This is a genomic window from Streptomyces sp. NPDC093591, from assembly GCF_044764885.1.
Classification (GTDB): domain Bacteria; phylum Actinomycetota; class Actinomycetes; order Streptomycetales; family Streptomycetaceae; genus Streptomyces.
In genome coordinates, this window is record NZ_JBIWIY010000005.1 from 113425 (window position 1) to 340956 (window position 227532).

The 227532-nt window shown below is 70.5% G+C and carries 212 protein-coding genes, 3 tRNA genes, 5 pseudogenes and 1 riboswitch (2 of these 221 cut by a window edge); of the genes and pseudogenes, 121 read left to right on the forward strand and 99 right to left on the reverse strand.

Features of this window, described 5'->3' with window-relative positions; genetic code table 11:
* Positions 1–130, forward strand: partial view of an endonuclease/exonuclease/phosphatase family protein gene (locus ACIREI_RS12700; protein ID WP_403331182.1) — the 3' portion only. Its footprint begins 698 nt before the window's first position; 130 of the gene's 828 nt are visible here — the last part of the coding sequence; its start codon lies off the left edge, out of view; its stop codon occupies positions 128–130.
* 19 nt (positions 131–149) lie between these two features.
* Here the strand turns inward: ACIREI_RS12700 and ACIREI_RS12705 are convergent, their stop codons facing one another.
* Positions 150–1685 carry a CehA/McbA family metallohydrolase gene (locus ACIREI_RS12705; protein ID WP_403331185.1) on the reverse strand — a complete coding sequence of 512 codons (1536 nt, stop codon included), beginning with the start codon at positions 1683–1685 and terminating at the stop codon, positions 150–152.
* Positions 1686–1905: 220 nt separating this feature from the next.
* Between ACIREI_RS12705 and ACIREI_RS12710 the strand changes: the two genes are divergently transcribed.
* The 6 genes from ACIREI_RS12710 (at position 1906) to ACIREI_RS12735 (ending at position 10917) form a co-directional block, all read left to right on the forward strand.
* On the forward strand, positions 1906–2754 hold the full coding sequence (locus tag ACIREI_RS12710; RefSeq protein WP_403331188.1) for an LLM class F420-dependent oxidoreductase: 849 nt from the start codon (positions 1906–1908) through the stop codon (positions 2752–2754).
* Between the two features lie 449 nt (positions 2755–3203).
* On the forward strand, positions 3204–3539 hold the full coding sequence (locus ACIREI_RS12715) for a hypothetical protein (protein WP_403331191.1): 336 nt from the start codon (positions 3204–3206) through the stop codon (positions 3537–3539).
* Positions 3540–3647: 108 nt separating this feature from the next.
* Positions 3648–6251: a bifunctional FO biosynthesis protein CofGH gene (locus ACIREI_RS12720; protein WP_403331194.1), complete on the forward strand. Its 2604-nt coding sequence runs from the start codon at positions 3648–3650 to the stop codon at positions 6249–6251.
* 80 nt (positions 6252–6331) lie between these two features.
* The gene (locus ACIREI_RS12725; protein ID WP_403331197.1) at positions 6332–9019 is read left to right on the forward strand and encodes a tetratricopeptide repeat protein; all 2688 of its coding nucleotides are present in this window, start codon (positions 6332–6334) and stop codon (positions 9017–9019) included.
* 82 nt (positions 9020–9101) lie between these two features.
* Entirely contained in the window at positions 9102–9662 is a 561-nt protein-coding gene (locus ACIREI_RS12730; RefSeq protein WP_403331200.1) for a hypothetical protein, read from the forward strand.
* Between the two features lie 82 nt (positions 9663–9744).
* The gene (locus tag ACIREI_RS12735) at positions 9745–10917 is read left to right on the forward strand and encodes a DUF418 domain-containing protein (protein WP_403331203.1); all 1173 of its coding nucleotides are present in this window, start codon (positions 9745–9747) and stop codon (positions 10915–10917) included.
* A 7-nt stretch (positions 10918–10924) separates the two neighbouring features.
* Here ACIREI_RS12735 and ACIREI_RS12740 read toward each other — a convergent pair whose 3' ends face one another.
* Positions 10925–11437, reverse strand: coding sequence for a DUF2165 domain-containing protein (locus ACIREI_RS12740; protein WP_403331972.1), 513 nt, complete (start codon positions 11435–11437; stop codon positions 10925–10927).
* 95 nt (positions 11438–11532) lie between these two features.
* Between ACIREI_RS12740 and ACIREI_RS12745 the strand changes: the two genes are divergently transcribed.
* Complete coding sequence (locus ACIREI_RS12745) at positions 11533–14058, forward strand: tetratricopeptide repeat protein (protein WP_403331206.1); 2526 nt, start codon at positions 11533–11535, stop codon at positions 14056–14058.
* Between the two features lie 4 nt (positions 14059–14062).
* Here the strand turns inward: ACIREI_RS12745 and ACIREI_RS12750 are convergent, their stop codons facing one another.
* From ACIREI_RS12750 to ACIREI_RS12760, 3 genes are read right to left on the reverse strand one after another with little or no spacing between them, the layout of a single operon-like run.
* On the reverse strand, positions 14063–14698 hold the full coding sequence (locus tag ACIREI_RS12750) for a class I SAM-dependent methyltransferase (RefSeq protein ID WP_403331209.1): 636 nt from the start codon (positions 14696–14698) through the stop codon (positions 14063–14065).
* Positions 14695–14892 (reverse strand): DUF397 domain-containing protein, encoded by a 198-nt coding sequence (locus ACIREI_RS12755; RefSeq protein WP_403331212.1) that lies wholly within the window; start codon positions 14890–14892, stop codon positions 14695–14697. The genes ACIREI_RS12750 and ACIREI_RS12755 overlap by 4 nt, the downstream gene beginning before the upstream one ends.
* Positions 14889–15701 carry a helix-turn-helix domain-containing protein gene (locus ACIREI_RS12760; RefSeq protein ID WP_403331214.1) on the reverse strand — a complete coding sequence of 271 codons (813 nt, stop codon included), beginning with the start codon at positions 15699–15701 and terminating at the stop codon, positions 14889–14891. The genes ACIREI_RS12755 and ACIREI_RS12760 overlap by 4 nt, the downstream gene beginning before the upstream one ends.
* Before the next feature lie 115 nt (positions 15702–15816).
* On the opposite strand from ACIREI_RS12760, the gene ACIREI_RS12765 reads away from it, so the two are divergent.
* On the forward strand, positions 15817–16251 hold the full coding sequence (locus tag ACIREI_RS12765) for an ATP-binding protein (protein ID WP_403331217.1): 435 nt from the start codon (positions 15817–15819) through the stop codon (positions 16249–16251).
* A gap of 160 nt (positions 16252–16411) precedes the next feature.
* Here the strand turns inward: ACIREI_RS12765 and ACIREI_RS12770 are convergent, their stop codons facing one another.
* Complete coding sequence (locus ACIREI_RS12770; protein ID WP_403331220.1) at positions 16412–16918, reverse strand: DUF6624 domain-containing protein; 507 nt, start codon at positions 16916–16918, stop codon at positions 16412–16414.
* Between the two features lie 451 nt (positions 16919–17369).
* Here ACIREI_RS12770 and ACIREI_RS12775 point away from each other — a divergent pair, with 451 nt between their 5' ends.
* Entirely contained in the window at positions 17370–18485 is a 1116-nt protein-coding gene (locus tag ACIREI_RS12775) for an ADP-ribosylglycohydrolase family protein (protein WP_403331222.1), read from the forward strand.
* A 27-nt stretch (positions 18486–18512) separates the two neighbouring features.
* Here ACIREI_RS12775 and ACIREI_RS12780 read toward each other — a convergent pair whose 3' ends face one another.
* Together ACIREI_RS12780 and ACIREI_RS12785 are read right to left on the reverse strand one after the other, a co-directional pair.
* Complete coding sequence (locus ACIREI_RS12780) at positions 18513–20081, reverse strand: sodium:solute symporter family protein (RefSeq protein WP_403331225.1); 1569 nt, start codon at positions 20079–20081, stop codon at positions 18513–18515.
* A 126-nt stretch (positions 20082–20207) separates the two neighbouring features.
* Entirely contained in the window at positions 20208–20993 is a 786-nt protein-coding gene (locus ACIREI_RS12785; protein WP_403331228.1) for an SDR family oxidoreductase, read from the reverse strand.
* Positions 20994–21069: 76 nt separating this feature from the next.
* Here ACIREI_RS12785 and ACIREI_RS12790 point away from each other — a divergent pair, with 76 nt between their 5' ends.
* On the forward strand, positions 21070–21909 hold the full coding sequence (locus ACIREI_RS12790) for a hypothetical protein (protein WP_403331231.1): 840 nt from the start codon (positions 21070–21072) through the stop codon (positions 21907–21909).
* 47 nt (positions 21910–21956) lie between these two features.
* On the opposite strand, the gene ACIREI_RS12795 is transcribed toward ACIREI_RS12790, so the two are convergent.
* Together ACIREI_RS12795 and ACIREI_RS12800 are read right to left on the reverse strand one after the other, a co-directional pair.
* Complete coding sequence (locus tag ACIREI_RS12795; RefSeq protein WP_403331234.1) at positions 21957–23813, reverse strand: MFS transporter; 1857 nt, start codon at positions 23811–23813, stop codon at positions 21957–21959.
* A 207-nt stretch (positions 23814–24020) separates the two neighbouring features.
* The gene (locus ACIREI_RS12800) at positions 24021–26687 is read right to left on the reverse strand and encodes a D-alanyl-D-alanine carboxypeptidase (RefSeq protein ID WP_403331975.1); all 2667 of its coding nucleotides are present in this window, start codon (positions 26685–26687) and stop codon (positions 24021–24023) included.
* Positions 26688–26936: 249 nt separating this feature from the next.
* On the opposite strand from ACIREI_RS12800, the gene ACIREI_RS12805 reads away from it, so the two are divergent.
* The 3 genes from ACIREI_RS12805 (at position 26937) to ACIREI_RS12815 (ending at position 29463) form a co-directional block, all read left to right on the forward strand.
* Positions 26937–27692 carry a GPP34 family phosphoprotein gene (locus ACIREI_RS12805; protein WP_403331237.1) on the forward strand — a complete coding sequence of 252 codons (756 nt, stop codon included), beginning with the start codon at positions 26937–26939 and terminating at the stop codon, positions 27690–27692.
* A gap of 434 nt (positions 27693–28126) precedes the next feature.
* On the forward strand, positions 28127–28984 hold the full coding sequence (locus ACIREI_RS12810; RefSeq protein WP_403331240.1) for a helix-turn-helix domain-containing protein: 858 nt from the start codon (positions 28127–28129) through the stop codon (positions 28982–28984).
* 287 nt (positions 28985–29271) lie between these two features.
* Positions 29272–29463 (forward strand): DUF397 domain-containing protein, encoded by a 192-nt coding sequence (locus ACIREI_RS12815; protein WP_403331242.1) that lies wholly within the window; start codon positions 29272–29274, stop codon positions 29461–29463.
* 124 nt (positions 29464–29587) lie between these two features.
* On the opposite strand, the gene ACIREI_RS12820 is transcribed toward ACIREI_RS12815, so the two are convergent.
* The 3 genes from ACIREI_RS12820 to ACIREI_RS12830 form a co-directional block, all read right to left on the reverse strand.
* Entirely contained in the window at positions 29588–30457 is an 870-nt protein-coding gene (locus tag ACIREI_RS12820) for a MerR family transcriptional regulator (protein WP_403331245.1), read from the reverse strand.
* Positions 30458–30537: 80 nt separating this feature from the next.
* Positions 30538–31041, reverse strand: coding sequence for a glutathione peroxidase (locus ACIREI_RS12825; protein WP_403331248.1), 504 nt, complete (start codon positions 31039–31041; stop codon positions 30538–30540).
* Positions 31031–32062, reverse strand: coding sequence for an ArsR/SmtB family transcription factor (locus ACIREI_RS12830; protein ID WP_403331251.1), 1032 nt, complete (start codon positions 32060–32062; stop codon positions 31031–31033). Before ACIREI_RS12830 ends, ACIREI_RS12825 begins: the two co-directional genes overlap by 11 nt.
* Positions 32063–32139: 77 nt before the next feature.
* On the opposite strand from ACIREI_RS12830, the gene ACIREI_RS12835 reads away from it, so the two are divergent.
* A complete protein-coding gene (locus ACIREI_RS12835; RefSeq protein WP_403331253.1) occupies positions 32140–33345 on the forward strand; it encodes an MFS transporter in 1206 nt (401 codons plus the stop codon).
* A 141-nt stretch (positions 33346–33486) separates the two neighbouring features.
* Positions 33487–34284 carry an SAM-dependent methyltransferase gene (locus ACIREI_RS12840; RefSeq protein WP_403331256.1) on the forward strand — a complete coding sequence of 266 codons (798 nt, stop codon included), beginning with the start codon at positions 33487–33489 and terminating at the stop codon, positions 34282–34284.
* A 61-nt stretch (positions 34285–34345) separates the two neighbouring features.
* Here the strand turns inward: ACIREI_RS12840 and ACIREI_RS12845 are convergent, their stop codons facing one another.
* The gene (locus tag ACIREI_RS12845) at positions 34346–34777 is read right to left on the reverse strand and encodes an SRPBCC family protein (RefSeq protein ID WP_403331259.1); all 432 of its coding nucleotides are present in this window, start codon (positions 34775–34777) and stop codon (positions 34346–34348) included.
* Between the two features lie 149 nt (positions 34778–34926).
* Between ACIREI_RS12845 and ACIREI_RS12850 the strand changes: the two genes are divergently transcribed.
* The 3 genes from ACIREI_RS12850 (at position 34927) to ACIREI_RS12860 (ending at position 36453) form a co-directional block, all read left to right on the forward strand.
* Positions 34927–35157: a hypothetical protein gene (locus tag ACIREI_RS12850; protein WP_403331262.1), complete on the forward strand. Its 231-nt coding sequence runs from the start codon at positions 34927–34929 to the stop codon at positions 35155–35157.
* 160 nt (positions 35158–35317) lie between these two features.
* A complete protein-coding gene (locus ACIREI_RS12855; RefSeq protein ID WP_403331265.1) occupies positions 35318–36211 on the forward strand; it encodes a hypothetical protein in 894 nt (297 codons plus the stop codon).
* Between the two features lie 101 nt (positions 36212–36312).
* Positions 36313–36453 (forward strand): hypothetical protein, encoded by a 141-nt coding sequence (locus ACIREI_RS12860; RefSeq protein ID WP_403331268.1) that lies wholly within the window; start codon positions 36313–36315, stop codon positions 36451–36453.
* Between the two features lie 40 nt (positions 36454–36493).
* Here the strand turns inward: ACIREI_RS12860 and ACIREI_RS12865 are convergent, their stop codons facing one another.
* A complete protein-coding gene (locus ACIREI_RS12865) occupies positions 36494–36964 on the reverse strand; it encodes a DUF3592 domain-containing protein (protein ID WP_403331271.1) in 471 nt (156 codons plus the stop codon).
* A gap of 412 nt (positions 36965–37376) precedes the next feature.
* Here ACIREI_RS12865 and ACIREI_RS12870 point away from each other — a divergent pair, with 412 nt between their 5' ends.
* A complete protein-coding gene (locus ACIREI_RS12870) occupies positions 37377–38393 on the forward strand; it encodes a DNA-directed RNA polymerase subunit alpha (protein ID WP_272123371.1) in 1017 nt (338 codons plus the stop codon).
* A 141-nt stretch (positions 38394–38534) separates the two neighbouring features.
* Here ACIREI_RS12870 and ACIREI_RS12875 read toward each other — a convergent pair whose 3' ends face one another.
* A complete protein-coding gene (locus tag ACIREI_RS12875) occupies positions 38535–38900 on the reverse strand; it encodes a hypothetical protein (RefSeq protein WP_403331275.1) in 366 nt (121 codons plus the stop codon).
* Positions 38901–39531: 631 nt separating this feature from the next.
* Between ACIREI_RS12875 and ACIREI_RS12880 the strand changes: the two genes are divergently transcribed.
* On the forward strand, positions 39532–39753 hold the full coding sequence (locus ACIREI_RS12880; protein ID WP_403331278.1) for a hypothetical protein: 222 nt from the start codon (positions 39532–39534) through the stop codon (positions 39751–39753).
* A gap of 139 nt (positions 39754–39892) precedes the next feature.
* Positions 39893–40981, forward strand: a complete 1089-nt coding sequence (gene chvE / locus ACIREI_RS12885) for a multiple monosaccharide ABC transporter substrate-binding protein (protein ID WP_403331281.1) — start codon at positions 39893–39895, stop codon at positions 40979–40981.
* 11 nt (positions 40982–40992) lie between these two features.
* Here chvE and ACIREI_RS12890 read toward each other — a convergent pair whose 3' ends face one another.
* Positions 40993–41562 (reverse strand): hypothetical protein, encoded by a 570-nt coding sequence (locus tag ACIREI_RS12890; RefSeq protein ID WP_403332016.1) that lies wholly within the window; start codon positions 41560–41562, stop codon positions 40993–40995.
* On the opposite strand from ACIREI_RS12890, the pseudogene ACIREI_RS12895 reads away from it, so the two are divergent.
* Together ACIREI_RS12895 and ACIREI_RS12900 are read left to right on the forward strand one after the other, a co-directional pair.
* A pseudogene (locus tag ACIREI_RS12895) lies at positions 41536–41628 on the forward strand (hypothetical protein); the annotation flags it as partial. The gene ACIREI_RS12890 and the pseudogene ACIREI_RS12895 overlap by 27 nt on opposite strands.
* Positions 41629–41719: 91 nt before the next feature.
* Positions 41720–41953, forward strand: a complete 234-nt coding sequence (locus ACIREI_RS12900) for a cytochrome P450 (RefSeq protein WP_403331978.1) — start codon at positions 41720–41722, stop codon at positions 41951–41953.
* Here the strand turns inward: ACIREI_RS12900 and ACIREI_RS12905 are convergent.
* From ACIREI_RS12905 to ACIREI_RS12920, 4 genes are all read right to left on the reverse strand, one after another.
* Positions 41890–42159, reverse strand: coding sequence for a hypothetical protein (locus tag ACIREI_RS12905; RefSeq protein ID WP_403332019.1), 270 nt, complete (start codon positions 42157–42159; stop codon positions 41890–41892). The genes ACIREI_RS12900 and ACIREI_RS12905 overlap by 64 nt on opposite strands.
* On the reverse strand, positions 42156–42422 hold the full coding sequence (locus ACIREI_RS12910) for a hypothetical protein (RefSeq protein WP_403332022.1): 267 nt from the start codon (positions 42420–42422) through the stop codon (positions 42156–42158). The genes ACIREI_RS12905 and ACIREI_RS12910 overlap by 4 nt, the downstream gene beginning before the upstream one ends.
* A 5-nt stretch (positions 42423–42427) precedes the next feature.
* A complete protein-coding gene (locus tag ACIREI_RS12915) occupies positions 42428–43426 on the reverse strand; it encodes an RNA polymerase subunit sigma-70 (protein WP_403331284.1) in 999 nt (332 codons plus the stop codon).
* 293 nt (positions 43427–43719) lie between these two features.
* Positions 43720–44292 (reverse strand): ArsR/SmtB family transcription factor, encoded by a 573-nt coding sequence (locus ACIREI_RS12920; protein WP_403331287.1) that lies wholly within the window; start codon positions 44290–44292, stop codon positions 43720–43722.
* Positions 44293–44384: 92 nt separating this feature from the next.
* Here ACIREI_RS12920 and ACIREI_RS12925 point away from each other — a divergent pair, with 92 nt between their 5' ends.
* Positions 44385–45104 carry a hypothetical protein gene (locus ACIREI_RS12925; RefSeq protein WP_403331290.1) on the forward strand — a complete coding sequence of 240 codons (720 nt, stop codon included), beginning with the start codon at positions 44385–44387 and terminating at the stop codon, positions 45102–45104.
* A gap of 103 nt (positions 45105–45207) precedes the next feature.
* Here the strand turns inward: ACIREI_RS12925 and ACIREI_RS12930 are convergent.
* A pseudogene (locus ACIREI_RS12930) lies at positions 45208–45529 on the reverse strand (transposase); the annotation flags it as partial.
* A gap of 374 nt (positions 45530–45903) precedes the next feature.
* Positions 45904–46308, reverse strand: a complete 405-nt coding sequence (locus tag ACIREI_RS12935; protein WP_403331293.1) for a type II toxin-antitoxin system PemK/MazF family toxin — start codon at positions 46306–46308, stop codon at positions 45904–45906.
* Positions 46309–46473: 165 nt separating this feature from the next.
* On the opposite strand from ACIREI_RS12935, the pseudogene ACIREI_RS12940 reads away from it, so the two are divergent.
* Positions 46474–47198: pseudogene (locus tag ACIREI_RS12940) on the forward strand (IS701 family transposase); the annotation flags it as partial.
* Between the two features lie 439 nt (positions 47199–47637).
* On the opposite strand, the gene ACIREI_RS12945 reads toward ACIREI_RS12940, so the two are convergent.
* On the reverse strand, positions 47638–48291 hold the full coding sequence (locus ACIREI_RS12945) for a TetR/AcrR family transcriptional regulator (RefSeq protein ID WP_403331296.1): 654 nt from the start codon (positions 48289–48291) through the stop codon (positions 47638–47640).
* A gap of 106 nt (positions 48292–48397) precedes the next feature.
* Between ACIREI_RS12945 and ACIREI_RS12950 the strand changes: the two genes are divergently transcribed.
* From ACIREI_RS12950 to ACIREI_RS12965, 4 genes are all read left to right on the forward strand, one after another.
* Positions 48398–48607: a hypothetical protein gene (locus tag ACIREI_RS12950; protein ID WP_403331299.1), complete on the forward strand. Its 210-nt coding sequence runs from the start codon at positions 48398–48400 to the stop codon at positions 48605–48607.
* A gap of 92 nt (positions 48608–48699) precedes the next feature.
* A complete protein-coding gene (locus ACIREI_RS12955) occupies positions 48700–49095 on the forward strand; it encodes a VOC family protein (protein WP_403331301.1) in 396 nt (131 codons plus the stop codon).
* Positions 49096–49260: 165 nt separating this feature from the next.
* Complete coding sequence (locus tag ACIREI_RS12960; protein WP_403331304.1) at positions 49261–50178, forward strand: virginiamycin B lyase; 918 nt, start codon at positions 49261–49263, stop codon at positions 50176–50178.
* A gap of 68 nt (positions 50179–50246) precedes the next feature.
* Positions 50247–50594, forward strand: coding sequence for a YciI family protein (locus ACIREI_RS12965; RefSeq protein WP_403331307.1), 348 nt, complete (start codon positions 50247–50249; stop codon positions 50592–50594).
* Positions 50595–50811: 217 nt separating this feature from the next.
* On the opposite strand, the gene ACIREI_RS12970 is transcribed toward ACIREI_RS12965, so the two are convergent.
* The 3 genes from ACIREI_RS12970 to ACIREI_RS12980 form a co-directional block, all read right to left on the reverse strand.
* Positions 50812–51111, reverse strand: a complete 300-nt coding sequence (locus ACIREI_RS12970) for a hypothetical protein (RefSeq protein ID WP_403331310.1) — start codon at positions 51109–51111, stop codon at positions 50812–50814.
* 377 nt (positions 51112–51488) lie between these two features.
* Positions 51489–52757 (reverse strand): MFS transporter, encoded by a 1269-nt coding sequence (locus tag ACIREI_RS12975; protein ID WP_403331313.1) that lies wholly within the window; start codon positions 52755–52757, stop codon positions 51489–51491.
* Between the two features lie 56 nt (positions 52758–52813).
* A complete protein-coding gene (locus ACIREI_RS12980) occupies positions 52814–53935 on the reverse strand; it encodes a DUF5937 family protein (RefSeq protein ID WP_403331316.1) in 1122 nt (373 codons plus the stop codon).
* Positions 53936–54021: 86 nt separating this feature from the next.
* Between ACIREI_RS12980 and ACIREI_RS12985 the strand changes: the two genes are divergently transcribed.
* Positions 54022–54348: a hypothetical protein gene (locus ACIREI_RS12985; protein ID WP_403331319.1), complete on the forward strand. Its 327-nt coding sequence runs from the start codon at positions 54022–54024 to the stop codon at positions 54346–54348.
* Between the two features lie 184 nt (positions 54349–54532).
* On the opposite strand, the gene ACIREI_RS12990 is transcribed toward ACIREI_RS12985, so the two are convergent.
* On the reverse strand, positions 54533–55033 hold the full coding sequence (locus tag ACIREI_RS12990) for a PaaI family thioesterase (RefSeq protein WP_403331322.1): 501 nt from the start codon (positions 55031–55033) through the stop codon (positions 54533–54535).
* 93 nt (positions 55034–55126) lie between these two features.
* Here ACIREI_RS12990 and ACIREI_RS12995 point away from each other — a divergent pair, with 93 nt between their 5' ends.
* Together ACIREI_RS12995 and ACIREI_RS13000 are read left to right on the forward strand one after the other, a co-directional pair.
* Entirely contained in the window at positions 55127–55606 is a 480-nt protein-coding gene (locus ACIREI_RS12995; protein ID WP_403331325.1) for a winged helix-turn-helix transcriptional regulator, read from the forward strand.
* A 22-nt stretch (positions 55607–55628) separates the two neighbouring features.
* Positions 55629–56000 (forward strand): annotated as a pseudogene (locus ACIREI_RS13000) (TetR/AcrR family transcriptional regulator); the annotation flags it as partial.
* Between the two features lie 872 nt (positions 56001–56872).
* Here ACIREI_RS13000 and ACIREI_RS13005 read toward each other — a convergent pair.
* The gene (locus ACIREI_RS13005; protein WP_403331328.1) at positions 56873–57775 is read right to left on the reverse strand and encodes a LysR family transcriptional regulator; all 903 of its coding nucleotides are present in this window, start codon (positions 57773–57775) and stop codon (positions 56873–56875) included.
* A gap of 188 nt (positions 57776–57963) precedes the next feature.
* Here ACIREI_RS13005 and ACIREI_RS13010 point away from each other — a divergent pair, with 188 nt between their 5' ends.
* Entirely contained in the window at positions 57964–58260 is a 297-nt protein-coding gene (locus ACIREI_RS13010) for a DUF1330 domain-containing protein (protein WP_399163027.1), read from the forward strand.
* 340 nt (positions 58261–58600) lie between these two features.
* On the opposite strand, the gene ACIREI_RS13015 is transcribed toward ACIREI_RS13010, so the two are convergent.
* The gene (locus tag ACIREI_RS13015; RefSeq protein WP_403331331.1) at positions 58601–59758 is read right to left on the reverse strand and encodes a nuclear transport factor 2 family protein; all 1158 of its coding nucleotides are present in this window, start codon (positions 59756–59758) and stop codon (positions 58601–58603) included.
* 96 nt (positions 59759–59854) lie between these two features.
* Here ACIREI_RS13015 and ACIREI_RS13020 point away from each other — a divergent pair, with 96 nt between their 5' ends.
* A complete protein-coding gene (locus tag ACIREI_RS13020; protein WP_403331334.1) occupies positions 59855–60832 on the forward strand; it encodes a LysR family transcriptional regulator in 978 nt (325 codons plus the stop codon).
* 236 nt (positions 60833–61068) lie between these two features.
* On the opposite strand, the gene ACIREI_RS13025 is transcribed toward ACIREI_RS13020, so the two are convergent.
* Positions 61069–61269 carry a hypothetical protein gene (locus ACIREI_RS13025; protein WP_403331337.1) on the reverse strand — a complete coding sequence of 67 codons (201 nt, stop codon included), beginning with the start codon at positions 61267–61269 and terminating at the stop codon, positions 61069–61071.
* A gap of 481 nt (positions 61270–61750) precedes the next feature.
* Between ACIREI_RS13025 and ACIREI_RS13030 the strand changes: the two genes are divergently transcribed.
* Positions 61751–62167, forward strand: coding sequence for a tyrosine-type recombinase/integrase (locus ACIREI_RS13030; RefSeq protein WP_403331981.1), 417 nt, complete (start codon positions 61751–61753; stop codon positions 62165–62167).
* A 78-nt stretch (positions 62168–62245) separates the two neighbouring features.
* Here the strand turns inward: ACIREI_RS13030 and ACIREI_RS13035 are convergent, their stop codons facing one another.
* The 3 genes from ACIREI_RS13035 to ACIREI_RS13045 form a co-directional block, all read right to left on the reverse strand.
* The gene (locus tag ACIREI_RS13035) at positions 62246–62581 is read right to left on the reverse strand and encodes a deoxyxylulose-5-phosphate synthase (protein WP_403331340.1); all 336 of its coding nucleotides are present in this window, start codon (positions 62579–62581) and stop codon (positions 62246–62248) included.
* Positions 62582–62684: 103 nt separating this feature from the next.
* Complete coding sequence (locus ACIREI_RS13040; protein ID WP_403331342.1) at positions 62685–63017, reverse strand: hypothetical protein; 333 nt, start codon at positions 63015–63017, stop codon at positions 62685–62687.
* Positions 63018–63130: 113 nt separating this feature from the next.
* Positions 63131–63203 (reverse strand) — tRNA-Arg (locus tag ACIREI_RS13045).
* A gap of 420 nt (positions 63204–63623) precedes the next feature.
* Between ACIREI_RS13045 and ACIREI_RS13050 the strand changes: the two genes are divergently transcribed.
* The gene (locus ACIREI_RS13050) at positions 63624–63914 is read left to right on the forward strand and encodes a hypothetical protein (RefSeq protein ID WP_403331345.1); all 291 of its coding nucleotides are present in this window, start codon (positions 63624–63626) and stop codon (positions 63912–63914) included.
* 111 nt (positions 63915–64025) lie between these two features.
* Here the strand turns inward: ACIREI_RS13050 and ACIREI_RS13055 are convergent, their stop codons facing one another.
* Positions 64026–64376 (reverse strand): SgcJ/EcaC family oxidoreductase, encoded by a 351-nt coding sequence (locus ACIREI_RS13055; protein WP_391038420.1) that lies wholly within the window; start codon positions 64374–64376, stop codon positions 64026–64028.
* 245 nt (positions 64377–64621) lie between these two features.
* Positions 64622–65434 carry an MBL fold metallo-hydrolase gene (locus tag ACIREI_RS13060; RefSeq protein ID WP_403331348.1) on the reverse strand — a complete coding sequence of 271 codons (813 nt, stop codon included), beginning with the start codon at positions 65432–65434 and terminating at the stop codon, positions 64622–64624.
* A gap of 90 nt (positions 65435–65524) precedes the next feature.
* On the opposite strand from ACIREI_RS13060, the gene ACIREI_RS13065 reads away from it, so the two are divergent.
* The gene (locus ACIREI_RS13065; protein WP_403331351.1) at positions 65525–65899 is read left to right on the forward strand and encodes a winged helix-turn-helix transcriptional regulator; all 375 of its coding nucleotides are present in this window, start codon (positions 65525–65527) and stop codon (positions 65897–65899) included.
* Between the two features lie 47 nt (positions 65900–65946).
* On the opposite strand, the gene ACIREI_RS13070 is transcribed toward ACIREI_RS13065, so the two are convergent.
* Positions 65947–66279 (reverse strand): hypothetical protein, encoded by a 333-nt coding sequence (locus ACIREI_RS13070; RefSeq protein ID WP_403331354.1) that lies wholly within the window; start codon positions 66277–66279, stop codon positions 65947–65949.
* Between the two features lie 324 nt (positions 66280–66603).
* Here ACIREI_RS13070 and ACIREI_RS13075 point away from each other — a divergent pair, with 324 nt between their 5' ends.
* Entirely contained in the window at positions 66604–67227 is a 624-nt protein-coding gene (locus ACIREI_RS13075) for an NADPH-dependent FMN reductase (RefSeq protein ID WP_403331357.1), read from the forward strand.
* Positions 67228–67244: 17 nt separating this feature from the next.
* Here the strand turns inward: ACIREI_RS13075 and ACIREI_RS13080 are convergent, their stop codons facing one another.
* Both ACIREI_RS13080 and ACIREI_RS13085 read right to left on the reverse strand, forming a co-directional pair.
* On the reverse strand, positions 67245–68927 hold the full coding sequence (locus tag ACIREI_RS13080) for an IclR family transcriptional regulator C-terminal domain-containing protein (protein ID WP_403331360.1): 1683 nt from the start codon (positions 68925–68927) through the stop codon (positions 67245–67247).
* 268 nt (positions 68928–69195) lie between these two features.
* A complete protein-coding gene (locus ACIREI_RS13085) occupies positions 69196–70476 on the reverse strand; it encodes a M6 family metalloprotease domain-containing protein (RefSeq protein WP_403331363.1) in 1281 nt (426 codons plus the stop codon).
* 273 nt (positions 70477–70749) lie between these two features.
* On the opposite strand from ACIREI_RS13085, the gene ACIREI_RS13090 reads away from it, so the two are divergent.
* A complete protein-coding gene (locus ACIREI_RS13090; protein WP_403331366.1) occupies positions 70750–71394 on the forward strand; it encodes a TetR/AcrR family transcriptional regulator in 645 nt (214 codons plus the stop codon).
* A 149-nt stretch (positions 71395–71543) separates the two neighbouring features.
* Positions 71544–73085 carry an MFS transporter gene (locus tag ACIREI_RS13095; protein WP_403331369.1) on the forward strand — a complete coding sequence of 514 codons (1542 nt, stop codon included), beginning with the start codon at positions 71544–71546 and terminating at the stop codon, positions 73083–73085.
* Between the two features lie 116 nt (positions 73086–73201).
* Here ACIREI_RS13095 and ACIREI_RS13100 read toward each other — a convergent pair whose 3' ends face one another.
* Positions 73202–73738 (reverse strand): MarR family winged helix-turn-helix transcriptional regulator, encoded by a 537-nt coding sequence (locus ACIREI_RS13100; RefSeq protein ID WP_403331372.1) that lies wholly within the window; start codon positions 73736–73738, stop codon positions 73202–73204.
* Positions 73739–73859: 121 nt separating this feature from the next.
* Between ACIREI_RS13100 and ACIREI_RS13105 the strand changes: the two genes are divergently transcribed.
* A complete protein-coding gene (locus ACIREI_RS13105) occupies positions 73860–74645 on the forward strand; it encodes a dioxygenase (protein ID WP_403331375.1) in 786 nt (261 codons plus the stop codon).
* 14 nt (positions 74646–74659) lie between these two features.
* Here ACIREI_RS13105 and ACIREI_RS13110 read toward each other — a convergent pair whose 3' ends face one another.
* Positions 74660–75190 carry a GNAT family N-acetyltransferase gene (locus tag ACIREI_RS13110; protein ID WP_403331378.1) on the reverse strand — a complete coding sequence of 177 codons (531 nt, stop codon included), beginning with the start codon at positions 75188–75190 and terminating at the stop codon, positions 74660–74662.
* Positions 75191–75390: 200 nt separating this feature from the next.
* Here ACIREI_RS13110 and ACIREI_RS13115 point away from each other — a divergent pair, with 200 nt between their 5' ends.
* On the forward strand, positions 75391–76389 hold the full coding sequence (locus ACIREI_RS13115; RefSeq protein WP_403331381.1) for an RNA polymerase sigma factor RpoD/SigA: 999 nt from the start codon (positions 75391–75393) through the stop codon (positions 76387–76389).
* A 457-nt stretch (positions 76390–76846) separates the two neighbouring features.
* Positions 76847–77437 (forward strand): TetR/AcrR family transcriptional regulator, encoded by a 591-nt coding sequence (locus ACIREI_RS13120; RefSeq protein WP_403331983.1) that lies wholly within the window; start codon positions 76847–76849, stop codon positions 77435–77437.
* A gap of 310 nt (positions 77438–77747) precedes the next feature.
* On the opposite strand, the gene ACIREI_RS13125 is transcribed toward ACIREI_RS13120, so the two are convergent.
* Positions 77748–78719, reverse strand: a complete 972-nt coding sequence (locus ACIREI_RS13125) for a helix-turn-helix transcriptional regulator (protein WP_403331384.1) — start codon at positions 78717–78719, stop codon at positions 77748–77750.
* Between the two features lie 62 nt (positions 78720–78781).
* Here ACIREI_RS13125 and ACIREI_RS13130 point away from each other — a divergent pair, with 62 nt between their 5' ends.
* The 5 genes from ACIREI_RS13130 (at position 78782) to ACIREI_RS13150 (ending at position 84967) form a co-directional block, all read left to right on the forward strand.
* A complete protein-coding gene (locus tag ACIREI_RS13130) occupies positions 78782–80353 on the forward strand; it encodes an MFS transporter (RefSeq protein WP_403331387.1) in 1572 nt (523 codons plus the stop codon).
* Positions 80354–80539: 186 nt separating this feature from the next.
* The gene (locus ACIREI_RS13135; protein WP_093904668.1) at positions 80540–81301 is read left to right on the forward strand and encodes a DeoR/GlpR family DNA-binding transcription regulator; all 762 of its coding nucleotides are present in this window, start codon (positions 80540–80542) and stop codon (positions 81299–81301) included.
* Positions 81298–82245, forward strand: coding sequence for a 1-phosphofructokinase (gene pfkB, locus ACIREI_RS13140; RefSeq protein ID WP_403331390.1), 948 nt, complete (start codon positions 81298–81300; stop codon positions 82243–82245). Before ACIREI_RS13135 ends, pfkB begins: the two co-directional genes overlap by 4 nt.
* A gap of 241 nt (positions 82246–82486) precedes the next feature.
* A complete protein-coding gene (locus ACIREI_RS13145; protein ID WP_403331392.1) occupies positions 82487–84592 on the forward strand; it encodes a fructose-specific PTS transporter subunit EIIC in 2106 nt (701 codons plus the stop codon).
* Between the two features lie 120 nt (positions 84593–84712).
* On the forward strand, positions 84713–84967 hold the full coding sequence (locus tag ACIREI_RS13150) for a hypothetical protein (protein WP_403331395.1): 255 nt from the start codon (positions 84713–84715) through the stop codon (positions 84965–84967).
* Between the two features lie 24 nt (positions 84968–84991).
* Here ACIREI_RS13150 and ACIREI_RS13155 read toward each other — a convergent pair whose 3' ends face one another.
* The 4 genes from ACIREI_RS13155 to ACIREI_RS13170 all read right to left on the reverse strand — a co-directional run bounded on the left by ACIREI_RS13155 (position 84992) and on the right by ACIREI_RS13170 (position 89666).
* Positions 84992–85738, reverse strand: coding sequence for a DUF6227 family protein (locus ACIREI_RS13155; RefSeq protein ID WP_403331398.1), 747 nt, complete (start codon positions 85736–85738; stop codon positions 84992–84994).
* A gap of 187 nt (positions 85739–85925) precedes the next feature.
* Positions 85926–87143: an Ig-like domain-containing protein gene (locus ACIREI_RS13160; RefSeq protein ID WP_403331401.1), complete on the reverse strand. Its 1218-nt coding sequence runs from the start codon at positions 87141–87143 to the stop codon at positions 85926–85928.
* 168 nt (positions 87144–87311) lie between these two features.
* Positions 87312–88340: a P1 family peptidase gene (locus ACIREI_RS13165; RefSeq protein ID WP_403331404.1), complete on the reverse strand. Its 1029-nt coding sequence runs from the start codon at positions 88338–88340 to the stop codon at positions 87312–87314.
* A gap of 87 nt (positions 88341–88427) precedes the next feature.
* Positions 88428–89666, reverse strand: coding sequence for a low temperature requirement protein A (locus ACIREI_RS13170; RefSeq protein ID WP_403331407.1), 1239 nt, complete (start codon positions 89664–89666; stop codon positions 88428–88430).
* A 126-nt stretch (positions 89667–89792) separates the two neighbouring features.
* On the opposite strand from ACIREI_RS13170, the gene ACIREI_RS13175 reads away from it, so the two are divergent.
* Positions 89793–89975: a hypothetical protein gene (locus ACIREI_RS13175; protein WP_403331410.1), complete on the forward strand. Its 183-nt coding sequence runs from the start codon at positions 89793–89795 to the stop codon at positions 89973–89975.
* A 4-nt stretch (positions 89976–89979) separates the two neighbouring features.
* Here ACIREI_RS13175 and mscL read toward each other — a convergent pair whose 3' ends face one another.
* The 6 genes from mscL to ACIREI_RS13205 form a co-directional block, all read right to left on the reverse strand.
* The gene (gene mscL, locus ACIREI_RS13180) at positions 89980–90456 is read right to left on the reverse strand and encodes a large conductance mechanosensitive channel protein MscL (protein ID WP_403331412.1); all 477 of its coding nucleotides are present in this window, start codon (positions 90454–90456) and stop codon (positions 89980–89982) included.
* Between the two features lie 87 nt (positions 90457–90543).
* The gene (locus tag ACIREI_RS13185) at positions 90544–91104 is read right to left on the reverse strand and encodes a hypothetical protein (RefSeq protein ID WP_403331415.1); all 561 of its coding nucleotides are present in this window, start codon (positions 91102–91104) and stop codon (positions 90544–90546) included.
* Positions 91105–91335: 231 nt separating this feature from the next.
* Positions 91336–92178 carry an S-methyl-5'-thioadenosine phosphorylase gene (locus ACIREI_RS13190; protein ID WP_403331417.1) on the reverse strand — a complete coding sequence of 281 codons (843 nt, stop codon included), beginning with the start codon at positions 92176–92178 and terminating at the stop codon, positions 91336–91338.
* An 81-nt stretch (positions 92179–92259) separates the two neighbouring features.
* Positions 92260–92586 (reverse strand): FmdB family zinc ribbon protein, encoded by a 327-nt coding sequence (locus ACIREI_RS13195; RefSeq protein WP_403331420.1) that lies wholly within the window; start codon positions 92584–92586, stop codon positions 92260–92262.
* A 67-nt stretch (positions 92587–92653) separates the two neighbouring features.
* Positions 92654–93946 (reverse strand): MFS transporter, encoded by a 1293-nt coding sequence (locus tag ACIREI_RS13200; RefSeq protein ID WP_403331423.1) that lies wholly within the window; start codon positions 93944–93946, stop codon positions 92654–92656.
* 238 nt (positions 93947–94184) lie between these two features.
* Positions 94185–95705, reverse strand: coding sequence for a potassium/proton antiporter (locus ACIREI_RS13205; RefSeq protein ID WP_403331986.1), 1521 nt, complete (start codon positions 95703–95705; stop codon positions 94185–94187).
* A 255-nt stretch (positions 95706–95960) separates the two neighbouring features.
* Here ACIREI_RS13205 and ACIREI_RS13210 point away from each other — a divergent pair, with 255 nt between their 5' ends.
* The gene (locus tag ACIREI_RS13210; protein ID WP_403331426.1) at positions 95961–98732 is read left to right on the forward strand and encodes a penicillin acylase family protein; all 2772 of its coding nucleotides are present in this window, start codon (positions 95961–95963) and stop codon (positions 98730–98732) included.
* A gap of 66 nt (positions 98733–98798) precedes the next feature.
* On the opposite strand, the gene ACIREI_RS13215 is transcribed toward ACIREI_RS13210, so the two are convergent.
* Entirely contained in the window at positions 98799–99452 is a 654-nt protein-coding gene (locus ACIREI_RS13215; RefSeq protein WP_403331429.1) for a 5-formyltetrahydrofolate cyclo-ligase, read from the reverse strand.
* Between the two features lie 61 nt (positions 99453–99513).
* Between ACIREI_RS13215 and galU the strand changes: the two genes are divergently transcribed.
* From galU to ACIREI_RS13255, 8 genes are all read left to right on the forward strand, one after another.
* On the forward strand, positions 99514–100416 hold the full coding sequence (gene galU, locus ACIREI_RS13220) for a UTP--glucose-1-phosphate uridylyltransferase GalU (protein WP_403331432.1): 903 nt from the start codon (positions 99514–99516) through the stop codon (positions 100414–100416).
* 4 nt (positions 100417–100420) lie between these two features.
* Positions 100421–101743 carry a gephyrin-like molybdotransferase Glp gene (gene glp / locus ACIREI_RS13225; protein ID WP_403331435.1) on the forward strand — a complete coding sequence of 441 codons (1323 nt, stop codon included), beginning with the start codon at positions 100421–100423 and terminating at the stop codon, positions 101741–101743.
* A gap of 86 nt (positions 101744–101829) precedes the next feature.
* Positions 101830–102324, forward strand: coding sequence for a cyclic pyranopterin monophosphate synthase MoaC (gene moaC / locus ACIREI_RS13230; protein WP_403331438.1), 495 nt, complete (start codon positions 101830–101832; stop codon positions 102322–102324).
* Complete coding sequence (locus ACIREI_RS13235; RefSeq protein ID WP_403331441.1) at positions 102321–102821, forward strand: molybdenum cofactor biosynthesis protein B; 501 nt, start codon at positions 102321–102323, stop codon at positions 102819–102821. Before moaC ends, ACIREI_RS13235 begins: the two co-directional genes overlap by 4 nt.
* Before the next feature lie 20 nt (positions 102822–102841).
* A complete protein-coding gene (locus ACIREI_RS13240) occupies positions 102842–103477 on the forward strand; it encodes a GNAT family N-acetyltransferase (protein ID WP_403331443.1) in 636 nt (211 codons plus the stop codon).
* Positions 103478–103673: 196 nt separating this feature from the next.
* Positions 103674–104960 (forward strand): gephyrin-like molybdotransferase receptor GlpR, encoded by a 1287-nt coding sequence (gene glpR, locus ACIREI_RS13245; protein ID WP_403331446.1) that lies wholly within the window; start codon positions 103674–103676, stop codon positions 104958–104960.
* Positions 104961–105029: 69 nt separating this feature from the next.
* Positions 105030–105103 (forward strand) — tRNA-Ala (locus tag ACIREI_RS13250).
* A 91-nt stretch (positions 105104–105194) separates the two neighbouring features.
* Positions 105195–106427 (forward strand): MFS transporter, encoded by a 1233-nt coding sequence (locus ACIREI_RS13255; protein ID WP_403331449.1) that lies wholly within the window; start codon positions 105195–105197, stop codon positions 106425–106427.
* A 4-nt stretch (positions 106428–106431) separates the two neighbouring features.
* On the opposite strand, the gene ACIREI_RS13260 is transcribed toward ACIREI_RS13255, so the two are convergent.
* Positions 106432–106908: a GNAT family N-acetyltransferase gene (locus ACIREI_RS13260; RefSeq protein WP_403331452.1), complete on the reverse strand. Its 477-nt coding sequence runs from the start codon at positions 106906–106908 to the stop codon at positions 106432–106434.
* Between the two features lie 87 nt (positions 106909–106995).
* On the opposite strand from ACIREI_RS13260, the gene ACIREI_RS13265 reads away from it, so the two are divergent.
* Positions 106996–107799 (forward strand): exodeoxyribonuclease III, encoded by an 804-nt coding sequence (locus ACIREI_RS13265; RefSeq protein WP_403331455.1) that lies wholly within the window; start codon positions 106996–106998, stop codon positions 107797–107799.
* Here ACIREI_RS13265 and ACIREI_RS13270 read toward each other — a convergent pair.
* A complete protein-coding gene (locus ACIREI_RS13270) occupies positions 107796–108479 on the reverse strand; it encodes a MerR family transcriptional regulator (RefSeq protein ID WP_403331458.1) in 684 nt (227 codons plus the stop codon). The two genes, ACIREI_RS13265 and ACIREI_RS13270, sit on opposite strands and share 4 nt — an antisense overlap.
* Before the next feature lie 174 nt (positions 108480–108653).
* On the opposite strand from ACIREI_RS13270, the gene ACIREI_RS13275 reads away from it, so the two are divergent.
* From ACIREI_RS13275 to ACIREI_RS13300, 6 genes are all read left to right on the forward strand, one after another.
* The gene (locus tag ACIREI_RS13275) at positions 108654–110153 is read left to right on the forward strand and encodes a flavin-containing monooxygenase (protein WP_403331461.1); all 1500 of its coding nucleotides are present in this window, start codon (positions 108654–108656) and stop codon (positions 110151–110153) included.
* Positions 110150–111091, forward strand: a complete 942-nt coding sequence (locus ACIREI_RS13280; protein WP_403331464.1) for an alpha/beta fold hydrolase — start codon at positions 110150–110152, stop codon at positions 111089–111091. The genes ACIREI_RS13275 and ACIREI_RS13280 overlap by 4 nt, the downstream gene beginning before the upstream one ends.
* The gene (locus ACIREI_RS13285) at positions 111088–111981 is read left to right on the forward strand and encodes an SDR family oxidoreductase (protein ID WP_403331467.1); all 894 of its coding nucleotides are present in this window, start codon (positions 111088–111090) and stop codon (positions 111979–111981) included. Before ACIREI_RS13280 ends, ACIREI_RS13285 begins: the two co-directional genes overlap by 4 nt.
* 88 nt (positions 111982–112069) lie before the next feature.
* Complete coding sequence (locus ACIREI_RS13290) at positions 112070–112255, forward strand: hypothetical protein (protein WP_403331470.1); 186 nt, start codon at positions 112070–112072, stop codon at positions 112253–112255.
* 288 nt (positions 112256–112543) lie between these two features.
* Positions 112544–112774: a hypothetical protein gene (locus tag ACIREI_RS13295; protein ID WP_403331472.1), complete on the forward strand. Its 231-nt coding sequence runs from the start codon at positions 112544–112546 to the stop codon at positions 112772–112774.
* A 67-nt stretch (positions 112775–112841) separates the two neighbouring features.
* Positions 112842–113168, forward strand: a complete 327-nt coding sequence (locus tag ACIREI_RS13300) for a DUF6980 family protein (protein ID WP_403331475.1) — start codon at positions 112842–112844, stop codon at positions 113166–113168.
* Here ACIREI_RS13300 and ACIREI_RS13305 read toward each other — a convergent pair.
* Entirely contained in the window at positions 113093–116431 is a 3339-nt protein-coding gene (locus ACIREI_RS13305; protein WP_403331477.1) for a S41 family peptidase, read from the reverse strand. The genes ACIREI_RS13300 and ACIREI_RS13305 overlap by 76 nt on opposite strands.
* Before the next feature lie 165 nt (positions 116432–116596).
* Here ACIREI_RS13305 and ACIREI_RS13310 point away from each other — a divergent pair, with 165 nt between their 5' ends.
* From ACIREI_RS13310 to ACIREI_RS13330, 5 genes are all read left to right on the forward strand, one after another.
* On the forward strand, positions 116597–117196 hold the full coding sequence (locus ACIREI_RS13310; protein ID WP_403331480.1) for a TetR/AcrR family transcriptional regulator: 600 nt from the start codon (positions 116597–116599) through the stop codon (positions 117194–117196).
* A gap of 139 nt (positions 117197–117335) precedes the next feature.
* The gene (locus ACIREI_RS13315) at positions 117336–119594 is read left to right on the forward strand and encodes an MMPL family transporter (RefSeq protein WP_403331482.1); all 2259 of its coding nucleotides are present in this window, start codon (positions 117336–117338) and stop codon (positions 119592–119594) included.
* A 76-nt stretch (positions 119595–119670) separates the two neighbouring features.
* The gene (locus tag ACIREI_RS13320; RefSeq protein WP_403331485.1) at positions 119671–119829 is read left to right on the forward strand and encodes a DUF397 domain-containing protein; all 159 of its coding nucleotides are present in this window, start codon (positions 119671–119673) and stop codon (positions 119827–119829) included.
* Between the two features lie 10 nt (positions 119830–119839).
* Positions 119840–120319, forward strand: coding sequence for a YbaK/EbsC family protein (locus ACIREI_RS13325; RefSeq protein WP_403331488.1), 480 nt, complete (start codon positions 119840–119842; stop codon positions 120317–120319).
* The gene (locus ACIREI_RS13330) at positions 120316–121161 is read left to right on the forward strand and encodes an EamA family transporter (protein WP_403331491.1); all 846 of its coding nucleotides are present in this window, start codon (positions 120316–120318) and stop codon (positions 121159–121161) included. The genes ACIREI_RS13325 and ACIREI_RS13330 overlap by 4 nt, the downstream gene beginning before the upstream one ends.
* Positions 121162–121242: 81 nt before the next feature.
* On the opposite strand, the gene ACIREI_RS13335 is transcribed toward ACIREI_RS13330, so the two are convergent.
* From ACIREI_RS13335 to ACIREI_RS13345, 3 genes are all read right to left on the reverse strand, one after another.
* Entirely contained in the window at positions 121243–121524 is a 282-nt protein-coding gene (locus ACIREI_RS13335; protein ID WP_403331494.1) for a hypothetical protein, read from the reverse strand.
* 173 nt (positions 121525–121697) lie between these two features.
* The gene (locus ACIREI_RS13340; protein WP_403331496.1) at positions 121698–122411 is read right to left on the reverse strand and encodes a class I SAM-dependent methyltransferase; all 714 of its coding nucleotides are present in this window, start codon (positions 122409–122411) and stop codon (positions 121698–121700) included.
* Between the two features lie 25 nt (positions 122412–122436).
* Positions 122437–123930: a metallophosphoesterase gene (locus ACIREI_RS13345; RefSeq protein ID WP_403331499.1), complete on the reverse strand. Its 1494-nt coding sequence runs from the start codon at positions 123928–123930 to the stop codon at positions 122437–122439.
* Between the two features lie 220 nt (positions 123931–124150).
* Here ACIREI_RS13345 and ACIREI_RS13350 point away from each other — a divergent pair, with 220 nt between their 5' ends.
* Positions 124151–124609: a hypothetical protein gene (locus ACIREI_RS13350; RefSeq protein WP_403331502.1), complete on the forward strand. Its 459-nt coding sequence runs from the start codon at positions 124151–124153 to the stop codon at positions 124607–124609.
* Between the two features lie 163 nt (positions 124610–124772).
* On the opposite strand, the gene ACIREI_RS13355 is transcribed toward ACIREI_RS13350, so the two are convergent.
* The gene (locus ACIREI_RS13355; RefSeq protein ID WP_403331505.1) at positions 124773–125228 is read right to left on the reverse strand and encodes an HIT family protein; all 456 of its coding nucleotides are present in this window, start codon (positions 125226–125228) and stop codon (positions 124773–124775) included.
* A 31-nt stretch (positions 125229–125259) separates the two neighbouring features.
* Between ACIREI_RS13355 and ACIREI_RS13360 the strand changes: the two genes are divergently transcribed.
* Positions 125260–126729, forward strand: a complete 1470-nt coding sequence (locus ACIREI_RS13360) for a toll/interleukin-1 receptor domain-containing protein (RefSeq protein ID WP_403331508.1) — start codon at positions 125260–125262, stop codon at positions 126727–126729.
* 72 nt (positions 126730–126801) lie between these two features.
* Positions 126802–127077 carry a DUF1876 domain-containing protein gene (locus tag ACIREI_RS13365; protein WP_403331511.1) on the forward strand — a complete coding sequence of 92 codons (276 nt, stop codon included), beginning with the start codon at positions 126802–126804 and terminating at the stop codon, positions 127075–127077.
* A gap of 28 nt (positions 127078–127105) precedes the next feature.
* On the opposite strand, the gene ACIREI_RS13370 is transcribed toward ACIREI_RS13365, so the two are convergent.
* The 6 genes from ACIREI_RS13370 to ACIREI_RS13395 all read right to left on the reverse strand — a co-directional run bounded on the left by ACIREI_RS13370 (position 127106) and on the right by ACIREI_RS13395 (position 131899).
* Positions 127106–128263, reverse strand: a complete 1158-nt coding sequence (locus tag ACIREI_RS13370) for a serine hydrolase domain-containing protein (RefSeq protein ID WP_403331514.1) — start codon at positions 128261–128263, stop codon at positions 127106–127108.
* A 35-nt stretch (positions 128264–128298) separates the two neighbouring features.
* On the reverse strand, positions 128299–128748 hold the full coding sequence (locus ACIREI_RS13375; protein ID WP_403331517.1) for an organic hydroperoxide resistance protein: 450 nt from the start codon (positions 128746–128748) through the stop codon (positions 128299–128301).
* Between the two features lie 106 nt (positions 128749–128854).
* Entirely contained in the window at positions 128855–129325 is a 471-nt protein-coding gene (locus tag ACIREI_RS13380; protein ID WP_403331520.1) for a MarR family winged helix-turn-helix transcriptional regulator, read from the reverse strand.
* Positions 129322–130089 (reverse strand): energy-coupling factor ABC transporter ATP-binding protein, encoded by a 768-nt coding sequence (locus ACIREI_RS13385; RefSeq protein ID WP_403331523.1) that lies wholly within the window; start codon positions 130087–130089, stop codon positions 129322–129324. Before ACIREI_RS13385 ends, ACIREI_RS13380 begins: the two co-directional genes overlap by 4 nt.
* The gene (gene cbiQ, locus ACIREI_RS13390; protein ID WP_403331526.1) at positions 130077–130838 is read right to left on the reverse strand and encodes a cobalt ECF transporter T component CbiQ; all 762 of its coding nucleotides are present in this window, start codon (positions 130836–130838) and stop codon (positions 130077–130079) included. The genes ACIREI_RS13385 and cbiQ overlap by 13 nt, the downstream gene beginning before the upstream one ends.
* 2 nt (positions 130839–130840) lie before the next feature.
* Positions 130841–131899: an energy-coupling factor ABC transporter permease gene (locus ACIREI_RS13395; RefSeq protein ID WP_403331529.1), complete on the reverse strand. Its 1059-nt coding sequence runs from the start codon at positions 131897–131899 to the stop codon at positions 130841–130843.
* Positions 131900–132081: 182 nt separating this feature from the next.
* On the opposite strand from ACIREI_RS13395, the gene ACIREI_RS13400 reads away from it, so the two are divergent.
* Complete coding sequence (locus tag ACIREI_RS13400; RefSeq protein ID WP_403331532.1) at positions 132082–132438, forward strand: SsgA family sporulation/cell division regulator; 357 nt, start codon at positions 132082–132084, stop codon at positions 132436–132438.
* Between the two features lie 3 nt (positions 132439–132441).
* On the opposite strand, the gene ACIREI_RS13405 is transcribed toward ACIREI_RS13400, so the two are convergent.
* From ACIREI_RS13405 to ACIREI_RS13420, 4 genes are all read right to left on the reverse strand, one after another.
* On the reverse strand, positions 132442–134124 hold the full coding sequence (locus ACIREI_RS13405) for a penicillin-binding transpeptidase domain-containing protein (RefSeq protein WP_403331535.1): 1683 nt from the start codon (positions 134122–134124) through the stop codon (positions 132442–132444).
* A 105-nt stretch (positions 134125–134229) separates the two neighbouring features.
* Complete coding sequence (locus ACIREI_RS13410; protein WP_403331538.1) at positions 134230–135873, reverse strand: penicillin-binding transpeptidase domain-containing protein; 1644 nt, start codon at positions 135871–135873, stop codon at positions 134230–134232.
* A gap of 208 nt (positions 135874–136081) precedes the next feature.
* Positions 136082–136315, reverse strand: a complete 234-nt coding sequence (locus ACIREI_RS13415; RefSeq protein ID WP_403331541.1) for a hypothetical protein — start codon at positions 136313–136315, stop codon at positions 136082–136084.
* A 38-nt stretch (positions 136316–136353) separates the two neighbouring features.
* A complete protein-coding gene (locus ACIREI_RS13420) occupies positions 136354–138096 on the reverse strand; it encodes a dolichyl-phosphate-mannose--protein mannosyltransferase (RefSeq protein ID WP_403331544.1) in 1743 nt (580 codons plus the stop codon).
* A gap of 62 nt (positions 138097–138158) precedes the next feature.
* Here ACIREI_RS13420 and rsmI point away from each other — a divergent pair, with 62 nt between their 5' ends.
* The 9 genes from rsmI (at position 138159) to ACIREI_RS13465 (ending at position 148500) form a co-directional block, all read left to right on the forward strand.
* Positions 138159–139007 (forward strand): 16S rRNA (cytidine(1402)-2'-O)-methyltransferase, encoded by an 849-nt coding sequence (rsmI, locus tag ACIREI_RS13425; protein WP_403331547.1) that lies wholly within the window; start codon positions 138159–138161, stop codon positions 139005–139007.
* A gap of 190 nt (positions 139008–139197) precedes the next feature.
* A complete protein-coding gene (locus ACIREI_RS13430) occupies positions 139198–139599 on the forward strand; it encodes a hypothetical protein (protein WP_403331550.1) in 402 nt (133 codons plus the stop codon).
* 63 nt (positions 139600–139662) lie between these two features.
* Complete coding sequence (locus tag ACIREI_RS13435) at positions 139663–140544, forward strand: TatD family hydrolase (RefSeq protein ID WP_403331551.1); 882 nt, start codon at positions 139663–139665, stop codon at positions 140542–140544.
* A 147-nt stretch (positions 140545–140691) separates the two neighbouring features.
* Positions 140692–142212 (forward strand): ubiquitin-like domain-containing protein, encoded by a 1521-nt coding sequence (locus ACIREI_RS13440; protein WP_403331554.1) that lies wholly within the window; start codon positions 140692–140694, stop codon positions 142210–142212.
* Positions 142213–142290: 78 nt separating this feature from the next.
* Complete coding sequence (gene rsmA / locus ACIREI_RS13445) at positions 142291–143178, forward strand: 16S rRNA (adenine(1518)-N(6)/adenine(1519)-N(6))-dimethyltransferase RsmA (RefSeq protein WP_403331557.1); 888 nt, start codon at positions 142291–142293, stop codon at positions 143176–143178.
* The gene (locus ACIREI_RS13450) at positions 143179–144084 is read left to right on the forward strand and encodes a 4-(cytidine 5'-diphospho)-2-C-methyl-D-erythritol kinase (RefSeq protein WP_403331560.1); all 906 of its coding nucleotides are present in this window, start codon (positions 143179–143181) and stop codon (positions 144082–144084) included.
* Positions 144085–144288: 204 nt separating this feature from the next.
* Entirely contained in the window at positions 144289–145068 is a 780-nt protein-coding gene (locus ACIREI_RS13455) for an MHYT domain-containing protein (protein WP_403331563.1), read from the forward strand.
* Between the two features lie 106 nt (positions 145069–145174).
* Entirely contained in the window at positions 145175–147184 is a 2010-nt protein-coding gene (locus tag ACIREI_RS13460; RefSeq protein WP_403331566.1) for a nitrate- and nitrite sensing domain-containing protein, read from the forward strand.
* 194 nt (positions 147185–147378) lie between these two features.
* On the forward strand, positions 147379–148500 hold the full coding sequence (locus tag ACIREI_RS13465; RefSeq protein ID WP_403331569.1) for a peptidoglycan recognition family protein: 1122 nt from the start codon (positions 147379–147381) through the stop codon (positions 148498–148500).
* 111 nt (positions 148501–148611) lie between these two features.
* Here ACIREI_RS13465 and ACIREI_RS13470 read toward each other — a convergent pair.
* Positions 148612–149390: pseudogene (locus tag ACIREI_RS13470) on the reverse strand (S8 family serine peptidase); the annotation flags it as partial.
* A 223-nt stretch (positions 149391–149613) separates the two neighbouring features.
* On the opposite strand from ACIREI_RS13470, the gene ACIREI_RS13475 reads away from it, so the two are divergent.
* The 4 genes from ACIREI_RS13475 (at position 149614) to ACIREI_RS13490 (ending at position 156499) form a co-directional block, all read left to right on the forward strand.
* Positions 149614–151422 carry an ABC-F family ATP-binding cassette domain-containing protein gene (locus ACIREI_RS13475; RefSeq protein WP_403331572.1) on the forward strand — a complete coding sequence of 603 codons (1809 nt, stop codon included), beginning with the start codon at positions 149614–149616 and terminating at the stop codon, positions 151420–151422.
* A 353-nt stretch (positions 151423–151775) separates the two neighbouring features.
* Positions 151776–153581, forward strand: a complete 1806-nt coding sequence (locus ACIREI_RS13480) for a PQQ-binding-like beta-propeller repeat protein (RefSeq protein WP_403331575.1) — start codon at positions 151776–151778, stop codon at positions 153579–153581.
* A 74-nt stretch (positions 153582–153655) separates the two neighbouring features.
* Positions 153656–155485, forward strand: a complete 1830-nt coding sequence (locus tag ACIREI_RS13485) for a PQQ-binding-like beta-propeller repeat protein (protein WP_403331578.1) — start codon at positions 153656–153658, stop codon at positions 155483–155485.
* Positions 155486–155812: 327 nt separating this feature from the next.
* Positions 155813–156499: a LuxR C-terminal-related transcriptional regulator gene (locus ACIREI_RS13490; protein WP_403331581.1), complete on the forward strand. Its 687-nt coding sequence runs from the start codon at positions 155813–155815 to the stop codon at positions 156497–156499.
* A gap of 592 nt (positions 156500–157091) precedes the next feature.
* Here ACIREI_RS13490 and ACIREI_RS13495 read toward each other — a convergent pair.
* Positions 157092–157436 (reverse strand): hypothetical protein, encoded by a 345-nt coding sequence (locus ACIREI_RS13495; RefSeq protein ID WP_403331584.1) that lies wholly within the window; start codon positions 157434–157436, stop codon positions 157092–157094.
* 20 nt (positions 157437–157456) lie between these two features.
* Positions 157457–159148, reverse strand: coding sequence for a sodium:solute symporter family protein (locus tag ACIREI_RS13500; protein WP_403331587.1), 1692 nt, complete (start codon positions 159146–159148; stop codon positions 157457–157459).
* Between the two features lie 177 nt (positions 159149–159325).
* Between ACIREI_RS13500 and galT the strand changes: the two genes are divergently transcribed.
* From galT to galK, 3 genes are all read left to right on the forward strand, one after another.
* Positions 159326–160387: a galactose-1-phosphate uridylyltransferase gene (galT, locus tag ACIREI_RS13505; RefSeq protein ID WP_403331590.1), complete on the forward strand. Its 1062-nt coding sequence runs from the start codon at positions 159326–159328 to the stop codon at positions 160385–160387.
* Positions 160384–161346: a UDP-glucose 4-epimerase GalE gene (galE, locus tag ACIREI_RS13510; protein WP_403331593.1), complete on the forward strand. Its 963-nt coding sequence runs from the start codon at positions 160384–160386 to the stop codon at positions 161344–161346. The genes galT and galE overlap by 4 nt, the downstream gene beginning before the upstream one ends.
* 128 nt (positions 161347–161474) lie before the next feature.
* The gene (gene galK / locus ACIREI_RS13515; RefSeq protein WP_403331596.1) at positions 161475–162638 is read left to right on the forward strand and encodes a galactokinase; all 1164 of its coding nucleotides are present in this window, start codon (positions 161475–161477) and stop codon (positions 162636–162638) included.
* A gap of 72 nt (positions 162639–162710) precedes the next feature.
* Here the strand turns inward: galK and ACIREI_RS13520 are convergent, their stop codons facing one another.
* Positions 162711–163625 (reverse strand): sulfotransferase family protein, encoded by a 915-nt coding sequence (locus ACIREI_RS13520; protein WP_403331599.1) that lies wholly within the window; start codon positions 163623–163625, stop codon positions 162711–162713.
* A gap of 66 nt (positions 163626–163691) precedes the next feature.
* A complete protein-coding gene (locus ACIREI_RS13525) occupies positions 163692–164147 on the reverse strand; it encodes a GNAT family N-acetyltransferase (RefSeq protein WP_403331602.1) in 456 nt (151 codons plus the stop codon).
* Positions 164148–164419: 272 nt separating this feature from the next.
* Here ACIREI_RS13525 and ACIREI_RS13530 point away from each other — a divergent pair, with 272 nt between their 5' ends.
* Complete coding sequence (locus ACIREI_RS13530) at positions 164420–165187, forward strand: response regulator transcription factor (protein ID WP_302000062.1); 768 nt, start codon at positions 164420–164422, stop codon at positions 165185–165187.
* A gap of 255 nt (positions 165188–165442) precedes the next feature.
* On the opposite strand, the gene tamR is transcribed toward ACIREI_RS13530, so the two are convergent.
* Positions 165443–165940, reverse strand: coding sequence for a MarR family transcriptional regulator TamR (gene tamR, locus ACIREI_RS13535; protein ID WP_403331605.1), 498 nt, complete (start codon positions 165938–165940; stop codon positions 165443–165445).
* Between the two features lie 100 nt (positions 165941–166040).
* On the opposite strand from tamR, the gene ACIREI_RS13540 reads away from it, so the two are divergent.
* The gene (locus tag ACIREI_RS13540) at positions 166041–166850 is read left to right on the forward strand and encodes a trans-aconitate 2-methyltransferase (protein WP_403331608.1); all 810 of its coding nucleotides are present in this window, start codon (positions 166041–166043) and stop codon (positions 166848–166850) included.
* 104 nt (positions 166851–166954) lie between these two features.
* Positions 166955–167128 (forward strand): CsbD family protein, encoded by a 174-nt coding sequence (locus ACIREI_RS13545; RefSeq protein WP_403331611.1) that lies wholly within the window; start codon positions 166955–166957, stop codon positions 167126–167128.
* A 20-nt stretch (positions 167129–167148) separates the two neighbouring features.
* Here ACIREI_RS13545 and ACIREI_RS13550 read toward each other — a convergent pair whose 3' ends face one another.
* Entirely contained in the window at positions 167149–167826 is a 678-nt protein-coding gene (locus ACIREI_RS13550) for a TetR/AcrR family transcriptional regulator (protein ID WP_403331614.1), read from the reverse strand.
* Positions 167823–168833: an acyl-CoA desaturase gene (locus ACIREI_RS13555; protein WP_403331617.1), complete on the reverse strand. Its 1011-nt coding sequence runs from the start codon at positions 168831–168833 to the stop codon at positions 167823–167825. The genes ACIREI_RS13550 and ACIREI_RS13555 overlap by 4 nt, the downstream gene beginning before the upstream one ends.
* Positions 168834–169144: 311 nt before the next feature.
* Between ACIREI_RS13555 and ppc the strand changes: the two genes are divergently transcribed.
* Positions 169145–171886, forward strand: a complete 2742-nt coding sequence (gene ppc / locus ACIREI_RS13560; RefSeq protein ID WP_403331619.1) for a phosphoenolpyruvate carboxylase — start codon at positions 169145–169147, stop codon at positions 171884–171886.
* 73 nt (positions 171887–171959) lie between these two features.
* Here ppc and ACIREI_RS13565 read toward each other — a convergent pair whose 3' ends face one another.
* The 8 genes from ACIREI_RS13565 to ACIREI_RS13600 all read right to left on the reverse strand — a co-directional run bounded on the left by ACIREI_RS13565 (position 171960) and on the right by ACIREI_RS13600 (position 178379).
* Complete coding sequence (locus tag ACIREI_RS13565) at positions 171960–172622, reverse strand: LPXTG cell wall anchor domain-containing protein (protein WP_403331622.1); 663 nt, start codon at positions 172620–172622, stop codon at positions 171960–171962.
* Positions 172623–172759: 137 nt separating this feature from the next.
* A complete protein-coding gene (locus ACIREI_RS13570) occupies positions 172760–173248 on the reverse strand; it encodes a hypothetical protein (protein WP_403331625.1) in 489 nt (162 codons plus the stop codon).
* A 65-nt stretch (positions 173249–173313) separates the two neighbouring features.
* Entirely contained in the window at positions 173314–173916 is a 603-nt protein-coding gene (gene pth / locus ACIREI_RS13575; RefSeq protein WP_403331628.1) for an aminoacyl-tRNA hydrolase, read from the reverse strand.
* 97 nt (positions 173917–174013) lie between these two features.
* The gene (locus ACIREI_RS13580) at positions 174014–174607 is read right to left on the reverse strand and encodes a 50S ribosomal protein L25/general stress protein Ctc (RefSeq protein ID WP_403331631.1); all 594 of its coding nucleotides are present in this window, start codon (positions 174605–174607) and stop codon (positions 174014–174016) included.
* Between the two features lie 194 nt (positions 174608–174801).
* A complete protein-coding gene (locus ACIREI_RS13585; RefSeq protein WP_403331634.1) occupies positions 174802–175782 on the reverse strand; it encodes a ribose-phosphate diphosphokinase in 981 nt (326 codons plus the stop codon).
* A 74-nt stretch (positions 175783–175856) separates the two neighbouring features.
* Positions 175857–177305 (reverse strand): bifunctional UDP-N-acetylglucosamine diphosphorylase/glucosamine-1-phosphate N-acetyltransferase GlmU, encoded by a 1449-nt coding sequence (gene glmU, locus ACIREI_RS13590; protein WP_403331637.1) that lies wholly within the window; start codon positions 177303–177305, stop codon positions 175857–175859.
* 123 nt (positions 177306–177428) lie between these two features.
* A tRNA-Gln gene (locus tag ACIREI_RS13595) sits at positions 177429–177504 on the reverse strand.
* Between the two features lie 14 nt (positions 177505–177518).
* On the reverse strand, positions 177519–178379 hold the full coding sequence (locus ACIREI_RS13600; protein WP_403331640.1) for a hypothetical protein: 861 nt from the start codon (positions 178377–178379) through the stop codon (positions 177519–177521).
* 168 nt (positions 178380–178547) lie between these two features.
* Between ACIREI_RS13600 and ACIREI_RS13605 the strand changes: the two genes are divergently transcribed.
* The gene (locus ACIREI_RS13605) at positions 178548–179882 is read left to right on the forward strand and encodes a sensor histidine kinase (protein WP_403331643.1); all 1335 of its coding nucleotides are present in this window, start codon (positions 178548–178550) and stop codon (positions 179880–179882) included.
* Between the two features lie 22 nt (positions 179883–179904).
* Here the strand turns inward: ACIREI_RS13605 and ACIREI_RS13610 are convergent, their stop codons facing one another.
* Positions 179905–180399 carry an SUKH-3 domain-containing protein gene (locus ACIREI_RS13610; RefSeq protein WP_403331646.1) on the reverse strand — a complete coding sequence of 165 codons (495 nt, stop codon included), beginning with the start codon at positions 180397–180399 and terminating at the stop codon, positions 179905–179907.
* 64 nt (positions 180400–180463) lie between these two features.
* Entirely contained in the window at positions 180464–180988 is a 525-nt protein-coding gene (locus tag ACIREI_RS13615; RefSeq protein WP_403331649.1) for a YwqJ-related putative deaminase, read from the reverse strand.
* 310 nt (positions 180989–181298) lie between these two features.
* On the opposite strand from ACIREI_RS13615, the gene ACIREI_RS13620 reads away from it, so the two are divergent.
* The 3 genes from ACIREI_RS13620 to ACIREI_RS13630 all read left to right on the forward strand — a co-directional run bounded on the left by ACIREI_RS13620 (position 181299) and on the right by ACIREI_RS13630 (position 186650).
* A complete protein-coding gene (locus ACIREI_RS13620; RefSeq protein ID WP_403331652.1) occupies positions 181299–182294 on the forward strand; it encodes an SMI1/KNR4 family protein in 996 nt (331 codons plus the stop codon).
* A gap of 8 nt (positions 182295–182302) precedes the next feature.
* Complete coding sequence (locus tag ACIREI_RS13625) at positions 182303–185152, forward strand: SUKH-4 family immunity protein (protein ID WP_403331655.1); 2850 nt, start codon at positions 182303–182305, stop codon at positions 185150–185152.
* 610 nt (positions 185153–185762) lie between these two features.
* Entirely contained in the window at positions 185763–186650 is an 888-nt protein-coding gene (locus ACIREI_RS13630; RefSeq protein WP_403331658.1) for a DivIVA domain-containing protein, read from the forward strand.
* A gap of 135 nt (positions 186651–186785) precedes the next feature.
* Here ACIREI_RS13630 and ACIREI_RS13635 read toward each other — a convergent pair whose 3' ends face one another.
* From ACIREI_RS13635 to ACIREI_RS13645, 3 genes are all read right to left on the reverse strand, one after another.
* Complete coding sequence (locus ACIREI_RS13635; RefSeq protein ID WP_403331661.1) at positions 186786–188396, reverse strand: cation acetate symporter; 1611 nt, start codon at positions 188394–188396, stop codon at positions 186786–186788.
* A complete protein-coding gene (locus ACIREI_RS13640; protein WP_403331663.1) occupies positions 188393–188884 on the reverse strand; it encodes a DUF485 domain-containing protein in 492 nt (163 codons plus the stop codon). The genes ACIREI_RS13635 and ACIREI_RS13640 overlap by 4 nt, the downstream gene beginning before the upstream one ends.
* Before the next feature lie 227 nt (positions 188885–189111).
* Entirely contained in the window at positions 189112–190242 is a 1131-nt protein-coding gene (locus ACIREI_RS13645) for a hypothetical protein (RefSeq protein WP_403331666.1), read from the reverse strand.
* A 195-nt stretch (positions 190243–190437) separates the two neighbouring features.
* On the opposite strand from ACIREI_RS13645, the gene ACIREI_RS13650 reads away from it, so the two are divergent.
* Positions 190438–190986, forward strand: a complete 549-nt coding sequence (locus ACIREI_RS13650) for a DUF1062 domain-containing protein (protein ID WP_403331669.1) — start codon at positions 190438–190440, stop codon at positions 190984–190986.
* 83 nt (positions 190987–191069) lie between these two features.
* On the opposite strand, the gene ACIREI_RS13655 is transcribed toward ACIREI_RS13650, so the two are convergent.
* Positions 191070–191564: a GNAT family N-acetyltransferase gene (locus tag ACIREI_RS13655; RefSeq protein WP_403331671.1), complete on the reverse strand. Its 495-nt coding sequence runs from the start codon at positions 191562–191564 to the stop codon at positions 191070–191072.
* 102 nt (positions 191565–191666) lie between these two features.
* Between ACIREI_RS13655 and ACIREI_RS13660 the strand changes: the two genes are divergently transcribed.
* On the forward strand, positions 191667–192830 hold the full coding sequence (locus ACIREI_RS13660; protein ID WP_403331674.1) for an alpha/beta hydrolase family protein: 1164 nt from the start codon (positions 191667–191669) through the stop codon (positions 192828–192830).
* Here the strand turns inward: ACIREI_RS13660 and ACIREI_RS13665 are convergent.
* The gene (locus ACIREI_RS13665; RefSeq protein WP_403331677.1) at positions 192811–194367 is read right to left on the reverse strand and encodes an MFS transporter; all 1557 of its coding nucleotides are present in this window, start codon (positions 194365–194367) and stop codon (positions 192811–192813) included. The two genes, ACIREI_RS13660 and ACIREI_RS13665, sit on opposite strands and share 20 nt — an antisense overlap.
* A gap of 430 nt (positions 194368–194797) precedes the next feature.
* Between ACIREI_RS13665 and ACIREI_RS13670 the strand changes: the two genes are divergently transcribed.
* Together ACIREI_RS13670 and ACIREI_RS13675 are read left to right on the forward strand one after the other, a co-directional pair.
* On the forward strand, positions 194798–195586 hold the full coding sequence (locus ACIREI_RS13670; protein WP_403331680.1) for an ABC transporter ATP-binding protein: 789 nt from the start codon (positions 194798–194800) through the stop codon (positions 195584–195586).
* Complete coding sequence (locus tag ACIREI_RS13675; RefSeq protein ID WP_403331683.1) at positions 195583–198162, forward strand: ABC transporter permease; 2580 nt, start codon at positions 195583–195585, stop codon at positions 198160–198162. The genes ACIREI_RS13670 and ACIREI_RS13675 overlap by 4 nt, the downstream gene beginning before the upstream one ends.
* A gap of 117 nt (positions 198163–198279) precedes the next feature.
* On the opposite strand, the gene ACIREI_RS13680 is transcribed toward ACIREI_RS13675, so the two are convergent.
* The gene (locus tag ACIREI_RS13680; RefSeq protein ID WP_403331686.1) at positions 198280–199752 is read right to left on the reverse strand and encodes a DUF2079 domain-containing protein; all 1473 of its coding nucleotides are present in this window, start codon (positions 199750–199752) and stop codon (positions 198280–198282) included.
* A gap of 444 nt (positions 199753–200196) precedes the next feature.
* Here ACIREI_RS13680 and mfd point away from each other — a divergent pair, with 444 nt between their 5' ends.
* Positions 200197–203727 carry a transcription-repair coupling factor gene (mfd, locus tag ACIREI_RS13685; RefSeq protein WP_403331689.1) on the forward strand — a complete coding sequence of 1177 codons (3531 nt, stop codon included), beginning with the start codon at positions 200197–200199 and terminating at the stop codon, positions 203725–203727.
* Between the two features lie 145 nt (positions 203728–203872).
* Here mfd and ACIREI_RS13690 read toward each other — a convergent pair whose 3' ends face one another.
* The gene (locus ACIREI_RS13690) at positions 203873–204346 is read right to left on the reverse strand and encodes an SgcJ/EcaC family oxidoreductase (protein ID WP_403331692.1); all 474 of its coding nucleotides are present in this window, start codon (positions 204344–204346) and stop codon (positions 203873–203875) included.
* A 34-nt stretch (positions 204347–204380) separates the two neighbouring features.
* Positions 204381–205013: a TetR/AcrR family transcriptional regulator gene (locus ACIREI_RS13695; protein WP_403331695.1), complete on the reverse strand. Its 633-nt coding sequence runs from the start codon at positions 205011–205013 to the stop codon at positions 204381–204383.
* A gap of 118 nt (positions 205014–205131) precedes the next feature.
* Here ACIREI_RS13695 and ACIREI_RS13700 point away from each other — a divergent pair, with 118 nt between their 5' ends.
* Complete coding sequence (locus ACIREI_RS13700; RefSeq protein ID WP_403331698.1) at positions 205132–206013, forward strand: hypothetical protein; 882 nt, start codon at positions 205132–205134, stop codon at positions 206011–206013.
* 298 nt (positions 206014–206311) lie between these two features.
* On the opposite strand, the gene ACIREI_RS13705 is transcribed toward ACIREI_RS13700, so the two are convergent.
* Positions 206312–206494 (reverse strand): Rv0909 family putative TA system antitoxin, encoded by a 183-nt coding sequence (locus tag ACIREI_RS13705; protein ID WP_403331701.1) that lies wholly within the window; start codon positions 206492–206494, stop codon positions 206312–206314.
* Between the two features lie 192 nt (positions 206495–206686).
* Here ACIREI_RS13705 and ACIREI_RS13710 point away from each other — a divergent pair, with 192 nt between their 5' ends.
* From ACIREI_RS13710 to ACIREI_RS13775, 14 genes are all read left to right on the forward strand, one after another.
* Positions 206687–207454, forward strand: a complete 768-nt coding sequence (locus ACIREI_RS13710) for an HNH endonuclease family protein (protein ID WP_403331989.1) — start codon at positions 206687–206689, stop codon at positions 207452–207454.
* A 79-nt stretch (positions 207455–207533) separates the two neighbouring features.
* Complete coding sequence (locus ACIREI_RS13715) at positions 207534–208277, forward strand: N-acetyltransferase (protein ID WP_403331704.1); 744 nt, start codon at positions 207534–207536, stop codon at positions 208275–208277.
* 240 nt (positions 208278–208517) lie between these two features.
* On the forward strand, positions 208518–209177 hold the full coding sequence (locus ACIREI_RS13720; RefSeq protein WP_403331707.1) for a hypothetical protein: 660 nt from the start codon (positions 208518–208520) through the stop codon (positions 209175–209177).
* 38 nt (positions 209178–209215) lie between these two features.
* A complete protein-coding gene (locus ACIREI_RS13725) occupies positions 209216–210709 on the forward strand; it encodes a protein kinase (protein WP_403331992.1) in 1494 nt (497 codons plus the stop codon).
* 239 nt (positions 210710–210948) lie between these two features.
* On the forward strand, positions 210949–211593 hold the full coding sequence (locus ACIREI_RS13730) for a SurA N-terminal domain-containing protein (RefSeq protein WP_403331710.1): 645 nt from the start codon (positions 210949–210951) through the stop codon (positions 211591–211593).
* A 132-nt stretch (positions 211594–211725) separates the two neighbouring features.
* A complete protein-coding gene (locus ACIREI_RS13735) occupies positions 211726–212703 on the forward strand; it encodes a nucleoside triphosphate pyrophosphohydrolase (protein ID WP_403331713.1) in 978 nt (325 codons plus the stop codon).
* A gap of 42 nt (positions 212704–212745) precedes the next feature.
* Positions 212746–214968, forward strand: a complete 2223-nt coding sequence (locus ACIREI_RS13740) for a hypothetical protein (RefSeq protein WP_403331716.1) — start codon at positions 212746–212748, stop codon at positions 214966–214968.
* Positions 214965–216248, forward strand: coding sequence for a cytochrome P450 (locus tag ACIREI_RS13745; protein ID WP_403331719.1), 1284 nt, complete (start codon positions 214965–214967; stop codon positions 216246–216248). Before ACIREI_RS13740 ends, ACIREI_RS13745 begins: the two co-directional genes overlap by 4 nt.
* Before the next feature lie 167 nt (positions 216249–216415).
* Complete coding sequence (locus ACIREI_RS13750) at positions 216416–217456, forward strand: transglycosylase family protein (protein ID WP_403331722.1); 1041 nt, start codon at positions 216416–216418, stop codon at positions 217454–217456.
* Positions 217457–217661: 205 nt separating this feature from the next.
* A riboswitch (cyclic di-AMP (ydaO/yuaA leader) is annotated at positions 217662–217860 on the forward strand.
* A 4-nt stretch (positions 217861–217864) separates the two neighbouring features.
* A complete protein-coding gene (locus ACIREI_RS13755) occupies positions 217865–218560 on the forward strand; it encodes a transglycosylase family protein (protein ID WP_403331724.1) in 696 nt (231 codons plus the stop codon).
* A gap of 296 nt (positions 218561–218856) precedes the next feature.
* Positions 218857–220143: a phosphopyruvate hydratase gene (gene eno / locus ACIREI_RS13760; protein ID WP_403331727.1), complete on the forward strand. Its 1287-nt coding sequence runs from the start codon at positions 218857–218859 to the stop codon at positions 220141–220143.
* A 93-nt stretch (positions 220144–220236) separates the two neighbouring features.
* Positions 220237–220713, forward strand: coding sequence for a septum formation initiator family protein (locus tag ACIREI_RS13765; protein WP_403331730.1), 477 nt, complete (start codon positions 220237–220239; stop codon positions 220711–220713).
* A 29-nt stretch (positions 220714–220742) separates the two neighbouring features.
* Positions 220743–221261, forward strand: a complete 519-nt coding sequence (locus ACIREI_RS13770) for a DUF501 domain-containing protein (protein ID WP_403331732.1) — start codon at positions 220743–220745, stop codon at positions 221259–221261.
* 112 nt (positions 221262–221373) lie between these two features.
* Positions 221374–222345 (forward strand): exopolyphosphatase, encoded by a 972-nt coding sequence (locus ACIREI_RS13775; protein ID WP_403331735.1) that lies wholly within the window; start codon positions 221374–221376, stop codon positions 222343–222345.
* An 80-nt stretch (positions 222346–222425) separates the two neighbouring features.
* Here the strand turns inward: ACIREI_RS13775 and ACIREI_RS13780 are convergent, their stop codons facing one another.
* Positions 222426–222671 carry a hypothetical protein gene (locus ACIREI_RS13780; protein WP_403331738.1) on the reverse strand — a complete coding sequence of 82 codons (246 nt, stop codon included), beginning with the start codon at positions 222669–222671 and terminating at the stop codon, positions 222426–222428.
* Positions 222672–223242: 571 nt separating this feature from the next.
* Here ACIREI_RS13780 and ACIREI_RS13785 point away from each other — a divergent pair.
* Positions 223243–224631: an NAD(P)/FAD-dependent oxidoreductase gene (locus ACIREI_RS13785; protein WP_302000121.1), complete on the forward strand. Its 1389-nt coding sequence runs from the start codon at positions 223243–223245 to the stop codon at positions 224629–224631.
* Positions 224632–224816: 185 nt separating this feature from the next.
* The gene (locus tag ACIREI_RS13790; RefSeq protein ID WP_403331741.1) at positions 224817–226115 is read left to right on the forward strand and encodes a class I SAM-dependent methyltransferase; all 1299 of its coding nucleotides are present in this window, start codon (positions 224817–224819) and stop codon (positions 226113–226115) included.
* A gap of 52 nt (positions 226116–226167) precedes the next feature.
* Here the strand turns inward: ACIREI_RS13790 and ACIREI_RS13795 are convergent, their stop codons facing one another.
* Positions 226168–227532, reverse strand: partial view of an ABC transporter permease gene (locus ACIREI_RS13795; protein WP_403331744.1) — the 3' portion only. Its footprint extends 1170 nt past the window's final position; the window shows 1365 of its 2535 coding nt (coding positions 1171–2535); its start codon lies beyond the right edge, outside the window; the stop codon is at positions 226168–226170.

Consider the following 227532-nt stretch of genomic DNA (forward strand, 5'->3'; position numbering starts at 1 on the left):
GCCGCCCGGGACGGAGGGACTGGGCCATGTACGGGGTGTACGGCGCGCGGGCGACGGTCCGGTCGACGGGGTCTGGCCGTCGGACCACGCGGCGGTGGTCGCGGACCTGGCGGACGGGCCGGTGCCCTGACCGGCCAGGCAGTCGCCGCCTACGACCGCCCCAGGAAAATCGGATTCGTGAACGCCGCCAACGCCCCAGGCAACGGCCCCACAGCCGCCTCATGCCGCAACTCCGCCCGCACATACGCTGCGTAGGACGGCGTCGTACGCCACTCCACGACCCCCGCCCCCGACACCGGCAGCGGCGGGCTCGTGAACAGCACGCCCTGGTCGGTCACGAAGCGGACCGTGCAGCGGGGGGCGCCCGTGGCCTCCAGGCGTACCGTCACCGGTGAGTTCCGGTCGACCTTCAGGCGTTCGCCGATGCCGGCGTGTTCGCCCTTCGGGCCGGAGACGCCGAAGGCCAGGGAGACGTTCTTCGACTCGGCGACGTACGACCGTCCGGCCCTGATCCCCTCCTGGATGGCTTCCCGTGTCAGGTCGTCCGCCAGGACCACCGTCTGGGGGCTGCCGACCGGGTCGGGGTCGCGGTGGGCGTCGCTGCTGCCCATCGCCGGGATCCAGGAGCCGGAACCCGAGCGCACGGACGCCACCAGCATGCTGTCCCAGTCCGCCAGCGTCACCTCGTCGTCGGGCGTGTAGGGGCCGTTCCAGACCTCCACCGCGTCCGCCTCGCCGAAGCCGAACTTCCAGTTGCAGCCGACGCAGGTGGCGTGCGGGTGGGCGGGGACGACGAGGCCGCCGGCGCCCCGGATCTGGCGGGCGAAACGGCCGAAGCGGTTGTCCCGGGCGCGGTAGCGCCAGTCGATGAAGGTGCCGGGGTCGGTGCCGAGCGCCACCACGTGGCCGTTGCGGGTCGTGACCTCCTCGCCCAGCATGATCAGGAGGTCGTCGCCGGCCTCGGACGCCCAGTGCGCGTGCGCCGAGTGCGTGTTGTGCTCCGAGCTGTTGATGAAGTCCAGGCCGGCGGCACGGGCGAGCGCCGCGATCTCGGCGGGCGTACGGCGGCCGTCCGAGTACCAGGAGTGCAGGTGGCAGTCGCCCCGGTACCAGGCACGGCCCCGGCCCTTCGCCCGGTCCGGCGGGTACGTCGGCTCGACCACCTCGCCGGGCTCGCCGTGGGTGAGGGTGATCGTGAGCTCGTACGGCAGGCCCTGCGGCGCCACCGTGTAGGGGCCCAGCGCGATGTGCCACGTGCCCTCACGCACCGGGCCCGGGAGGTACCCGGGCGTCGCTTCGTCGGCCCGGATGAAGAACTCCGTGCGCGCCCCGCCCGACCACCCCCTAAAGCCGCGGCCGCCGAGCTCCGTGCCGCGCCAGTCGAAGATGCCGATGTCGAGGGCGTTGCCCGGGGTCCCGGCCGGGACGGACGGTTTCTCGTAGGTGTAGGAGACCTTGATCTCCCGTACGCCGGAGGGGATTTCGAGCGGTACGTACACGAAGTCGGGGGACCCGGGCGGCAAGGTGCCCCGTACCGTGCGGGTCTCCGTGTCCTGGCTGCCGTCGGCGGCGCTCGCGAAGGTCACGCTTCCCAACGTAAGCGCGGCGGCGGCGCCCGTCACGAACAGCGCGCGTCTTCCCAGGCCGGAGTGGCCGGCGTCGTCCGCGTGGTGGTCCTCGCACATGCTGCTGCTCCCCAGGTCGTCGTGAGTGACAGGGCGTGGGTGGTGCAGTGGTGGTGCGTGCAACTCTCGTATTCAGCCGTGAACTGCCGTGCAAGGGAAGGGAATCGGCAGTCAATCGGCAGCCGAGCGGGAGTTGTCGGAGCTCCGGGCGGCGCGTGGAGTGTCCTGGGCCGACCGGTCGGTATGGACATCGGGCCGTGTGCGCGGTACAGATGCGGTCATGCGCATCTCCGTGACGATCTTCCTCACCGACGAGACCATCACCCCGACCCGGCTCGCCCGTGAGCTGGAGCAGCGCGGGTTCGCCGGGCTGTATCTGCCCGAGCACACTCATATCCCGGTCGAGCGGGTCACCCCGTACCCGGCCGGTGGCGATTTGCCGCCCGAGTACGGCCGTACCCTCGACCCCTTCGTCGCCCTCGGCCAGGCCGCCGCCGTCACCGAACGGCTCGGCCTCGGCACCGGCATCACGCTGGTCGCCCAGCACGACCCGATCGACCTCGCCAAGCAGATCGCGACCGTGGACCACCTCTCCGGCGGACGGTTCACCCTCGGCCTCGGCTTCGGCTGGAACGTGGAGGAAGCCGCCGATCATGGCGTCGAATGGGCCACGCGCCGCGAACTCGTCCGGGACCGGATGGCTTTGATGCGGGCGCTGTGGGCGGACGAACCCACCGCGTACGAGGGGGAGTTCGGTGCGGTGCGGGCCAGTTTCGCCTATCCCAAACCCGTACAGAAGCCGCGCACGCCGAAGGTCGTCGGCCCTCGCACGCTCATCGGCGGGGCCGCCGGGCCGAAGCTGTTCGCGCACGTCAGCGAGTACGCCGACGGGTGGCTGCCGATCGGCGGGCGCGGATTGTCCGAAACCTTGCCTGTGCTGCGGGCCGCCTGGTCCGACGCCGGGCGCGACCCGAACGCCCTGCAGGTCGTGCCGTACGCCGTGTATCCCAGCCCCGGCAAGCTCGCGCACTACGCGGAGTTGGGGATCGAGGAGGTCGTGGTGCAGTTGCCTCCGGCGGGGGAGGGGGAGGTTCTGCGGGTGCTGGACGAGTACGCGCAGTACGCGTGAGTTGGCCTCCGCGCCGGGGTGGTGGGTCAGCCATGCGGCCGGCGGCCCCGCCTTACGCCTTACGGGTCGGCGGCCGCAGCCCGGACATGTGCCTGCCAGAAGGTGAGTACGCGTACTCACGTGCGGCGGGCGGCTCGACCGGAGACTTGGCGCATGCGACGAACCTCTGCCCTGACCGGCGCGGTTGCCGGCTCCCCGCGCCGCCCGTGGCCAACGCTCGCGACAGCAGCCATGGCCGCTCTGGCGCTCGCCGCCTGCGGCACCGAGAGGACAAGCGCCAACGGACCGCAGAGCAAGCCTGCTGACCGTGCTGAGGTCCGGGTCGGCGCCGCCTTCACGGCGATGCTGGACAAGGTCGCGCGGTCGTGTCCCCGAGCGCCCCGCCGGAGGCGCCGCCGACCGGTCCGGCGCGGACCTTGCCGCCCGGTGCGGTGCAGACGCCGCCGGACGTGGAGCCCATCGCCCCCACGGCGGGTCCGGAGGTGGAGTTGAACGCTCGCGACTGGTGTGCGGGCGTCCTCCATGAACAGCGCGTTGCCCAGGCACTCTGGGATCTGGTGGATCCAACGCCGACCAAGGTCCGGACGATTCTGAACGACCTCGGCTACGTCGACGAGCACATACACGACCTCGAGCAGTCCGGTGCGACCACGCGGTTCTTCCTCGACCTGCGTGACGAGGGGGGACGGCTCTGCTTGAAGGGCTCGGCGGCCGGCGAGCACACCGTCATCGACACATGTGTGGCCCCCGCGGCCGGGCCGTTCACGCCTGGAGAGCTCCGGTGAGACGGGACAACTGAGGTGCCCCTCTGCGACCGCTCCCCGAGATCAGTGCCGGAACCGAATTCCGGCGGCGCTTATTTGTACTGATCAGCCCGATCGTATGCTCGAAGGATGACGACTTCCGCGACCTCTGGAACCGGCTCGACCCCTGGCCCGACCGAGAACTCCATGCGTCGCGCCCTCAAACGCGCCCGGGACGGCGTCGCCCTCGACGTCTCCGAGGCGGCCGTACTGCTCCAGGCCCGCGGCGAGGCCCTCGACGACCTCGTCGCGTCGGCCGGCCGGGTGCGCGACGCGGGCCTCGCCACGGCCGGCCGGCCCGGTGTCATCACGTACTCGAAGAGCGTCTTCATCCCCCTGACCCGGCTGTGCCGGGATAAATGCCACTACTGCACCTTCGTCACCGTCCCCGGCAAGCTGCGCCGCGCCGGGCACGGGATGTTCATGTCGCCGGACGAGGTCCTCGACATCGCCCGCAAGGGCGCGGCCCTCGGCTGCAAGGAAGCCCTCATCACCCTCGGCGACAAGCCGGAGGACCGCTGGCCGGAGGCCCGCGAGTGGCTCGACGCGCACGGGTACGACGACACGATCGCGTACGTCCGTGCCATCTCCATCCGCATCCTGGAGGAGACGGGGCTGCTGCCCCACCTCAACCCGGGCGTCATGACCTGGACCGACTTCCAGCGGCTCAAGCCCGTCGCCCCGTCCATGGGCATGATGCTGGAGACGACCGCCACCCGTCTGTGGTCCGAGCCGGGCGGCCCCCACTACGGGTCACCGGACAAGGAACCGGCCGTGCGGCTGCGCGTCCTTGAGGACGCGGGGCGTTCCTCCGTCCCCTTCACGTCGGGGATCCTGATCGGGATCGGCGAGACGTACGAGGAGCGGGCCGAGTCCCTCTTCGCGCTCCGCAAGATCTCCCGGGCCTACCACGGTGTCCAGGAACTGATCATCCAGAACTTCCGCGCCAAGCCGGACACCGCGATGCGCGGCATGCCGGACGCCGAACTCGACGAGCTGGTGGCCACGGTGGCGGTCGCCCGGCACATCATGGGGCCGAGCGCCTGCCTCCAGGCCCCGCCCAACCTGGTCGACAGCGAGTACGAGCGCCTCATCCACGCCGGCATCGACGACTGGGGCGGGGTCTCCCCGCTCACCATCGACCACGTGAACCCCGAGCGGCCCTGGCCGCAGATCGAGGAGCTGGCCGAGCGCTCGGCGGCGGTCGGCTTCGAACTGCGTGAACGGCTGTGCGTGTACCCGGAGTTCGTGCGGCGAGGCGAACCCTGGCTGGACCCGCGGCTGCTCCCGCACGTCCGGGCGCTCGCCGACCCGGAGACGGGCCTGGCGCGTGCGGACGCGGTGGTCGAGGGGCACCCGTGGCAGGAGCCCGAGGAGGCTTTCGTCGCGTCCGGCCGTACGGATCTGCACTCCACCATCGACACCGAGGGCCGTACGTCCGACCGCCGCGACGACTTCGACGAGGTGTACGGCGACTGGGGCGCCCTGCGCGAGGCCGCCGCGCCCGGCATGGCGCCGCAGCGCATCGACACCGATGTACGCCAGGCGCTGCGGGTCGCGGCCGACGACCCGACCCGGCTGACCGACGAGGAGGCGCTGGCGCTGCTGCACGCGGACGGCCCGGCGCTGGACGCGCTGTGCGGGGTGGCGGACGACGTCCGCAAGTCGGTGGTCGGCGACGACGTCACGTACATCGTCACGCGGAACATCAACTTCACCAACGTCTGCTACACGGGCTGCCGCTTCTGCGCCTTCGCCCAGCGCCGCACGGACGCCGACGCCTACACGCTCTCCCTGGACCAGGTCGCCGACCGCGCCCAACAGGCCTGGGACGTGGGCGCGGTGGAGGTCTGCATGCAGGGCGGCATCCACCCGGACCTGCCGGGAACGGCGTACTTCGACATCGCGCGGGCCGTGAAGTCCCGCGTCCCTGGCATGCACGTCCACGCCTTCTCTCCGATGGAGGTCGTCAACGGCGCCACCCGCACCGGCATGTCGATCAGGGAATGGCTGACGGCGGCGAAGGAGGCCGGCCTGGACTCCATCCCCGGTACCGCCGCCGAGATCCTCGACGACGAGGTCCGCTGGGTCCTGACCAAGGGCAAGCTGCCGACGGCGACCTGGATCGAGGTGATCACGACCGCGCACGAGCTCGGCATCAGGTCCTCGTCGACGATGATGTACGGCCATGTCGACCAGCCCCGCCACTGGCTCGGGCACCTGCGCACGCTGGCCGGGATTCAGCAACGCACGGGCGGCTTCACGGAGTTCGTCACCCTCCCCTTCATCCACACCAACGCGCCGGTGTACCTGGCGGGCATCGCGCGGCCCGGCCCGACGATCCGCGACAACAGGGCGGTGACGGCGATGGCCCGTCTCCTCCTGCACCCGCACATCCCCAACATCCAGACCAGCTGGGTGAAGCTCGGCACCGAGGGCGCGGCGGAGATGCTCCGCTCCGGCGCCAACGACCTGGGCGGGACGCTGATGGAGGAGACGATCTCGCGGATGGCGGGTTCGTCGTACGGCTCGTACAAGTCGGTCAAGGACCTGATCGCGGTCGCGGAGGCGGCCGGCCGCCCGGCGAAGCCGCGCACGACGCTGTACGGCGAGGTGCCGGAGGAACGGCAGCGGGCCGCGACGGCGTCGGACGGGCACCTGCCGGAGCTGCTGCCGGTGCTGGACCGAGGCTGACTCGATTCCGCGCTCACGTGTGTCACGGGCGGGGCGATCCATGCGATCATCCCGCCACGTTGACTCCAGGGGGACGCAGGGTGTCGATCGATGTGCAGGCCCGCAGACGGCGGCTGATGATGGCCACCGCGGTGGTCGCCGCCGTAACCGGCATGTCCGGTGACCTGATCTTCACCGAGTTGGAAGGCGCACAGGCGCTGGGCGCCTTCGGAGGCGCGGTCGCGCTGATGGGCGGAGTGACGGTGCTGATGTACCGTCACGCGACGCAGGAACAGGTCGCCTCGCCCTCCCCGGCGTCGACCGTGCCTCACCAACTGCCGAGTGAACACCGGCTGGTGGGGCGGCAGCTGCTCAGCGCGAGCCTGATCGAGCGGCTCCGGGACGTGCCGGCCCCCGCGAGTGGCATCCTGCCGGGTGAACCGGCTGCCGGGCAGGCCGCCGTCGTCGCCGTGTACGGCGCGGGCGGCACGGGCAAGACAGCACTGGCGCTCCACGTGGCGCATCGAGTGAAGGAGCACTACCCGGACGGGCAGTTACACGTCGACCTTTGGGGCGACGGCGACAGACCGCGCGACAGCGGAGAGGTCCTGGGAGAGTTCCTCCACGACCTGGGAGTCGCGCCCGAGGACGTTCCCGACCGGACGGATGGCCGTGCCAGGCGCTTCCGCAGCCTGACGAACAACCTGCGCTTGCTGATCGTCCTCGACAACGCCCACAGCACCGAACAGATCCAGCCGCTTCTGCCCGTGGGGGCCGGTTGTTCGGTACTCGTGACGAGCCGACGGCCCTTGTCCATCGAGGACGGTTCCCGGCGCATCCGGAAGAAGATCCAACTCCCCGATGAGAACGAGGCGTTGGAACTGCTGAGTGCGTACGCGGGCCAGGAGCGTGTCGCCGCGGAACCGGCGACGGCCCTGGAAATCGTGGAGTTCTGCGAGCGGCTTCCGCTGTCGCTGCGCATCGTTGGCGAGAAACTGGCGACGCGCGAGGACCTGACCCTGCGGCAGATGCACGAGCGGCTCGGGCACGAAGGTGACCGGCTGCACGAGATGGTCTTCGGGAATCTGAGCCTCCAGGCCTGCCTGTCGCTCTCCTACCGTGACCTGCCGGAGCCCGCCCGGAACGCGATGGGGCTGATGGCCTCCCTGCACAAGGGCAGGCTCACGGACTGGCACGTTCGGCAGTGCCTGCCGGCCGGGGCGGCGGCCGGATCGGTTGCCGACGAACTCGTCGCCGTAGGGCTGATGGAGGCGCACGACAGCGACGGCGGGGAATCCGGCTACCGCTTCCACGACCTGGTGCGTGTCTTCGCGCAGGAGCGCTACGAGGACCTTCCCCCGCAGGAACGCGCCGCCGCTGAGGAACGCCTGGTACGCGCCTACCGCGAGGCGGTCGTGTATTTGGCCGCGGACCGAGCGCCCGAACTCGGCGCGGAGGCGTCACGGGAACGCGCCGGGGGCCTGGATCGCAGCACGGCCGCTGACTGGGTGGCGGGCGAGAGCGAGCGGATCAAGTGGGCGATCACCCGTGCCCGGCGCCTGGGACTGGAATCCGAGGGAGCCGAACTCGCGGAGGGCCTCACGTACTTCCTGGACGACGTGAAGGTGTCCACCGAGTCCGCGCGGTGGCTGTTCGATGCGGGCGCCGAGCCCCGGGCCCGTGTAGTCGGCAGCCTGCGGCGCGGCCGTGCCGCGGCAGCCTTGGGCAGTGGCATGCCGGACACCGCGTTGGAGGTGTTCCTGCCAGGCGGATCCGCCGATCCGGCCGCGCCGCTGACAGCACGGGACCGCGCCGTCGTGGCACGCGCCTACGCGGCGAAGAGCGACTTCAGGTCGGCCCTGGACCACATGACCACAGCGGTGCGGGAACTGCGCGCGGACGGCGACCGCTGGCATGTGCTGTCCTCGCTGGAGAAGCTGGGCGAATTCCAGCGGTGGCGCGGCCGGCCGAGGGAGGCGGAGCACAGCCAGCAGGAAGCGCTGCGGCTGGCGGCGGAGTTCGGGGACCTGCGGGCCCAGGCGCGACTGCGCCGCACCCTTGCCGAGACGCTCGGCTATCTGCGCCGCCCGCAGGAAGCCGCCCCGCTGCTGGAGCAGGCCGTCCACGACTTCCGTGTCCTGGGCGACCGGGTGTGGGAGGGCGCGAGCCTCTACGCCCTGGGCAAGATCAACCGGTTGCTCGCCCGGCGTGAGGCGGCCCTGGAGGCGTACGACAAGGCCGAGGACATCTTCGGCCCCATGGGTGAGCGGCTGTGGGTCGGCCGGATCGACAACGCGCGCATCCGCGTGTACGCGGGCATGGGGCGGTTCGACGAGGCCTGGGCGGCGGCCCGGGCCTCCCTGGACGCGTTCCGGCAGCTCGGGCACGAGACGTGGCACGCCCACACCCAGCGCGACGTCGGCTGGCTGCACCTGCGACAGGGGCGCTCCGCCGAGGCGGTGGCGCCGCTGACCGAGGCGGTCGAGGTCACGCGGCGGGTCGGGGACGCGTACGCGCAGGCCATGGCCCTGCATCTGCGAGGTGTCGCCCACCGCGAACTGGGCCGGCCGGAGGAGGCACGCGCCGACCTGGAGGGAGCGCTGGCCATCTACCGGAGCGGTGCCTACGAGTGGAACGAGGCGATCGTCCTGCACGACCTGATCCGCGCGCTACGCGCGGAGGGCGCCGCCGCCGAGGCCGACAGCGTGGAGGCTTCGGCCGCCGCCAACCCGGCCTTCGCCAGGATGCCGGGCCGGGACGGCGCGCGGGCCGTCCCGGACGAGGAGTGAGGCGGGGCCGCGAAGCCGACGGACAGCGCGGCCACAGTACGATGATCCGACCCTCGGCATCGGGGGCTGGAGTCCTGAGGAGATGCGTGCCGTGCCTGCTCCCAAGGTCTGGGTGACCGGTCTGACGGTGGGGGCGATAGCCGCCGTCACCGTACTCGCCGTACAGGCCGACAAGGGGCCGCACCCGACGGCCACGGCGGCCCGCCCGAGCGCGTCGGCCTCGGCGGGCGTCGGCCCCGCCCCGTCGAAGTCCACCGGACCCGTCGCCGTGCCGGAGGGTTCGGGCACGGGGCGCCGGATCGTGTACTCCCTCGGCCAGAAGCGGGTCTGGCTGGTCGACGCCAGCGACGCGAACCGCCGCACCTTCACCGTCTGGCCGGGCACGGTGAGCCCGGACCCCGGCACCTACGCGGTGTCGTCGCGCAACATGGCCACCACGGGTTCGGACGGCGTGCAGATCGAGAACATCATCTACTTCGCCGCGAAGTCGGGTGTCTCCATCGCCTTCTCCAACGCCGTGGACGGCTCCTCGCCCCCGCCCGCCGAGGGCAAGCAGACCGGCGGGGTCCGGACGCGCGCGGCCGACGGGGCGGCACTGTGGACGTTCGGGGAGACGGGCACGACGGTGGTCGTGGTCAAGTAGGGCCGCGCTGCATCTTTCGATGTACCGCGGGATCGACTTCGCTCATGACGATTCGGGCCGTGGCCGTCATGACGATGAGTACATGACGCAGCACACGGACGAGCGAGCCCCGCGGACCACCGAGGAGAGCCCGCCCACCGGACGACGACTCCCCCTCCTCGACGTACTGCGGGGGGCGGCCATCCTGGGCACGCTCATGACGAACGTATGGATCTTCACCGGGCCGGGCGCGGAGTGGGGAGCGCTGGAGTCCGGATCGTCCACGGACGCCGTGGAGTGCGTCTTCAGCGTGCTGGCGAACGGCAAGTTCCTGTCGCTGCTGACGATCCTGTTCGGCGTCGGTCTCGCCATCCAGTACGCCTCGGCGGCGCGCCGCGGACAGCCGTGGCCGGGCCGCTACCGGTGGCGGGCGCTGTTCCTGTTCGCCGAGGGCACGGTGCACTTCGTGCTGGTCTTCGCCTGGGACGTACTGATGGGATACGCGGTCACCGCGCTGCTCGTCGCCTGGCTGCTGACCCGCTCGGAGCGGGCGCAGCGACGGGTGATGTGGTGGGCGGCGGGTGCGCACCTGACGGTGATCGGCCTGCTGACGGCGGTCCTGGTCCTGAGCGGCGGCGACGGTGACACCGGCGGCACCGTCTCCCGTGAGGTCGTCGACCTGTACGCGCACGGCGACTACCTCGACCAGATCGCCTTCCGCCTGGAGAACGCGATCGCGCTCCGCATGGAGCCGGTCCTGACCTTCTTCCTCCTGGTCTTCCTCTTCCTGCTGGGCGTACGGCTGTTCCGGGCGGGCGCGTTCGGCGCGGACGAGCCGGGCCGCCGACTGCGCGCCCGCCTGCTGGCGTGGGGCCTCGGCCTCGGACTGCCGCTCAACGTGGCGGCGGTCCTGGCGGGCCCGGACCTGTTCCTGCTGGCCCGGTACGGCACCGCCCCGCTTCTCGCCCTCGGCTACATCGGGCTGATCGGCGCGCTGGTGGACCGGGTACGGCGCCCGGGCCCGCTGATGACGGGCCTCACCTCCGTGGGCCGGACCGCCCTGTCCGGCTACGTCCTGCAGAACGTGCTGTGCGTGCTCGTGTCCTACGGCATCGGACTCGGCCTCGCCGAACGGCTCGGTGACACGGGCCCCTGGTGGGTGGTGGGACTGTGGGCCGCGGTCTGCGCGGTGCTGATGGTGGGCTCCACGCTGTGGCTGCGGCGCTTCTCGGCAGGGCCCCTGGAGGCGGTCCAGAAATGGGCCCTGCGCCACTGATACGGCCTCAGGCGGCGTCGGTCTGCCGCGTCGTCCCGAACGGCAGGTGGTTGACGATCAGCACGACCCCGCTGAACAGGAACACCCGGGTCGCGGCGTCGAGCCCGTTCCAGTCGCCCGACTGCCACATGGCGAACCACTCACCGCCGATCGCGATGAACCCGCCGCCGAACAGCAGCATCAGCATCAGCAGGCCGTAGGTGGAGAAGCGGCGGGCGCGCGGGTCGTCGCGGCGGAACCAGAGCCAGGTGCCGTATATGAGGACGAGGGCGGCGACGGTCTCCCAGACGATGATCGCGACGTACGCCGCGTCCTGAAGTCCCTTGCTGGTGATGGCTCTCCACATCAGGTCGTCGTCCTTGAACGTCGTATCCATCGCCAGGACGTGCTGCACGAACTGCTGGTTCGTCCCGAAGTCGGTGATGTTCCCGAAGGCGACGAGGGTGATGTAGAGGGCGACGGTCGCGGTGAGGAGGGTGGCGGCGAGGTGGAGGGCGCCGCGTGGGGGTGTGGTTGGCATGGTGGTCATCTTTCCTGTGGAGGCACTGTGTTCGGTACGCATTGAGCCAGAATTGACGAGGACGAGCTCTGGGCGGACGGACGAGAGGACGTACGGTGGCGCAGTCGCGGCCGTCGATGCAGCAGCTGATCGGCCGGCGCAGCCGGGCCGGATTCGTGGGCCGGAGCGCTGAACGGGCGGCGTTCCGCGCCAACTTCGACAGCCCACCGGAGGACGAGCGGCACAGGTTCCTCTTCCACGTGCACGGCAACGCGGGCGTCGGCAAGACCTTCCTGCTGCGCGAGCTGGAGCAAGTCGCCCGGGAGCGCGGGGCGTTGACGGCGTACGTCGACGACAGCGCCGGAAGCCTGCCGGAGGCGATGGAGGCCATCAGTCGGCAGTTCGCCGCGCAGGGGCGGCGGTTCAAGGAGCTGGACCGGCTGCTGAGCGCGTACCGGGAGCGGCGCCACCAGGCGGAGCTGGCGGCGGTCGCCGCGCTGCCCACGGAGCCGCCGGGGCCGTCGGCGGGCAGCATGGTGGTGGCCCGCGCCGGACTGGTGGGGCTGGGGATGGTGCCGGGCATCGGGGCCTTCGCGGGTGCGCTGGACCCGGCCCAACTCGCCGAAGGAACCGAACGGTTGAGGTCCGGGATCGGCGCACGCTTCCGCAGCCACGAGGACGCGCTGCTCGTCCTCGCCCCCGAGAGCGTGCTCACTCCGGTATTGCTCGACGAGGTCTCCCAGGCCGCGTCCGCCGTACCGTGGATCGTCCTGTTCTTCGACACGTACGAGCGGACCGGCCGCTTCCTCGACGGCTGGCTGCACACCGTGATGACCTCGGAACGGTACGGCGCACTGCCGGCCACGACCGTCGTGGTGACGGCCGGGCAGCTCCCCTTCGACGCCACCCGCTGGGGCGGCTTCGGCGACTTCATGACCGACCTGCCGCTGCTGCCGTTCACGGAGCCGGAGGCGCGGGATCTGCTCGCGGGCAAGGGGGTGGTGGCCGAACCGGTCGTGTCGGAGGTGCTGCGGCTGACCGGCGGACTTCCGGTTCTCGTGTCGACGCTCGCGCAGAGCCGCCCCGCCGACCCTGCCGACGTGGGCGACCCGAGCGCCACGGCCGTGGAGCGGTTCCTGAAGTGGGAGGCGGATCCGGTACGGCGGTCGGTCGCGCTGGCGTGCGCGCTGCCCCTCAGGCTGGACGCGGACGTGTTCCGAGCACTCGTGGACCGTCCGGAAGATGAACTGGACGCGCTGTACACGTGGCTGCGGAACCTTCCGTTCGTCGACGAGCGGGGCGGCCGGATGAGCTACCACGACGTCGTACGGGCTCCCATGCTGCGGTTGCAGCGTCAGGAGTCGCCCAGGACCTGGGCGTCCCGGCAGCAGGCGCTCGCCTCGGTGTTCCGGGAGTGGCGGACCGAGGCGGAAGCCGGACGTGGTGCCGAGGAGCTGTGGGCGGACGAGGGGTGGCGGGAGCTCCGGCTGGCGGAGCTGTACCACCTGTTGTGCGCGGGGGAGCGGACGGCGCTGTCGAGCATGCTGGGGGATGTCGTCGACGCCTGCGAGCAGGGCGAGTCCGTCGCCGGACGGTGGGCGGGGGTCCTGATGGAGGCCGGGCTTGACGCCGAAACGTGGGCGGTGGCCGAGTGGGGACAGCAGCTGAAGCGGGCGCTCCGTAGTGGCGGGACGGCGGCGGCCCTCGAACTGGTGCTGCGGGGGGCCGGGTTCGAGTGGGCACCGGTGGCCGCCGGACCGGTGCCGGACTCGGCGGGGTACGGCGCGGTGGTCGCCACGTATCCCGGCGAGGCAGTCGTCGGGCAGGGCGCACCGGGCGGGGCGCAGTCGCGTGAGCCGTCATCGGGGTCCCCCGGCTCCGAGAGCCCGCGCGAGACCCCGCCGGCCCGAGTGCCGGCGGTCGAAGACGGCTGGCACGTCGTCCTCGCCCCCGCGCTCGCCGCCCGCGCCTTCCGCGCCCGGGCGATCGCCCACGACCTCGCCGGTGACCTGCACGCGGCCGTCGTGCGCCTGAACCGGGCTCTCGAACTGGCTCCCGACGACCCCGGCAGCCTCGCACTGCGCGGCGAGTACCACCGCGTACTGAAACGTCACGACGAGGCGATCCGCGATCTGGACCGGGCGCTCGAACTGAACCCCGCCGACGCCTTCGCGGCTGCCTCCCGAGGTGCCACCCGCCTCGGCCGCCACGAGTTCGACGAGGCGCTCGCGGACCTCGACCGGGCCGTGGAACTCAAGCCGGACTACCCCTGGGCGCTGGTCCGCCGGGCCCGCGTGCACCGTGCCCTCGGGGACCGCGACCGCCAACTGGCCGACCTCGACCGGGCGGTGGCCGTGGACCCCGACTGGGCCTGGGTCCGCTGCGAGCGCGGCGACGCCCTGCGCGTCGCCGGCCGCGACGAGGAGGCCCTCGCCGACTACGACCACGCGCTCGCCCTGGAACCCGGCTACGGCTCCGCCCGTGCGAGCCGGGGCGCCTCGCTGGCCAACCTGGGCCGCGACGAGGAGGCCCTCGCCGAGCTGGACCGGGTGCTGGAACTCAAGCCGTCGTACGCCTGGGCCGCGGACCAGCGGGCCGCCGTGCTGCGCCGGCTGGGGACCGGGCGCGAGGGCGGACGCTGACCGCCTACTCCCGCACGCAGCGCAGGAACAGGTGGGGCTCGGGCTCCGCGCCGGGATGATCGGGCGTGAACAGCACGTTCTCCGCGGACAGCACCGTCAGCCCCGCCGCGCCGACCATGCCGCTGAAATCCTCGCCCGCGAAGCTGGTCGCCCGCACGGTCTGCCCCATGAAGACCACCTCGACGTCCTCCACGTCCGCCGGGACGGTCGCCAGCGTCATGCTGCCGCCCGGCCGCAGCGCCCGTGCCAGTCGCCGCACCAGGGCGTCCTGCGCGGCGCGGGACATCTGCAGCAGGGAGAAGTACACGCAGATCGCGTCGAACGTGCCTTCCTCCAACGGGACTTCGCCGATGTCGGCATGCCGGAAGGTGGCCTCCGGAACCTGCCGGTTGGCGAGGTCCACCATGACGGGGGACGCGTCGATGCCCAGCACGTCGTGGCCCGCCGCAGCGAGAGTCTCGGCCGTCGGCCGCCCCGTCCCGCTGCCGACGTCCAGCACCCGGCTGCCCGGCCCGAGCCGCTCGACCAGCCACGCCAACGACGCCAGGTGCGTTTCGGAGTGCGCGAACGCCTTCTCGTAGGCGAGGCCCAGCGCGTCGAAGACGGCGGCGGCCTGCTGTGCCTGAGCTGCGCCGGTCACGGCATCGGGGTCATCTTGTTGACGAACTCCGCCCAGGAGCTGCTTTCGAACGCGAGTTGTGCGCCGTCCCTGTTCTTGGAGTCGCGGACGTGGACGGTGGTGTCGGTGGGGGCGCGGGATATGGCGACCTCGACGCACTCGGGGCCTTCGTTGCTGCTGTAGCTGCTCTTGAACCACTTCAGCGTGGGCGTCATGTCTCTTCTCCCAGTACCTTCTCGATGAACGCCAGCGAATCCCGGGGCGCGAGAGCCTGCGCCCGGATCATTCCATAGTTCATTTCCAGGGTCTGGACCTCTCGTGGATCACTGATCAGCCGACTGAGGAACTGGACCTCCAAGTGCCCCAGGGTCTTACCATCCTGGAGCTTCAGCAGCTGAAGCGAGCCGCCCATGCCTGCGTGGTCCTCACGATCCGTCGGCATCACCTGGATCACGGCCTGCCTCAACCTGCCGATCTCCAACAGGTGTTCGAGCTGCTTCCGCAGTACCATTTTGCCCCCGATCGGCCGTCGAAGTGTCACCTCTTCCTGGACAAAAGTGATCTGAGGTCGGGGGGTCCGCTTGAAGACGGACTTTCGCGCCATGCGTGCAGCGACGAGTCTGTCGATCTCGTCCTCCGCATAAGCGGGGCGCCGCATCGCGTACAACTCCCGTGTGTACTCCGGGGTCTGCAGTAGGCCGTGGATGTGGTGGCTGGCGTACGCGCCCAGGTCGACCGCCTCGCCCTCCAGTTTCGCCAGATCCCGCACCTTCTTCGGATACCGGGCCCTCTCCACGTCCTCCTTCATCGCGGAGAGCATCCCGCCCGCCCCGAGCACCTCATCGGCCTTCTCCAAGAAGTCCGGCTTCGGAATCCGTCGCCCACGCTCCACCGACGAGACCATCTCCTCGCCGTACCCGATGGCGGCCCCCAGCTCCCCCTGCTTCTTCCCGGCGGCCTCGCGCCACATCTTGATCTGCCGCCCGACCGCCCTGAGCACGGCCGCGGCTTCCTCGTCCTCCACCCTCACGCCCCTCACTACGTACGAGCAGTACGACCCGGACCCGTCCCCGGACAGTCACGTTCCGTACCCGGGTCATTGCTGTTCAGCGTAGGGAGAGCTCGCCACGCTAAGTGACATGAGTCCGAAATTCCTCCCCCAAGTCACCTCGCTCACACACCACTTCACGGTTCAGCTGTCCGCCACTCGAAGGGGTGCTCGACTCGCCCGCCTCCTCGCCGAGCGCCAACTCGACGACTGGGGGCGGCCTTTCGAGGGCGCCACGCACGTCGTGGCCGAGCTGGCGTCGAACGCCGTACTCCACGGTCGCGTTCCCGGCCGGGACTTCCGGCTGAGGCTGAAGCTCCACTCCGACGGCACCCTCCGCATCGAGGTCACCGACGCCCGCGGAGACCGGATCCCGCAGGTCCGCGACACGGGGGGCGGTGACGCGGAGTCGGGACGGGGTCTGCTGATCGTGGCGGCGTACGCGGACCGTTGGGGCGTCGACGAGGCTCCGGCCAACTGCAAGACGGTGTGGGCCGAACTGGCGCCGGATCGCGGGGAGTCGTGACCCGGCCGTCGATCACCAGCAGGGGTGAACATCGCCAACTCGGCTGGCGTGGAGGGGATTCGATGGTGCAGCGTCAGCCCGGACGACAACCGCACACAGGATTCGGCCCCCGCCGGGACAGCCCGCTCAGTGATCCGCCGCAAGCGACTGGGAACGGGCGTCAGGCCATGGAGAACTTGGTGACGTAGTCGTCGAAGGGCTCGATGCCGACCTCCGCACGGAGTTCGTCCATGCGCTCGGGCTCTTCGCAGGGCCACGGAACCGGTGCCCCGTCCTTTATACCGGCGATCTGAGTGCCGTAGACCTGCTTACGGCCCTCATTGACCAGCGTGCGGTCGCGCAGGAAGGCCAGCTCACGCGGGTCGGCCGAGCCTGCCGACACCGCCTGCTGCATCAGCCGGAGTGCGCGACGCTGAATGTCGAGCTGCCGGTCGGCGTGCTGGGCGATCAGCCATGCAGCGCGTGCGGCCTCCTCGCCGACCAGTTCCGCCGTCGGCCAGCCGTACTCGTCCATGATCTCGCTGAGCCGGTCACCGTGCCGGGCGGTCAGCCGCCGCCACGCGAGCTGCTCGGCGGGGTCATCGCTGTTCGCGCGGACTGCGGACTGGTGATCGGCCGCAGCCATGTTCGTGAGTTCCACCACCAGCGCGGCAACGTCGTGCGCCACTCTCAACTCCCCGGTCGGATCCGTGCTTTGTATCCGCCCTCAAGCCTAGAGATGCAAATCGGCAGTAAAGATCATTCCGATGAACGGTGACAGACGCCTCCCCGCACCGAGATAATGGATCTACCCCCGAAGCCAGAGCCGGATCGCTGCGACGGTCACGGTGCCAAGGGGCGGCGCCCGCTGTCTCCGGCGAGGTGAATCTTGCAGGTGAGGCCGCCCCAGGAGCGTCCGAGTCGACGGACGGGGCTTCATCAGCTTTCTGCCCGTGCCGCGACACGAGTGCGTCTACGTCTGCAATGTCACCTGGTACGGGTGATAACTGCCCACTCGGGATCACTCGCGACCATTTGGGCCACACCTCGCATACCATTCCGCCCCCTGAACCGACCGTCCCCGGTCGATTACAGTGACGAATCGTCGTACGGACGGACGCTGTCACGGGGAGGTCTTGGTGGGTGCGACAGTCGGCCCCGTCTGGGGCCGTACCGAACAGCAGGACTTCCGCAGCCGGGTGCGGGGGACGCTCCTCGGGGCGGCCGTCGGGGATGCCCTCGGGGCGCCGGTGGACGGGCTCGGGCTGGACGAGATCCGGGAGCAGTACGGCGCGGAGGGCCTCGTCGACCTCGGGTTCGGGTACGGCCGGCGCGGTGCCGTGACTCATCTCACGCAGCTCACGCTGTTCAGCGTGGACGGGTTGATAAGAGCGCAGGTCCGGCGGGACACCGGTGCGTGGCATCCGCCCACCGATCTGCACCGGGCGTATCTGCGCTGGGCCGCCACGCAGCGGGACTGGGGTCCCGACGAGCGCCGTAAGGACGACGGGTGGCTGGCGCGGGAGGAGTGGCTGTACGCCCGCCGGGATCCCACCCGCGCGCTCCTGCTCGGCCTCGGTGACGAGACCATGGGCACGCTGGAGTCGCCCAAGAACGCGGCCGAGCTCGGGCCCGAGGCCGTCGCCCGTTCCGCGCCCTTCGGGCTGCTCGTCGGCTGGGAGCCGCAGCTCGTCGTCCAGCTCGCCGTGGAGTGCGCGACGCAGACCCACGGCCACCCCGTGGCCTACCTCGCGGCGGGCGCGTACGCCGTGATCGTGCACGGTCTCGCCTGCGGGGAGAGCCTCGACGGGGCCGTACAGCGGGCGCTGGCGCTGCTCGCCCTGCGGCCGGGACACGAGCCCGTGTCGGACGCGTTGCAGCACGCGCTGGGTGCCGTACGGCAGGGGATGCCCACCCCGGCGCGGGTGGAGGAACTCGCGGCCGACGGCTCGGCCGACGGGCTGCTCGCGGCCGCCGTGTACTGCGCCCTGGTGGGCGAGGACGTCCGCCACGGCCTCTGCCTCGCCGTCAACCACGACGGCCCCTCCGCCGCCGCGGCCGCCCTCACCGGCGGCCTGCTGGGCGCCCTGCACGGCGAGACGGCCCTGCCCCCGGCCTGGCTGGCCGAACTGGAGGGCCGCCCCACGATCCTCGAACTCGCAGACGACTTCGCCATGGAAATGACCCAGGGCCCGGCCCTGCACGGCCCGGCGGGCTCGGCGCCGGGGTGGCTGGCGCGGTATCCGCGGGGCTGAGCCGACCGCCCCGCCCCGCCCCGAGCCTCAGTCCTTCGCGCGGACCACGTCCTCCATCGGGCCCGCCGGCGTCGGCACCGCGGCCGCCGCCGCCCCGTCCCCGTCCGTGTTGATCTTCTCGATGATCGCGAGCCGCTCCGGGGTGTCCTCCGGCTTGATGAAGCCGACGAGGATGTACAGGACCAGGGACACCGCCAGCGGGATCGAGACCTGGTACTGGAGCGGGACGCCGCCCTCGATCTCCCAGCTGATCGGGTAGTTGACCAGCCAGAAGGCGAGCAGGCCCATCGACCAGCTGGTGAGCGCGGCGGTCGGGCCCGAGCGGCGGAACGGGCGCAGCAGGCCCAGCATCATCGGGATGGCCATCGGGCCCATGAGGCCGGCGACCCACTTGATGACGACGGTGATGATGTCGCCGAACGTAGGGGAGTTGACCTGCGTCGCCGCCGCCATGGACAGGCCCAGGAAGACGACCGTCGTGATCCGGGCGACCCGCAGGCCCTGACCCTCGCTCCAGGCCCGCGCCCTGCGCCACACCACCGGCGCGCAGTCCCGGGTGAAGACGGCCGCGATCGCGTTGGCGTCGGAGGAGCACATGGCCATGGTGTGCGAGAAGAAGCCGACGATGACCAGGCCCAACAGACCGTGCGGGAGCAGCTGTTCGGTCATCAGGCCGTACGAGTCGGAGCCGTCCGGCTTCTGCGAGGTGACCAGCAGCGGCGACATCCACATGGGGAAGAAGAGGACGACCGGCCAGACCAGCCAGAGCAGAGCCGACAGACGCGCCGAGCGCTCGGCCTCGTGCGCGCTCGCCGTGGCCATGTAGCGCTGGGCCTGGTTGAGCATGCCGCCGTTGTACTCGAAGAGCTTGATGAAGAGGAAGGCGAGGAGGAAGACCGTGCCGTAGGGGCCGACCAGCGGCTCACCGTGGCCCTGCAGTTCCGGCCGGTCCCAGGCCTCGAAGAAGCCGATGCCCTTGTCGTTCAGCTCCATGACCACGGCGACGAACATCGCGATGCCGGCCAGCAACTGGATGACGAACTGGCCGAGTTCGGTCAACGCGTCCGCCCACAGACCGCCGATCGTGCAGTAGACGGCCGTGATGGTGCCGGTGATGAGGATGCCCTGGTTCAGCGACACCCCGGTGAACACCGACAGCAGCGTCGCGATCGCCGCCCACTTCGCGCCCACGTCCACGATCTTCAGCAGCATCCCGGACCAGGCCAGCGCCTGCTGGGTCTTCAGGTCGTAACGGTTCTTCAGGTACTCCAGCGGAGAGGCCACATGGAGACGCGAGCGCAGCCGGTTGATGCGCGGGGCGAACAGCTTCGAGCCGATGGCGATGCCGAGCGCGATGGGGAAGGACCAGGTGACGAAGGAGGTGACGCCGTAGGTGTAGGCGATGCCCGCGTACCCGGTGAACATCACCGCGCTGTATCCGGACATGTGATGGGAGATGCCGGACAGCCACCACGGCATCTTGCCGCCCGCGGTGAAGAAGTCGCTGACGTTGTCCACCCGCTTGTGCGACCAGACGCCGATCGCCACCATCACGCCGAAGTAGCCGATGAGCACGGCCCAGTCGAGACCGTTCATGTGCGCCCTCCCAGGGATCAGCCCGGCGCTCATCCTGGGCGCTGTCGCGTGGACACGACAAGTGAGCGTAAGGTCAAGGGGAGGTAAAAGTGTTCGTCATGAGGGTCCGAGTTCATCCATGTGAACTCATCGCATCAGCTCCCCCGCGTTGACCAGCAACGACTGCCCCGTGAGGGAGCGTGCCCTGTCCGACGCCAGGAACACCACCGCGTCCGCGACATCCCCGTCCGTGGCGAGATCGGGCAGCGCCATCCGGCCGGTCAGCCGGTTCAGCACGTCGGCCTCGGGCACGCCCTCCGTCCGCGCCGTGAACCGGACGTACGCCTGCACCGGCGGCCCCCACATCCAGCCCGGCAGCACGGTGTTCACCCGGATCCGGTGCGGCCCCAACTCCCGGGCCAGCGAGTACATCGCGCTCGTCAGGGCCCCCTTCGACGCCGCGTACGCCGCCTGCCGCACCTGCGAGGGGGCGGCGACCGAGGACTGCGTCCCGATGAAGACGACCGAGCCCCCGCGCTCCTTGAGGCCCGGCAGACAGGCCCGTGTCATCCGCAGCGACCCCAGCAGGTTCACGTCGATCACCGACTGCCACGTGGTGAAGTCCGCGTCCTCCAGGCCGCCGAAGTAGCCGTCCAGGGCGGCCACATGGACGACCGCGTCGATCCCGCCGAACCGCTCCCGCGCGAGCGCCGCCAGCGCCTCGCACTGCCGCTCGTCGGTGATGTCGGTCGCCCGGTACGCCGTGTGCGCCCCGTCGGGATCGATCTCCGCGGCGCTCTTGGCGAGGTTGGCCTCCGTGCGCGCCCCGAGGACCGCGTTCCCGCCGTCGCGCACCACCGTGGCGGCGACCTGGTGGCCGAGCCCGGCGCCCACTCCCGACACGACGACGGTCTTGCCCGCGAGCAGTGACATGGCGCTGCCTCCCGACTCTGGACGCACTATCTGACGGCCCGTCAGAGTATGGGTGACCGCAGGAAAGGGGAACCGCATGAGCGAGGACACCCGCAGCGAGACGTACGCCGAACTGGCCGCCGTCGGCCCGTACGGAGTCCACCCGGGCCACGCCCTGATCACCATGGTCGAACCGCACCCGGGCCACGAGTACGCCTACAACCGCTGGTACGAGGACGACCACTACTACGCCGGAGCGATGGCCATGCCCTGGATGTACGCGGGCCGCCGCTGGGTGGCGACCAGGGACCTGCAACTCCTGCGCTACCCGGAGAAGTCGGCGATCGCCCAGCCGGTCACCGCCGGCTGCTACCTCTCGACGTACTGGATCACCGCGGGCCGCTACGACGACCACATGCGCTGGACGGTCGCCATCAACAAACGCCTCAACCGCGACGCCCGCGTCCACCAGGAGCGCACCCACGTCTTCACGGCCTTCCAGGACCACGAGGCCACGGTGTACCGCGACGGCGCGGCGGGCCCCCGCGACTTCCACGCCCTGGACCATCCGTACGCGGGCCTGGTGGTGCAGGTCATCGACACGGACTCACCGCGGCGGCGCACCGAACTGCTGGAGTGGCTGCGCGCACGCCACCTCCCCAAGCGCCTGGCGGGCTCCCCGGCCGCGATGGTGACGGTCTTCCGGCCCACGCCCCTGCCGCTGGACCGCATGTCGTACGTCAAGCAGGTCGAGGGGGTCGACACGCGCCTGACGCTGCTGTGGTTCGTGGAGGCGGATCCCAGGGAGTGCTGGGAGGACTGCTTCGCCGGCCTGGACACGGCGGTCGGCGAGTCGGGGCTGGGGACGGTGGAGCTGGTGGCGCCGTTCATCCCGACCATCCCGGGGACGGACACGTACGTGGATCGGCTGCGCTGACGGTCACGAAGCGGGGGCCTGGGGGCGGCGGCCCCCAGGAACGCCGGTCAGCGCAGCTCCTCCGGACAAGGCGTGCCCCGCGGCACCCCGTACGGCGCCGCCAGCCGGTACTCGCCCGCCCGCGGAGCGACCAGCATGGTCCACCGGTCGCCGAGCGCGTCCTCCTCCGTCTCCATCAGACAGCCGTTGACGTTGTCGTACGACTTCGGCTCGTCGTCGGGGCGGTTCTTGGACGCCTCCGTCTCCTGCGGCGCATCGAGCTTCTTGCCGTCGGCGTCGACGATGCTCAGCCAGGGCGAGTAGGGGATGCGGATGAGGACGCGGCCGGGCTTGCTCACCCGCATCGTCATCTCGCCCTGCTCGGCCCGCTCGACGACGGCGTTCGGCTCGGCGAGCGGCGCCGGGTCGGTCATCTTGAACAGCTGCCAGTTCGCGTCGCCCCACACCTGCTTCAGATACGGCATCCCGCGCCGCAGCAGCTGCCGCTCGCGCTCGGCGCCCGTGGGGTCCGGCTCGTCCTTGGGCAGCACGACGAAGTGCACGGCCCAGCGCTGGAGCCACTCGTGATAGTTCGCGGAGTTCAGGGTGCCGTCGTAGAAGAGCGGGTTGCGCTCCATGTCGGCCTGGCGGTTCCAGCCACGGGCCAGGTTGAAGTACGGCGCGAGGGCGGCGGCCTCGCGGTGCGAGCGGGCGGGCACGACCTCCACCCGGCCCTTCTCGGCGCCGACCTCCTGGAGCTCGTTGACCAGCGGGGCCAGCTCGCGTGCCCAGGACGCCTCCGGGGCGGCGTGGATGATGTCGTCGACCGTCTTGTAGCCGATCCAGCCGACGAAGGTGAGCAGCGCCAGCACGCCCGCGCACCACTTGCGCGAGCGCGGAACCGTGAAGGGCAGCGCGGCCACGAGGGCTGTCCCGCCGAAGAGCATCGCCAGACGGGTGATGTTGGAACCGATCTGCGAGCTGATCACCCAGACCAGCACCACCGAGAGGCCGTAGACGGCCGACACCAGCCGGACCGTCTTCCAGTCCTCGGGCACCAGCACGAAGGTGGCGACGGCGATCAGCAGCGGCAGCAGCACCGAGCCGATCACCATCGGCTGCGTGCCGGAGAAGGGGAACAGCCACGCCGACACGGCCACGACCGCCGTCGGCGCGAGACCCAGCGCCCACGCCCCTGGCCGCCGCTTCTGCAGGAACAGCGCCACCGCCACGAAGCCCACGAACAACCCCGCCACCGGCGACGACATGGTGGCCAGCGCGGCCAGCGGGGCGGCGCACAACGCCTTTGCCCAGCGCTTGTAACGCCAGCGGTACGGCCAGCAGAACACGACGGCGACCGCGCCCAGCGCGAACATCGTGCCGAGCCCGAAGGTCACCCGCCCCGAGATCGCGTTGCAGACCAGCCCGAAGACCCCGGCCAGCGACGCCCACAGGGGGTTCCGCACCGACCGGCTGCGCAGCAGGACCAGAGTCAGCAGGCCCGCCGAGACCGTCCCCGCGATCATCATCGTCGTACGGACACCGAGGACCGACATCAGATACGGCGACACCACGCTGTACGACACCGGGTGCATACCGCCGTACCAGGCCAGGTTGTACGCCGAGTCCGGATGCCGGCCGACGAACTCGGCCCAGGCGTCCTGGGCCGCGAGATCGCCGCCGCTGCTTGCGAACGTGAAGAACCAGATGACGTGGAGGAGTCCGGCCAGCGTCGTGATCGACAGCACCGGATGGCGCAGAAGGCGCTCACGCAGGGTGAGGAAGACGGCGTTCAGGCGCGACGGAGGTCTGTCCTCCGGAAGGTCCTGACGGTCTCCCTGGCGTGGCGCGGGCACGCGTATTCGCGGACCGGCTCCCCGTCCCGGATCGGCGTCGTCTGCGCGTGTCGGCTCCGCAGTGGCCACCTTTGAGGCACTCCCCGTACTGTCCCGTCTTCTGTTGCGGCCGCTTCCCGTTTTTCGTGTGTTGTCGGCCCTGTCGCTGAAGATTCTCCGGCGGTGCCCAGTCAGCGGCGACCTGCCCGTTTCGTGACGCTAGCACGCAGCCCGCCGACGAGCGCCGTCGAGCGCCGTCGGCGGGCTGCGTGCGATGCCACCGGCCCGTCCCGGGGGTCAGCCGAGACGGGTCAACTTGTCCGCGAAGCCCGGTTCGGTGAGGTCCTTCTGCAGGGCGACCGGGATCTTGACCGCACCGCTCGTGCCGTCACCCACGGTGAGCGTGCCCACCTTGGTACCGGCCTTCGCGGTGTGCGGTACGGCGTCGGGGGCGAAGGTCAGCTCCACCTTCAGCCCGGACCAGCCGACCGCCGTGACGTCCTTGGTGGCGACGACCGGCGTGCGGCCGCCGAGGCCGTCGTCGACGTAACCGACGACGTCGCCCTTCTTCAGCAGCGTCGCCGACTTCAGGGCGTCCTGCGCGGCGCGGATCAGCTGGTCGCCCGAGTCGAGAGCGGCGGCGAGGATGCCGTCGCCCGAGTCCGGCTGGCGGATCACGGCGCCGATGATGGTGCGGGTCTCGCCGCCGACATCCTTCTTCGCGGCGAACACGAGGTTGCCGAGGGCGGAGGTGGTGGTGCCGGTCTTGATGCCGACGACGTTGTTGTGGCCGACCAGCTGGTTCCAGTTGGGGTGGTTCTTCCCCTTGTAGTCGTCGTACGACATCATCGCGGCGACCTCGCGGAAGGCGGGCTGCTTCATCGCCGCCTTGGCCAGCTTCACCTGGTCCACGGCCGTGCTCACGGTGGTGTTGTTCAGGCCGGAGGGGTCGGTGTACGTCGTGTTCGTCATGCCGAGGTCCTTGGCGGTGGCGTTCATCTTCGCCACGAACGCCTTCTCGGAGCCGGCGTCCCAGCGGGCGAGGCGGCGGGCGATGTTGTTCGCAGATGCGATCAACACGCTCTCCAGGGCCTCGCGCTGGGAGATCTTGTCGCCCGCGGTCACGTCGACGGTCGACTCCTGGCCCGCGTCCGACTGGTCCTCGGCGAGCTGATCGATCTCGATGTCCGGGCCCTCGGCGCCGCTCTTGAGGGGGTGCTCACGCAGGATGAGGTACGCGGTCATCACCTTGGCGACGCTGGCGATCGGCACGGGCTTCTGGTCGCCGGAGGAGCCGAACGTGCCGAGGCCGTCCACGTCGAGGGCGGCCTGGCCCTCGGCGGGCCACGGGATGTCGACCTTGCTGCCCTCGAAGGTGTGGCTGTCCTCGGCGGTGAGGTCGAGGGTGGGGGCCGGGAGCGGGCGTACGGACTGGACGACCCCGAGGATGACCACGAGCAGCAGGACCAGCGGGGTCCAGATCTTGACGCGCCGGATGATCGTGCGGACGGGGGTCTCCGGGGGCGGAGGCGTGTTCGTCAGCTCGGCGAGCAGGTCGAGCGGGGGCTTGGGGGGCAGCGGCTGCTGGGTGGTGCGCTCGGGGCCGACCTGGGGGATCGCGGCGGTGGCGTCGGGGGCCGGGGCCTTCGGCGTTTCCTGGGGGAGGTCCGGCTTGAGCGCGACGAACTTGCTGGTGCGCTCGGCGGGGGTCTCGGGCTGCTTGGGGGCCGGGGCCTTGAGGGTGGTGGTGGGCTGGTCGACGGAAGGCTTGGGCCGTACGGCCTTGAAAACGGCGGTCGGCTGGTCGACGGCCGGCCCGGCCTCGGTCTTCCCACCCGCACCACCCGTGCGGCTCTCGTCGCCGGGTGCGGGTGGCCCCTGCGGGGCGTCCTCGCCGTCGGCGACACCCTTGCCCGTCGCGTCCGCGTCCGCGGCCGTGGGGGTGTCGTCGGCGTCGGAGGCCTTGGCGGGCTCGCCCGAGCCGTCCTCGGCGTCTTCGTCGCCCTCGGCCTTCCCGGCATCCTGAGCCGCGTCCACGGCGTCGCCCGCGGTCCCGTCCTGCGCAGCACCCTCGGCGCCGTCGGCCTCATCGCGCGCGTCGGCGGCGTCGTCGTCCGAGGAAGCCACCCAGGCCGCCACAGCCGCCCTCAGCCGATCGTCACCCGGCACGGAAGCCTCATCCCGGTCACCGCCACCGTCACCGTCGCCCGGAACCTCGGACGAGGCCCCGCTTGCGGCACCCTTGCCCTCGGCGTGGGCGCCTTGGGCGTCGTCGGCTTCAGCGTCGCGGTTGTCGGCGTCGTCGCCTTCGGCGCTCGCGGTGTCCGTGTCTGCGGCACTCTTGCCCTCGGCCTGCGTGCCTTCGGCGTCGTCGGCTTCAGCGTCGCGGTTGTCGGCGTCGCCGCCTTCGGCGCTCGCGGTGTCCGAGTCTGCGGCACTCTTGCCCTCGGCCTGCGTGCCTTCAACGTCGTCGGCCTCAGAGCCACGGTTCTCGGCGTCGCCGCCGCCCTCGACGCTCCCGGCCTCCGAAGCCTCGGCACGCCGCGCGCCCTCGGCATCGTCGGCCCCGGCGTCAGCGCTCCCGGCCCCGCCGCCCCCGGCCCCGGCCCCGGCGTCAGGGCTGACAGCCCCGCTGTCCGTGGACCCGGCGTCAGCGCTCCCGGCCCCGCTGTCCGCGGTGCCCGGCTCCGCGTCGCTGTCCTCGGCCCCCCCGGCCTTCTCCAGCTCCGCCCTCACAGCCTCCAGCTCCCGCCGCGACAGGACCCTGGTGGCCGTATCCACGCCGCCGCGCGGCGTGCCGCTCTCGCGGGTCACCGCCAGTCGAGGGTCGCGCTTCTCACCGGTGTCGGCTGCGCGCGTGCCGTCGGCTTCGGGGCGGGACCCGGGAACCGTACCCGCGCTCCCCGACGTCGGTTCTGCCGACGACTCGCGCTGCTTCGACCTGTCGGGGGACTCGCCCGCCACCGATGCCTCCTCCATGTGCCGCCGCACGCCTGCGTGCGTCTGCCGAACCGTGAGTCGTCGCCCGGACTCCTTGCCGTACGACCCCCCGTGCCGCTGTCCGAACATGTACCAGTGTCCTGTGCGCGGCCCTAACTTCTGCGGTAGACGAGAACGACATACCTACTGGTTCCCTCACGAACCGGTCACGCACCCTCGACAGATGAATGTGAGAGGGGTCACCCTGTCTTTCATCCACGCGGGGAGGCATGGATGGGCAGGAGCCGCAGAACGATTCCGGAGGAGCTTCTGCTGCTGGCGTTGGACCCGGCCACGGGTACCACCGCACAGCCGCAGTCGCTCGACCTCGGTCTGGCCGGAGCGCAGCTAGTGGAGCTGGCGCTGGCCGGACGGATAGCCCCAGACGGGGATCGTATCGCCGTGGTTGTACCACGGCCGACTGGAGATCCGACATTGGACTGCGCGTTGGAGTTGCTGCGAAGGCGTGGCGCTCCCGTGCGGGCGGTGAACTGGATTGGCGGGCCCCGGCTGGGGCTGCGCCAGACCTATCTCTCGCATCTGGAGCGGTGCGGCATGGTGCATGCCGTGGCCGGTCAGATGTGCGGGGTGTTGCCGACGACTCGTTACCAGGCGACGGACAACGCCATCAGCCGGGAGATCAGGGCCCGGCTGGATTCAGCGATCCGTACCGGCGTACCGCCGGACCCACGGACCGCGGCGCTCGCCGCCCTGGCACACGCGGTCGGCCTCGGCAAGCACCTGTATCCGGGGAACGAGGGGCGGTCCTCTCGTTCTCGGTTGCGGGATCTGATCAGGCACGACCCCATGGGCGGTCTCGTCGCGCACGCCGTGATGGACGTCCAGAACGGCGTGGCGGCCCAGCCGCGCCGCAGCCCGGCCCCGGCCGGCCGTCAGGCCGCCCCCGGAGGCAGGGTCGCAGCGGAACCCGCCCGTGGCGTTCCGGTGCAACCGCGCCGCGGATCCATGGCGCGCGTCGTGGCCCACTGAGCCGCAGTCCCACGATCCGCACCTACCGGTCCACCGCACGCACCACGCACGACGCACCGCGCACCACTTGATTTGATCCATCGCTTCACGCGCTCTACACCTTCATACGCTCCACAGCTTCATACGCACGCCACGTGCAGCGCCGCACCGCAGTCCCAAGACCCGGTACGGGAGCCGCTGGTCCGCGCGGGGCGACGGGACCGTACGTCCGTACATCCGTACTTCCGGATGGGCGTCACCGGTCCCGCCGCCCCGCGCGGCCGTATGTGCGGCCCCGTGCGCGCCCGTATTTGCCGGGGGTCTCCCCGAACTGGCGTGTATCCAGCGCATATCCACCGTTTCCCAGCGGTAGTAAGCACCTTGGTGGCAGTCTGCTCAGCAGCAGATACGCAAAGTGGCAATCAGCCAGTCACGCAGCCGGAGGTGCACGTCCCGTGGCGTCCAATGTCAATCCCACCGTCAGGCGACGCCGGCTGGGCCAGGAGTTGCGCCGGCTCCGTGAGCTCAAGGGCATGACGGCCGAAGAGGTGGCCGAGCGGCTGCTGGTGTCGCAGTCGAAGATCAGCCGGCTGGAGAACGGGCGGCGCAGCATCAGCCAGCGCGACGTCCGCGATCTGTGCGGCGTCTACGAGGTGGAGGACCACCGCATCGTCGACTCGCTGATGCAGATGGCGAAGGACTCGCGCCAGCAAGGGTGGTGGCATTCCTTCGGCGACATCCCGTACAGCGTCTACATCGGCCTGGAGACCGATGCGGCGAGTCTGCGGGTGTACGACCCGCAGGTCGTCCCGGGCCTGTTGCAGACGAAGCAGTACGCGGAGGCCCTGATCGCCGGGGCGTTGCCGGAGACACCTCCCGCCGAGGTCGAGAAACGGGTCCAGGTGCGCATGCGCCGACAGGAACGAATCTCCACCGAGGAGAACCCGCTGCGCCTGTGGACCGTCCTCGACGAGGCCGCCCTGCGCCGGGTCGTGGGCAACCGCTCCCTCATGCGCGACCAGCTGGAGCAGCTCGTCGAGCAGTCCCAACTGCCGCACGTCACCGTGCAGGTGATCCCCTTCGACATGGGCGCGCACCCGGGCCTCAACGGGCAGTACGCGATCCTGGAGTTCCCGGACGCGGCCGACTCCAGCGTCGTCTACATCGAGGGCGTCACCAGCGATCTGTATCTGGAGAAGGCGAACGACGTCCAGAAGTACAGCGTGATGTACGAGCACCTGCGGGCTCAGGCCCTGAACGTGGACCAGTCGCGGCAGTTCATCGCGGACATCGCGAAGGAGTACGCACGCTGATCGGCGTGCTGATCAGCGTGCTGATCATCTGGGCTGATCACCCTTACGGGGGGCCATCCCGACCGGGGGAGCGCGGTACCGTACACCCTCTCCAGGCCGGGATGGAAGTCTCCACTGGAATATGCCATCCAGTCGAGTGAATAGTCGCTTCGTAGGCCGATGTTGGCTAGTAGCGTCGATCACGCCACCGAGCAACAAGGTTGGCGTGAATCGCCTTGCGGAGTCCGGTCCGTTCCGGACGTGCGGCGCGATGACAGCAACTCAACATCTGGCAATTCGGAGCAAACATGGCAATTCGTCAGGGTGCCACGGACACGTGGACCAAGTCCTCGTACTCCACCGGGAACGGCGCGTGCGTCGAGGTCAAGTCGCCGGTCGTAGCGGCCATGGCGGTGCGGGACTCCAAAGTTCCCGAGGGCCCGGTCCTGGCGTTCCCCGCGAACGCGTGGAACACCTTCGTGGCGTCGGTCAAGGCGTGAGGGGCGAGGCTGTCTGATACTCACCTTCGACCGACCGCACGATCAACAACTGCACAAGCACCACAGGAAGAGCCCTCTCGACCAGCCCGCCGTCCTTGCCGAGAGGGCTCGGCCGTGCCCCGGATCACCTCACCGGGAACGCCACATCGCACACCGGGTCCTCGGCCCCCGCCGCGTCCCAGTCCGCGAAGTACACCTCCCGGCACGGGCCCGCCTGCCACAGCCCCTGCTTCGGAATCCACTCCTCCACCGCCTCGAAGGCGGCCAGGATCTGCGGATGGGCCACCTGCGCCTTGGTGATGCGGGTGTAGGCGAGCCGCTGGGCCGGTTCGACCCGTACCTTCATCTCCCGCCCGCGGCCCTGCCGCTCGACCCACGCCCGCGCCGCCGCCTCGTCGGCCACCGGCACGCACGACTCGGCCGGACCGTCGCTCTCCATCGACACGTCGGAGTGGTACACGACGAACGGCGCCGCGGTGATGCCGCCGCACTCCCGCGAGCCTTCCTCCAGGCGCCCCAGCGAGGCGCCGATCCACGCGGGCAACTCGCCCGCCAGCACATGCCGTGTCTCGGTGATCAGTACCTGCTCGGGCACGTCCACCGTCTCGACCACGAACTTCCCGTACATCTCGGAGCTCCTCCCCGACAGTCGTCCACGGAGGTATGCGGCGAGCGTCCGCTGCCCGGCCACCCGCGCCTCGACATCCGCCCAGTACGCGTCGAGCCGGTCCGCCGCGGCGGCCCCGTCCGGTGCCTCGACGACCTCCGCGACCCGCGCGAGCGGCATGTCGAGCTGGCGCAGGAGCGCCACCAGACGGGCGCGTTCGATCTGGCCGGTGCGGTAGTAGCGGTAGCCGCTCACCTCGTCGACGTGCGCGGGCGGCAGCAGCCCGAGGCGGTCGTACAGGCGCAGTGCCTTGGCCGACAGCCTGGCCCGCGCGGCGAACGCGCCGATGGTGAGCAGTTCGTCGTCCACGGCCTCATCCTCCGTCACCGGGCGGCTCTCGCGCCCGGTGCGAAGGACGTTCCGCCCTGCCCCAGGGGGAAGGTCAACAGGGGGAAGGTCAACACCGGCTAGGCGAGCGCGCCCTCCACCGCCGCCACGACCTCCGCCGCCTCCGGCTCGGTCTGCGGCGAGAAGCGGGCGACGACCTGGCCGTCCCGGCCGATCAGGAACTTCTCGAAGTTCCAGCGGATGTCCCCGCTGTGCCCCTCGGCGTCCGCGAAGCCGACCAGGCGGTCGTAGAGCGGGTGCCGGCCCTCGCCGTTCACCTCGACCTTCTCGGTCATCGGGAAGGTCACGCCGTACGTCGCCGAGCAGAACTCGGCGATCTCCTCGGCGCTGCCGGGCTCCTGGCCGAGGAACTGGTTGCAGGGGACGCCGAGCACGGTGAAGCCGCGCTCCGCGTACTGCTCCTGGAGCTTCTCCAGGCCCGTGTACTGCGGGGTCAGGCCGCACTTGGAGGCCACGTTCACGACGAGCACGGCCTGGCCGGCGTACTGGGAGAGGTCGGCGGGGCCGCCGGTGAGGGCGTTGATCTCGACGTCGAGGGGGGATTCGTTGGTGTCAGCAGTCATGAGCGGATGCTAGCTCCGGCAGGTGCGGGTCCGGGGGGGCAGGCCCGTCCGGCCCGCCGGACCCTCCTGCTTTCACGAGCACCTCCCCGGCCGCCGTACGCGAATACAGCACCGACCGCCCCGCCCGCCGCCGCTCCACCAGCCCCGCGTCCAGCAGCACCCGCAGATGCCGTCCGACCGAGCCCAGCCCCTGCCCGGTCACCGCGACCAACTGGGTCGTGCTCAGGGGCGAGTCGAGCAGGACGAGCACCGTGGCGCGCGCGGGCCCGAGCAGCGCGCCGAGGCTCGCGGGGACCGTCCGGGCGCCGGGGTCGGCGAGTGCACCCGCGCACGGGTAGACGACGGCGTACCGCTCGGGCTCCTCCCAGGAGACCCAGCCGCCCTTCGGCGTGACCGGCACGAAGACGAGTTCGGCGCCGGAGATCTCCCGGGGCGGGTACTCGTGCAGGTTCACCTGGAGCCGGTTGTCGCCGAGCCAGCGCGTCCGGCCGGGCCGCAGGGAGTCCAGTACGGCCGCCCAGCCGCCCCGGCTCACCTGCGCGGTCCGCGCGACCACGTCGGCCTCCAGGACGCGCCGCCGCCGGTCCCAGTCCGGCCGTACGGCCTCGGCCCAGACGTACTCGAGGAGCGCGGCGGCGCGTTCGGGCAGGTCGTCCCGGTCCAGTACGGCGGGGAGGGGCCCGGCGAGGGAGACGGTGAGGTGGGCGCGGGCCTGGCCGGGGTCGGCCGCGCGCACCCGTGCCACGCCCTGCTCGAAGGGCTCGCGGTCCCTCGGCGTCGGGGTGAGGAAGTCGGCGATCCAGTCCTTGCCGAGCCCGGCGCGGACGAGGTGCGCGGTGACCGGGTCGGTGGCCAGGCGGGCCCGGTAGGCGGGACGGTGCGCGGCCAGCCAGGCGCGCTCGCCGGGGTGGGCGGCGGTCCCCGAGTGCAGCAGCTTCAGCGCGGCGAAGGTCTCGGCGAGCGGGGAGAGGAGGAAACGGCTGCCGGCGAGGGTGTCGGCGTTGATCTGCCACCAGCCCATGAGCTCCCCCCCCCGTGACCTTTCGCGCCGTGGCGAAACACTAACGGCCCGTTCGCCGGCCGCCCCAGACTCCGCCCATGCGCAGCTACCGAGACCTCTTCCGCACCCCGGAGTTCACCCCGTTCTTCCTCTCCTACGCCGCCTTCAACGCGGCCCTGACGATCGGCGGACTGTCGCTCGCCACGCTGGTCTACCGGGCCACCGACTCGCCGCTGCTGGCGGCGCTGAGCATGTTCGGTCCGCAGCTGGCGCAGGTACTGGGCGCGACCTTCCTGCTCTCCGGCGCCGACCGGCTGCCCCCACGGGCGACGCTGGCCGGGACGGGGCTCGCCTTCGCGGCCCTCACGGCGGTGCTGACTCTGCCCGGACTGCCGGTCTGGGCGGTCTTCGCCGTCGTACTCCTGCAGGGCCTGATCGCGTCGCTGGGCGGGGGAGTGACCGGGGGGCTGCTGAACGAGATCCTCCCCAAGGACGGTTTCGTGCTGGGGCGTTCGGTGTTCAACATGGCCTCCGGGCTGATGCAGGTCCTCGGTTTCGCGATGGGCGGCGCGCTCCTGGCACTGCTGTCCCCGCGCACCTGCCTGCTCCTCGCGGCGACGCTGTACGCCCTGGAGGCGCTGGGCTACCGGCTGGGCCTGTCCGCCCGCCCGCCCCGCGCCTCGGGCCGCCTCTCGGTCGCGGCGACCTGGCGCAACAACGCCTTCCTGTGGTCCTCACGGCCACGCCGCCTCACGTATCTCGGCCTGTGGATCCCCAACGGCCTGGTCGTCGGCTGCGATTCCCTCTACGTCTCCTACGCCCCGCAGGCCGCCGGCGCGCTGTTCGCGTCCGGGGCGTTGGGCATGTTCGTCGGTGACGTGGTCGTCGGCCGTTTCGTACCGCCCGCCCTGCGCCCCCGACTGGCCACCCCGCTGCTCCTGCTGCTGGCTACGCCGTACCTGGTCTTCGCGTTACGGCCGGGCGTGGCCCTGGCGGCCGTGGCCGTGTGCCTTTCCAACGTCGGGTTCGCCGCGAGCCTGGTCCAGCTGGAACGTCTGATGTCCCTCACACCCGACGACATGGCGGGCCACGCCCTCGGGCTGCGGTCCTCCGGCATGCTCACCATGCAGGGTGTGGCCGCGGCCATCGCGGGAACGGTGGCCCAACTGACCTCGCCCGCCACGGCGATGACGGTGATGGCCGTGGCGTCCCTCGCGGTGACCCTGTCACTGAAGGTGGCGAGCCTGCGGAACGCGGAGGAGGGCGGGCTGGTGGTCCTGGCGGGAGGTGAGGGGGACCAGTGACGGTCGCAGGCCGGTGGCCAAAACCTCACGGCGCGTGAGGTGTATCGCGTCAACTCCACCTCGGCAGCGGGGAGTTGGGCCTAGGTTGGTTGCTGTTTTGATCACGGCGCCACCCATCCGCCCCGACCGCAGGAGCCCACCGTGCCCGACCCCCACCCCCGCATCGACACGTCGACACCGCACTCCGCCCGCTTCTGGAACTACTTCGTCGGCGGCACGGACAACTACGAGGTCGACCGGCGGATCGGGGACGAGATCAAGGAGATCTTCCCGGGCCTGGTCCACGTGGCCGTGTCGAGCCGCCGGTTCCTGGGCCGCGCCGTACGCCACCTGGCCGGCGAGGCGGGCATACGGCAGTTCCTGGACGTCGGCACCGGCCTGCCGACCGCCGACAACACCCACCAGGTGGCCCAGCGCGTGGCCCCGGACGCCCGGATCGTGTACGTCGACAACGACCCCGTCGTGCTGGCACACGCGAGCGCCCTGCTCACCAGCACCCCCGAGGGCAGGACGGCGTTCCTCGACGCCGACCTGTACGACCCCGAGGCCCTCCTGGAGGCCGCCGCGGGCACCCTCGACCTCTCCCGCCCGGTCGCCCTGATGATCCTCAACACCCTCGGCCACGTCCCCGACCACGACCAGGCCCGCGACCTGGTGCGCCGCCTCATGGCCGGCCTCCCCGCGGGCAGCCACCTGGTGATCAGCGACAGCACGGCGACGAGCGAGGGCATGATCGCCGCGTCGGAGGCGTACAACGCGAGCGGCGCGGTGCCGTACCACGTCCGCAGCATCGGCGAGATCGCCGGGTTCTTCGACGGCCTCGACCTGGTGGACCCGGGCATCGTCCAGGTACCCGAGTGGCGCCCCGACGTCCACGGCCCGGCGGACATCGCGACGGCCGCGGTCGACGCGTACTGCGGGGTGGGCCGCAAGCCGTGAGGCCCGGCGCGGTCAGCGGCGGCGCGGGGGCGCCGTACCGCTCACCGCCCCCGCTCCACACTCACCGTCCCCGCTCCACGTACTCCTTGAACTGTTCGAGATCGCCACGGACGAGCCGCTCGATGGCGTTGGCCTGGGCGAAGCCCTTCGGCCCGCCGAAGGTCTCCCTGACGGTGCCGGGGTCGTACTCGAGCCGTGCCTGCACACGGGTGCGGTTCCGGTCGATCGGCAGCAGCGAGAAGGAACCCGACAGGTCGGGAGCGCCCGTGGTACGCCACTCCAGCACACGCTCCCCCGCCCGATCGGACACCTCGGCATCGAACTCCCGGGTCCCGCCCCCGGCCTCCACGTCCAGGTGCGCCCGGCCTCCGGCCTCCGTACGGGCGTCACGCACTCCCGCGAGGAAGCGCGGATAGTCGTCCACCCGGTGAAGGCTCTCCCAAGCCGTGTCGATCGGAACTCCCACATCGACGTGTTCTTCGAGGGTGCTCATGGCCCACCTCCACGTCCGGCTCACAAAGCATTGCCTGCTGCTTCCAGTGTGCGCCCGGGGCGCTTGCGGGCGGTCCGGCCCGTCGGCCCCCGTCCCACCATCGCCGCAGCTCGGCGCACCCTGACGCCAGGCGCGTCGTTAGGGTCGTCATGAAGATCATCGCTACCGCCGCGCTTGCCGCCGCGACTCTCGTCCTGACCGCCGCCGTCCCAGCCTCGGCGGACGGGGACCACGGAAACCGCCAGGTCACCCAGAAGAGCTCGCCCGGCACCGCCGCCACGCCCGAGAACAACATCCCCATGAGGATCAACGTCGACGAGAGTGCGGAGACCGACCTCCAGCAGGGAATCCTTCCGCGCATCGTGGGCCAGCTGCTCTAGCGGTACCGAGGGACGGGGAGCCGGGCGCCGGGTAAGGCGGAGATCGCCACGTCCCCGCCGCCGGCGGCCGCTCACCGTCCCGCCAAGGCGACATCTACGCCAAAGGTGTCAAAGATGTAAAAATCTATACGTACCTCTGTGGGCGCGGAGAGGGACGCCGATGGATCTGGACACTGTCGCCGACGAGCTGTACGGCCTGCGGCCGGAGGAATTCGTCCCCGCCCGCGCCGCGCACGCGGCCGCGGCCCGCACGGCCGGCGACCGCGCCCTCGCCGACCGGATCACCAAGCTGCGGCGCCCGAGCCTGTCGGCCTGGGCCAGCAACCTCCTCGTCCGCGAACACCGCAGCGAGGTCGAACCGCTGCTCCGCCTCGGAGAAGGGCTCCGACAGGCACATCGCGACCTGGACGGCGCCCAACTGCGCGAGCTCAGCCGCCGGCAACGCACCCTGATCAGCGCCCTGTCCCGGCAAGCCGGACAACTGGCCGCGCAGGCGGGCCACCCGATCAGCGACGCCGCCCAACACGAGGTCGAGGACACCCTGCGCGCCGCCCTCGCCCAGCCCGAGGCCGCCCGGGAGTGGGCGAGCGGCAGACTCACCAAGCCCTTCAGCGCCACCGCCGACTTCCCCGCCGTGACCGAGACCGCCGTCACCGAGAGCGCCGCCCGCCGCCGCGCCCCCGAGGCACCCCCACCGACCGAACCCGAGCCCTCTGCGCCGCCTCGCCGTGACCGCAAGGCCGACGCCGACCGGCGCAGACGCCTCGCCCAGGCCCGCAAGGACGCCGACGAGACGGTGCGGGCACTTCAAGCGCGGGAGGACGAGGCGGCGAGCGCGAGCCGTACGGCCGACGCCGCCAGGGAACACCTGGATGAGGTGCAGCGGCGCATCAGCGAACTGGCCGCCGGACTGCAACGCGCCAAGGACGAGCAACGGCAGGCACGCGCTGCCGAGCAGGCGGCACGCGACCAGGTGCGTACGGCCGATCGTCAGGTCCGGGAGGCCCGGCGCCGGGCGGCGGCCGCTGCCGCGGACGTCGAGCGCCTCAGCTGACCACCGAGCGACTGAATCCGCAGGCCGGGCAGCGTGTCTGGCGGGCGGGGCGGCCGGCTTGGAGCAGGGTGGTCGGTACCTGCCGCCGTCCAGGAGGAATTGTGAAGCGTCGTCTCGTCGCCGCCTTGGCCGTCGCCGTCGCCGGCCTGATGCTGTCCGCCGTACCGGCCGCGGTCCAGGGCGCCCCTGGGGAAATGGGCCGGGACGACTGGAACATCTTTCTCACCAACGTCCTCGTGTAGGCACGGGCGGCACACGGCCCAGGCACGGCCCAGGCACGACCTAGGAACGCCACCGCCTCGCCATGGCGACAGCGGTTCCGACGCCCGCGATCGCCAGCCCGATCCCACCGAAGATCAGCGGCAGCAGCCACAGCGAGGCGAACCCGTTGATCCGCGCGTCCTCGGGGGAATCGGCGCGGTAGAGCACCTCGACCCGCTCACCCTCGTCGTACGACGGTGGATTGGAACCCGTCGAGCTCCGGAACGTCCGCGACGTGCCGTCCGCCGACGTGAACTCGACGACCGGGTACGCCACGGGCTCATCGCTCTGCCTCTTCTTGCGGGACGTGCCGCTGTCGTCCTTCCGCCACTCCAGCGCGACCACCGTCCCCCGGGCACGCTCCGCATCCATCAGGAACGACACCGAGATCCCCGCCAGGACCAACCCGACGACCAGGAACACCGCCCCGAACGCGATCGCCCCGAACGCGAACCACCGGCGGGCACCCCACCCACGCACCTGACCCTGCACGACGTCCCTCTCACTCGCCCGAAGTGGGAGGGACGTTATCCCAGGCACCCGAAGGCCCCTCGGCCTGAGGGCCCGACTTCCGGCGGGCCATACCCAGTTCAGCTCCCCCAGGCGCGGGTGGGCACCGCCCCCCGGTCCGGTGCTGATCACCGACGACCAGGCCTCCGCGAACTGTGCTGGAACTGTGCTGCGACTGGGCTCGCCCCTCGGTCGCCCACGCCGCGACACGACGGTCGACCCGTTTCCACAGCAGCTCCGGGGCGACCGGCAATCACCATGGTGCCGACCGCAGGCTGGAGGCGCTGCCTGGGCGGTGCGGGCGGTTCGTCCTCGCGGGAGACCGAACCGCCCGTACCCTTCTTGGTATCTACGGCGTCACATAGCGGGCGCCAAACACTGGAGGCAATACCCCGTGCTGATTGCTCAGCGTCCCTCGTTGACCGAAGAGGTCGTCGACGAGTTCCGCTCCCGGTTCGTGATCGAGCCGCTGGAGCCGGGCTTCGGTTACACCCTCGGCAACTCCCTGCGTCGTACGCTCCTGTCCTCGATCCCGGGTGCGGCGGTCACGTCCATCCGTGTCGACGGCGTTCTGCACGAGTTCACCACCGTGCCGGGCGTCAAGGAGGACGTCACCGACCTGATCCTCAACATCAAGCAGCTGGTCGTGTCGTCCGAGCACGACGAGCCTGTGGTGATGTACCTGCGCAAGCAGGGTCCGGGTCTGGTCACCGCCGCCGACATCGCGCCGCCGGCCGGTGTCGAGGTGCACAACCCCGATCTGGTCCTTGCCACGCTCAATGGCAAGGGCAAGCTGGAGATGGAGCTGACGGTCGAGCGTGGCCGTGGCTATGTCTCCGCCGTGCAGAACAAGCAGGTGGGTCAGGAGATCGGGCGTATCCCGGTCGACTCGATCTACTCGCCGGTGCTGAAGGTCACGTACAAGGTCGAGGCCACGCGTGTCGAGCAGCGCACCGACTTCGACAAGCTGATCGTCGATGTCGAGACCAAGCAGGCGATGCGTCCGCGTGACGCCATGGCGTCGGCCGGTAAGACGCTGGTCGAGCTGTTCGGTCTCGCCCGTGAGCTGAACATCGACGCCGAGGGCATCGACATGGGCCCGTCCCCGACGGACGCCGCCCTGGCCGCCGACCTGGCGCTGCCGATCGAGGAGCTGGAGCTCACCGTTCGGTCGTACAACTGCCTCAAGCGCGAGGGCGTCCACTCCGTGGGTGAACTGCTGGCGCGCTCGGAGGCCGACCTGCTCGACATCCGCAACTTCGGTGCGAAGTCGATCGACGAGGTCAAGGCGAAGCTGGCCGGCCTGGGTCTGGGCCTGAAGGACAGCCCGCCCGGATTCGACCCGACCGCCGCCGCCTTCGACGCGGACGACAACGCGGACGCCGGTTTCGTGGAGACCGAGCAGTACTGACGCCGCGCCGGGCTGCGGGGGAGCCGGGACGGCAGAGCGGCTGGTCATGAGCACCGGCCGACTGCACCCGGCTTCCCGAGGGCTTACGAAACAGCCCCCTCGGAGATCACTCCGAGGGGGCGACGTCTCTTCCCGTGTGCGTTACTTGCCGAGCACGAGGGTGTTGTTGCAGCCCTGCCTCGAGCCGAGGTTGGTGGTCTGCGTGCCGGGCGAGCCCTCGCCGTTGGCCCGGTTGCCTTCCCGGCCGTTCTGGTACCCGAACTGGCCCTGTACGTCGACGTTCTCTTCGATCGTCGTGCAGGACGTGCTCTGGCTGATGAAGACCGTCCGGCTCTCTTTACTGTCGGCCTTGTGCTTCTTGCCGTGCTTCTTCCCGTGCTTGTGCTCCTGCTTGTGTTCCTGCTTGTGTCCGTGCCCCTGCCCGTCGGCGTAGGCGGTGCCGGTGCCGAGGAAGCCGATGGCGCCGATGAGGACGGCCACGACAGCGGTCTTGCGAGGCTTGCGCATGTCTTCTCCGAGCGTTGAAGCGGACGCGTACGCGATCCGCCACGTCATAAGATGACGAGAGGTTAATGCGCAAATGTCTGATATATGCCCGTCGGCACGCCGGATCGTCTGATCAACGAGCGAGGGCGGCGGGCCCGCGGTCGGCCCAAGTCCCCTGTGTGGTCAAGGGATTACGAAGTCGAACGCGGACATGGATGCTCCGCGCAGAACCACCCGTGTGGCCGCGCCACGAGTGCGGGACGGCCCAGGGGCTTCGCCACCACCCTGGGGCGTCGACGAAACTCCCGTACGGTGTCGACGAGTTCGTCACGACGGCGCATCCCGACGACGTCACGCTCGTCGGGCCCCGCCATGAGGCTGCCGCCGATCACGCTCTGACCTGTGACCGTCCACCCCTGACCGCCTGACGGCCGCCCGCCTGCCATGGTCGCAACGTGGAAGATCAGGCGGCCATGAACGCCCCCCGCGTCTCGCTCACGCGGTCCAGGAGCCGCACCTTCTGTAACTGTTCCAGTTCGCACTGTTGACACCCCGCCCGCTTCCCCTTAGCGTCGCGCCAATATTTCGAACATGTGGCTATATTTCGAACGTTGAAAGGCGAGTGCCCTGTGCGTAGCCGGAATCAGCACGCATGTGGTCGGAACACGGCACCGGCTCGAACAACCTGCCGGGCCGACCTGCCCCCGACGACCTCGGCGGCCATCTGCGGATCCACGAGGGCGCCGAGCTGATCCGCCACGGCCTGATCCGCCACGGCGCACGCCTTGTCGGAAGTCCGGTCTGTCCAGGGCGCCCGGGGGCCCACCTGTACGGCACCCGTCCGCGGGGCCTGCCCCTCGACACCGCCCGGTAGCCGGTGCGGCGCGTCCCACGCGCTCTCGACCCGCCTGCCGTCTGCCGCCCACCCGGCCCGCTCCACCGCTCCCCCCGCCACGTCCGTTTGCGCTACGCCGTCATCCCCTCTCCGACGAGAAGCACAAGGAACGATCACCATGCTCAAGCGAAGAACCGTCCTCGCCGCAGGAGCCGCCCCCCTCGCTCTCACCCTGTCCGCCTGCAGTCAGGGCAGTGAGAGCAGCTCAGGGGACAGCTCCGAGGGCGGTAGCGTCGGTATTGCCATGCCGACCCGGTCCTCCGAGCGTTGGCTCACCGATGGCAAGGGCGTCGCCGAGGGCCTCAGGGCCAGGGGGTACAAGACCAAGCTGGTCTACGGCGACGACGACCCGGAAGTCCAGGTCTCACAGATCGAGAAACTGATCCGGCAGGGCGTCGACGCACTGATCATCGCGGCCATCGACAACAAGTCGCTGAACGACGTGCTTCAACAGGCCGCCGACGCGGACATTCCGGTGATCTCCTACGACCGGCTCATCCTCGGCACCAAGAACGTCGACTACTACGTCTCCTTCGACAACGAGATGGTCGGCCTGATCCAGGCCCACTACATCATCGACAAGCTCGGCCTGGAGGACGACAAAGGCCCGTTCAACATCGAGTTGTTCGCCGGCTCCCCGGACGACAACAACACCAAATACTTCTTCGACGGCTCGATGTCGCTCCTGCAGCCGTTCCTGGACAGCAAGCAGTTGGTCGTCCCGTCCGGCGAGACCCAGCTCAAGCAGATCACCACCCCGCGTTGGGACGGGCCCACCGCGCAAAAACGCATGAGCGGACTCCTCACCAAGTGGTACCGCAGTGAGCGAGTCGACGCGGTCCTGTCGCCGTACGACGGCATCTCGAGGGGCGTCCTGTCCGCGCTGAAGTCGGGCGGCTACGGCTCCGACCTCAAGCCCCTCCCGGTCATCACCGGTCAGGACGCCGAACTGGCGTCGGTGAAGTCAATCATCGCGGGTCAGCAGTCGCAGACCGTCTACAAGGACGTCCGTAAGCTCGCCGAGGCAGCCGCAACCATGGTCGACGACATTCTCAATGACAGGTCGCCGTGGATAGACGACTCCACGGGCTACAAAAACGGTGTCAAGGCCGTGCCCGCCGTCCTGCTGCAGCCCGTGAGCGTCGACAAGACCAACTACGACACCCTTGTCACGGACGGCTACTTCACCGCCGGCGAGCTCAAGTAGCGGCAGGGCCTCTACGTGACAACGCCCTTCGCCATGAGTCGCTTGCCATCCTCTCCCGTATGCGGCGCAACGCCGAAAGCCTTCTGGAACTCATCTGGAACGGGCTGACTTTCTCGCCACGGAGAACCGGTCGAGGTGCCGGCCTTGTTGCCGGATGCGACGGGGCGAGCGTTCGTGGACAGTGCCCCTTCGGGTGTCAGTTGGCTGCCGCGCCGGTACGCGGTCCGATAGGCGTCATCGTCCAGGTGCTCCCGTATCGCCTTCGTGGTCCGGTCGACGTCGCCCCGTTCGGCGGGAGGAAGCGGCATGCCTACGGAGTTCCTGGCAGCGTGCGCGGCTCCGAGCAGCATCGCGGCGTACGCGTTGCGCCCCACGAGGCCGTACGCGTTGCGCCCCGCGAGGGCGTGGGCGCCCGCCAGGCCCTCAAGCGCCAGCGCCTCGGCTCGCGCGTCTCCCGTGTTGCGGGCCGCCATCCAGCCGTCCAGGTGCAGGCTCAGGGCCTGGCCGAGGTCGCCGCTCGCGGGACGGACGGCGACCTGTCGTACGCCACCGCCGTGGTCAAGGAATCCCTGCGGCTGCACCCACCGGTCTGGCTGATGACCCGGGACGTCACCCTCCCCACCAAGGTCGCCGGATACCGCGTCGGCCCCGGCGACCAGCTGGTGTTCAGCCCGTACCTTCTCCAGCGCGACGCACGTTGGTGGGGACGACCCCGACCGCTTCCGGCCCGAGCGCTGGCTGGACGAGTCACAGGCGCGCCGCGCCCGCCACGCCTGCATCCCGTTCAGCGGCGGCGCCCGGATCTGCGCCGGCTACCGGCTGGGCCTTCTCCAACTCACCCTCGTAGCCACACCATTGGCCACCGAGTACACCGTCGAGACCGTGGGCGATGTCGACTTGACCCCCATCTACGAGAGCGTGCTCGCCCCGACCGGCCTGCGGATGCGGTGGGATCCGACACCGGCTCGGTGACCGGCCTGGGCTTCTTCGGGGCGCCTCTCGTCGTGCTGAGTGCGCTGACCGTCGACGGCCGGCGGATGCGTGAGACGGGCCGAGGAGACGATTCCGGTTGCGCTCCTCGCCTGGGGGTGGCCCGGTGCCGGTTGGCCCGCGCGCTGCTGGACCAGCATCGCGTCCGCCTGGCGGGGCACCGGCTGGGCGGGGCTTCCCGGACTCATGCGTGCTGGATACGTTCCGGAGCCGCAGGCTGACTCGGATGTCGTGGGGCGCGCACCCTCGCCGTGCGACGGCCGGGGTTCCGCAGGGCGCGGACGCCAGTGCCGCGGAGCCGGGACCCGGCGTTGCGGCCGAGGACCGGCCCGGGCTCGCCGTCGCGCAGCTCCAGCTGCACCCGCCCGCGGGTGACGACGCCGAACGCGTCGCACCACTGCGCCGCAACCACCGGGACACGCGCGCCACCGCGCAGCGTGAGCGTCCGCACCGGGACTACTCCGTGCCGACCACCGGCAGGCGCTCCGGCAGCCCGAGCCGCGGGAACCGGTCGCCGTGGAACGTGACGATCTCGGTGATCGCCCCGTCGGTGACGCGCAGGACGTCGATCGTCAGGGGCAGGTACGCGCCCTCCCGCTGCTGCCAGAGGTAGAAGGCGACGGCGGGCTGCCGGTTCACGGAGGTGGGGACGCCGCGCAGGCCCTTCATGCCCTCGAAGCCGCTCTCGACCCAGTCGTTCACCACCGCGTCGCGGCCGACGTACAGGCCCGGCGTAGGCGGCATCGAGCAGCGGATGTCGTCCCGCAGCATCGAGGCGAGCACCGGGATGTCGGTGGCCACGCTGGCGTCGGTATAGCGGCGCACCAGCTCGCGCGTCCCCGCGTCCAGCTCGCCGCCGGTCCAGTCCTGCCGCTCGGCGGGCAGGTGCTCCCGCATGCCGGCGCGGGCTCGCTGCAGCGCACTGTTCACGGAGTTGACGGAGTCCCCGAGGATCTCCGCGACGTCCTTCGCCGGCCGACCGAGCACGTCCCGCAGGATCAGCACGGCCCGCGGGCGCGGCGCGAGGTGCTGGACTGCGACCACGTACGCCAGCTCGATCGTCTCCCGCGCGACGGCGACGCTCTCCGGCTCGTCCGCGTCACCCGCGGGCAGTTCGTCGAGCAGCCGGTCCGGGTAGGGCTGCAGCCACAGCACCTCGCCGCCGGTCGCAGGCTCCGGGCGGCGCTTGGCGAGCAGGTCCAGGCAGGCGTTGGTGGCGATCCCGTACAGCCAGGCCCGGAACGCCGACCGCCCCTCGAAGGTCTCCCGCCGCCGCCAGGCACGGAGGAACGTCTCCTGCACGGTGTCCTCGGCGTCCTCGAACGACCCGAGCATCCGGTAGCAGTGCACGTGCAGCTCCCGCCGGTGCCGCTCCGCCAGCCCCGAGAACGCCGCCTCGTCGACCTCGCCCAGACCGCTCACGCCCAGTTCCTCCAGCTGTGTGTCCGCGCTCATGACGTCGTCCTTCCGCCTGGTCGTGTCCCGTCGTAGGTGTGACGGGTGCGGGCGCCAAAACTCATCACCAACCAGGGGCGGTCGGCATGGCTGAGCGTTTCTCATCCTTGGCAGGTCGGGTTTTCGAGGTGGTGGAGAACGGGGATGGCCCGCACCATTGCGGTCGTCCGGGAGGGGCTGCAGCGCAGGCCGGCCGGGATGTTCCAAGTCTTGAGGGCGGGCGACGGCGCATTCGCCGCGGCAGCGGATCCGGCCGACCCGACCTGGTCCCTTCCCCCAGCTCGCCCGTCCGGTCAGTCAGCGGGCAGGCCGAACCAGCGGAGGAGTACGGGTCGTGCGTCGTCGGGGGCGTCCTCAGGCCCGCGGGCATAGCGAGCGAGAAGGTTCAGATAGTCGTCATGGAATGCGTCCAGCTCACCCTTCGTGAGGTGGATGAGGCTGCGTGAACCCCGCATCCAGCCTTCGGACTCCTCCTGTCCGGCGGTGAACTGCCGGGCGAGCTCGACGTCCTCCTCCATCCTCATCCGGTCCAGCTCGGCCGATACGGCACGCTCGGCCTCCGTCAGCTCACTCTGCGGTGGTCTGCGGATGTCGAGCCCGCGCACCCCGCGCCACCAGCGCTCCCTCCCGGTGGAGCGCTCGGGGATGTCCTCGATGAGGCCACTGCGTTCCAGCATGCGCAGGTGGTAGCTGAGCGTTCCGGTGTTCTCGCCCAGGGCGGCGGCCAGCGTGGTCGAGGTGGCCGGGCCCACCGCGCCGAGGTGGCGCAGGATACGCAGGCGCAGGGGGTGCGAGAGGGCCTTGAGCACCTCGGGGCTGTCGACCGTGCGCCGCCCTGCGGCTTCCGCTCTCCGCTCTTTCGTCATGGCGACAGCCTACCCAGATGGCAGCTGTTTCTCTGCAGACCTTTCTCTGCAGAGAAATCTCTGCAATGCTGGGGCGTATGACGCCGAACCGAGTGACCTTGAATCGCGCAGTCCGCCGCTTCGCAAGTGCTGCTGCGGGGGCCCTGCTTGCCGGAGTCGCCCTGGGCGCCGCACCCGCGCACGGAGCCGAACAGGCCGCGGATCTGCCCGAGTTCGACTTCTCCGCCTGTCCGACCGTTGATGAGCTTCCCGCGGGCGCGGACCCCGGCACCTGGCGCTGCGAGGTCATGCACGCCACGGGGCATCTGCGCATGGGTGCCATCGACGAGCCCCTCACCGAACCTATGAAGATCACCTTTGCGGAAGGCCGTGTAGACGGTGAGTTCCGCCAGGTCTTCGGGGGGATGGCCGCTGCGCCAATCAGGGTGGGAGGCACCCCGTTGACCCTGTCTCCGCAGTACGGCGGCTACTCGGACTTCCTGTCCGACGCCACCCGGCGCGGCGAGTTCGACATCAAGTTCGCCATAGGGTCGGTGCGCGGGCTGCCGGTCCTGCCGTCGTCGGGCTGCTCGGTGGGCAGCGATGAGGATGCGGTCCACCTGGTGCTCAAGGACACAGATCCCACCCGGGTGATATCCAGGGACCCCCTGGTCGCCGCCTTCGGCGCCCAGGACGCGGAGTTCGCCGCCCCGGGCACCAGCGGCTGCGGCCGCGTGAGCCGCGCACTCGACCGAGCCCTGGGCCTGCCGTCCGCTGCGGGGGCGAACGCCTTCGACATGGATGTCATGGTGGCCATCCGGCCCTACATGTAGACCCGTTCGGTTGAGCAATTGCCACTACCTGTAAGCCAGTTGAGATGACCCAGGCCGCGTGAACCTCGGAGCGTTCCACGAGGGGGCCGCGCTCGAAGCGAGCTCAGGTTCGGGCGAGGGGAGGTGCGTTCACGGCCCGCCGGCGGACTGGGGCGGACTCGGCGAACTTGAAGACCATCGCGAGGGGCACCCGGGAGCCGACGCCCTTCGTGACCTTCGTCCGTGGCCGCACCGTCGCGAAGGTCGACTCGCTGGGGTTGGTGGCCCGCAGGTGGATCCAGTGCTCGGCGCGGAAATCGTAGAACGTCGGCAGCTCGGCCTCGTCATCGACGGACGAACTTCTGACGCCGTTGGGGAACTTCGCCTCGTACTGCTTGGCGAAACGCCTTGACCGCGACGGCCGTGTGCTCGCGGTCCTCGGCGTTCAACCAGGGCAGGCGGCGCCGAGTTCGAGATCAAACCTCTGAACTGGCCCTTAGCGCTGTGCCCCCGGCAGGATTCGAACCTGCGACACCCGCTTTAGCAGTTTCCTCGGAGCGAGGCTGTGACCTGCGCGGACATCAACCACAGGGCGTCGTTCCCAGAAATCATTTCTCCGTAGTTCTCATGCGCTCTCAGGGTTTCCCGACTCCATGTCGGGGCCTGCTTCCGCACCCCGAGACGGGTGCCCGGGTCGGTCTGGTACTCCAGCCGTAGATCGTGATCTCGATGGTGAGGGGCGTCGAGGCGGCAGGTGTCCAGCGTGGATCATCTCGCCCGAGATCGCCCATGCCGTCGCGGGCGTCGGCTCCTTCTCCGTCTACCCGGGTTCACCGCGACGGAGGGCGTCCCTTATCTCGCTGAGCTTCGCGGTCGTTGCCGGGGTCCGCTCGTGTGCTTGTTCAGCGAGTCGGAGGGCATCGTCGATCTCGCTGAGCTTCCTGGAGGACAGGACGGCCGCCCGCTCTATCAGGTCGTCCCGGGACACGGTGGTCAGCCACGTGCACGGGGTGAAGCCTGGACGCGGGAACGCGAGCCGCAGCACGCCTTCGAGCGGCAGCCCTTCACCGGCGCCGACCGTCACTTCGATGCCCAGACCGCTGATGTCGACGCCCGCCGGAGCGACGACCTGCATCACCTGGAACCCGGACGCGTCGTCTCCTGACAGCAGTACGACCAACCTCCGCTCGTCGAACTGGACCCACCAGACTTCGCCACGTTGCACAAGCCCTCCGATACACAGGACGGCAGGCAGACGCTGCGCGACCCGACGCGGTGTGGAGACGGGTGCGGCCACCGTTGATCATCGGTGTGTGAAGACAAACGATCATGCGGTGGCCGCAGGTCACAGCGTAACCCTGCCTGCTGGCAGGAGGCGTTCGAGGGCCTGATGAGCCGGATAGCGGGACGCTTCACACGGGTCGAAGCCCGACCCCGGGCCCGGAAGTTGGTACTCGGCCTGTTGTCGGACCTGCCGCGCAAGAACTGCTGGACCATCGCCGAGTGGGCCGGGACAGGATCCCGGACGGCATGCAGCACCTGCTCGGGAGGGCGAAGTGGGATGCCGACCAGGTCCGCGACGAGGTGGGTGACTACGTGGTGGAGCATCTGCACGACGACGAGGCGGTGCTGGTGGTCGACGAGACCGGCGACGTGAAGAAGGGCACCGACACCGTTGGAGTCCAGCGGCAGTACACCGGCACCGCGGGCAGGATCGAGAACGCCCAGGTCGGCGTCTACCTGGTCTACGCCGGCTGCCGCGGGCACGCCGCAGTGGACCGGGAACGCTATGTTCCGCGTTCCTGGACCTCCGATCCCGACCGCTACCGGGCCGCCGGCCTCGGTGACAATACGGAGTTCGCGACCAAGCCGGATCTGGCCGCTCGCATGGTCACCCGATTCCTCGACGCCGGCCATCGGGCCGCCTGGGTCGCGGGAGACGAGGTCTACGGCGGCAACCCGAGGCTGCGCACCGCGCTGGAGGAACGCGGCACCGGCTACGTCCTCGTGGTGGCCTGCTCGCACGAAGTCACCACAGGCGCCGGGAGGTTTCGCGCCGACAGGTCGGCCAGGAAGGTGCCCAAGAGGGCCTGGCAGAAGCTGTCCGCAGGGGCTGTACCGGTTGCGCAGCTCGGCCGACGCTGACGAGGTGCGCCACCCGCTCGCCCTACGGGGCGGACGGCCGCGCCTGCTCAACGGCAGAACCGGCGAGGGCAGTACCCCGGCGTTCGGTCCGGGCTATCTGCACCGGCTGGTCCCCGACATCACCGAACGTGACGTGTACGTGTGGCCTGCCCGCCCGTCATGGCCGGGGCGGGGCCGTGCTCGGCGGCCTGCGAAACCTGCAGGTCCCCTCGCGACAGGTGCACGCCGAGAAGTTTGGCCTGGCCTGGACTGGAGCTGCTCACACAAACGGCCCCGGACGAGGAGTCCGAGGACGGTCAGCCTTCCAGGGCGCCGGGCGCCGGCACGGTGGCCCGGCATGTGAAGCTGCGCGCGCAGTGGGAACGTCCCGCCGAACGCAGCCACCGGGCCCGCCCGATCGACTCCTTGTTCAGGCGATGGCGTAGTCGGCGAGAGCTGGTTCCAGCATGTCGAAGGCGTCGGCCGCCTCCGTGGCGATGGTTTCGGCGATCTCGTCGTTGGAGTGTCCGGCCAGGGTGAGGTCCTGGATGCGCTGGAACAGGATGCGGTGGACGGCGCCGAGCAGTCCGGCGGCTGTCTGGACGGTGATGTCGTTCGGCGGTGCGCCGACGGCTGCGGCGAGAGCGTGGGCCAGGGCATGTTCGCGCTGGTCATGCAGGCCACGCAGACAGGTCGAGAGGGCGGGACTGTCGGCGATCATGCGGGCGAAGGCGGGGCCTGAGAACCCGGAGACCGGATCCGCGGCCGCGGCGGCGTCGGCGAAGGCGTGGCGCAGTGCAGCCAGGGCGGACTCGCCGGGCCGTCGAGCGGTCACCGTGTGTGCCAGGGATGCGATGAACGCGTCCTGGTGGTCCAGGGCCAGATCCTCCTTGCGTGGGAAGTAGTTGGTCACCGTCTTCTTGGCGACCCGCGCGGCGGCGGCGATCTCGGCGATGGTGGTCCGCTCGAAGCCCTGGGTGAGGAACAGGCGGGTGGCGTGGTCGGAGATGAGCTGCCGGGTCTCCTGCTTCTTGGTTTCCCGCAGGCCGGTGGGGGGCGCGGGCGATGTGGTGTCGGTAGCCATGAGGCAATCTTACTCCCGTAGCATTTTTATGTTGACACCCTCACGTGTCTCGGGATAATTTTACTCTCGTCGTAAATTTGCACCGGTGGATCGAAGAGGAGAGTCCATGCCCGAACTCAGCTGTGCGTCCCTCGCCCTGACCGCCGACCTCGGTGAGGTCCTCGCCGGGCGTACCGGCAGCAGCCCCGTGCCGACCCCCGCGCCGGTCCCCGCGCCGCGTCGCCCTGACAGGCAGCAACTCGCCCGGACGGCCGCGGCCCGCACTCGGCGTCTCACCCCGCCCGTTCGCAGCCTGCCGCGACGCGGCGGCTACTGACCCGCACCCCCACCGACGATCACGCCCGACCGCCTCGCCCACCAGCGGCCACAGGCGTCAGGCTCCGCGAAAAACCCATGAGGAGAACCGTCTTGCAGATCACCGCGTCCACCGTCTCGCTCACCGTCGACGACGTCGCCGCATCCCAGCGGTTCTTCACCAGCCACCTCGGCTATGTCGAGCAGGCCGCCGCCGATGGGTTCGCCTCCCTGACGCGGGACGACGCCGCAGTGGACATCGTCCTGCTCGCACGTGGCATCGAAGTGCTGCCGGCGGACCAGCGGGACCAGCACGCCTCCGGCCTGATCCTCGCCTTCACCAGCACCGGTATCGAGGACGAGGAGAAGCGGCTGCGCGCCGAGGGTGTCGACATCACCATGCCGCTGCGTGAAGAGCCTTGGGGCGAGCGGCTGTTCCAGATCAAGGACCCGAACGGTGTTGTCATCCAGTTCGTCGAGTGGGCCACTCCTTCCGACCCCGCCTCCTGATGGCGGGTGCGGAGCATCCGACGACGGGAGTGTCCACGTTCCCGTCCACCATGTTCCGCCCTGCACGATCGTCGTCCTCGTCACCGAACGCGTTCGCACCCTCATGTCCGGAACCCCGGACGACATGGCCCGCATCGCCACCGAGCACGGATTGGGGAAATCTCTGTGACCCAGGTATTCATCGAAGAGCACGCGGTGGCCGACAGTGCGGCCGGACCCTACGCCCTCACGACGGGATCGGACGGCGCGCTGTGGTTCACCCTCGTCCACAGTGGCCGGATCGGCCGGCTCGTCCCCGGCGAGGAGCCGACGAGCCACCGGCTCGACCCCACCTGCGGGCCGACCGTCATCACACCCGGCCCCGACGGTGCGCTGTGGTTCACCGAGTACCGGGCGGACCGGATCGGGCGGATCACCACCGACGGCGTCATCGACGAGTTCGGCGTGCCCACCGCCGGCTGCGGGCCGTTCGGTATCGCGGCGGGACCCGACGGTGCGCTGTGGTTCACCGAGACCGCCGCCGACCGTATCGGCCGCATCACCGCCGACGGCCGCGTCACCGAGTTCCCGCTCCCCGTCACGGGCGCGTTCCCCTCGGCGATCACCGCCGGTGACGATGACGGGATGTGGTTCACCCTCAACCAGGCGAACGCCCTCGGCCGGATCGGCATGGACGGTGCGGTCACCATCCATCCCCTGCCGACGGAGGCGGCAGCGCCGGTGGGGATCGCCGCAGGCCGCGACGGCGCGCTGTGGTTCGTCGAGATCGCCGCCGGTCAGATCGGACGGATCACTCCCGACGGGCAGATCACCGAGTTCCCACTCCCCGACCGCACCGCGCGACCGCACGCCGTCACCGTCGACAGCGACGGCACCGCATGGTTCACCGAATGGGGAGGCAACCGCGTCGGCGCGATCACCTCCGACGGCTCCCTCAGCGTCCACGACCTGCCCACCCCCCACTCCGAACCGCACGGCATCGCAACCGGTCCCGACGGCGCCGTGTGGACCGCACTGGAGATCGGTGCGCTCGCCCGCATCGCTCCCATCGCTCCCATCGCCCCAGCGGACAGCGCCACCTGACCAGGCTGCTGTCCCCCCTCACACGACATCAGCAGAGGCCGCCCGCAAGGCGGCCGGACAGGAACCCCGTGAAATACGCACTCGTGATCTTCGAAACGGACGAGTCACGCCGCCGGATCCAGGCCGACCGCGCTGCTTACCGCAAGGAATACGAAGCCTGGATCGGCAGCATCGCCGCGGCCGGGAAACTGGTCGGCGGCGAGGCTCTGGAGACCGAGAACATCACTCCCGCGACGGTGCGCAGAACGGCCGACGGAACATCAGCGGTGACCGACGGGCCCGCGCACGCCGGTGAGGAGACCCTCGGCGGCTGGTTCATCATCGACGTGGCCGACCGCGAGGAAGCCGTCGAACTGGCCACGAGCCTCCCCACCCCGGAGACCGTCGAGATCCGCCCGATCCTCGAATCCGCCTGAACCGGGCAGGGGACCGGCCCGGTGACCTCAAGGCGAGAGGCCAGGTCGAGCTTCACCTCGTTGTACGGGCGCACGTGGCCCCAGCGATCTGCTGCGAGTTCCAGGACGGGGACGGCTGTTATCCCTCTCATGGCTAGGGTCGGCCATGGTGGGGCCGCACTTCGACGAGGTCGGGCGACGGCAGTCGTCACTCACTCTTATTGATGGCCGAGAGTGCTCACGCCGAGGCTGTCAGCCACGCCAAGAGCCGCCGCAGGATCAATGCTTCGGCCGGACTCGACGGTGCAACCAGGGCCTCGCGCAGGGCTTGGCCGGCCTGCCGTTCGGCCCCCATCTCGTCGTCGACGACGCGGGTCTTCGGTTGCCAACCGAGACGGCGGCCCGCCTCGCGTGCAGCACGACGGACGTCCTTCAGTTCGCCCATCTCCGCAAGATCGCCGCTGCTCAGGATCAGCTGCCCGTGGTAGCCCTGCAGCGAGGCTTCAGGGAAGCCCGCATCAGGCCCTGCGGGCCCCATCCCGCTGGATTCAACGTACTGTCTGCCCCGTCCAGCACGCCGATGCCGCTCACACCCCCCGTCGGCCGGCATCCGCCGCCAAAACTGTTGGGCACTCCGCCGGGCCTGCTTGCTGAAGCCCTCGCGCGGAACTTTGTGATCGTGGATCGCGGTTCGCCTCATGCCCGGCCGGCCAGCGTCGTGATCCCAGGTGGCGGACCTCACCCGCGCCGTAGAACGGCCGTATGAGGCTTCGGCCGCCTGTGGAGCCGATGCCGGCGCAAGTCCGCGACAGCGTGCCCGCGCCGGGGGCGCTGCCTGATGGCCCCAACGTGCTCGTTGTCAGGCTGCGGCGACCGTGTCCTCAGCTGACCTGCGCATCGCGATGATCCGCGCAGTCACTCCGGTTTGGCCGTGATCACCGCTGTCTCTCCCGTCGCCGCGACGCTTGCCGTGCCGTCGGCTGTGACGAAGGGCTCCTGACCGGGCTGACGTGCGCCGAGGCATGCGAGGGTGAGCGTGGCGGTCACGGCCAGGACGACAACGGCGGCTCCCGAGAGCAGGAAGGCGTTCTCGACTCCGGCGAGGGTGATGGTGGTCGAGGCCACGAAGGGGGAGATCGCCAGGGCTCCTGCCACCCCGGCCTCCCACAGGCCGAGCGCCTTCGCCAGATGATGGCTCGGTATGCGCTGCTGCACCAGTGCGATCAAGGGAATGTCCGTGAGGGCCGAGGCCAGCCCCGTGGCGGTCAGAAGAACGGCCGCCACAGCATGGGAGGTGACCGTTCCCAGTGGAGCCCGGAAGATCCCGAGCAGGGCCCACGCCAGCACCGCGGCCAGTGCGAGTCTGCGGATGCGCAGGCCGGCCAGGAGCAGCGCGCCCACCACCTCGGCGACCCCGGCGACGCCGAGCAGCAGGCCGTACTGGCCGCCCTGCCCCACGACCGTGACCAGCCCGACGGTCAGGAAACCGTTGGTCAGGGCGAGGGCGAGCACGAAGGTCACGATGACGACGAGTACATCGGGAGCGGCCCGCACTGCCCTCAGCCCGGCGCTGAGATCGGACCACAGCCCGGTCTGCCCGCTGGTCGCGGCGGGGCGGGTCACGCGGATGGCTGCCACGGCGACCGCCGAGCCCAGGAAGGTCAGCCCGTTCACCACCAGCACCGACTGCAGCGAGCCGAAGGCCAGCAGCGGCGCCAGCATGAGCGGGCCGACGAAGAAGGCGGCCCGGAAGGCGACTTGCAGCAGTCCGTTGGCCTGCTGGAGGCGGTCGCCCGGCACGATCTGCGGAACGATGGCGTTGCGGGCCGGGGCGAACGGGGCGCCGATCAGCGCCAGCAGCGCCGTGGTCGCCACGAGCAGGGGCAGGTTCAGCAGGTCGAGGGCGAGCAGGACCGAAGCCACGGCCACCACGGCGACCCGGGCCAGGTCGGTGGCGATCATCAGCTTCCGGCGGTCGCGGCGGTCGGCGTACGAGGCGACGACGAAGGTGGCCACGAACGCGGGCGCGAACGCGGAGACGCTGACCAGGGCGACGGCCGTGGGGTCCTTCGTCAGTGACCAGGCCAGCCAGGCGGTCGCGGCGGTGTACAGGCCGTCGCCGAAGCGTGAGATGCCCTGACCGGCGAAGAGAAGCAGGAAGTTGCGGTCCTTCAGCAGTGACATGCGGCCACTGTCGGGTTCCGTCCGGGGCCTGATCCAGTTATTAGGCAGATGGCTAATCAGTCGGGCTCGTTCGCCTCGCCGTCGCCGTGCAAGAAGCTTTCGAGACTGGGGGTCAGGCCCGCCACCTGTCCGGGCGCAAGCCGGTACAGGACGTAATAGCCCTCGCGGCGGCGCTCCAGCAGGCCCGCGTCCGCCAGCACCCGCAGGTGCTTGGACAGGGCGGCCTCGCTGACTCCGACGAGCGGGGCCAACTCCTGCGTGCTGCGCGGGCGTTCGGCGAGCAGTCGCAGGGCGCGCAGCCGGGTGTCGTCGGCGAGCGCGCGGAGTGTGCCGACGAGCCTGGTCGGCGGAATCCGCGGGCGGGCCTCCCGGACGATCGAGGAGACGGGGAAGACGAGCCCGAGCGGCCACGGACCGTCGCAGTTGACGCGTACGTGCGGCCACACGTAGGCGCTGGGGGCGAGGACGAGTGTGTCGTCCGGGCCGATGGCGACCTCGTGGTCGTGCGGCCGCTCCAGCCAGAAGCGTTCGGCCTGCGGATCGCTGCGCACCTCCGGCCACAGGCCGCGGAGCATCCCGTACAGGCCGCGCTGCTCGATCTGGTGTCCGGCCTCACTGACGCCGGCGGCGAGTTCGGGTTCGATCCGGGCCCATTCCTCCTCGAACGCCTCCCGCCAGTAGCGCTCCAGCATGCTCAGGAACCGTTCGAGCAGCGCGCGCGGATCGTCGAGGAGCATCGCGGCCATTGCTTCGTCGCTTTCCCGTGCGACTCGCTCCCGCACCAGGCCGCGTACCTCCGGTTCGTCCAGCACGCGCGGATCCCTGCCCTTGCCGCCGCCCGGCCAGGGCGTGAGCAGGGGGACGGCGAACTCCAGGCGGACCAGTTCCGGATCCGCCCCGCGCAAGCCGGCCAGTTCGTCTTCGAAGTCCGTCAGCCCGCCGGTCGGCTGCGGAAAGAGGAACTCGGGGAAGTACGAGCGCACCGCGTAGGAGAACGCCTCGATCTCCCGCTTCAGCGCCGGGGACAGCTTGCGCATCGCACGCACCCAGCCGTGCTGGACGGGGTGGTGCTTGGGCTCCACCAGCACATGGAGACTCAGTACGGCTTCCATCGTCGGCGAGTAGGCGAACCCCACCCGCTCCGCACCGCCGGCCGGGACCCGGAACACGATCGTCATGACCCGTCATCCTTGCCTCACGGCGTCCGCGACGGGAGCCGCGCCGCGCCGCAAGCGGCAGGGCCGACCAGAAGGACATCCAGGAGATGCTCGGCCACTCGCCGATCACCATCACGGCCGACACGTACACGAGCCTGTTCCCCGAGGCCGACCTCGCCATCGCCGAGGCCGCAGCGCGGCTCGTACCGCACGCCCGCGCCACCTCCGAGAACACCCCTCCCACAGAGGAGCCAGAGCCCGCCGACGCGGAAAAGCCCGACACGGAAAAGCCCGACACGGAAAAGCCCGACACGGAATCCGTGCCGAACGGTGCTGATCCGTCGGGAGACATTCGGGAGATCAACTCCCCATCCGCTCACGCAAACGGCCCCGGACGAGTAGTCCGAGGCCGATTAGAAGCCCTCCGCGGGTAGAAACCCCAGGTCAGAGCGTCAACACGGCGTCCTGCACCGTCCGCTCACGCATCGCTCACGCGTGTGGGGCGTTCTCACCTGCGGCGGAGTGGGCGTCTCCGCGTCGGCCGCGGGGAGGGTGCCGGACGAGAGAGGCCTGGCAGGTTCTGGGGACAAGGTCTGATTCACCGGTCGCCGCAGAAGCTCACCCCTGAGGGGGAGGAACCGGGAAGAGCAGGCAGCTACTGGTGGCGTGGGCGAGTAGACGGTCTTTCGCGTCGACCAACTGCGCTTGGGCGAGGGCGGTTTGGCGGCCCTTGTTGACAACCGTGCCGACGGCGCGCACGGTGCCCGTCTCCACGGTGATCCGCCGTAGGAACTTCACCGTCAGGTCGAGTGAGGTGTACGCCATGCCTTGCGGGAGGGTGGTCTGGACGGCGCACCCCGCGGCAGAGTCGAGAAGGGTGGCGAAGATGCCGCCGTGCACGCTGCCGATCGGGTTGTAGTGCTCCTCGCCGGGCGTCAGGGAGAAGACCGCCCTGCCGGGCTCCACCTCGTCCAGGCGGAAGTCGATGGCGTAGTTGATGGGCGGCCCCGGCAGCCGCCCCGCCTGCAACTCGCGAAGGAAGTCGATGCCGGCCATGCGCCCGGCGGCTTCCGCCAGCATCGCGGGATCTTCCCATTGGTACGTACGTGTTCGTCCCACGACCGAGCGCCTTCCCCTCTGGCTTTTGCAAGTGAAGCTAGCTTCCGGCTCTCCTGACTGTCAATGACGAAGTCAGGCCCTTACGATGGCTGAATGGAGTGGCTTGAGGCGAGCACGGAGAACTGCCCCGTCCAGCGCACGCTCGACGTGGTCGGAGAGAAATGGACGTTGCTGATCCTGCGGGACGCCGTCAACGGAGTCCGCCGCTTCGACGACTTCCACCGCCACATCGGCCTGTCGGAGGCCGTCCTCAGCGACCGCCTGAGGAAGCTGATCGCGGCCGGCATCCTGAAGACCGTCCCCTACCGGGAGCCGGGCAGCCGCTCCCGCAACGAGTACCGCCTGACCCGCAAGGGCTGGGATCTGTGGCCCGTCCTGATGGCGCTGAGCCAGTGGGGCGAGGCGTACGCCCTCGACTCCGCGAGTCCTGTGCTGGACGTTCGCCACACCGACTGCGACGCTCCGGTCCGAGTCGTCGTCGAGTGCTCCGAGGGGCACTCCTCTCTCACCCCCAAGCACGTCACCGCCCGGCTGGGACCCGGTGCCCGGCCTCGGGCTGAGTCATCGGTATGAGACCGCGGGCGGGGCTCGACGCGGGGTGTCGAAGCGCTCCCTGTACCAGCTGTTCGAGAGCAAGGACGAACTGCTGGCGGCGAGCCTGGAGGAGCGCACCTCCGCCTACGTGGCGCACCTCCGCCCTACGTGGCGACCCTCCTGCCCGCGACAGACGACGACCGGTGACCCCGCCGGCGGATCCTGCGTGTCGTCGAGCAGGTGGAGTTGCAGGCGGGTTCACCCGAGTTCCGAGGCCGAACAGAGCGGGGCGAGCGATTCCGACTGTTGTCACGGCAGCCCAGTCCGGTCTTCGACGGCGCGAGTGCCCGTGCGGGGATCGGTGCCGACAAAGCTGACCGGGCTCGTCGCACCCATGGTGGTCACCTTGCTCGAACCCGCAGGCATGCGCTGACGCCTCCCTTATCGAGCCGGCCTGGTGGTCGATGCGCTCTTCGGCCGATTCCCTGACCTTGCGATCGCCGAGACTGCAGAGCAACTCCCCGTCCGCTCACGCAGACGGCCCCGGACGATGAGTCCGAGGCCGAACAGGACCCCTCCCTGAGGGAGAAACCCCAGGTCAGAGCGGTATCGCGTTGTATCCCCGGCAGGATTCGAACCTGCGACACCCGCTTGAGGAGTGGGATCGAATCCTTGCCGAGGGGTGACTGGCTCTGCCGTGTGGTGCTGTTCTGCCTGATCAGCGCCACACCGCACAGGGGGGGACGAACCAGTGCGTGATGGCTCGTCCCACACCGTCCGCTCACGCATGGCTCACGCATGTGGGACGTTCTCACCTGCGGCGGAGCGAATGTCTCTGGGCGGCTATCGGACGTGAGCCCCCGTGTGGGATCTCAGAACGCGCGTCACATGCCGACGCTGTGGCCTGCCGCTTCCTGCTCATTCTCACGCCGATGGCCATGCTTGTGTCTCAGGAGCGTGGCGATTTCGGCCTCAGGGAGCAATGGAACAGTGGTTGGCATTAAGCATTGACCGACGTCATGGACGCCGTTGACGGCGGGCGTTCCCGCCGGTTACCCGTGCTTGTCCGGTCCGGCGTCGGCGAAGGCGCGGTATCCGCCGAGATCTAGGGCTGGGCGAGGATATCGCCGCGGTGTACGACTCGGACCGGACCCGGGCCATCATCGGATGCTGATTCGCCGGCGTAGCGAGGTCGTGTCGGACATTCAGCAAGACCGCCGTCGTCGTCATCACCGCGAAGTCCGCCGGGCGCAGGGTCTTCGGCTCGCCACCGTCAGGCGTCCGTCTCGCTTGACCGCTTGCGCGTCAGTCCGGCAGCCAGTGCAGCTCGTGCGCCAGGGTTTTGGCGACGGCACGGATGCGGCGGTGTAGTGGTGACTGCTCGCGTGGGAGGACCAGATGGATCGTCAGGCTGGGCGCGCCACGCAGTGGTCGCCAGGTGAGACCGGCCGGTTGTGCCGTGGCCGCGGCTTCTCCGGCAGGGGCGAGGGTGACTCCGTCGCGCAGGTCGCGCTGAGACATGTCGAAAGAGACTGCGGGCGTGTGGAATCGGGGGTGTGGTCGGGTGTCTCGGAACAGTGCGGACAGCTGATCGTGGATCACGGGGTTGGCCGCACGGTCCGGGAGTCGCAGCGGATACGCGGCCGCGTCGGCGATCTCGATCTCCGGGTGTTCGGCCAGCGGGTGGTGCTGCGCCAGCTGGACCCCGGCGCGCATACGCCGCAGCAGGAACCGGCGCACGCCACGGCCCGGCTGTTCACCGCGGGTGATCCCGGCATCGATGCTGCCGTCGGCGACCGCGGGGGAGATCTCCGGTGTCGCCATCGGGACCGCGCCGACCTCGAGTCCGCTGTTGCCGCGAATCAGCCTGTCTACCAGGGCCGGTGTCGTCTCGGCCCCGGTGCTGAGGCTGTATCCGATGCGCAGCGTGCCCAGTTCACCGGCCGCCGCGCTCCGGGCGGTGTCCCATGCTCGGTCCAGTGCCGCCAGCGCGGGCGGCGCGGACTCCGCCAAAGCCGCACCGGCCGTGGTCAATACGACGCTACGCGTGTTGCGGACCAGCAGGGCCGTGCCGAGTTCCGTCTCCAATCGGCGCATCCGGGCGCTGAGTGCGGGCTGTGCGATACCGATCCGTGCGGCCGCGCGGGTGAAGTTCAACTCCTGTGCCAGCACCAGGAAATACCGCAGGCTCACCGTATCCGGCGCCACGTGGCCTCCCCGCTGATTGATAACGATCCGTTCTGAGTCTATCCCGTACCGGTCTTTCCCTCGGCCGCACATCAAGCCCTAACCTGCGCATATGGCGATTCAACTGACCGCAGTACCCGTCGCCAGGATCGATCGATCTGAGTGTCAATTCGGAGTCGGACATGTCCGGCCGAACACAGGAGAATTCCATGGCTAAGGGCTACTGGGTCAGTGTCTACCCCGCAATTTCCGACCCTGAGAGGCTGACTGCCTACAACGAGCTGGCCGGTCCGGCTGTCCAGGCTGGGGGCGGGCGCGTCCTGTCCCTCCTTGGCGGTCGAGTCGTCGCCCACGAGGCCGGAATCACGCAACGCGTCGTTCTGATCGAGTTCGACAGCTTTGAACAGGCCGTCGCGGCATACGAGAGCGAGGCATACCAGAAGGCGCTGGTGGCCCTCCCCGACGGCGTCGAGCGCGACTTCCGCATCATCGACGGCATCGACTGACCGGCGGGCCCAGCCATCGCTGAGCATCCGTCACCTGCGGTGGTTGGTTCCGGACGGTTCTTCAATGTCCGGAACCACCAGGTCAGAACAGGTGGGCCGTGAAGGTCAATCCGCCGCAGGACGGCTCGTGCCGCACCATCCGCTCACGCATCGCTCACGCACAAAGGAATGCTGACCAGAACGTTCACCCCTCCTGGTGCTGGTGCGTCTTCCAAGGAGGGTGAGCGGGTCTCAGGCGCGAGCACCTTCTGTTCTGGCCTTCTCCGCCACCGCCAATCAGCTCGGTGAAACCCTGGAAGAACTCCTCGACGAATCGGGCACCGGATCGCTTCCCGCCCTCTCAAGCGTTTCGGTGATAAGCCTTGTTGGCAATGCGCCAGCGGCCGTCGTCGTGGACCAGCAGGAAGATGTCGGTGAAGGTGTCCGCGCCGTGCCAGAGCGTCATCGTTGCGGTCGCGACCGTGCCGTGGACGTCTATGGCGTCGATGCGGCGGGAGCGGGTCGGTTCGTCCGGGGCTGGCTGGCCGTGGAAGAGAGCGCAGTACTCGTCCAGGCACCACGAGACGAATGCGCCGTTCCGTATTCCCTCGATATGGGCGGTGGGCAGGAACGCGTCGCGGAAGTGGGAGGCGTCGCCGGTGGCGTGTCCGCGGATGTAGGCACGAAGCGGTTCGAGCACGGCGTCCTCCACGGCGGGGACCGTGGCGGCAACGGCGATGTCTGCCTCAGGGGCTGAAGGGGTGTCGGCCAGGTCGGCTGCGCTGCGCAGGGGCGTGTTTGACGCGGCGGCCAGCAGCGCCATGTCCTTGGCCAGCGCACCGATCGTGAACTCGGCCCTGACAGCGGTCGGCTCGTCGGCGAGGAAGGTCCGCTTGCGGGCGACGAGTCCGCCGAGCTGGCCGAGTTCGAGGACGTCCAGCACCTGGGCACGGGGCAGGCCCAGGGCGTCGGCCTGCCGCAGTGAGTCGCGCAGCGCGAGGACGGCGCCGGCGAGGCTGTTGTTGGCGATCAGCTTGAGCGCGGCGGCCGTGGCGGCGTCGTCGATGCGCCGCACGGTGCCCAGCGTTTCCAGAGCCGGCCGGGCTCGGTCGAGCGCGACTTGGTCGGCGGCGGCGAGGATCTGCAGGGTGCCGGCGGCGGCAGCGGGCGCGGAGCCGAGCAGAGGCGCGTGGACGTAGGACTTGCCGAGTTGCCGGGCCAGCGTCGACGCTTCGGCGGGGGCGATGGTGCTGGTGTTCAGCACGATCGTGTCCGTTCGTAGCGAGTCACGGACGTGGTCGACGACCTGCTGGCAGGCCGGGCCGTCGAACAACGCCAGAAGAACGATGTCGGCCTTCGCCACGGCGTCGTTCGGGTCGTCGGTCGCCTCGACAGCGCCTGTCGTGTGCCCAGAGCGTGTCCAACCGACGACATCCCAATGATGTTCGGCGAGTCGTGTCGCGATTGCTGCGCCCATGCGACCCAAGCCGAGGACTGCGATCGTGTGCGGTGCGGTCATGCATCCCAGCGTGGAGGCGTCGCGATGCCTGCGACAAGCGCAGGTCTAGCAGGGCAGCCATGCGGGATACGCAGATCGGCTAGGCATACTTGCGCCATGGAGTTGACCGTGTGGCGGACGTTCGTGACGGTGTGTCGGCTCGGGTCGCTGTCGGCGGCGGCCACTGAGCTCGGTTACACGCAGTCGGCCGTATCTCGGCAGATCGCCGGGCTGGAGCGCCAGCTCGGGGTGCCGCTGGTGCAGCGGCATGTGCGCGGCGTGCGTCCGACGGCTGCCGGCGAGGTGTTCCGTCACCATGCCCTGGTCACGCTCAACGACGCCGATCGCGCAGTGCGTGCTGTACAGGACGTTCGTGACGGGGCGTTCAGCCGGACTCTGGCTGTCGGCGCGACGCCGTCTCTGGCTGCCGGGATCGTGCCCGCGGCGATCCGCCGCCTGCTGGACGAGGCCGCCCCCCTCCGGTGGAGCCTGGTGCCCGGGCTGAGCTCACAACTGCACGACCGCGTGATCGCCGGCGATCTCGACATCGCCGTCGTCACCGATGCACCACCGGGGCTGCCCAATGACCCACGTGTCCAACGACGGTTCCTGGGGATGGACAACATGGTTGTCGTGCTGCCCATCGACCATCCGCGGGCCGGACACGGCCCGGTGCACATCCAGACGCTGACCGACCAGACCTGGGTCGAGGACAACGACGGCTCGGCAGCGCTGCTGCGCCAGCACGCCGCCCGCGCCGGAGTCACCGCCCGCATCGACCTCACCGCGGCCGATCTGCCCGGCAAGATGGCCATGGTCGCAACCGGCCACGCCATCGCGCTCATACCCGGTGTGCTGACGTGTGCGCTGCGGGCCGACGTCACCACAGTGGCACTCATCGATCCCCCGACCCGGGGCGTCTACGCGATCACCCCGCGTCGCGACCCAAACCCATCCGCAGCGTCCCTGCTCGACCAGCTCGCGACAGCCTTCGGCCCACGGTGTCCCACCCACGCCGCGCACCAGCCGACCGAGACGAACGTCGACCCCGCTGCGCTGGCACTTCACGACGACATCACGGAAACACCCGGCTGAAAACCACCCCCTGCAGCAGGAGCGAATCGGGCATTGCTCAGCGCGTCCGATCCACGGCGTACTCGTCCTCGGCCCCATGGCCACCATCGACGATGTCGTCGCATCGGATGCCATGCCATCTGGCCCTGTCGGCAGGAGTCTGTGATGGGGACACCCCCCAGCCAGTCATCCTCATGGCTTGGTCCAGCCGGGCTCGGGTTCGTCGACCAGCGAGGCAGGCCACGTCCGGTGGTACGTCACTCGGACGACGTACGCGGACTGGCCTCCCACGACGGACCCACCCCCGACGGTCGTGGCCGCAGGGCGGCGGCCGTCAGTGTGACGAACAGTGCGAGGACCACTGGGATGGTCAGGGCCCATGCCAGGCCGGTCAGCTCCGCTACGGCGCCGATGAGCAGCGGCCCGGTCAGGAAACCGAGGTAACCGATGCTGGCCACGCGGGCGATCGCGCGGCCGGCGTGCCTCGTTCAGCCAGGCGTCCACCTCGTGCCACGACCCTGCTCCTGCCGCTCCCGTCGCAGTCCAGTGATGACCGGAGGGGGTGCTAGTTGGCGCGGATCTGGATTGAAGACCGCATAGGGCACGCGGCGTACGTACGCACCGTGGCGGAAGCCAAGCGGGCAGGTCGTACGCCACCGGGGCGCTACCGCGTGCGCTGGTACGACCCCGACGGCAAGCCGAAGATGAAGACCTTCGCCCGCAAGGTCGACGCCGACGCGGAGCGGACGAGGATGGAGTCTCGTCTCAACGACGGCTCCTACCGCGATCCCGCAGCCGCCCGCGTGAAGTTCGCAGAGGTGGCGGAGTCCTGGCCACATCGTCGAGGCGTACGCCGAGGACGACGGCAAGCCCTACCTCGACACCCCCAAGAACCACGAGCGCTGGTCGGTACCGATTCCACGATTCCTGGCCGAGGAGCTGAAGCCTCACGTTCAGGGGCGGGGAGATGGGGAGTTGCTCTTCACCGCTCCGCAGGGCGGGCCGCTACGGGCCCGCAGCTTCCGTCAGCGGTTCTTCGCACCGGCGGTCGTGAAGGCCGGGCTGGGGCACCTCAAGGTCACCCCGCACAAGCTGCGGCACACGGCGGCTTCGCTCGCCATCGCCAGCGGCGCGGACGTCAACGTCGTACAGACGATGCTGGGCCACAAGTCGGCGACGCTGACCCTGGACACGTACGGGCACCTCTTCCCGGACCGCCTGGACGAGGTCTCGAAGAAGATGCACAAGCGCCGCTCCAAGCAACTCGCCAAGGCGAAGGCCAAGCTGGAGAAGGCGGAGAAGAAGGCCCGCAAGGCGGCAGAGGCAGTCGCCGTCCTGGAAGACGATGCCGCGTGATGTGTGCCTTACGTGTGCTGTGTATGACAGCAGGGGTCGCTTCGGCGGCGCGGCGGAGCGCCCCCTGCTTTCGGGCTGCTAGGGCAGGTCGCGGCGGACCAACGCCTGAGCGAATGGTTCGCCGGTGGCGCGGGCGTAGGCCATCCGCTCGCGCACCTCGCTGAGGGTACGTGGGCGGTAGCCGGGGCCGCCGCAGCAGCTCTTGTGGAAACGCACGCCGGCGTTCAGCAACACGGAGAGGGTGCGCCAGGCGGCGGTGTCCCGCCTCTTGGGTGCCGCGAAGGCGGAGCCGACGTGGATCAGTGGTTCGGCGCAGCGTGGACAGACCCGGTCGTGATCGTGGTAGCCGGGGTAGGGCTGCTTGTACGAGGCCCGGCAGGGCAGGCAAACGTACGAGGTCATTCCATGGGCCATGCGGGAAGGGTAAAGCCGCCACAGGGCGGGCTCGATAGATTTCCGGCGTGCTGCGCAGGCTCTGGGGCAAAGGTGGGGCGGCGACGGCCGACCGTACTTGCTTCTACTCGCCGCCGCGGAGTCCTGCGTCGATGGCGTCAGCAGCATCCCCGGCCGCCAACTCGCTGAACTCCTTCGGGACCGCGCCGTCGTCATACACGAAGAGCCTTGCGCCGACGACGTGGGTCTTCGGGTGCCAGCCGAGACAACGGCCCGCCTCGCGTGCAGCACGACGGACGCCCTTCAGTTCGCCCATCTCCTCAAGATCGCCGCGGCTCGGGATCAGCTGCCCGTGGTAGCCCTGGTAGCGAGGCTTCAAGGAAGCCCGCATCAGGCCCTCCAAGCGGTCGACCAGCCTCTCGTGCCGGCGCCGGGCCAGCTCATCCTTCGAGGGCATCTCACACAGCTCCCCACCTCTGCCCGCAGCCGCATGTGTGCCATATGTGTGCTGCGAGTACGAAGGCCCTCCCGTCCGACGGACGAAAGGGCCTCTGACCAGGTGATTCTTTGTGCCCCCGGCAGGATTCGAACCTGCGACACCCGCTTTAGGAGAGCGGTGCTCTATCCCCTGAGCTACGAAGGCAGGGGCTTGTAGAAAACCTTGTTGAAAACCCAGGGTGTGGATCTTCGACGAGGAGCGCAAGCCCGCTGGTCAGACGTGGTGCAACACTCTCCGCTGGGTCATCTGAGCAGACAACGTCACGTACCAACGACTGACCAGGGGTAGCTTAGCGGATGCGCGCCAGTGAGGGTCCTCTGTCTGGGGGCAGGAGGTCGGGGCGGCGAGCTGGAGCGCCTCTGACCTGCGGTTCCTGGGGCTTGCATCGCGTGGTTGGTGGACGTTGTGGGAGCCGGGACCGAGGGCCGTCGGACCGTTCTGCTCCCTGTGTCAGCTTGTGGGGCTACTTGCCGCTGTCTCGGGGTGCCTGGCATGACAGGCCGCTCCCGCGGAGGCAGGGGTCTCTTGCGCAGCACGCAAGCGGGACACGCTCACAACCTCGGGGTGGGCCCACGGACGCGACGTCCTTGTCATGCTGCTGACCGCACTGGCCACGGCGTTTCCCGACGGCGGCACACCATCGAACGACTCACCCCCGGCGGCACCGACGAAGCACTGCTGTACTGGCGGTTCATCGGCACCGCCTTCCTCGGCGCCCCGGCAGCCGGTGCCCGCGTGGACTTCGCCGGCACCGACCTGTTCGCCGCCGGCAGCGGAGCCTTCACCGCACAGCGCCACGTCGAAGACCTGCTCACCCTCACCGGCCAACCGCGCCCGGACCACACCGGATCATGACCGTGTCACCGACGCCGGACAGCAAGCGGCGGCCGCATCGAGAAAGTCGATGCGGCCGCCGCTGCCGTGACGAGGTTCCGTCGCCCGACGGTGATGCCGGGACGACGAGAGTCAGACGCCGTAGGGGTTGTCGATGATGTAGACCCAGTCCCCCTCGCTCGTCCTCCTCATCACCTCGACCGCCTTTCCTTCCACGGTGCCGCTCTCGCTCGTGATCCGCCAGGACGGCTGGACCATCGCCAGGTCGCCGTTCTGATGGACCGACGTGGCCACCACCTCCATGGTGCTGGGCGAGGCGAGGTAGGGCTTCAGCGCTTCCTTGATGCCTTCCCTGCCGTAGACCGGCTCCTGTCCCGGTCCCGGTACGAACATGGCGTCTTCGTCGAACAGGGAACCCAGTCCGTCGAGGTCCCGGTCCTTGAGGTACTGGGCGAAGCGCTCGTGCACGACTTCCGGTTTCATGTTCTTTCCTCTTCTTTTCTTTCGTTGCGGACGGGCGGGTCGGCTACAGGCCGATCTACGTGAGCCATTGACCGGTGGTGCGCAGCGTCAGCCCCACAAGCGGCTGGGCGCTGTCGTGCGCGTCGATGGTGTTGTCCGGCACGGTGGCGAGGTCCTCGTGCAGTGCGGTGACCGCAGCCGCTCCCGCGTCTCCTGCGGCGTAGAAGGAGCGGGCCGGTGTGCCGGCGGCGGCCCTGGGTGAGGTGTCAGCGGGTGTGCGGGTCGGGCAGGGTGATGGGCTCGCCCGGGGTGGGCCAGTGCAGCGGGACGCCGGCGGCGTCGAAGGTCTGCTGGACGTGGCTGCGGTCTTCGGTGTAGTGCGCCCAGCCCTCGGCGTGTACGGCCACCACCAGGGGGCCGCCGAGCAGGCGGCGGGCCTCGACGGCCTGGGTCGCGGTCAGCGACAGTCGTATGTCGCCGAGCTCCTCGAAGCCGGCCGCGCCCAGGTGCAGCAGCGCCACGTCGACGCGGTACCGGTCGGCCAGGGCACTCATCGCGTCCAGGTCGACGGTGTCACCGGAGACGTACACGCTCGGTGCCGAGCCGTCGTCGGTGTGCAGGAGGAAGCCGGTGACCGGACCGGTGATGTCCTCGGTGCCGACGGGACCGTGGCGGGCGGGGACCGCGGTGATGTTCAGCGGCGTGCGGCCCGGCTTCGACAAGGTCCGGGTCTGCCAGGGCTCCAGGCCGACGGCTGCGCCCCCGAGATCCTTGGCGCCGGCGACGGTGGTGAACATCTCCGAGGCGCCGGAGGCCACCGTACGCCCGGCGGTGTCGAGGTTGTCCTGGTGCTCGGTGTGGCTGACCAGGACGGCGTCGAGGGCGGGCAGTTGTGTGGGCTTCAGCGCCGGGTCGGCGGTCTTGCGCACCATGACCGGGCCGTTCTGGTACTCGGTGCCGGCGGCGTCGAAGGTCGGGTCGGTCAGCAGCGTCCAGCCGGCCAGGTGGATCAGCGTGGTGGGGCCGCCGAGCACCGTCACGGTGTTCGCGTCACGGGTCACGGCATCGTGGGTTGCCACAGGTACTCCTTGACGATCAGGGGTTGGCTCACTCACTCTGATCGAGTTACTTTCTCCTGGGAAGTACATACCTTCAGGTGAGGTGAGCACGTGCAGGAAATCGCGCGGGGCAACGTCCGTAATCCCGCCTGCCCCGGCAGGCAGCTGTTCGACCTGGTCACCGCCCGGTGGGCCGCCCTGGTCCTGGTCGACCTCATGGACGGCCCGCAACGCTGGTCCGAGCTGCGCCGGCGGGCCGGCGGCGTCAGCGACAAGATGCTCGCGCAGACCCTGCGCGACCTCGAAACCGGTGGACTGATCACCCGCACCGTGCTCACCAGCCGCCCACCGACGGTGCAATACGACCTGACCGACCTCGCCCGCGGCGCCACCGCCGCACTGCAACACCTGCAGAACTGGGCCGAAGAACACACCAGCGACTACGACCACTACCGGCGCACCCACACCCTTGATCCGAAGCCCTGAAAAGGGCAGGCTCGGTGCACACGTCACCGTGCTTCCCGTCCTGTGAGTCAGCGCAGGTCTGCCAGGATCCGCTTGATGTCCGCGGTCAACGTCGTGGGTGTCGAGACCCTGCAGGCTCGAACCGACAGAGCGCCCGCAGTGTCGGGCGGATCAGCCTCCACCAGGTATCCCACCTCCACCAGGTATCCCACCTCCACCAGGTATCCCACCTCCGTCAGGATGCCGAACAGAGCCGCGTGAAGATGACGTCGGGCGGATTCCTGCCCGCGATCCGCCGGGCCCATGGGCCACCCCCCCCGCAACTGCTCGTCGGCCGCGGCGCGGCGCAGACTGCGGGAGACGAACCACTCCACGCCGACTGAGTCACCACGATCGGTCACCAGGACACCGTGGGCGCGGTAGCGGTCGTCGCTGTCCGCTTCGGGCAGTCCGGCGGCCGCCAGAAGCGTTCGGATCTCCAGTCTCAACGGGCCGCGACTCGGAGGCGTCCCTCGGGATTCGCCCCGGTTGCCGGTGATCGGGGGACGCGCCCCGTCGATCTTCTTCTGGCCTTCTTCGGCCCTCTTCGGCCTTCTCCGGTCCCGCTTGACCTCAAGTCAACTTGAGATTTTACGTTGCTTGCGCGGTCCCCGCCGAGGGGCGCACCGCGCACCGTGAACCTCCCGCCCGTGAACCTCCCGACACCCCGGAATCGAGGCACACCCATGTCCCAGGACCCGCGCACCTCCGTATCCCACGCGTCCCACTCGCCACTCAAGATCGGCGTCCTCATCGGCAGCGTCCGCCCTGGGCGTTTCGCCGACAAGGTCTCCCAGTGGTTCGTCTCCGAGATCGGGCAGCGTGACGACATGGAGACGCATGTCATCGACCTGTCCGAACCCGCTCTCGCCGATGAACTCAAGCTCACCCTGGAGCGGTCCGCCGCCCCGGACGGCGGCGCCCCGACGCTGGCCGAGCGCATCGGTGGGCTCGACGGGTTCGTCGTCGTCACGCCGGAGTACAACCACGGCTACCCCGCGGCGCTGAAGCTGGCCATCGACTACGTCTACCGGGAGTGGCGGGCCAAGCCGGTCGGCTTCGTCTCCTACGGCGGTATGGCCGGCGGGCAGCGCGCGGTGGAGCAGCTGCGGCAGGTCTTCGCCGAGCTGCACGCCGTCACCCTGCGCGACACGGTCAGCTTCCACATGGCCTGGGAGCGCTTCGACGACGAGGGGCGGCCGTACGACCAGGACGGCACCTCCAAGGCCGCCGCCGTGCTGCTGGACCAGCTCGCCTGGTGGGGGCTGACCCTGCGCGAGGGCCGGGCCGTCAGGCCGTACGACGGCTGAACCGCCAGGCCGAAGGGTCAGGACACCGCCACCCGAGCGAACCGCCCCGCCACGCGCAGGTCCTCCTCCACTCGAGCCGCCGTCTCCACCAGCTCCGGCAGCACCTCCCGCAGGCACTCATCGACCGAGCGCCGCGCCGCATGCATCGCCACGTTCACCGCGGCGACCACCCGGCCCGTCCGGTCGCGCACCGGTACCGCCACCGATCGCAGGCCCTCCTCCAACTCCTCGTCGACCAGGGCGTATCCGCGCTCGCGGACATCGGCCAGCACCGTCGCGAGAGCCGTGGGGTCCGTGATCGTGCGAGGGGTGAGCGGGTGCAGCCCGGTCAGGAGGGCGGCCAACTGCCCTTCCCGCGGCCGGGCATCCGCCAGCAGCACCCTGCCCAGGGACGTCGCATACGCCGGCAGCCGCGTGCCGAGGGTGATGTTGACGCTCATCACGCGGCTGGTGGCGGCCCGGGCCATGTACTGGATCTCCTCGCCCGACGGTGTCAGTACCGCCAGTGACGCCGACTCGTGGACCTGCTCGGCGAGTTCGGCCAGATGCGGGGTCGCGATCTGGGACAGGGACGTGCGGGACAGGGGCGGGTAGCCCAGCGACAGTACGCGCGGAGTCAGTGTGAAGCCGCGGTTCCCCGACTGGCGTACCAGGCCCAGATGCTCGTACGTGATCAGCGCCCTGCGTGCCGTGGCCCGTGCCAGGCCCGTCGCGCGGGCCACGTCCGTGAGGGTCAGCTCGGCCCGGCCCTCGCCGAAGGCGGTCAGCACGGTCAGCCCGCGCGCCAGCGACTCGACGAACTCCCGGCCCAGTTCCTGCTTGGAGGCGCCCGTCCAGATCGCCAGGCCCGCCGGCGCCGTCCCGGGCCTCGGCTGCGGTGCCTCGCGCAGCTCGCGCTCCATCTTCGCGACCGCCGCCCGCAGGCGGGGGAGGAGCGTGTCGCGCAGGTCCGCTGCGGTGTGGCGGCTCGTGTGACTGACCACGTTCGCCACGCAGGCGATACGGCCGCCCGCGCGCGGATCCCGTACCGGTACGGACACGGCCACGAGACCGGGCTCGATCAACTGGTCGTCCAGCGCCCAGCCGTCCTTGCGCGCCCGCTCCGCCCGACGCTCGAAGTCCGCGTCGGGCGAGGTGTGTTCGCGGGGCGGCACGGCGGGAAAGCCCCGGTCCTGCGGGTCCGCCGCCCGGCGCTCGCGCCAGGCGTGCCACTCCGCGTCCGTCCACTCCGTCGCGAACAGCGGTCCCGGCGCGGTGCGTTCGGCCGGGAGCAGGTCGCCGATGCGGAAGCTGAGGGACATCGCGCGGCGGCGGGTGGCCTGGTGGATGAAGCGGATGCCGTCGCGGTCGCCGACCGCCAGCGACACCGACTCGTCCAACTCGTCGGCCAGCGCGTCCGCGTGGGAGGAGAGGAGGTCGGGCAGGCCCAGGGCGGCCAGGTAGGCGTTGCCCAGTTCCATCACGCGGGGCGCCAGGACGACGTCGCGGCCGTCGAGACGGACGTACCCCATGCGCGCGAGCGTGGACGCGATCCGGTCCACCGTGGAGCGGGCCAGTCCGGTGGCCCGCTCCAGCCCGCTCGCGCTCAGGGTCCCGTCGGCCCCCGTCAGCTGCCGCAGCACCGAGACGCCACGGATCAACGGCGTCACCGCCTCCGCCGGTACGGCGGGGGCGGCGTCCATGGTCGTCTTCGCGGGCATCGGCTCTCCGGTACGGCGGTCGCGGCAGGCTCTCACCGTAATGCGACCCACGCGCGCGTACGACGACGTGAACCCACGCGCGCGTACGACATCCCGGACATGCCAATCCCCGGACACGCCAATCCCCGGACATGCCAATCCCCGGACATGCCAATCCCCGGACATGCCAATCCCCGGACATGCCAACCCCGTAACCACCCCACCACCAATCCCACCCCGCCACCGCCCCCACTCCACCCCCGCCCCCACTCCACCCCCGCCCTCACCCCTACCCCCGCGACACCCGCACCCGATACTCACCCCCCACATCCGCCCCCACCACCGCGATCCGCACCCCCCGCTTCGTATCCCGGAATTCCTCCCCCAGCACGAACGTCGCGTCCGACAGTTCGGCGTGGACGTTCGGGCTGCGGGTGCAGCCGCCGCTGTCCTCGTGGGAGTCGTGGACCTTCACCGGGCCCATCCCGGTGTCCACGTCCGCGTCGACCTTGTAGATCAGGACGCCGGGGCGGCACACGGTCTCGTCGTTGCCCTCGCGGGTGCGCAGTTCGACGGCGTAGCCGCTGCGGCCGTTCAGCGGTACGAACACCAGCTTCGGGCCGCCCTTGAGGGCCAGCGGGGTCAGGGCGTACTCGGACGTCCCGGCGTCGGCCGCGCACCGCACCTGTGCCGCGTCCAGCCAGCCCAGCTTCCACTTGTGCCAGCCGAGCAGGTCGTTGTTGGCCCCCCAGTCCTCGCTCATGATGTCCCAGTGGCCGACCGCGCCGCCGCCCTCGGCGGTGTACAGGTCGGGCAGGCCGAAGACGTGGCCGTTCTCGTGGGGGAGGACCCGGTAGCCGGTGCGGTGGTAGGTGCCGGAGCCGTCGTCCTGGCGGGAGTAGACGAAGGAGGCGTTGGCCACCGAGACGCCGTCGGCGACCGGGGCCTCCATGTTGCCGGCGAAGGACACCGACAGGACCGTGTCCAGGGCCGAGGGGCCGGCGTTCGGTGTCACCAGCACGTTCAGGAAGTCGTACGACCGGAAGTCCACCTTGGGGTCGGCCGCGGCCACGATGTCCTGGACCAGCTGCCGGTACCCGGGGTCGAAGGGCGCGCCGCGCTCTATGCCGTACGCCCGGAAGGACTTGGGCATGCGCAGCCAGTCACGGATCGGGGTGCGGGGGTGGTAGTCGAGGCGGCCGTAGGAGCTGGTGCGGAACCACTCCTGGGTCTTCGGGAAGAACTCCGCGAAACGGTCGAGCGCGCGGCCGGGACCGGTCGCGTCGGGGAAGTCGACCATCAGGGTGAGGGCGCGGACGGTGCCGGTGGAGCGGGCGTAGCCGCGTGCTGTCGGTATGCCCTCCGACATCTGGACCGTCGGGCGGCCGCTGATCATGCAGGGGCCGAGGGGGGAGGAGCGGGCCGGCGCGATCGGGCCCGCTCCGGTGGCCGTCGGGGTGCCCGCCGTGAGGTGCCCGGTGCCTGCCGAGGTGCTGACCGCCAGGGTCAGGGCGGTCACGGCGGCGAGGGCGGCCACACGGCGGGGGCGTATCCGACGGCTCGGCTGCATGCACGGGCCCTTCCGTCCGTGGCAGCCCGCCCGACCGCGTGCTGCACCCTCTCGATCACCCTGTGTCGAGGGGTGCGCGGGCGCGCGCTGGAAGAGACCGAACGTGGGTTCTTGCAGCGGGATGCTTGTGATTCAGGTCACATGAAACTTTTCGGGTGGCGGGAAATAACCGGGGAGGTCTTCCCCGTTTAGCCATGTGTCCGAGCGAAACGGGGAGACCTTCCCCGGATCGCCTTCCCTGGATAGCCATCCACTGGAACTCAGGAGTACGCCGTGCAGACCGCGACCCCCGTAGCGCGCAAGGCGACCCGGCCGCGCGCCGACGCTCTGCGCAACCGGGAGCGGATCGTCACCGCCGCCCGGGAGATGTTCGTCGAGTTCGGCCCCGATGTGCCGCTCGACGAGATCGCCCGCCGGGCCGGCGTCGGCAACGCCACGGTGTACCGCAACTTCCCCGACCGCGACGCGCTGGTCCGCGAGGTCGTCTGCTCCGTCATGGAGCGCACGGCCGCGGCGGCCGAACACGCGCTGGCGGAGACCGGGGATGCCTTCGGGGCCCTGGAGCGCTTTGTGCACACCGCCGCCGACGAGCGGATCAGCGCACTGTGCCCGATGGTCCAGAGCACCTTCGACAAGAACCACCCGGATCTGGAAGCCGCGCGCGAGCGGGTCGAGCAGCTCGTCGGGGAGATCATGGGCCGCGCCAAGGCGGCCGGCCAGCTCCGCTCCGACGTGGACGTCGGTGACGTCATGCTCGGCGTGGCCCAGCTCAGCCGGCCGCCGGCCGGGACCGGGTGCGACCTCGCCGACCGTTTCGTCCACCGCTATCTGCAGCTGTTCCTGGACGGGCTGCGGGCCCCGGCCCGTTCCGTCCTGCCGGGCACGGCGATGACCATGGAGGACCTGCGGCAGGCCTGACCGATAGGTCCCGACCGACCTGTCCGACCGATTAGTTCAGCGCACCACAGCAGTCATCGGCTCAACGACTCTCGTCGGCCGTCGCGGCCGACGAGCCGTCCCCTTACCTTTCACTTTTTCCGTCACGAAGTCCCGAAGTGGGTACCCCCATGTCTGAAACGGCCGCAAAGGCCCCCGGCAGCACCCTCGGTGCTGTGGATCCCAACCGCTGGAAAGCGCTCGTCTTCATCGCGCTGGCCCAGCTGATGGTCGTCCTCGACGCGACCATCGTGAACATCGCCCTGCCCTCCGCCCAGCAGGACCTGGGCATCTCGGACGGCAACCGGCAGTGGGTCGTCACGGCCTACGCGCTCGCCTTCGGCGGTCTGCTGTTGTTCGGCGGCCGGATAGCCGACCTGTGGGGCCGCAAGAACGCCTTCGTCGTCGGTCTGATCGGCTTCGCCGGTGCCTCCGCGCTCGGCGGTGCGGCCACCAACGAGGCGATGATGTTCGGCGCCCGCGCCCTGCAGGGTGTCTTCGGCGCGCTGCTCGCGCCCGCCGCGCTCTCACTGCTCGCCGTGATGTTCACGGACGCCAAGGAGCGCGCCAAGGCGTTCGGCATCTACGGTGCGATCGCCGGTGGCGGCGGCGCCGTCGGCTTCATCCTCGGCGGTGTGCTCACCGAGTACATGGACTGGCGCTGGACGTTCTTCGTCAACATCCCGTTCGCCATCGCGGCCGCGGCCGGCGCGTACTTCGTCATCCGTGAGCCGGAGGGCGGCCGCAACCGCAACCCGCTCGACATCCCCGGCGTCCTGCTGTCCACCCTGGGCCTGGTCGCGCTGGTCTACGGCTTCACCCGCGCCGAGTCCGACGGCTGGGGCGACTCCGTGACCGTGGGCATGTTCGTCGCCTCCGTGGTCCTGCTGCTCGCCTTCGTCGTCACCGAGGCCAAGGTCAAGGCCCCGCTGCTGCCGCTGCGCGTGGTGACCGACCGCAACCGCGGCGGGATCTACCTCTCGCTCGGTATCGCGATCATCGCGATGTTCGGCACGTTCCTGTTCCTGACCTACTACCTGCAGATCGTGAAGGGCTACTCGCCGATCAAGACCGGCTTCGCCTTCATGCCGATGATCGTCGGCATGATGGTCGGCTCGACGCAGATCGGCACCCGTCTGATGACCCGCCTGCCGGCCCGCATGCTGATGGGCCCCGGCTTCCTGGTCGCCGCGGTCGGCATGCTGCTGATGACGCAGCTGGAGATCGGCTCGTCGTACGCCTCGATCATCCTGCCGGCGATGCTGCTGCTCGGTCTCGGCATGGGTACGGCGTTCATGCCGGCCATGTCCCTGGCCACCCTGGGCGTCGAGCCCCGGGACTCGGGTGTCGCCTCCGCGATGGTCAACACCTCACAGCAGGTGGGCGGCGCGATCGGCACGGCCCTGCTGAACACGATCGCCGCCTCGGCGACCACGTCCTACGTCGCCGACCACATCGGCTCCGCGAGTTCCCGCTCGCAAGCGCAGCTGGTCCAGCTGCAGGGCATGGTGCACGGCTACACCAACGCGATCTGGTTCGCCGTCGGCATGCTGGTGCTCGCCGCGGTGATCGTCGTGACCTTCGTCAACGCCGGCCGCCCGGACGGTACGACGGTGGCGTCCTCCGAGGAGGGCGCCGAGGACGAGGTACGGGTGCCGGTCGTCGCGCACTGAGGCCGACGACGACCGTACGGCCGTACTCCTTCGGGACCAGGCGTACGTACGGGGATGGGGACGCTCCGTACGTACGACCTCCAGGACCTGCCCCGGCTCGCTGCTGAATGAGCGGTTCAGCGCAGCCAGGGCAGGTCCGCACCCGCTTTGCTGGGCTGCAGGCCCTCGGCGACGATCCGCATGATCTCGCCGAGGGCCTTCTGCTGTTCGGCGGTGAGCCGGTCGAACACCGCCTGGCGCACGGCCTCCACATGGCCCGGCGCGGTCTCCCGCAGCACCTCCATGCCCGCGTCGGTCAGGACCGCGAACTGACCCCGCTTGTCGTCGGGGCAGTCCTCGCGCCGGACCCAGCCGTTCTTCTCCAGTCGGGCGATGGCGTGCGAGAGACGGGAACGGGTGATCTTCGCGAACATCGCCAGCTCGGTCATCCGCAGCCGGCGGCGCGGGGACTCGGCGAGCTTGACCAGCAGGCCGTAGTAGACGTGCGGCATCCCCGCGTCCCGCTGGAGCTGGCGGTCCAGGTGGTCCTCGAGCAGGGTGGCCGCGTCGATGTAGGAGCGCCAGACGCGCTGCTCGTCGTCGGTGAGCCAGCGCGGTTCCTCCGCGGATGCGGATGCGGGCGAGGGTGGTGCGGAGGTCGATGCCGTATTCATGTACTCCACTGTACGAGAGCTCTCCTTGAAATTTTAACTACTGCGACGTACCGTCTTGTGAGCAGAGAAGCTTTAGATTTGAAGCAAATAACGCTTCAGGTCTCCGGAGGGAGTCGCCGCCATGTCCGCCGCCACGCAGGAGCGCATGCCCGCTCTCTATCTCAGCCACGGCGCCCCGCCGCTCGCGGACGACCCGGTCTGGCCCGGCGAGCTCGCCGCCTGGTCCGCCGGGCTGCCGCGCCCCAAGGCGATCCTCATGGTCTCCGCCCACTGGGAGGAGGCCCCGCTCGCCATCGGTGCCACCGAGACCGTTCCTCTCGTCTACGACTTCTGGGGATTTCCCGAGCACTACTACAAGGTGACGTACGCGGCCCCCGGCGCGCCCGAACTCGCCGAGTCCGTACGGAAACTGCTGCGCGCCCCAGGCGTCCCCGTCCAGGACATCCCCGACCGGGGCCTCGACCACGGCGCCTACGTCCCGCTCGTCGAGATGTACCCCGAGGCGGACATCCCCGTCCTGCAGGTCTCCATGCCGACCCTCGACCCGGTGAAGCTCATGGAGATCGGCCGCAAACTGGCGCCGCTGCGCGACGAGGGTGTGCTGATCGTGGGCTCCGGGTTCTTCACCCACAACCTCGCCGCCCTGCGGCAGGGCGGCATCCCCGCCTGGTCCGTGGAGTTCGACGACTGGGGCCGCCGGGCACTGGAGGGCGGCGACTGGGACGCCCTGCTGGACTTCCTCCACAAGTCTCCGGCCGGCCGCTACGCCCACCCGCGCACCGAGCACTTCGCCCCGCTGTTCGTGACGATGGGCGCGGCGGACGCGGCCGGTGAGCGGGCGGCGCAGAAGTCCGTGATCGACGGGTTCTGGATGGGGCTGGCGAAGCGGTCGGTGCAGTTCGGCTGACGGGCCGGCCGGCGCTACAGCTCCTTCTCGTACCAGGCGACGTCCCAGTACCGGCCGAACTTGCGGCCCACCTCGCGGTAGGTGCCGACGTGCCGGAAGCCGAACCGCTCGTGCAGGCGCACGGACGCCTCGTTGGGCTGGGCGATCCCGGCGTAGGCCCGGTGCAGGTCCTCGTCCGCCAGTGCCTCGAACAGGGCCTTGTAGAGGAGGGTGCCGACACCGCGGCGGCCGGCGTCCGGTGCGAGGTAGATCGTGACCTCGACGGAGGTCTCGTAGGCGGGCTTCGGCCGGAAGGCGCTGGATGTGGCGTACCCCAGGATCTCCTGAGAGTTCCCTGAGGACTCCGCCGCCGCGGCAACCATCAGCCGGTGCGGTCCGTCTTCAGGGTGGGAGAGCAGCCAAGGGCGGCGCTCTTCCGGCGTGAAGACCGCAGTATCGAATGTGATGGGCGTCTCACGTACATAGTGGTTGTAGATACCGGTGAGGGCTTCGAGGTCACTCTCGACTCCCGGCCTGACCTGCACCTCTGTACGTTCCGACGGCATCGGGCCTCCTCGTGTGGCCGGACAGGGTACTGCAAGATCAGAAAAATAGGGGGGCGGGTTGGGAATTCTGTCCTGATTCCAGTCGTTGTTTCCATCGAACGGCGGGCACTCGAGAAGAGTCCCAAGCGTTCAAGAACCACCCGCCAGCCCTCCCTCACTGCCTTAAAGGCGTGGGGGACCCCCACCGCAAGGGAGCACGCATGGCAACCCGTGCCGTCGCCCGTCGTCAGTCCGCCACCGGCGGGACCGCCGACGCGGCAAACAGTGTTCGCGCCCATGGCGGCGAGATCGCGGACCGCGACCTGGTCGGCATGTACCTCGACGAGATCGCGCGCACGCCGCTGCTCGACGCTGCAAAAGAGGTCGAGCTGTCGCAGATCATCGAGGCGGGTGTGTTCGCAAGGCAGGTCCTCGACGGGTACGAGGAGGCCAGGGCGGACGCCACCCGCGAGGAGCTTCAGGCCCTGGTCGCCGAGGGCGAGCGGGCCAAGGACATCTTCATCCGCTCCAACCTCCGCCTGGTCGTCGCGGTGGCCCGCCGCTACCCGCGCAGCGGCCTGCCCCTGCTCGACCTGATCCAGGAGGGCAACGCCGGTCTGGTGCGCGCGGTGGAGAAGTTCGACTACCGCAAGGGCTTCAAGTTCTCGACGTACGCGACCTGGTGGATCCGCCAGGCCATCACGCGCTCGATAGCCGACCAGTCCCGCACCATCCGCCTCCCCGTCCACCTGGTGGAGGAGCTGGGCCGCATCCGCCGCGTCCAGCGCGAGTTCAACCGCGAGCACGGCCGCGACCCGGAGCCCGCCGAGATCGCCGCCGAACTCGGCTCGAACCCGGACCGTGTGATCGACGTCCTGGACTGGGCCCGAGACCCGGTCTCCCTCAACATGTCGGTGGACGACGAGGGCGAAACCCAGTTCGGCGACCTCCTCGAGGACACGTCCGCGGTCTCCCCGGAGCAGTCCGTCCTCACCCTCCTCCGCAGCGAGGAACTGGACGACCTGATCGGTCGCCTCGACCAGCGCACGGCCTCCATCATCAAGATGCGCTACGGCATAGAGGACGGCCGCGAGCGCACTCTGACCGAGGTGGGCAAGGAGCACGGCCTGACGCGCGAGCGCATCCGCCAGATCGAGAAGCACGCCCTGCTGGAACTCAAGAAGCTGGCCCGCAGTACCGGCTTCGACGCGGCGGCATAGCCCCTCCGGCCGACGGGGCGGGGGCGTACGACCCGTGCCGCCGCGTACGCCGGGTGGCCAAAGACCGCGCAAACATGGCGATGTAACGCCGCTTCAATGCACGGGCCACCGGGAACAAGACAACCGGGTAAGGGAGTTCGGGCCCTGAGGCAACCGCCCACAGGCCCGAACCAAGCCCCCGGGCCCCCGGCCGAGCACTACGACCACCCACAGACCAAGTCCCGACGCACTCCCCCCGGCGCCGGGACCTTCCCCGAGCCGGGCTTCGGCGCCTATCCCCCCTGGGTGCCGGGGCCCGGCTCTTTTTCGAGCACGGGTGGGTCACCCCGTACCTGAACCACGGGGTGACCCACCCGAATGGCAGATTGTGCCACACAGGCATAGCCTGCCGAACGTGAGCAGCCCCACCCCCGCACACACCCCGTCCCTCATGGAGCGACGCAAGGCAGCGACGCGCATGGAGATCGCCCGCGCCGCGGCCGCCCTCTTCGTGAAGCAGGGACTGCGGGCCACCCGAGCCGAGGACATCGCCCAGGCCGCCGGCGTAGCGCCGCGCACCTTCTACCGCTACTTCGCCACCAAGGAGGAGGCGGTGGCCCCCCTCTACGCGGCCGGCGCCGACCGCTGGGCAGAGGCAGTCCGCACGGCCCCACCCGAACTGCCCGTCCTCCAAGCCCTGGAACACGCGGCCCACCACACCCTCACCCCGGGCGCCGGAGTCTCCGCCCCCTCCTGGGAATGGATCCGCACCCTGGTCCGCCTGGCCGACACGAGCCCCGCCCTGCGCAAGGTATGGGCAGAGGTATGCCACGAGGCGGAGACAACCCTGGCGGACGTACTGACAAGCAGAGGCCACGACAACGTTGCCGCCCCCGACCTCCGCTTCACCGCCGCCGTAGCCGCCGCCTCCGTACGCGTGGCCGTAGAAACCTGGGCAGCAGGAAACGCCCCCGCACAGGGCCCCGAGGGCCCGGCCGCCCTGGCGACGCGCAACTTGGCGGCACTGCGGGACTTCCCATGGCAGGACATGGCCGTACCCCGGACGTGAAGTAGGCGAAGTGGCCCCACGGGCCCGCAGTCGCGTACGGCGGGAAGGGGACGTGCCGGGGGGTGTCCGCCCGCAGAGTCCGGTGTCAAGACACGGCACCTCTCGCGCAAGGCCCACCACCGGACCGAGGACGGACACCCCGCACGACGCCCCCCCCCCCCCCCCCCCCCCCCCCCCCCCCCCCCCCCCCCCCCCCCCCCCCCCCCCCCCCCCCCCCCCCCCCCCCCCCCCGGCCCCGACCCACCCCCCACCCGAAGGCGCTACACGCACCCCCACCGAACAGCAACGGGCCGCCGCAGGCACCCCCGGCCTAACCGCCGGAGGCACTGGCTCGAGTCAACCGCCCCCCCAACTCCCGCACACACCGCACCAGTTCCTCCGGCGACTCCACCACGAACTCGCAGTCCACCATCGCCAACCGCACCGCCATCCACTCCACGGAGTCCCCACCCGTACCCCGCAGCCGACACCGCCGCCCGTCGACAGCCTCGGGCACCCCCAACCACCCCGGCAACCGAGCCGCGACAAACTCCGCAGGCGCCTCGAACGTCACCGAGAAGTCGTACGTCTCCTGCCGCCGCCACATCGACTGCCGCAGATACTCCGCCGCACTCCCCGTCGGCAACTCCCGCGGAGCGAACCGCGCCCCCGTGGCGAACGGCTCACTCACCCGGTCCACCCGAAACGTCCGCCAGTCCGACCGATCGAGGTCGTACGCGACGAGGTACCAACGCCGCCCCGTGGACACCAGCCGATACGGCTCGGCCGAGCGACGCGACTCCGTCCCGTCCCCCGCCCGATACGCGAACCGCAACCGCTCCCGCCCCGCCACGCACGACGCCATCACGGTCAGCGTCTCGGGCGCGATACTCGCCCCGTCCCCACTGGTCAGCGGCGTGGTCGCGGCCTGAAGCGTCGTCACCCGGTGCCGCAGCCGCGCCGGCAGCACCTGCTCCAGTTTCGCCAGCGCCCGCACGGACGCCTCCTCCACCCCCTCGACCGCATGCCCGGCCCCGGCCCGCAGCCCGACCGCGATCGCCACGGCCTCCTCGTCGTCCAGGACGAGCGGCGGCATCGCCTTGCCGGCCACAAGCCGGTAACCACCCTCGGCCCCCTTGGTCGCCTGCACGGGATACCCCAGCTCCCGCAACCGGTCGATGTCCCGCCGCACCGTGCGCCGGGACACCCCGAGCCGATCGGCGAGTTCACCGCCGGGCCACTCGCGGGGCGTCTGAAGAAGGGACAGGAGCGTCAGGAGCCGTGCCGGAGTATCCGTCGTCATGATTCCGAGGATGCCGCACAACTAGGACGCGATCTGACCTAATGAAGGCATAGCTTCCACCCATGACCTCAAGGACCTCAGCCGAGACCGAACCGCCCCTCCTGCCCAACCCGGGCGCACAGCCCGCGCAGCCCGCGCCGGCCCCGGCCGACCGCCGCCGATGGTTCGCCCTGGCCATCGTGATGACCGCGGCCTTCATGGACTTGGTCGACGTCACGATCGTCAACGTCGCGATCCCGTCGATCAAGCAGGAGGCGGGCGCGACGTTCAGCCAGATCCAGTGGATCACCGCCGGCTACGCCCTCGCCTTCGCCGCGGGCCTGATCACCGGCGGCCGCCTGGGCGACATCCACGGCCGCAAGCGGCTGTTCCTGATCGGCATCGGCGGCTTCACCATCGCCTCCGCCCTGTGCGGCTTCGCCGCGAACCCGGAGATGCTGGTCGCCTCCCGCATCCTGCAGGGCGCGATGGCGGCGCTGATGGTCCCGCAGGTCCTGTCGATCGTGCACGCCACCTTCCCGGCGCACGAACGCGGCAAGGTCTTCGGCCTGTTCGGGGCGGTGGTCGGCCTCGGCGCGGTCACCGGCCCCCTCCTCGGCGCACTCCTGACGGAGTGGAACCTCTTCGGTCTCGAATGGCGCCCGATCTTCCTGATCAACCTCCCGGTCGGCATCGCGGGCCTGATCCTGGGCAGCCGCTTCATCACCGAGTCCAAGGCGCCGAAGGCGCTGAAGCTCGACCTCGTCGGGGTCTCGCTCGTCATCCTCGGCCTGCTGATGCTGCTCTACCCGCTGACCCGCGGCCGCGAGCTGGGCTGGCCGACGTGGGGGTACGTGTCGATGGCCGGCGCACTGGTCGTCCTCGCGGCGCTGGTGGCGTACGAGAAGTGGAAGACCGCACGTGACGGCTCCCCGCTCATCGAACTGTCGCTGTTCAAGGTGAAGAGCTTCGCGGCCGGCATCGCCGTACAGACCGTCTTCGGTGTGGCGCTCGGCATCTTCTTCCTGGTCTGGACGATGTACATGCAGTTCGGCCTGGGCTGGAGCCCGCTGAAGGCCGGTCTGACCGGGATCCCGTTCTCGATCGCCGTCTCGACGGCGGCCGGCCTGTCCGTCCAGAAGCTGGTCCCGCGCTTCGGCCGCAAGGTGCTCCAGGCGGGCGCGCTGGTGATGGGGATCGGCGTGCTGCTCTACATCTGGGAGTCCGGCCGCTACGGCATGTCCATCGCCCCCTGGCAGATGGCCCTGCCCCTGGTCGTCATGGGCGTCGGCATGGGCCTGATCGTGGCCCCGCTGACGGACGCGATCCTGTCGGAGGTGCCGCGCGAGCACGCGGGTTCGGCCTCGGGCCTGATCAGCACCGTCCAGCAGATGGGCAACGCGCTCGGCCTGGGCCTGGTCTCGGTGGTCTTCTTCGGGGTCGTCGACGACCGGCTGACCGAGGCCACGGGGCCTACGGCGGCCGGCCTGGCCTTCGCGGACGGTTTCCAGCACGCGCTGGGGTGGGTGGCCGCGGTGATGGGCGTCATCTTCCTGCTGATGTTCGCGCTGCCGGGGCGCCCGGCGCAGCACGTCGAGGGAGCGGCCGAGGAGCCGTCGCCGACGTCGGAGAAGGCGCCCGCGCTGGTGGGCTGAGCGGCGTGCCCGAGAGCGGGGGAGGGGCCCGGCACTTCGGTGCAGGGCCCTTCGCCATTCCACCCTCTGCCCCGCCCGGAAGCCCGTTCATGCCCGATTGCGCCCGAACCTGTTTACTTTCCGGAAATCCCGGCGTAGCCTCCCAGCGAAACCACAAGTTCGGGCACAGTTCGGAGGCGAACGGACATGTACGCACCGGAGCGGCAGCAGGAGATCCTCCGGCTGGCTCGTGACGGCGGCCGAGTGGACGTCCTGTCGCTGGCCGAGGAGTTCCAGGTGACGGCGGAGACGATCCGCCGGGACCTGAAGGCGCTCGACCGTGCCGGGCTCGTGCGCCGGGTGCACGGTGGTGCGATCCCGGCCGGGCGCCTGGACTTCGAGCCGGACCTCGCCGAGCGCGAGTCGACGGCGGCCGACGAGAAGGACCGCGTCGCGAAGGCGGCCCTCGCCGAGCTGCCCACCGAGGGCACGATGATCCTCGACGCCGGTACGACGGTGGCCCGCCTCGCCGCCGCGCTGCCGCTGGAGACGTCCCTCACCGTCGTCACGCACAGCCTGCCCATCGCGGCCCGCCTCGCGGACCACCCGGGCATCCAGCTCCACCTGGTCGGAGGGCGGGTACGGCACCGTACGCGCGCCGCCGTGGACGCCTGGGCGCTGCGCGCGTACGGCGAGATCCGCGCCGACGTCCTGTTCGTGGCGGCCAACGGCTTCTCCGCCGAGCACGGTCTGACCACCCCCGACCTCGCCGAGGCCGCGGTCAAGCGTGCCGCAGTCGCCGCCGCCCGCCGCGTCGTCCTCCTCGCCGACTCCTCCAAGCACGGCCAGGAGCACTTCGCCCGCTTCGGTGACCTGAGCGACGTGGACCTGCTGATCACCGACAGCGGGCTGAGCCCCGAAGACGCCACCGCGATCGAGCGCGGCGGCACGGAAGTAGTGCGCGCATGATCCTCACCGTCACCCCGAACCCGTCGCTGGACCGCACCTACGAGGTCCCCTCCCTCGACCGCGGCGAGGTCATACGCGCCACCGGCGAGCGCATGGACCCGGGCGGCAAGGGCGTGAACGTCTCGCGCGCCGTCACGGCGGCCGGGCAGCGCACGGTCGCGGTACTGCCCCTGGGCGGTGCGCCCGGCGCGCTCGTCGCCGACCTGCTCGACGCGCAGGGCATCGAGGTGGCCCCGGTCCCGGTCGCCGGGGCCACCCGTTCGAACATCGCGCTCGCGGAGTCGGACGGCGTACTGACGAAGATCAACGCGCCCGGCCCCGAGCTTTCCGCGGCCGAGCAGGAGCTGCTCCTGGAGACGGTCCGCGAGCAGTCGGGCGACGCCGACTGGATCGCCTGCTGCGGCAGCCTGCCCCGGGGGCTCGCGCCGTCCTGGTACGCCGATGTGGTCGCCCGGGCGCACGCGGGCGGCGCGCGGATCGCGCTGGACACCTCCGGGCGCGCCCTCCTCGAAGCCCTGCGCGCTCGGCCCGACGTGGTGAAGCCGAACGCCGAGGAGCTCGCGGAGGCCGTCGGGCGCCCCCTGACCACCGTGGGCGACGCGCTGAAGGCGGCCGAGGAGTTGCGTGAGATGGGCGCGCGCGCCGTACTCGCGAGCCTGGGTGCCGACGGACAGCTGCTGGTGGACGACGCGGGCGCCTGGTTCGCCAGTGCGCGCGTCGACGTCGTACGCAGCAATGTCGGCGCCGGTGACTCTTCTCTCGCCGGTTTCCTGATCGCCGGCGGCAGCGGCCCGCAGGCCCTCGCCTCGGCGGTCGCCCATGGCGCGGCGGCCGTACAGCTCCCCGGCAGCGTGATGCCGTCCCCGGGTGACCTGGACATGGCCGCGGTGTCGGTCACGGCCGAGGTGCCGGTGGATCGCGTACTGAAGGAGCCGGTGTCATGACGAATGTCGTGGTTGTCACAGTTCTTGCCGATCCGGTCCGTGAGCGGCGAAGCTCGGCGTTACTCACGCCCGCCGACGGACGGCAGGGCCACCTGAGCCGCTCTGCCGCCCGGGGGAGGCGGGCTTTCCCCGACCTCGCCTCCCCCACCCCCCACTCCACGCCTGTCACCCCCCACCGCACCCCCGTCCCCTTCCCCGCCCACCAGACTCCCCGGGCGATACGCGAGCGAAGGAGCCCGCGATGAGCGACATGATCACCGCGGACCTGGTCGATCTCGACCTGTCCGCCGACACCAAGGAAGCGGCGGCGCGCGCCCTCGCCGAGCGCATGGTGGCCCTGGGCCGGGTGACCGACCTGGAGGGCTTCCTCGCCGACGTGGCCGCGCGCGAAGCACAGATGCCGACCGGCCTCGACGGCGGCATCGGCATCCCGCACTGCCGCAGCGAGCACGTCACCGAGCCCACGCTCGCCTTCGGGCGCAGCGCCGCCGGAATCGACTTCGGTGCGGCGGACGGTCCCGCCGACCTGATCTTCCTGATCGCCGCCCCCGCCGGCGCGGACGACGCCCACCTGACGATCCTGTCGTCGCTGGCCCGCCAGCTGATGAACGCCGAGTTCACCGACGCGCTGCGGTCGGCGGGCGACGCGGCGTCGGCTGCGGCGCTGATCCGGGGCGAGGAGCCCCCGGCGGCCGATGCCGCCGACGCCGGTTCCGCCGGTTCCGAAGACTCCGTGGCGTCGTCGGTGGCGGCCTCCGCCGACGCCGCCACGGGCACCACCTCCGAGGCCCCCGCCGAAGCGGCCGCGAGCACGATCACCAAGGCTCCCGCCGAGACGTCCGGCGAGCGCCCGTTCCGTATCGTCGCCGTCACCTCCTGCCCGACCGGCATCGCCCACACGTACATGGCGGCCGAGTCGCTGGAGAACGCGGGCCGCGAGGCGGGCGTCGAACTCGTCGTCGAGACGCAGGGCTCGGCCGGCTTCACCCGGCTCGACCCGGCCGTCATCGCGGCGGCGGACGGCGTGATCTTCGCCCACGACGTGTCCGTACGGGAGAAGGACCGGTTCGCCGGCAAGCCGACCGTCGACGTGGGCGTGAAGGCGGGCATCAACCGTCCCGCCGAGCTCATCGCCGAGGTGCGCGAGAAGGCGGCCCGCGGTGAGGTCACGGCGGCGGCCAGGCCCGGCTCCGGCACCCCCGTCGAGCGCGCCGGTGAGCCCGGCGAGGGCTACGGCACCAAGCTGCGCAAGTGGCTGATGTCCGGCGTGAGTTACATGGTCCCGTTCGTCGCCGCCGGCGGTCTGCTGATCGCCCTCGGCTTCGCGATCGGCGGCTACCAGATCAACGAGGCCAAGTCGGTCACCGAGCACTTCGACTGGGGCCAGGTCGACAGCTGGGGCGCGCTGCTCTTCCAGATCGGCGCCGCGGCCTTCGGCTTCCTCGTCCCGGTCCTCGCCGGATACATCGCGTACGGCATGGCCGACCGGCCAGGTCTCGTGCCCGGCTTCGTCGGCGGCGCGATCTCCGTCGCGATCGGCGCCGGGTTCCTCGGCGGCCTGGTCGCCGGTCTGATCGCCGGTGGTGTGGTCCTCGGCATCCAGCGGATCGACATCCCGCCGGTGTTGCGCGGCATCATGCCGGTGGTGGTGATCCCGCTGGTCTCCTCCGCGGTCGTCGGGTTCCTGATGTTCGTGGTGATCGGCAAGCCGATCTCCGAGGCGCAGAAGGGCCTGACCGACTGGCTGAACAGCCTCTCCGGCACCAACGCCATCCTGCTCGGCATCCTGCTCGGCCTGATGATGTGTTTCGACCTCGGCGGCCCGGTCAACAAGGTGGCCTACACCTTCGCGACGGCCGGCATCTCGGTCGCCGCCCCCAGCGACTCCGCGATGAAGATCATGGCCGCCGTGATGGCCGCGGGCATGGTCCCGCCGCTGGGCATGGCCCTGGCCACCACGGTCCGCAAGAAGCTGTTCACCACGACCGAGCGCGAGAACGGCAAGGCGGCCTGGGTGCTGGGAGCCTCCTTCATCTCCGAGGGCGCGATCCCGTTCGCGGCCGCCGACCCGCTGCGCGTGATCCCCGCCTCCATGGCGGGCGGCGCGGTCACCGGCGCGCTGACCATGGCGTTCGGCTCGACCCTGCGCGCCCCGCACGGCGGCATCTGGGTCACCTTCCTGATCGGCAAGCCGTTCCTCTACCTGCTGGCCATCGCGGCCGGTACGGCGGTCACGGCCGGCCTGGTCATCCTCCTGAAGGGCATGCGCAAGACGGCGCCGGAGGGCTCGGCCGCCGAGTCCCCGGCGGCCGCGACCGCGAAGGCGAAGCAGCCGGTGGCGGCGTAAGCCCTCCGCCGGGCGGGCCTCCCGCTTGTCCCTTTGGGGCGCTGTGAGTTGTTCACGGCACCTGCGAGATACGTCACGGTCCGGGCCCAAAGGCCCGGACCGTGGTGTCTACTGGGGCGTATGCCTGAGCATGTCTCGTTTCTCCAGCTGCTGGGGCCGGTCGTCCTCGCCCTGGCGGCCGTGCTCTGGGTGATCGGCCTGACCCGCGTCCTGCGCCGTGCCCGCACCGAGTCGTCGCCGTGGCGCACGCGCCCGGCTCTCTCCGCGCTCCCACAGCAGCGGCAGCCCGCCCCCGAGTTGGAGGCCGTGGAACTCACCCCGGCGGAACGGGACGCCTTCGCGGGACTCGTACGACGGCTCAGCGACGGCCGTTGAACGGAGGGAACAGCGGAGCCGGAGTTACGACACCTGCGCCGCCCGCCGCTCCATCGCATCCCGTGCCGCGTCCTCGCTGACGTACACCTCGCACATGTGCCGCCCGTCCGGCGTCGCCGTGTGCTCGACCTCCCAGAGGGAGACCTCCTTGCCGTCCTGCAGCAGGAAGGCGTGCTCGTAGAGCGAGAAGCACGACCCGGCGCGGCCGGTGCGGCTCGGGCGTCCGAACGCCTGCGTGATCTGGTGCGCGAACGCCGTGGTCAGCAGCGCGGCCGTCGCCGCGTCCGGCCGGTCGTGATTCTCCGCCCGGCGCAGTAACCGGCGCGCGTGATCGGCCGAGTCGTCCGGCGCATACGCGTGCCGAGGCGCGGGTATCGGCGACAGCTGCACCGTCACCGGCAGTTCGAAGTCCGGCGCGTCCGGCGGCAGTGGCAGCCGCGCGGTCGCGGCGCGCAGCTCCTCCTCGTCGATGTACACCTCGTGCTGCGGCTCCCGGCCCCGCGCGGTGTTGTGGACGAGCTCCCACAGCGTGAGCGCCGAGCCGTCGGCGAGCAGCCAGGTGTGCCGGTACGTCTCGCGGTGCAGCCCCGCGCTGTGGTGCGCGGAGTGCAGCGAGCCGTCATGAGCCAGCGCACAGTCCAGCCGTCGTATCGTCTCGTCGGGCAGCTCGAAGGAGTTCAGGGCGCGGCCGAGGAGTCGCGCGAGGTGCTCCTCCGGAGACTCCGGCGACTCGGGTGGTTCGTACGCTGCCGTCTCGTACGGAACGCTCAAGGTTTCTCCCGGCGTTGCTGCATGTCACCTTGTGGGTGCATACCGTAGCCCCTCGGGCGGACATCATGTCCGGGAACCGAGAAAACGTACGTCCGGTAAAACGCGCGGACCGCGCGAGAAGTTCCCGCGCGGCCCGACGAACTGTCAAGAATCCCTGCTCGGACGGAACTTCAGTGGGTTTCGTGGGTCACGCGGCGCTGCCCGCGACCCACTCGTCCCACGACATGTTCCAGCCGTTGAGCCCGTTGTCCGGCGTCACGTTCTTGTCGGGGGAGTTCTTGACGATCACCACGTCGCCGAGGAGCGAGTTGTCGTAGAACCACTTGGCGGGCGTGTCCCCCTGTCCGCCCCGCACGTCCTGCAGGCCCACGCAGCCGTGGCTGGTGCCCTGACGGCCGAAGGGCGGGTTGCCCTTGTTGTACCAGTAGTTGCCGTGCAGGAAGGTCCCCGACTGCGTCAGCCGCATCGCGTTCGGCACGTCCTTGATGTCGTACGCGTCGGCGAGGTTGACCGTGCGACTGTCCATGCGCAGCTTCTTGTACTTCTCGGAGATCACCATCTGCCCGTTGTAGGTGGAGAACTCCGAGCTGCCCGCCGAGATCGGGACGGACTTGACGGTCTTGCCGTCCCGCACGACCGTCATGGTCTGCGTGTCGACGTCGACGGTGGACACCTGCGAGCGGCCGATGGTGAAGGTGACCGTCTTCTTCTGGACCCCGCGCACGCCGTTCGCGCCCTCGACGCCGTCCAGGTCGATCTTCATCGTGACCTTGGAGCCGGCCTTCCAGTACTCCTCGGGCCGGAAGTCGAGCCGCTGCGTCCCGAACCAGTGCCCGACCACCTTCTGCCCGCTGCTGGAGGTGACCTTGATGTGCGACTGCACGGCCTTCTTGTCGCTGATCGCCTTGTCGAAGTTGAACGACACCGGCATGCCGACCCCGACCGTGGTGCCGTCGTCGGGGGTGTACGTCCCGATGAAGCTGTTGGCCGAAGTGACCGTCGTGAAGTGGGAGTCGGCGGCGGCCGTACGCCCGTCGGCGTCCTTCGCTGTGGCTGATATCCGGTACTTCGTCCCGCGCTCCAGCTGCTCCTTCGGCTGCCAGCTTCCCCCGTCGGCGGAGAGCGAACCCGGCACGGCCTGTCCGGTCCCCGCCACCGTCATCTTCACATCGGTCAGCTTGCCGTCGCTGACCTTCACGCCGGTCGTGTTGATCGACGCGCCGGTCGAGCCGTCCTTCGCCGAGATCACGATCTTCGCGGCGGACGTCTCGGAGGAGTCGCTGCCCCCCTTGTCGTCGTGATCGGCGTTGGCGCTCCCGCCACAGGCGGTGAGGGTCAGGGCGCCGATCATCAGGGCGGCACAGGCCCCCAGTGCGCGCCGCGCTGCTATGTCCGGCGTTGTCACGAGCTGCTCCAGTTCTTACGATCTGCGGGATCCGTTCCGTTCCACGGTGGAAGAGGCCACCGTCACCGGGCCGGGTTCCCGTCGTTCGCGGTGAATGCCATCACGTGACACAACCGCGACAATCGCCCGCGCGGAGCAGGCGCCACCCCGCAGTGTCGCTCCCCGTCGTCACTCCTCCCCGTACAACTCCCCGTACGACGGCCACACTCCACCCGGTCCGTCCACCGACTCGGCCGCGCGCACGGCACGCACGATCGCCCGCGTCACCGCGTCCGCGCCCGCCGCCAGAAGCTCGTTCAGCGCGAGCGGGTTCCCGGCGTCGAGCGGGCGGTCCCCGGTGGCCAGCGCGAACACGGTGTCCCCGTCATTGAGCAGATGCACCGGCCGCACGGCGCGCGCGATGCCGTCGTGCGCCGTGCCGGCCAGCTTCTGCGCCTGCGCCTTCGACAGGTCCGCGTCGGTGGCGACCACCGCGAGCGTGGTGTTCAGCGGAGGCGGCGCGTTCTTCGCCGCGATCTCCGCGAGGCGCAGGCGCGCGGCCTCATGAACCCGCTCCTGCGGATAGTCCACCCGCCCCTGGAACAACTCCCCGTACAACACCCCCGTCTCCGGGTCCACCGCCGACCCCGCCGCGTTGGCCACCACGAGCGCGGCCACCGTGATCCCCGAGTCGAGAACGACGCTCGCCGTGCCGACCCCGCCCTTCACCGCCCCGACCGTCGCCCCCGTACCCGCGCCCACGCACCCCTGCCGCACGGGCGCCCCCGTCTCGCTCGCGGCGGCCGCCTCGACCGCCGCCCGCCCGGTGGCCGCGTCCGGCCTCGCCCGGAAGTCGCCGCCCCGGCCCAGGTCGAAGACGCAGGCCGCGGGCACCACCGGCACGACATGCGCCGGATCCACCCCCACGCGCACCCCGCGCCCCTGCTCCTCCAGCCACGCCATCACCCCGGACGCCGCGTCGAGCCCGTACGCGCTGCCGCCGGTCAGCACGACCGCCTCGACCTTCTGCACGAGGTTGCGCGGATCGAGGGCGTCGGTCTCCTTGGTGCCGGGACCGCCGCCGCGTACGTCCACAGCGGCGACGGCCCCGCCCTCGGGTGCGAGGACGACCGTGGTGCCGGTGAGCCAACCGTCGCCGATGCGCGTCGCGTGCCCCACACGCAGCCCGGCGACATCTGTCAGAGCGTCAACTGTCATGCGCCCAGTCTCGTCCAGCCACCGACGCGGATCCGCGATGTCCGGCGATGTGGGGCCGGTCGGGTGCCCGGGCCAATGTGGGGCCGGTCAGGTGACCGGCGCCCGCGCCTCCGTCCCGCGCTCCCGGCTCGTCCGGCGTGCCGCCAGCGTCTCCCCGGTCGCCACCCCACCCGCCGAGACGAGGCCGGCCGCGAGCACCGCCCAGTCGCCCAGGAACGTGCAGCAGATCACCAGCAGGGCCGTGGTCGGCAGCACCAGCTGCTGGGCGATGCCCACCTTGAAGTAACGCGAGTGCAGCGCCCAGACGGTGAGCAGGTAGAGCGCCGTCGGCAGGGTCACCGCCGCCGACGCGGCCAGCGTCGAGATGTGCGCCTTGCCGACGACCTCCTCGACCGCCACCTCCAGGCCCGCGCCGATCGCGGCCGCCGAGGCGAAGACCAGATAGTGGCCGTAACCCCACAGGAACGCCTGCCTGTTGGAGCGCAGATGGCCATGGATCGGCACCACGAAGTAGATCCACCAGGCCGCGAAGATGATCAACAGCCCGCCCGCGGCGATCGGCAGCAGATCACCCAGCGCGTCGTTCTCGTCGATGCCGGTCTTCACGCCGACCGTGGCCGCGGCGATGGTCTCGCCGAGCACGATGATCGTGAACAGCCCGTACCGCTCGGCGATGTGATGCGGATGCCAGGAGGTGGGGTGGTCCTTCTCCGCGTACGGCGGTACGCACATCTCGAGGATCGCCATCACCAGGAACACCCAGCCCCTGGCGTCCTCGGGCGCGACCACCAGGCCGACCCAGCCGATCTGGCACAGCAGCACCCCGCCGGCGTACCGCAGAGCCATCGTCCGTTCCGGTCCCGCACTTGTCCTGGCGGCGCGCAGCCACTGCGTCACCAGGGCAAGCCGCATGATCACATAGCCCACCAGCACCGCTTGGTACTCGTGGTCCTCGAACGCCTGCGAGACCCCGGCCGCCAGCACCAGCACACCGGCGATCTGGATCAGGGTGACGACCCGGTAGAGCACGTCGTCGTTGTCGTACGCCGAGGCGAACCAGGTGAAGTTCATCCAGGCCCACCAGATGGCGAAGAACACCATCGCGTAGTTGAGGATCCCCTCGCCCGGGTGCCCCTCGGCGACGGCGTGCACCAGCTGCATGCCCGCCTGGGCGATGGCCACGACGAAGCACAGGTCGAAGAAGAGCTCCAGCGGGGTGGCGGCCCGGTGCGCCTCACCCCGGCCACGGGCCGTGAGCCTGCGCAGTGGGCGGCGGGTTCCCGGCGGGCGCGGGGAGTCCGGCGCGGGAGTCGAACTGGACGTCATGGGATCAAGCACAGCAGATGGCGCGGGGAATTTCTTGCGAAGGGATAACAAGCGCGCACGTGCCGGGAACACCGCCTGGAGGGTTGCCGCCGTGGAGGGCCGCCGTACGGGCCGTACCCTGGACGCATGAGTACCGCCCCCGCCCCCGAGCCGCGCGAGCCGAAGCCCGCGCTGATCTTCGACGACCCGCTGGACCAGCAGTCCTCGGACGACACGGACCGGGGGTGGGGCGAGCGGCCCGGCGGCGAGGGCGACAGCGCGGCCGACCTGAAGCGCTTCCTCGACGAGAAGCCGCCCCACCACCTCTGAGCCGTTACCGCTCGTTGCGCCCCGCACCGCGCTGGGCCACCAGCTCGTCGCGGATCTCCTTGAGCACCTCCAGCTCGGTCACCTCGATGACCTCCTGGGCGCCCTCCTTCGCCCTGCGCCGGGCCTCCACGCGGGCCAGGTACTTCGCCATCGGCAGGACCATCAGGAAGTAGACGACGGCCGCGGTGATGACGAAGGTGAGCGTGGCGCCCAGGACGGAGCCCCACATGATCACGACGCCGTCCGTCACCGTGCCGTCCGCGGCCACCCTGCACGGGTCCTTCAGGCACGACCGGTAGCTGTCGAGGTTCTTCGTGCCGATCGCGCCGACCAGCGGGTTGATGACCCCCTTCACCACCGAGTTGACGATGTTGGTGAACGCGGCGCCGATGACCACCGCCACGGCCAGATCGACGACGTTCCCGCGCATCAGGAAGGCCTTGAAGCCCTCCCAGACGCTCGCTTCCTTCTTCTCGCTCACTTCGGAGCCACCCCTCGGACGCACACGTTGTGGAACAGACCGCTCCGCAACCTACGTCAGGGCTACGCCATCCTGTCCAATCGCAGCTCAGCACAGCGTCACCGCCAGCCGTGCGGTAGCGCTCGCCCCCGCGAGGCGGGCCGCGGTGGCACGCGGCACCGAGAGCACGACCAGCGCCCCGCTCTCGGTCGCGGCGTCCAGCGGCTCCGGCACCTTCGTCACCCGCGCCCCGCGCGCGACCACCTGGGCGTCGCCGCCCGTCGCGGTGTCCTCGGCGGCGATCACGTCGACCCGGTCGCCGGGGCGCAGCAGCCGCACGGTGGCTCCATCGGCGATACGCACCGGTGCGGCCACCGCCTCGACAGCACGGTGTTTCCGTACGGGCTCCACCACCGGATGCCCACGCGTCCGCCCGGCATCTCCGGGGCCCGCCGCCACGATCGCGGCCGCGGTGACGGCGAGCCCGGCTGCCGCGGCGCGCCTCCGGTGCCGTAGGAGCCGACGCAGCTGATACCGCCCGCCGCGCACGCGGACCGGGGCGAAGTGCGGCACCTCGCATGTGGCCGGGGCGTCCGTGCCCAGCGGGCGCGGAACGACCGGGGAGGAAGCGGAGGAAGAGGGAGCGGAGGAAGAGGGAGCGAAGGACATGGGGGTCACCACCTGCGACGACGGATCGGCTGTCGAAGCCACGATGAGCCATCGCGCCGCCGTCCGCTGAGACCGGTGGACTACCCACGGGTTGTGGACAACTCCCTCACCCGAACGGGACGTTCCGCCCTCCCCGCCCTCCCCACGCCCCCTACGCCCCCATGCTTCCTACGCCCCCACGCCCCCTAGGCCCTCATGCCATCGAGCCCCCGCACCACCCGCCCCCCCCCGCTACGGCAGCTCGAACCCCGGATCCATCCCGCCCAGCGCCGTCGTGCACAGACAGTCCCGCTCGTCGTTCGCCGGCAGCGCGGCCACCGCGTCGAAGAGCACGCCCCGCAGCCGGTCCACGTTCGCCGCGAACACCCGCAGCACCTCGTCGTGCGAGACGCCCTCGCCGGTCTCGGCACCCGCGTCGAGGTCGGTGACCAGGGCCAACGCGCTGTAGCAGAGCTCGAGTTCACGGGCGAGCGCGGCTTCGGGGTGGCCGGTCATGCCCACCACCGACCAGCCCTGGGCCCGGTGCCACAACGATTCGGCACGGGTCGAGAAGCGCGGCCCCTCTATGACCACCAGCGTGCCGCCGTCCACAGGCTCCCAGTCCCGTCCGCGCGCCGCCTTCAGCGCGGCCGCGCGCCCGGTGGGGCAGTAGGGGTCGGCCAGGGAGACGTGCACCACGTTCGGCACGGTGCCGTCGGGCAGCGGCAGCCCGTCGAAGTACGTGCCCGCCCGGGATTTCGTACGGTCGACCAGCTGGTCCGGCACGAGCAGGGTGCCCGGCCCGTACTCGGGCCGCAGGCCGCCCACCGCGCACGGGGCGAGGACCTGGCGCACACCGAGCGAGCGCAGCGCCCAGAGGTTGGCCCGGTAGTTGATCCGGTGCGGCGGCAGATGGTGGCCGCGGCCGTGCCGGGGCAGGAAGGCGACCCGTCGGCCGGCGATCTCGCCGAGGAAGAGGGAGTCACTGGGCGGCCCGTACGGGGTGTCCACCTGTATCTCGGTCACGTCGTCGAGGAACGAGTAGAAGCCGGAGCCGCCGATCACGCCGAGTTCGACGTTCGCCTTGTTCGCCATGCCCGCACCCTAACCGCAGCCACAGATGCCGAGGACCCCGCCGCCGGAAGACGACAGGGTCCCGAAAGAAGCAGCGGGTGCTTACGCGGCGGAGCTGCTGGAGGAGGTGCCGGCGCTCGACGACTTCGAGTCCGAGGACGACGAGGAGGACGTCGAGGACGACGAAGAGGAGGAGTCGGACGAGGAGGACGTCGACGACTTCGACGACGCCGGCGAGCTGCTCGACGAGGAGCCGCGGCTGTCGTTGCGGTAGAAGCCGGAACCCTTGAAGACGATGCCGACCGCGGAGAACACCTTCTTGAGGCGGCCCTGGCAGCTGGGGCACTCGGTCAGGGCGTCGTCGGTGAACTTCTGCACCGCTTCGAGACCCTCGCCGCACTCGGTGCACTGGTACTGATAGGTGGGCACTGTCTTCCTCCTGGCACTCTCACTCGATGAGTGCTAACGACGAACCATAGTGACGTATTCCAGCCGCTCAGTCCACTGCCACCGGCACGCGGTGACCGACGCCACGTGCGACGGTCCGGCCGCCGGGCCGCGCCGCCAGCCGCGAGCGCAGCGCCACCAGGGTCGCCAGGGCGAGCATCGTCCCGCCCATCGGCACCAGGAACCCGGCGCCGCCCCAGAAGCGGTCCTCCAGCTGTCCGGCGACCGTGACGGCGGCGGCCTGGCCGAGCGCCACCGCACCCGTGAGCCAGGTGAACGCCTCGGTGCGGGCCCCGGCCGGAACCAGGTCCTCGACCAGGGTGTACCCGGTGATCAGCGCGGGCGCGATGCACATGCCGACGAGCAGACCGAGGCCGGCCAGCACGAGCACCGAGTGGGCGGCCCACAGGCCGGACGCGGCCAGCGCGAGGGCGGCGTATCCGACGACGAGGCGGCGCTGCGGGGCCACCTTCCACGCGATGGCGCCGCAGGCGATGCCGGAGAGCATGTTGCCCGCGGCGAAGGTGCCGTACAGGACGCCATTGAGTCCGGGTTCGCCGATCGACTCGGTGAAGGCGGCCAGGGAGACCTGCATGCCGCCGAAGACGGAACCGATGCCCAGGAAGGTCACGATCAGCACACGTATGCCGGGCACGCGCAGGGCCGAAGCGTGCTCCACGCGCGCGTGCCCGTCGACGGTGACCGAGGGCTGGGTGCTCTTCTGGGCGGCGAACAGCAGACCGCCGAGCAGGGTGAGCGCGGCCTCCGTGACCAGGCCCGCGGCCGGATCGACGGCGGTGCACAGGGCGGTGGCCAGCAGCGGGCCGACGACGAAGGTCAGCTCGTCCGTCACCGACTCGAAGGCCGCCGCGGTCGTCATCAGGGGCGAGCCCTGGAGCTTCACGCCCCAGCGGGCCCGCACCATGGGCCCGACCTGCGGCACCGAGGCACCGGTCGGTACGGCCGCCGCGAACAGCGCCCACAAGGGGGCGTGGTTCAGGGCGAGCGCCGTCAGGGTCAGGCCCGACAGTGTGTGCAGCAGCACGCCGGGGATCAGCACGGTGCGCTGCCCGTAGCGGTCGGCGAGGCGGCCGCTGTAGGGCGCGAACAGCGCCATGGAGACGCCGGTGACGGCCGCGGCGGCGCCCGCCGCGCCGTAGGAGCCGGTGGTGTGCTGCACGAGGAGCACGATGGAGATGGTCAGCATCGCGAACGGCTGGCGTGCCGCGAAGCCGGGCAGCAGGAACGTCCAGGCGCCGCGGGTGCGCAGCAGCTGTCCGTATCCCGGGCGGGAGGGAGCCGACGAGTCCTTCGGCGGCTCGATGGTGACCGTGGACGCCACGGCCCGTGCCTTTCTGCCGCCTGGTAGCGCGACCCCGTCGGGTGGGGGGCGGCGCCGAGAGCTGTCCTGTCGCGCGGAACTGCGGTAGATACCGGCGCCCACTGAAGGAAGGACGTCCCGGCCGCCATACGGTCGCGCCAGCTCTGCGTCAGGCAGAGTTGGTTTGATCTGGGTGACGCCTGCATAGTACAGGGAACGGCGCCTGTTACTCCTGTGAAAATGAGCACTGTCCGGTGCTTCACCTGCGATTGGGCCGCCCGGTTCCGGTCGCCCCGTTCGTCCCCAGCCACCCGGCCAGCTTGCCCCCGGCCCCCACGGCGCGCAGTCGGCGCTCCGCGGCGTCCCGTACCGGATCCGTGGCGACCACGAGCAGTTCGTCGCCGAGCCGCAGCACCGTCGTCGGCAGCGGAACGAACGACTTTCCCTCGCGGACGACGAGGGTGACGGCGGCTCCGGCGGGCAGCCGCAGCTCGTTGACCTCGACGCCGTGCATCTTCGAGCCCTCGGGGATCGCGACGGACAGCAGATGTCCGCGCAGCCGCTCCAGGGGCGCCGACTCGATGCCGAGGTCGGCGGCCTCGGGGCCCTGGCCGAGGTGCAGCTTGCGGGCGAGCCAGGGCAGCGTCGGTCCCTGGACCAGGGTGTAGACGACGACCAGGACGAAGACGATGTTGAAGATGCGGCGGCTGTCCTCGACGCCGCCCACCATGGGGATCGTCGCTAGGACGATGGGCACGGCGCCGCGCAGTCCGGCCCAGGACATCAGTGCCTGCTCCCGCCAGGGCACCCGGAACGGCACCAGACATGCCACGACGCTCAGCGGGCGCGCCACCATGGTCAGCACCAGCCCGATGGCCAGCGCGGGCAGGAAGTCGTCGCCCAGCTCGGTCGGGGTGACCAGCAGGCCGAGCAGGACGAACATGCCGATCTGGGCGATCCAGCCGAGCCCGTCGGCGAACCCGCGCGTGGCGGGCCAGTGCGGCAGCCGCGCGTTGCCCATCACCATCGAGGCCAGGTACACCGCCAGGAAGCCGCTGCCGTGCGCCATCGCGCCCGCCGCGTACGCGGTGACGGCGATGGCCATGACGGCGATCGGGTAGAGGCCGGAGGCGGGCAGCGCCACATGCCTCAGGCCCCAGGACCCCAGCCAGCCGACCGCGATGCCGATGGCCGCGCCGATGGCCAGCTCCAGGGCTATCTCGCCGAGCAGTACGTACCAGTGCTCGATCGGACCTTGGTGGGAGAAGGCGACCACCAGGATGACCACGGGGGCGTCGTTGAAGCCGGACTCGGCCTCCAGGGTGCCCGTCACGCGCGAGGGGAGGGGGATCTTCCGCAGCACGGAGAAGACCGCGGCGGCGTCGGTGGAGGAGACCACCGCCCCGATGATGAGCGCCTGCCGCCACTCCAGCCCGACCAGGTAGTGCGCGGCCGTCGCCGTCACCCCGACGCTCACCGAGACCCCGACCAGTGCCAGCGCGGAGGCGGCCGGAAGCGCCGGCCTGACCTCCTTCCACTTCGTGCCGAGACCGCCTTCGGCCAGGATCACGACCAGCGCCGCGTACCCGATGACCTGCGTCAGCTCGGCGTCGTCGAAGCGGATGCCGCCGATGCCGTCCTGGCCCATGAGCACGCCGATGCCCAGGTACACGAGCAGGCTGGGGAGCCCGCTGCGCGAGGAGATCCGGACCGCTGCGACGGCGACGAGCAGGACGAGCGAGCAGACGAGCAGGAGCTGGTTGAGGTCGTGGACAGTCAGCGGCCGATCCCTTTCCCTGGCACACGCGCGCGCGTGGGCTCACGTACATAGGACACGAAGTGGTAGTTCTCCGCACCCAACTACTTCGTTACCTTACCTAACTCTTGACGATTTCTTGACACTCCACCGGGCATGATCGAACGTCCGTCCGTGCTGGTTCCCCACTCCGCGTCAAGTGCGACCGAGCCCTGCGCCTATGGTTGCTCCAGCACTCCAGGACCGCCTGCCGCTCGCGTTAGGACAGCAAGGACAGCGATGCCCCCCAACACCACCGCCTCCACGGGTCAGCAGCCCGGCAAGTCCGGCAGGAAGAAGGGGCGCAAAGCCCGCCTGATCGTTCTCGTGCTGGTGCTGGCCCTCGTCGGAGGCGTCGCCGGCGGGGCGTACTGGTCCATCAGTACCGTCCGAGCCTCCTTCCCGCAGACCAAGGGCTCCCTCACGCTCGCGGGCCTGTCCGGGCCCGTCGACGTGAAGCGCGACGACTACGGCATCCCGCAGATCTACGCCTCCTCCGACGAGGACCTGTTCATGGCGCAGGGCTACGTCCAGGCGCAGGACCGGTTCTACGAGATGGACGTACGCCGCCACATGACGTCCGGGCGTCTGTCGGAGATGTTCGGCAAGAGCCAGGTCGACAACGACGAGTTCCTGCGCACCCTGGGCTGGGACCGGATCGCCAAGGAGGAGTACGACAAGACGCTGTCGGCCTCCACCAAGAAGTACCTCCAGGCCTACGCCAAGGGTGTCAACGCCTACCTGGACGGCAAGGACGGCAAGGACATCTCCCTGGAGTACGCGGCGCTCGGGTTCACCAACGACTACAAGCCCGAGAAGTGGACCCCGGTCGACTCCGTCTCGTGGCTGAAGGCGATGGCCTGGGACCTGCGCGGCAACATGCAGGACGAGATCGACCGCGCCCTGATGACCAGCCGCCTCGGCCCCAAGCAGATCGCGGACCTGTACCCCGACTACCCGTACGGCCGCAACAAGACGATCGTCCAGTCGGGCCAGTACGACGAGGTCACCAAGACGTTCGAGCAGAGCGGCGGCACGTCCTCCGCGGGTGCGTCGACCGGCGGGTCCGCGAGCGGTACGGCCTCCTCGGGCACCGGCACCGGCACCGGCCTGCAGAGCCAGCTGTCGGGCCTGCAGAACGTCCTGGACGACCTCCCCACGGCCGTCGGCGTGAACGGCAACGGCATCGGCTCCAACTCCTGGGTCGTCGCCGGGAAGTACACCATCACCGGCAAGCCGCTGCTGGCCAACGACCCGCACCTGTCGGCCTCGCTGCCGTCCGTCTGGTACCAGATGGGCCTGCACTGCCGCACGGTCTCCAGCAAGTGCCAGTACGACGTCTCCGGCTACACCTTCGCGGGCATGCCCGGCGTGGTCATCGGCCACAACCAGAACATCGCCTGGGGCATGACCAACTCCGGCGTCGACGTCACCGACCTCTACCTGGAGAAGCTCTCCGGCGACGGCTACCTGTACGACGACAAGACGGTGCCCTTCCTCACGCGCGAGGAGACCATCAAGGTCGCCGGCGGCGAGCCCAAGAAGATCGTCGTCCGGGAGACCAAGGACGGGATGCCGCTGCTGTCCGACCGCAGCTCCGAGCTGGTGAAGGTCGGCAAGAAGGCCACCGTCGACACGGCCGCCCCCGACCGGGGCGACGGCTACGGCATCGCGCTGCGCTGGACCGCGCTGAGCCCGGGCACCACCATGGACGCCGTCTTCGCCATGGACAAGGCGGCGAACTGGAACGACTTCCGCGCCGCGGCCGCGCTGTTCGACGTGCCCTCGCAGAACCTGATCTACGCCGACACCAAGGACAACATCGGCTACACGCTGCCCGGAAAGATCCCCACGCGCGCGCAGGGCTACGACGGCTCCGTCCCGGCGCCGGGCTGGGACGCCAAGTCCCGCTGGACCGGCTACATCGACCAGGACGAGCTGCCGTACGAGTACAACCCGTCGCGCGGCTACATCGTCACCGCCAACCAGGCCGTGGTCGACAAGTCCAAGTACCCCTACACGCTCACCACGGACTGGGGTTACGGCGCGCGCAGCCAGCGCATCACCGACCTGATCCAGTCGAAGATCGACGACGGCGGCAAGATTTCCACCGACGACATGCGCCAGATGCAGCTGGACAACAGCAGTGAGATCGCCAAGCTGCTCGTGCCCAAGCTGCTGAAGATCGACATCGAGGACAAGCACGTCCGTGAGGCGCAGAAGCTCCTGGAGGGCTGGGACTACACCCAGGACGCCGACTCGGCGGCGGCCGCCTACTTCAACTCGGTCTGGCGCAACATCCTCAAGCTCGCCTTCGGCAACAAGCTGCCCAAGGAGCTGCGCGTCGAGGGCCAGTGCCTGTCGGTCGACCCCGTCAACACCACCGGTCCCGCGGACGAGACGCAGAAGGTGCGCGAGTGCGGTGAGCGCGAGGCCGACCAGGCGCAGCCGGACGGCGGCGACCGCTGGTTCGAGGTCGTCCGCACCCTCATGGAGGACCCGGAGAGCGACTGGTGGACCACGCCCAAGTCGCTCACCCGGCCGGGCGCGGTGCACAACCGTGACGACCTGTTCAGGCGCGCCATGATCGACGCCCGCTGGGAGCTGACCGCCAAGCTCGGCAAGGACATCGACACCTGGAGCTGGGGCCGGCTGCACCGCCTGTTCCTGAAGAACCAGACCCTCGGCACCGAGGGCCCGAGTGTCCTGCAGTACGTCCTCAACCGGGGCCCCTGGAAGCTCAGCGGAGGCGAGGCCACGGTCAACGCCTCGGGCTGGAACGCAGCCGGCGGCTATGGCGTCGTCTGGGTGCCGTCGATGCGGATGGTGGTCAACCTCGGCGACCTCGACAAGTCGAAGTGGATCAACCTCACCGGTGCCTCCGGGCACGCCTACAGCGCCCACTACACCGACCAGACGGACAAGTGGGCCGACGGCGAACTGCTCGACTGGTCCTTCTCGGACGGCGCGGTCGACGAGAGCACGAGCGACACCCTGGTGCTCAGGCCATGAGCCGGTGAATCGCCGAAGGGGCCCTCCACGCGCGCGTGGAGGGCCCCTTCGCATGCGGAGCGCGGCTCAGGCCTCCCGGAAGCGGCGCGTGCCCGACGGCGTCACCACCGCGTGCACCGGCCGGTCGTGCGGTTCCTCGGGAACGTGCTCGACGACCTCGGAGTCGTACAGCAGCACCACCAGGGCAGGATGGGCCCCAGCGCGTTCCAGCCGGGCGAGGACGCGGTCGTACGACCCCCCGCCGCGCCCCAGACGCATCCCGCGCGCGTCGACCGCGAGGCCCGGCAGCAGCACGACGTCGGCGTCGGTCACGGCGTCCGGGCCGAGGCGTTCGCCGCTGGGCTCGAAGAGGGCCATCTTTCCGCCGTGTTGGACGCGGGCGAGGGAGTCCTCTCCGGTGTACGCGCCCCAGTCGAGGTCGTTGTCGGGCAGCAGGGCGGGCAGCAGGACCCGCACACCCCGCGCGCGCAGCGCGTCCAGCAGCGCGAGCGTGCCGGGTTCACTCCCCACGGAGACGTACGCCGCCACCGTGCCCGCATGCGCCAGCTCGGGCAGCTCCAGCGCCCGCCCGGCCAGCGCGGTCGCCGATACCCGCACGTCAGCCGCCGTCAACCTGCTTCTCACCGCGAGGAACTCTCGCCGCAATGTTCGCTTGTCAGTCTCGGCCGGACGCCCGAAGTGACTCACTGGTCGTTCCCGAACCCTTCCTAATGCGCTCATATGAGAGCCAATTAACCGGAGCCTCAGATTCCCTGCAAAGGCACCGGATATGGTGGCGGGCATGACTCAGTCGCACCCTCGGATCAGCAAGGCTGTCATCCCCGCAGCGGGCCTCGGTACCCGCTTCCTGCCGGCCACCAAAGCCACTCCCAAGGAGATGCTGCCGGTCGTCGACAAGCCGGCGATCCAGTACGTGGTCGAAGAGGCCGTCTCCGCCGGCCTCGACGACGTCCTCATGATCACGGGCCGCAACAAGCGCCCCCTGGAGGACCACTTCGACCGCAACTACGAGCTGGAATCGGCCCTTCAGAAGAAGGGCGACGCCGGCCGGCTCGCGAAGGTGCAGGAGTCCAGCGACCTCGCCACCATGCACTACGTCCGCCAGGGCGACCCCAAGGGCCTCGGCCACGCCGTCCTGTGCGCCGCCCCGCACGTCGGCCATGAGCCGTTCGCCGTCCTGCTCGGTGACGACCTGATCGACCCGCGCGACCCGCTGCTCAAGCGGATGGTCGAGGTGCAGGAGCAGCGCGGCGGCAGCGTCATCGCGCTCATGGAGGTCGCGCCCGAGCAGATCCACCTCTACGGTTGTGCGGCCGTGGACCCCACCGAGGACAGCGACGTGGTCAAGGTGCACGACCTCGTCGAGAAGCCCGCCGCGGCCGACGCCCCGTCGAACTACGCGATCATCGGCCGTTACGTCCTCGACCCGCACATCTTCGACATACTGCGCAAGACCGAGCCGGGCCGCGGCGGCGAGATCCAGCTCACCGACGCCCTCCAGCAGCTCGCCGCGGACGAGAAGGTCGGCGGCCCCGTGCACGGCGTCGTGTTCAAGGGCCGCCGTTATGACACCGGTGACCGCGGCGACTATCTGCGTGCCATTGTCAGACTCGCATGCGAACGTGAAGACCTGGGCCCGGACTTCCGGACCTGGCTTCGCAGTTACGTAGCCGAGGAGATGTAGGGATTTGAGCACCGCCGCGACCCGCCCCGCCGGCCAGGACCACCTCTGGTCGGTGGACGAGCACCTGGAGGACATCCTCGCGACCGTCCGCCCCCTCGAACCCATCGAGCTGCAACTCCTCGACGCCCAGGGCTGCGTCCTGGTCGAGGACGTCACGGTGCCGGTCTCCCTGCCGCCGTTCGACAACAGCTCCATGGACGGGTACGCGGTGCGGGTCGCGGATGTCGCGGGCGCGAGCGAGGAGTTCCCCGCCGCCCTGGAGGTCGTCGGGGACGTCGCGGCGGGCCAGGCCGACCTGCTCCAGGTGGGCCCGGGCCAGGCCGCCCGCATCATGACCGGCGCCCCGCTGCCGCCCGGCGCCGAGACCGTCGTACCGGTGGAGTGGACCGACGGCGGCCTCGGCGAGGGCCCGGTGACCGGGATGCGCGCCCGCAGCCTCGCCCCCGAGGGCGCCCAGGGCCAGGTGCACGTCTACCGGCCGGCCGAGGCACGCGCGCACGTACGCGCGAAGGGCAGCGACGTGAAGTCCGGCGACCGCGCCCTCGAGGCCGGCACGATCCTCGGCCCGCCGCAGATCGCCCTGCTCGCCGCGATCGGCCGCGGCACGGTACGCGTGCGCCCGCGCCCACGGGTGGTCGTCATGTCCACCGGAAGCGAACTCGTCCAGCCCGACGAGGACCTCGGACCCGGCCAGATCTACGACTCCAACAGCTTCGCCCTCACCGCCGCCGCCCGTGACGCCGGCGCCATCGCCTACCGCGTGGGCGCCGTCGCCGACGACGCCGAGACCCTGCGCTCCACCATCGAGGACCAGCTCGTCCGCGCCGACCTCATGGTCACCACCGGCGGCGTGAGTGTCGGGGCGTACGACGTCGTCAAGGAGGCCCTGTCCCACGTCGCCGACGAGGACGAGGCCGGCAGCGGTGTCGAGTTCCGCAAGCTCGCCATGCAGCCCGGCAAGCCCCAGGGCTTCGGCTCCATCGGCCCCGACCACACCCCGCTGCTCGCGCTCCCGGGCAACCCGGTGTCGTCGTACGTCTCCTTCGAACTGTTCGTCCGCCCCGCGATCCGCACTTTGATGGGCCTGGAGGACGTCCACCGCCCGCGGACGACCGCGACCCTGGCGGCGGACGAGGCGCTGACCTCGCCGAAGGGGCGCAGACAGTTCCTGCGCGGGACGTACGCCGACGGCGCGGTGCGGCCGGTCGGCGGCGCCGGATCCCATCTGGTCGCGGCCCTCGCGCACGCGGACGCGCTGATCGTGGTTCCCGAGGACGTGGAGAGCGTCGAACCCGGCAGCGAGGTCGAGGTGGTCCTGCTCGGCTGAGAGGCCCTGCTTGGCGGTACCGTGTCGCGCACAGCAGGCCCGTGCGCCGCACCGCGACGGGCCCGGACCGGGAGCGCCACACAAGCATGAGCACGCAGGACCCATCCACGCAGGACCACCTCACGCACATCGACGACGCGGGCGCGGCCCGCATGGTCGACGTGTCCGGCAAGGACGTGACCGCGCGCACCGCCCGCGCCAGCGGCCGGGTCCTCGTCTCGCCCCGTGTGATCGAGTTGCTGCGCGGTGAGGGCGTCCCCAAGGGCGACGCCCTCGCCACCGCGCGCATCGCGGGCATCATGGGCGCCAAACGCACGCCGGACCTGATCCCGCTGTGCCACCCGTTGTCGGTGTCCGGTGTGAAACTGGACCTGTCGGTCGCGGACGACGCCGTGGAGATCGTGGCCACCGTGAAGACCACGGACCGCACGGGCGTCGAGATGGAGGCCCTCACCGCGGTCTCCGTCGCCGCGCTCACCGTGATCGACATGGTGAAGGCGGTCGACAAGGGAGCGGTCATCACGGACGTACGGGTCGAGGAGAAGACGGGCGGCAAGTCGGGCGACTGGAGCCGGGCATGACGTATCGCGCTCTGGTGGTCACCGCCTCCAACCGGGCTGCCGCCGGGATCTACGAGGACAAGGGCGGCCCGCTGATCGCCGAGGGCCTGAAGGGCTTCGGCTTCGACGTCGAGGGGCCGCAGGTCGTGCCCGACGGCGACCCGGTCGGCGCGGCCCTGCGCGCCGGTGTCGAGGCCGGGTACGACGTCATCGTGACCACGGGCGGCACCGGCATCTCACCGACCGACCGCACACCCGAGGTGACCCGCGAGGTGATCGACCACGAGGTGCCGGGCATCGCGGAGGCCATCCGGGCGTTCGGCCGGGAGAAGGTGCCGACCGCGGCGCTGTCCCGAGGGCTGGCCGGAGTGGCGGGGCGCACGCTGATCGTGAACCTGCCCGGTTCCAGCGGCGGGGTGAAGGACGGCCTGGCCGTCCTGGAGCCCCTCCTGATCCACGCCGTCGACCAGATCCGCGGCGGCGACCACCCCAGACCCAGCAGCGGGGGTGCGAGCTGAACAGCCCATCCTGGCCCGTCGTGCTGGGGGACGGCGATGTGGTCCTCCGGCCGATAAAGATGCGCGACCAACGGGCCTGGCGCGAGGTCAACCGGCGCAACCGGGACTGGCTGCGCCCCTGGGAGGCGACGATTCCGCCGCCCACGCCCAGCGGGCCGATCGCGCACCGGCCGACCTACCGCCAGATGGTCCGGCATCTGCGGTCCGAGGCGAACTCGGGCCGGATGCTGCCGTTCGTCATCGAGTACCAGGGGCGGCTGGTCGGGCAGTTGACGGTCGCCGGGATCACCTGGGGATCGATGTGTTCGGGGCACATCGGTTACTGGGTGGACGAGGCGGTGGCGGGCCGCGGGGTGATGCCGACCGCCGTGGCGCTGGTCGTGGACCACTGTTTCCGCACCGTCGGGCTGCACCGCATCGAGGTCTGCATTCGCCCCGAGAACCGTCCGAGCCGCCGGGTCGTGGAGAAACTCGGATTCCGCGAGGAGGGGATGCGTCCGCGATATCTCCACATCGACGGAGCCTGGCGGGACCATCTCGTCTTCGCGCTCACGGCGGAAGAGGTGCCGGAGGGGTTGCTGGGCCGCTGGCACCGGGCAGGCTCACAGGAGACACCGCGCACGAACCCGCAGAACAGCCGGGGCAATCCCGCGTAGCCGGGAAGCAGCCCCCGGAAATTGAATAAGTGTTCGAAATTGACGTCGGATGACCGCCTCGGGGCATTAAATTCGCGCCCTGGGCGGGCTGCTGATCGCATCGGTCACAAAAAAAGTTCGAAATATCAGCCAGATCGTGCGACACACCGGCTCAATTGGCGGATGGCCCCGCGCGAATCCCTCTACCGTGTGAGACGTGAGCAGCAGCGGCCTCATCTACGCAGTCATTGTCGGGGCCTGGGCCGCCTACTTGGTGCCGATGTGGCTCCGTAGGCAGGACGAGCTGAACGAGGCCCGTCCGACGGAACGCTTCAGCACAGCCATCCGGTTGCTGTCCGGACGGGCGGGGATGGAGCGCCGGTACGCCAAGGACCTGCGGGCGCGCTCCACCGACGAGGGGGAGCCCAGCGCCGATGACCCGGGCGACGTCACCGAGTCGGTGGACGTCCGGGCCTTCGCCATGCCTCCGACCCGTCCGCAGACCCAGGCGGCGGTCCAGGCCCAGGCACCGGAGCGCCCGGAGCCGGCGCGCGAATCCGCACGGGAACAGGGAGGCAAGGCGGCACCCGAACACGGGTCCAGGCCGGCCCCCGAACGTGCCAACGCGCCCACGGCCGAAACGGGCTCCGGCCCGGACTCCAAGGCGCGCAAACGGGTCCCCGCACCCCGGCGAGCACCCTCGGACGAGGCGGCCGCGGCGCGTGCCAGGCGCTTGAAGGTGCTCGCGCGCCGACGGCGCACCACCGTGATGCTCTTCCTGGCCTTCACGCTCGGCGCGATCGTCGCCGCGGTCGGCGGGCTCGCCTTCCTGTGGGCGCCCGGCATTCCCGCCGTGATGCTCAGCGGGTACATCGCGTATCTGCGCTCCCAGGAGCGCCGTCGCTTCGCCTACCAGATGGACCGGCGCAGCGCCGAGGCCGCCGCGCAGCGGCTTCGCGAGCATGCGCGCCAGTCGCGCCGGCGGGGCGGCCCCGACTCCGGTGCCGGTCTCGACGAGCCCGACGAGGGGCCCGAACCAGGCACCGACCCAGGCCTGTCCGCCCTCGCCGCGGACCGGCGCGCCCTCGTCGAGCAGACCGATCACGCCGAGTGGGTCGACCAGCAGCGTGAGCGCCGGCGCAGGCCGGGGCACGGGGACAGCTGGGACCCGGTGCCGGTGCCGCTGCCGACGTATGTGACCGCGCCGGTCGCGCCACGGGCCACGCCCGACGTGGACCTCGGCGCGCCGGACGCGTGGAGCTCGGCGCGGTCGAGCCCCGTCGGCCGGGACCGGGACGCGGGCGGCGACGCCGGGGACGGTTCCGCGCGGGGCGCGGAGCCGGGAGAGCCGGGAGACGAGGCCCACGGCGAGGAGAAGGCCGAGGGGGGCGGCCGGAGCGACGCCCGCCGGGCCGCTTCCGCCCGCCGGGCGCGCGAGCGGGGCCGTACGCCACTGTTCGACCAGTACGAGGACGGGGACCGGCCGCGCGCGGCGAACGAGTAGCGGCCGGCCGGGGCCGGGAACGGATTTCCAAGCAGGCCGATCGGGGTGCTAAAGTTTCACTCGTTGCAAGGGCCTGTGGCGCAGTCCGGTAGCGCACCTCGTTCGCATCGAGGGGGCCAGGGGTTCAAATCCCCTCAGGTCCACCGCAACAACTTTCCAAGGGAACTTGGGAGTTGAAAGATCCCGTCCGATCGGTTGATCGGGCGGGATCTTTGTTATGTCCAAGGGGGGGGCGTGGAGAAGGCCGACGCACGGTTACGGGCGACGCGTACGGCGACGCCGCTGCGGAACGCAGCCTTCCGGCGGTTCGTGACCGCCAGTTGGATCTCCGCCACCGGATCCGCGATGGCGCCCCTCGCGCTCGCCTACTCCGTGATCGAGCAGGGCGGAGGAGCCGGGGCCCTCGGTGTGGTGCTCGCCACGAACACCGTTCCGACCATCGTCTTCCTCCTCATGGGCGGAGTGCTCGCGGACCGTATGTCCCGCAGTCGGCTGCTCTTCCTCGGTAATTCGCTGGCGGCCGCCGCCCAGGGGGCCCTGGCGGCCGTCGTCGCCACCGGGCACGCCACGACCGTCTCCATCGCGGTCTGCGGCTTCGTCTCCGGGACGGCGGTGGCCTTCACCGTGCCCGCAGCCCAGGGGGCCGTGGCCCAGATCGTGCCCGCGGAGCAGTTGCAGCAGGCCAACGCCCTGCTCAGGCTGCCGAGCAACGCGGTCAAGGTGCTCGGTCCGGCGATCGGCGGCGTCGTCGTCGCGGTCAGCGGCCCGGCCTGGGCGCTGGCCTGGGACGCGCTCACCTTCGCCGTCGCCGCTCTGCTGCTGCTCGGGCTGCGCCTGGACGCGCCGGTCACCGGCACCGGCGTGCTGAGCGATCTGCGGGAGGGGTGGGCCGGGTTCTGGTCGCGGACCTGGCTGTGGACGTACACGGTCGCGGGGACCGTCCTTGTCGCCGCGTGGCTGGCGGGGTTCCAACTGCTGGGGCCCGTCGTCGCGGCGGAGCGGTACGGCGGGGCACGTGACTGGGGGCTCGTGCAGGGGGCGTTCGCGGCGGGGCTGCTGGCCGGGACGGTGGTGTGTCTGCGCTGGCGGCCGTACCGGCTGCTCGCGGTGGCTGTCGCGGCCTGTCTGCCCATGGCCGTCCCCCTGCTCGTCATGGGCTGGGGACTGCCGCTGCCCTGGCTGCTGTTGACCGCCCTGCTCGCGGGCGTCGGGCTGGACGTGGCGATCGTCGCGTGGACGACCGCCTTCCAGCAGCATGTGCCGCAGGGCGAGTTGGGGCGCATGAGCGCGTTCAACAGTGTCGGGGAGCGGCTGGCGATTCCGCTCGGCTATCTGCTGACCGCCCTCGCGGCCGGAATCTGGGACCACCGGACGGTGCTGGTGGCGTGTGCCGGGCTCGTCTTCGCCTCCGCCGCCCTCAACCTCTGCGTGCGGGACGTCTACCGCATCAACGCCGCACGGAGCTGACCGCTCACAGCGCCTTGGCGTAACACAGGCTCAGCTCGTGGAAGCGGTAGTAGCCGAACTTCGCGCACGGCTCGTACCCGCTGGACGTGTACAGGGCCACCGCCTCCGGCTGCTTGGCGCCGGTCTCCAGCACCATGCGGATGCGGCCCGCCGCCCGCGCGTCCTCCTCCAGCGCGGCCAGGATGCGTCTCGCCAGGCCCCGCCCGCGCATCCCCTCCACGACGTACATCCGCTTGAGCTCGGCGTCCCCGTCCGCGTTGCCCTCGCCGTTCTCGTCCTGGGCGCGCCAGCCGCCGGAGGCGACGGGGGTGCCGAACTCGTCGTAGGCGATCAGGTAGAGGCCGTTCGGCGGCTCGAAGTCCGCCGGGGCGAGGGGTGTGGCGTCCCCGCCGTCGCCGTAGCGGACGCCGTACTCGGCCTGCACCTGGTCGTTGAGCTTGACGGCGTCGGGGTGGTCGAAGGAGACGCGACGTATATGCATGCTAGATACCGTATATCAATTCAAGATCAAGAGTGGTCAATAGGTTCCAGAATCGGACAACGTCCAGTGTGCCGGTATGGTGCCGGGGTGCTCACTGTGACCTCTGTGAATGTGAACGGGCTGCGGGCCGCCGCGAAGAAGGGCTTCGTGGAGTGGCTCGCCGGTACCGAAGCCGATGTGCTGTGCCTGCAGGAGGTGCGCGCGGAGCCGCAGCAGCTGCCGGAGCAGGTGCGGACGCCCGACGGGTGGCACGTCGTGCACGCGCCCGCGGCAGCCAAGGGGCGCGCCGGCGTCTCCCTCTATACCCGCCGTGAGCCCGACCGCATCCAGGTCGGCTTCGGGTCGAGTGAGTTCGACGACAGTGGCCGCTATGTCGAGGCCGACCTGCCCGGTGTGACGGTCGCCTCCCTCTACCTCCCCTCCGGCGAGGTCGGCACCGAGCGGCAGGACGAGAAGGTCCGCTTCATGGGCGAGTTCCTCGCCTATCTGAAGGACCTGCGCGAGCGCGCCGCCGCCGACGGCCGTGAGGTGCTCGTCTGCGGCGACTGGAACATCGCCCACCAGCAGGCCGACCTGAAGAACTGGCGCGGCAACACCAAGAACTCCGGCTTCCTGCCGGAGGAGCGGGAGTGGCTCGGGCAGGTGCTCGACCCCGCCGCCGGCGGTTACGTCGACGTCGTGCGGTCGCTGCATCCGGACGTCGAGGGGCCGTACTCGTGGTGGTCGTACCGCGGGCGGGCCTTCGACAACGACACCGGCTGGCGCATCGACTACCACGTGGCGACGCCGGGGCTCGCCGCCAAGGCGCTCAAGGGGTACGTCGAGCGGGCGGCGACGCATGGCGAGCGGTGGTCGGACCACGCGCCGGTGACGGTCGTCTACGACCGTTAGGCCTGCTCGGCGCCTCGCCGGTCCCCCTCGGTCTGCTCGGTCTGCTTCCGCAGCCTCCGGTCCAGCGCGAGTGACAGTTCCGCCTCCACCACGCTCCGGGCGAGGGGGCGCAGGCGTTGCAGGTCGCCCTCGTGGGTGTGGCGCAGTACCAGGTCGGCGAACATCTCCGCGAGGTCGTCGACGTGTTCGCGGACCCGCTTGCCGGCCGCCAGGACCTCCGCGAGGGGGATGCCCTCGCGGACCAGGGCCGAGGAGACGTCCAGCAGGCTGCGGCTGACGTGGACGATCTCGTCGCCGTCGGTGCCGATGTAGCCGAGGTCCAGGGCGAGGGCGAGGTTCTCCGGGGTGACCTGGCCTTCGAAGCGGGCGGCGAGTTCCTCGGGGGTGAGGCGGACCGGCTCCTCCTCGGTGGGGGCGGCGACGCCGAGGAGGTCGGCGACGTCGCGGCCGTGGTCGAGGGCCTCGGCGAGTTCCGCGATGCCGGTGAGGGTGTGGCCGCGCTCCAGGAGGGCGGCGATGGTGCGCAGGCGGGCCAGGTGGTGATCGTCGTACCAGGCGATACGGCCCTCGCGGCGGGGCGGCGGTATCAGCTTGCGTTCGCGGTAGAAGCGCAGGGTGCGCACCGTGATGCCGGCCAGTCGGGCCAGCTCTTCCATGCGGTACTCACGCTTCTCGGTCACTCCGGAACCTTAATTCGTACGGGCGGTACCCGCGGCGGCGGCCGCTGATGCAAAACGTCGTCGCTCGACCCCTACCGGTCGGTACGGTCCTCCTCTAGTCTCCCATTGCGCCAGTGTTCACTGGCATGGTTCCGGTTCCGGGTGGAGTTCCCGGTGAAACATGGAGGAACAGGCATGGCCGAACGCGAACATGTGCGGGTCGCGGTGGTCGGGTCCGGGTTCGGCGGGCTGGGGGCCGCCGTACGGCTGCGACGCGAGGGCGTCACCGACTTCGTCGTCCTGGAGCGGGCCGACAGCGTCGGCGGCACCTGGCGGGACAACAGCTATCCGGGGTGCGCGTGCGATGTGCCGTCCCATCTGTACTCGTTCTCCTTCGCGCCCAACCCCGACTGGCCGCGCACCTTCTCCGGGCAGGAGCACATCCGTGCCTACCTGGAGCACGTCACCGACGTCTTCCGGCTGCGCCCCCACATCCGCTTCGACTCGGAGGTGAAGCGGATGACCTGGAACGGCGAGCGGCTGTGCTGGGACATCGAGACGGCGAGCGGGGAGCTCTCGGCCGACTTCGTCGTCTCCGCCACGGGGCCGCTGTCCGATCCGAAGATCCCGGACATCCCGGGGCTGGACTCCTTCCCGGGCAAGGTCTTCCACTCCGCCCGCTGGGACCACGACTACGACCTGCGCGGCAAGCGCGTCGCCATGGTCGGCACCGGCGCCTCCGCCATCCAGATCGTGCCGGCCATCCAGCCCGAGGTCGAGCGGCTCACGCTCTTCCAGCGCACCCCGCCCTGGGTCATGCCCCGCATGGACCGCGCCATCAGTGGCGTCGAACGCTCCCTGCACCGGGCCCTGCCCTTCACCGCGCAACTGCGCCGCGGGCTGCTGTGGGGCATCCGGGAGCTGCAGGTCCAGGCGTTCACCAAGCACCCGGGCGAGCTGGGCATGATCGAGCAGTTGGCCAAGCGCAACATGGGCCGCTCCATCAAGGACTCCGCCCTGCGCGCCAAGCTGACCCCCGACTACCGCATCGGCTGCAAGCGGATCCTGCTGAGCAGTGAGTACTATCCGGCGCTCGCCCGGCCCAACGTGGACGTGGTGGCCAGTGGGCTCAGCGAGATCCGGGGTTCGACCGTCGTCGCCGCCGACGGGAGTGAGGCGGAGGTCGACGCGATCGTGTTCGGTACGGGGTTCCGTGTCACCGACATGCCCATCGCCGAGCGGGTGGTGGGGGCTGAGGGCAGGACCCTCGCCGAGACGTGGAAGGGCGGGATGGAGGCGCTGCGTGGCGCGTCGGCCGCCGGGTTCCCCAACTGGGTGACCATCATCGGGCCGAACACGGGGCTCGGGAACTCCTCGATGATCCTGATGATCGAGTCCCAGCTGAACTACATGGCCGACTTCGTACGGCAGTTGAACGTCCTGGGCGGCCGGGTGGCGCTCGACGCGCGGCCGAGCGCCGTGGCCGCCTGGAACCTGCGGGTGCAGGAGCGGATGAAGCGGACGGTATGGAACACCGGCGGCTGCACCAGCTGGTACCTCGACGCCGGCGGCCGTAACACCACCGTCTGGCCCGGTACGACGACCGAGTTCCGGCGGGCCACGCGGCGCGTGGATCTGTCGGAGTACGCCGTCCTGCGGGCCCCCGTCAAGGAAAGCGCCGAGGTGACCGCGTGAGCCGTCTCATGCACGTGAAGTCCGGGCCGTACGCCCCGCCCGCCCCCGCCCGCGAACTCGTCGCCGTCTCCGCCGACGGCGCCCGGCTGCACACGGAGGTGCACGGCCCCGAGGACGCGCCCGCCGTCGTCCTCGCCCACGGCTGGACCTGCTCGACCGCCTTCTGGGCGGCACAGATCCGCGAGCTGGCCGCCGACCACCGGGTCATCGCCTACGACCAGCGCGGCCACGGACGCAGCCCGGCGAGCCCGGCGTGCAGCACCGACGCCCTCGCCGACGACCTCGAAGCCGTACTGAAGGCGACGCTCGCACCCGGCGAGAAGGCCGTGATCGCCGGGCACTCCATGGGCGGCATGACGGTGATGGCCGCCGCCCCGCGCCCGGCGTTCCGGGAGCACGCGGCCGCCGTCCTGCTGTGCAGCACGGGCGCCTCACGGCTGGTCGCCGAGTCCACCGTCGTACCGATACGTCCCGGGCGGCTGCGGACCTGGCTGACCAAGCACATACTCGGCTCCCGCGCACCGCTCGGGCCGGTCACGCCGGTCGCCAGGGCGATCCTCAAGTACGGGACGATGGGCCCCGGTTCGGCCCCGCACATGGTCGAGGCATGCGCGCGGATAGTCCACGCGTGCCCGCGCAAGGTGCGCTACGCCTGGTCGCACGTGCTCGACCTGCTCGATCTCGACCACGGCGTACGGGAGTTGGCGGCGCCGACCGCGGTGATCGTCGGCACGGCCGACCGCCTGACCCCGCCGGTACACGCCCGCTCGCTGGCCGCCGCCCTGCCGAACTGTCTCGGCGTCACCGAGCTGCCCGGCCTCGGCCATATGACGCCGGTCGAGGCACCCGAGCTGGTGACCGGGAGGATACGGGAGCTCGTCACGACGTACGCGCACCCGCGAGCCACGACATACACGCAGGTCAAGGAGGGCGCATGAGCAGGGTGAGCCTCGAAGGACAGGTCGCCGTCGTCACCGGGGCGGCGCGGGGCGTCGGCGAGCTGCTCGCCCGCAAGCTCTCCGCGCGCGGGGCGAGCGTGGCGCTCGTCGGGCTGGAGCCGGACGCGCTCAAGCAGGTCTCCGCACGGCTGCACGGCGACAGCGACCACTGGTACGCCGACGTGACGGATCACGAGGCGATGGCCCAGGTGGCGCGGGAGGTGAAGGAACGGTTCGGAAAGGTCGACATCGTGGTGGCCAACGCCGGTGTCGCCACCGGGGGGCCGTTCGTCGACTCCGATCCGGAGGCGTGGCGGCGGGTCATCGAGGTCAATCTCATCGGGTCGGCGGTGACCGCGCGCGCGTTTCTGCCGGTGCTGATGGAGAGCCGCGGGTACCTGCTGCAGATCGCGTCGCTGGCGGCGATCACCCCGGCGCCGATGATGACCGCGTACTGCGCGTCCAAGTCGGGTGTGGAGGCGTACGCGCACAGTCTGCGGGCCGAAGTCGGTTACCGGGGCGTGCGGGTGGGGGTCGGGTATCTGTCCTGGACCGACACCGACATGGTGCGCGGGGCCGATCAGGACGACGTCATGCGGGAGTTGAGGAAGCGGCTGCCCTGGCCGTCCAACAAGACCTATCCGCTGGGGCCGGCGGTCGACCGGATCGTGGCCGGCATCGAGCGGCGGTCGAGCCATGTGTACGGGCAGTGGTGGCTGCGCGGGATGCAGGGCGTGCGCGGGTATCTGCCGGGGATCATCGGGGCCGTGGGGCAGCGGGAGATGCGGCGGTTCGCCGGGCGGCTGGAGGGGATGCGTTCGGGGCTGGTCGGGGCGGGCGGCGCGGCCGACGAGCAGGAGCGAACTGCGCGGACTACGCGGCGTGACTGATCGACATGCGCGGGGTTATCGGCCGTGTGAATCTGGTCGAGGCCCCAGCGAGGGGCCAACCCCCCACCCACTATGGGAGTGAACCCACATGGGCATGAAGGACCAGTTCCAGGAGAAGTCCGAGAAGCTGCAGGAGCAGGCTCGCCAGAAGGCGCAGCAGGCGCGGGAGCAGGCTCAGCAGAAGGGCCGTCAGCGGCCGCAGCGGGACGAGGAGTCCGAGCGGATGCGTGACCGCCAGGATGAGGAGCGCTTCGACCAGGACTTCGACCGGTAGTCGTCGCGCTCGATGAACGCGGGGTGCCCCCTGTTTTTCTGGGGGCGCCCCGCGGTTGTGTCGTTGTAGGGTCACGCGCATGGGAAACGTACGTTCGACAGGGCCGACGGGCTTCGGGTAGCCCGCCAGGAGACACCTGGCGGTCGCTGCGATCGGAGTCCCGTGACACGCACCGCCCACCACCTTCCCTCTTCGCACAGCCCGAGCTCCGTGGTCCTTTACGACCTCAGGTACAGCGCCCGCTCCTTCATCGACGCGGCACGAGAGTCGACAAGGCCCCGACCCCGCATGATTCGCCGCAGGGTGGACGTCCACTCGTTCGCCCGGCGGAAGCGTGACCGCTCCCTCGCCCAGTCGTCCGCGATCGAGGAACGCCGGGCGCGACAGCGGCTGCGAGCCCAAGTGGGGAAGCTCCTGAGGCTGGTGAACTCCACCGGCGACGAACTCGCCCTCGATGCCGCGGACACTGTGGACGTACCACCGGCGCGTCATCGGCGTAGCTCGCTCTGGCACGCGTAGCCGGTCGACGTGCCGTGAGCCGATCGACGAGAGAACCGAGGTCATGACCGACCACTGCTGTGAGGCGATGACCAGCCGCGTGAACGCGCGCTGCGACCGGCACGCCGACCCCTTCGCCTGCCCGGACGCGCTGGTCGGCTTCAGCGCCAGGTTCCAGGAGTACGGGCTGATCATCCACGACGGCGGCACGTCGAGCATCACGATCGACTTCTGTCCCTGGTGCGGACGACGCCTGCCCGAATCGCAGCGGGACCGGTGGTTCGACGAGCTGGAGCGCCGCGGGATCGATCCGGGGGAGGACGAGGTCCCCGCCGAGTTTCAGGACGGCCGCTGGCTCGCCTCGCTGGAACGCGGCGGAAGCTTCGGCCTCGACCGGTCCGGGACGTGCGAGTAGTCCGGAGGAGTCGCCGGGGGGTTGTCCTCCAGCATTTTCAGGGCCAGTTCCACCGCGTCCGTCAGCTGGGCGTGGCGGCCCTCCGCCCAGTCCAGGGGCGTGCGCAGGACCTCCACGTCCGGGGTCACGCCCTTGTTCTCGATGGACCAGCCGTAGGCGTCGAACCACGCCGCGTTCATCGGCACCGTGATCACCGTGCCGTCGCCGAGGCGGTGGCGGCCGGTCATGCCGACGACTCCGCCCCAGGTGCGCTGGCCGACGACCGGGCCCAGCTTGAGGAGTCTGAAGGCGGCCGTGATCATGTCACCGTCCGAGGAGGTCGCCTCGTCGGCGAGGGCGACCACCGGGCCGCGCGGGGCGTTGGACGCGTACGACACCGGCTGGGCGTTTCTCGTCAGGTCCCAGCCGAGGATCGTGCGGGTCAGCTTCTCCACGACCAGTTCGCTGATGTGGCCGCCCGCGTTGCCGCGCACGTCGACGATCAGCGCGGGGCGTGACATCTCCATCCGCAGGTCCCGGTTGAACTGGGCCCAGCCCGAGCCGCCCATGTCCGGGATGTGCAGGTAGCCGCAGCGGCCGCCGCTCAACTCCCGTACGACCGCGCGGCGTTTGGCGACCCAGTCCTGGTAGCGGAGCGGGCGCTCGTCGATCAGGGGGACCACCGCCACCCGGCGCGCCCGGCCCGCCTCGCCCTCCGCGGAATCAGAGGGGCCCGACGGGCCTTCCTCGGAAGGGTGGTGGTGGGCGAGGGGTCGGGTGAACGTCAGCTCCACCGTCGTGCCGCCGGCGCCGGCCAGGAGGGGGTAGGGGCCCGCGACCGGGTCCACCGGGCGGCCGTCCACGTGGGTGAGCACCGCGCCCTCCCGGATGCCGGTGCCCGCCAGGGGGGAGCGGGCCTTGGAGTCGGACGATTCGCCGGGGAGGATGCGCTTGACCATCCAGCCCTCGTCCCTGCGGACGAAGTTGGCGCCCAGCAGGCCCTGCCAGCGCTGGTAGTGCGCCGGGCCCTCGTTGCGGCGGGCAGCGGCGACGTACGCGTGCGAGGTGCCCAGTTCGCCCAGGACCTCGCGGAGCAGATCCGCGAACTCGTCGGGGGTGGCGACGCGTTCGACCAGGGGGCGGTACTGGTCGAGGACCGCGTCCCAGTCGATGCCGCACATGTCCGGCTCCCAGAAGTACGCCCTGATCAGCCGACCCGCCTCCGCGTACGACTGCCTCCACTCCGCCGTCGGGTCCACCTCGTGCAGGATGCGGCGCAGGTCGATCCAGACCGTCGTGTCGCTGTCGCCGGACTCGGAGGCGGGCACCGCCCGCAGGTCGCCCTCGTCGACCAGGACCAGTCGGGACCCGTCGCCGCTGATCGCGAACCAGTCGAGGTGGTCGACGAGTTCGGTCTTCTTCGCCTTGCTGATGTTGAAGTGTTCGAGGGTCGGCCGTCCGGTCATGTCGTCCGGGTTGGCGAAGGTCTCGCCCAGCGCGCCCGAGATCGGCCAGCGCAGCCAGACCAGTCCGCCGCCCGCGACCGGGTGCAGCGCGGAGTACTTGGAGGCGGCGACCGGGAAGGGGGTGACCCTGTTCTCCAGGCCCTCCAGCTCGACGGTCGTCGTACCGGGGTCGCCGCTCTCCTCGTCCTCCACCGGGTCCAGGCCGCCGGCGGCCGGCCGGCCCTCGGGGTTCAGGGCGAAGGGGGAGGGGGTCGCGGAGGACAGGGGCACCAGGTAGGGGCGGCAGCCGAGGGGGAAGGAGAGGTCGCCGGTGTGGACGTCGTAGACCGGGTCGAAGCCTCGCCAGGAGAGGAAGGCCAGGTAGCGGCCGTCCCGGGTGAACACCGGGTTCTCGTCCTCGAAGCGGCCGTTGGTGACGTCGACGATCAGGCTGTCCTTGATGCGGGCCAGTTTGATCTGGCGCAGGGAGCGGCCGATCCCCGGGTGCGACCACGTCAGCCAGGTCCCGTCCGGTGAGAAGGCGAGGTCGCGCACCGGGCCGTTGACCGACCGGATCAGCTCGGTGACCTCGCCGTTCGAGTCCTCCGTCCCCGCGGCGGCAGCCGCATCATCGGACACGGTGGTGAGGAGCAGCCGGCCGTCGTGCGAGGCGATCGCGAGGCGCTCGCCCTTGGGGTCGGCGGCCATCTCCAGGACCCGGCCCAGCTCGCCCGAGGCCAGTCGGCGCGGCTCGCGGTCGCCCGTCGCCCTGGGCAGATACGCGATCTCGATGGCGTCCTCGCCCTCCGCGTCCGTCACATACGCGACCTGGCCGGTCGAACCGAGCATCTCCGGGAGCCGGACCCGCACGCCGGGGGTGTCGGTCATCGTGCGGGCCGGGCCGTCCCGGTGGGTCAGCCAGTACAGGCTGCCGCGTACGACGACGGCGCTCGCGCGGCCCGTCTCGTCCACGGAGATGCCGTCGACGTGCTGGGCGGCGGGCACCTGATAGGTGCGGCGTCCCGCGCGTGGCCCGCTTAGCCGCACCTCCAGCTTGCGCGGCTCGCTGTCCGCGGTGAGGTCGTCCACGATCCACAGGTCGCCCGCGCACTGGTACACCACCCGGGTGCCGTCGCTGGAGGCGTGCCGGGCGTAGAAGGCGTCGTGGTCGGTGTGGCGGCGCAGGCCGGAGCCGTCGTAGGCGCACGAGTAGAGGTTGCCGACGCCCTCGTGGTCGGAGAGGAAGGCGATACGGCCGCCGACGAACATGGGGGAGTGGAGGTGGCCGCCGATGTCCGCCAGCAGGCGTTCGCCGTGCAGCCAGAGGCGGCCCATGGCCCCGCCCCGGTAGCGCTTCCAGGCGGCCGGTTCGTGCGGCGGGGTGCCGGTCAGGAGGAGGGTCTTCCGCTCGCCGTCGAGGTCGGCGACCTGGATGTCGGAGCACGGTCCCCAGGGGAGTTTGCGGCCGGGATCGCCGCCCAGGCTGACCTTGTAGGCCCAGGTGAAGTGGGAGAACGGCTCACCGTGGGAGGCGACGGCGAGGATGATGCCGTCGGGTGTCCAGCCGCACACCTGGGTGTCCGCCGACCCCCAGTGGGTGAGCTGTCCGCCCGGGCCGCCGTCCACCGGGACCAGATGGATCTCGGGGACCAGGCTGCGCCAGCTCGTGTACGCGATGTGGCGGCCGTCGGGGGAGAAGCGGGGGTGGCCGATCTTGGTGCGGTCCACGGTGAGCCGCCAGGCGCGGCCCGGGCCGTCGAGGGGGGCCAGCCAAAGGTCGTCCTCGGCCACGAAGCACAGCAGATCGCCGCTCAGATGCGGTAGGCGCAGGTAGCTCACCTCCCCATGCTTTTCCTGTGGACGTACCTGGGCAACTCGTGACACAGCGACTCGCGTGACCCAGAACACCAGCGGAACGCGAACGAAACCGTTTCGTTTCGGTGAGGGATGGGGTACCTTCGTGGTGTACGAAACCGTGTCGTTCGGAGTGGGAAGGTGAGTACGGTGACCGAGGTCGCAACAGGGCGTCGCAGCCGCATCACCCCTGAGCGCGAGGCCGAGTTGTACGAGGCCGTGCTCGACCTGCTCCGGGAGGTCGGCTACGACGCCCTCACCATGGACGCCGTGGCGGCCCGCACCCGGTCCAGCAAGGCGACGCTCTACCGCCAGTGGGGTGGCAAGCCGGAGCTGGTGGCCAAGGCGGTCCGGCACAACAAGCCGGGCAGCATCGCCGACATCGACACCGGGTCCCTGCGGGGCGACCTGCACGTCCTCACCTCACGCGAGGACGACTGCACCATGCAGCAGAACGCCGCGCTGATGCGGGGTCTGTTCATGGCGGTGCACAACGACCCGGATCTCCTGACGGCGTTCAAGGAACTGCTCGTCGAGCCGGAGATGGCCGAGTTCCAACGCGTGGTGCAACGGGCCATCGAGCGTGGCGAGGTCCGCGCCGACTGCCCGGCGCTGGACTACGTGGTGCACATGCTCGTCGGCGCCTTCGCCACCCGCACCCTGATCGACGACCAGCCGCCCACGCAGACGTTCCTCAAGTCGTACATCGACGCCGTGGTCCTCCCCGCCCTCGGCGTGCCCGTCAACTGACGCGTCCCTCAACCGGCGAATCCCCTCAGCTGACGTAGTCCCCTTCAGCATGCCCTCCACCTGACGTATCCGCTCACGTCGTCGGGCTGATCAGCCCTGCCCAAGTACCGACCCCACGACCTGACCGGGAGACGCCTCCGTGGCCACGTTCCTGTACAAACTCGGCCGACTCGCCTTCAGGCGACGGCACTTCGTCGCCCTCATATGGGTCGCGCTGCTCGCCCTCGCGGGCGTCGGCGCGGCGAGCGCCCCCAGCGCCGGATCAAGCTCCTTCTCCATCCCCGGCACCGAGGCCCAGAAGGCCTTCGACCTGCTGGAACAGCGCTTCCCGGGCAGCAGCGCGGACGGCGGCACCGCCCGCGTCGTCTTCAAGGCACCCGACGGCGAGAAGATGACGGACGCCGCCAACAAGGCGACCGTCGAGAAGACGGTGAAGGAGCTGTCCGACGGCTCCGAGGTCGTCTCCGTCGCCGACCCCTTCAAGGCGCACGCCGTCAGCAAGGACGGCACGATCGCATACGCCTCGGTGCGCTACGAGGTTCCCGGCATGGAGCTGAAGGACGCCAGCCGGGAGGCGCTCGAAGACGCCGGGCAGCAGGCGCGGGACGCCGGGCTGACCGTGGAGATCGGCGGTGACGCGCTCCAGACGACACCCGAGGCCGCCTCCTCCGAGATCATCGGCATCGCGGTCGCCGCGGTGGTCCTCGTCATCACCTTCGGCTCACTGATCGCGGCCGGACTGCCACTGCTCACCGCCCTGATCGGCGTCGGCATCGGCGTCTCGGTGATCACCGCGCTGGCCAACGCCCTCGACCTGGGCTCCACCACCTCCACCCTGGCCATGATGATCGGCCTCGCGGTCGGCATCGACTACGCCCTGTTCATCGTCTCCCGCTACCGCGCCGAACTCGCCGAGGGCCGTGACCGCGAGGAGTCGGTCGGCCGGGCCACCGGCACCGCGGGCTCCGCGGTGGTCTTCGCCGGCCTCACGGTGGTGATCGCGCTGGTCGGCCTCGCGGTGGTCAACGTCCCGATGCTGACGAAGATGGGCGTCGCCGCGGCGGGCACGGTCGTGATCGCGGTGCTGATCGCGCTGACCATGGTCCCGGCGCTGCTCGGCTACGCGGGCCGCAAGGTGAAGCCGGCCGGAGAGAAGGGCAAGCTCCTCGGACGCGGCAAGAAGACGGCCGCGGACAAGGCCGACAACGCCAAGGCCGACAAGGCGAACGCGGACAAGCCGAACATGGGCACCCGCTGGGCGAGCTTCGTCGTACGCCGTCCCCTGGCCGTCCTCCTGCTGGGCGTCCTCGGCCTCGGCACCGCGGCCCTCCCGGCGACCAGCCTCGAACTGGGCCTGCCGGACGACGGCTCGCAGCCGACCTCGACGACCCAGCGCCGCGCCTACGACCTGCTCTCCGAGGGCTTCGGCCCCGGCTTCAACGGCCCCCTCATGGTCGTCGTCGACGCCCGGGCGAGCGACGCCCCGAAGAACGCGGTCACCGAGGTCTCCGACGAGATCAAGGGCCTCAAGGACGTCGTCACGGTCACCCCGCCGACGTACAACAAGGCGGGCGACACCGCGACGATCACCGTGATCCCCGACTCCAAGCCGTCCTCGGTCTCCACCGAGGACGTGGTGCACTCCATCCGGGACGCGGGCACGGAGATCAAGGCCGACACCGACGCGAAGGTGCTGGTCACCGGCACGACCGCGATGAACATCGACTTCTCGCAGAAGCTGAACGACGCGCTCGTGCCGTACCTGATCCTGGTCGTGGGCCTCGCCTTCCTCCTGCTGATCCTGGTGTTCCGCTCGATCCTCGTCCCGCTGAAGGCGGCCCTCGGCTTCCTCCTGTCGGTCCTCGCGGCCCTCGGCGCCGTCGTGGCGGTCTTCCAGTGGGGCTGGCTCGCCGACCTCTTCGGCATCCAGGAGACCGGACCGGTCATGTCGATGATGCCGATCTTCATGGTCGGCGTGGTCTTCGGTCTCGCCATGGACTACGAGGTGTTCCTCGTGACACGGATGCGCGAGGCGTACGTCCACGGCGAGCGGCCCACCCAGGCCGTGGTGACCGGCTTCCGGCACAGCGCCCGGGTCGTCACCGCCGCGGCGATCATCATGATCGCGGTGTTCTCCGGCTTCATCGGAGCCAGCGAGTCGATGGTCAAGATGATCGGCTTCGGCCTCGCGATCGCCGTCCTCTTCGACGCGTTCGTCGTCCGCATGGCCATCGTCCCGGCGGTCCTCGCCCTGCTCGGCGAGAAGGCCTGGTGGCTCCCGAAGTGGCTGGACCGCGCCCTGCCGAACGTGGACGTGGAGGGCGAGGGCCTGCGCACGGACGCCGAGACCGGGAAGGACACGGACTCCGACGGCGACCGCGCGCTGGCACGCGTCTGACCGTTCACCATTGAAGTGGACCGGCCGGTGAGGGCTCCGTGGGGACGGGGCGCCCTCACCGGCTTTCTTCACTCCGGTGACGCGAACACGCTCCGCTCGGTCACGTCCGAGCCGGTGCGCAGCGGGACCGTCTCGGCTTTGCCACGTCCGCGACTCCAAGACCCCCGACACCGACCACCTCACCGTCGCCCCGGGCACCTGGAAATCATTCGTGATGCACCTATCCGCCCGCTAGCCTGCGGAGCATGACCCGCTTCGACGAGGCTCTGCGTGAGCTCGGCCTGACCGACCTCCACCCCCGTATCCGCCGCTTCCCGGAAGCGACCCGTACCGCCGCCGAGGCCGCCGCCGCGATCGAGTGTGAGCTGAGCCAGATCTGCAAGTCGCTCATCTTCGCGGCCGACGGTGTGCCGGTGCTGGTGCTGATGGACGGGGCCTCGCGGGTCGACGTGGAGCTCGTGCGCAAGGAACTCGGCGTCGAGCAGGTCACCCGGGCCAAGGCCGACGTCGTACGGGAGAGCACCGGATACGCCATCGGGGGCGTACCGCCCTTCGGGCACCGTACGAAGACGCGCGTGCTCGCCGATCGGTCGCTGCTCGACCACGACGTCGTGTGGGCCGCCGCAGGAAACCCGCACGCCGTCTTCCCCATGGCACCCAAGGACCTCATCTCCCATGCCGGCGCCGCCCTGGTGGACGTGCGCGAGCAGCCGCGCACTTCGTGACCCCGCTGGTCACCGCCGCCGTCCTGCTGGCGGCCGTCACGCACGCCAGTTGGAACGCCATCGCCCACCGGATCACCGACAAGCTGGTCGCGTTCACGCTCATCAATGGCGGCGGGGTGCTGATCGGGCTGGCGCTCATGACCTTCGGGGAGTTCCCGGCGGCGGGGGCGTGGCCGTATCTCATCGCGTCCGCCCTCGTGCACGTCGTCTACTTCGCGCTGCTCATGAAGTCCTTCCGGCTCGGCGACTTCGGGCAGGCCTACCCCATCGCGCGCGGCACCGCGCCGCTCGTCGTCGCCGTACTCGCCGCCCTCGTCGCGCACGAGGTGCCGGACGGGTGGGCGGCCGCCGGGATCGCCTGCTCCTGTGCGGGACTCACCGGCGTCGCCCTGTGGGGTCTGCGCGGGCGCCGGCCCGACTGGGCGGCGATCGGCGCGGCGTTGGCGACCGGGCTGAGCATCGCGGCGTACACCGTCCTCGACGGGCTCGGCGTGCGGGCCTCCGGCTCATCCGTCGGCTATATCGCCTGGTTGATGGCGGTCGAGGGCCTCGCCATCCCGGCGTACGCGCTCTGGCGTTGGCGCGGGGAGACGGTCGCCGTGCTGCGGCCGTTCGCGGGGCTGGGGCTGTTGGGGGCGGCCTTGTCCGTCGCCGCGTACGCGCTGGTCCTGTGGGCGCAGACGAAGGCGGAGTTGGCGCCGATCGCGGCCCTGCGGGAGTCCTCGATCATCGTGGGGGCGGCCATCGGGGCCGTCTTCTTCAAGGAGCGGTTCGGGGCCGCCCGGATCGTGGGGGCCGCGTTGCTGGTGGTGGGCATCGGGATGATGCTGCACGCGAGTTAGCGGCCGGCGGTTTTTCGCACCAGGGCGGGCGGTCAGCCGTCGGCTGACCGCCTGTGACCCTTGTGCGGCAGGAGACTTGGACTAGAACGCGCTGTTGCTGCAGCCCATCTTCGAGCCGAGGCTGGTGGCCTGGCTGCCCTCGTTGCCCTCGCCGTTGAGGGCGCCGCCCAGCGCGCCGTTGAGCACGCCGACCACGCCGAGGATGTCGATGTTCAGGTCGTGGGACTTGCACTGGGTGCTCTGCTGGATCTTGAACTCGTTGCCCCCGCGACCCTTGCCGTCGGCGTGGGCGGTTCCGGCGGCCGCGAAGCCGATGGTGCTGAGAGCGGCGACCAGGACGGCGGCCTTGCGAAGCTTGTGCATGTCATCTCCGGTGGAGTGAGTGGAGTGAGGTGGGTGCGCTGTGTGAGGGATCGACTCCTTGTGAAAAGGAACGACCCCTTACGATTTGGGGAGGTTAAGTAGGAAAGGCCCCAAATCATCCTGAGGCACGCCGAGTTTCACGATCTTGCACTAGAAGGGCCGTGTGTCAGGGCCTACGCAAGGACCGGCTTGCCCACCCGGAACGCGAACTGGCCGCAGTACGTCAGCTTGCGCAGGTTCACCAGGGCCGTCCTGCGGCGGCCGTCCTTCGCCCACTGGTCGATCTCGGTGTTGAGCGGGGACTGTTCGTCCCAGTAGCGGCTGTACTCCGGCGGCCGGCCCAGGTAACTCCGCATGATCAGCGCCACTCCGTCGAGCGAGGGCCGGATCTCCCGCAGCGCGAGCCCCGCCTCCTCGACCAGGACCCGGAAGCCGTACGGGGTGTAGTTCCACAGGCTGAAGGAGTGGTACGGCTCGAATTGGGATGTTGATCCGATGAAATGCCCACCGGGTTCCAGCACTCGGGCGATCTCCGCCAGCAGTTCCCGTGGACGGGCGACGTGTTCGAAGACCTGGTGCGAGTAGATCAGCGGAGTCGAGTCCGAACCGAGTGGGAGATGGACGCCGTCGTAGTGCACCACCGGGTCACCGCCGGGGGTGCGCTGGCCGGCCTCCGGGGAGTCCCGGATGTCGATGCCGATCCACCGCACCCGCGGGGCGTGCTTGCGGAAGAGCGCGGCCGACGTGCCCCGGCCGCACCCCAGATCGACGACCACGCCGGGGGCGCCGGGGGCGCCCATCACCTCGTCGACGTAGTAGCGCGAGGTGACCTGACGGGCGTGGTCGTCGGGGATGCAGTCCCGCATGAGGTCCCAGAGGGTCGCCATGCCTCGATGCTACGGACACTCGCCGTTACGTGCGATTCACGCTCCGTGAGACCGTGACTCCCGACAGGTCGTGCGCGGTCACGCTGTTGCGGTCGGTGACCGACCGGCCCAGGGCGTGGTGCGGCCAAAGCCCCGCGGCCACCCGGCGGCTGCGCTCGCTCCACTGCCGGGCCGCCAGGTCACCGGACTTGTAGTGGTTGAGGGCGTAGCCGCCGGAGTGGATGCGCAGCAGGGTGAAACCGCCGGGGTACTCCTTGGCGGCGGCGACCTCCTGCTGGGTGACGTGCGGGGCCCGCGTCAGCACGGTGCGCTTGTTGCGGTGCGTGTGGCCCGCGTGGTGGAGGAAGACGCCGGGGGCGGACGCGTAGGCGTCCACGACGGCGCGGGCCTGGCGGCGCTCCAGGCACTGCCCGCGGGTCACCGGGAAGACCGAGTCCCGCACGGTCAGCGGATGATGGCCGAAGACGAGCGTCGGCTGATCCGGAGCCTGCCTCAACCTCGCCCGGAACCACGCCAGTTGCTCGGCCCCGAGCCCGCCCGCGTCGGCGCCGTTGCCGGACTTGGCGTACGTGTCCAGGCCGATGATCCGCAGCCCGCCGAGGTCACGGGCGAAGTACCCCGGCCCGTCGTCGCCGTCGCCGCCCGGGAAGGCCGTGCGGAAGGTGCCGGTGTCCCGGGAGCGGTCGTGGTTGCCGCGTACGACGAAGTAGTCCCGCCCGTGCGTGCCGAAGCCGTCCAGGATCCGCCGGGCCTCGCGCAGGTCGTGCGCGGCTCCGCCGGCCGAGATGTCGCCGCCGGCCAGCAGCAGGTCCGCCCCGCGCCGCCGGGCCTCCTCGACCAGGGCTCGGCTCATCAGCTCCGGATAGGGCGCCCGCCCCGGCTGCTGCACCACCCCGCGCAGCAGCGGCAGGCCGCCGACCAGGCCCGCGGTGGTCTCGCCGAGGTGCAGGTCGTTGCAGAGCGCGACCGACAGCAGGTGCCGGCCGGGCGGGGGCTGCGGGGTGGTGAAGGAGTACGGCCCGCCGCCCGTACCGAACCCGAACGTCGAGGTGCCCACCGCGTTGCCGCGCACCAGGTGCAGCGGGGTGGGTGTGGCGGCCACGCCCCGTGAGCGGGCCTGGTAGTAGTACGTCTGCCCCGGCTCCAGATCGGTCAGCTCGACCTGGTGGTGGGCGGTCGGCCGGCCCTCGGACGCGGTGCGGTTGAGCCGAGAGGGGTGGGTGCCGTAGACGACCTCGCCCTCGGTGATCGCCGGGAGGGGGTGTCCCAGGCCGTCGTCGGTGCCGGGGATGCCGGTGTACCAGGTGATGACGGCGGTGTCCTCGGTGAGCGTGACCAGTTCCAGATTGACCGCGGTCAGGTCGTCGGGGTGGTGCGAGCGCGCCCGCTGCATGGCGGCCGAGGCCGTGCGCAGCAGGGCGGGGGCGAGGCGCGCGCCGGAGCGCAGCACCTCGCAGGGGCCGGGGAAGGCCGACAGTGCTGCGAGAGCGGGGAGGTGGGCGGAGAAGCAGCAGCGCATGTCCCTCGATGTGGCCCGGAGCGGCGGTGAACGGGGGAGGCGGCGTTGGCGGCTGGGCCAGGGCCGGCGCGCGACATCTCCGTGGAATGCGACATCTCCATGGAAGCAGGGCGGAGCCGGTCACCGAAGCGAGTGTGCCGAGTCTCACTGATCCCGAGTTGCGGTCTTTGCTCCACCACTACGATCGGACGTGCGAAAACTTCATCCAGGGGGCGGGGCAGTGACTGCGCTGAGCGAAGGGTCGGACGCGTCGGACGCGGGTGTCCGCGGCAGGGCGCCGCTGGACGCCGACCGGATCAAGCATCTCGAATTCATCCAGGCGACGATCACCCGCCTGGGCACCAACTCGTTTCTCGTCAAGGGCTGGGCGCTGACCCTCGCCGCCGGTCTGCTCGCGCTCTCCGCCAGCCGACTCAGCTGGCAGCTCGCGGCCGTCGGCGTGGTGCCGCTGCTCTGCTTCTGGTACCTGGACTGCTTCTTCCTGCGCCAGGAAAGAGCCTTCCGCCGGCTCTACGACGCCGCGCGGGTCCCCGACAGCACGGTCGAGGTGCTGTCCATGAACGTGGCGCCGTACCTGTCGAGAATGCCCTGGCCGGAGGTCTGGCTCACGCCGACGTTACTGCTGTTCTACGCGCCCTTGTTGCTCGCCGACCTGGCGCTGGTCGTCATCGCGTTGTGAGGGGGCTGCATTCTCGACGCCGGTCCAGGCATCTCAGCCCGTCCGGCGTTTGAGGACGAGGCCCGAAGGGCCGAAGCGGGGGTCCAGGGGGCGGCAGCCCTCTGGCGGGGTCGAAGGGGCGGAGCCCCTTCAGGATGGGACGGGTAGGGGCGGCGGGGGCGCGTCAGTCCCGCCTCGGCCCCCGCACCGCTGCCGAAAGACGCGCCGCGAGCGCAGCGGCCGCCGCGTCGTCCTGGTCCCGGAACCCCCCGCCCTGCGGCGGCCAGATGGGCCCCATCGCATCCCCGGGCCGGCGAGGCACCAGGTGCACATGAGTGTGGAACACGGACTGCGAGGCCACCGCCCCCGCGGAGTTGATGACGTTCATGCCGTCGGGTTCGAGGACCGCCCGCAACGCCCTGCCCACCACCGTCACGGCGTGGAACAGCCGTTGGACCCCCGCCTCGTCCATCTCCCACAGGTCCGCCGTATGCGCCCGGGGCACCACCAGCGTGTGCCCGAGCGTCGCGGGCGCCAGCGGAAAGAAGGCGAGGGTGTGCGCGTCCTCGTACACCACCCGCGCCCGGCCGGTGCCGGCGACGATCTCGCAGAAGGCGCAAGCCTGTTCACGGGCGTCCATGGACCTTCCCTGTCGCTCTAGGGTGTGCGGCGTGGGCGGCATCTTCATCAACTACCGCAGGGGCGATCACGAAGACGTCGTGCGGGAACTGTACGACCGGCTCGAACAGCACTTCGGCGAGGACCAGGTGTTCCGGGACGTCGCGTCCATCGTGCCGGGGCAGCGCTACCCGGACACGTTGCGCGAGCGCGTGGCGGACTGCGAGGTACTGCTCGTGGTCGTGCACCGGGGCTGGCTCGCGTCGCGGGGCCCGTCCGGCGGGCTGCGGCTGGACGACGAGGCGGATTGGGTCCGCCGTGAGATCGACCAGGCGCTGCACACCGGCAAGACCGTCGTCCCGCTGCTGCTGGACGGTGCCGTCCCGCCGAGACCGGACCAACTCCCGCACCCCATCCGCGAGCTGGCCCACCGCAACGCCCAGTTCCTGCGCGCGGCCCGCTTCGAGGACGACCTCGCGGAACTGATCGCCGTACTGGAGACCGACGTCTCCCGGACCTGGCGGCCCGTCCCGCCGCCACCGCCGGAGTACCGGCCGGGGCGGTGGCTCGGCGCCCTCACCGCGCTGCTGGCCGGCGCCGCGCTGCTCGGGATCCCCGCACTGCCCCAGGACGACGACTGGGCACACGAGGACGGCCTTCCCTGGACCCTGTACGCCACCCTGGGAGGCTGCCTGCTGCTGTGCGCGCCGCTCATCGCGGTCGCCGTCGGCCGCTTCCTGCTCCGCCGCCCCATCGACAACTGGGAACGCGACCTGCACGCCGTCAAGCACCGGACGTACGTGCGGCAGACCTGGCCGATGGGCGCGGGGCTGGTGCTCATGGGGCTGTTCCCGGCGCTTCAGATGTGGGGCGACAAGGGCATGTGGGGGTCCCTGGCCCTGCTGCTGGTCATGGTCCTCGCCGTCGCGCGCACGGGCGCCACCCACATCCGCCTCGAGCGGCGCGACGCCGACCTGTGGGTCCGCTGGCCGCAGGGCCTGCCGGACCGGGTGACCCGGCCGGTGCTGCGCCGGGCGATCGCGCGGCTGGAGCTCCGCCTGGCCGAGTCGCGGCCGCCGCTCTGCCGGGAGCAGCGCGAGAAGGCCGGCTGGGAGCTGGAGGACATGCGGGGGGCGCTCGAACGGCTGGTGGACGAGGCGCGGCGCTCCCGGCCGAGGTGGCTGTGCCAGGACCATCCCTGGATCCTCGGCGGCTACTGCCTGGGGCTGGCCCTGGTCGCGGCCCTGGCCGTGGCGTCCGGGCTCGCGTTCGAAGCGGCGGGGGAGGGCAGGCCCCGTGTCCATGTCGCGCTGGCGGTCTTCGTGCTGATCAGCGCGGGCCTGGCGCTGGCCACCATGGAACTCGCGCTGCGCCACCAGCGCCGGCTGCGCACCGACCTGGTGGCCGAGGCCGCCGAGCGGATCGACCTGCTCGCCGACCGGGTGAGGGCCCTCAGCGCCCCCGCTCGCACCAGGCGCCCCGCCCCGGCGCCGCGGCCCGAGGAGTTCGCCGAGCCCGACTAGGCGCCGATCCCGACTAGTCGGCGGGCCCTTCCGAGGCGCACCCTGGAAGCAGAACTTCCGGAGGTGATCGTCATGATGCACACCGCAGTGGGATGGCATGTCGAGCTGGAGTTCCAGGAGGACGAGACCCACACCAGGGCGGTCGCGATGGTGCGGCTCCCCGACGGCACCGAGGTACGGGCCCACGGGCACGCCTCACGGCACCACACGGACGCGAATCAGCCACGCGTCGGTGAGGAGATCGCCGGTGCCCGCGCGCTGAACGAGCTGGCGATGCAGATGCTCACCAAGGCGCACGCGGAGATCGACCAGGCGTCGGGACGCACGTCGCACCCGATCCACGTCTGAACCGAACGCTGCCCGAGGGACCCGGCCGCTACCCGAGCGCCACCCGCACCGCCCGTATCAACCCCTGCGCCCTCGGATCCGCCGTCACCGTCTTGCGGAAGCCGTTCGTCACATAGCCGAACGCGATCCCCGACTCCGGGTCGGCGAAGCCGAGGGCGCCGCCCCGGCCGGGGTGGCCGAAGGAACCCGGTCCCAGCAGGGGCGACGCGGTGCCGTGCAGCATGTAGCCGAGGCCGAAGCGGGTGCCCACGACCAGGACGCGGTCCGGCCCCGCCGACTCCTCCGCCCGGGCCAGCTCCACCGTCGCCGGGTCGAAGAGCCGTACGCCGTCGACCTCGCCGATCAGCGCCGCGTAGAACCGGGCCAGTCCGTCGGCCGTCGCGATGCCGTTCGTCGCGGGGAGGGCGGCCGCGCGGTAGGCGGGATCGTTCTGGTCGGGGAACGGGGTGATCGCGGCGAACGCGCGGCGGGTGAGGGAGTCCGGGTCGCCGTAGGCCTCGGTGACCGACCGCTTCGGGCGCGACCGCAGCCCACCCGCCGGTTCGGGACCGTCGACCCGGCCGGTACGGCCCACCCGGCCCGCCTCCGACTCCGGCAGCCCCAGCCACAGGTCCAGGCCCAGCGGCCCGGCGACCTCCGCCGCGAGCCACTCGCCGGCCCACCGCCCCGTCACCCGCCGCACCAGCTCGTCCAGCAGCCAGCCGTACGTCAGCGCGTGATAGCCGTGGTCGGTGCCGGGCTCCCACGCGGGCGCCTGCCCGGCCACCGCCTCGGGCCCGCGATGCGGGTCCAGCGCCTCCTCGGGCGTGAGCGGGCGGTCGAGCACCGGCAGCCCGGCGCGATGGTTCAGCACGTGCCGCACCAGCAGCCGCTCCTTGCCGTGCGCCTTGAACTCCGGCCAGTACTCGGCCAAGGGCGCGTCGAGATCCAGCTCTCCGCGCTGGTGGAGGATGAGGGGTACGGCGGCGGCGACACCCTTGGTCGCCGAGCGCACGACCTGGGCGGTGCCGTGCTGCCAGGGAGCCTCGCTGTCCACATCCCTGGTACCGGCCCACAGGTCGACGACCTTGTGCCCGTCCCGGTACACGGCGACGGCCGCGCCCCGCTCCCCGAGCGCGGCGAAGTTCCGTACGAACGCCTCCCTGACCGGCTCGAAGCCCTCGGCCACTGTGCCGTTCACGCCCACGTCCGTCTCCTCGTCCTGCCTGTGCGGGTGCCCTTCTACCCAAGCAGGATGGTGACGTCGATGTTCCCCCGGGTCGCGTTGGAGTACGGGCAGACCTCGTGCGCCGCGTCCACCAGCTTGGCCGCGATGCCCGCGTCCAGCACCGGCAGCGAGACGCTGAGGGCGACCGCGAGGCCGTAGCCGCGGTGCTTGTTGGGGCCGATGCCGACCTTCGCGGCGACGGTGGATCCGGTGAGGTCGTAGCCCTCGCGGTTGCCGACGAGGATCAGGGCGTTGTGGAAGCAGGAGCTGTAGCCGGCGGCGAACAGTTGCTCGGGGTTGGTGCCGTTGCCGTCGCCGCCCAGCTCCGGGGGCATCGCGACCTTGAGGTCGATCTCGCCGTCCTGGCTGGTGACATAGCCGTCCCGGCCGCCGTGCGCGGTGGCCTCGGCGACGTACATGATCTTCGTCGGACGGGTGTCGACGGCGGTGTCCTCGTCGTTCATGGTTGGCCCTCCCCCAAAAAGAACGTACGCAAGTACATCGTGCACAAGGTACTGGCCGGTATGGGATTGCTGTTACCAGGGGGTAGTAACCATCGGTAAGCCGAGATCAGCGGGCCCGGTCGGCGGCCGCCGTCGCCTTCGCCGCCAGCTGCCACAGCTCCTTGCGCAGGCGTTCCGCCTCCGGGCCGCCGAGCCCGGTCTCCGCGAGCAGCGTGCCGGGTACGCACTTCGCGCGCTCCCGCAGCCGTTCGCCCTGCCCGGTGACCGTGACGAGCACGGACCGCTCGTCACGCGCCGACCGCTCCCGCCGTACCAGCCCCGCCGCCTCCAGCCGCTTCAGCAGCGGGGAGACGGTCCCGTAGTCGAGCCGAAGGGCTGCCGCCAGTTCCTTCACCGGCATCTCGCCGCGCTCCCACAGGGCCAGCAGGACGAGGTACTGCGGGTAGGTGAGGCCGAGTTCGTCGAGGAGCGGGCGGTAGGCGGCCGTCACGGCACGCTGGGCGGCGTACAGCGCGAAGCACAGCTGCTCGTCCAGCAGCAGTGAGCCCTCGGCTCCGATGCCCTCGTCGTTGGTCACGCGCCCATTGTCACGGACCGCGGATCGAATCCGAACGGCAGCTCCAGACGGTGTGCGCGCATCAGCTCATCGTCGGACAGCAGCTCCCCGGTCTTCCCGTCCGCCGCGATCACGCCCTCGCTGAGGACGAGGGAGCGCGGGCACAGCTCCAGGGCGTATGGCAGGTCGTGCGTGACCATCAGGACCGTGACGTCCAACGAGCGCAGGATGTCGGCCAGTTCACGGCGGGAGGCCGGGTCGAGGTTGGAGGAGGGCTCGTCGAGGACGAGGATCTCCGGCTCCATGGCCAGGACGGTCGCCACGGCCACGCGGCGCCGCTGGCCGAAGGAGAGGTGGTGCGGCGGGCGGTCCTTGAACTCCGCCATGCCGACCCGCTCCAGCGCCCGGTCGACCCGCTCCTCCAGCTCGGCGCCCTTGAGCCCGGCCGCCGCCGGCCCGAAGGCCACGTCCTCGCGGACCGTCGGCATGAACAGCTGGTCGTCCGGGTCCTGGAACACGATCCCGACCCGGCGCCTGATCTCGGCCATGTGCTGCTTGCCGACGGGCAGCCCGGCGACGTGCACGGTGCCCGTGCCGCCGGTCAGGATGCCGTTGAGGTGGAGGACGAGGGTCGTCTTGCCTGCGCCGTTCGGGCCGAGCAGCGCGACCCGTTCGCCGCGCGCGACGGCGAAATCCACGCCGAACAGGGCCTGGTGGCCGTCGGGGTAGGCGAAGGCCAGACCGGCCACTTCCAGGGAGGGAATCGGTTCCGTCACAGCGACCATCCCAGCAGACAGACGACGAGGGCGGCGAAGGGGAGCGCGAGGGCGTACGACCACTGCGCCCGGGACGCGGTCACCTCGTCGATCACCGGCATCGAACCGGCGTAACCGCGGCTGATCATGGCCAGATGCACGCGCTCGCCGCGCTCGTAGGACCGGATGAACAGCGCCCCCGCCGACTTCGCGAGCACGCCCCAGTGCCGCACGCCCTTCGCCTCGAAGCCGCGCGACTCGCGGGCGATGCGCATCCGCCGCATCTCGTCCGTGATGACATCGCCGTACCGGATCATGAAGGACGCGATCTGCACGAGGAGGGGCGGGAGCTTCAACCGCTGGAGGCCGAGGAGGAGTTCGCGCAGCTCGGTGGTGGAGGCGAGGAGTACGGAGGCGGCGACGCCCAGGGTGCCCTTCGCGAGCACGTTCCAGGCGCCCCACAGGCCGCTGACGCTCAGCGACATGCCCAGCACCTCGACCCGCTCGCCCTCCGCCACGAACGGCATCAGCACCGCGAACGCGACGAACGGCACCTCGATCAGCAGCCGCTTCAGCAGGAACCCGGCGGGCACGCGCGCGACGAAGGCGACGGCGGCGAGCAGCACGGCGTACAGGCCGAACGCCCACATCGCCTCCCGCGGCGTCGACACCACGACCACCACGAACGCGAACGTCGCGGCGAGCTTGGTGTGCGGCGGCAGGCCGTGCACGGGCGAGTGCCCGTGCCGGTAGAGCTTGTGCGCGTGCCCGGCGCCCATGGTCAGACGCTCGTGCTCGTCGGCGACACGTCGGCCGCCTCGTCCGTACGACGGCGGCGCACCGCCCAGAAGATGCCGGTGCCCGCGACCACGGTCGCGCCGACGCCGATCACGCCGGCGAGGCCGCCGGACAGACGGGCGTCGTCGATGCCCTTGACGCCGTAGTCGGCCAGCAGGGAGTCGGCGCCCGCGTGCTCCTCGGCGGACTCGGCGAAGCCCTTGTCCTCGGCGACCTTCTCCAGACCGTCGGGGCTGGCGGAGGCGTAGAAGCTGACGAACCCGGCGAGGACGAGGGAGGTGACCAGGCCGCTGATCCACAGGGTGCGGCGGGAGGTCCGGGCCGCGACCGGCTGCGCGGCCTCGGGCGCCGGGGCGTCGACGAGCTCGCCGCCGACCCGCAGCTTCAGCGGCTGCCGCAGGTCACGGGCGCCGTAGACGAGGTCGGGGCGGACGGCGATGACGGCGCCGATGGTCAGTGCGGTGATCGCGGCCTCGCCGATGCCGATCAGCAGGTGGACGCCGACCATGGCGGTGGCGACCTTGCCGATCGAGACGTCGGTGGTGCCGCCGATCCAGAACAGCAGCGTGAACGCGAGGGCCGCGGCCGGCACCGACACCACCGCGGCGACGAAGGAGGCGGCGGTGATCGAGCGCCGGGTCTTCGGCAGGACCTTCACCAGGCCGCGGAAGACGACGTAGGCGACGACGACGCCGACGATCGCCATGTTGGTGATGTTCACGCCGAGCGCGGTGAGGCCGCCGTCCGCGAAGAGGATGCCCTGCATCAGCAGGACGACGGAGATGCACAGCGCGCCGGTGTAGGGGCCGACGAGGATCGCGGCCAGGGCCCCGCCGAGCAGATGTCCGCTGGTCCCGGCCGCGACCGGGAAGTTCAGCATCTGCACCGCGAAGATGAACGCCGCCACCAGGCCGGCCAGCGGCGCCGTCCGCTCGTCGAGCTCGCGGCGCGCGCCGCGCAGGCTTACGGCGACCGCGGCCGCGGCGACCACTCCGGTCACGGCGGAGGTCGGGGCGTCTATGAATCCGTCGGGTACATGCACCGTTCGATGATAGTGGCTTAATGCGAATGGCTTGCAAGAGCGAGGAGCTTGTGCATCGCATCGTTGTATCGCACATGTGAGATACGTCGGCTCCAGGGAGCGCTTTCCGCAAGATATGCGACATTGGAGGGGGAGCGGAGGCACAGCTTTCGCACAGGTCACGCAGTGTAAGGGGCCGTCCGATGTCGGTAGTCGAACAGTACGCGCGAGCCCATATCGTCACGGACGCCGACCTCTTGCAGGAGGAGCAGGAGGCCGTCCCGGTCGTCCTGCGCTACGACCCCGAGACCGACCCGCGCTCGGTGCGCGTGCGGTTGCCCGGGCGCGGGGAACACGAGTGGACGTTCTCGCGCTCCCTGCTGGAGCAGGGGCTGCGGGCCCCCGCGGGCAGCGGCGAGATACGGGTGTGGCCGTGCGGCCGGGTGCAGGCCGTGGTGGAGTTCCACTCGGACCAGGGCGTTTCCGTGGTGCAGTTCGAGTCGAAGGCCCTGATGAGGTTCCTGCGGCGGACGTATCTGGCCGCACCCGTGTCACGCTGAGTTTCAGCCGCCCAGCTTCAGCAGCGCCGCCACGATCGGGCCCGCCGTCTCGCCGCCGTGGCCGGCCGCCTGGACCACGCCCGCTGCCGCCAGGTCGCCCCGGTACGCGGTGAACCAGCCGTTCGGCTTCTTCTGGCCGTCGACCTCCGCCGAGCCGGTCTTCGCGCCGACGTCGCCGGTGACCCCGGACATCGCCTCGGCCGCCGTGCCGTAGGCCGCCGTGTAGGCCATCAGCTCGCGCAGCTGCGACACCGTGGCCGCGGACATGGAGCGGGCGGCGGTGGCGAGGGTGCGGTTGTCGACCGTCGGGGCCACCAGGTAGGGCTGCTTGAAGGTGCCCGTCTTCACTGTCGCCGACACCGACGCCATGTTCAGCGGGTTCATCCGCACGCCGCCCTGGCCGATGAGCGAGGCCGCCATCTGCGCCTGGGACTGGACCGGGACGGAGCCGTCGAAGGTGGAAACGCCGACGGACCAGTTGTTCATGGAGAGGCCGAAGACCTGCTGGGCCTGCTTGGTCAGGCTGTCGTTGTCCAGCTCGGGGGCCTGGCTGATGAAGGCCGTGTTGCAGGAGCGGGCGAAGCTCGCCTTGAAGGTGCCGTTCTTGATCTCGAACTTGTCGTCGTTCTGGAACTTCCAGTGGCCGTACGTGAAGTACTTCGGGCAGGGGTGCTGCTTGTCGGCCGACGCGAGGCCCTTCTCGATCAGCAGCGACGAGGTGATGACCTTCATCGTGGAGCCCGGGGCGAGGGAGCCCTGGAAGGCGGTGTTGAAGCCGTGCGAGGAGTTGGCGACCGCGAGGATCTCGCCGGTCGAGGGGCGCAGGACGACCACCGACGCCTTGGACTTCGCGGCGACCTGCTTCTCCGCGGCGGCCTGCATCGTCGGGCTCAGCGTCGTCTTCACGGTGCCCGGCGTGCCCTTGCTCAGCTCCAGCAGGGTCTTGTCGGACAGCTCGGCCTTCTGGGACTCCTTGCCCCGGATCACCTGCAGCTCGACGCCCGCCTTGCCGCCCGCCTTCTCGCCGTACTTCTCGCGCAGCCCGTCCAGGACCGAGCCCAGCGACGGGTACTCCTTCTCCGTCAGCTCGCCGCCGTCCCGGTCGAGGGCCTTGACCGGCGGGGTGCCGGACTCGCCGGTGACCAGCTTGTCGCCGTCCTCGAGGTCGGGGTGGACGATCGCGGAGTGCCACTCGACGAGCGGCTTGCCGTCCTCGGCGCGGCGGACGACGGTGAGTGAACTGTCGTACGCCAGCGGCTTCTCGGTGCCCTTGTACGACACCGTGCCCTTCACGGAGAAGGGGACCTTGTCGCCGGTGCGGGTGCCGGCGGTGAGGGTGACGTCCTTGACGTGGGCGTCCTTGGTGTAGCCGGCCAGCAGGGCCTGGGCGGCCGCCGAGTCGTCCGTGGCGGCGGCCGCCTCGGTCACCTTGCCCTGCTGCCAGGCGGTGAGGAACTCCCGGGCCGCGGACGTGACCTCGGCCGCCGACAGCGGGCCGGTCTTGACGTCCTTCGCCTTGTCGTCGGCGCTCGACGACGTCGACTGCGTACGGCTGTCGGCGACGGCCCCGCCGCCGAACAGCGCGTAGGCGCCGAACCCGGCGCCGCCGATGACCACGGCGATCATCCCGCCGAGCACGGCGGGGTTGGTCTTCCGTCGCTCAGCGACGCGCCCTCTGTTACCCACTTCTTTCCGATCCCTCGCGTATTCCAGGGGCCCCCGCCGCCCCGCCGACCTCACGCATACCAACGACGACGACCACCCTAGAGTCCCGTGCCGCGGGGGATAAGTTCAGCCGGACGCTCGTAGCACGGCTGCGACAATCGGCCCGGCCGCGTCGCCGCCGTGGCCGCCCTGCTGGGACAGGGCCGCGGCCGCCACATCATCGCGGAAGCCGGTGAACCAGCTGTCGGAGGTGGCCTTTCCGTCGATCTCGGCGGAACCGGTCTTGGCGCCGATGTCGCCGCCGAGCCCCGACATGGCCTGCACGGCGGTGCCCTGCGCCGAGGTCGCGGTCAGCCGCATCATCTGCTTGAGCTGGGCCGCGGTGCTCGCGGGCAGCCCCTTGGCGGTGGCCAGTTGGCGGCCGTCGAGCTCGGGCGAGACCAGATACGGCTGCCGGAACTCGCCGGTGATGGCGGTGGCCGTCACCGACACCATGTTCAGCGGGTTCATCTGGACCTGGCCCTGTCCGATGGCGTTGGCCGCGCGGTCCGGGCCGCCGGAGACGGGGACGCTGCCGTCGACGGACGTGATGCCGGTCTTCCAGTCGAGGCCGATCCCGAACCGCTCCTCGGCCTCCTGGGTCAGCGAGGCGTCGGTGAGCGGCTCCTCGTCGACGAGCTTGATGAAGGCCGTGTTGCAGGAGCGCATGAAGCCGTTGGCGAGGGTGGCGCTCGCGGTCTCGTTGGGCTCCAGGCCCGTGAGGTTCTTGAAGGTCTGGCTCTGCCAGGTCGCGGTCGGCGGGCAGGGCGCCGGGCCGTTCATCGAGGTCACGCCGTTGTCGATGAGCATCGCCGCGGTGATGATCTTCATCGTGGAGCCGGGGGCGACCTTGCCCTCGAAGGCCGCGTTGAAGGCGTCGTCCCGGTGGTTGGCCACCGCCAGCACCTCGCCGGTGCTCGGCTTGAGCGCCACGACCGAGGACTGGTCGTGCTGCTTCACCGCCTTCTCGGCCGCCGCCTGCACGCCCGCGCTGAGCGTCGTCTCCAGCTTGCCGGGTCTGCCCTTCGCGAGGGTCAGCAGCGAGGTGTCCGGCGACTCGTCGGCGTGCCGTATCGACAGCTCTATACCGGGCGAGCCGCCGGCCTTGCTGCCGTACCGCTCGCGCAGCGTGTCCAGGATCGGGCCGAGCGAGGGGTACTTCTCCTTCGTCAGCACGGTGCCGTTACGGTCGACGGCCTCGATGGGCGGGCTCGCCGCCTCGCCGGTGACGAGGGTGTCGTCCCGCTTCAACTCCGGGTGGATCACGGCGGGTTGCCAGTCGACGAGGGCCCGCCCGGTGGTGAGCCCGCGCACGACGGTGAGCTGACTGCGGTAGCTGAGCGCCTTGGACTTCCCGCCGTAGGACACCTTGGCCTTCACCGTGTACGGCACGGTGGCGCCCTTGGCCTTGCCGGGCGTGATCTTCACGCCGGTGATGTGCGCGGCGTTGCCGTAGGAGGTGAGCACGGTCTCCGCGGCCGCGTCGTTGTTGGTGTACGACGCCGCCCGCGTCGCCTGTCCCTTCTCCCAGGCCGCGAAGAACTTCGCCGTGGTCTCCTCGACCTCGTCCCCGCTCGGCGGCCCGGACCGAAGCGGGGCCGGCTCACCGCCCTGCCCCGTCGCCCCGCCACCGTTCAACGCGGACATGATGTTGTACGCGCCGTACCCGGCACCGCCCACCATCACGGCGAACACCCCACCTATGACGGCAGCCTTGACCCCCTTGGACATGCGTCCCCTCCCCGTTTCCCCGTTGCAGTCCTCCGCACTGTAAGTGGCGTGAGGGAAACCTGTGGAAGGAGTTTTCTTTTCTTGGCCGCTTTTGTGGCGATGGATTGACCGAAGAGCGTTCGTCCGGATACCGCCGCCACCGCAGACGCGACTGAGCGCCGCGACCGGCCTGATCGGCCGAGCCGCAGCGCTCAGTGGAAGACGATCCTCAGAGGACGCCGAAGGGACTGACGAATCCGAGGATGGCGGCCGCGGGAGCCGCCGCCAGCGGGAGGACGCCCGGCGGGTAGGCGGCCGAGTACGGGTACACCAGGTTCGTGGACGTCTGCGGGGGCTGCGGGGACTTCGAGTCGCGGGTGTCGGCGTTGGCGACGGCGGTGACCGACATGACCGCGGCTCCGGCGAGGGCGATGACAGCAAGTGTCCGTTTGGTTGCGTTCATGCTCGGTGAACGATCATCGCCTGTTCCTGTTACGCAAGTCAGACCCATGTGTCCAGCCACATCCGCGACCGCCAGTCGTCGATCGGGATCGCCGTGCCCGTGTGGATCGGCCAGAAGTAGATGAAGTTCCAGGCGATCAGCAGTACCAGGACGCCCGCGCCCGTCGCCCCCACCACCCGGCGGGTCTCGCCTGCGCCCGGGGGGCCGATGATCGCGCCGAGGAGCATGGCCACGGCCAGGCAGAGGAAGGGGAGGAAGACGACGGCGTAGAAGAAGAAGATGGTGCGTTCCTGGTAGAGGAACCAGGGGGCGTAGCCGGCCACGACGCCGCAGGCGATGGCGCCCGCTCGCCAGTCGCGGCGGAAGAGCCAGCGCCACAGGATGTACAGGACGGCGAAGGCCGCCACCCACCACAGCAGCGGCGTGCCGATCGCCAGGACCTCGCGCGCGCACTTCTCGCCCGCGTCGGCGGGGCAGCCGTCCTTGCCGGGCAGGGGCGACTCGTAGAAGAACGACACCGGGCGGCCGTCGACGATCCAGCTCCACGGGTTGGACTGGTAGGTGTGCGGGGACGACAGGCCGACGTGGAACTCGTACACCTGGTGCTCGTAGTGCCACAGGCTGAGCCACCAGTCGGGGAACAGCCACGACCAGCTGCTGGTACGGCCGTCGGCGCTCGCCCAGTCGCGGTAGTAGCCGCCGCTGCCGTCGGTGGGCGAGAGGATCCAGCCCGTCCACGACACGAGGTACGTGACGATCGCCACCGGCACGGTCGCCAGGAAGGCGAAGCCCAGGTCGCGCTTGAGCACCGTGGTGTACGGGAAGCGGGCACCGGCGACCTTGCGGGCGCCGACGTCCCACAGGACCGTCATCAGGCCGAACGCGACCAGGAAGTACAGGCCGTTCCACTTGGTGCCGATGGCCAGGCCCAGCATCAGACCGGCCAGCCAGCGATAGGGGCGCCGGCCGAGGCGCAGCGTCTCGGCGGTGTGGGCGTCGGGGCGGACCCGGCCGTCGGCGTCGGCCGGCAGCGCGGCCGCGAGTTTCGCGCGAGCCCGGTCCCGGTCGAGGACGAGGCAGCCGAACGCCGCCAGCACGAAGAACATCAGCACCCCGTCGAGCAGCGAGGTGCGGGCCATCACGAAGGCCAGCCCGTCCACCGCCATCAGCGTGCCCGCGAGGCAGCCCAGGAAGGTCGAGCGGAAGATACGGCGGCCGATGCGGCACAGCATCAGGACGGCCAGCGTGCCCAGCAGCGCCGTCATGAACCGCCAGCCGAACGGGTTGAACCCGAACATCAGCTCGCCGAGCCCGATGACGTACTTGCCGACCGGCGGATGCACGACGTACGCCGCGTCCGTGGGGATCGGGACGTGACCGTTGCTCGACAGGATCAGGTCGTTGGCGTTCTTGTCCCAGTTGACCTCGAAGCCGCGGTGGACGAGCGCCCAGGCGTCCTTGGCGTAGTACGTCTCGTCGAATATCACCTTCTTCGGGCTGCCCAGGTTCCAGAACCGCAGCACTCCCGCGAGCAGCGTCACCAGCAGCGGACCGCCCCAGCCGGACCAGCGCGCGATCCGCTCGGCGAGCGGCCGCGAGACGCCGAGGAACTGCCACAACCGCGGGCTGGGCTGGACATACGGCGGCACGAGCCGGTCGCGTACGTCGCTTCTGGGCGTCGCCGTGTAGCCGAATCGGCGCAGCCGCTGCTGCCACGACGGCTGCTGCTCGTGGGTCGCCTGGCCCTGCCGGGTGTCCGTGGAGGACGCGGTACTGGTCACCGCGCCATCGTAGGGAACACGTCTGTGGGAGTCCCGTGGATGCGCCCTGCGAGGATGGAAACGTGACAGGAACCCTTGTTTTGGCAGGCACCCCCATCGGCGACATCAAGGACGCCCCGCCCCGGCTCGCCGAGGAGCTGGCCGGCGCGGACGTGGTCGCCGCCGAGGACACCCGGCGGCTGCGGCGGCTCACCCAGGCGCTGGGCGTGCAGCCGGCCGGGCGCGTCGTGTCGTACTTCGAGGGCAACGAGTCGGCCCGTACGCCCGAGCTGGTCGAGGCGCTCCTGGAGGGCTCACGGGTGCTGCTGGTGACGGACGCGGGGATGCCGTCGGTGTCGGATCCCGGGTACCGGCTGGTCGCCGCGGCCGTCGAGAAGGACATCCGCGTCACCGCCGTACCGGGGCCGTCCGCCGTGCTCACCGCGCTCGCGCTGTCGGGGCTGCCCGTGGACCGGTTCTGCTTCGAGGGGTTCCTGCCGCGCAAGGCGGGCGAGCGGATGTCGCGTCTGCGGGAGGTGGTCGAGGAGCGGCGCACGCTCGTCTACTTCGAGGCCCCGCACCGGCTCGACGACACGCTCGCCGCGATGGCCGAGGCGTTCGGCGCCGAGCGGCGGGCCGCCGTGTGCCGGGAGCTGACCAAGACGTACGAGGAGGTCAGGCGGGGCGGGCTCGGGGAGCTCGCGGCTTGGGCGGCGGAGGGGGTGCGCGGGGAGATCACCGTCGTGGTCGAGGGCGCGCCCGAGAAGGGGGCCGAGGAGATCGGTGCCGAGGAACTCGTGCGGCGGGTTCGCGTGCGGGAAGAGGCGGGGGAGCGGCGCAAGGAGGCCATCGCGGCGGTGGCGGCGGAGGCCGGGGTGCCGAAGCGGGAGGTCTTCGACGCCGTTGTGGCGGCGAAGAACGCGGGGGCGTGAAACGCCGTGTGAGCAGGGCGTATCTCGGCTGAGCGTGCGCCCCATGCGGGGGTAAAGGGACCCGGCCCTTTCGGCAAGGAACGTCCAAGTCGGCGCCAACACTGGACAGATGGCGTGCACCGGCTGCCGCGGAGGAGTCCACTGGACGAAGGGACGCAACCCGTCCCCCCAGCGGACCACAGGAGCTGGCATGAGCGAGATCGCACAGCAGACCACGGGCCTTCGCAGCGCCGCGACCGCCGTCGTCCACGAGTCGTATTCCTTCGCCTGCATGAGGTGCGGGCACGGTTGGGAGCAGTCGTACGAGATAGAGCACCACATAGACGGTGACGGCCGTGAGTTCGTCCTCTATGTGGCCGACGGCCAGGTGGTTCCGTCTCCGCTGAGCCGGCCCACGTGTCAGAACTGCGACAACCACGTCGTCCGCATCATGCGGCCCGGGCAGGTGTCCTCCGTGCAGAACTCCCTGCACCCCCAGCGGTCGATCCCCCGGCAGGCGAAGCCGACACCGGAGTCGGAGTCGGCGGACGGGGCGGACCACCACTGGCATCTGTCCGACCTCCTGCACGTCTTCCACCGCAAGGCGAGCTGAGACCGGGCGCCGGGCGGACCGAGCGCCGGCGGAGAAGGCATGCCCCTTTCGTAGGATCGGGGCATGCCTTCGAACGCCGCCGACAAGCACGCCGCCCCGCCCCTCCCGGAACCGCTCCGGGTGCCGGTCGCCGACTCCCACACCCACCTCGACATGCAGTCCGGCACGGTGGAGGAGGGCCTGGCGAAGGCGGCGTCGGTCGGGGTGACGACGGTCGTACAGGTGGGCTGCGACGTACGCGGCTCGCAGTGGGCGGCCGAGACGGCGGCGCGGTACGACGCCGTGCACGCGACCGTCGCCCTGCACCCGAACGAGGCTCCGCGCATCGTGCACGGGGACCCCGACGGCTGGTCCCGGCAGGGCGCGCGCGAACCCGGAGGCGCCCGGGCGCTCGACGAGGCGCTCGCCGAGATCGACCGCCTGGCCGCGCTTCCGCAGGTCAAGGGCGTCGGCGAGACCGGCCTCGACTACTTCCGCACCGGGCCCGAGGGCAAGGAGGCGCAGGAGGCGTCCTTCCGCGCCCACATCGAGATCGCCAAGCGGCACGGCAAGGCCCTGGTCATCCACGACCGCGAGGCCCACGCGGACGTGCTGCGGGTGCTGAAGGAGGAGGGCGCCCCCGAGCGGACGGTGTTCCACTGCTACTCCGGGGACGCCGAGATGGCCCAGGTGTGTGCCCGCGCCGGCTACTACATGTCCTTCGCCGGCAATGTCACCTTCAAGAACGCCCAGAATCTGCGGGACGCGGTGGCGGTGGCCCCGCTGGAGCTGCTCCTCGTGGAGACCGACGCGCCCTTCCTCACGCCGGCGCCGTACCGCGGACGGCCCAACGCGCCGTATCTCATTCCGATCACGGTGCGCGCCATGGCGGCCGTACGGGGGATCGAGGAGGACGTGCTGGCGGCGGCCCTCGGCTCGAACACGGCACATGCCTTCGGCTACTGACCGATAACCGGCGGATAACGCTCGCCCGGGTCCCCGCCCGACCGCTCGTCACGATGTGTAGTCGGACCGCTTTGGAGAGTGACGAGGCCTCCGCTACTTTCTGTGGGCCCGATCCGGATCCGGACTCCTCCGCTGGAGCGTGTCGTCGTGAGCAACGCGCAGTTCGAGACGTATGGCCCGAGCCCCGTGCACGACCCCCCGGCGTACGGCGGCTTCGACCCGTACAGCGCTCAGACGCTGGCCTACGGGGTGCCGGCGGGGGCGTACCAGACGCGTACGGACACCTATGGACCTGTGTACGGGGTGTACGCCGGCCACGGCCAGCACGGTGGCTACGGGGACCAGGGGACCCACGCAGGCCACGGTCACCCTGGGGACCAGGGGTATCGCGGGGATTACGCGGACTACGCCGATCACTACGCGGACTACGTGGGTCACGTGGACTACGAGGCCTACGAGGACACCTACCGCCCCGCGTACGAGGCCTCCGAAGCCACGGCGCCCGTGCCCGTGGTGCGCCCCCGGCGTGGTCGACGAGCCGCGCGCCGGCACCGGGCCCGAGCCGCCGAGCGGGTGGACGGGCCCATGCGCAGACTCGTGCCGCAGGCGCTGGTCGTCGCGTTCCTCGCGGGCGGCACGACCGCCTTCGTCGCCAAGGACAAGGCGATCGAGCTGACCGTCGACGGCGAGCCGCGCGAGATGCACACCTTCGCGGACGACGTCACCGAACTGCTGGCCGAGGAGGGCGTGGAGGTGGGGGCGCACGACGTGGTGGCGCCCGCTCCCGGTGCGGCGCTCGCCAACGGTGACGAGGTCGAGGTGCACTACGGGCGCCCCGTGCGGCTCACGATCGACGGGCAGCGGCGCGAGGTGTGGACGACCGCGCGCACGGTCGAGGCGGCGCTCACGCAGTTGGGGGTGCGCGCGGAGGGGGCGTATCTGTCGACGCCGCGCTCCCGGCGCATCGGGCGCGAGGGGCTCGCGCTGGATGTGCGCACCGAACGCGCGGTGACGGTCATGGCGGACGGCCGGGCGCGCACGATCCGCACCAACGCGGCGACCGTGGGCGAGGTGGTCGAGCAGGCCGGCATCACCCTGCGCGGGCAGGACACCACGTCCGTGCCGCACGAGAGCTTTCCGCGCGACGGCCAGACGGTCACGGTCCTGAGGATCACCGGCCGCAAGGAGATCCGCGACGAGGCGATCCCGTTCGCCGTGGAGCGGGTCGACGATCCCTCGGTGTTCAAGGGCACGGAGGTCGTCGAGCGGGCGGGGCAGCCGGGGCTGCGGCGGGTCACCTACTCGCTGCGCACCGTCAACGGCGTCCGGCAGAAGCCACGGCGCATCCGGTCCGAGGTGGTGCGCGAGCCGCGGACGCAGGTGGTGAAGGTGGGGACGAAGCCGCTGCCGACGTCCGTGCAGGGCGCGGGCGACCTGAACTGGGAGGGGCTGGCGGCGTGCGAGTCCGGGGGGCGGGCGGACGCGGTGGACTCGTCGGGGACGTACGGCGGGCTGTACCAGTTCGACACGCAGACCTGGCAAAACCTCGGCGGGAAGGGGCGGCCGCAGGACGCGCCGGCGGCGGAACAGACGCTGCGGGCGAAGAAGCTGTACGTGCGGCAGGGGGCGAGTCCCTGGCCGCACTGCGGGGCGCGGTTGCACGGGTGACCGCCGGCAGCCGGGGCCGGCTGCCGGGGCGACCGCGCTGGTGCGATCGCGCCCGGCGGGGCCCCGTACCCTTGTCGGGTGAGCAGCCCCACCCCCGACGCCCTGCTGGGCCCCGCCGACATCCGTGAACTGGCGGCCGCCCTCGGTGTGCGCCCCACCAAACAACGCGGCCAGAACTTCGTGATCGACGCGAACACGGTCCGCCGTATCGTCCGCACCGCGGAGGTCCGCCCCGACGACGTGGTCGTCGAGGTCGGCCCGGGGCTCGGCTCGCTCACCCTCGCCCTGCTGGAGGTGGCCGACCGCGTCACCGCCGTCGAGATCGACGACGTACTGGCCGCCGCGCTCCCCGCGACCATCGCGGCCCGCATGCCGGAGCGCGCCGACCGTTTCGCGCTGGTGCACACCGACGCGATGCACGTCACCGAACTCCCGGGCCCGCCGCCCACCGCCCTGGTCGCGAACCTCCCCTACAACGTGGCGGTCCCGGTGCTGCTGCACATGCTGGAGACCTTCCCGAGCATCGAACGCACCCTCGTCATGGTGCAGTCGGAGGTCGCCGACCGCCTGGCCGCCGCGCCCGGCTCCAAGGTGTACGGCGTGCCGTCCGTGAAGGCCAACTGGTACGCCGAGGTCAAGCGGGCCGGTGCCATCGGGCGCAATGTCTTCTGGCCCGCGCCGAACGTCGACAGCGGGCTGGTGGCGCTGACCCGGCGCGCCGAGCCGATCAAGACGACCGCCTCGCGGCGTGAGGTCTTCGCCGTCATCGACGCCGCCTTCGCCCAGCGCCGCAAGACGCTGCGCGCCGCGCTCGCCGGGTGGGCGGGCTCGGCGGCGGCGGCCGAGGCGGCGCTCGTGGCGGCCGGGGTCTCGCCGCAGGCGCGTGGAGAGGCGCTGACGGTCGAGGAGTTCGTGCGCATCGCGGAGCACAAGGAAGCCGCCGGCCGGGACAAGGAGTCCGAGTAAGTGAGCGCGAGCGTCACCGTACGTGTCCCCGCCAAGGTCAACGTCCAGCTCGCGGTGGGCGCCGCCCGCCCCGACGGGTTCCATGACCTGGCCAACGTCTTTCTCGCGGTCGGCCTGTACGACGAGGTCACCGTGGCCCCGGCCGGGGAACTGCGCGTGACCTGCGCGGGGCCGGACGCCGACCAGGTGCCGCTCGACGTCACGAACCTGGCGGCGCGGGCGGCGATCGCGCTCGCCGAGCGCCATGGGATCGACCCGGCCGTGCACCTGCACATCGCCAAGGACATCCCGGTCGCCGGCGGCATGGCCGGCGGCAGCGCGGACGGCGCGGGCGCGCTCCTGGCCTGCGACGCGCTGTGGGGTACGCACGCCTCCCGCGAGGAACTCCTCGACATCTGCGCCGAGTTGGGCAGCGACGTGCCGTTCAGCCTGGTCGGCGGGGCGGCCCTCGGCACCGGGCGGGGGGAGAAGCTGCGTGCGCTGGAGGTGGGCGGCACCTTCCACTGGGTGTTCGCGATGGCTGGGCGCGGGCTGTCGACGCCCGCCGTGTTCCGGGAGTTCGACCGGCTCGGCGAGGGCACGGACATTCCGCAGCCGGTCGCCTCCGAGCCGCTCCTCGACGCCCTCGCGAAGGGCGACCCCGACGCGCTCGCCGCCGCCGTCTCCAACGACCTGCAGCCCGCCGCGCTCTCCCTCTTCCCGGAGCTCGCCGACACCCTCGCCGCCGGCCGTGCCGCGGGCGCGCTCACGGCGCTGGTCTCCGGCTCGGGCCCGACGACTGCGTTCCTCGCCCGCGACGCCGAGTCGGCGCTGAAGGTGGCCGAAATCCTACGGTCGTCGGGCACTTGTCGGGCGGTGCGTACGGCGTCCGGACCGGCTCCGGGTGCCACCGTGCTGTCCGCATAAAAGCGTCACAACATCTCCACCTGGGCCAATGCAACCCCTGGATCTGCATAGATATGCAGGTCAAGTGTTACCTAGTTCACGGTAGTTGATTGTTCGACAATCACCCCTCATGGTCCATTTCGCGCCACTGTGCGCCATGGGAAGGGCTGGCATGATCAGCCACCCCCGGTCGTCTGTTACCGGTGGTACTCCTGAGGAGCTCCCATGGGGCACATGGACCACTTCAGCGCGGGATGGGTCACCCCCGTCCTGTCCTACGCGATGGCCTGCGTCGGCTCGGCGCTCGGACTGCGCTGCACCGTCAGGGCACTTGAAGCGGACGGCGCCTCCAAGCGGAACTGGCTGCTGCTCGCCTCGCTCGCCATCGGCTCCGGCATCTGGACCATGCACTTCATCGCGATGATGGGCTTCAGCGTCGACGGCACCCCGATCCGCTTCGACGTCCCGATCACCGTGCTGAGCCTGCTGATGGCCGTCGCCGTGGTCGCGGCCGGCGTCTTCACCGCCGGATACGGCCGCTCACGCGTGATGTCGGTCCTCCTCGGCGGCCTCGGCACCGGGCTCGGCGTCGCCGCCATGCACTACACCGGCATGGCCGCGCTCAACCTGCACGGCGACGTCGACTACGACCCGGTGCTCGTCATCGCCTCGGTCGTCATCGCCGTCGTCGCCGCGACCGCCGCGCTGACCCTCACGCTCATCGTGCGCGGACCGGTGCTGGCGACCGCCGCCGCGCTCGTCATGGGGCTCGCCGTCAGCAGCATGCACTACACCGCCATGTACGCCGTGAAGATCTCCCTCGCGCCCAGCAGCGCGGCCCTGCCCGGCGCCACCGCCACGGAGTTCATCTTCCCGCTGGCCGTCCTGCTCGGCTCGTTCCTCTTCCTCGCCGCCGCCTACGTCGCGCTGTCCCCGACCGGCAAGCGCCACGAGTCGGCCGCCGCGGCACAGCTGCTGCGCGAGGTCGAACTCACCACGGCCTGAGGTTCACCGCAGCCTGACGGCTCACCACGGCCTCACGGCCCACCACGGCCTGACGGCTCCCCATACCCCCGAGCTTCTCCCGACCCAGGTCGAACGAGGTCCCCTCATGCGCGTCCCCAGCCGTACCTCCGCCCGACTGCGACCCAGATCGGTGCGCGCGAAGATCGTCTCCCTGCTGATGCTGCCCATCGTGTCCCTCATGGCGCTGTGGGGCTTCGCCGCCGTGACGACCGCCTCCAGCATCGGCGACACCGAGCGCGCCAAGGACGTCAACTCCGAACTGCTCACCCCGGTCGGCGACTTCGTCACCGCCGTGCAGGCCGAACGGACCGCGGCGATGCGGTACACGACGACCCCGGACGCCTTCGTCAAGGCCCGCAAGGCCACCGACAAGGCCGCCACCGCCCTGCGCAACGGCATCAACGCCGCCAGCTCCGACGCCGCCCTCCTCGACGCGAGCCTGCCCGGGCGCATCGAACGCCTGGAGGCCGACGCCGAGGGGCTGGCGAAGCCCCGCGCCGAGGCGACCGCGAAGAAGGCGGGGGCACCCTCGGCCGCGTACACCGCGTACTCGGCGATCATCGAGCACGCCTTCGCCGTCACCGGCGCCCTCACCGGCGACCAGGGCACCGACGCCGCGTCCGAGGCGCGCGTGGTGCTCGAACTCGCCCGCGCGCGGGAGGCGCTGGCGCGCGAGCAGGCGCTGCTGAGCGCCGCCGACGCGCGCGGGGCGCTGGGCAAGGAGCAGTACACGCTGTTCGTGGGCGCCGTCGCTCTTCAGCGCGACCTGCTGGAACCCGCCGTCGCCGACCTGAAGGCCGCACACCGGGCGGCGTACGAGGAGGTCCTGGGCGGCGACGGGTACGCGCGCGTGCGGACCGTCGAGAACCGGGTGCGGGACACCGGGGCCGGGGCGGCGGCCGTGACGGCCGGTTCGCTCGCGGGCTGGGACACCGCGGTCTCCGGGGTGCTGAAGGACCTGACCGAGGCCGAGACGGCGGCCGGAACGGGGGCCGCCGCGCAGGCCGACCCGTTCGGCTGGGACACCCTCGGCGCCTCGGGCGTGGCGGTGGTGCTCGGCCTGGTGGGCGTACTGCTGTCGCTGCTGGTCTCCGTGCTCGTCGGACGCGGCCTCATCGTCGAGCTCCTCGACCTGCGCAACGACGCCCTGGAGGTGGCCGGCCGGCGCCTGCCCCAGGCCATGCGCAAACTGCACGCCGGGCAGGGCGTCGACATCGACGCCGAGGCACCCATGCGGCGACTGGTCGGCGACGAACTGGCCCAGGTCGGCACCGCGCTCACGGCGGTGCAGCGGGCGGCGCTGAAGGCCGCGAGCGAGCGCGCCGAGCTGCTGAGCGGGATCTCCGGGGTGTACGTCAGTCTGGCGCGCCGCAGCCAGGTGCTGCTGCACCGTCAGCTGGACCTCCTGGCAGGGATGGAGCAGCGGCAGCGGGATCCGGCGGAGCTGCAGGACCTGTACCGCGTCGACTACCTGGCGACACGGATGCGCCGGCACTCCGAGAGCCTGCTGATCCTGTCCGGCATCGCGCCGGGGCGTGGCTGGCGGGACCCGATTCCGCTGGCGGACGTGCTGCGCGCGGCCGTCGCCGAGATCGAGAACGCGCAGCGCGTGCAGATCTGGGCGGTGCCGAAGGTGTCGCTGGTGGGCGGCTCGGTCGCCGACGTCATCCATCTCCTCGCCGAACTGGTCGAGAACGCCACCGCGTTCTCCCCGCCGAGCACCAAGGTGCAGCTGCGCGCCGCCCGGATGCGCGAAGGGCTCCTCATCGAGATCGAGGACAGCGGCTTCGGCATGAACGAGGACGCCCTCGCCGACGCCAACCGCAAGCTCCAGTCCGAGAAGGTCGACCTCCTCGACGCCAAGCAGATCGGCCTGTTCGTGGTGAACCGGCTGCGCGAGCGGCAGGGCCTGCGCGTCGAGCTGCGCGCCTCGCCGAACGGCGGTGTCACGGCGGCCGTCCTCGTCCCCGAGAACCTGCTGCGCGACGACATGCCGGTGGGCGAACCCGCGGTCCAGGGGCGGGGTCTCGCCCCGGCGGCTGCGTTGATCCAGCACCAGCACCAGCACCAGCGGACGGACAGCGCCGGAGCGTAACGCCGTACTCACAAGTAGGGGTCTTCGCCCGATCTTCACACGAATGTACTGCGATCGGAGTACGCGTGGGGCGGGTGGGGCGGTTAGGGTCCCTTGACGTTTCAAGCGCCTGGCGTCAGGCCAGGCCGCCCGGGCCGCCCTCGGCGTGCCTGGCGCACCCCCTGTCAAGTGCACTTCTGGAAGGGGACACTTCCGTGTCCGAATCCCCCACCCCCGCCCAGCCGTCCCACCGTAGAAAGCGCTCCCTGTCCCGCCGCGGCATGATTGCCGCCGGCGGCGCGGTGGCCGCGGGTGCCGCGATCACGCCGATGGTGTTCGCGTCCACCGACTCCGGCGAGACGGACAACTCCGCGTCCGGCACCGGCGATTCCGGTACGACGCCGGAGAAGTTCCCCGCCACCCGGACCGAGGCCGCCACCGGCACCGGCGAGGCCACCACCGCCTTCGCCGCCTCCTACGTCGGTGTGCGCTGGTCCGGCGCGAAGGAAGGCGCGGCCATCCGGCTCGCGGACGGCGCCTGGCAGACCCTCGCGAGCGGCTGCGCGACCGTCGAGAACGGCGGTACGGCCCTGGTCGCCGCCGACAACGCCACGGCGTACTCGGTGCAGGCACCGAGCGACATCGACGGCGTCCACTCGCTGGCGATCGACACCACCGACGGCCCCGACCGCACCGTCAAGGTGCCGAGCGAGCCCACACGCGTGCGTGGCGTGCGCTATCTCTCGCGCCCGGCCTGGGGCGCCGACGAGTCCAAGCGGTTCAAGCCGGACGGCTCGGTCAACTCGCCCGAGACGTACTACCCGCTCCAGATCATCACGGTCCACCACACCGCGACGCCGAACAACGATCCCGACCCGGCCGCGACGGTGCGCGCGATCTACGAGTACCACGCGATCACCAACGACTGGGGCGACATCGGCTACCACTTCCTCATCGACGAAGACGGCAACGTCTACGAGGGCCGCTACTCCGGCGACGACGGCATCCCCGCCTTCAACCAGGACGGCGACCTCGTCACCGGCTTCCACTCCGTGGGCTACAACTCCGGCGCCCTCGGCATCGCCCTGATCGGCACCCTCCAGGAGCAGGGCCCCACCGAGGCGGCCAAGGCCTCCCTGATCCGGCTGATCAAGGTGATCTCCCGTTTCAAGGGCCTGGACCCGCAGGCGCAGGTGACCTACGTCAATCCGGTCAACGGCACGAAGAAGGACACGAACGTGGTCGGCGGCCACCGCGACTACTTCTCCACCGAGTGCCCCGGCAACATCATGTACGGCCTCCTCGCCGAGGTCCGCGAGGCGGCCGCCCGCCGCTGACACCGGGCACGGTGACGCGCCCCGGGGATCGGGTCCCCGGGGCGCACGGTCGTCTCGGACTCCCGTGTCTCAGGTGGGTCTCAGAAGGTCAGCTTCCAGCTGTTGATGTATCAGCGACATGTTGGCGACGGCCGGGAACTGCGCGTTCTCGGTCACCCAGTCGATGCCCGCGACCACGCCGTCGGTCGTACCGGAGCCGTCGTCGTCCAGGACGCGCACGGCGACGATGTCCGCGTTCTTGGCGACGCCGTACGTGGATCCGCGACGGTGCCGGCCACGTGTGTGCCGTGGCCGTTGCCGTCCTGCGCGGTGGAGTCGCCGTCGACCGCGTCGTAGCCGTAGGAGGCCCGGCCGCCGAACTCGCTGTGCGTGATGCGCACGCCGGTGTCGATGATGTACGCCGTCACACCGGATCCCGCGCTGTCCGGGTAGGTGTACGACGAGTCCAGCGGCAGGTCCGCCTGGTCGATGCGGTCCAGGCCCCAGGTCGGGCCGGTCTGGGTGGCGTTGATGTGGACCGTCTTGTTCTGCACGACCCGCTCGACGGCCGGGTCGGCGGCGAGCCGCTTGGCCTCGGTCTCGCTCATCTCGGTCGCGTAGCCGTTGAGGGCCTTCTTGTACGTGCGCTCGACCTCGGCCCCGTAGCGCGTGGCGAGCGCCTTGCCCTTGGCGGAGGCGGCCCGGAAGCCGGCGTTGTCCTTGAGGGTGACGATGTAGCTGCCCTTGATGGCGCCGGGTGCGTCGGCGCCCTGGATGACACCTTCGGCGGGGGCCGCGGAGGCGGGAGCGGTGGTCGCGGCGGCCACCGCGAACAGGGCGGCGGCCGAGACGAGCCCGGCGAGGGCGACGCGTCTGCGGCGGGGCGTGGGGGAGTGCTGCACGGACGACATGGGGAGGGGACCCCTTCTCGGGAGACGTGCGCGGACACTGGGCCGTGGGGGGTGGCCTGTCATGTGCGCTTACGGTGACGTTTTTGATGAGGTCACGTCAATCAGGGGGATCCCTACGCGCGAGTAAGCACGGGCGAGGGGGTGGGTACCGACGCGGATCGAGGAGGTGTCGGTGCGCCGGACTACCCTGGAGGGTCGATCGATCCCCCTGGGCAGGAGAGAAATGGCCGTCAATCTGGTCAATGTCGAGAACGTCAGCAAGGTGTACGGCACCCGTGCCCTGCTCGACGGTGTCTCGCTCGGCGTCTCCGAGGGCGATCGCATCGGTGTCGTGGGTCGCAACGGCGACGGCAAGACGACCCTGATCCGGATGCTGGCCAAGCTGGAGGAGGCCGACACCGGCCGGGTCACGCACTCCGGCGGGCTGCGCCTCGGCGTGCTCACCCAGCACGACTCGCTCGACCCCGAAGCGACCGTCCGGCACGAGGTCATCCGGGACATGGCCGACCACGAGTGGGCCGGGAACGCCAAGGTCAGGGACGTACTCACCGGCCTCTTCGGCGGTCTCGACCTGCCCGGCTTCCCGCAGGGCCTCGACACCGTCATCGGCCCCCTCTCGGGCGGCGAGCGGCGGCGGATCGCGCTCGCCAAGCTGCTCATCGAGGAGCAGGACCTGATCGTCCTCGACGAGCCCACCAACCACCTCGACGTCGAGGGCATCGCCTGGCTCGCCCAGCACCTGCGCGAGCGGCGCTCGGGGCTCGTGTGCGTCACCCACGACCGGTGGTTCCTCGACCAGGTCTGCACACGCATGTGGGACGTGCAGCGCGGTTCGGTCTACGAGTACGAGGGCGGCTACTCCGACTACGTCTTCGCCCGCGCCGAGCGCGAGCGCATCGCCGCGACCGAGGAGGTCAAGCGGCAGAACCTGGTCCGCAAGGAGCTGGCCTGGCTGCGGCGCGGCGCCCCCGCGCGCACCTCCAAGCCGCGCTTTCGGGTCGAGGCGGCCAACGAGCTCATCAAGGACGTACCGCCGCCCCGGGACAGCAGCGAACTGATGAAGTTCGCCTCGTCCCGGCTCGGGAAGACCGTCTTCGACCTGGAGGACGTGACCATCCAGGCCGGCCCCAAGGTGCTGCTCAAGCATGTGACGTGGCAGCTCGGTCCCGGCGACCGCATCGGCCTCGTCGGCGTCAACGGCGCGGGCAAGACCTCCCTCCTGCGCGCCATGGCCGAGGCGGCGCGGACGGACGGCGAGACACAGCCGGCCGGCGGGCGGGTGGCCGTCGGAAAGACCGTCAAGCTCGCCTACCTGTCCCAGGAAGTCGCCGAGCTCGACCCCAACGTGCGGGTGCTGGAAGCCGTTCAGCAGGTACGCGAGCGCGTGGACCTCGGCAAGGGGCGCGAGATGACCGCCGGGCAGCTGTGCGAGACGTTCGGCTTCAGCAAGGAGAAGCAGTGGACGCCGGTCGGGGACCTGTCGGGTGGTGAGCGGCGCAGGCTCCAGCTCCTCCGGCTCCTGATGGACGAGCCCAACGTCCTCTTCCTCGACGAGCCCACCAACGACCTCGACATCGAGACCCTCACCCAGCTCGAGGACGTCCTCGACGGCTGGCCCGGCTCGATGATCGTCATCTCCCACGACCGGTTCTTCGTCGAGCGGACCACGGACCGGGTGTTCGCCCTGCTCGGCGACCACACCCTGCGGATGCTGCCGCGCGGCATCGACGAGTACCTGGAGCGGCGCCACCGCATGGAGGCGCAGGTCGCCGCCACGGCTTCCGCCCCGGCCGCCGAGAAGGCCGTGCCGGAGAGGAGCGCCGCCGACCAGCGCGCCGCCAAGAAGGAGTTGCAGAAGATCGAGCGGCAGCTCGACAAGCTCTCCGAGCGGGAGACCAAGCTGCACGCCCAGATCGCCGAGAACGCCACCGACTTCGCCAAGGTCGCCGAACTCGACGCCGAACTACGGGACTTGGCCGGCCAGCGGGATGAACTGGAGATGCGCTGGCTGGAACTCGCCGACGACGCGTAGGCGCTCCGCCGGGTTGGGCGGGTTCGCGGTTTCGCCGTGGGGCGTGAGGTGGCGGTGGCGGGTGCGGCTTCGTTGGGGCTGGTCGCGCCCACGCGGCGGTAGCCGCACATCGACACAGCCCCGCGCCCCTTCGGGGCGCCGCAGAACCGCCTCGCGTGAAGGGGGCGTGTAGGCGGATAACGGGGACATCACGGGGCGGTTCTCCCTTGGGAACAGGGGCTGAGACGGCTCGGTGGGCTGTCGGTGGCGGGTGATAGAAAGAGCCGTCTGAAGACAGTCTGAGAAACGCTGGTGTGGCGGAAACGCGACGGCACAGGACGTGGCACCACACCGGTCACAAGGGGGAACCGCGCATGAGCCAGCCGCCCAACCAGCCGCCGCAGGGCGGTTTCGGCGCACCACAGGACCCACGCCAGGGCGGCTTCGGGGCACCGCAGCCCCCGCAGCAGGATGCTCCGCAGCCTCCGCCTCCGCCGCAGGGTCCGCCTCAGACGCCCCCGCCCCCACAGGGCCCGCCGCCCGGCGCACCCCAGCCCGGCTACGGCTACCCGCAGCAGCCGCCCGGTCAGCCCGCGCAGCCGGACGCCTACGGCCAACCGCCGCAGCAGCCGGGCCCGTACGGCTACCCGCAGCAGCCCGCACCCGGCCCGTACGGCCAGCAGCCCGCCCCGGGTTACGGCTTCCCTCCCCAGCAGCAGTACCCGGGCGGCCCCGGGACCCCGCCGCCCGGCTCGGGCAACTCCTTCAAGGGCAAGCCCGCCCTCATCATCGGTGCCGTGGCCGCGGTGCTGCTCGTCCTCGGCGGCACCGTGTTCGCGGTGACCCGGGGCAGCGACGACGACCCGAAGACGCCCGTCGCCCAGCCGACCGGCGACCCGAAGGGCTCCGGTTCCCCGACCGGTGACTCCGGCAGCGACAGCGGCGGCGGCGCCGACCCGGAGAACCTCAACGCGGGCCGCCAGTCCGGCGAGTCGAAGGTGCTCTGGTACACGCAGGCGCCCGACGCGCCCGCCTCCGGCGCCGACGCCCCCGGCATGTGGATCACCGACAAGGCCGCGGTGAAGGCGGCGTACAAGCAGGTCTTCGCCTACAACCTCGGTGACGGCGAGGCCGCTTGGGACCCGATCACCTTCCCGCAGAAGATCTGCGCGGTCACCCCGCAGAAGTCGGCCGACGACAAGATCGTCGTGGCGTACATGGGCGGCAGCAGCGACGGAGCCAAGTGCAACCAGCTCCAGCAGATCGACCTCGGCACCGGCGCCAAGGGCTGGACGGCCTCGGTCGCCAAGGGCGGACTGTTCGACAGCACCCTCGACGTCGAACTGACCATCACCGGCAAGACGCTGATGGTGGGCCGCTCGCAGTCCGGCACGGCGTACGACATCGACAGCGGCGAAAAGCTGTGGGACAAGACGCGGTTCGGCGACAAGTGCTTCCCGGACGCGTTCGCGGGCGGCGAGAAGCTGTTCGCCGTGGCGAGCTGTGACGCCACCGGCACCAACGAGCACGACGAGGTGCAGCAGCTCGACCCGGCGACCGGCAAGGCCAAGTGGACCCTGCCGCTCGAGAAGGGCTGGAAGGTCTCGCGTTTCTTCTCCCTCGACCCGCTGGTCGTCTACAGCACCAACGAGGACAAGAAGCAGTGGAACATCTCCACGTTCACCTCCGACGGCAAGCGCCGCTCGCAGGTCGGCGTCTCCCTGGAGATCGGCGCCCAGTGCGGCTGGGCCATCCTCCAGCGTGACCTCCAGGGTTGCTCCGGCGTGGCCGCCGACGCCGACACGCTCTACATGCCGACCAAGGCGACGACCGGCGCCAACGAGATCGTCGCGATCAACCTCGCCAACGGCAAGCAGAAGTGGCGCGTCAAGTCCCCGGCGGACGAGTCGATGCTGCCGATCAAGGTCGAGGACGGCAAGCTCATCGCCTACGTCGAGCCGTCGTACGACGCGGGCGGCCAGGTCGTGTCCATCCCGGTCAGCGGCAGCAACCCCAAGCCGACCAAGCTGCTGCAGAACCCGGCGGGCGCCGCGCGCGTCGAGGGCGGCTTCTTCTCGAAGGACCTCGACTGGGCCGACGGGCGCCTGTTCCTCTCCAGCACCCGGCTGAGCGGCAACGACCAGGCGAAGGAGAAGCTGATGCTCGTCTACGGCAAGTGAGGCGTGCGCCCGCTCTCCCCTTCCCCACCGCCCCCACCGCGTCCGCCGTCCCCCTCCCCTGAGGTACCCACGCCATGACCCAGCCGCCTCCACCGCCCCACCAACCCCCGCCGGGGGGAGGGTTCGGCGCGCCGCAGCCGCCGCAGCAGCCTCCGCAACCGCCCGGGCAGGCACCTCAGACGCCGTCGGCGCCGCAGCAGCCGCCCCAGCCCGCGTACGGCTATCCCCAGGCACCCCAGCCGCCCCAGCAAGCCCCGCAGACCCCTCCGGCCGGGTACGGCCACCCGGGCCAGCAGCCCGCCCCGTACGGTCAGCCGCAGAACCCGTACGGCCAGCCGCCGAACCCGTACGACGGCCAGCAGCAGAACCAGTACGGGCAACCGCAGCAGCCCGGCTACGGCTATCAGCAGGCGGCCACGCCGCAGTACCCGCAGGCCGCCGTGCCCGGCGGTGGCTCGAAGCTCAACGCCCAGGTGGCCGTCATCGTGGCGGCGGCCGTCGTGGTGATCGCGCTGATCATCGGCGGTGGTGTCTGGTACGCCAACTCCGGTGACAAGGGCGGCACCGACGACACCGGCAGCTCCAGCGGCGGCACCGGCGGCGGGGAGAACGGCGCGGGCGGCGGCGACTTCCCCGACGGCACCGAGAAGGTGCCCTCCGACCCCAACTCCGACGTCCTCTTCCGGGTCCCGCCGCCGGATGTCGGCGACAAGACCAGCATCACCGTGTCCGGCTCGTGGCTGACCGACAAGGCGTACGTCAAGAGTGGCGTCGCCCAGATCGTCGGCTACGACCCCGACAAGGGCACCAAGCTGTGGACGATCCCGCTGCCGGGACCGGTCTGCCTGGCGACCGAGCACGTCACCGAGGACAATCTGACGGCCATCGCCTTCGAGCCCGCGATGCCGACCAAGGCGAAGCCCTCGCACGGCTGCACCCAGGTCGCGGCGATCGACCTCGAAGCCGGCAAGAAGCTGTGGACGAAGACCGCCGAGGTCGACGGCGACTCGATCCTGTTCGACAACGTCACCGTCAGCGGCGGCACGGTCGCCGCCGGCGGCATCAGGGGCGGCGCCGCGTTCGACCTGCGGACCGGCAAGCCGCTGTGGGTCCCCAAGGCCAATGACGGCTGCTACGACCTCGGGTACGCGGGCGGCGCGAAACTGGTCGCGGTCCGCAAGTGCGGCTCCTACACCCAGCCCCAGCTGCACATCCAGACCATCGACCCGAAGTCCGGGAAGGTGATCTCCGAATACGAGATGCCCGAGGGCGTCGAGTACGCCAGCGTGATCTCCACCGAGCCGCTCGTGGTGGGCGCCGAACTCGGCGAGTCCCAGGACTCCATCGGCATCACGGACGCCTTCGCCATCGACAACAAGACCGGCAAGCTGCGCAACCGCATCTCCCTGCCCGGCGGTCAGTACGCGGCCCGCTGCCCCGGCGTCACCAAGATCGAGTCCTGTACCGGCGTCGTGGTGGGCAACGACCGGCTCTATGCGCAGACCGAGGAGCACGCCGGCGGCGGCGAGCGCGGCCGGACCAACGAGATCGTCGCGTTCGACCTGGCCACCGGCAAGCAGACCGGGCAGCGAGCGGACGCGGGCGACGGGTACAACATCACGCCGTTGCGCATGGACGGCGGCAACGTGATCGCGTACAAGCGTCCGCCGTACGACAAGGGCGGGCAGATCGTCAGCATCGACGGCGGCAGCTTCAAGGAGACGAAGCTGCTGGAGAACCCGGCCGCGCAGACGGTGCGCGATGCGGAGACCCGGATGTCTCCGGATTACTCCGAGATCATCTACGCGCAGGGGCATCTGTACATGTCGGCGATGTACGCGAGTGAGTTGACGACTTCGGACACGAGCAAGTCGCATGTGATCGCGTTCGGTACGACCGGCTGACGAAAGCGACCGGTCGGCGGACGATCGGTGTCGGGCGTGATGACGGCCCCGTCCCTGTTCAGGGGCGGGGCCGTGCGCGTACCGCTCATCACCCTCGAATGCGGGGAAAGCCAGAAATTCCGTCGATCCGGGGCACTTCTCACCGGTAGGGGGAGCGCGATGTCGAACAAGCGTGTAGCTTCCGGGGGCATGAAGGGCGGGGGAGCCGGGAGGGGGCTTCTGTCCGCGCGGACCAGTGGGCATCCATAGTGAGTCATCCGGACTGGCGCAGCCGGTCCTGGGCTGGGCGTTGATGGGGATCCATTGGGGGGACTGGGGGGTTGCTCGATGGGAGTGCGGCTCATGGTGGTCGACGACCACCGATTGCTCGCCGAGGCGTTGGCCTCGGCACTGAAACTGCGGGGGCACCGGGTGCTGGCCGCGGCGGCTCCGGCCGCGGGGGCGGCGGAGCTGGTGATCACGCGGGCGCCGGAGGTGTGCCTGCTCGGTACGGCGACGCCGGCGGAGCCCGGCATGTTCGACCCGGTGGTGAGGATCAAGCGGGAGCGTCCGCAGGTGGCGGTGCTGGTGCTGGGGCCGGTGCCGAGTCCGCGCGGGATAGCGGCGGCGTTCGCGGCGGGCGCGTCGGGTTACGTACGGCATGACGAGCGCATCGAGGGCGTCGAGCGGGCGATCATGAAGGCGCGGGCGGGGGAGGCGGCGGTGGCGCCGCAGCTTCTGCAGGGCGCGTTCAGCGAGTTGCTCAATCCGGTGGCTCAACCGGACGACGAGGGGCAGCGGTTGCTGCAGATGCTCACTCCGCGGGAGGTCGAGGTCCTGGTGCGTGTCGCCGACGGCGAGGACACGCGGCTGATCGCGGCGGGTATGGGTATCGCGCCTTCCACGGCTCGCACCCATGTGCAGCGGGTTCTGATGAAGCTCGGCGTGGGGTCGCGTCTGGAGGCGGCGGCGTTGGCGGCCCGGACGGGGTTGCTGGACCGGGCGGGGCAGGGTGGGGCGGGGGCTGGGCCCTGACCGGGTGCCTGCGGCGGCCTGTTGGTGTTCGGTGGGGGTGCGCGTAGCGCCTTGGGGCGCGTTGTGGGTCGGGGCCGCGCCGGGGGGTGTCCGTCCTCGGTCCGGTGCTGGACCTTGCGCTGGAGGTGCCGTTCGTTGACACCGGCCTCTGCGGGCGGACACCCCCCGACGCGTCCCCTTCCCGCCGTGGGCGACTGCGGCTCCGCGGGGGTGCACCGCCTCAAACGCCGGCCCACCCCCGCGGTGGCTTGGCCTCTCGACGCCGGCCCAGGCATCTCAGCCCGTCCGGCGTATGAGGACGGGCTTGCGCCGTCCCTAGCCCCCACCCACCCGCAGGGGCTGTCACTCCCCACGGTCACTCTCAACGCCGGCCCAGGCATCCCAGCCCGTCCGGCGTTCGAGAACGAGGCCACAGGGCTTCACCCCTAGGCATACCAGCCCGTCCGGCGTTTGAGGACGAGGCCCGTTCAGGGCCGAAGCGGGGGTTCAGGGGGCGGCAGCCCCCTGGCGGGGTGGAAGGGGCGGAGCCCCTGGGGATGGGACGGGTAGGGGCGGCGGGGGCGAGGAACGCGAGGCCCGCCCCCGCCGGGCGTCACTGCGTGGAGTCGTCCTCCACCACCACGTCCGGCGGCGGAGCAATCGGCCTCAGCTTCAGCCACGCCAGGAAGAACAGGCCGAGAAGCAGCATGCCCAGCCCGGTCCAGAGGTTGATGTTGACGCCCTCGGCCTTGTCGATCGCGGCGTCGTCGTCGGTGAGCCCCGCGATCGTGACGATGACGCCGTAGATCACGAAGAGCCCGCCGATGATGCGCCGGATGTCGAAGAGGCGGGCCGCTGTCGCGGACTTCCCCTCCAGTTCGGTGACTTCGCGCAGGACGTCCTTCTCGGAGTACGCCCCGCGTCCGGGACGCTCGGGGTGCTCGGGGTGCTCGCTCATGGTCTGTCGACCTCCGATCGTCAGAAGGAGAACGGGATGTAGCAGACGGCGGCCAGCACCACCGCACCCCACCCCAGCAGCGCCGGCTTGCGGTACCAGGCCTCGTCACCCGGCGCCGCCGGCTCGGCCATGCCGGGAGACCGGGTGCCGTACACCAGCCCCTGGAGTTCCTCGGCCGGCTTGGGCGCGGTGAAGAGGGAGACGGCGACCATGACGACCGCGCCGGCCACGAAGCCCGCGATCGCGGAGACGAAGTTGGCGCCCTGGTCGGAGGGGATGGAGATGACGTCCTGCTTGTAGAAGACGAAGTAGTTGATCATCGCCGCCGTCGTGCCGGCCAGCAGGCCCCAGAAGCCCGACTTCATCGACGCCCGCTTCCAGAACATCCCGACGATGAAGACCACGAACATCGGGACGTTGAAGAAGGAGAAGAGCGTCTGGAGGTAGCTCATGATGTTGGAGAAGGACGAGGCCAGGAACGCCGTGCCGATCGACGCCAGGACGCCGATCGCCGTGATCAGGCGGCCGAAGCGGACGTAGTAGGCGTCCTCGCGGTCCGTCACCACGTACTTCGCCCAGATGTCCGTGGTGAACACGGTGTTGAAGGACGACACGTTCGCCGCCATGCCCGCCATGAAGGCAGCGAGCAGGCCCGTCACCGCGATGCCCAGGACGCCGTTGGGGAGGAGTTGTTCCATCAGGTACGGGATCGCGTCGTTGTACTGCAGGTCCGATCCGGCGGTGCCGATCTTCGGTACCAGTACGGCCGCCGCCAGGCCCGGGATCATCACCAGGAACACGATGAAGATCTTCGGGAAGGCCGCGATCAGCGGGGTGCGCTGGGCAGCCGAGAGGTTCTTCGCGGAGAGGGCTCGCTGGACCTCGGCGAAGTTCGTCGTCCAGTAGCCGAAGGAGAGCACGAAGCCGAGGCCCAGCACGATCGTCAGCCAGTTCGCGCCCAGCGGGTTCGCCTCACCGATGCCCGTCCCGCCCCACGCCGTGACGAAGTCGTCGCCGTGGGTCCGGGTCAGCGAGTCCGTCAGGCCGTCCCAGCCGCCCACCTTCTTCAGCGCCAGCACGGTGATCGGGATCAGCGCGGCCAGGATCACGAAGAACTGCAGGACCTCGTTGTAGATCGCCGACGACAGGCCGCCGAGGGTGATGTACGCGAGGACGAAGAACCCGGCGACGACGATGGCCACCCACTGCGGCCAGCCCAGCAGGGCCTCGACCACGATCGCCAGGGCGTACAGGTTCACGCCGGCGATCAGGATCGCCGCGAACGCGAACAGGACCGAACTGAGCAGGTGCGCCCACTTGTCGAAGCGGAGGAGGAGGAACTCCGGGACCGAGCGGACCTTGCTGCCGTAGTAGAAGGGCATCATCACCAGGCCCAGGAAGACCATGGCCGGGATGGCGCCGATCCAGTACCAGTGCACGGTGTAGGCGCCGTACTGCGCGCTGTTGGCGGCCATGCCGAGGATCTCGGTGGCGGCCAGGTTGGCGGAGATGAAGGCGAGTCCGGTGACCCAGGCGGGCAGTGAGCGGCCCGAGAGGAAGAAGTCGAGGCTGGTCTTCACCGAGCGGCGGGCGGCGAAGCCGATGCCCAGCACGACGACGAAGTAGATGCCGAGGATCAGGTAGTCGAGCCAGTTCGTGGGGAGCCGTAGCTCAGCGGCGAGGTAGGTGGGGGATTCTGTGGGGGTTTGCATATGTACTCGCTTCGTTGTGCGAACCGATGCAGAGCGGAACCTACGCCCCTGTGTTCAGTAATTGAACACGTATGGTGATGCTCTTTGTTTGATTGTGATGTTGACGCTGGTGGTGAGTTGTGTTTCGATGTGTTTAGTTCTGTTGAGTGGTTGAGTGGCCCTAATAGGGAGTCCGGCGTGAAGAAGACCTCGACCCAGCTGGCCGACGGTCGTGAGCTCATCTACTACGACCTGCGCGACGACACCGTGCGGGACGCGGTCGACCGCCGTCCCCTGGACCGCACTGTCACGACGTCCGAGGTCCGTCACGACGTGCTGCTCGGTGACGCGGTCGCGATCGCCTCGCACCGGCAGGGGCGGACGTATCACCCCCCGGCCGACGAGTGCCCGCTGTGCCCCTCGGAGGGCGACCGGCTGAGCGAGATCCCGGACTCCTCGTACGACGCCGTCGTGTTCGAGAACCGATTCCCCTCGCTCGCCGGCGACTCCGGACGCTGCGAGGTCGTCTGCTTCACCTCCGACCACAACGCGTCCTTCGCCGACCTGACCGAGGAGCAGGCGCGGCTCGTGCTCGACGCGTGGACCGACCGGACCTCCGAGCTGTCATCGCTGCCCTCCGTGGAGCAGGTGTTCTGCTTCGAGAACCGCGGCGCCGAGATCGGGGTGACCCTGGGGCATCCGCACGGGCAGATCTACGCCTACCCCTTCACCACCCCGCGCACCGCCCTGATGCTGCGCTCCCTCGCCGCCCACAAGGACGCCACCGGCGGGGAGAACCTCTTCGACGCCGTCCTGGAGCGTGAACTCGCCGACGAGCGGGTCGTCCTGGAGAGTGAACACTGGGTGGCCTTCGTGCCCTACGCCGCGCACTGGCCGTACGAGGTCCACCTGTACCCCAAGCGCCGGGTGCCCGATCTGCTCGCCCTGGACGAGGACGCGCGCACAGAGTTCCCCAAGGTGTATCTGGAACTCTTGAGGCGCTTCGACCGGATCTTCGGTGAGAGTGAGCCTCCCACGCCGTACATCGCCGCCTGGCATCAGGCGCCGTTCGGTCAGCTGGAGGACTTCGAGGGCGTCGTCCGTGAGGACTTCGCGCTTCACCTCGAGCTTTTCACCATCCGCCGCACTTCCGGCAAGCTGAAGTTCCTCGCGGGTTCCGAGTCCGGCATGAACGTGTTCATCAACGACATCCGGCCGGAGGCCGCGGCCGAGCGACTGCGAGAGGTAGCGAGTTCATGAGTGGGAAGTACCTGGTCACCGGTGGCGCCGGCTACGTGGGCAGCGTGGTCGCCCAGCATCTGCTGGAGGCGGGTGACGAGGTCGTCGTCCTGGACAACCTCTCGACCGGCTTCCGCGAGGGCGTGCCGGCCGGGGCGTCGTTCGTCGAGGGCGACATCCGCGACGCCGCCAAGTGGCTGGACTCCTCCTTCGACGCGGTGCTGCACTTCGCCGCGTTCTCGCAGGTCGGCGAGTCGGTGGTGAAGCCGGAGAAGTACTGGGACAACAACGTCGCCGGCACCATGGCACTGCTCGGCGCCATGCGCGAGGCGGGCGTGCGCAAGCTCGTGTTCTCGTCGACCGCGGCCACCTACGGTGAGCCGAAGGAGGTGCCGATCGTCGAGTCGGCGCCGACCCGGCCGACCAACCCGTACGGCGCCTCCAAGCTCGCCGTCGACCACATGATCACCGGCGAGGCGGCGGCCCACGGCCTCGGTGCCGTGTCCCTGCGCTACTTCAACGTCGCCGGCGCCTACGGCGACTGCGGCGAGCGCCACGACCCCGAGTCCCACCTCATCCCGCTCGTCCTCCAGGTCGCCCAGGGCAGGCGCGACGCGATCAACGTCTTCGGCGACGACTACCCGACGCCGGACGGCACCTGCATCCGCGACTACATCCACGTCGCCGACCTGGCCGAGGCCCACCTGCTGGCGGTCAAGGCCGCCCAGCCGGGCGAGCACCTCATCTGCAACCTCGGCAACGGCAACGGCTTCTCCGTCCGGGAGGTCATCGAGACCGTCCGCCAGGTCACCGGGCACCCGATCCCCGAGGTCGTGGCCCCGCGCCGGGGCGGCGACCCGGCGGTCCTGGTCGCCTCCGCCGACACCGCCCGCGAGCGGCTCGGCTGGAACCCGTCCCGCGCGGACCTCGCGGGGATCGTGGCGGACGCGTGGGAGTTCGCGCAGCGCCGCGAGAGTTAAGTTTCATGGCCGGGACGGACGGCCGTAAATTCTACGGTCGGCATGAACGGCCGTAAGTACCACGGCTGTTCGGCCGGTCAACTCACCGGCCGCTTCGGCCGGTTCAGCAGGGAAGGTCAGGGTCAGGGATGAGCGTCGAGACGGCAGCCGCGGTCGCCGAGCGGTTCAGGGAGCTGTACGGGGCCGAGCCGGAAGGGGTGTGGGCCGCGCCGGGCCGGGTCAACCTGATCGGCGAGCACACCGACTACAACGACGGCTTCGTCATGCCGTTCGCGCTCCCCCACACCGCGGTCGCGGCGGTCTCACGGCGTGACGACGGCGTCCTGCGCCTGCACTCGGCGGACGTCGAGGGCGACGTCGTCGAACTGCGCGTCGACGACCTGGCGCCCGAGTCGGACAAGGCCTGGACGGCCTACCCCTCGGGTGTGGTCTGGGCGCTGCGCGAGGCCGGCCACGCCGTGACCGGCGCCGACATCCACCTGGCCTCGACGGTCCCGGCGGGCGCGGGCCTGTCGTCGTCGGCGGCCCTGGAGGTCGTGGTCGCGCTCGCCCTCAACGACCTCTACGACCTCGGCCAGAAGGGCTGGCAGCTGGCCCGCCTGTGCCAGCGCGCGGAGAACGTCTACGTCGGCGCCCCGGTCGGGATCATGGACCAGACGGCGTCCGCGTGCTGCGAGACGGGCCACGCCCTGTTCCTCGACACCCGGGACCTCTCCCAGAAGCAGATCCCCTTCGACCTGGCCGCCGAGGGCATGCGCCTGCTGGTCGTCGACACCCAGGTCAAGCACTCCCACAGCGAGGGCGAGTACGGCAAGCGGCGCGCGGGCTGCGAGAAGGGCGCGGCGCTGCTGGGCGTGGACGCGCTCAGGGATGTCGCCTACGACGACCTGGACGCGGCGCTCGCACGGCTCGGCGACGACGAGGAGGTGCGCCGCCTGGTGCGCCATGTCATCACCGAGGACCAGCGCGTCGAGCGGGTCGTCTTCCTGCTGGAGTCCGGCGAGACGCGGGCGATCGGCCCGGTCCTGACCGAGGGCCATGCCTCCCTGCGGGACGACTTCCAGGTCTCCTGCCCCGAGCTGGACCTGGTCGTCGAGGCGGCCAACGCGGCCGGCGCGCTGGGCGCCCGCATGACCGGCGGCGGCTTCGGCGGCTCCGCGATCGTGCTGGCCGATGCGGCCGACGTCGAGACCGTCACCAAGGCCGTCGAAGAGGCCTTCGCCTCGGCCGGGTTCACGGCACCGCGAGTGTTCGAGGCGGTGCCGGCCGCGGGGGCGCGGCGGGTGAGCTGAACCCGCAAGTTGCGGCGGTACGGGGCTGAGGGCGGTGCCTTCAGCCCCGTACGCCTTTCCAGAGCCAGCCCTCTACAGATAGCCCCAAGCCCGGCACATCGGCCGCAGCACATCGTCGATCTCGTCCTGCGTCGGCGCGGGACGGTCCGGCTGCACCCGCCCCGACCGGATCTTGTCGTTCCAGTCACCGAAGCCTCCGCCCAGCACGGCGCCCTCCAGGCTGCTGCCGTAGTCGAGCATGCCGGGCTCGTACTCCAGCTCCAGGAAGGCGCAGATGTCGCGGAGCCGGGCGGCGGGGTCGGCGGTGAGGTCCTCGTAGCGCAGGACGTGCCCGCCGAGCTCGGCGTACGCGTCCTCCATGGCCTCCATGTACTGCAAAACCCGCGCGGCCGCCTCCGCACGGGTGCGGTCGGGGACCGCCTCGTGCCACGACCGTGCCACCGCGGCCGGATGCCGGCGCAGGTACAGGAACCGGGCGTCGGGCCAGGTCTCGGCGATGCGCCGCCAGGCGAAGGCGTTGCCCGGGGTCTTCTCCACGATGAACGACTTGCCGGACTTCACCAGTTCCCGGTGCAGCGTGCGGTCCCAGAGCAGTCCTTCGAGCTCCTCGTACCCGAGCCCGAGCGCCCGCAGGGACTTCTCGGTGGGGCTGTGGGACTTGAAGTACACCTCCAGGCCGGTCAGATGCAGCTCGTGCGCGGCGTGCAGCCGGGAGTGCGCGCCCAGCATCATGCGCAGCAGCGTCGACCCGGACCGCACCGACGTCAGGATGAGAACCGGCCGCTCCAGCAGCCGGTCCACGGCCGGATCCACCGGCCCCCGCACGGCCCCGGCGCCGCCTCCGATGGCGGGCCGCTCCGGACGCGGACCGCGCGGTGCGGGTACGGCGTTGAGGTTGCCCGGCGCCGGGGGCGCAGCCGGCACCCGGCGTACCTGGTATCCGGTCCTCGCGCCGATCTTCGAGTTCAGCTTCCGCAGCATGCTCATGGCGCGGAGGTTAGGGGGCGTGCCTGAGAGGAGGCTGAGCCCCGGCCTCTCGGATGCCGCCGCGGCTCACCCCAGCCGTTTGGTGAGCGTGTACTCCGTGATCCCCGGCGGATAGTCCGGGATCACGCACACCACGTCGTACCCCTGCTTCTGGTAGAACTCCGGCGCCTGGAAGTCCCACGTCTCCACGCGTACGGCGGTGCAGCCCCGTTCGGAGCGGGCCATGCGCTCCGCGCGTGCGAGCAGATGCGAACCGAGACCCGTCCCGCGGTGGCGTTCGTCGACCCAGAGGTAGGTGACATGGAGCCAGGTGGTCCAGGTGTGGCCGACGAGCCCGCCGGCCAGGGCGCCATGGTCGTCCAATGCCCAGACGTGGAGCGGAAGTTCGCGTTCACCTGGGGTTCCGCGCAGGGCGCGCAGGATCGGGGAGAGGGCGGTGTTGGTCTCCCGCAGCCGCCGGCGGAGCAGATGCTGCCGTGATTTGTCGACTTCTGTCTCCAGACGAAACATGCGGCTCACCATAAACGCGCCGGACTGCCAGTTCTGCAAATTACCTTCCGCTCCTGCCCCCCGCCCGTACTCTGATGAACGGCACCGGTGGGGGCCGGTGCTGATCAGGGGGCGAGACAAGTCGGGTTCGACGCCCGAAGTGGGGGTAGCAGTTTCTGCACGGCGGCGGCCGTGCGGCCCCTCATGCTTCGGGCGTCGTACCCGCGACCGTGTTCGTCTCCCGGTGTCGTCCTCATGACGATGGGGTATCCCCTGCTCTTCGAGAGCTTGGGGAAGGGGGTTTCGTGGTTCGCATCCGAGTGCTGGTCGTCGACGACCACCGCATCTTCGCCGAGTCGCTCGCCGCCGCTCTGGCCGCCGAGCCCGACGTCGACGTCTCCGCCGCCGGCAGCGGCCCGGCCGCGCTGCGCAGCCTGGAGCGCGCGGCCGCCGAGGGGCGCCGGTTCGATGTCCTGCTCGTCGACGCCGACCTGGGTGGCAACGTGGCGGGGATACGGCCCGCCGTGCCCGTCCAGGAGGTGGGCGAGGACGGGCTCGTCGACGGCATCTCGCTCGTCGCCGGTGTCCGCACCGCCCAGCCGGCCGTACGGATCGTCGTCCTCGCCGAGAAGGACGATCCGCGCCGGGCCGCGCTCGCCCTGCAGGCCGGGGCTTCCGGATGGGTGGCCAAGGACTGCTCGCTGTCCCGGCTGCTCACCGTCATCCGCGGTGTCCTGCGCGACGAGACGCATCTGCCACCCGCCCTGCTCACGGGCGTACTGCGGGAGTTGACGGCCGCGCGCAAGCACCGCACCGAGAGCGAACGGCTGGTGGAGTCCCTCACCCCGCGCGAGCGGGAGGTGCTCCGGTGCATGGTGGCGGGACTGGGGCGCAAGGCCGTCGCCGAGCGCCTGTATCTCTCCCCGCACACCGTCCGCACCCATATGCAGAACGTCCTCGGCAAACTGGGCGTCCACTCCACCCTCGCCGCGGTGGCGCTCGCGCGCAGGGCGGGTGTGGGGCCGGTCGACCTGTCCGGGGATGTGGTCGAACGGGGCGGTCAGCTGGCGTAGTGGGTGGGTGAGGGCGGCCTGGTCGGTGCGGTCGTGGTGCTCGTCCGCGAGGCGGCGCGCTGCCGCGCGGTTGGCGGGGCCGGCGAGGTGCCGGTCGGCGTGGTCGCGTGCCGTACCCCTATCGGGGGCCGTCGGCCGCACCGGGCCGGGTTCTCGGCCTGGCCGGGGATGTCGTCGGGGCGGTCAGATGACGGTGTTTCACCCACTCCGTCGCCGTCGCCGTAGCGCGGCCGCGCCGAGAGCCAGGCCCCCGTCCTAGCCGGGAATGTTGTCGAACGGGGCCGTCAACTGCCGTAGCAGACCGGCCAGTTCACCCCGCTGGGCGTGCGACAGCTCCGCGAGGATCGCGCGCTCCTGGTCCAGCAGGCCGGCGAGTGCCTGGTCGGCGCGGTCGCGGCCCTCGTCGGTGAGGCGGACGAGTACGCCGCGCCGGTCGCTGGGGTCGGGGAGGCGCTCCACGAGGCCCTTCTTGGCCAGGCGGTCGATGCGGTTCGTCATCGTGCCCGAGGTGACCAGGGTCTGCGTCAGGAGCTGGCCCGGGGAGAGCTGGTACGGCGTCCCCGCGCGCCTGAGCGCGGTCAGTACGTCGAACTCCCAGGGCTCCAGGCTGTGCTCGGAGAAGGCCAGCCGCCGTGCGCGGTCCAGATGCCGGGCCAGTCTGCTCACCCGGCTGAGCACCTCGAGCGGTTCCACGTCGAGGTCCGGGCGCTCCCGGCGCCACGCTGCGACCAGCCGATCGACCTCGTCCTCCATGGAGATCAGTGTAGTGGTTGTGTCGACGTGAAGTCTCTTGACGTCAAGATATCTGCCGGGGCAGGCTGGAGAGCGACGCGACAGACAGGAGGCCCCCACCATGTCCGCTGCCACCGCCCCCACCTGGGACCCCGCCCAGTACCTGCGCCACGCCGGTCACCGCGCCCGCCCCTTCGCCGACCTCCTCGCCCGCGTCCCCGACCTCCCCGGCGAGCACCCCCGCATCGCCGACCTCGGCTGCGGGCCCGGCAACGTCACCGCCCTGCTCGCCCGGCGCTGGCCCACGGCCCGGATCACCGGCTACGACAACTCCGCCGAGATGCTCGACCAGGCCCACGTCGAGCACGAAGGGCCGACCCCGGGCGGCGGCCGCCTCGACTTCGCCCACGCCGACGTACGGACGTGGACGCCCAGGGAGCCGTACGACTTGATCATCAGCAATGCCACGCTGCAGTGGGTGCCCGGGCACGTGGAGCGGTTCGCGGACTGGGTACGGGGCCTTCGGCCCGGCGGCACCTTCGCCTTCCAGGTCCCCGGCAACTTCGACGCCCCCAGCCACGGCCTGATGCGCGACCTCGCGCACCGCCACGGCCTCACCGACACCCTGCGCCACGAGGACGCCGTGCTCACCCCGCGCGACTACCTGGCCACGCTGGCCGACCTGGACTGCACGGCCGACGTCTGGGAGACGACGTACATCCACCTGCTGACCGGCGACGACCCCGTCCTGGACTGGGTGAAGGGAACAGGCCTGCGCCCCGTCCTCACGGCCCTCGCCGACACCCCCGAGCAGCGGGAAGCCTTCCTGCGCGACTACCGGGCGGCCCTGCGCGAGGCCTATCCGCCCGGCGCCCACGGCACCCCCTTCCCGTTCCGCCGCATCTTCGCCGTGGCCCGCAAGGAAGCGTGATGATCACCGCCGTAGACCATGTCCCAGGCCGCTGTTTGACCGGCACCGCGGAGGGTCACCCGCTGGGTGGACCACGACGTCAAGCCTTGCGAGGAGTGAGGGACGTGGCGAAGGAAGAGAAGGTCAGGGGTAAGAAAGAACAGCTGAAGGGCAAGGCCAAGGAAACAATGGGCCGCACGGTCGGCAACGAGGGGCTGACCGCCGAAGGAAAGACCGAGAAGAGGAAGGGCAACGCGCGCCAGGCGAAGGAGAAGGGGAAGGACACCTTCAAGGGCTAGCTCAAGGACCAGCTCAAGGGTTAACTCTTGCGGTGCCCTATCAGCCGCGGCTTCGGCTCCAGCCCGTCCAGCCCGTGCCAGGCCAGGTTCACCAGATGGGCCGCCACCTCCGCCTTCTTCGGGCGGCGGACGTCCAGCCACCACTGGCCGGTCAGGGCGACCATCCCGACCAGCGCCTGCGCGTACAGCGGGGCCAGCTTGGGGTCGAAGCCGCGGCTCTTGAACTCGCGGCCCAGGATGTCCTCCACCTGGGTGGCGATGTCCGAGATGAGGGACGCGAAGGTACCCGTCGACTGGGGGATGGGCGAGTCACGGACCAGGATGCGGAAGCCGTCCGTGTACTCCTCGATGTAGTCCAGCAGGGCGAAGGCCGCCTGCTCGCACAGTTCCCGGGGATGGCCGGCCGTCAGGGAGCTGGTCACCATGTCCAGCAGGCGCCGCATCTCCCGGTCCACCACGACCGCGTACAGGCCCTCTTTGCCGCCGAAGTGCTCGTACACCACCGGCTTGGACACCCCGGCCTTCGCCGCGATCTCCTCCACCGACGTGCCCTCGAAGCCCTTCGCGGCGAACAGGGTGCGACCGATCTCCAGCAGCTGCTGGCGACGCTCCGCCCCGGTCATCCGGGTGCGGCGCGTCCGCCGCTGCTTGTCATTGCCAGGGGTACTGCTGGAGTCGGTCGCCACGGCGTCAATCATGCCGCCTTCGCGGGTTCCTTCCCGCGCCGGGAGCCGCCTTCCTCGGTGTTCCGGCGCGAATCGATACGCGAGCGTGACGGCCAGCGCACGTCGTAGGCCCAGCCGAGCATCTCGAACCAGCGGATGATCCGCGCCGAGGAGTCGATCTGGCCGCGCATCACACCGTGCCGCGCGGAGGTCGGGTCGGCGTGGTGCAGGTTGTGCCAGGACTCGCCGCACGACAGGACCGCCAGCCACCACACGTTGCCCGAACGGTCACGCGACTTGAACGGCCGCTTGCCCACCGCGTGGCAGATCGAGTTGATCGACCAGGTGACGTGGTGCAGCAGGGCCACCCGGACCAGCGAGCCCCAGAAGAAGCCCGTGAACGCGCCCCACCAGGACATCGTCACCAGACCGCCGATCAGGGCGGGCAGCGCCAGCGACAGGATCGTCCAGTAGACGAACTGACGGGAGATCGCGCGGATCGCCGGGTCCTTCACCAGATCCGGCGCGTACTTGTCCTGCGGCGTCTGCTCCTCGTCGAACATCCATCCGATGTGCGCCCACCACAGGCCCTTCATCAGGGCCGGAAGGGTCTCGCCGAACCGCCACGGGGAGTGCGGGTCACCCTCGGCGTCCGAGAACTTGTGGTGCTTGCGGTGGTCGGCCACCCAGCGCACGATCGGGCCCTCGACCGCCATCGATCCGGCGACAGCCAGCGCGATCCGCAGCGGCCGCTTCGCCTTGAACGAACCGTGGGTGAAGTAGCGGTGGAAGCCGATCGTGATGCCGTGGCAGCCCAGGAAGTAGAAGAAGACCATCAGGCCGAGGTCGAGCCAGCTCACACCCCAGCCCCAGGCCAGCGGAACCGCCGCGACCAGCGCGAGGAACGGGACGGTGATGAAGAGGAGGAGCGCGATCTGCTCGATCGAGCGCTTCTTCTCCCCGCCCAGCGTGGCGGAGGAAGTCGTGGTGTCGTCGTTCGCCTGCGGGGCGTCTTCGATCACATCGGAGCTCGTGGTCATGGGCGTCCCCTGTGGGGTTTCGAGGGTTGAGACAGGTGCCGTGGTTCTCGGGAACTGTTCCCAGGTTCCGTTAAAACGGTTCCTACGGTTCCGTAACCTACGGTGTCGTAAGTATGGCAGTGCGGCGCCCGGCGGCAAGAGCCCGAGAGTCTGCGCGTCCGCATGGACACCTATCCTTGGAGTCGGTCGGACAGCGCGGTCCGCTCTGATTTCTTCCCGGATGCCAGGAGCCGTATGCGGCCCCCGCCGCGCGGTCCCCGGCCCCGGGTTCCCCTCCCGGACGAGCTTCAACACTGCAAGGAGCCGCACCTGTGAGCAGTGCCGACGACCAGACTGTGTCCCAGGCGACCACCAGCACCGAGCTGCGAGCCGACATCCGCCGACTGGGTGACCTGCTCGGCGAGACCCTCGTCCGTCAGGAGGGTCCCGAGCTGCTGGAACTCGTCGAGAAGGTCCGCCGCCTCACCCGCGAGGACGGCGAAGCCGCAGCCGAACTGCTGCGCGGCACGGAGCTGGACACCGCGGCCAAGCTGGTCCGCGCCTTCTCCACCTACTTCCACCTGGCCAACGTCACCGAGCAGGTACACCGAGGCCGCGAGCTGCGCGCCCGACGCGCCGCCGAGGGCGGCCTCCTCGCCCGAACGGCCGACCGCCTCAAGGACGCCGACGCCGAACACCTGCGCCAGACGATCAAGCACCTCAACGTGCGCCCCGTCTTCACCGCGCACCCCACCGAGGCCGCCCGCCGCTCCGTCCTCAACAAGCTCCGGCGCATCGCCGCCCTCCTGGAGGCCCCCGTCCTCGACGGAGACCGACGCCGACATGACACCCGACTGGCCGAGAACATCGACCTCGTATGGCAGACGGACGAGCTCCGCGTCGTACGCCCCGAGCCCGCCGACGAGGCCCGCAACGCCATCTACTACCTCGACGAACTCCACGCCGGCGCCGTCGGCGACGTCCTGGAGGACCTCACCGCCGAACTGGAGCGCGTCGGCCACAAGCTCCCCGACGACACCCGCCCCCTCACCTTCGGCACCTGGATCGGCGGCGACCGCGACGGCAACCCCAACGTCACCCCCCAGGTCACCTGGGACGTCCTCATCCTCCAGCACGAACACGGCATCAACGACGCCCTGGAGATGATCGACGAGCTGCGCGGCTTCCTGTCCAACTCCATCCGCTACACCGGCGCCACCGAGGAACTCCTGGACTCCCTCCAGGCCGACCTCGAAGCCCTCCCCGAGATCAGCCCCCGCTACAAGCGCCTCAACGCCGAGGAGCCCTACCGGCTCAAGGCCACCTGCATCCGGCAGAAGCTGGAGAACACCAAGACGCGCCTGGCCAGGAACATCCCGCACGAGCCCGGCCGCGACTACCTCGGCACCAGCGAGCTCCTGCACGACCTCAAGCTGATCCAGACCTCCCTGCGCGAACACCGAGGCGGCCTGTTCGCCGACGGCCGCATGGACCGCACCATCCGCACCCTGTCCGCGTTCGGCCTCCAGCTCGCCACCATGGACGTCCGCGAACACGCCGACGCCCACCACCACGCCCTCGGCCAGCTCTTCGACCGCCTCGGCGAGGAGTCCTGGCGCTACGCCGACATGCCCCGCGACTACCGCTCCAAGCTCCTCGCCAAGGAACTGCGCTCCCGTCGCCCCCTCGCGCCCACCCCGGCGCCCGTGGACGCGGCCGGCGAGAAGACCCTCGGTGTCTTCCAGACCGTCAAGAAGGCCCTGGAGGTCTTCGGACCCGAGGTCATCGAGTCGTACATCATCTCCATGTGCCAGGGCGCCGACGACGTCTTCGCCGCCGCCGTCCTCGCCCGCGAAGCCGGCCTCATCGACCTGCACGCCGGCTGGGCCAAGATCGGCATCGTCCCGCTCCTGGAGACCACCGACGAACTCAAGGCCGCCGACACCATCCTGGAGGACATGCTCTCCGACCCGTCGTACCGCAGGCTCGTGGCCCTGCGCGGCGACGTCCAGGAGGTCATGCTCGGCTACTCCGACTCCTCCAAGTTCGGCGGCATCACCACCAGCCAGTGGGAGATCCACCGCGCCCAGCGCCGCCTGCGCGACGTGGCGCACCGCTACGGCGTCCGCCTCCGCCTCTTCCACGGCCGCGGCGGCACCGTCGGCCGCGGCGGCGGCCCCTCCCACGACGCCATCCTCGCCCAGCCCTGGGGCACCCTCGAAGGCGAGATCAAGGTCACCGAACAGGGCGAGGTCATCTCCGACAAGTACCTCGTGCCCTCCCTGGCCCGCGAGAACCTGGAGCTGACCGTCGCGGCGACGCTGCAGGCCTCCGCCCTGCACACCGCCCCGCGCCAGTCGGTCGAGGCGCTCGCCCGCTGGGACGCCGCCATGGACGTCGTCTCCGACGCCGCCCACGCCGCCTACCGCAAGCTCGTCGAGGACCCCGACCTGCCGACGTACTTCCTCGCCTCCACGCCGGTCGACCAGCTCGCCGACCTGCACCTGGGCTCGCGGCCCTCCCGCCGCCCCGGCTCGGGCGTCTCGCTCGACGGACTGCGCGCCATCCCGTGGGTCTTCGGCTGGACCCAGTCCCGGCAGATCGTCCCCGGCTGGTTCGGCGTGGGATCAGGGCTGAAGGCGCTGCGCGAGGCCGGCCTCGACACCGTGCTCGACGAGATGCACGAACAGTGGCACTTCTTCCGCAACTTCATCTCCAACGTCGAGATGACGCTCGCCAAGACCGACCTGCGGATCGCCGCCCACTACGTCGACACGCTGGTGCCGGACGAGCTGAAGCACGTCTTCGACACCATCCGCGCCGAACACGATCTGACCGTCGCCGAGGTCCTCAAGGTCACCGGCGAGCAGGAACTCCTCGACGCCGCTCCGGTGCTCAAGCAGACCTTCGCCATCCGCGACGCCTACCTCGACCCCATCTCCTACCTCCAGGTCACCCTCCTCAAGCGCCAGCGCGACGCCGCGGCCGCCGGCGCCGAACCCGACCCGCTGCTCGCCCGCGCCCTGCTCCTCACCGTCAACGGCGTGGCAGCCGGCCTGCGCAACACCGGCTGACCGCCCCGCACACGACGGTGCCCCCGTGCTTCGTACGAGCACGGGGGCACCGTTCGTCTCACAGCCCAGCCGGTCAGGCCTTACGACGCCGGAACACCAGGTACCCGCCCGCACCCAGCAGCGCCGCCGCGGCAGCCGCCAGCACACCCACCGGAGCACCGTTACCGGTCTCGGCGAGGTCACCCTCGGCACCGCCCTGCGGCGACGGGGACGACGACGCGGCACCCTCGGCAGACGTGGACGGGCTCGCGCTCGGCTCGTCGGTCGGGTCGGCCGGCGACGCGGAGGCCGACGGCGAGACGGAGGTGCCGTCACCGGGCTCCTCGTCCTCACAGTCCGACCAGAACACCTTGTGCTTGGCCGAGCCGTTCTCGCCCTCGAAGTTCCAGAACAGCTTGTAGTGCCCGTCGGCCAGCGTCATGTCCTCCGTACGGCCATGACCCTCGCCGTCCAGGGTGATCGCGCCGGACTTCACCGTCTCGCCCTTGACGTCGGCCGTCGGCGCCCACGCCTCGATGTGCCAGTCGACCTTCTGGACGCTGTCGAAACCGAACGCGTCCAGATAGAACTCGCACACGTGCGGCTCGTTCTTACGCAGCTCCTCGCCAGTGGAGGCGTCATGGATCTTTACGGTCCCGTTGTCACCGGGAGCGGTGGCATGGGCGGCGGCCGGTGCGGAGAAAACAGCGGCCGCGGCGACGGCGCACAGGGCGCCGACGCGGGAGAGGGTTCGCATGAGGCAGTAGTCCATCTTCGTGAAAGGAACGGGAAGATGTGGAGGGGGCGGCTCAGCATCCAGCCCGGACTGACCCCAGGTCAATCACGAACAGACAACACTCAGTTCCTCCACAGACATGGAGAACGCCTCAAACATCAGATTGTCACGAAGACCGCCGTCAACAACGCGACCCCCGACCCCGCCATCACCCACGCCACCCGCGTCCGCCGCAGCCCACCTGCGACGACGACCGACGCCAGCAACAGCGCACCACCCAACGGCACCCACGCGTACAGAACACCCGCCGGCCCCGACCGAACGACGTCGTCACTCCCCGGCTTCACCACAACCGTGTACGTCTGCCCCTCGCGCACCGCCACGCTCTTCTCGATGACGACCGACCCACGCGGCTGCGACCCCGCCGAGATCGGCGAGTACGGCCCACTGCACGTGCGCGCACCACACCGCGACACCTCGATCGTGCCGCTCTCCCGCCCCTTCGTGAGCATCACATGATGCGCCGTACCCCACGACGCCCACACACCCGCGATCAGAATCAGCACCGCGACCGCACCCATCGCCACGAAACGCCCGAACCGCAGCACGACCACAGCGCCCTGACTGGAAACAACGGCAGAAGGCATGGCCGCGATCCTTGGCCATGCTCCTACGCCCGGTCAAACCCCGCCCGTTGCAGTGACCGGACAAGTCACGAGTTGTACGTGCTTTGCGCCCGCTCCAACCCCTCGATCACCAGACACTCCACCGCATCCGCCGCCCGGTCCACGAAGTAGTCCAGCTCCTTGCGCTCCGCCGACCCGAAATCCCTCAACACGAAATCCGCCACCGGCATACGACCCGGAGGCCGCCCGATCCCGAACCGCACCCGGTGATAATCCGAACCCATCACCTTCGTCATCGACTTCAACCCGTTGTGCCCGTTGTCCCCGCCACCCAGCTTCAACCGCAACGTGCCGTAATCGATGTCCAACTCGTCATGGACAGCGACGATATTGCCCACCGGCACCTTGTAGAAATCCCGCAACGCGTTCACCGGCCCACCGGAGAGATTCATGAACGACATCGGCTTCACCACAATCACCCGCCGGTTCAACGGCCCCGGCGGCCCGATCCGCCCCTCCACGACCTGCGCCTGAGCCTTACCAGCCCGCTTGAACTTCCCCCCGACCCGCCCGGCCAGCAGATCCGCCACCATGAACCCCACATTGTGCCGGTTCATCGCGTAATCGGGCCCCGGATTGCCGAGGCCGGCGATCAGCCAAGGGGCACTCGGATCGGTCGTCACGTCCATCTCTCCTTGAATACGCGCCAGCCGCTGCCCCCATCGGGAACAGCGGCTGACAAACCAATGACAGAGCCGAGGATCACGCCCCTGCCAGAGCCGAAGATCAGGCCTCGGCGACTTCCTCGCCCTCGGCGGCCTCACCCGCGGCCTCCTCGGCCTGCGAAGCCAGAACCTGCAGGACGACAGCGTCCTCCTCGACGGCCAGCGTGGTGCCCTTCGGCAGCGTGATGTCCTTCGCGAGCACGGAGGCACCCGCCTCCAGACCCTCGATGGACACGGTGACCGACTCGGGGATGTGCGTGGCCTCGGTCTCGACCGGCAGCGCGTTCAGCACGTGCTCCAGCAGGTTGCCACCCGCAGCCAGCTCGCCCTCGGTGTGCACCGGGATCTCGACCGTGACCTTCTCGCCACGCTTGACCAGCAGCAGGTCCACGTGCTCGAGGAAGCCCTTGATCGCGTCACGCTGCACGGCCTTCGGAATCGCCAGCTCGTTCGTCTTGCCGTCGATGTCCAGAGAAATCAGAACGTTCGGCGTACGCAGCGCCAGCAGCAGGTCGTGACCCGGAAGCGTCAGGTGCAGCGGGTCCGCACCGTGGCCGTACAGCACACCCGGAACCTTCGACTCACGACGGATACGACGGGCGGCACCCTTACCGAACTCGGTACGGGTCTCAGCGGAGATCTTGACCTCGGACATGATCACTCCTCGTAGAAAGCTAGAGACGGACGTGGTCACCCGGCCACGAACGGCCTGCTACGAAGAGCGCGTCGATAACGGACCACCGTCCAACTTCCCATGAAGCGGAACGGCCTCCCTCGCCGAGCAACTGAAGCAGTCTACTCGGCAAGGGAGGCCGCAAAGAAATCGATCAAGCAGCGGACGTCTACGCCCTACTGCTCGTCGAACAGGCTCGTCACCGAACCGTCCTCGAACACCTCACGCACCGCACTCGCGATCGTCGGCGCGATCGACAGCACCGTCAGCTTGTCCAGATCCCGGCTCAGCTCACCCGGCGTCGGCAGCGTGTTCGTGAACACGAACTCACTCACCCGCGAGTTCTTCAACCGGTCCGCAGCCGGACCCGACAGCACACCATGCGTGGCCGTCACAATGACGTCCTCCGCACCATGGGCGAACAGCGCGTCCGCCGCGGCACAGATGGTCCCACCAGTGTCGATCATGTCGTCCACCAGGACACACACGCGACCCTTGACCTCACCCACGACCTCATGGACGGTCACCTGGTTCGCCACGTCCTTGTCACGCCGCTTGTGCACGATCGCCAGCGGCGCACCCAGCCGGTCGCACCAGCGGTCGGCCACCCGAACCCGCCCGGCGTCCGGGGAGACCACCGTCAGCTTCTCCTTGTCGACCTTGGCACCCACGTAGTCCGCGAGGAGCGGAAGCGCGAAGAGGTGGTCGACGGGCCCGTCGAAGAAGCCCTGGATCTGGTCGGTGTGCAGATCCACCGTGAGGATGCGGTCAGCACCCGAGGTCTTCATCAGATCCGCGATCAGACGCGCCGAAATCGGTTCACGCCCACGGTGCTTCTTGTCCTGCCGCGCGTAACCGTAGAACGGCACGATCACCGTGATGGAACGAGCCGACGCACGCTTCAGCGCATCGATCATGATCAACTGCTCCATGATCCACTGATTGATCGGAGCCGTGTGGCTCTGGATCACAAAGCAGTCCGCACCACGCGCCGACTCCTGGTAGCGGACGTAGATCTCACCGTTGGCGAAGTCGAAGGCCTTGGTCGGGACGACCCCGACCCCCAGCTGGCGGGCGACCTCCTCGGCAAGCTCGGGGTGGGCGCGGCCGGAGAAGAACATCAACTTCTTCTCGCCGGTCGTCTTGATCCCGGTCACAGCTGTCTCCTCAGAGGTGTCTCAACTGGGTTGCACTTATCACGGTACGCCGTGTTTGACGCACCCGTTTCCGGTCAGCCTTCGCCCTCGACCTGCCGAGAAGCCTCCTCAGCCGCCCTCGCGGCCGCACTCCCCGGACGCTTACGCGCCACCCAACCCTCGATATTCCGCTGCTGACCGCGGGCCACAGCCAACGAACCGGGCGGCACATCCTTCGTGATCACAGAGCCCGCCGCGGTGTACGCGCCGTCCCCAATCGTGACAGGAGCCACAAACATGTTGTCCGAACCGGTACGACAGTGCGAGCCGACCGTCGTGTGATGTTTGTCCTGTCCGTCATAGTTCACGAAGACACTCGCGGCACCGATGTTGGAATACTCACCGATCGTCGCATCACCCACATACGACAGATGCGGGATCTTCGTCCCCTCACCGATCGACGCGTTCTTCGTCTCCACATACGTACCGATCTTGCCCTTCGCACCCAGCCGCGTACCCGGCCGCAGATACGCGAACGGCCCCACGCTCGCCTGCGCCCCCACCACAGAGCTCTCGGCCACCGTGTTGTCGACCCGAGCCCCCGCACCCACCCGAGTGTCCTTCAGCCGGCTGTTGGGCCCGACCTGCGCACCCTCACCGACATGCGTGGCCCCCTGCAACTGAGTGCCCGGGTGAACGACCGCGTCCTGCTCGAACGTGACCGTCACATCGACCCAGGTCGTCGCCGGGTCCACGACGGTCACACCGGCGAGCATGGCCTGGGTGAGAAGCCGGTCATTGAGAATGCGACGCGCCTCGGCGAGCTGCACCCGGTTGTTGATCCCGGCGATCTCGCGATGATCCGCCGCGACCGAGGCACCGACCCGGTGACCCGCCTCGCGCAGAATCCCGAGCACGTCGGTGAGGTACTCCTCGCCCTGGCTGTTGTCCGTACGCACCTTCCCGAGGGCATCCGCGAGAAGCTGCCCGTCGAACGCGAACACACCCGAGTTGATCTCCCGGATCGCCCGCTGCGACTCGCTCGCGTCCTTGTGCTCGACGATCGCCGTGACCGCCCCGGAGGTGTCGTCCCGCACGATCCGCCCGTACCCGGTCGCGTCCGGCACCTCGGCCGTCAGCACGGTCACCGCGTTGCCGTCGGCGGAGTGGGTGGCGGCGAGGCGGGTCAGAGTCTCGCCGGTGAGAAGGGGGGTGTCCCCGCATACGACGACCACGGTCCCGTCGACGGCGCCGCCGAGCTCCTCCAACGCCATCCGTACGGCATGCCCGGTGCCGTTCTGCTCCGCCTGCACGGCGGTGCGTACGCCGGGGTCGATCTCGCCGAGATGCGCGGTGACCTTCTCCCGCGCGTGCCCCACGACCACGACCAGATTCTCGGGCTGCAACTCGCGCGCGGCGGCGAGCACATGACCCACGAGGCTGCGTCCGCAGAGCTCGTGCAGGACCTTGGGTGTGGCCGACTTCATACGGGTGCCCTCACCCGCTGCGAGAACGACGACGGCTGCCGGGCGAATGGCGCTCACGGGATGCCCTTCGGCTGTGGAGGGGGTGGGGTGACATCCGCAGGATACCGGGGCGTTTCGTGGGGGACATGGGAGCGGGCCCTGACTTGGCTGTCAGGGCCCGAACCGAGGTCTTGTGTGCTGTGGCTCCCCCGCAAGGATTCGAACCTTGTCCTGCTGGTACCAAAAACCAGTGTGCTGCCAGTTACACCACGGGGGACAGCGCCTCAGACCTTACCGGAGACGTGCTTGGGCGTGGGCCACGATGCCGCTCCACCAGCCCTCGATGCGGTTGTACAGGTCGGCGCTGCGTGCCACACCGATGACCAGGCAACCGTGATAGTCGTCGCCGGTGTTCTTGCGGACCGTCTTCGGGTTGTGCTTCTTGAGCGTCGGCCTGGCGAAGACCGACACATCGATGTCGGCGATCTCCGCCCAGAACCGGTGCGAGGCGTCGACATCCGCAGACTCGTGGATGAGCAGGCGAAAGCGCAGGCGTTCCCGGTCCACATCGAGCAGGTCCAGCCAGGCTAGGTAAGTCTGGATCACGCCAGGGTCGCTGTTGACGAAGACGACACGCTCTCGGCGGTCGTAGGGCTTGCTCTTGGAGCCCTCGGCCCAATACAGAGCGATCCCTACCATGAAGAGCTCCCGGTCCGTCAGCTCGTCGATCTCCCGGCGAGCTCCGAGCTTGGTCCTCTTCCGCTCCTCGTTGTCCGCCGCACGGCGCTTTGCCAGCCCTTCCTGCATGAGGGCCCGTTGTTCCTCCGGCGTGTAGCGAGGCTTGGGTTTCGGTAGGTCCCGCACCCATAGCGAAATCGAACTCCTGGAGCACCCGAGCTCCGCCTCGATCTGGTCGTACGTCCATCCCTGGAGCCGTAGCTCCCGCGCCCTCGCCTTCAGGTCGTCCTTCGCGTTCGGTCGCTTCGTCCACTCCGGCGGCGGCTCCCCCTTCACCAGCTGGTTGAGGATGTCGTTGTTGAAGATCTTCAGCTCGTCGCGGATCTGCCGAAGGCTGTAGCCCCGCCGCCGCAGCGCCACCGCCCGCTCCCGCAGCCCCTCGAAGTCGGCGTATTTGCCTGGTGCATGTGTCATAGGCATACCGTCCGGGTCGGAATGATCGCTTCCGGGGTCGAACGGTGAGCGATTCAGCAGTTCGAGGGATATCGGGTGGTTTCGCTTCCGTTCGGTTACGGAGTGTGGTGTAGGCCAGTCCGTAAAACTCGCCGGAAAACCTGGGTCGCCCGCCCGTAGGCTGGAGGCATGACCACGACGGGGGAAGCCCACACAGAGGCGCCGCCACCGGGGGCGGGGCCGTGGTGGTGGGGCAGGGTGCGTAGTGCGGTGCTGGACGTGAGTCTGGCTGTCGTGTCCGTGCTGGAGTGCGGGATCGAGGGGGTTCGGTTCGCGGGGGATGCCGGGATTCCGGGGGCCGCGGGGGTGGTTTTCGGGGTGCTCGCCGGGTCGGTGCTGGTGTTGCGGCGGCGGTGGCCGATCGCCGTCGTGCTGGTGTCGATCGCTGTCATGCCCGCCCAGATGGGGTTCCTGATGGGCATCGTCGGGCTGTACACGCTCGCTGCTTCCGAGCTGCCGCGGCGGATCATCGCCTCGCTGGCGGGGATGTCGTTCGTCGGGATGCTGATCGTGACGTTCGTGTGGGTGCGGCAGGGCGTGTCGAGCGGTGAGCTGACGTTCGGGGACTGGGTTGTTCCTCTTGCCTCGCTCACGACTGCGCTCGGGGTGACCGCGCCTCCGTTGCTGCTCGGGCTGTATGTGGGGGCTCGGCGGCGGTTGATGGAGAGTCTTCGGGAGCGGGCGGACAGTCTTGAGCGGGAGCTTCAGTTGCTCGCGGAGCGGGCGGAGGAGCGGGCCGAGTGGGCGCGGAACGAGGAGCGGACTCGGATCGCGCGGGAGATGCATGACGTGGTGGCGCATCGGGTGAGCTTGATGGTGGTGCATGCCGCTGCGCTGCAGGCCGTGGCTCGGAAGGATCCTGAGAAGGTCGTGCGGAATGCCGCGCTCGTGGGGGACATGGGGCGGCAGGCGTTGACCGAGTTGCGGGAGATGCTCGGTGTGCTGCGGAGTGGGCACGCGTATGCGGATCGGTCTCGGGGGGCTGTCGTACCGCTTGCGGCTGTGGGGGCCGCTGCCGCTGCGGTGGCTGATCGGGAGAAGGGGCTGGGGGAGGACGGGGCCGGTGAGGGGCCTTGTCTGTCGGAGTTGGATGAGTTGATCGGGCAGTCGGCGGCCGCGGGGATGGTGGTGGATCTGTCCGTGGAGGGGGAGTCGCGGCCGTATGCGCCGGAGGTGGAGCAGACGGCGTTTCGGGTGGTGCAGGAGGCGTTGACGAACGTCCACAAGCATGCGGCGGGGGCGAAGACGCATGTGCGGCTGGCGCATCGGGTGTCGGAGATCGCGATGCAGGTGGAGAACGAGCCGCCGCCGGAGGTGTCGTCGGCGTCGTCGGCGCGGTTGCCGTCGGGGGGTAATGGGCTGGTGGGGATGAAGGAGCGGGTCGTGGGTCTGGGTGGGGTGTTTGTGTCCGGGCCGACGGATGCGGGGGGTTTTCGGGTTTCGGCGGTGATTCCGGCGGCGTAGGCGTTCTTCGTTGTGCTCGGGTTCAGCCGGCGGTGAGGCGGGCGGGCTCTATGCCTGAGACGAGGCCGGCGAGGGCTTGGTCGATGTCGGGGCCGAGGTACCAGTCGCCGGTGTGGTCGAGGGCGTAGATGCGGCCTTCGGTGTCGATGGCGAGGAGGGCCTGGGTGTCGGTTTCGGCGCCGAGGGGGCAGACCTCGGTGTCGAGGGCGCGGCCGAGGTCGCCGAGGGTGCGGGCCATGTGGAGGCCGTGGAGTGGGTCGAAGTGGATGTGGGCGGGGGCGACTTGGCGGCCGGGGCCGGTGGGGGTGAGGTGGAGTCCGCCGAATTCGGCCCAGGCTTCTACGGCTGCGGGGAAGACGGCGTGGCGGTGACCGGCGGGTGAGGTGTGGTCGCGGAGGGTGTCCGCCCAGTATTCGGCCTGTTTGATGTCCCAGCGTCCGGGTTGCCAGCCGGCGGCGCGCAGGGCGGCGTCGACGGGGACGGGGAAGCGGGTGGTTGAGGTGCGGTCGGTTTGCATCGGCCCTTCGTTCTGGTCCGTGTGATGTGCGTGGTGCGTGGTGCGGGATCGCTTGGGGGAGGGGTCAGTCGCCGGTTGGTGTCGGGTCGACGATGCGGACGCCGAAGTGGGCGCTGAGGGCGGTGCAGGCGCGGCAGGGGGCGGCGAAGCTGCCGTGCAGGGGGTCGCCGGCTTCGCGGATGCGGCGGGCGGTGAGTTTGGCCTGCTTGAGGGCTTTGCGGGCTTCGCCGTTGGTCATGGGTTTGCGGGCGGCGCGTTTGCTGCGGGCTTCGTCGGCGGCGGTGAGGTGCCGGGAGATGAGGATGGTCTCGGCGCAGCGGCCGGTGAAGCGGTCGCGTTCGGAGCTGGTGAGGGTGTCGAGGAAGTCCTGGACGAGGTGGTGCAGTGGTGGGGGTTGGTCGCCGCGGGCGGCGGTGCCGGTGAGGGTGGCGCCGCGGACGGAGAGGGCGGCGGCGACGGTCGGGAGTATGCCGTCGCGGCGGTGACGGAGGGTCGGCGCGTGGGGTGTTTCGGCGGCGCTCCAGCCGATGCGGGGGTCGCCGGAACTCGCTGAGTGTGGGCCTGTCTGCGTCGCGTTCATGATCATCATCCCCTCCCGAGCATCCCCCGGGCATGCTCTCGGAGGTCACAGAGTGCCAAAAGGCGTGGCGGGTGCGGAAGCTGGGGCCGTGCGACACGCCCGGGTTTGGGCGGGCTGTCACGGCGGGGTGACGGCTGGTCACGGAAGCGGAGGGGGTGGTGCCCGGTGCCGGTGACCGGTGTCGTCGTACCGCTTAGGCTGTCGGCACCGCTTTCCATGCGGTGACGTGTGGAGGCAGACGAGACAGCCGATACCGGGGCGTTGTGACCGAGTGTGGTCATGGCGGGTCGGTATCAGAACGCCGCAGGGGGCAACCGCCATGACGACAGGTCGGCTCGGGCAGCAAGCCGCGCCGCCGAACGCGGCCTACGCCGGGCAGGTCGTGCATTTCCCGGATCCGGTTCGGGCGGCCCGTCACCCGAGAGGAGTACGGGTGGACGAGCGTGGTTACCCCGACTTCTCGCCGTATGCGCGGGCGGCGGCGGAGATCGCGGAGCCTCCGGAGGGTTTCGGTGTCGACGAGTTGCGGCTGACGGACTATGTGTCGGCGAACGCGGCGTTGGCGGCGTCGGGGCACGATCTGTGGGACACGATTCCGGCGGTGGCGACGCCGCACGGCTGGACGTGGCATCACGTGGTGGGTTCGCGGCGGCTGGAGTTGGTGCCGGTCGAGGTGAAGGCGCTGCTGCGGCATCACGGTGGGATCGCCACGTCGGGGGTGGACCAGAACAAGCGGGGGACGCGGCCGTTGCAGGAGACGCGGCCGGCGCACTTCGGGTTGCCGAAGTCGGGTGTGGCGGTGACGGAGTCGCAGGTGCTGGGGGTCGAGGAGGATCTCGGGTATCGGCTGCCGGGTGCGTATCGGTCGTTTCTGAAGGCGGCGGGGGGTTGTGCGCCGGTGGGGACGGCTCTGGACGCGGAGTTGGGGCTGCTGGTGGACCAGCCGTTCTTCACGGTGCGGGACGAGGCGGCGGTCAATGACCTGGTGTACGTCAACAAGTGTCTGCGGGACCATCTGACCAAGGACTTCCTGGGTGTCGGGTTTGTGCAGGGCGGGTTGCTGGCCGTGAAGGTGAAGGGCGAGCGGCTCGGTTCGGTGTGGTTCTGCGCGTATGACGATGCGCGGGATGTGGATCCGTCGTGGGCGCCGGCCGTGCGGGTGGAGCGGTTGCTGGTGCCGTGCGGTGAGGACTTCGATGCGTTTCTGTCCCGACTGGCGGGTTCTCCGCCGGAGTTGGAGACGGTGGCGAATCTGATGGTGGACGGTGGGTTCGCGAGTGCGGTGCCCGTGGCTGCCGCGGCTGTGGGGGAGTGAGCTTCGCGATGGTGACGTTCGCGCAGGCGCAGGAGCGCGCGGAAGAGTGGATCAACGGGGATGTGCCGTCGTATCAGCATCGTGAGGTGCGGGTGCGGGAGTTCGAGCTCGGGTTCGTGGTGTGGGGCGAGGACCGTGCGGACGGTCCGCGTTCGGATGGTGGTGCGCTGCGGCTGGTGATCGCCCGGGACAGTGGTGAGGCGACGTTGTGGCCTTCGCTGCCGGTGGGTGAGGTGATTCGCCGGTACGAGGAGGAGTACGGCCGTCCCGATGCGGTTGCGGATGCGGTGCCGGCCGCCCCGGCTCGGATGGATCTGAACCAGACGTCGTTCCTGCTGACTCCGCCGGAGTGGTTGCAGGAGGCGGCGGACAGGCTGGGTGTCTCGGATCGGGGGGACGGGGGGTCGGGTTCGGGTTCGGATGCGGGCTCGCGTTCGGGTTCCGGTTCGGACTCCGAGGGTGGTGCCGGTGTGGCTGCGGGTGTTGGCTCGGCCGGGGTGTCTGGCGCTTCCGGTGGGTCGGGGATGCCTGTGCCGGACGGGGCGACTCCTTGGGCCGGGACGGACACCAACGCCGATGCCGGTGAGGACCGTTCCGTGCCGTTGCCGGAGACGGTGTTCGCACCGCCGTTGAGCGGTGATGACACCGCGCCGCCGGATGCCAAGACGGCGCTGCTGTCGGGCGGCAGCCAGCTCCCGCCGACGGCGGTCGAACCGGCGGTCGACGAGCCGGGTGTGCCGGGTGTGCCGGGTGGTCAGGGTGGTGCCCAGCAGGGCGGCACGCCGCCGCCGGTGCCGGGTGGGTCTTCGTACGGCTATCCGCAGGGTGCGGGGGTGCCGGGTACGCCCCCTCCGGGGGCGGTGCCTCCGCCGCCGCCGGGGGCGCCTTCGTATGGCTATCCGCAGGGTGCAGGTGCGCCGCAGGCTCCGGGCGGGCCCGGGCAGCCGCTCGGGCCGAACGCCGGGGACATCGCCGATGCCGCGACGAGCAAGGCGGCGCCTCCTCGTGCGCGGGGCGGGGCGACGCCGCCTCCGCCTCCGCCGCCCGGGGTGCCGGGTGCGGGGGTGGGGGGTACGGCTCCTCCTCCGGCCGCTCCGGGTACGCCGGGTGCGCCGGCGGGTGGGTACGTTCCGACGCAGCTGGTTTCGGCGTTGGGGGCCGATGGTCCTGAGGGTGCTGCCGGGCCGGGGACTCCGCAGGGGCCGGGTGCCGCCGGCGCGCCCGGCGCGCCCGGTGGGACGCCTTCGGGCGGTGTGCATCATGCCGCCACGGTGCTGGCCGACCCGGGTCAGGTAGGCGGGCCTCCGCCGCCGCCCCCGGGCGCCCCGGGCATGCCCGGCGTTCCGCAGCCCCCCGGGCCTCCCGGTACCCCGGCTGCGCCTGGAACTCCGGGTGCCCCGCAGCCGCCCGGTGCCCCGGGCGTGCCGGGTGGCAACGGTGCCCCGGGCTCCTCCGGGGGTGCGCGCGGTGCCGTTCACCACGCGGAGACCGTGTTGGCGGGGCCTCCGGTCGGCGGCCCTGGTGTGCCTCCTCCTCCGCCTCCGCCGGCGCCCGGTGTCCCGCAGCCGCCGCAGGGCCCTGGCGCGCCTCAGCCTCCCGGGGCTCCCGGCGCTCCTGGGATTCCCGGTATGGCTCCGGGCGCCCCCGGCGTGGCTCCGGGCGCCCCGGGTATGCCGCACGGTGCCCCGCAGCCGCCGATGCCGCCGGGTGCGGTTCCGCCGCCTCCCGGTCCGCCTGGGCCCGGTCAGCCTGGTCCGGGTCATTCTGGGCCCGGTCAGCCCGGTCAGCCCGGTCAGCCCGGTCAGCCCGGTCAGCCCGGTCAGCCCGGTCAGCCCGGTCCGGGTCAGGCTCCGGCGTACGGCTACCCCCAGCAGCCCGCCGGCCAGCCGACCGTCGGCCCCGGCTACCAGGCCGTCCTTCGCTACCGTGCGCAGGACGGGTCGGAGCAGCAGCTGATCCGGCGTTCGGCGCCGGGTACGCCGCACCCGGAGTGGCAGATCTTCCACGAGCTGCGTGGCATGAACGTGCCCCCGGACCAGGTGCTGGAGCTGCACACCGAGTTGGAGTCGTGCGAGCTGCCGGGCGCCTACTGTGCGCGGATGATCCGGGAGCAGTGGCCGCAGGCGCGGATCACGTCCATCGCGCCGTACGGCACGGATCACGCGAGCCGACAGCAGGGTATGCAGCAACTGCTCGCCCACCAGGGCGAATTGCACCAGGTCGCCGATGGGCCTGCCCGCCCGGCGCCCGTCCGCGCCCCGCTGCCGCAGGTGCAGCCGGCGCCGCCGATTCCGCCGGAGGGTGTGGCGCAGGAGCTGGCGGGGGCGTTCGGGCCGGGGCTGTTCCGGTTCGAGCAGGCGGCCGTGTCCCGGCAGGGCGTGCCGCCGGTCGTGGCGCACAGCCTGGTGGTCGGTGGGCTGCCGATGGACATGGGTCCGTTCTTCTGGGCGCAGGCCCAGCCGGGGCGGCCCGTTCCGACGCTGGCGGAGCTGGCGGCCGAGCGCGGGGTGCAGCCGGCGTCGGACGCGGGTTCGTACCTCGTCATGGGCAGTGACTTCGGCAGGGCGCTGTGTGTGCAGTACGGGACGGCGAACATCGTCGCCGTGCCGGTGGAGGCCGGGCCGGGCGGTGCCCCCGTGCCGCCGCAGTTCGTGAACACGGGGCTGCCCGAGTTCCAGCGCTGCCTGGCGTTGCTCGGCCGTATGTGGCGCCTCCGCTTCGGCCTGAACCAGGAGCAGGCGGGCCGTTGGACCGTCGACTTCCAGGCCCAGCTCGCCGCCCTCGACCCGGCGGCGCTCGGCTCGCCGGAGAGCTGGTGGTCGGTGCTGCTGGAGCAGATGTGGGACGGGTTGCTGTGACGCCGCCCGGTTGTTCCCCGTGAGGTGACATCGCCCTGCTGCCGCTGACGGCGGCGGCGTGCGGGTGGCGAAGGGGCCGACTCCCGGTTGTCCAACCGGGAGTCGGCCCTTTCACATGCCCCCGCCCTCGCCGCGCACCCGTGCGTCAATGTCTCGCAGGCCGGTACGCGTGCCCGCTATTGGGCCCGTATGCCGCGTAGTCCTGAGTCGATGGCTCGCAGGCCGGGATGCGTGTCGGCTGTCACGTCCGCCCGCCGTGCACCCGTGCGTCAATGCCCCGCGGCGCATCACACACGCGCGCCATCGCACCCGCGCCCCCTTGCGCCCCGGCCCCGTCTGCCCGGCCGTATCACGCCCGCACACCCCTATGTCCCCACGCCATCCGGCCCGCGCCTCCCGCTCCGCGCTATCCGCCCTGCGCCAGCCGCCCCGCGCAATCCCACCCCGCGCCTCCACATCTCCCTCTGTGTCTCTGCGCCTGTGCCGTGCCCCTGCGCCTACCTCATGCCCCCGCGCGCGGAGTGTCGCGTTATGGGCGATTCGGTCTGATACATCAAGATGGACGCTAAATGATTATTTTCGCGTTGGTTTGACGGAGAGGGGTTCCAGGATGAGCGACGCACCGGTCTCGCTCTACGACTTCGTGGTCGTACGTGGGCGTGGCTACCGTCCCGAACAGGTCGACGCCTACGTCGACGCCCTCTTCCGCGACCGTGACGCCGCCTGGGAACGGGCCGCGCGGCTCACCGTGCTGGCCAGGGAGATGGAGGAGGAGGCGGAGCAACTGCGGGAGGAGGTGGCGCAGCTCGCCCCGCAGACGTACGAGACGCTCGGGGGGCGTGCGCGGCGGATCCTCACGCTGGTGCAGGAGGAGGCCGAGAACTTGCGGGAAGGTGCGCGGCAGGAGGCGCAGACCCTGGTCGACGAGGCGCAGAAGCGTGCGAACAGTGTGCGTGACGCGGCGCAGGCGTACGCCGACGCCGTACGCGCCGACGCGGAGGAGCGTGCCGATGAGCGGTTGCTCGCCGCCCGTGCCGAGGCGATCGAGATCCGTGTCACCGCCCGTCGCGATGTGAAGGAGGGGCGCGGGGAGGCGCTCGGCACGTTGCGCGAGGTGCGGGAGCGCACCGCCGTGATGCTCACCGAGCAGGACAAGGAGCACACCGCGCGGTGGACCGAGGCTGAGCGGGAGGCCGAGGAGCGGCTCGCGGCGCTGGAGGCGTCGGAGAAGGAGCGGACGGTGCGGGCCGAGGCCTCGCTGTCCGATGCGGAGCAGGAGCTCGCGGACGCGCAGGCCTCGACGCAGCGCTTGCAGGAGGAGGCGCGGGCGCGCGCGACGGAGCTGCTCGCGCAGGCCCGGCGGCGGGCGGATGCCATCGCCCGGGAGACGGAACGGGTGCTGCGCGAGCACGGGGAGATGTGGGACGAGGTGCGGGCGCACATCGGCCAGATGCGGGTCAGTCTGACGGCGCTGACGGGGCAGGCCGCGCTGGAGTGAGTGACGCCGGTGGCGGGCCGCCGCGCTCGGGCGAGCTCACCGGCCGCCAGCTCACCGCCGCCAGCTCACCAGCCGCCAGCTCACCAGCCGTCATGTCGCCAGCCGTCATGTCACCGGCCGTCAGCTTCCCCGCGGTCAGTTCCCCCTGCGCACCGCCCCCGCCAGAATCCACCCCTCCACGGCCTCGTACTGCCGCCGCTGTTCCTCCGACTTCCCCCGCCCGGACAGGGCCGTCCCGAGCCATCCGAAGAGGAACCCGGCCGGAATCGACACCAGGCCGGGCGTCGTGAACGGGAACCAGTTGAAGTCGGCGTCGGGGAAGGCCGAAACCGGTGATCCGGAGACCAGGTTGGTCCCGGGCATCAGCACGAGCACGACCACCGAGCCGCCGATCAGCGTCCACAGCAGGCCGGCCCGGGTGTACCGGCGCCAGAACAGGCTGTAGACGAGCGCCGGGGCGATGGCCGAGGCGCCCAGGGAGAAGGACAGGGTCACCAGCGGCTGCAGGCTGCGGTGCTGGACCATCGTCGCCAGCACTATCGCCGGGACCCCCACCGCCAGCGCCGACAGCCGCGCCAGCGTCATCTCGCGGCGGCCGGACAGTTCCCGTACCCGGACGGCGAACACGTCATGGGCGAGGGAGTTCGCGCAGGCGAGGATCATGCCGGCGACCGAGGCGAGCACGGTCAGGAAGATGGCCGTGGTGACCGTCGTGAAGAGCAGGGTCTCCGCCGTGGAGACGTCGGCGCCGAAGGCGGCCCTGGAGCCCAGCAGATAGGCCGTGTTGCCCTGCGGGTCCGCCCCGGCGATGGCCTCACGTCCGATCAGTGCCGTCGCGCCGAAGCCGATCACCGTGATCACCAGCACGAACAGCGCCACGCCGCCCACCGCCCAGGACATCGAGCGCCGCACCTGACGCGCGCCCGACGCCGTGTACATGCGCATGGTGATGTGCGGCAGACAGGCACCGCCGAGGACGACCGCCATCTGGGAGCTGATCATGTCCAGGCGGGGGTGCGGTCCGCCCGCGAACTGCAGGCCAGACTCCAGGAACGCGGGGCCGACCCCGCTCCGCTCGGCCGCCGCGTTGAACAGCGCGCCCGGATTCCAGTCGAATCGTGCCAGCACCAGTACGGCGACGACGGCGCCCGATCCGAGGAGCATCACCATCTTCAGGATCTGGATCAGGGCCGTGCCCTTCATCCCGCCGATGGCCGCGTAGCTGATCATCAGCACGCCGAGGCCGACGATGCACCCGGTCTTCAACGAGTCGCCCGAGAAGCCGAGGATGAACGCCAGCAGCTGCCCGGTCCCCGCCAGCTGCACCAGCATCAGCGGCACCAGCGCGGCCAGCGTCACCGCGCACGCCGCGATCCGCACCCCACGCCCCGGCATACGGCGCGCCAGCGCGTCGCCCATCGTGAACCGGCCCGCGTTGCGCAGGGGTTCGGCCAGCAGGAACATCAGCAGCATCAGTGACAGGGCCGTGCTCAGTGCCAGGACGATCCCGTCGTAGCCGCAGAGCGCGACCACGCCCGTCGTGCCCAGGACGGTCGCGGCGCTGATGTAGTCGCCGGCGATCGCCATGCCGTTGCGCATGGGGGACAGGGAGCTGTAGCCCGTGTAGAACTCGTCGAGGTCGTCGCGGTCCGGGCCCGTCATCACGCACAGCAGCAGCGTGACGGTGGCCACGGCACAGAAGGCGACCAGCGACATCGCCTGCGCGTCTCCGCTGAAGTCCGTCATCGTCCCGTCCCCCTCTTCGCCGACTCACGCTTGGCTTCCACGGCGGCCTCCTTGCGGATGCGGTCCGCGAGCGGGTCGACGTAACGGCGGGCGGTGTGCTCGTACAGGGCTATGGCCAGCCAGGTGACGGGCAGTTGGATCAGCGCGAGCAGCAGGCCGGCGGGCAGGCCGTCGGTGACCGTGCTCGACATGAACCCGGGCGCGAAGGCGGACAGGATCAGGAAGAGGGTGAAGTACCCGAGCGCGGTGAGCGTCGCGACGCGCCGCTGCCAGCGGTAGGCGGTGCGCAGGATGCGCAGGTCGCTGTGGTGACCGAGGGGTGGGTGGTCGAGGGTTCGGTGTCGTGGGGGTGCCGGTGGCTGCGGCGGCTGCGGAGGGGCGGGGGGCTGCCAGGGGTAGGTGGGCGAGGGCGGGGTGTATCGGTCGTAGCGGTCGTCGTACGGGTCGTGCCGGTTGTGCGGGTCGTGCCGGTCGTACGGGGAGGACATCCCTTTGCTCCTTGCATGGCTCGGGTCCGGTGCGGCGGACCGCAGGGAGGTGGGGGGCGGGCGAGCCACGCACGTTACTTCGGAGTACCGGGAATGCGTGCGGTTTTCACCAAACTGAGCGGTCGGTATGCGCTTACTACATCAAACCGTGTCTGACCTGGGGTGTTACCGCCGTTAACTCGGACCTTTGAGGCCGCTGAGGGGCTGCGGCTGCCCCGGGGCGGGCCTCAGCGGGCGCGGGCGCGCAGCGCCTTGCGGTAGCTGTCGACCGCTTCGCCGACGTCTTCCATGCGCTCGCGCATGTCGTCGGAGGTGCGGCTTCTGACGAGGGTCCGCAGGACGTAGTCGGGGGAGAACTCCCCCGCGAAGCCGTCCGGGGTGTTGGAACGGATCATCGGCTCGTTGGTGAACACCGACGAGGCGTCGTCGGAGTGCTGGTACGTCCAGCGGCACGGCCACAGCCGCAGTGCGGTCTCTCCGACGTATCGAACCGCGCCCTCGAAGAACTCGTCACCGGCCGCCGCCTCCAGCGAGGCGAGGCTGTCGAAGCGGTCCAGTACGAGCCGTTCCAGCGCCGACAGCGAGTCGAGCGAGTGGTCGAAGGGGAAGCCGGCCGGCAGGTGGGCCGTCCGCCACCGGTCCAGGGCGGCGTCCATGGAGGCCAGCCACTCGTCAAGACACCGGCGGGACTCCTCGCTCGCGTGCAGGCGGTCGTCCTCCACGTACCAGGGGAGCGTCTCGGGCTCCGCCGCGGGGGCGCGGTCGCGCACCCGGCCGCCGAGCCGCACCGGCATCGGCAGGCCGAACTCCTCGAGCCCCTCGGCCTGTTCGGGCGTCAACAGCAGCCACCAGGCGTCGTAGGACTCCTCGTCCAGTTGGTAGAAGCCCCGCGGGTCGTCGTTGCCGGGCACGAGGTCGCCGAGGGCGTCGAAGGCGGCGTTCCAGTCCATGTAGCGGGTGCTGTCGGAGAGGTGTTCCGCCGGGTGCCAGATCGACCGGCCGTTGCGCCGGAAGTGCAGGTACTCCTCCCCGTCCTCGTCCGTCACCAGCTCCACGTCATCGACGACCACCGAGCCGCCCGAGCACGCCGCCGCGTCGAGCAGCAACTCCTCGTACCCGTCCTCGAGACCGCCCGGCACCTTCTCGGGGATCTGGAAGCCGAGGCCGCATTCGCCGAGGAGGAAGGTCAGTTCTGCGGTGTCCTCGAACTCCTCGTCGAGGTCCATGCCGATCCCGGCGGCCTCCGCCAGGCCGGTCGTGGCCTGTTCGTCCGTCGCTATGCCCAGGCGGACCAAGGTCTCCGCAAATCCACGGAGGGTGTGGGGTGTTGCGTCGTCCAGGGGTGTTGCGTCGTTCATGACAGCACCCTCACACGAAAACCGGTGGAGCAGCGCCGCCGTTCGCCATTACCGTGCTGCCGCACCTAGTCGTCCAGCCAAGGGCGTGCCGTTGTACACCGTGTGAGACCTCCCGAGCGCTGATTCGTCGCGCGTCGCGCCTGTGCGCCGCGCTTCTTTTTGCTGCGGACTTCTCACTGAAACCGGTGTACTTCTGTGCTCACAACCTGGGTGGTCACGCCCACCTGCCTGCCTACCGTGCTGCGCCGTTGCCACACGTGCGCGTCCGACCGCTTCCGGGCAAGCGGAAAATTTCGCGTCAACGCACACCACAAGCTCATCGACGTCTGGCTCCTCGTGCTCTGCACCGCTTGCGGGGAAACGTCGAAACTCACCGTCCTGGAGCGGACGCAGGTGCGCTCCGTACGGCCCGAGCTGCTGGACCGGCTGCATGACAACGACCTCGGCCTGACGGCCGAGTTGCTCCAGGATCCGCTCGTGCTGCGCCGTAATCGCATCGCCCTCGACTGGGCGGGCGCCTGGCGCCTCGACACCGGCGGAACGGATCACCTGGACCGTGAGGTGATCGACGTGTCGGTCCGCTTCGCGGCGCGGATTCCCGTCCGGCCGGTGCGGGTGATCGCTGAAGGCTGCGGCCTTTCACGGGCCGAGGTCGAGAGACTGATCACGGAGGGGAAGCTCGTCTCGGCGGTCCGGCTGAGCGGCAGACTCTCCGGGGATTTCACCTTCACGCTCAAGCGCTGAGCCCTCCTCGGGGCCAGGGGCCAGCGGCCAGGGGCCTGTCCGGCGAGATCCGCCGGCCAGGCCCCCGGCGCCGACGCGGACCGTCAGTGCCCCAGACGCGAACGGCGGTACCGGACCCCGGGCCGGCCGTCCACAAGGGCGTCCTCCACGACAGTGAAGGAGTTCCGCTCCAGGACGGCCCGGGAGGCGAGGTTGTCCAGGTGGGTGACGGCGACCAGGGACGCCAGCCCGTACGCCGTACCCGCCACCCGGCACAGCTGTGCCACCGCGGCCGTGGCGACGCCCTTGCCCGCCGCGAGTTCGCCGACGCGGTAGCCGAGTTCGGCGGAACCGTCCTCGACGTCGACCAGGTTGACCCGTCCGACGAGGTGCCCGTCGGCGTCCAGCACGACGTGGAAGTGGCAGATCCCGGCGTCCTGTTCGGCCAGCAGCGCCTCGTGCCTGGCGGCGAACCCGGCAGGGGTGAAGTAGGCGTCCCCGCGGTCCGGGACCGACCGGGCGAAGTACGCGCGGTTCTCCCGCTCGAAGGCCAGCACGGCGTCAGCGTGGTCGGCGCGTAGGCGCTCCAGGGTCAGCATGGGGCCAGGGTAGATCCGTACGTCTGTGGTACCAGGCGGTGTGCCGGACAGGGGACTCCAGGGTGACGCAGGGTCACGGGCCCGCGGCCTAGCGTCCTCCGCATGAACAGATCACGCTTCTTAGCGTTCGCGGCGTCCGCGGTGCTCGCGCTCGGACCGGCCCTGACCCTGCCGATCGTCACCGCGGGGCCCGCCTCCGCCGCCCCCGCGAACCCTTCTTCCAGCGTCGGGTCGGCCCAACTGCCCCGCCCCACCGGCCCCCATCCCGTGGGGCGCGGCACCGTCCACCTCATCGACGGCGACCGTCCCGACCCCTGGGTGCCGTCCGCCGGCCCGCGGCAGTTGATGCTGTCGATGTACTACCCCGCACGGCCCGGAACCGAGGGCCCGACCGCCCCGTACATGACCACCGAGGAGGCCCGCCTCCTCATTCAGCTGCGCGCCCCGGACGTCACCGTCCCGCCCGAGGTGATCGGCGGCGTCCGCACCTGGGCGCACCCCGACGCGCGCCCGGCGCACGGCAAGTTCCCGCTGGTCGTCCTCTCACCCGGCTTCACCTTCCCGCGCGCCACGCTCACCGGCCTCGCCGAGGACCTCGCCAGTCGCGGATACGTCGTCGCGCTGGTCGACCACCCGTACGAGAACGCCGGCACGACCCTCCCCGACGGGCGGACCCTGCCCTGCGCCATCTGCGACAAGCCTCCCCAGGGCGGGATGGCGGCCGTCGCCGAGAGCCGGGCCGAGGACGTCTCCTTCGCGCTCGACCGGCTGACCGGGCGGCACCCCGCGTGGCGGTACGCGCGCGTGATCGACACGAAGCGGATCGGCATGGCCGGGCACTCCATCGGCGGCAACGCCGCCGCCACGACGATGGCCGCCGACGCGCGCGTGCGGGCCGGTGTGAACATGGACGGCACCTTCTTCGCGCCCGTCCCGGACGACGGGCTCGACGGCCGCCCCTTCCTGATGTTCGGGACGAAGGACAGGCACACGGACGAGAAGTGGGTCCAGGGCTGGCCCCACCTGGACGGCTGGAAGCGGTGGCTGACCGTCGCCGGAGCCGACCACGGCTCCTTCACCGACGTACCGCTCCTCGCGGAACTGGCCGGCATCCCGGACACCGCCCCGCTTGCCTACGAGCGTTCGCAGGCCCTCACGCGCGTGTACGTCGCCGCCTTCTTCGACCTGCACCTGAAGGGCGTTGCGCAGCCGCTGCTCGACGGGCCGTCGCCGGCCAACCCCGAGGTCAGCGTCCGTCTTCCCTGACGGGTTCCACGAGGGATTCCTCCGGGGACTCCTCAAGGGATTCCCCGAGCACCGGGAACCTCCTCGGCGCCAGCAGCAACAGCACCAGGAAGGCCACCGCCGCCGCGCACGACGCCCCCAGGTACACGGCGTGCACCGCGTCCGCGATGGCCCGCCTGGTGGCCTCCGGCGCCGTGCCGCCGGAATCCAGCGCCCGCGTCACCGAGTCCAGGTCGCTCGCACCGCCCAGCCGCGACGCCAGTACCCCGTTCGCCACCGCGCCGAAGAGGGCCGCGCCCACCGTCTGGCCCGTCTGCCGGCAGAAGAGGACGGACGCCGTCGTCGTACCCCGCTCCGACCACCCGACCGTCGACTGCACGCCCACGATCAGCGGCAGTTGGAACAGGCCCAGCGCCGCCCCCAGCACCAGCATCAGCAGCGTCGGCTGCCAGGCCTGGCCGGGATACGGCAGGAACGGGAACGCCAGCAGGATCAGCGACGCCGATCCGATCCCCAGCATCGCCGTGTTCCGGAAGCCGATCCTGCGGTACACGTGCTGACTGAACGCCGCCGACACCGGCCAGCTCAACGTCCAGACCGACAGCACGAATCCGGCCGCCACCGGGGCCAGGCCGAGGACCGACTGGGCGTAGGTGGGCAGGAACACCGTCGGCGCCACCATCAGCAACCCCAGCGCGCCCAGCGCCAGGTTCACCGCCGCGATCGTCCGGCGCCGCCACACCCAGCCCGGGATGATCGGCTCGGTCGCCCGGCGCTCCACCCACACGACGACCGCCGCCAGCGCAAGTCCCGTACCGAACAAGGCGATCGACGGCCCCGACAGCCACGGCCACGCCACGCCGCCCTGCACCAGCGCCGTCAGCAGCACGCCCCCGCACGCGAACACCGCCAACGCGCCCGCCCAGTCGACACGCGCGCGCGTACCCGTCGTCTCGCGGGCCGGCTCGTGCAGGTGACGCGCGATCAGCCACAACGCCACCGCCCCGATCGGCAGGTTGATCAGGAAGATCCAGCGCCAGTCCGCGTACGCCGCCAGGACCCCGCCCACCCCCGGGCCGGCCACCGCCGACACCGCCCACACCGTGGACAGCTTGGACTGGATCTTCGGGCGTTCCTCCAGCGGGTACAGGTCGGCGGCCAGTGTCTGGACCGTGCCTTGAAGCGCCCCGCCGCCCAGTCCCTGCACGATCCGGAACGCGATCAGCGACGCCATGTTCCAGGCCACCGCGCACAGCAGCGACCCCAGCAGGAACAGCGCCGCGCCCGCGATCAGCACCGGCTTGCGGCCGAAGGTGTCGGAGAGCTTGCCGTAGACCGGGAGGGTCACCGTCACGGCCAGCAGATATCCGGAGAACAGCCAGGAGAAGACCGAGAAGCCGCCGAGGTCGCCGACGATCTGCGGTACGGCCGTGGAGACGATGGTGGCGTCGAGCGCGGCCAGCGCCATCGCGAGCATCAGGGCCGCGACCACGGCCCCGCGTCTGTCGCTTCCGGTGCGCTGTGCGGTGTCGCGTATCGCGGGTCTCGTACCGCCCACCGGGTTCCTCTCCTCATACATTCCCCTTGCACCTATCTGCCGCCGAACAGCTTCCCACTTGACCCTGACGTCGCGGGAGGGTGGAGCCTGGATGCGTCCGAGGGCGGAGACGACCCCGAGGCGCGCTCCCCCGAAGGGTGGACAGCCCCTAGGGGTACCTCCGTACAAGGTCTCGGGGAGGGTTGGTACCGCCGGAGGACGAGACGCCACGGGGGCCGTCCTTAATCTGGCTTTACGCCGCTGGGGGGCGGCTGACCGAACCGGCGGGGGTGGGGTTTTCCCCCGCACAAGACGGGGCCGGGCACCAGCGCGCCGGACCCGTTCCCGCCACGAGACTGAGCGTCGTACCGAATTGCCGACCGGCGTAGCGATGACCGACCGCCGTAGCGGACTTCGTGACTCACCTGCTGACCGACTTAGGAGACATACCGTGACATCGGCTGTGACCATTCCCAGGCACGGGGGCACTGGAGGGCGTACGGCCGTTGCCGCGCGGGCGCGGCAGGTCGTCAAGGCGTACGGGTCGGGGGAGACCCGTGTCGTCGCCCTCGACCATGTCGACGTGGACATCGCGCGTGGGCAGTTCACCGCGATCATGGGTCCCTCGGGGTCCGGCAAGTCCACCCTGATGCACTGCCTCGCCGGGCTCGACACCGTCACCGGCGGCAAGATCTATCTCGACGAGACCGAGATCACCGGGCTGAAGGACAAGAAGCTCACCCAGCTGCGCCGGGACCGGATCGGCTTCATCTTCCAGGCGTTCAACCTGCTGCCGACGCTCAACGCCCTGGAGAACATCACGCTGCCCATGGACATAGCGGGCCGTAAGCCGGACCGGCAGTGGCTCGGGCGCGTGGTCGACACCGTGGGACTGTCCGACCGGCTCAAGCACCGGCCCACCCAGCTCTCCGGCGGCCAGCAGCAGCGCGTCGCCGTCGCCCGCGCCCTGGCCGCCCGGCCCGAGATCATCTTCGGTGACGAGCCGACCGGAAACCTCGACTCGCGCGCCGGTGCCGAGGTGCTCGGCTTCCTGCGCAGGTCCGTCGACGAGCTCGGGCAGACCATCGTGATGGTCACGCACGACCCCGTCGCCGCCTCGTACGCGGACCGCGTGCTGTACCTCGCCGACGGACGCATCGTCGACGAGATGTACAAGCCGACCGCCGACGCCGTCCTGGACCGCATGAAGGACTTCGACGCCCGGGGACGTACGTCATGACCGTCCTGAAGACCTCCCTGCGCAACTTCTTCGCGCACAAGGGGCGCATGGCCCTGTCGGCCGTGGCGGTGCTCCTGTCCGTCGCCTTCGTGTGCGGGACGCTGGTGTTCACCGACACGATGAACACCACCTTCGACAAGCTCTTCGCCGTCACCTCCTCCGACGTCACCGTCAGCCCCAAGGACGCCAAGGACGAGGACGACGGCGGCGGAACCGGCCGGCCCAGCTCGCTGCCCGCCTCCACCGTCGAGCAGGTCGCCGCCGTCGACGGCGTGAAGAAGGCGGAGGGCGCGGTCGCCTCGACGAGCGTGACCGTCGTCAACTCCGAGAACAAGAACATGGGTTCCAGCACGGGCGCGCCCACCTTCGCCGGCAACTGGACGGCGGGCGACCTGAGGTCCATGGAGATCACCTCCGGGCACGCCCCGCGCGGGCCCACCGAGGTCATGGTCGACGCGGACACCGCCGACAAGCACGACCTCAAGCTCGGCGACGAGCTGCGCACCATCGCCGCCACCGGCGACATCCGCGCGCGGATCGTCGGAATCGCCTCCTGGAAGGTCACCAACCCCGGTGCGGCGGTCGTGTACTTCGACACCGCCACCGCCCAGCGCACCCTGCTCGGCGCCACCGGCCGCTTCACGCAGGTCTCCGTCACCGCGGCGGACGGCGTCAGCGACGCGCAGCTCAAGCGGAACGTCGCCGAGGCCCTGAACGGCACGTCCGGCGCGTACAAGATCCAGACGGCCAAGGAGAACGCCGACGAGAACCGCAAGGACGTCGGCGAGTTCATGAACGTCATGAAGTACGCCATGCTCGGCTTCGCCGGGATCGCGTTCCTGGTCGGCATCTTCCTGATCATCAACACCTTCTCCATGCTGGTCGCCCAGCGCACCCGCGAGATCGGCCTCATGCGGGCGATCGGCTCCTCGCGCCGACAGGTCAACCGGTCCGTGCTGGTCGAGGCGCTGCTGCTGGGCTTCGTCGGATCCGTGCTCGGGGTGGGGGCCGGTGTCGGCATCGCGATCGGCCTGATGAAGCTCATGTCGATGGCCGGCATGAACCTGTCCACCGCCGACCTGACGGTGAAGGCGACGACCCCGCTGGTCGGCCTGCTCCTGGGCGTCGTGGTCACCGTCCTCGCCGCCTACCTCCCGGCCCGCCGCGCCGGCAAGGTCTCCCCGATGGCCGCCCTGCGCGACGCCGGTACGCCGGCCGACGGCAAGGCCGGCTGGGTGCGCGGCCTGATCGGGCTGGTCCTGACGGGCGCGGGCGCCTTCGCCCTCTACACGGCCGCCACGGCCGACAAGGCGAGCGACGGTGCGCTGATGCTGGGCGGCGGCGTGGTGCTGACCCTGATCGGCTTCGTGGTCATCGGCCCGCTGCTGGCCGGCGGGGTGGTCCGGGTGATCAGCGCGGTGCTGCTGCGCGCCTTCGGACCCGTGGGCCGCATGGCCGAGCGCAACGCCCTGCGCAACCCGCGCCGTACCGGAGCCACGGGCGCCGCCCTGATGATCGGCCTCGCCCTGGTGGCCTGCCTGTCGGTGGTCGGCTCCTCGCTCGTCGCCTCGGCGACGAGTGAGCTCGACAAGTCGGTGGGCGCGGACTTCATCGTCCTGAGCGGGCAGCAGGAGATCGTGCCGAACGCCGAGAAGGCGATGCAGCGCACGCCCCACCTGGAGCACGTCAGCCGCTCCAAGGCGGTCGACGCCACACTGACCTCACCGGACGGCAAGACCGACGACAGCGGTCTCACCGCCGCCGACCCGACGTACGCCGAGGACCTTCGCCGTACGACCACGGAGGGCACCCTGTCCGCCGCCTACGGCAAGGACGCCATGTCGGTCGGCTCCGACTACGCCACCGAGCACGGCGTGCACGTCGGCGACACCATGACCGTCGCCTTCGAGGGCGGCAGGACCGCGAAGCTGAAGGTCGCGGCCATCACGGACGACGACACCTCCTTCGACCAGGGCGCGCGCTACATCAGCATCGAGACGCTGGAGAAGTACCTCCCCGCCGACCGGATCCCGCAGACCGAGATGCTGCTCGGCAAGGCGAAGGACGGCCAGGAGGAGGCTGCGTACGCGGCCCTGAAGAAGTCGCTGCACGACTACCCGCAGTACCCGGTCCGCGACCAGACCGACTACAAGCAGGAGCTCAAGGACCAGATGGGCCAGCTCCTGAACATGGTCTACGGCCTGCTCGCCCTGGCGATCATCGTGGCGGTCCTGGGCGTGGTGAACACCCTGGCCCTGTCGGTGGTGGAACGCACCCGCGAGATCGGCCTGATGCGTGCCATCGGCCTCTCCCGCCGCCAGCTGCGCCGCATGATCCGCATGGAGTCGGTGGTGATCGCCCTGTTCGGCGCCCTGCTGGGCCTCGGACTCGGGATGGGCTGGGGCGCGACCGCGCAGAAGCTGCTGGCTCTGGAGGGCCTGAACGTCCTCGACATCCCGTGGCCGACGATCATCGGGGTCTTCATCGGCTCGGCCTTCGTGGGCCTGTTCGCGGCCCTGGTGCCGGCGTTCAGGGCGGGCCGGATGAACGTACTGAACGCGATCGCGACGGAATAGCCGACGCAAGAGCCAACAAAATAGCGACCGAAGAACCAACCGCAGAGCCACCGCACACGGGGGTTGCGGGGGAGACGGGCCCGGTCCGGAGGTTCACCCTCCGGACCGGGCCCACGGTCATGGCCCGCTCCGCCCCGGTCCGCTCTGCCGCTCCAGCAGTACGACCCCGTAGGCGGTGCCCTTCACGGTGTACCGGGCGTCGGGATGGAGCGCCTTGGCGTACGCCTCGACGTCGCTGTAGCGCTTGCGCGAGTTGTCGAGGGCGATGAAGTCGGGGTTGATACCGCGCGTGGTGCTGACCCAGAAGACCCGGCAGCGCGAGGTGAGCCGGCTGATCGGAGCGATGTTCGCCTCGACGGAGGCGTTGTCGGGCACCTGGGCGAGGAGCCGCTCGACGGCCGTCACGCGCGCGGGCTTGCGGTAGATCTCGCTCTCGGTCACCGCGGCGAGCGGCAGCGAGGTGGTCAGCGCGAGCGAGGCGGCCGCGACGGCGGCGGGCAGGTGATGGACGTACGACCGCAGCCACGCGCGCGTGCTGTGCCGGGAGGTGTCGAGGGCGTCGACGAGCGCGAGCACGACGATGGGCATCAGGACGGCGTTGTAGTGCCAGTCCGTCCCCCAGTACTGCGGGTAGGAGGAGACGAAACGCCAGCCGATGGTGGGCAGGGCGACGAGCAGGATCGGGGACCGCAGGGCGAGCAGCCCGGTGGTGGGTATGAGGAGCCAGCAGAGCGTACGGAGCTTGGTGTCGAGGCCGTCGAAGGGCCCTCCGCCGCCCGGTGACTCGCTCACCTTGTTCCAGTAGTCGTAGGTGCCGGCGGAGTTGAAGCTCGGTATGACCAGCAGGAGGGTGACCGCGACGGCCACCACACCGAAGACGGCGACGCCGACCGCGTACCGGGACGCGCGCGGCGAGTCCTGGCGGGCCCGCCAGGCGACGACCAGCGCGATGGCCGTCAGGGTGAACCCCAGGTCCTCCTTAACCACGACGAGTGCGATCGCCCAGAGCAGCGCTGCCCGCCAACGCCGTGCGAGCAGCGCTTCGAGGCTGAAGGCGATGATCGGTACGGCGAAGCAGATCTCGTGGAAGTCGAAGTCGACGGCCTGCTGGAGCCCCCACGACAGCCCGTACGCCACCCCGATCGCAAGCCCACGCGACCGCCCCAGCAGCCGGGCCGCGGCCCGCGTGACGGGCACGGCGGACAGGGCGAACAGCGCAGCCTGCGCGACGAGCAGGGTGACCGGGGTGGGGAACACCCGGTAGAACGGCGCGAGCAGGGCCGTCACCGGGCTGAAGTGATCGCCCAGGATGTTGAACCCGGGCCCCTTGAGGTCGGCTATCGGCGCCTGAAGATGCGCGTACGACCGGATGACCTGCTCGAAGATCCCGAGATCCCACGACCGCTGCCCCAGATGCCGGTAACGGCCGACGGAGACGATCGCATACCCGACGAAGAGCGCGGCGGCGAGCAGCCAGGGATCCCGCCGCCCGGGATCGGACCGGGCGTCCCCCTCGGGACGCCCGGCGGGCGCCGGTATGTGGGGGTCCGAGGACGTGTGCGGCGTCGCGGAGGTGGCGCGGGTGGGCATGGGGGGACCTTACGCGGTACGGGGTTCGGGGCCTGTGGCCCCCCGCACTTTCCGGCGCTGGTCCGGGCATTTCAGCCTGCCCGGCGTTTGAGGACGAGACCGCGCCACCCCTAGCCCCCACCCACCCGTAGGGGCTTCACCTCTTGAGGCCGGCCCAGGCATCCCAGCCCGTCCGGCGTTTGAGGACGAGGCTCGTTCAGGGCCGAAGCGGCGTCTGGGGCGGCAGCCCCAGCGGGGTCGAAGGGGCGGAGCCCCCTTCAGGATGGGACGGGTAGGGGCGGCGGGGGCGAAAAGCCCGAGCCCCACAGCCCCGCCGGCCACCAGAGAACGGACGTTATCCACAGGCCCGGCACCCGCCCGCCCAGCGACGTACGCTGGAGGCCCCCGGCCCGTCACACGCGTCGGGCCCTTCGTGTTCCCCACCCCGGACGAAAGCGCCCCCGAATGAGCCTGCACGGTCTGCTCGACGCCGTAGTCAAGGACACCGCCCTCGCCGAAGCGATCACGGCGGCCGCAGACGGCAACCGCATGCACGTCGACCTGGTCGGCCCGCCGGCGGCCCGCCCGTTCGCGATCGCGGCCCTCGCCCGCGAGACCGACCGCCCGCTCCTCGCGGTGACGGCGACGGGCAGGGAGGCCGAGGACCTGGCGGCGGCCCTGCGCTCCCTCCTCCCCCCGGAGGGCGTCGTGGAGTACCCGTCCTGGGAGACCCTCCCGCACGAGCGCCTCAGCCCCCGCAGCGACACCGTCGGCCGCCGCCTCGCGGTCCTGCGCCGCCTCGCCCACCCCCGTCCCGACGACCCCGAGACGGGCCCGGTCTCCATCGTCGTGGCACCCGTCCGCTCGGTCCTCCAGCCGCAGGTCAAGGGCCTGGGCGACCTGGAACCGGTGGCCCTGCGCACGGGGCAGTCCGCCGATCTGAACGAGATCGTCGAAGCCCTCGCCGCCGCCGCGTACGCGCGCGTGGAGCTCGTCGAGAAGCGCGGTGAGTTCGCCGTACGAGGCGGCATCCTGGACGTCTTCCCGCCCACCGAAGAGCACCCCCTGCGCATCGAGTTCTGGGGCGACGACGTCGAGGAGATCCGCTACTTCAAGGTCGCCGACCAGCGCTCCCTCGAAGTCGCCGAGCACGGCCTGTGGGCCCCGCCCTGCCGCGAGCTCCTCCTCACCGACGACGTACGCGCACGCGCGCGTGCCCTCGCCGAAGCGCACCCCGAGCTCGGCGAACTCCTCGGCAAGATCGCCGAGGGCATCGCCGTCGAGGGCATGGAGTCCCTCGCCCCCGTCCTCGTCGACGACATGGAGCTCCTCCTCGACGTCCTCCCCAAGGGCGCCATGGCCGTCGTATGCGACCCCGAACGGGTACGCACGCGTGCCGCCGACCTCGTGGCCACCTCGCAGGAGTTCCTGCAGGCCTCCTGGGCCGCCACGGCCGGCGGCGGCGAGGCGCCCATCGACGTCGGCGCGGCCTCCCTGTGGTCCATCGCGGACGTCCGGGACCGGGCGCGCGAGCTGGACATGATGTGGTGGTCGGTGTCGCCGTTCGCGGCCGACGAGACGCTCGACGCGGATACCCTCAAGCTCGGCATGCACGCGCCCGAGTCGTACCGCGGTGACACCGCGAAGGCCCTCGCCGACACCAAGGGCTGGCTCGCCGACGGCTGGCGCACCGTCTTCGTGACGGAGGCCCACGGCCCGGCCGCGCGCACGGTCGAGGTGCTCGGCGGCGAGGGCGTGGCGGCCCGCCTGGAGACGGACCTGGGGGAGATCTCCCCCTCGATCGTCCATGTCGCCTGCGGTTCGATCGACTACGGCTTCGTGGACCCCGTACTCAAGCTGGCCGTCCTGACCGAGACCGACCTGTCCGGGCAGAAGGCGGCCGGCAAGGACGGCGCCCGCATGCCGGCCCGCCGCCGCAAGACCATCGACCCGCTCACCCTGGAGACGGGCGACTACATCGTCCACGAGCAGCACGGCGTCGGCCGCTACATCGAGATGGTGCAGCGCACCGTGCAGGGCGCCACGCGCGAGTACCTCGTCGTGGAGTACGCCCCCGCCAAGCGCGGCCAGCCCGGCGACCGCCTGTACATCCCCACCGACCAGCTGGAGCAGATCACCAAGTACGTCGGTGGCGAGGCGCCCACCCTGCACCGCCTGGGCGGCGCGGACTGGACGAAGACCAAGGCGCGGGCCAAGAAGGCCGTCAAGGAGATCGCGGCCGACCTGATCAAGCTGTACAGCGCGCGCATGGCGGCGCCCGGCCACGCCTTCGGCTCGGACACCCCCTGGCAGCGGGAGCTGGAGGACGCCTTCCCGTACGCGGAGACCCCCGACCAGCTGACGACCATCGCCGAGGTCAAGGAGGACATGGAGAAGTCGGTCCCGATGGACCGCCTGATCTGTGGCGACGTCGGCTACGGCAAGACGGAGATCGCGGTACGGGCCGCCTTCAAGGCGGTCCAGGACGGCAAGCAGGTGGCCGTACTCGTCCCCACGACCCTGCTGGTGCAGCAGCACTTCGGGACGTTCTCCGAGCGTTACTCGCAGTTCCCGGTGAACACCCGGGCCCTGTCCCGCTTCCAGACCGACACCGAGGCGAAGGCGACCCTGGAGGGCCTGAAGGACGGCTCGGTGGACATCGTCATCGGCACCCACCGGCTGTTCTCGTCGGAGACCAAGTTCAAGGACCTGGGCCTGGTCATCGTCGACGAGGAGCAGCGCTTCGGCGTCGAGCACAAGGAACAGCTGAAGAAGCTGCGCGCCAACGTCGACGTCCTGACGATGTCCGCGACCCCGATCCCCAGAACGCTGGAGATGGCCGTCACCGGCATCCGCGAGATGTCGACGATCACGACCCCGCCCGAGGAGCGCCACCCGGTCCTGACCTTCGTCGGCCCCTACGAGGAGAAGCAGATCGGCGCCGCGATCCGCCGTGAACTGCTGCGCGAGGGCCAGGTCTTCTACATCCACAACCGGGTCGAGTCGATCGACCGGGCGGCCGCCCGGCTGCGCGAGATCGTCCCGGAGGCACGCATCGCGACGGCCCACGGCCAGATGTCCGAGCAGAGCCTTGAGCAGGTGGTCGTCGACTTCTGGGAGAAGAAGTTCGACGTCCTGGTCTCCACCACGATCGTCGAGTCCGGCATCGACATCTCCAACGCCAACACCCTGATCGTGGAGCGCGGCGACAACTTCGGCCTGTCCCAGCTGCACCAGCTGCGGGGCCGGGTGGGACGCGGGCGCGAGCGCGGATACGCGTACTTCCTGTATCCGCCGGAGAAGCCGCTGACGGAAACGGCCCACGAGCGTCTCGCCACCATCGCCCAGCACACCGAGATGGGCGCGGGCATGTACGTGGCGATGAAGGACCTGGAGATCCGCGGCGCGGGCAATCTGCTGGGCGGCGAGCAGTCCGGCCACATCGCGGGCGTGGGCTTCGATCTGTACGTCCGTATGGTCGGCGAGGCGGTCGCGGACTACCGGGCGTCCCTGGAGGGCGGTGTCGAGGAGGAGCCGCCGCTGGAGGTCAAGATCGAGCTTCCCGTCGACGCGCACGTCCCCCACGACTACGCGCCCGGCGAGCGGCTCCGGTTGCAGGCCTACCGTTCCATCGCCTCCGCCAACACGGAGGAGGACATCAAGGCCGTACGCGAGGAACTCGTCGACCGCTACGGCAAGTTGCCGGAGCCGGTCGAGAACCTCCTGCTGGTGGCCGGCCTGCGGATGCTGGCACGCGCGTGCGGCGTCGGCGAGATCGTCCTGCAGGGCAACAACATCCGCTTCGCGCCGGTGGAGTTGCGGGAATCGCAGGAGCTCAGGCTCAAGCGCCTGTATCCGGGCACCGTCATCAAGCCGGCCGTGCACCAGGTGCTGGTGCCGCGCCCGAAGACCGCGAAGGTGGGCGGGAAGCCGCTTGTCGGGCGGGAGTTGCTCGGCTGGGTCGGTGAGTTCCTGGCGTCGATTCTGGGGTCCTGAACCGGTCTGGGACCCTGAACCGGTCTGGGGCCCTGCCCGGCGGTCGCCGGGAGATACGACACGTTGGCGGTTCGCGACGAGGTGAGCGTCCTCGTCGCGGCCGTCAATCCCGGGCATCGCGCCCCTGCCCAGGCCGCGACATCCCCTACGCGCCCGAGTCGACCCGCACTTCCGTGTTCTGGCAGGCGTGCAACAACCACCTGCCGTCGTCCTGCCTGGTCATGACGTACAGCGGCGCGCCCTCCGTGTCGCCCTTCGGCGAGTGGTAGACCTGCCGGACCTTCACGGCCGCCACGTCCGGCCGCAGGAACTGCGTGTGCGCCACCTCATAGGTGACCTCGCCGTCCCACGTGGCGGTGGGCAGTACGGCGCGGGTGAACTTCGCGATGGCGTCGAAGCCGATGAGGACCTTGCCGTGGGCGGTGGTCCAGAGGGCGTCGGGGTGGAAGAGGGCGAGGAAGCCTTCGGGGTCCTTGGCGCGCTGGGTGCGTTCGACGGTGGCCACGACCTGTGCGATGGCCTCCAGGTCGGCCTTACTGGCGGCCCTGGTCGGCGCGGTTTCGGTGGCCTTGTCTGCTGTGATTGCCGTGGTCTCGTCGGCTGCGGTTTCGGTGGTCATGCCGATCACTCTGGTATCTCAAGTGGACTTGAGGTCAAGCATTTTCCTCGGACTCCCTCCGGAACAGCATGGCCGCCAGCGCCCGGAACACCTCCCCGGGATCCTTGTCGCCGACCGGTCCGTCGAGGTTGTGACTGAGGAGCAGTGTGGCGAAGCCGTGGGCCAGGGACCAGGCCGCGACGCCGGCCAGGCGGGCGTCGATGCCGAGGCTCTCGGGCCGTACGGCGGAGACGGCGCCGCGGAGTGCGTCGCCGGCGAGGGCGCGGGCCGTGGTCAGTTCGAGGTCGTCGGCGCGTAGCAGGTCGGGGGCGAACATCACCTGGAAGTGGGCAGGGCGCTCGCGCGCGAAGCGGACGTAGCGAACGCCCGCGTCCTTCAGGTCCGCTGCCGCGTTGAGCGTGTCCGCGAGCAGCCCGAAGCCCTCGGCGGCGATCGCCGTGAGCAGTCCGGTGCGGTCCTTGAAGTGATGCGCCGGCGCCGCGTGCGAGACACCGGCACGGCGGGCGAGGTCGCGCAGGCTCAGCGCGGACGGGCCGTCGGCGGCGATGACGTCCAGTGCCGCGGTGAGGATGGCGCGGCGCAGGTCGCCGTGGTGGTACGGGCGGCGGGTGGACGCCTTCTGGACGGCCGACGACTTCGGGGTCGTCGGCTGCTGTGCGGGGGTCATGGTCAGCAGCGTACGCCTAATCTAGTCATTGACAAGTTGCGGTCGCGCCGGGCAATCTTGTCAGTGTCAAGTTGCGGGCCTCGGGGACCCCGCGCCATCGAACTGGGGGAGTCGCGTCATGGTGAAGCACGACGACGGTCTGGAATCCGGTCGCGTACGTCAGCTCTGGCACCTCCTGGAGCCCTTGCATGCGGTGCTGTACTACGCGCCGGAGGTCTTCGAGGAGGCGGCCGCGCTCGGCTACGCCACCGGGGAACGCTGGCCGAGCTACTTCCCGTACCGGGCCGCGCCGTTGGGGGCGGTCGGTGCGGGACGGGTCGCGTCCGCCTTCTACAGCTTCAGTCCCCGCATGGTCGCCGAACACATCGACCCTGCCTGGAAGATCGCCGGCCCCGAGGCACTGACGCAGGTGAGGGTGCGAGGGATCGACCGGGCCTACCGCGCGATCCTCGGCGACCGGACGGACAGTCCCGAGCTGGCGGAAGCCGCAGCCCTCGCCCGCCGCGCCGCCGAGTCGGCCGACACCGCGGGCCGTCCCCTCGCCGCGGCCAACGCCGCCCTGGACTGGCCGGAGCCACCGCACCTCCAGCTCTGGCACGCGGCAACCCTCCTGCGGGAACACCGCGGCGACGGCCATATAGCGGCCCTGCTGGTGGCCGGCCTCGACCCCGTCGAGTCCCTCGTGTCCTTCGCCGCGATAGGCGCCGCATCCGTCGAACGCTTCGAGAGCCGAGGCTGGAGCCCCGGGGAATGGGCGGCCGCCCGCGACCGCCTGACCGCCCGAGGCCTGGTCGACGCCGACGGTACGGCCACGGATGCGGGTCGTGAACTGCGCCGCACCGTCGAGGAACACACCGACCGGCTCGCCGCCGCACCCTGGCGGGCCATGACCCTCGAGGAGGTCGACCGCCTCGTGGAACTGCTCGGCGAGTTCTGGGTGGCGGTGCTGTCCTCCGGCCTGCTGCCGTCGGAGACCACGCTGGGGATCGGAAAGGTCTGAGCGGGCCTCGCCCATCCCGCGCCGAGGCGGGGTGGGGTGGGGTAGCGATGTGAACTGCGCTCTGCCGTCGCGCAGTTGGCAGCCGCGAGCGGCTGATGCTCGGTAGCCGTTGAACGACAGCACGAAGCCGCCCGCGGGAGGTGGGCCTCCGCGGACGGCCCCTGTTCTCAAGGTGGTTCAGCGAAAGCCCGGCCGTGACACGGGCGCCGGCGGAGGCGGTGGGGACGCACCCTCGCGGGCCTGTCCCCGTGTCGGCGCCCTGCTCGACGGGGCTCGTGGCCTCCGTGGGTCTCCGGCCTTACGGTTGCTCGGGCCTGTCGCGGTCCATGCCGAGTTCGCGCTCCATCCGCTGCTGCGCCTCGTCGACCTGGCTCTCGTACTTGTTGCCCGTCTTCTCGTTGGCCTTCCGTTCCGCGGCGTCGGACATGTTGCCGGCCTTGTCCTGCGCGTGGCGGTTCTTGAACCTGTCGAAGATGCCCATCCAGAGCTCCTTCCAGGGGTGACTCACATCGACGATACGCCCGAGTTGTGAGGTATGCGCGCTTGAGCCCGTTGTGGTCTGGACCTCTTGGATGCCGCGGTGCGCCGGGTCGCTACCGTGTGCCCGACGGCGTACCAGGGAAAAACCGCCTGTGCGGGGCGGAGCGGGCGACAAAGGGAGGGGCGCGTAGTGATGCGTCTGAGGGGCGGGGCGGCGAGCGCCGCGGCGATGCTCGGCATGGTGCTGGTGCTGGCGGGGTGCGAGAACGTCGACCTACCCGTGGACAGCGAGCCCACCGGCTCCGTCCCGGCTACGGGTTCCGGCCGCGCCGTGAGCCCCCTGGACAACCCCGACGGCACCAAGCCGGGGCTCGCGCCCCTCACCGCGGACGCCGACCGGGCCGAGGCGCGGGCCCTCATCGGGAAGGTGGCGACGAAGGGGCGCGGCCCGAAAACCGGCTACGACCGCGACGAGTTCGGCTACGCGTGGATGGACTCGGCCCCGGGCGGCATCCCGTTCGCCCGCAACGGCTGCGACACCCGCAACGACCTCCTGCAACGCGACGGCGAGGACGTCCGCTTCCGCTCCGGCTCGGACTGCGTCGTGACCTCCATGACCCTGCACGACCCGTACACCGGCCGGACGATCGACTGGGCCAAGTCCCGCGCCACGACCGTACAGATCGACCACGTCATGCCGCTGTCGTACGACTGGCAGATGGGCGCCTCCCGCTGGCCCAAGGGCAAACGCCAGGACATCGCCAACGACCCCCTCAACCTCATACCGGTCGACGGCCGCACCAACAGCTCCAAGGGCGACTCCGGCCCCGCGTCCTGGCTGCCCCCGAACAAGCGGATCCGCTGCTCGTACGCGGTGCGCTTCGCCCAGGTGTCGCTGAAGTACGAACTTCCCGTGACGGCCGCCGACAAGGAGACGATGCTGCGGCAGTGCGGCGGGTGACCCGGCGCGCGACCGGGAGCCGAGTGGTGCGTCGAAAACGGCTGTCCGCCGCAGCCGCGCCGCGCTTACGGTGACGCGCATGGAGTTGAAGATATCGAGCCTCGCCGAACGCCCCGAGATGCTCCAGCGGGTCCTCGACATGGCGGACACCTGGCCGCAGTTCACGGTCCAGGACCTCGTGGGCAACGCCCACTACGGCCGGATTCCCCACGAACTCCCGCAGTACGTGCAGTTCGCCGAGGACGAGCGGGGCGAGGTCGTCGCCCACGCCTACAGCGTGCCCTTCGCCCTCGCCGCCGAAGGCCGCGGCCGGCTGCCCGCGCGGGGCTGGGACGAGGTGCTCGTGTGGGCCTTCGCCGACCTGCGCCGCGGCACCCCGCCGGACACGGTCAGCGCCATCTCCGTCGTCATCGCCCCGCACGCCCAGGGCGGCGGCCTGTCCGCCCGGATGCTCTCCGCGATGCGCGACAACGCCCGCGCCCACGGCTTCCGTGAGGTCGTCGCCCCGGTCCGCCCCAACGCCAAGTACCTCGAACCGCACACCCCCATCGAGGAGTACGCCCGTCGCGTACGCCCCGACGGCCTGCCCCACGACCCGTGGCTGCGCGTCCACGCCCGTGCCGGCGCCACCATCGACTCCATCGCCCCGGCCTCCATGACCGTCGCCGGCTCGCTGGAGCAGTGGCGCCGCTGGACCGGCCTGCCCTTCGACACCGCGGGCGACATCGAGGTGCCCGGCGCGCTGGCACCGGTGCGGTGCGAGCCGGAGCGGGACCACGCGGTGTATGTCGAGCCCAACGTGTGGATGCGGCATCCGCTGTAGACCGCATGCGCACTCCCGGGGTGAGAGCGGCAGGGCGTCTTGATCCGGAGGCCGGGCCTCCGCGTGACCTGCGTCGTCGTAGGAAGTGATCAGCCCTACAACGGTTCGGTACAACCGGTGACCGTATGTCGGTGTCGACCTATACGCTCGAAGCGACCATCGCACGACCGAGGTTGCCCCGCCCCGCACCGGGCGGGGCCGGTCGGCGCCGTACGCCCCCTTCAGGCACCAGGAGCAGTCATGCAAGGCCACGGCTACACGCAGCCGGTGAAGCAGCAGCCGCCCACCGGGGTGCTGGTCTTCCTGCGCGTGTTCTTCGTCGTGATCTCCGTGTGCAGCTTCGGCATGCTGATGTGGACGATGATGCTGCGCCTGGCCATCGTGACCCGCAAGGCGCTCGACTGGTGCCTGTTCGCGGCGTCGATCGTGGTGGAGTTCCTCGGCCTCTACCTGATGGGTTCCGAGCCCGGCGAGGAGATCCACACCGCGGGCGGCTGGACGGGCTTCACCCTCGTCCTGGGCGGCCTCGTCGCCTCGATCTCCTACTACCTCGCCGCGGAGATACGCCACTTCCACCAGCTCCGCTTCCCCGGCCACCCCGCCCAGCAGGCCCCGGCCTACGGCTACCCGCAGCCCCAGTCGCCGTACACCGCCACGACCGTGCCCCAGACACCGCCGATACCTCAGGCGCCGATACCTCACACCCCCATACCCCGGACGCCGGCACCCCCGTCGCCGGAACCTCGCGACGCCGCCCCCCACGCCCCGGTACCGCCGCCCCCGGCCCCGCGCCCCGCGCCCGCGCGCATCGACCAGGTGCGTGCCGAGCTCGACGAGCTCAGTGACTACCTGCGTCAGCACGACGGCAGGCAGAGCGGCACCGACGAGGGCGGAAGGTGACCGTGGCGACAGGACGTGTCGTCGCAGGCCGCTATGAACTGTCCACGCTCATCGGACAGGGCGGCATGGGACAGGTCTGGACGGCGTACGACCAGCGGCTCGACCGGCGCGTGGCGGTGAAGCTGCTGCGCCCCGACAAGGTGGCCGGGCAGGAGGCGGACGAGCTGCGCCGCCGGTTCGTGCGCGAGTGCCGGGTCACCGCGCAGGTCGACCACCCCGGGCTCGTCACCGTGCACGACGCGGGCAGCGAGGGCGAGGAGCTGTTCCTCGTCATGCAGTACGTCGACGGCGCCGACCTCTCCGACCACCTCGGCGAGCACGCCCCGTACCCCTGGCAGTGGGCGGTCGCGGTCGCCGCGCAACTGTGCGCCGTACTGAGCGCCGTGCACGCCGTGCCGATCGTCCACCGCGACCTCAAGCCGCGCAACGTGATGGTGAAGCAGGACGGCACGGTCACCGTCCTCGACCTCGGCGTCGCCTCCGTCATGGACGCCGACACCACCCGCCTCACCCACACCGGCACCCCCATCGGCTCACCCGCCTACATGGCCCCCGAGCAGGCGATGGGCGGCGCGGTCGGCCCGTACACCGACCTGTACGCACTCGGCGTACTCCTGCACGAACTCCTCAGCGGCGACGTCCCGTTCTCCGGCTCGACGGCGCTCGGCGTGCTGCACCGGCACCTGTACGAGCCGCCGCTGCCCGTGCGCCGTATCCGCCCCGAGGTCCCCGAGGCACTCGAAGCCCTGGTCCTGCGCCTGCTCGCCAAGGACCCGCAGCACCGCCCCGCCTCCGCGCAGGAGGTGTACGAGGGCCTGGAGCCGCTCCTGCCCGCGCGCGGGACACCCACCGGATCGGCCCTCGACCCCACCCGCCCCTTCCTGCGCCCGCACGCCCCCTGGCCGGACCGCGCCCGCACCCCCGCGCCCCAGCCCGCCCCCGCCACACCCCTCACCCCCGCCACCGACAAGCCGGACGTCGCGCGCGCCGTCGACGAGGTCAAGCGCCTCCTCGGCGAGGGCCGTATCACCCAGGCCGTCGACATCCTCGGCGCGATCCTGCCCGCCGCCGCCGAACAGCACGGCGAGCACTCCCCGGTCGTGCGCACCCTGCGCAAGCAGTACGCGGCCACCCTCATGGACGACGGCCAGTACCGGCGCGCGCTGCCCGAACTGCGCCGCCTCGCCGACGAACGCGCCGCCGAGGCCGGCCAGGCCGACCCGCAGTCCCTGCGCTTCCGCTACGACACCGCCCACTGCCTGGAACAGCTCGGCGAACCGGCGGCCGCGCTCGCCGAGTACCGCGCGCTGCTGCCGTACTACGAGAACCAGTACGTCTCCGGCGACCCCCAGCTCGCCCATGACGTCCGCCGCCGCATCGGCCACCTCCTGCTCGCCGTCGGTGACCGCCCGGCCGCCCACGACACCCTGGCCCGCCTGCTGCTCGACGTGGAGCGCCTGCACGGCCCCGGCCACCCGCTCGCGGGGGAGGTACGGCGGACGCTGCAGTGGCTGGGGCAGGTGCGCGGCTGATTCTCCTGGTCAACGGCCAGGAGACCCGGAACGGCGACACGATCACCGTGGGCCGTGACACGTGCGACGCACCGGTGCGCATCACCGGCTGACGGATCGACCCGCCATGCGGGCGGCGCGTGGTGCCCGAAGTCCTGATGAATCGTTGGTCGAATGGGTTGGCCAGAGCTTGCCGACTGCCTACCATCGATCACCGCAAGACTTTGTGCACCGTCGCACAATCTCCTCGGGAGGTTTCCTTGCACCGCCGCCGTCGCACCGCGCTCCTGCTCTCCGCCGCGATCGCCGCGGCGCCTTTGCTCACCGCTTGCGGGAACGATGCGCATCCCGGCGCGGCGGCCGTCGTCGGCGGCCAGCGGATCACCGTCGCGCAGCTGGAGAACAGGGTGAGCGAGGTACGCGCGGCGCAGCGCGCGGCCGTGCCGGACGAGACCCAGTACGCGCAGGTCATCGCCAAGTCGGGCACCCTCCCGCGCGACGTCCTGCACAACCTCGTCCTCGACCGGGTGCTGCACCGCGCCGCGCAGGACGCGGGAGTGACCGTCACCCGCAAGGAACTCCAGAAGATGCGCTCCGAGCTGGAAGGGCAGGTCGGCGGGGCCAAGGCGCTGGAAACGGCCTGGCTCCAGCAGTACGGCATCGCCCCGGAGCGCCTCGACGAAAACCTCCGCCTCCAGCTCGAGGCCCAGAAACTCGCCGCCGCGCTCGGCACCGACACCGGCAAGCCGGCCTTCTGGAACGCCCTGGCCGAGGCGTCCAAGAAGCTCGACATCGACCTCAACCCGCGCTACGGCACCTGGGACGTCCAGAAGAGCAGCCGGGCCGACGCGAAAACGCCGTGGGTGCGCGAGGTGACGGCGGCGGGGACGCCGCAGACGGCGTAACCGGGCGGCGGGGCGGCAGCAGGCGGCGCCAGCGGTGCGGCGCGAGGCCGCCCGCCCCCTGTGGACAACGGCGGAGCCACCGGCCTGTGGATAACTCAGGGGGTTGTGCGTGGCTTGGGTTACGTTCGGATCGTGAACGCAACCAGTCCCGAAGCCGCCCCCGGCCGCATCGTCCTGCTCACCACCAGCCACCGCGTCGCCCCCGGCCTGCTGTCCTGGCCGGCATGGCAGGCGCTGCACGGCGCCGACCGGGTGCTGTGCGCGGATGGCGCGCATCCGCAGCTGCCGTATCTGCGCGAGGCCGCGATAGCGGTCGACGATGCCGCCCCGACCGCCGAGGAACTGGTCGACGCCTGCGCCGGCGGCCGCACGGTCGTGGTCGTGGCCACGGGGGAGGGCGAGCCGGCCCTGACGGACGGCCTGGCCCGCCTGGCGGGCAGTGGCCGGGTCCGGATGCCGGAGCTGGAGCTGCTCCCGGCCTCCTACGATCTCCCCGGCGCCCGCCTCCTCGACCTCGTCCAGGTCATGGACCGCATCCGCGCCGAGTGCCCGTGGTCCTCCCAGCAGACCCACAAGGGCCTGGCGAAGTACGGCATCGAGGAGGCGTACGAACTCGTCGAGGCGATCGAGGACGGCGACCGCGACGAGCTCCGCGAGGAACTGGGCGACGTCCTGTTGCAGGTCGTCTTCCACGCGCGGATCGCCGAGGAGGACCCGGAGTCCCCCTTCTCCATCGACGACGTGGCCGGCGGCATCGTCACCAAGCTCATCCACCGCCACCCGCACGTCTTCGGCGACGAGACGGCGACGACGCCCGAGGAGGTCAAGGAGCACTGGCTGCGCACCAAGGCCGTGGAGAAGCAGCGGAACTCGGTGACCGAGGGCGTACCCCTCGGCCAGCCCGGCCTCGCCCTCGCGGCGAAGCTGGCGTCGCGGGTGCGCACGGCGGGGCTGGAGGTGCCGCTGCCGTCGGGGGAGGGCATCGGGTACGAGCTGCTGGCGATGGCGGTCCGGGCGGAGGCGGCCGGGGTGGATCCGGAGGCGGCTTTGCGGGTTGCCGCGCGGGCTTACCGGGATGCCGTACGGGCTGCTGAGGGGGTGTCCTCTTAGTACCGTTGGCGCAACGGGTGGGTGCGAGCCGTGGGGGCCGGTGTGACAACGGAGTTGGAGGAGCTGCGGGACGCGTTGGTGCGCGCCATGGTCGACTCGCGGGACACCTCGCGGCGGGTATTCGACGCGCTGACGCGGTCGAGCGTCCCAGGGGCGGCGGACCTCTGGATCCGGACTGCGGGAGTCGCCTCCATCAACCGTACGGACGCCCGTGACTGGGTCAGGTTGCTGGCGACCCTGCGCAGAAACCATCCCCAGGAGTTCTCCGACCTCGAGGCGATCGCGGCCGCCCAGGCCGCTCCCGTACCCGCACCGGCCGGCACCGCGGCCGGTGACCACGTCGACTTCCGCGACTCCACGTTCCATGACCGTGTCGTGGGCGTGCAGTACAACCACTACGGCACCGTTCCCGCCCCGGCGCAGTGGCGGCCGGTGGAGGAGGTGGGGCCGCGGGAGTTCGGTGTACGCCCGACCCGGCCCGTCCCCGGGCTGCCCGACGTGCCGCCGTATGTGCCGCGCGACTGCGAAGGGAAGCTGCGTGCCCAGCTCGCCGGCGACAGCCTCGTGCTGATCCTGGGCGAACCGTGCGTGGGCAAGTCGTACACCGCCTGGCAGGGCGTGCGGTCACTGGAGGGGTACCGCCTGTACGCCCCGGACCCGGGCGAGGACCTCCGGCCGCTGGCGGCCACGCTGCAGGGCGAACCCGGCAAATACGTGGTCTGGCTGGACGAGCTGACCGGCCATCTCGGCGCGGGCGGCCTGGACCTCCGGCTCCTGGGGCGGCTCAACGAGCTCGGTGCCGTCGTGCTCGCGACGATGAGCCCCGACGAGTACTACCGGCGCCGGGCCGGGACCGCCCCCGGAGACCGGGTCGTCGCCGCGGCCCGCACGGTGGAGCTCGGGCGCGAGTGGAGCGAGGCGGAGCTGGCGCGGCTGGCGGCGCTCGACGACCGGCGGGCGTATCCGGCGTACATGTGGAGCGGCCGGGAGGGGGTCGCCACGTACTTCGCCGTCGGACATCACCTGTTCGACGAATGGCGTCGCGTGGGAACCCAACTGGAGCACCCGCGTGGGCAGTTACTGGTCCGGGCGGCGATCGATCTGGCTCGCTGCGGGGTCACGGGAGCGGTGCCGGCCGAGCTGCTCAGGAGGGTCCAGGAGCTGTACCGGGCGGAGGACCGGGAGTCGTTCGAGGACGCCCTGGCCTGGGCGACGGCGCCGATGTTCGGGGTTTCGGGGCTGCTCGTGGCGGGCGAGGAGGAGGGCACCTGGCGGGCGTACGGGGCGCTCGTCTCGGAGGCGCTGAGGTCGGGCGGCGATCTGGAGCCGGTGCCGGACGAGGTGTGGTGGACGCTGCTCGACGCGGCCCGCGAGCCGGACGCTCCGCTGGACTTCCCGGCTGTCCTGGACGCGGCCCGCACCGCGTTGCACGACCGCGTGGAGGCGGGGGACGTGGCGGTGGCGCTGGGGTTCGCTCGGCGCACCGAGGGCGACGAGCGTGAGGGGTGGCTGCGGCGGGCGGCGGACGCGGGGGATGCGGGGGCGGCCGTGGAGCTGGCGGAGATTCTGCGGGGGCGGGGGGAGGAGGGCGGTGCGCTCCCGTATCTGGAGCGGGCGGCTGCGGCGGGCAGCGCGAAGGCCGCGGCGTGGCTGGGCAGTCTCTTGCGGGAGCGGGCCGAGTACTGGCTGCGCGCGGCGGCGTCGGCGGGTGAGGGGGACGCGGCGCAGGAACTGGGCGACATGCTGGTGGGGCCCGGACGTGAGGAGGAGGCGCTGTGCTGGTACCGCAAGGCCGCGGCGGCGGGCCGCCGCGAGGTCGCGGGCAGTCTCGGCGTTCTGCTGTACCACTGGGGCAGGAAGGAGGACGCGGAGGAGTGGCTTCGGTATGCGGCGGCGTGGGGTGACGCGCGCGCCGCGAACCACCTCGGGCTTCTTCTCGAAGATCGGGAGGGCGCCGACCGTGTGTCCCTCTACCGGCAGGCGGCGGAGGGCGGCGACGCGTCCGGGGCGGTCAACCTCGGCGTCGAACTGGAGGAACTCGGCCGGGACAAGGAGGCACTGTCGTGGTATCTCGCGGGCCACGCACGGGGAGCCACTGAGGTCGAGTCGCTCATCGCCGAGCTACTGGAGAAGCGGGGGAAGGTCACGGAAGCCGAGGAGTGGCGCCGCAAGGCGGAAGCCGCAGACCCGGAAGGCCTCCTCGAAAGGCTCCCCCCACCACCGGGCAGTACCCCGGCCGACGCTCCGGATACCGTCAAGGAGTGACCAACCAGCCCCACCCCCCGGCCCCGACCACCCCCCAGGCCCCCGAACTCTTCACCTGGGAGTTCGCGACGGACCCCTACCCCGCCTACGCCTGGCTCCGCGAGCACGCGCCGGTGCACCGCACCCGCCTCCCCAGCGGCGTGGAGGCCTGGCTGGTCACCCGCTACACCGACGCCAAGCAGGCCCTCGCCGACGCCCGCCTGTCCAAGAACCCGGCCCACCACGACGAACCCGCCCACGCCAAGGGCAAGACCGGCATTCCGGGTGAGCGCAAGGCCGAGTTGATGACGCACCTGCTGAACATCGACCCGCCCGACCACACCCGCCTGCGCAGGCTCGTCTCCAAGGCCTTCACCCCTCGCCGCGTCGCCGAGTTCGCCCCTCGGGTGCAGGAGCTCACGGACCACCTCATCGACGGGTTCGCGCAGAAGGGGAGCGCCGACCTGATCCACGAGTTCGCCTTCCCGCTGCCCATCTACGCCATCTGCGATCTGCTCGGCGTCCCCCGCGAGGACCAGGACGACTTCCGGGACTGGGCCGGCATGATGATCCGGCACCAAGGCGGACCCCGGGGCGGCGTCGCACGGTCCGTGAAGAAGATGCGCGGCTATCTCGCCGACCTCATCCACCGCAAGCGCGAGGCACTCCCCGACACCCCCACCCCCGGCGAGGACCTCATCTCCGGCCTCATCCGCGCCTCCGACCACGGCGAGCACCTCACCGAGAACGAGGCCGCCGCCATGGCCTTCATCCTGCTGTTCGCCGGCTTCGAGACGACGGTCAACCTCATCGGCAACGGCACCTACGCCCTGCTCACCCACCCCGAGCAGCGCGCCCGCCTGCAGACCTCCCTCGCCGCGGACGAGACCGCCCTCCTCGAAACCGGCATCGAGGAACTCCTGCGCTACGACGGCCCCGTCGAACTCGCCACCTGGCGCTTCGCCACCGAACCGCTCACCATCGGCGGACAGCACATCGCACCCGGCGATCCGGTCCTCGTCGTTCTGGCCGCCGCCGACCGTGACCCGGAGCGGTTCACGGACCCCGACGTCCTCGACCTCGGCCGCCGAGACAACCAGCACCTCGGCTACGGCCACGGCATCCACTACTGTCTCGGCGCCCCGCTCGCCCGCCTGGAGGGCCAGACCGCCCTCGCCACGCTCCTCACCCGGCTGCCGGATCTGGAACTCGCCGTGGATCCTGCCGAGTTGCGTTGGCGGGGCGGCCTCATCATGCGCGGACTGCGTACGCTTCCGGTGGAGTTCACCCCTGTTGGGTGAGTACGTCCACCGGCGCAAACGTGACACGCGCTCAAGTCTGTGATCTTCACGTGATCTGCGCGGCATTAACTTGTGACAAGTGATCGTCTGCCTATACGTTCACGGATCAATGACGGCGCCCAGGTTTCAAGCGCCGCGGTCACCGTTGTCTCGCGAAAGGTCCCCGCATGCTCTCCGGGAACGGTCGTCACCGTCGCCCCCGTCAAGCTCCGGCGCTCCTCGTCGCGGCCGGAGTGACCGGGTCCGCCATCGCCATCCCGCTCCTCGGCGCCACGGGCGCGAGCGCGGCCGAGGGCACCGTGTGGGACAAGGTGGCCGACTGTGAGAGCGGCGGCTCCTGGAGCGCCGACAACGGCGACGGCCACTACGGCGGACTGCAACTGACCCAGGACGACTGGGAGAAGTACGGCGGCCTCGACTACGCCTCCAGCCCCAACCTGGCGAGCCGCTCCCAGCAGATAGCCGTGGCCCAGGACATCCTCGCGGACCAGGGGACCAGCCCTTGGGGCACCTGTGCGGTGCTCAACGGGCTCACCCAGAAGTCCGGTTCGGTCGACCTCGACACCGGCGTCGAGGAGGACTCGCCCTCTGAAGTGTCCGGATCATCCGGATTGCTCGATTCATCCAACTCGTCGAGTTCATCGAGTTCGAATTCATCGGACTCGTCCGATACGGCGGACACGTCTGGCGACTCCTCGAATTCCTCCGACTCCTCGAACTCGCCGAGCGGCTCTTCCGGCGGCTCGTCCGAATCGTCCCCAGATTCCTCTCCTTCTTCCTCTTCGCCCTCTTCATCCTCTACGACGGACAACTCCTCGAAGTCCGATACATCCGCGAACACGAGCGCCTCACAGTCGCCTGACGGCTCTCCCATAGAGACGCCCGAGAGTGACAATCAGGACAACTCGGAGCAGGGAGAGGGCTCCCGGAGCCTCGTCGACACCGGGGCCATCGACTCCGGAACGACCGGCTCCGGGCGTCATCGTGGGCCCAGTGCCGACGAGAGCGAGGCGACCGAGAGCGCCGTCAAGTCCTCCGGCCGCCATGCCTCGTACACCGTCCGCGCCGGCGACACTCTCGCCTCCATCGCCGACTCCCTTGAGCTCGACGGCGGATGGTCCGCGCTGTACGACGCGAACAAGCGGGCCATCGGGACTGACGCGAACCACATCTTCCCCGGTCAGACCCTGGAAGTCCCCGCCGAATAAGGGGCGAACAGGGTGAAAAACAGCCCGAGTTCACGTCATGATTCGCGCTGAATGTCCGCTTTGAATGCAGTGAGAGATAGATCTCAGAAGCCCTGATCGTCTTTGAAATTCCCCGAATCGCGTGGCTACGGTCATGACCGCTCGTCACCACGAGCCCCGGCTGCCGCAACGCCGAATCCTGCCAGCGGCCGTACGGGAACAGTCGTCGCGTAAAGCGCCGTAGGCAGGAGCGGGGGACCCAAGGTAAGCGCCGGGTCCGGCAGTTGAGGCCCTTCGGGGCCGCACGGCCGGAGTCGGCTAGGGGTGAAGCCGCGCATCAGGAGCCGAAAGGCGACGTGCGCGGCCGGGCAACTCAACCGGCCCGAACCCGACAGCTCACCTCGCAGGCGTCGGTGAGGGGATCTCTCCATGCTGTTTTCCAGCAAGGGCAAGCACCGTCGTCCGTCCAAGGCCGCTCGCGCCATAGCCGTCGTCGGTGTCACCGGCGCCGCCGCCGTGGCCGCCCCGCTGATGGCGGCCGGCAGCGCCTCCGCCGCCACCGCCTCCGAGTGGGACGCCGTCGCCCAGTGCGAGTCCGGCGGCAACTGGTCGATCAACACCGGCAACGGTTACTACGGCGGTCTGCAGTTCTCCGCCTCCACCTGGGCCGCGTACGGCGGCACGGCGTACGCCTCCACCGCCGACCAGGCCACCAAGGCCCAGCAGATCGAGATCGCCGAGAAGGTCCTTGCGGGCCAGGGCAAGGGCGCCTGGCCGCACTGCGGCACCGGCCTGTCGAGCGCCGCCTACAACGGCTCCGGCTCCTCGTCGAGCGGCTCCTCGCAGAGCAGCGAGAGCACCACCCGCTCCACCGAGCAGCAGTCGGCCTCCCGCTCCAGCGAGCGTCCCGCCACCAAGAAGAGCACCAAGACCGTCACCACCCCGACCGGCGAGAAGGTCAAGAAGGGCGACGGCGAGTACAAGGTCGTCAAGGGTGACACCCTCAGCTCGATCGCCGCGGAGCACGGCGTCAAGGGCGGCTGGGAGAAGCTCTTCCAGCTGAACAAGGACATCGTCGAGGACGCGAACCTGATCTACCCGGGTCAGCAGCTGCACCTGAAGTAGTACCGACAGCTGAACCACAGCGCCCTCACATCCGTGGACCTCATAGTGGAGGTCCCGTGAGGGTCACCCCCCGTCCCCCACGGGCTCCCCGCTCCGGTGCGTCTTCCCCCGTACGCACCGGGGCGGGGCTTTTTCTTTCCCTGTATGTCACCCACCCTTTGTTCCGGCAGTGAACAATGGGTACGGTTCGGTCCTGTCCACGGGACGGTCGGTCGGCTGCCGACGTCCCCGAGGCGGTTAGGCTCTAGTCGCAAGGCTCACAGCCCCGCACTACCAGCGTCACATCCACGAAGGAGATGCTCGTGCCGTCCATCGACGTCGTCGTAGCCCGGGAAATCCTCGACTCGCGAGGCAACCCCACCGTCGAGGTCGAGGTCGGCCTCGACGACGGCAGCACGGGTCGTGCCGCCGTTCCGTCCGGCGCCTCCACCGGCGCCTTCGAGGCCATCGAGCTCCGCGACGGCGACCAGAACCGCTACCTCGGCAAGGGTGTCGAGAAGGCCGTCCTCGCCGTCATCGAGCAGATCGGCCCGGAGCTCGTCGGCTACGACGCCACCGAGCAGCGCCTGATCGACCAGGCCATGTTCGACCTGGACGCCACCGACAACAAGGGCTCCCTCGGCGCCAACGCCATCCTCGGCGTCTCGCTCGCCGTCGCCCACGCCGCCTCCGAGGCCAGCGACCTCCCGCTCTTCCGCTACCTGGGCGGCCCGAACGCGCACCTGCTGCCGGTGCCGATGATGAACATCCTGAACGGCGGCTCGCACGCCGACTCCAACGTGGACATCCAGGAGTTCATGATCGCCCCGATCGGCGCGGAGACCTTCTCCGAGGCCCTGCGCTGGGGCGCCGAGGTCTACCACACCCTCAAGAAGGTGCTGAAGACCAAGGGCCTGTCCACCGGCCTCGGTGACGAGGGCGGCTTCGCCCCGAACCTGGAGTCCAACCGCGCCGCCCTCGACCTCATCGTCGAGGCCATCAAGCAGGCCGGTTACGTCCCCGGCGAGCAGATCGCCCTCGCGCTGGACGTCGCCGCGTCCGAGTTCTACAAGGACGGCAGCTACGAGTTCGAGGGCAAGTCCCGCTCGGCCGCCGAGATGACCGAGTACTACGAGGAGCTCGTCTCCGCGTACCCGCTGGTCTCCATCGAGGACCCGCTGTACGAGGACGACTGGGACGGCTGGAAGATCATCACCGACAAGCTCGGCGACAAGGTCCAGATCGTCGGCGACGACCTGTTCGTCACCAACCCCGAGCGCCTGGCCCGCGGCATCGAGGAGGGCGCCGCCAACGCCCTGCTCGTCAAGGTCAACCAGATCGGCTCGCTGACCGAGACCCTGGACGCCGTCGAGATGGCCCAGCGCAACGGCTTCAAGTGCATGATGTCCCACCGCTCCGGCGAGACCGAGGACGTCACCATCGCCGACCTCGCCGTCGCCGTGAACTGCGGTCAGATCAAGACCGGTGCCCCGGCCCGCTCGGACCGCGTCGCCAAGTACAACCAGCTGCTGCGCATCGAGGAGATCCTCGACGACGCCGCGGTGTACGCCGGCCGTAGCGCCTTCCCGCGCTTCAAGGGCTGAGTAGTGGCCTCGTAGGAAGCGTCGTACGTACGTCCCCGTACTCGGTCCCGTACCGTGTGCGGGGACGTACGCGTGTGAAACGGGAGGCGGGACATGGCCGTGAAGGACCGGGACCGGTTCTCCACCGCGACCAGGATCCGGTTGCTCGGAGAGCAGACGGCGGCCCGCGTCTACCGCTCCCAGACCAAGCGGCAGGCCCGGCGCTCCAGGCTCACCGGACGGGCCGCGCTGCTCGCGCTGGTCCTGTGCTCGCTGGTCGTGGCGCTCGCCTACCCCATAAGGCAGTACGTCTCCCAGCGCGCCGACGTCGCCGACATGCAGCGGCAGAAGGAAGAGGCCGCCAAGCGGGTCGAGCAGCTGCGCGACCTCAAGGCACGCTGGCAGGACGACGCCTACGCCGAGCAGCAGATCCGGCAGCGGCTGCACTATGTGATGCCCGGGGAGACCGGTTACGTCGTGATCGACCCGGACGCGGCCAAGCAGTCGCGGACCGAACTGGGCGCGGCCGACCGGCCCTGGTACACGAACATCTGGGACGGGGTCGACAAGGCCGACGCCGCCGATCACTGAGCCCAGCGAGAACCGATAGAAAGACAGGCATGCAAACGCCCCCGCCGCCCACCCCGCGCACCGAACCCACCGACGCGGACGTCGAGGCCTTCAAGCAGCAGCTCGGACGTCCGCCGCGCGGGCTGCGCGCGATCGCTCACCGGTGCCCGTGCGGGCAGCCGGACGTGGTCGAGACGGCTCCCCGGCTGCCCGACGGCACGCCCTTCCCGACGCTGTACTACCTGACGTGCCCCAAGGCGTCGTCGGCGATCGGCACGCTGGAGGCGAACGGCGTGATGAAGGAGATGACGGCGCGGCTGGAGAGTGATCCGGAGCTGGCCGCCGCGTATCGCTCCGCGCACGAGGACTACATTCGGCGACGTGACGAGATCGAGGAGCTGGCGGGTTTTCCGAGTGCGGGTGGGATGCCGGACCGGGTGAAGTGCCTGCATGTGCTGGTCGCGCACTCGTTGGCGGCCGGGCCCGGGGTCAATCCGCTGGGGGACGAGGCGATCGCGATGCTGCCCGAGTGGTGGGCGAAGGGGCCGTGCGTGGTTTCCGCCGAGTGATCTCGCCCCGCCAGGGGGCTGCCGCCCCCTGGACCCCCGCTTCGGCCCTTCGGGCCTCGTCCTCAAACGCCGGACGGGCTGAGTATGTCCCGCACATCGGAAAGGCACCCCTATGACCCGCGTCGCCGCCATCGACTGCGGTACCAACTCCATCCGGCTTCTCGTCGCCGATGTGGATCCCGCCACCGGCGAACTCGTCGACCTTGACCGCCGTATGACCATCGTGCGGCTCGGACAGGGCGTCGACCGGACCGGCCGGCTTGCCCCCGAGGCGCTGGAGCGGACCTTCGCCGCCTGCCGGGAGTACGCGGCGATCATCAAGGAGCACGGCGCCGAGCGGCTGCGCTTCGTCGCCACGTCCGCCTCCCGGGACGCGGAGAACCGGGACGAGTTCGTGCGCGGGGTCCTGGACATCCTGGGGGTCGAGCCCGAGGTCATCTCCGGGGACCAGGAGGCCGAGTTCTCCTTCACGGGGGCGACGAAGGAACTGGCCGAGCACGACCACCTTCCCAAGCCCTACCTGGTGGTGGACATCGGCGGCGGGTCGACCGAGTTCGTCGTGGGCGAGGAGCATGTGCGCGCGGCCCGTTCCGTGGACGTCGGCTGTGTGCGGATGACCGAGCGTCACCTGGTGCGTGACGGCGTCGTCTCCGACCCGCCCGCGGCGGAGCAGATCGCGGCGATGCGGGCCGACATCGAGGCGGCCCTCGACCTCGCCGAGGAGACGGTGCCGTTGCGGGAGGCGCGCACGTTGGTGGGGCTCGCCGGGTCCGTGACCACGGTGTCGGCGATCGCCCAGGAACTGCCCGAGTACGACTCGACCCGCATCCACCACTCGCGGATCAGCCACGACCGGGTCCGGGAGATCACCGACTGGCTGCTGCACTCCACCCACGCCGAGCGCGCGGCCGTACCGTCCATGCATCCGGGGCGAGTCGACGTCATCGCGGCGGGCGCCCTGGTGCTGCTCGCGATCATGGAACGGATCGGCGCGCGGGAGGTCGTCGTCAGCGAGCACGACATCCTCGACGGCATCGCCTTCAAGGTGGCGGAAGCCGCGCAAGAGGGTGAGCGCGGCGACTGACCCGCCGCGGAGACACGGAACGGCCCCGGTACCTCTGGTGAGGAACCGGGGCCGTCGTCTCGGCCCTTGCGGGCTATCCGTCAGTTACAGAGGAGTACGACGAGGCCGCTGCACCCCCCGCCGTCGTGGTGGTGGTGGCCGTCGTGGTGGTGACCGTGGTCGTGGCCGTGGCCGTCCGCGGCCCTTGCGGCGACGTGTGAGGCGGACGGGGCTGCCGCAGCGGTTGCGGCCGTCGCCGCCCCCACTGTGAGAGCGATGCCCAGAGCCGCGCCGACCGAGACTATTCGCGAGGTGGCCCGCGTGAGGGCCTTCTGTGAGGTGATCATGGCTGCACGTTATGCTCGCTTCTGCCGGATTTGCTCGCCGAGCGTGGCTGACCGGGTGACGGGGGTGCCGGGCGCGATGGCCGGGTGGTCCCGGTCGCACCCGCGGGGTGGTTCGGGTCTCGTTTGCTACCGATCGGTAGCCTCCGGTTGAGCAGGTCGGCTAGCGTATGAGCGCGCCCAGGGGGGCCTTTCGGGCCCTTCGGGAACCCTTCGCAGGCGCCCGCCGAAGAAACTTCGTGAAGTTCTTCACAAGGAATTCTGCCCTGTCGGAGCACTGATCGGCATCGGTTGACCCGTCCGAGGGGTGAACAGGCCCTTGAACATGTTCAGATGGGCGGTGTAAGGGTGCCCTGGGGGCTTCCCGAGGAAGGGCGTCGCGACCCGCTCACAGGGGGGCCGGAGACCCAGAGAGGCAGCTCACGCGGCATTGACAACGGGGTGCGGCACATCGCGGTTCCCGATCGTGACCATGACCTGCGTCACGCGGGCCGGGGATGGTAGCACAGCCCCTGCAAGAGCTTGTGAAGGGGCGCACGAGCGACCCCCCTGAACCGGGTGGATACTCGATGGCATGAGCACCACGGAGCGTCCCAGGATCCTCGTAGTAGGCGGTGGGTACGTAGGCCTGTACGCAGCTCGGCGCATTCTCAAGAAGATGCGCTACGGCGAGGCGACCGTCACGGTCGTCGACCCCCGGTCGTACATGACCTACCAGCCCTTCCTCCCCGAAACCGCCGCCGGCAACATCTCCCCGCGCCACGTCGTCGTCCCGCTGCGACGCGTGCTGCCGAAGGCGGAGGTCCTCACCGGCCGGGTCACCACCATCGACCAGGACCGCAAGGTCGCCACGATCGCCCCGCTGGTGGGCGAGGCGTACGAGCTGCCCTTCGACTACCTGGTCATCGCGATGGGCGCGGTCTCCCGCACCTTCCCGATCCCCGGCCTCGCCGAGCAGGGCATCGGCATGAAGGGCATCGAGGAGGCCATCGGCCTGCGCAACCACGTCCTCGAGCAGCTCGACAAGGCCGACTCCACGACCGACGAGGAGATCCGCCGCAAGGCGCTCACCTTCGTCTTCATCGGCGGTGGCTTCGCGGGCGCGGAGACCATCGGCGAGGTCGAGGACATGGCCCGCGACGCGGCCAAGTACTACACCAACGTCTCCCGCGAGGACATGCGGTTCATCCTCGTCGACGCCGCCGACAAGATCCTTCCCGAGGTCGGCCCGAAGCTGGGCGCCTACGGCAAGGAGCACCTGGAGAGCCGGGGCGTGGAGATCTACCTCTCCACCTCGATGGACTCCTGCGTCGACGGCCACGTCGTGCTGAAGAACGGGCTCGAGGTCGACTCCAACACGATCGTGTGGACGGCCGGCGTCAAGCCGAACCCGGCCCTCGGCCGCTTCGGTCTGCCGCTGGGCCCCCGCGGTCACGTCGACTGCGAGACGACGCTCCAGGTCAAGGGCACCGACTACATCTGGGCCGCGGGCGACAACGCCCAGGTCCCGGACCTCGTCGGCCGCAAGGCGGGCAACGAGAACGCCTGGTGCCCGCCGAACGCGCAGCACGCCCTGCGTCAGGCCCGCGTCCTCGGCGACAACGTGATCTCCGGTATGCGGGGCTTCCCGCAGAAGGACTACTCGCACGCCAACAAGGGCGCGGTGGCGGGCCTCGGCCTCCACAAGGGCGTGGCGATGATCGTCATGGGCAAGATGAAGATCAAGCTCAAGGGCCGTCTCGCCTGGTACATGCACCGCGGCTACCACGGTCTGGCGATGCCGACCTGGAACCGCAAGGTCCGCGTCTTCGCCGACTGGACCCTCGGCATGTTCCTCAAGCGCGAGGTCGTCTCCCTCGGCGCGATGGAGCACCCGCGCGAGGAGTTCTACGAGGCCGCCAAGCCGGCGCCGGTCGCCGCCGCGAGCAAGGCCGACAAGGGCGAGAAGGCCAAGGCCTCCTGACCCCGACCGGTCGCTGAACCAACCGAAGGGCCTCCCGCCATCCGTGGTGCGGGAGGTCCTTCGGCGTTCGGGGATCCGTGACGGTTGTTTGCCCAGCCGTAACGCGCGTGGGGGACTGCGCACGGGGCGCGCAGGTGTTTACGTGGTGTTGGACATTCCGGGATCCGATCACGGAGGTGTGCGCCATGGCAGACGCCGCGCTGCGGCTGAAGAGCCTTCTCGAACAGGTGCTGGGAGTCCCGCTCCCGGTGCGCATCCGCGCCTGGGACGGTTCGCAGGCGGGGCCGCCGGGGGCGCCCGTTCTCGTCGTACGCAATCGCCGTGCGGTGCGCCGACTGCTGTGGAAGCCGGGCGAACTGGGCCTGGCCCGGGCCTGGGTGGCCGGGGACCTGGAGATCGAGGGGGACCTGTACACCGCCCTCGATCTGCTCGCGGGGCTGGTGTGGGAGCGGGGGGAGGACGCCCGCGGGCTGGTGGAGTCCCTGCGCGACCCCGAAGTGCGCGCCGCCGTACGCGGACTCGTCAAGCTCGGCGGACTTCCGCTGCCGCCCGCGCCGCCGCCGGAGGAGGTGCGCCGGGCCCGCGGCCATCTGCACACCAAGCGCACCGACAGACGCGCCATCAGCCACCACTACGACGTCGGCAACGACTTCTACGAGATCGTCCTCGGCCCGTCCATGGTGTACTCCTGCGCCTACTGGTCCGCCCCGCCTCCGGACGGCACCCTCGAAGCCGCCCAGCACGACAAGCTCGACCTCATCTGCCGCAAGCTCGGACTCCGGCCCGGTCAGCGGCTGCTGGACGTCGGCTGCGGCTGGGGCTCGATGGCCGTGCACGCGGCCCGTGAGTACGGCGTGCGCGTCGTCGGTGTCACCCTCTCCCAGGAGCAGGCGGCGTACGCCCGCAAGCGCGTCGCCGGCGCGGGGCTCACCGACAAGGTGGAGATCCGCGTACAGGACTACCGGGATGTCGACGACGGCCCGTACGACGCCATTTCCTCCGTCGGGATGGCCGAACACGTCGGCGCCGAGCGGTACCTGGAGTACGCCGACGTGCTGTACCGGCTCCTGAAGCCCGGAGGGCGGCTGCTCAACCACCAGATCGGGCGGCGGCCGCAGCGGGACGAATCCACCTACCAGGTCGACGAGTTCATCGACTCCTACGTCTTCCCCGACGGCGAACTCCAGCCCATCGGTGTCACCGTCACCCAGCTCGAGCGGGCCGGGTTCGAGGTGCGCGACGTGGAGTCGATCCGTGAGCACTACGCCCTGACCCTGCGTCGCTGGGTCGCCAACCTGGAGGCCGACTGGGCGCGGGCCGTCGAGCTCACCGGCCCGGGACGCGCCCGCGTCTGGCAGCTGTACATGGCCGCCTGCGCGCTCGCCTTCGAACGCAATCACATCGGGGTCAACCAGGTGCTGGCCGTCAGGACACCCGACTCCGGTGACTCGGGGCTGCCGTTGCGGGCCCGTACCTGGGGCTGACAGGCCAAGGGCCCCGCTCCCTCCCGGGAACGGGGCCCTCGTGCGCGTACGGCTATTCCGCCTTGATCGCGTTCAGCATGTTCAGCCGCGCGGCGTTGCGGGCCGGCCACAGCGAGGCCAGGACGCCCACCAGACCGGCCAGCACCAGGAAGATCCCGATCCGGTCCCAGGGCAGGACCAGCGCGTAGCCCGGGATCTGGTCGGCGATGGTCTCGCCGATCGCCCAGCCGAGGAACGCGCCGAGACCGATGCCGACCACCGCGCCGAACACCGAGATGACCACGGCCTCCAGCCGGACCATCCGCTTCACCCGGCGCCGGTCGAGACCGATCGCGCGCAGCATGCCGATCTCCTGCTGCCGTTCGAAGACCGACATCGCCAGCGTGTTGACGACACCCAGCACCGCGATGATCAGGGCCATCGCCAGCAGGCCGTACATGATGTTCAGCATGGTGTTGATGACACCGCCGAACTCGTTGCGGATGTCCTGCCGGTCCATGACCGTGATCGCGGGGTTGTCGCCGAGCGCGTCGACGAGGACCTTCTCGTTCGCCGCGGACTGGCCGCCGTCCACCTTCACGAAGATCTGCCGGATGTACGGCTGCACCTCGTGCGGGTTCACGACCTTCGTGTCGACGAGGACGGGGGAGAGGAACTCGCTGTCCTTGTAGACGGCGCCGACGGTCAGCGTGGCCTTCTTCTCGTCGCCGAAGGTGACGGGGAGCCGGTCGCCGGGCTGCCAGCCCCGGTTCTTGGCCGTCTTCTCGGCGACCGCGATCTGCCCCTTGGCGAGCGAAGCGATGTTGCCGCTGACGACGTCGACGTTCAGGACCTGCTCGATGTCGCCCGGCGTGACCGCCGAAGCGGACACGTAGTCCTCGTCACCGACCTGGAAGTAGGCGTCCTGCTGCGGCGAGACCGCCGAGACGCCCTTGGCCTTCTCCAGTGCCGTCAGCGCGGACTGGTCGAGGTCCCCGCCGTTCGCCATCGAGACCATGTAGTCGGCCTTGATGTTGTCCGTGGTCATCTTGTCGATGGCCGTGCCGACCGTGGCACCGAGCACCGACAGGCCGGTCACCAGCGTCAGGCCGATCGCCAGCGCCGAGGCGGTGGCGCCGGTACGGCGCGGGTTGCGGACCGCGTTCTGGCCGGCCAGCTTGCCGGACACCCCGAACGGGCCGACGAGCAGCGGACGGACGAGCGCGATCACGGGCCGGGACAGCAGCGGGATCAGGATGATCACACCGACCAGCGCGAAGAACGCGCCCGCCGCGATGTACATCCGGCCGCTTTCCCCGCCGGACGAGGCACCCAGCACGATCCCGGCCGAGCCGAGGGCGGTGATGGCCGCGCCGATGGAGTTGCGCACGACCAGCGACTTGGTGGTCGCCACCGCGTGGACGCTGCTCATAGCGGC

Coding starts and splice junctions, on each gene's coding strand:
- ACIREI_RS12825 (WP_403331248.1), bottom strand. CDS start 31,041: ATGACTGCTGACACCAACGAATCCCCCCTCGACGTCGAGATCAACGCC.
- ACIREI_RS13190 (WP_403331417.1), bottom strand. CDS start 92,178: ATGGCGAACAAGGCGAACGTCGAACTCGGCGTGATCGGCGGCTCCGGC.
- ACIREI_RS13095 (WP_403331369.1), top strand. CDS start 71,544: ATGTCTGAAACGGCCGCAAAGGCCCCCGGCAGCACCCTCGGTGCTGTG.
- ACIREI_RS13185 (WP_403331415.1), bottom strand. CDS start 91,104: ATGTCCTTCGCTCCCTCTTCCTCCGCTCCCTCTTCCTCCGCTTCCTCC.
- ACIREI_RS13495 (WP_403331584.1), bottom strand. CDS start 157,436: ATGAGCGAGCACCCCGAGCACCCCGAGCGTCCCGGACGCGGGGCGTAC.
- ACIREI_RS13485 (WP_403331578.1), top strand. CDS start 153,656: ATGACCCAGCCGCCTCCACCGCCCCACCAACCCCCGCCGGGGGGAGGG.
- moaC (WP_403331438.1), top strand. CDS start 101,830: ATGAGCACGCAGGACCCATCCACGCAGGACCACCTCACGCACATCGAC.
- ACIREI_RS12755 (WP_403331212.1), bottom strand. CDS start 14,892: ATGACGCCCACGCTGAAGTGGTTCAAGAGCAGCTACAGCAGCAACGAA.
- ACIREI_RS12975 (WP_403331313.1), bottom strand. CDS start 52,757: ATGTCACTGCTGAAGGACCGCAACTTCCTGCTTCTCTTCGCCGGTCAG.
- ACIREI_RS13750 (WP_403331722.1), top strand. CDS start 216,416: ATGCTCTCCGGGAACGGTCGTCACCGTCGCCCCCGTCAAGCTCCGGCG.
- ACIREI_RS13115 (WP_403331381.1), top strand. CDS start 75,391: ATGGCAACCCGTGCCGTCGCCCGTCGTCAGTCCGCCACCGGCGGGACC.
- ACIREI_RS13260 (WP_403331452.1), bottom strand. CDS start 106,908: ATGCATATACGTCGCGTCTCCTTCGACCACCCCGACGCCGTCAAGCTC.
- ACIREI_RS13415 (WP_403331541.1), bottom strand. CDS start 136,315: ATGAACGCAACCAAACGGACACTTGCTGTCATCGCCCTCGCCGGAGCC.
- ACIREI_RS12995 (WP_403331325.1), top strand. CDS start 55,127: ATGGAGTGGCTTGAGGCGAGCACGGAGAACTGCCCCGTCCAGCGCACG.
- ACIREI_RS12835 (WP_403331253.1), top strand. CDS start 32,140: ATGCGCAGCTACCGAGACCTCTTCCGCACCCCGGAGTTCACCCCGTTC.
- ACIREI_RS12705 (WP_403331185.1), bottom strand. CDS start 1,685: ATGTGCGAGGACCACCACGCGGACGACGCCGGCCACTCCGGCCTGGGA.
- ACIREI_RS12790 (WP_403331231.1), top strand. CDS start 21,070: ATGAGCGAGGACACCCGCAGCGAGACGTACGCCGAACTGGCCGCCGTC.
- ACIREI_RS13290 (WP_403331470.1), top strand. CDS start 112,070: ATGGGCATGAAGGACCAGTTCCAGGAGAAGTCCGAGAAGCTGCAGGAG.
- ACIREI_RS13150 (WP_403331395.1), top strand. CDS start 84,713: ATGCCTGAGCATGTCTCGTTTCTCCAGCTGCTGGGGCCGGTCGTCCTC.
- ACIREI_RS12765 (WP_403331217.1), top strand. CDS start 15,817: ATGAGTCCGAAATTCCTCCCCCAAGTCACCTCGCTCACACACCACTTC.
- ACIREI_RS13755 (WP_403331724.1), top strand. CDS start 217,865: ATGCTGTTTTCCAGCAAGGGCAAGCACCGTCGTCCGTCCAAGGCCGCT.
- ACIREI_RS13430 (WP_403331550.1), top strand. CDS start 139,198: ATGAGCGAGATCGCACAGCAGACCACGGGCCTTCGCAGCGCCGCGACC.
- ACIREI_RS12920 (WP_403331287.1), bottom strand. CDS start 44,292: ATGACGAAAGAGCGGAGAGCGGAAGCCGCAGGGCGGCGCACGGTCGAC.
- ACIREI_RS13615 (WP_403331649.1), bottom strand. CDS start 180,988: ATGATGATCATGAACGCGACGCAGACAGGCCCACACTCAGCGAGTTCC.
- ACIREI_RS13480 (WP_403331575.1), top strand. CDS start 151,776: ATGAGCCAGCCGCCCAACCAGCCGCCGCAGGGCGGTTTCGGCGCACCA.
- ACIREI_RS13555 (WP_403331617.1), bottom strand. CDS start 168,833: ATGACCACGAGCTCCGATGTGATCGAAGACGCCCCGCAGGCGAACGAC.
- ACIREI_RS13660 (WP_403331674.1), top strand. CDS start 191,667: ATGAACAGATCACGCTTCTTAGCGTTCGCGGCGTCCGCGGTGCTCGCG.
- ACIREI_RS13500 (WP_403331587.1), bottom strand. CDS start 159,148: ATGCAAACCCCCACAGAATCCCCCACCTACCTCGCCGCTGAGCTACGG.
- ACIREI_RS13705 (WP_403331701.1), bottom strand. CDS start 206,494: ATGGGCATCTTCGACAGGTTCAAGAACCGCCACGCGCAGGACAAGGCC.
- ACIREI_RS13455 (WP_403331563.1), top strand. CDS start 144,289: ATGGGGCACATGGACCACTTCAGCGCGGGATGGGTCACCCCCGTCCTG.
- ACIREI_RS13295 (WP_403331472.1), top strand. CDS start 112,544: ATGATTCGCCGCAGGGTGGACGTCCACTCGTTCGCCCGGCGGAAGCGT.
- ACIREI_RS12980 (WP_403331316.1), bottom strand. CDS start 53,935: ATGACGATCGTGTTCCGGGTCCCGGCCGGCGGTGCGGAGCGGGTGGGG.
- ACIREI_RS13375 (WP_403331517.1), bottom strand. CDS start 128,748: ATGAACGACGAGGACACCGCCGTCGACACCCGTCCGACGAAGATCATG.
- ACIREI_RS12850 (WP_403331262.1), top strand. CDS start 34,927: ATGAAGATCATCGCTACCGCCGCGCTTGCCGCCGCGACTCTCGTCCTG.
- ACIREI_RS13355 (WP_403331505.1), bottom strand. CDS start 125,228: ATGGACGCCCGTGAACAGGCTTGCGCCTTCTGCGAGATCGTCGCCGGC.
- ACIREI_RS12970 (WP_403331310.1), bottom strand. CDS start 51,111: ATGGGGCCCGCAGGGCCTGATGCGGGCTTCCCTGAAGCCTCGCTGCAG.
- ACIREI_RS13345 (WP_403331499.1), bottom strand. CDS start 123,930: ATGCGCTGCTGCTTCTCCGCCCACCTCCCCGCTCTCGCAGCACTGTCG.
- mfd (WP_403331689.1), top strand. CDS start 200,197: ATGAGCCTGCACGGTCTGCTCGACGCCGTAGTCAAGGACACCGCCCTC.
- ACIREI_RS12780 (WP_403331225.1), bottom strand. CDS start 20,081: ATGAACGGTCTCGACTGGGCCGTGCTCATCGGCTACTTCGGCGTGATG.
- ACIREI_RS13400 (WP_403331532.1), top strand. CDS start 132,082: ATGTCGGTAGTCGAACAGTACGCGCGAGCCCATATCGTCACGGACGCC.
- eno (WP_403331727.1), top strand. CDS start 218,857: ATGCTCGTGCCGTCCATCGACGTCGTCGTAGCCCGGGAAATCCTCGAC.
- ACIREI_RS12740 (WP_403331972.1), bottom strand. CDS start 11,437: ATGCCAACCACACCCCCACGCGGCGCCCTCCACCTCGCCGCCACCCTC.
- ACIREI_RS13785 (WP_302000121.1), top strand. CDS start 223,243: ATGAGCACCACGGAGCGTCCCAGGATCCTCGTAGTAGGCGGTGGGTAC.
- ACIREI_RS13040 (WP_403331342.1), bottom strand. CDS start 63,017: ATGCCCTCGAAGGATGAGCTGGCCCGGCGCCGGCACGAGAGGCTGGTC.
- ACIREI_RS13645 (WP_403331666.1), bottom strand. CDS start 190,242: ATGAACGACGCAACACCCCTGGACGACGCAACACCCCACACCCTCCGT.
- ACIREI_RS13015 (WP_403331331.1), bottom strand. CDS start 59,758: ATGACCGCACCGCACACGATCGCAGTCCTCGGCTTGGGTCGCATGGGC.
- ACIREI_RS12845 (WP_403331259.1), bottom strand. CDS start 34,777: ATGAGCACCCTCGAAGAACACGTCGATGTGGGAGTTCCGATCGACACG.
- ACIREI_RS13175 (WP_403331410.1), top strand. CDS start 89,793: ATGAGTACCGCCCCCGCCCCCGAGCCGCGCGAGCCGAAGCCCGCGCTG.
- ACIREI_RS12915 (WP_403331284.1), bottom strand. CDS start 43,426: ATGAGCGCGGACACACAGCTGGAGGAACTGGGCGTGAGCGGTCTGGGC.
- ACIREI_RS13570 (WP_403331625.1), bottom strand. CDS start 173,248: ATGCCTTCTGCCGTTGTTTCCAGTCAGGGCGCTGTGGTCGTGCTGCGG.
- ACIREI_RS12805 (WP_403331237.1), top strand. CDS start 26,937: ATGGGCAGGAGCCGCAGAACGATTCCGGAGGAGCTTCTGCTGCTGGCG.
- chvE (WP_403331281.1), top strand. CDS start 39,893: ATGCTCAAGCGAAGAACCGTCCTCGCCGCAGGAGCCGCCCCCCTCGCT.
- ACIREI_RS13490 (WP_403331581.1), top strand. CDS start 155,813: ATGGGAGTGCGGCTCATGGTGGTCGACGACCACCGATTGCTCGCCGAG.
- ACIREI_RS12785 (WP_403331228.1), bottom strand. CDS start 20,993: ATGTCACTGCTCGCGGGCAAGACCGTCGTCGTGTCGGGAGTGGGCGCC.
- ACIREI_RS12720 (WP_403331194.1), top strand. CDS start 3,648: ATGACGACTTCCGCGACCTCTGGAACCGGCTCGACCCCTGGCCCGACC.
- ACIREI_RS12815 (WP_403331242.1), top strand. CDS start 29,272: ATGGCAATTCGTCAGGGTGCCACGGACACGTGGACCAAGTCCTCGTAC.
- ACIREI_RS13235 (WP_403331441.1), top strand. CDS start 102,321: ATGACGTATCGCGCTCTGGTGGTCACCGCCTCCAACCGGGCTGCCGCC.
- ACIREI_RS13385 (WP_403331523.1), bottom strand. CDS start 130,089: ATGGTCGCTGTGACGGAACCGATTCCCTCCCTGGAAGTGGCCGGTCTG.
- ACIREI_RS13145 (WP_403331392.1), top strand. CDS start 82,487: ATGAGCGACATGATCACCGCGGACCTGGTCGATCTCGACCTGTCCGCC.
- ACIREI_RS13720 (WP_403331707.1), top strand. CDS start 208,518: ATGCAAGGCCACGGCTACACGCAGCCGGTGAAGCAGCAGCCGCCCACC.
- ACIREI_RS13620 (WP_403331652.1), top strand. CDS start 181,299: ATGACGACAGGTCGGCTCGGGCAGCAAGCCGCGCCGCCGAACGCGGCC.
- ACIREI_RS13630 (WP_403331658.1), top strand. CDS start 185,763: ATGAGCGACGCACCGGTCTCGCTCTACGACTTCGTGGTCGTACGTGGG.
- ACIREI_RS13075 (WP_403331357.1), top strand. CDS start 66,604: ATGTCCCAGGACCCGCGCACCTCCGTATCCCACGCGTCCCACTCGCCA.
- ACIREI_RS13085 (WP_403331363.1), bottom strand. CDS start 70,476: ATGCAGCCGAGCCGTCGGATACGCCCCCGCCGTGTGGCCGCCCTCGCC.
- ACIREI_RS13020 (WP_403331334.1), top strand. CDS start 59,855: ATGGAGTTGACCGTGTGGCGGACGTTCGTGACGGTGTGTCGGCTCGGG.
- ACIREI_RS13765 (WP_403331730.1), top strand. CDS start 220,237: ATGGCCGTGAAGGACCGGGACCGGTTCTCCACCGCGACCAGGATCCGG.
- ACIREI_RS13210 (WP_403331426.1), top strand. CDS start 95,961: ATGCCCCCCAACACCACCGCCTCCACGGGTCAGCAGCCCGGCAAGTCC.
- ACIREI_RS13165 (WP_403331404.1), bottom strand. CDS start 88,340: ATGACAGTTGACGCTCTGACAGATGTCGCCGGGCTGCGTGTGGGGCAC.
- ACIREI_RS13770 (WP_403331732.1), top strand. CDS start 220,743: ATGCAAACGCCCCCGCCGCCCACCCCGCGCACCGAACCCACCGACGCG.
- ACIREI_RS12905 (WP_403332019.1), bottom strand. CDS start 42,159: ATGAGTCCGGGAAGCCCCGCCCAGCCGGTGCCCCGCCAGGCGGACGCG.
- ACIREI_RS13520 (WP_403331599.1), bottom strand. CDS start 163,625: ATGAGCATGCTGCGGAAGCTGAACTCGAAGATCGGCGCGAGGACCGGA.
- cbiQ (WP_403331526.1), bottom strand. CDS start 130,838: ATGGGCGCCGGGCACGCGCACAAGCTCTACCGGCACGGGCACTCGCCC.
- ACIREI_RS13135 (WP_093904668.1), top strand. CDS start 80,540: ATGTACGCACCGGAGCGGCAGCAGGAGATCCTCCGGCTGGCTCGTGAC.
- ACIREI_RS13215 (WP_403331429.1), bottom strand. CDS start 99,452: ATGAGCGCATTAGGAAGGGTTCGGGAACGACCAGTGAGTCACTTCGGG.
- ACIREI_RS13125 (WP_403331384.1), bottom strand. CDS start 78,719: ATGACGACGGATACTCCGGCACGGCTCCTGACGCTCCTGTCCCTTCTT.
- ACIREI_RS13580 (WP_403331631.1), bottom strand. CDS start 174,607: ATGTCCGAGGTCAAGATCTCCGCTGAGACCCGTACCGAGTTCGGTAAG.
- ACIREI_RS13460 (WP_403331566.1), top strand. CDS start 145,175: ATGCGCGTCCCCAGCCGTACCTCCGCCCGACTGCGACCCAGATCGGTG.
- galE (WP_403331593.1), top strand. CDS start 160,384: ATGAGTGGGAAGTACCTGGTCACCGGTGGCGCCGGCTACGTGGGCAGC.
- ACIREI_RS13675 (WP_403331683.1), top strand. CDS start 195,583: ATGACCGTCCTGAAGACCTCCCTGCGCAACTTCTTCGCGCACAAGGGG.
- galK (WP_403331596.1), top strand. CDS start 161,475: ATGAGCGTCGAGACGGCAGCCGCGGTCGCCGAGCGGTTCAGGGAGCTG.
- ACIREI_RS13365 (WP_403331511.1), top strand. CDS start 126,802: ATGATGCACACCGCAGTGGGATGGCATGTCGAGCTGGAGTTCCAGGAG.
- ACIREI_RS13105 (WP_403331375.1), top strand. CDS start 73,860: ATGTCCGCCGCCACGCAGGAGCGCATGCCCGCTCTCTATCTCAGCCAC.
- ACIREI_RS13775 (WP_403331735.1), top strand. CDS start 221,374: ATGACCCGCGTCGCCGCCATCGACTGCGGTACCAACTCCATCCGGCTT.
- ACIREI_RS13695 (WP_403331695.1), bottom strand. CDS start 205,013: ATGACCCCCGCACAGCAGCCGACGACCCCGAAGTCGTCGGCCGTCCAG.
- ACIREI_RS13710 (WP_403331989.1), top strand. CDS start 206,687: ATGCGTCTGAGGGGCGGGGCGGCGAGCGCCGCGGCGATGCTCGGCATG.
- tamR (WP_403331605.1), bottom strand. CDS start 165,940: ATGGAGGACGAGGTCGATCGGCTGGTCGCAGCGTGGCGCCGGGAGCGC.
- ACIREI_RS12985 (WP_403331319.1), top strand. CDS start 54,022: ATGCTCGGCCACTCGCCGATCACCATCACGGCCGACACGTACACGAGC.
- ACIREI_RS13625 (WP_403331655.1), top strand. CDS start 182,303: ATGGTGACGTTCGCGCAGGCGCAGGAGCGCGCGGAAGAGTGGATCAAC.
- ACIREI_RS13130 (WP_403331387.1), top strand. CDS start 78,782: ATGACCTCAAGGACCTCAGCCGAGACCGAACCGCCCCTCCTGCCCAAC.
- ACIREI_RS13790 (WP_403331741.1), top strand. CDS start 224,817: ATGGCAGACGCCGCGCTGCGGCTGAAGAGCCTTCTCGAACAGGTGCTG.
- ACIREI_RS13435 (WP_403331551.1), top strand. CDS start 139,663: ATGCCTTCGAACGCCGCCGACAAGCACGCCGCCCCGCCCCTCCCGGAA.
- ACIREI_RS13540 (WP_403331608.1), top strand. CDS start 166,041: ATGTCCGCTGCCACCGCCCCCACCTGGGACCCCGCCCAGTACCTGCGC.
- ACIREI_RS13565 (WP_403331622.1), bottom strand. CDS start 172,622: ATGCGAACCCTCTCCCGCGTCGGCGCCCTGTGCGCCGTCGCCGCGGCC.
- ACIREI_RS12880 (WP_403331278.1), top strand. CDS start 39,532: ATGTGGTCGGAACACGGCACCGGCTCGAACAACCTGCCGGGCCGACCT.
- ACIREI_RS12730 (WP_403331200.1), top strand. CDS start 9,102: ATGCGTGCCGTGCCTGCTCCCAAGGTCTGGGTGACCGGTCTGACGGTG.
- ACIREI_RS13680 (WP_403331686.1), bottom strand. CDS start 199,752: ATGCCCACCCGCGCCACCTCCGCGACGCCGCACACGTCCTCGGACCCC.
- ACIREI_RS12855 (WP_403331265.1), top strand. CDS start 35,318: ATGGATCTGGACACTGTCGCCGACGAGCTGTACGGCCTGCGGCCGGAG.
- ACIREI_RS13035 (WP_403331340.1), bottom strand. CDS start 62,581: ATGGCCCATGGAATGACCTCGTACGTTTGCCTGCCCTGCCGGGCCTCG.
- ACIREI_RS13525 (WP_403331602.1), bottom strand. CDS start 164,147: ATGGTGAGCCGCATGTTTCGTCTGGAGACAGAAGTCGACAAATCACGG.
- ACIREI_RS13600 (WP_403331640.1), bottom strand. CDS start 178,379: ATGACACATGCACCAGGCAAATACGCCGACTTCGAGGGGCTGCGGGAG.
- ACIREI_RS13690 (WP_403331692.1), bottom strand. CDS start 204,346: ATGACCACCGAAACCGCAGCCGACGAGACCACGGCAATCACAGCAGAC.
- ACIREI_RS13550 (WP_403331614.1), bottom strand. CDS start 167,826: ATGATTGACGCCGTGGCGACCGACTCCAGCAGTACCCCTGGCAATGAC.
- ACIREI_RS13605 (WP_403331643.1), top strand. CDS start 178,548: ATGACCACGACGGGGGAAGCCCACACAGAGGCGCCGCCACCGGGGGCG.
- ACIREI_RS13700 (WP_403331698.1), top strand. CDS start 205,132: ATGGTGAAGCACGACGACGGTCTGGAATCCGGTCGCGTACGTCAGCTC.
- ACIREI_RS13640 (WP_403331663.1), bottom strand. CDS start 188,884: ATGTCCTCCCCGTACGACCGGCACGACCCGCACAACCGGCACGACCCG.
- ACIREI_RS13335 (WP_403331494.1), bottom strand. CDS start 121,524: ATGCACAAGCTTCGCAAGGCCGCCGTCCTGGTCGCCGCTCTCAGCACC.
- ACIREI_RS13610 (WP_403331646.1), bottom strand. CDS start 180,399: ATGCAAACCGACCGCACCTCAACCACCCGCTTCCCCGTCCCCGTCGAC.
- ACIREI_RS13080 (WP_403331360.1), bottom strand. CDS start 68,927: ATGCCCGCGAAGACGACCATGGACGCCGCCCCCGCCGTACCGGCGGAG.
- galU (WP_403331432.1), top strand. CDS start 99,514: ATGACTCAGTCGCACCCTCGGATCAGCAAGGCTGTCATCCCCGCAGCG.
- ACIREI_RS12735 (WP_403331203.1), top strand. CDS start 9,745: ATGACGCAGCACACGGACGAGCGAGCCCCGCGGACCACCGAGGAGAGC.
- ACIREI_RS13635 (WP_403331661.1), bottom strand. CDS start 188,396: ATGACGGACTTCAGCGGAGACGCGCAGGCGATGTCGCTGGTCGCCTTC.
- ACIREI_RS13170 (WP_403331407.1), bottom strand. CDS start 89,666: ATGACGTCCAGTTCGACTCCCGCGCCGGACTCCCCGCGCCCGCCGGGA.
- ACIREI_RS13655 (WP_403331671.1), bottom strand. CDS start 191,564: ATGCTGACCCTGGAGCGCCTACGCGCCGACCACGCTGACGCCGTGCTG.
- ACIREI_RS13475 (WP_403331572.1), top strand. CDS start 149,614: ATGGCCGTCAATCTGGTCAATGTCGAGAACGTCAGCAAGGTGTACGGC.
- ACIREI_RS13100 (WP_403331372.1), bottom strand. CDS start 73,738: ATGAATACGGCATCGACCTCCGCACCACCCTCGCCCGCATCCGCATCC.
- ACIREI_RS13055 (WP_391038420.1), bottom strand. CDS start 64,376: ATGAAACCGGAAGTCGTGCACGAGCGCTTCGCCCAGTACCTCAAGGAC.
- ACIREI_RS13275 (WP_403331461.1), top strand. CDS start 108,654: ATGGCCGAACGCGAACATGTGCGGGTCGCGGTGGTCGGGTCCGGGTTC.
- pfkB (WP_403331390.1), top strand. CDS start 81,298: ATGATCCTCACCGTCACCCCGAACCCGTCGCTGGACCGCACCTACGAG.
- ACIREI_RS13715 (WP_403331704.1), top strand. CDS start 207,534: ATGGAGTTGAAGATATCGAGCCTCGCCGAACGCCCCGAGATGCTCCAG.
- ACIREI_RS13410 (WP_403331538.1), bottom strand. CDS start 135,873: ATGTCCAAGGGGGTCAAGGCTGCCGTCATAGGTGGGGTGTTCGCCGTG.
- ACIREI_RS13120 (WP_403331983.1), top strand. CDS start 76,847: ATGGAGATCGCCCGCGCCGCGGCCGCCCTCTTCGTGAAGCAGGGACTG.
- ACIREI_RS12945 (WP_403331296.1), bottom strand. CDS start 48,291: ATGGCTACCGACACCACATCGCCCGCGCCCCCCACCGGCCTGCGGGAA.
- ACIREI_RS13110 (WP_403331378.1), bottom strand. CDS start 75,190: ATGCCGTCGGAACGTACAGAGGTGCAGGTCAGGCCGGGAGTCGAGAGT.
- ACIREI_RS13300 (WP_403331475.1), top strand. CDS start 112,842: ATGACCAGCCGCGTGAACGCGCGCTGCGACCGGCACGCCGACCCCTTC.
- ACIREI_RS13325 (WP_403331488.1), top strand. CDS start 119,840: ATGACCCGCTTCGACGAGGCTCTGCGTGAGCTCGGCCTGACCGACCTC.
- ACIREI_RS12950 (WP_403331299.1), top strand. CDS start 48,398: ATGCCCGAACTCAGCTGTGCGTCCCTCGCCCTGACCGCCGACCTCGGT.
- ACIREI_RS12830 (WP_403331251.1), bottom strand. CDS start 32,062: ATGGGCTGGTGGCAGATCAACGCCGACACCCTCGCCGGCAGCCGTTTC.
- ACIREI_RS13010 (WP_399163027.1), top strand. CDS start 57,964: ATGGCTAAGGGCTACTGGGTCAGTGTCTACCCCGCAATTTCCGACCCT.
- pth (WP_403331628.1), bottom strand. CDS start 173,916: ATGGACGTGACGACCGATCCGAGTGCCCCTTGGCTGATCGCCGGCCTC.
- ACIREI_RS13340 (WP_403331496.1), bottom strand. CDS start 122,411: ATGGCGACCCTCTGGGACCTCATGCGGGACTGCATCCCCGACGACCAC.
- ACIREI_RS13285 (WP_403331467.1), top strand. CDS start 111,088: ATGAGCAGGGTGAGCCTCGAAGGACAGGTCGCCGTCGTCACCGGGGCG.
- ACIREI_RS12710 (WP_403331188.1), top strand. CDS start 1,906: ATGCGCATCTCCGTGACGATCTTCCTCACCGACGAGACCATCACCCCG.
- ACIREI_RS12875 (WP_403331275.1), bottom strand. CDS start 38,900: ATGCGCAAGCCTCGCAAGACCGCTGTCGTGGCCGTCCTCATCGGCGCC.
- ACIREI_RS13780 (WP_403331738.1), bottom strand. CDS start 222,671: ATGATCACCTCACAGAAGGCCCTCACGCGGGCCACCTCGCGAATAGTC.